Source organism: Psychrobacter sp. CLB018 (genome assembly GCF_041222815.1).
Lineage (GTDB): Bacteria > Pseudomonadota > Gammaproteobacteria > Pseudomonadales > Moraxellaceae > Psychrobacter > Psychrobacter faecalis.
The window spans coordinates 519044-749729 of the sequence record NZ_CP166085.1 but is presented as its reverse complement, the minus strand read 5'-3'; the positions used below and the strand labels follow the sequence as shown (position 1 = coordinate 749729).

Sequence of the window (230686 nt, the reverse complement as noted above, 5' to 3'; positions counted from 1 at the left end):
TGAGATTGCTATTTTGGCAGGGCTAGGCCTACCAAACCCTTATCTCTAAGATTTTTAGCCTTGTTTAACCTTTCTTTAACATGGTTTTTTGCGCTTGATCCATCTGATTAATCATCTGATCTAAGCCTTTGACATGCACACTGCGCTGCGGGAATGGGATGTCAATCTTGTTATCATCAAGCGCGTTTTTGAATTGTTCTAATAAATCACACTGCATCGCCCACCAATCATCATTGGTGGTCCAGACATTCAAGGTTAAATCGACTGAATTATCGCCCAAATTGGTCACGCGTATCACAGGCGCTGGATCCGTAAAAGCCATTGGATTGTTTTTTGCCAAATTTAGCATAATATCTTTGGCAGTTTTGATATCGGCGTCATAACCAATACCAACAGTGATATCGACGCGGCGGTTGGGTAACGCCGTATAGTTAATCACCGCCGAGGTGGTGATATCGCCATTTGGAATGATAATATCATGATTATTGATGGTCGTTAAATGGGTATTGACCAAGGTGATCTCGGTGACTGTACCAGTATAGCTGCTAATTTGTACATAATCGCCGCGAACAAACGGGCGAAAGGTCACAATCATAATACCAGCGGCAAAGTTGGATAGCTGATCTTTCAGTGACAAACCAATCGCCACTGCCGCGCCGCCCAAGATAGCAACGACCGAAGTAGTCTGCACGCCGACTTTGCTAAGCGCTGCCAAAATCACGATGACCAATAATATGCCATATAATACGCGGCTTAAAAAATTGGCCGCTGTCGCCTCTAAATGGCTGCGTAGCATAATGCGATTACTAATGGCGACGATTTTCTTTGCTAACCAGCGCCCTATCATAAATATTAATAAGGCAAATGCGATTTTAAGCGCAATGCTAATCGCATTTTCTGTTAAGGTAGCAAGATCGACGGTAAAACCTAAAAATTCCATACTGGCTCTTTATTTCTGAACTGTTTTATAAATAATTTTGTCTTTTCAATGTTTATTATCATTTAACCTTTTTTAAAAAATGCATAATAACTATATAAGACCGGCACTAAATTTAAACAAAGTTAATAGGTGACGTCTACTCTATCACTGTAACGATAGGTACGTATCAGACGCAGCTCAACAATATCATTCATATCTTCGGTAAATTTACCAAAGGGCGCCGCTTGTCTGACCGACTGCTTGGCCGCCTCATCTAGTATCGTCGAGTTTGAGCTCTCAAGTAAACGAATGGCTTTAATATTGCCATCATTGCTGATAATCACCATCAAACGTACCTCGCCGGTGATACCTTGGGCGCGCGCTTGCGCAGGATATTGCAGATTTCCGACGCGCTCGACGTGCTCACGAAAAGTGTTGATATAATCGGCAGCGGCACCGCGGGTTGTCGAGTTGCTATCGACGGTCACAACTTTTGATTTGGTCGCATACAGCTGTTGCCGCTGTGACAGTTGCGCCTCTAAAGTCGCGATTTGCTTACGCAGACGCTCTTCTTGCGCCTTCATGTCATCTTGTTCTTGCTTGCTGTCATTATCAGACTCGACACTCGCTTGACGCCAGCTAAGCGTGGTACGTAGATAGCTTTCTTGATAGCGCTGCTGCCGAACTTGACGCTGCAGGTCAATCACATCTTGCGTCTCGCTCATTTGCTCGGCTGCCACCGGACTACTCTGGTCTGTTTCTTGGCGTATTTGCTCTTGCACCGTGCCGCCGCCTTGTTGCGACGCATTGGCAATAAACTGCGCATCTTCATTTGGCTGCATATTCTCGGTCAAAGCTTTTGCAACGTCCTGCATCATGCCAGCAGGGTCTTGCCCCAGCGAAAAACTAATGCCAAAAATAATCAGCGCATGAACACTGACGGCTATCACCGCCGCCATCGGCAAACTGATATCGCGCTTGGGCGCTTGCGCTGAAAAATGATAGCTTTGCGAGTCTTTAATCGAAGTCACAGTGGGTCTCAGCTGATGAATATAGTAGATTCCATTTAGAAATATTATAGGACTGCTGGAATAAATTTTGCGAAGCCTCTGGAGTGCGAAGCGCACAGCAAGCGAGGAAAATTTATTCCAGCAGAGCGCTATTTAAACGAACCACTTTTATATTGAATTGGCTATATAAGGGCGGTCGATACAAGGCGTCATAGGCGCTCTTCGGTAAACTAAGCACTCGTCGACCAATACCGGCGCTATCATACCATGAGATAGAATTGCGTCGCTAGCACAAGCGTATACCGTCGCTACTTAATCAATCACTTACCTACAGGCAGGTTTACGTGCCGGTTTATCCCCTGCTAACCTAATAATCCGCGTTTTTAAAAAGTAACCTCGCACAGGTTTTGTAGATTTGATAATAAATAGCCAAACTGCCCAATGATACAAAACGTAGACGTCCATTTTGCCTACTGTCATTTTGATATATACTGTTTTATATACCCTTTTTGCGCCTGCCATTAAATAATGAATAATTATAAGGATAATAAGTTTGAGTAACTTTGAGCATATGGACAATATGGATAATTCAGACAGTTTTGAAGAGTTATTTGACAGTATCGCTGACCGTTTTGACGAGTCCTTTAGCGATGGCTGGGAGCGTCTTAGCCAAGCCGTCAAAACTATCTATGATAAAGCGACGGATAAATTCGAGGAAGAGCTGTCCTTGCCGGTTGCCCAAATTTACGTCAACGATGCGCTGCAAAAATTTGTCACCGATAACGTCAAAGCCATTTTAGAGCTGCGCGTTGAGATACATGACGACTGGTTCCGTTTATATTGTACTATTGATGTTGGCGGGATTTATGCAGAAGTAGCAAGTAATTTTAGCTTGGTTCATGTGCAGCTGGATCGCAACGTCCAGCGCTTTGTTTTTGGACAGCTGACTTATACCGATGTCCTTAATCTACGCTGCGAATCATTTATCAAACGCCAAGGGCTCAAACTGTTTATTTGGTTTTATCATAGCGTGCTCAAAAAAGACCCGTTAGGTTTTATTTTGTCTTATATCAATATTGCCCGCGCCAAAGAAGAGATTATCTACCTTGATATCAATCGCTGGCTAAAAAAGAACAAAAAAATAATGAGCACCTTATATAAAGTGCAAGTCAATTATGGTGAGCTTGAAGAAGAACAATTGGTGCTTAAAACCCAAATCAATTATCGTGATTTGCTGGCCAGCAATGCCAATGAAGATATCATTAGTGATAAGGATGAGCCTGAATTGATGCAAGGGCCTATCAATCCGATTGCTGATGCTACTGAGCCAAGTTTAGAACCTTCTTTATAAGCCTATTTTTATAGACGTATTACAAACCTTCCAAACGCTGCCTACAAAAAACGCCAATACTTAAAGACGATTATCTTTAAGCATTGGCGTTTTTTTAATAAATACTGACTCTATCAACTTGTAGCAATCATAGGCTTACCAATAGTTTTCTACTGCGATATTGCCCTCGCCGCGGCGATTCATCACTAAGCCTAAGCGCTTTAACGTCTCTTTGGTATCTTCGACCATTTCTGGGTTACCGCATAGCATAACGTGCGTGCTATCAACGTCCAAATCAATGCCAGCGCGCGCTTGCAACGTGCCATCTAATAAGAGTTTTGGCAAGCGCTCAGTTAGTGCACCCTCGACAGGCTCGCGGGTAACGATAGGAATAAAAATAAGCTTGGCTGGATTATCCACCAACGAGCCAAAATCTTCTTGTAAGCTTTCAATCTTGTCCATATAAGCAAGCTCTTCTGCCGAGCGCGCGCTATAAGCCAAGACGATATGCTCGTAGTCTTCCCAGGTTTTTAAGTCTTGCAGCATCGATAAAAAAGGCGCTAAACCTGTACCTGTTGCCAATAACCATAAATCCTTTGGCAGCGGTTTTTGATAACGAGCTAAAGTTAAAAAGCCAAAAGGCACGGTGTTTAGTAATAGCTCATCGCCGACTTCTAGGTGTTGTAGCTGCGAGGTAAAGGCGCCATCAGGGATAACAATAGAGAAGAATTCTAGGATTTCATCGAAGGGTGAAGAGACGATTGAATACGCGCGGAAGATATCTTCATTTAGCGCTTCGTCCAGTTCTTCATCTTCATCTTCAGCATCAGCTACTGCACTCAATTGCTTATAGTAGTTTAATTGACTGGGATTAACGCCCAAACGCACAAATTGCCCTGCGGTAAATTTAAAACTAACAGGACGACTGACGGTAAAGCTAAAGAGATTGGGCGTCCACGTGGTTTTACTGAGCACCGTTACTTTTTGAATATTGTCACTCATAATAATGATTCACCCTCGTTTTTTATGATTTATGATTGCTTATGGTTATTGATAATCGCTTATGGTTATAGATGGCTATGTTTTTGACTTTTTAAAGGCTCTAAAACAAAAGATGCGCCAAGCTTATCATAGAGCTGGCGCATCTTGGTTTTCTAACCGTCATTATCAATAAGCAGCGGTTATCAATATCGAAAACCTCTGCTCATATTTTATACTTACCAAATACGAGCCAAACTTGCCCATTCAATCATACTATTCGGCAATATACCAAAGAAGAGAATAATGGCGGTGACGGCGATAACCATGATACCGCCCGTACGCAAACCCCACTGCTTTGAGACGTCAAATTCAATAAATTGTTTCGGACGTTTAAATAGCGTGAGCATGACGCGCAAGTAATAAAACAGACCAATGGCACTACCCAAGATAATCATGCCAGCCAAGAACCAGTTGGTACCTTGGACGGCGGCTAGAATCGCAAATAGCTTAGTGATAAAGCCTGCGGTCAATGGAATACCTGCCAATGACAACATCATAATGGTCATAACCGCGGTCAATACCGGACGACGCCAGAACAGCCCTTGATAATGGGTCAATTCATCCGCTTCACCAGCCAAGCGATATGGGCTCGACATCAAGGTGACGACGCCAAAAGCACCGATAGAGGTAAAGGCATAAATCGCCATATACATGCTTGAGATACTATCAGCGGCTGAGCCAATGCTGACAATCACGATAAGCACATAACCCATATGAGCGATCGACGAATAACCAAGCAGGCGCTTAAGGCTGGTCTGACGTACCGCTAATAAGTTACCCACTAGTATCGATAAGGTTGCCATGACCATTAATAGCATCTGTACTGATGGCAGCGCCAATAGCGACGTATCAATTAAGAAGCGGACGGCAAGCGCCATCATCGCCACTTTGGTGACCGATGCCAAATAAGTAGCGACAGGTGCTGGTGCGCCTTCGTACACATCTGGCGTCCATATATGAAATGGCGCGGCAGACAGTTTAAAAGCAATACCAAACATCATCATCGCCGTACCGACGATTAATAATGGCGACTCAAAGAAATCGACCAACGTCATACTGATAGGCTTGAAAGCAAGCGAGCCCACTTCTGCATAAATAAACGCCATCCCCATCAGCAGCGTTGCCGATGCCGTGGCTGAGAGCACCAAATATTTTAGCCCCGACTCAAGCGAGCGCTTACGCATATAGGTATAAGCCAGCATGCCGTATAACGGAATCGATAGCATCTCAAGGCTCATAAAGAATGAGGCTAAATGCTGGGCGCTGACCATCAGTAGCGCACCAACAGTCGATAGCAGCATGAGCAAATACAGCTCTTCTTTATGATCATCTAGATCGGCTAGATAGGCATAAGACAGCGTAAAACAGGCCAAAGCACAGATTAAGATAACCACCATATTAAACTGAGCAAAGTTATCAATCACAAATAACTGCTCAGCTGTTGGCACAAGCGTACCGCTATCGATGATGCCAGCCATTTGCCCAAGCAAGGCAAACAGACCTATGTTTAAACCAACCACCGAGATGGTACCGATCACCATATGTGAGCGTTTAATAGTGATGGCAATCATCACCACCAATACAGTCAATACTACCGCAATGATTGGCGCATAAGGCATCAGCCCCATCAAATCATTCATCGTAAATTCATTCATGACTTAACGTGCCTCCATTGCATCAATCAGCTGCGATGCGTCTACTTGTGTCACTTGACTGTACATATATGCGTTATTAATCCACTGCATGGCGTGACTTGAAGTATCAAGGAACGGCTGTGGATACAGTCCGAGCCAGACCAAACCTGCTGCGAGCATCAGTAATAACGAGAGCTCGCGCTTACCCAAATCTTTTAATGGACGGGAAGGCAAACCATGGGTTTCGGTTTCTCGTAACGCCACTTCTTTAATATTATTGCTACCGAACATGGCACGGTGAATCAAGATAAGCGAGTATAAACCTGCCAATACCAAGCTAAAGGTCGCAAATACCACAAACACTGGATAATCAGCAAAGGCGCCAAATAAAATCAAGAACTCGCCGATGAAATTACCGGTACCCGGAATACCAAGTAAAGCGGCACAAAAGAACATCAGAATCGGCGCATAATAACGGAACTGACCCCACATACCGCCCATCAAGGTCAAATCGCGCGTATGCAAGCGCTCGTATAACTGTCCTGCCATAATAAACAGCGCCGCCGAACTTAAACCGTGCGCCAGCATTTGAATCATCAAACCTTGCAAGCTAATTAAGGTACCCGCGTAAATGGCCAAGACCACAAAACCCATATGCGAGATACTGGTATAAGCCAGTAAGCGCTTCATATCAGTTTGCATAAAGGCCAGCCATGCCCCATAAAAGATACCTATGGTACCCAAGGTTATGGCAATCGGCGCAAAATCTTGTGACGCTGCTGGGAATAACGGTATGACAAAACGAATCAAACCATAAGCGGCGGTCTTAATCAAAACCCCGGCTAAATCCACCGAACCTGCGGTTGGCGCCTGCGCATGGGCGTCAGGTAACCAGCCGTGAAAAGGGAAAATCGGTAACTTAACGGCAAAGCCAATAAAGAAGCACAGCATGATTGGATATTCCCAGCCGCCAAGTGAGGTGCCGAGTAAGTCATTATAATTAAAGCTGACCACGCCTTTTTGCGCATAGCTGATAATGACCAATATCAAAATACCGACCAGCATGATAAGACCAGAGGCTTGGGTATAAATAAAGAATTTGGTTGCCGCGTATTCTTTGGTCCTGCCGCCAACCACATCATGACCCCAAATAGCGATCAAGAAGTAAATCGGAACCAGCATCATCTCCCAAAAGAAGAAGAATAAGAACAGGTCAATGGCCAAGAAAACGCCAATAACGCCGCCCAAGCTCCATAAAAGGTTAAGATGGAAGAAACCAACGCGGCGTTGAATCTCATTCCACGAACAGGCAACTGCCGCAATACCTAGCAGACCTGTTAGGCCAACCATCAACAGCGACAAACCATCTAGTGCCAAATGAAAGCTGATACCAAAGCTTGGTATCCATGGCACCATGAATTCTGCAACCCATGGTACGTTTGCCTGAGGCGCAATCACTTGCTTACTCATGCCGCTATAATCGCCGTATTGCCATAATACCAGTGACAAGGCAAAGGTTAACGTCATACCGATTAGAGCAATCCAGCGCGGTAGACGTTTATTAAAGCGTTCGACCAACCAACAGAGCAACCCTGCAATAAAAGGAATTGCGATTAATGCTGGTAGCATCCACGTTTGTTGTAACTCTATCATCTTATACCACCGTCATCATTACCAGCACCAACAGCACAGCCACGCCTAAGCCAAAGCTTGCAGCGTAACCTCGAAGTGACCCTGTTTGCGTCGCAGACAATACCTTATTACCAGCAGATGCCAGTTTCGGCAAAATAAGCCACGTTTTATCGATAGGGTCGGCTTTAAATAAGCGGCCGATGAACAAAAAGGGTTTTACAAAAACTATATCGTATAGCGCATCAAAGCCCATACCGTGATAGCACCAATGATATAACGCTGCGCCTATAGAGGTGCGCTTAAAGCGGGTCAGCATGCGACCTTTATCAGCGACATATAACAGTGCTGCGAGAATTAAGCCTGCAAGCATCGCACCCATAGCGATATATTCCGCAGTATGTTTGTCATGCGCTTGTCCCGCTACTTCTAATAAATGCCCAACGCTTTCTGGCAACACGCCTTGTAATGGCGGCGTGATCCATGCACCAACGGCGGTTGATAATACCAATAGCACCGTCAGCGGTAACCAATAGGACACCCCAGATAATTTGTGCGCAGGGGTTTTCTCTTTACCAAAGAAGATAATCCAAATCATACGGAAGGTATAAAGCGCAGTTAAGAAGGCACCGAATACACCCATATAAAATAGAACTTGGTGACCGGTTGCATAGCTCTCCCACAGAATTGCTTCTTTAGAATAGAAACCAACGGTAACCCAAGGTATCGCTGCCAGCGCACCGCCACCGACGATATAGCACCAAAATACTAGCGGTATCTTTTTGCGTAAGCCGCCCATCTTAAAGATGTTTTGTTCATGATGTACCGCAAGTATGACCGCTCCTGATGATAAAAATAGCAAGGCTTTAAAGAAAGCATGCGTCATCAAGTGGAAAATAGCTCCTTGCCATGCACCAACGCCGAGTGCTAAAAACATATAGCCAATTTGGCTCATGGTCGAATAAGCAAGGATACGTTTAATATCCGTTTGTGCCAGCGCACAAAATCCAGCAACAACAAGCGTCAATGCACCCACTGCCCCAACCCAGTACAAGAGTACGCCTGGGGTAAGGAGAAATAATGGATGCAGACGTGCAATCAGATAAACACCTGCGGTCACCATGGTTGCGGCGTGAATCAATGCCGATACTGGCGTTGGACCTGCCATCGCATCAGCAAGCCACGTATGTAGTGGCAGCTGCGCTGATTTACCCATCGCCCCACCAACGAGCATAATAGTGGTCAAAATCATCGTTGGATTATTGATATCAAAGATTTCTGGCGCGCGGGTGATAATCTCTTGAATATGCAAGGTGCCAAATTCGCGGAATAATAAAAACAAACCAAAGGCCAAAAACACATCACCAACACGAGTGACGGTAAAGGCTTTCATCGCTGCCCGACCATTGGCGCGGTCTTGATAATAAAAACCAATCAAAAGGTACGAGCAGATACCGACGCCTTCCCAGCCAAGATAAAGTAAGAACAAGTTATCGGCCAATACCAGCAATAACATACTGGCGACGAATAAGTTCATATAACTAAAAAAGCGCGCAAAGCCTGTTTCACCTTTCATATACCAGGCGGCAAACAGATGAATCAAAAAGCCGATACCGGTAATAACACCCGTCATCGTCAATGCCAAGCCATCAAAGCTTAAGCCAAAACTTGGCGCGAAATCCCCAACTTGAAACCACGTCCATAGCGGAATCTCGATGACTGTACCGGCAGGATTACTGGTCAAAAAGGTATAGCTAACTACCAGCGTGCATAGCGCTGATAGCAGCATGCTACCGACACCAACAATCGCTGCCACCTGCTCGCTTAATTTGTCGCGCATAAAGGCTAAAATCAAAAAGCCAACGAGCGGGAACATAAAGGTTAATGGTAATAAACTCATGACATCATCCTTTCATCTCATTGGCGCTATCGACATCGAGATGCCCACGCTGATGGTAAAACCGCAATAATATTGCCAAACCAATGGCTGCCTCTGCTGCTGCTAGTGTCAAAATAAAGATAAACATAATCTGTCCATCTGGATCGACCCAGCGGCTACCAGCGACCACAAATGCCAAAGCTGTCGCATTCATCATGATCTCAAGGCTCATTAGCATAAATAAGAAATTACGCCGTACCATGACACCGCACAGACCGATTGCAAATAAAATACCGGCCAAAATCAATCCATGGCTCATGGGTATCATACCCAGTACATTTTGCGCCTCAGTAGCAGGCTGCACAAAGCCTGCTACCTCGTGGGCAAACGGCACATTTGCAACCTCCTGTGCCACGCTCGCTGCTAGTACCATCAGTCTGACTCCTTGCGCGTGACTCGTTGTATATCCGCCTGCTTACCGATATTCATACCGACATAGTCAAGCGGGTCAACCTCTTTATATTCGTATGGTTCAGCTCTGTTTAGCGCATCAGTATCGATCGGCATACCATTATCATCGTAATGTTTGATACTAGCCACATTTGGATTAGAGGCTTGGCTTGCTTTGTTTTTATGGCTTTGATTATAGCCTTGAGCGTCGTGACCGATAATCTCATCATCACTAGACTCTTTTCCCAAATGATAAGCGGCAACCAAGGCAGCTAATAATAGCAATGCTGCCACTTCGACCAACATAACGTATTTGGTAAATAGCACCGTACCGACCGCTTTAGCTGAAATGGTCGTACCACCAATCATTGCCGTATCAGTATGGTTAAGACCTATCAACGCATACAGCACAACCGCGATGATAATCGTTAACCCCGTCGGTACTGCCCAAGTACCCGCATCAAGCCAGCGCTCTTCACGCTCATCATTACTCATGCCAAGGTTTAGCATCATAATGACGAAAACAAACAGCACCATAATGGCACCGGCATAAACGACAATTTCAAGCGCACCAGCAAACGGCGCACCTAAGACAAAGAAAATACCTGAGATGGCCAATAACGACACAATCATCGATAAAATAGCATGCACTGGATTGGCGAGGGTTACCACGCGCAAGCTGGCAAATATTGCCACCGCTGCCAACGCATAAAACCCTGCCAATTCAGGACTGTTTAAGATATTCATCATGGTAGCAAGCTCCTTAGATCAATCGGTGCCGCTTCATTTTGCGCTGCGCCTTTTGGTTTATCTGCTACCGCCATACCCGTCACGCGATAATAGTTATAATCGGGATATTTACCCGGTCCAGAAATCAGCAAATGCTCTTTTTCATAAACCAAGTCTTGACGGACATATTCGCCCATCTCAAAATCAGGCGTCATCTGAATCGCCGTCGTCGGACAGGCTTCTTCACACAAACCGCAAAAGATACAACGTGAAAAGTTAATGCGGAAAAATTCTGGATACCAGCGACCATCTTCACGCTCTGCTTTTTGCAAAGAGATACAGGCAACCGGACAAGCCACGGCACATAAGTTACAAGCCACGCAGCGCTCATCACCATCAGGGTCACGCGTCAGCACAATACGGCCACGAAAGCGTGGCGGTACTGGCACGGGCTCTTCTGGATAAAGAATGGTGTCGCGCGGCCTGATTGCATGACTATTGACCATCCACATACTGCGGACAATGGTAAACATACCAATGACGGTCTTTTTTATCGTAGTAAACATGGGATTATTATCCTTATCAGCTTTACCCTAGTTCATCAGTAATGGCTAGTAATGGCTACTAGTAATGACTATAACGTTGGGGAGAAAATCAAAATCACTGCGGCAGTTACCAAGAGATTAATCAAAGTTACCGGCAGGCAGATTTTCCAGCCAAAGTTCATCACCTGATCATATCGCGGACGCATGAGTGAGCCTCGAGCCAAAATAAACATGGTCATAAAGAATAGCGTTTTAATCATGAACCAAAAAGCTGGTGGAATAAAAGGAATATCTAAATTAAACGGCGCAAGCCAACCGCCGAAGAACAAACAGGTCATCAGCGCAGAAATCAGCACGACGTTGACATATTCACCGATGAAAAACATACCGAACTTCATGCCAGAATATTCGACATGATAACCTTCAGCAAGCTCTTGCTCGGCTTCTGGTTGGTCAAATGGATGTCTATGGGTGACGGCAACACCGGCAACGACAAAGGTTAAAAAGCCAAAAAACTGTGGAATGATATACCAGCCGTCAATTTGCGATTCAACAATTTCACGTAGGTTAAACGAGCCTGTTAAAGCTACAACGCCCATCAATGATAAGCCTAAGAAAACTTCATAACTGATGGTTTGCGCTGCTGAACGTAAACCGCCGAGTAGTGAGAACTTATTAGCAGACGCCCAACCACCGAACATCACCGCATAAACTGCAATACCTGCCATGGCAAAGAAGAACAAAATGCCGATATCCCAATCAGCAACCCCAAGGGTTGGCGAGACAGGAATAATGGCAAAGGATGCCAAGGCGGTAAACATGGCAACCGCTGGCGCCAAGGTAAACATAAACTTATCGGTAAAGTTTGGCGTCCAATCTTCTTTAAAGAAGATTTTGAGCATATCGGCGACCAGTTGCAATGAGCCAAAAGGACCGACACGGTTCGGACCATAACGGTCTTGCCAAAGCGCTAGCATGCGGCGCTCATAAACAATCATCAACGCGGCTACGATAACCACCACTAAAAAGATAACCAGCGCCTGCACGACCATAAAAAGTATCGACCAGGTATCAAAAGTCATCATACCAGCCAAAAAGCTTGGCACATCAGGGATAATACGGGTAACTTGCAAATTACACCTCCTGTGTGGTGGTCGGCGCACTGTTTATTGGCGTGGCGCGGTTATTGTTGTTGGCTGTGACAGCATTATCAGTTGCCATACTGCCCATCATCGTCACCGGCGCATCGACTTTGCGTACTGACGCTGGCATGGACGGATGGATAATACTCACCTGCCCAACCGGATAGCCGATACAGCCTTCTGCTAAGTAACCAACCAGTTCAACGGGTAAGGTAATTTGCTGTTTATCAATCTCAATCGCCAGATAATCACCTGCTGCAAGACCCCATTCTTTGGCATCATCGATACCGACGCGCCATGTAGCGAGCGGCAATTGCTCAGCAACCACGTGGCTACGCGAGGCCATCATCGAGCTGGCATACAGGTTATAAACCGGCACCAGTTTGGCTTGTCCTTGCTGCATATCTGTCGTCGTTGCCGAGGTAGCTTCTGGCGCGACATATTGACGCGTAGCAAGGCGCTCTAAGCGATCAAATAAACGGACACCTGGATCGCCATTTCTCAGGCTACCACCGACTTTATCTTGGTATTTATTCCACGCTTGCGGTGAGTTCCAACCGGCCGCACTGGCAAAAGGAATCATCGAGCTTGGCGTTTGCTTACCGCTATAACCTTCCATTGAGAAGGTTAAACCGGTATCCAAATCTTTTGGCTGCATCGGCTCATGCACAGATACGGGCGCACGCATCGAAGTACGACCTGAATAACGACGCGGCTGACGAGCAATTTTTAAACCAGTCATGCGGTAATCGGCGTCAGGAGCGGCATCTTTAATACCTGCAAGCTTAGGATGGGTAGCGATTAGAGCATTGATAACGTCATCAAGCAGCGTCCAATCGACATCACGATCTTCCAAGCTGCTATGGACTGCATGCAACCAGCGCCAGCCTTCTTTGATACTGCTCATTGGATGATAGTATTCGTTATCATAAACTTGGAAGAAGCGCTGTGCACGACCTTCAGCAGAGATAAGCGTACCATCTGCTTCTGCGAAGCTTGCGGCTGGCAAGACGATATCGACGTCTTTATGCCAATCAAGCAATTGATGGTCAAGGGCAATAACGGTTTTATCCGCCAATAGCTGGGTTAACTTATGCGCATCAATGGCATCGGTTAATTGGTTTTCGGCCACGATGACCACATCAAAATCGGTCGCTAATAACTCTTCAACCGATTGACCACCAAGCATACAAACGCCAATACTATTGGCATCGGGAACCGCCAAATAAATACCCGCTTGCGCGTGATAGTTTTTATTAACCTCTTTGAGCTCAAGCTTGGTTGCAGGCTCGCGCTCGACATCGTCTTGCGCTTCGGTATCAACGCCAGTCTCTGGTTTATTTGGTTTAGCAGATAAGTCTTTGTCTTCGCTTTGCTGCGCCGTTGCTGCTTGTGCTTCAGCAGCTTCGACCTTAGCGTTATGCGCTTCGACCTGCTGCTGCTCAGCGGCTTTAATCGCCGCACGCTTTTGGGTCAGCGCTTGGGTGATTTGCGCCGCTGCTTCTATCAAAGCAATCGATGATAAACTAGTGCCCGAAACCACCAACGGCTTATCCGCTTGGATTAAGTCATACGCGATTTGCTGGGCTAGCGCTTGCATTGGGTCAGATGCTTCATCGGCATCTTGTTGGGCACGTTGCGCGTCTGCTATCTGGGCTAAATCATCTACAAGATTGGCAATCGCATCAGCGACTTTAAAACCAAGTTTGGTAATATCTTCTGGTGTCGCAACGACGCTAACTTTACTGATATCTTCTAGTTTGGTTTGGATAACGTCGATGATATAGACCGGACTTTGCACGCCTTGTCCAATACGTTTGACGGGCTCAGCTAGCCAAGATTGGGTTTTGGTCGCCGCTGCCATTTTAATGGCTTCGTTTTTTGCCGCTTGACGAATCGATAGCGCCACACGTGATGAAGTTTGGGTAATATCTTCACCCAATACCAATACCGCGTCATGGCTTTCGATATCAGCCATACCGGGGTTATAAATGCCCTCAGTGCTCAATACTTCGATACATTTATTGACCAGTGCTTGCTGCTGATGGTTTAGACCAGTTGAAAAACTATCAAAGCCAACCATATTTTTTAGCGCAAAGTTGGTCTCAAGACTGGCACGTGGTGAGCCAATACCGATGACTTTTTTATCTTTGATACGTTTGATGGTTTCGTCAAGCGCATAATCGATATTGATTTTGACATGCTTATCATTGATACGCTCGAGCGCCTGCGTTGGCCGGTCTGCGCGATTGACATAGCCGTAACCAAAGCGACCACGGTCACATAAGAAGTAACGGTTTACTTCACCGTTATAGCGGTTTTCAATACGGCGCAATTCGCCATAACGCTCGCCCGCTGAGATGTTACAGCCCGCTGAGCAGCCATGACAAATACTTGGCGCGTATTGCATGTCCCATTTACGGTTATAGCGCTCAGAGTGGGTTTTATCGGTAAATACACCCGTTGGGCAGACTTCGGTTAGGTTACCTGAAAACTCGCTTTCGAACTGACCGTCTTTATCACGGCCGAAATACACGCGCTCGTTTGAGCCATAAACGCCCAAATCTTCACCGCCCGCGTAGTCTTTATAAAAACGCACGCAGCGATAGCAAGCGATACAGCGGTTCATCTCATGCGCAATAAACGGTCCAAGCTCTTGATTATGATGGGTGCGCTTGGTAAAACGATAGCGACGACGGCTATGACCTGACATATAGGTCATGTCCTGCAAATGACAATGTCCGCCTTCTTCGCAAGTTGGACAGTCATGTGGGTGGTTGACCATCAACAGCTCAACCATCGACTTACGAAAGGCTTTGGCTTCATCGTCGGTGACAGAGATGTACATATCATCGCTAGGGGCGACCATACAGGACATCACCAAGCGCCCGCGACCCGCTTCCATATCTTCTTTATTTTGATACTGCTTAACCGCGCATTGACGACAAGCACCTGCTGAGCCAAGGGCTGGGTGATAACAAAAATACGGCACATCAATGCCGAGTGACAAGCATGCTTGAAGCAAGTTGTCGCTGCTATCTACTTCGACAGTGGTTCCATCAATATGTATGACTGCCATGCCGCTCTCCTTATTTCACTTCTGGCTGTTGATGAGCTGCAGCCTCAATGACATCTTCGCCAACCGCCTGCGCAATTTTTTGATCAAACTCAGGACGGAAATATTTAATTGCACTCGTCAGTGGCTCCATCGCACCCGGCGCATGGGCGCAGAAGGTTTTACCGATCCACAAGTCACGGGTTAAGCCTTCTAACTTCTCAACGTCACCGATTTGACCTTGACCATCATTGATGGCCGTGAGCAATTTAACGCCCCACGGTAGACCATCACGGCATGGTGTACACCAACCGCACGACTCACGCTGGAAGAAAATCTCAAGGTTGCGCAGTAATGGCACCATGTCTTGTTCTTCATCGACGACCATAATTAGCCCCGTACCCATACGGCTACCAGCTTTTTGAATGGTGTCAAAATCGACAACGGTATCTAAATGATCAGCGGTTAAAAAGTCGGTTGATGCGCCGCCTGGTAGCCAAGCCTTGAGCTTTTTACCTTCTTGCATACCGCCAGCGAAATCTTCGATAATCTCACGTGCTGTATAACCAAATGGTAGCTCCCATAGACCCGGATCATTAACCAGACCTGAACAACCAAATAGCTTGGTACCTGGGGTTTCGACCACGCCTTTGGCTTTTGGTAAGTCTTGATACCATTTACTGCCGTGCAAAATAATCGCTGAAACGTTATGTAAAGTTTCAACGTTATTAACCACAGTCGGACGGCCCCATGCACCTGCCACTTGTGGAAATGGGGGCTTAGTACGAGGATTGGCACGGCGACCTTCTAGGCAGTTAATCAAAGCGGTTTCTTCGCCGCAAATATAACGGCCAGCACCGGTATGGACGTGCAAATCAAAGCTAAAATCTGAGCCTAAGATATTGTCGCCAACTAAATTATTGGCCCGCAATTCTTCAAGCGCCGAAGTTAAGCGCTCTGCTGCTAAGATATATTCACCGCGAATAAAGATATAACCGGCCGTTGCCCCAATCGCATAGGCAGAAATCAGCATACCTTCGATAAGCTGTAACGGTAGGCGCTCCATTAAGAGACGATCTTTAAAAGTACCCGGTTCCATCTCATCGGCATTACATACGAGATAACGTGGACCGCCATCGGGTGGCGCCATCAGCGACCATTTGATACCAGCTGGGAAACCTGCACCGCCGCGACCTTTGACCACTGCTTCTTTAATGGTATTTAGAGTATCGGCTGGTGATTGGTTTAAAGCCATTTTTAAGGCTTCAAAACCGCGTAGCGATTCATAAGTGGCTAAGTCCAATACCGCATCGTGATGGGCAAGGCGCCATGTTAGCGGTTTGGTTTCACTGGTAGCGGTTGCTTTGTCGCCATAAACAGGAATGCGCTGGTCATTTAATTGGCTTGGCGCTTTGCCTTGACCGCGACGAGCAATCTGCTCTGAAATGGTTAAACTCATGCGTATAGCTCCAACAACTGGGCGACTTCAGTGGGCTGCACAGGACCATAGGTGTCTTCATTGATTAACACAGAAGGACCTTTGTCACAGTTGCCCAAACAGCAAATCGGCAATAGCGTAAAGCGGTTGTCAGCGGTGGTTTGACCATAGTCGATGCCCAGCTGCGCTTTTAATTCAGCCGCCAGCGCTTCGTAACCGGTTAGATAGCAAGCCACCGAATCACAAATAAGGATGACATTACGACCGACCGGCTGACGGTAGATACGGTTAAAAAAAGTTGCCACCCCATCCATGTCGGTCACAGGAATATTTAGGATGTTGGCGATGGCATTAACTTGCGCATCATCGACCCAGCCGTTACGCTTTTGTACGATTTTTAGGGCATCTAAAGACGCTGCCCGTGGATGGGGATAATGATGCATAAACTCATGGATAGCCGCAATCTCTTCTGCGGTTAAGATACTTGCCACATCTACTTTTGGCATTTTATCGGAAACAATTCTCATAATCTTCTTCTTTCCTCACTCAGCCCACTGTTTATATAGCGCTTGGTGCAGCAACAGCGTTTTGGTGTGCCAGTCTGGCGATAACATATTAATAAAACTTGGCGTACTTTTAATATTTAACATCTAGCACTTAACGGTCACAATCGGCCATGACAATATCAATCGATGCCAAATACATAATGGCATCAGAGACCAACGAGCCATTAATCACCGATGGCATCTGCTGCAAATGCGCAAATGTCGGCGTACGGATACGGGTACGGTAGCTCATCGTCGCTTTATCTGAGGTGATGTAATAGCTGTTCAGACCTTTGGTTGCTTCCACAATCGTGGTGCACTCACCTGCTGGCATCACAGGACCCCAAGAAACCGAGATAAAGTGATTAATCAAAGTCTCGATATCGTTTAAGGTACGGTCTTTCGGCGGTGGTACAGCCAACGGATGATCCGCCTTATAAGGACCTTGCGGCATATTATCCATACATTGGCGGATGATACGTAGCGACTGGCGCATCTCTTCGATTTTTACCATACAACGATCATAAGCATCGCCGTTATAGCCGACTGGAATCTCAAAGTCGTAGTTCTCATAGCCCATATACGGACGCGCTTTACGTAAATCAAAATCCAAACCTGTCGCACGTAAACCTGCGCCGGTAACGCCCCATGCCAATGCTTGCTTGGTGTTGTACTGGGCAACGCCTTGGGTACGCCCTTTTAGCACACTGTTTTGTAGTGCCGCTTTAACGTATTCATCCAAACGTTTTGGCATCCAGTCTAGGAACTCACGAACCAAACGCTGCCAACCGCGCGGTAAATCGTGTGCTGTACCGCCGATACGGAACCAAGCAGGATGCATACGGTAGCCAGTCACCGCTTCGATGACGTCATAAGCTTTTTGGCGATCGGTAAACATATAAAATACCGGCGTCATACCGCCAGCATCCTGAATAAAGGTACCGACAAACAGCAAGTTATTGGTAATACGGAAAAACTCACTCATCATCACACGGATGGTTTCAGCGCGAGGCGGCACCGTAATACCAGCAAGCTTTTCGACTGACATAATATACGGTAGCTCATTCATCACACCGCCGAGGTAATCAATACGGTCGGTATAAGGAATATAAGAATGCCACGTTTGACGCTCAGCCATTTTTTCGGCGCCGCGATGGTGATAGCCGATATCAGGAATACAGTCGACGACTTCTTCACCGTCAAGCTGTAGCACTAAACGGAAAGCTCCGTGAGCCGATGGATGGTTAGGACCGATGTTCAAAAACATAAAGTCTTCATCACGGCCCGAGCGCTTCATGCCCCATTCTTCAGGGACAAAGCGCAGGTTTTCTTGCTCATATTGTTGCTTGGCGTTATTTAAGAAATACGGGGTAAATTCCGTCGCCCGCGCATGATATTCTTTACGCAGCGGATGACCTTCCCAATATTTTGGCAATAAAATACGGGTTAAATGCGGATGACCACTAAAGACAATGCCGAACATATCCCAGACTTCACGCTCATACCAGTTAGCATTTGGCCAAATTTTAGTCGCGCTTGGTACGTTGAGATCCTCCTCGCTTAGGGCGACTTTGATACGCACATCGCTATTACGCTCAAGCGACATCAAGTGGTAAAACACTGTAAAATCACTGTCTGGCAAACCTTGACGATGCTGACGCAAGCGCTCATCTATCGCGGATAAGTCAAAGAGCATAACGTAAGGTTTTGGCAATTTACGCAGGTATAATAAGACGTCTAATAAGTCGGCACGCGCCACCCACACCGTTGGAATCTCATCCACCGTGTGCTGTACGACAAACTTACCAGCATATTTTTCTTCCAGCTCTTTGATAACTGCTGGGACAGGTTTGATCTTATCCCTGTTGTTAGGATCCATGTTATTAGGATCTATGTTTTCAACTACCGTGACCATGAATGATGTCTTCCTTCATTAATCATAACCCAGCTATGTCAATCATAACCGAGCTGTGATAAGCGTACGCGCACTTCTAAGAATTATGAACAATTGAGCTAATAAACTAGATACTGTCTGGGCTACGCAAGTTTTTCACCGCAATACGGTCCGCTTGCTTACGGTCACGCTCAGGCGTCATTTGCGGCTGATAAATGCCCTGCTCATTAACATGAATACCCAGCGGACGACGCTCTTTAGTAATCGACTCTTGCAGTAGCATCAAACCTTGAATCAAAGCTTCTGGACGCGGTGGGCAACCGGGCACATAAACATCGACAGGAATGATTTTATCGACGCCTTGCACCACTGAATAGATGTCATACATACCGCCCGAGTTGGCACACGCGCCCATCGAGATGACCCATTTTGGCTCAAGCATTTGCTCATAAAGGCGCTGAATAACCGGTGCCATTTTCACAAAGCAAGTACCAGCGACAATCATTACGTCTGCCTGACGGGGTGAGGCGCGGATAACTTCGGCACCAAAACGTGACAAATCATGAACCGCGGTTAAGGTGGTGGCATATTCGACATAACAGCAAGAGGTACCAAAGTTAAATGGCCACAGTGAGTGCTTGCGCCCCCAGTTTGCTGTTGAATGGACAAGGTCTTCAAGACGACCCATAAAGACGTTTTTATTGACTTCTTCTTCGATAGGGTCATTGACCGTTTGACTGGTCTGTGCAGGATAGATATCTGCATCAGGGTTGGCTTTTGTTAATGTGTATTTCATAACATACAACCTTTATTTTAAGCGCTGCGTGACAAGTATTTATCATCACTAGCGCCATAACTTCTATTATTAATAAATGACCATTTAGGTATAAACAAGACTGTTATAAGCAATGAACTTAAAGCTAGTCTTGTTGTGCAGCAGTGGCAAAATCCACTGACGTCACATTACCCGTGGTATTAATATGATCGATATTTTGTAAATGGCGACGATTGGTCTCGATATTGTTTGAGACATTAATTTGCCCTGAAGACTGCGCCGGTATCTTGCCTGTTGGGTCAACCATCAGCTCATCAACGCCATCAAACTTGGTGATGTCGGCCAAATTAAAACCGGCTGGCGCCGCATATAGACGCGCTTGTTTACGGCGTTTATCCGCTGGTGCCCAGTTCATCGCGCCCAGACTCAGCTCATATATCAGACCGATGATTAAGATTGTGATAAAGATGGCGGCGGCAGCAAACCCTAACCAGCCGGCTTCGCGCACTGAAACGGCATACGCATAAAGATAAAGCGCTTCTAAATCGAAAATCACAAAGAAAATCGCCACCAAATAGAATTTTGCAGACAAACGAATGCGGGCATTGCCAGCTCCGACAACACCCGCTTCAAATATCTCTTCTTTTTGTGTACCCTGAGAGCGACCGCCAAGCAAGCGCGGAACGACCAGCATAAAGACAACTAGCCCAATGGCGGCTAAAATAAAAGCAATTGCTGACCAATTAAAAGCAGACATGATAATACGTGCTCCTCACCCAATCGAGTGTCAAGCGCACCGCGAATACTCACGAATAATGGTGGTAATGGCGATAAGCATAACGCAGACGAAAACACAAAGTAGCTGTCATTGATTCATTTTTGAGCAAATATATTTAAACAACTCAAGGACTGTGATAAACCCATGACTATTATAGCTACTGTGCTGGTAATAACCAATTATCAAGCTTATTGACGACGATGTCAGACATGACCAGCTATAGATATTCCGGCATGCACGCGGATAAAAGGCTGGTCGCCCAACGCATCTTTTAACAACGTAAGATCAACGTATTAAATCAATATCGTATTTATTGGCGTACTTAATTGATTTAATAGCTCATACACGTGGTCAACAATGACGTGACAACTGGCATAAATTATTTACGTACTATACGCATATCGGCAATCAAAAGCTAGTTTTTAACTGCATTGCATGGTCATTTTATCTGCAAAAAAAATATGTTTTTTTTACCATAAACTATGTTATAGACGTTACCTTATATTACGTGCGAATCTGAATTTTTATGTGGACGCTGCTATATATAGTGTAAGCTGCGCAAAGCAAACACTTTTTTAACTCAAAACCCGCTGCCAACTCCTCGCCCAAAGACAGGATTTTTGCTTTATAATAGCCCACCTCATTTTGACGCTTTGGCGTTATTTGAACACACATTTTGTTACCCTTTATTATTGGGTGTACTTTACCGAAAATATCGTCTTTATTAAAAATACCATCCTTATTGACGTTATGATTTTTATTATTATCATCTTAATAAAATCAGCGTTTGATTAAAATCATCGTTGTAGCCCAAGCATCGCAGCCTTTTATCATATTTTGCTTAACAACGCCCTTCGTCAACGATGCTACTATCCGTTATCCGTTTTATCTTCTTTTTTGCTTTTGTCTTACAGGTCATCTTATGAGTCAACTTAATCCCAAACAACAAGAAGCCATGCTTTATGTCTCAGGACCTTTATTGGTATTGGCTGGGGCAGGCTCCGGTAAAACCTCGGTGATTACCCGTAAAATCGCTTATCTCATCGAAGAATGCAACATGCCAGCCGAGCGTATCACCGCGGTGACCTTTACCAATAAAGCGGCGCGTGAGATGAAAGCGCGGGTCAGTAAATTGCTGCCAAGTGAAAAAACCCGCGGTCTGACGGTATCGACATTTCATCAATTTGGCTTGCAGTTTTTGCGTTACGAGCTGATTCATACGCCATTGAAAGGCAACTTTTCCATCATGGACAGCGATGACAGCAAGCGGCTCTTAATGGAGCTGATGATGCGTGACAATTTAAGCGGCGCCGAAAGCCGTGAGCTGGTTGGCAAAGCGATAAAAATGATTTCTGACTGGAAAAACGATCTGATTGAACCGGATAAGGCAATGGAAACCTTAGACGATCCAGAAGATATGATCTTTGCCACCCTTTATGCCTTATACGAGCGTAACCTACGCGCTTATAATGCCGTAGATTTTGATGATTTGATTGTACTGCCAACCAAAATCTTACGTGAAAACGCTGAGCTGCGTGATAAATGGCAAAACCGTATTCGTTATTTATTGGTCGATGAATATCAAGATACCAATACCGCCCAATATGAGATGATTAAATATCTGGTCGGACCGCAAGGGCGCTTTACTGTCGTAGGTGACGACGACCAATCTATCTATGCCTGGCGCGGCGCCAAGCCTGAAAATATGGCGCTACTCAAAGAAGATTTCCCGAAATTAAAAATCGTTATGCTTGAGCAAAATTATCGTTCAACCACGCGTATTTTGACCTCTGCTAACGCTGTTATTACCAATAACGAGCATTTATTTGAAAAGAAACTGTGGTCAGATAAAGGTCAGGGCGAAAAAATTCGTATTATTAATTGCCGTAATGACGACGATGAATCTGAGCGCGTGGCAAAAGAAATCGTCACCCATAAACTGCGTTTTGGTAATGAATGGGAACAATACGCCGTTCTTTATCGCAGTAACTTTCAGGCGCGCATGCTTGAGGCGCAATTACGCCAATTGCAAGTGCCGTATAAATTATCGGGTGGTCAGTCGTTCTTTGCCCGTAGTGAAATCAAAGATATCATGGGTTATCTGCGTCTGATTTTAAACCCCGAAGACGACAGCGCGTTTTTACGCATTATCAATACGCCTAAACGCGGCATGGGACCAGCGACGCTTGAAAAGCTTGGTTTATTTTCGCAAGAGCATAGCATTTCGCTACTCGCCTCTTGTACCCACGCTGGTCTTGCTCACGTCTTGCCGTCAAAAGCCTATGGTACCTTAAAAGAGTTTGGCGATTTCATCGAGCATTATACCCGTGCGCTCGATCAGCACCCCGACCCCGTGCCTATCGTCCGTCAAATGATTGACGAAACCGGCTATATCGACTTTGTCCGTAGCGACGCCAAAACGCCGCAACAAGAAAAAAACCGCATCGATAATATCGACATGCTCTATACCAGTATTCAGTCATTGATTAATCGCGCTGAAGAAGATGAAGACCGTACCATTGATACTATTATTCGCAAATTGGTGCTCCTTGACATGCTCGAGCAGCAGCAAGAAGAAGAGAATACCAATAAAGTGAACCTCATGACCTTACATGCGGCAAAAGGCTTGGAGTTTGATTTTGTCTATATCATGGGACTTGAGGAAGAAATGCTACCGCACCGCAACTCTATCCTCAGTGAAACGATTGAGGAAGAACGCCGCTTAATGTACGTGGGTATTACCCGCGCTCGCCGTGAGCTGACATTAACGCTTGCGACCCAGCGCCGTGCAGGCGGGCAAATGCGCGTGACCTCTGAATCACGTTTTTTGGATGAATTGCCAGAAGATCATATCGACTGGCCGGCCAAAGCGAAAAAGAAAAAAGCCAGCAAAGACCCTGAAAAAGTCGCTGATGAATACTTGGCCAATATTCGTGCTTTACTAGGTAATCGTTAAGTTTAAAACTTAAGCGATACCCTGTTTACCGCTCTTTACATGAGCGGTAAACTCAATTTTTATACGAATATCTTTTAAAAATTTGGAACCTTTATGCCGACCTCGACGACGAATCCTGAACGACCATTGACCCGACAGGCTGACTATAATCCGGCAGAAGCAAGCGGCGAATATAAGTTATTATATTTGCAAGAATTGGTAGCAGAAAAAGCGTACGCGGCGATTACTGAGTTTTTAGAAAAGCAATCAGAATATGAGATTGCTAGCTTACTTGAATCCTTCCCAAGCCAAAATCGCTTACTGATTTGGGCGCAAGTACCAGAAAATATCAAAGGTGAAGTACTGGCTGAGCTGGAGTTTGATACCCGCCAGCCGCTGTTGGAGAATGTTTCTTCAAAAGAGATATCGCTGTTTACCCAAGACCTTGATGCGCAAGATATCTCCGAGATTTTAGACACCGTTACCGAAAGTGTGCGCACCTCGGTGATGGCAACCTTGGATGAAGACATCCGAGTGCAGGTCAATAAACTCGATACTTATGAAGACTGGGAAGTCGGCAGTTATATGGATCCTGACCTCATTCAAGTCAGGGACGACATCACCCTTGCAGAAGTACAAAACTGGCTGCGAGAGAATGCTGATTTGCTCGATGATGAAAGCCAAGAGCTGTTGGTCGTCGACCAAAGCCAGCAGCTGCTTGGCTTATTGAGTCTGGCGGATTTGATTAAACACCAGCAAAGCACCTTAGTCGCCGACTTGATTCATAGTGCTATCACTGTCAATGATCGCATAGATATTCAAGATGCGGCGTCGATTTTCCGCTCAGAAGATATTCGCTTTGCCCCAGTGATTAACAGCCACGGCGAGCTGGTCGGACAGTTAAACGGCGAAGATATCATGGAGATTATCCAAGATGATGTCGATAGCACCATGAAAAACTTAGCAGGTGTGAGCCAAGATGAAGAGCTGTTTGCGCCTATTTTAACCAGTGCCAAAAGCCGTAGTATTTGGCTTGGTATTAATTTATGTACCGCACTATTGGCGGCCGCGGTGATTGGCCAGTTTGAAGCGGTGCTAGCGAAGGTTGTGGCACTGGCGATATTGATGCCTGTGGTTGCCAGTATGGGCGGGATTGCCGGCTCGCAGACGCTGACGGTGGTCATTCGCGGGATGGCAATGGGTCAAATCGGTGGGTCAAATCGCCTATGGTTATTAAATAAAGAGCTGTGGGTTGGCGCGATAAACGGTATCATATGGGCGATAATCATGGCGATTATTGCGCAATTGTGGTTTCATGATGTTAAAATCAGCGCCGTCATTGGGCTAGCTATCGCGATTAATATGACCGCTGCCAACGTTTCAGGCATTAGTATTCCGCTGATGTTAAAGCGCATGAATATCGACCCTGCGCTGTCCGCCTCGGTTATCTTAACCACCGTGACCGATATTGTCGGCTTTATGTCTTTTTTAGGCTTGGCAAGCGTGTTGATTCTTTAGTCAACCGCCCATGAAAATCTGGAAACTAAAAGTTAACAATCAGCAGCTATTTATCATAATAATAGTTGCTGTTAAGCATTTAAAATCTAACCGTTAGAAATGCGATTCATTCTGTTTATACAACCATTACATCGTTAAGTGAGTGCGTTATGCAAGCTGTACAAGTTAAAGTTTTAAACCCTAAAATTATTGAAGATAAAGCGTTCTCGCTACCGACGCGCGCCACCGATGGCAGCGCAGGTATTGACTTGCGTGCTTGCATTGACGAGCCTTTGACCATTAAAGCTGGGGCGACGCATTTAATAGGCACTGGCCTCGCCGTTTATATCCAAGACCCTAATTTTGCGGGTATGATTTTACCACGCTCAGGTCTCGGTCATAAGCATGGTATCGTCTTGGGTAATTTGGTCGGCTTGATTGATGCTGATTATCAAGGTGAGCTGATGGTCAGTATTTGGAATCGCAGCAATGAAGACTTCGTACTCAACCCAGCAGAACGTATGGCGCAATATGTGGTTGTACCAGTCGCCCGTCCGGAGTTTGAAGTGGTGGCAGAATTTAGTGATACCAGCGCGCGCGGTGCGGGCGGTTTTGGCCATTCTGGTCGTCAGTAGCATTGAATATAAGCATTAAACATTAAGCATCATTGGATTTTCATTTAGCATCAAGCGCAGCAATAACAATAATCAGCGATTTTTCATTCACCACTAGCCCATTTATCACGACTATAAGGAGAGTAAGCGATGCCGTCTTTTGCTGCGCAGCACTCCTTATTTCGTGCTTATGATATTCGTGGGTCGCGCCAGCATTTTACCGATGATTTTATTCATGCCTTGGGAAATGCTTTTGCGTATCTTTATCAAGCTCAGCCAAGCATTTATAAAGAAAATATTGGCGAAAATAGTAGCCGAAGCACTAACGAAAAAACCATCGTCGTCATTGGGTATGATGTGCGCTGTGATAGCGATACCATTGCGCAGACACTTGCTAATATGTTGTCTCAGCATGGTCTACAAGTCATCCAACTAGGACTTGTTACCACGCCGATTATGATTTTTTGGGCGGAGCAATATCAGGGTCATGGCATTATCGTCACTGCCAGCCATTCTGCTAAAGATATTTTAGGGGTTAAATGGTTACTCAATCATATCTCTCCTAGCAGTGCAGACATTCAAGCGCTATATCATCAACTAGGTATTGATAATGCGCAAAATCCGTCTTTGGACAGCTTTGCTAAGCCTATTTATTATAAACAGCAACATTTGCCTGCTAAGCAAGTTGCCAGCGCTTATAGCGACGCCATTACGCAAGTCTTTAAGCAAATTCATCAACATAACAATCAGCTTCTTAACCAAACTAAAGAAGGTAGCCAACTACCCTCCTCCAAACTTGATTTAGTGGTGGTTATTGATTGTTTGCATGGCGCCACCAGCAATATCGCCAAGCCTTTATTTGACCATTTTTGCCAAAATATCATCATGTTGAATGATACGCCAGACGGTAATTTTCCTACTGGCAATCCGGACCCGACTGAGCCGCAGCGTCTTAAAAAGTTACAGCAAAGCGTACTTTTTCATCAGGCAGATATAGGTATTGCCTTTGATGGTGATGGCGATCGATTAATGGTGGTCGATAATCAGGGCAAAGTCGTCACACCTGACCACCTGCTTTATCTATTAGCAAAAATAGCGGTTATTGAAAGTCCGCAAACATTAAAAAGTTCGTTATCAAGCGCGCAAGTGCTCTTTGATATTAAATGCTGTCATCATTTACCAAAGCTCATTACTGAACTTGGCGCAACGCCTGTGATTAGTAAAACAGGTAGCAGCCTGATGCGGCAACAAATGCAAGATTCTGACAGTCAAATTATCTTTGCCGGTGAGTTATCTGGGCATTTTATTTTTAATGATAGCCGCTTTATACTTTACGATGACGCCATGTATGCAGCACTACGACTGCTCCATTGGTTGGGAAAATCTCAAGGTACTCAGTCAACTCGTACAAAAAGCCTAGCCGATATTATTAAAGGTTTACCGGTTATCGTCAGTACCGCTGACCATTATTTACCGCTACCAAAAACCATAGCTAACGACTGCTCTATCGTGCAGCAACTGGCAAGATTTTGTCAGTATTTACAGCAATTGGTTCATGCGACATCAACTGCCATTATTGAGCAACTAGACCCGCAAACTGTCGTTGCTTGTGCGCCGTCACTTTGTACGTGCTCGCAGCAAAGCCAATCTACTACTTTAGAGCAGGCGCAAACGCTATTGCCAGTGGGCACCAAGCTTAGCTGTATCGATGGCGTGCGCTTAGATTTTGCGCGCGGGTTTGGCGTATTGCGCCAATCAAATACCAGTCAAAATCTGACCGTGCGCTTTGCTGGTGATAGCATCGACGACCTTATCGACATTCAAACGAGATTTGCCGCCTTATGCCGCCCCTTTAACAAGACGCTAGCGATGCAAATCTTGGCTATTGTTGCTGAATAGGTATTATTTAACCTTAACTTTATTAGAAAACGCCTTATTAGAGAACGCCAAAGAGAAACAAAAACTCTCAATCAATCCACCGCTTAACCCTGTCTTTTAGGAGCTTGTCATGACGCTTAATTTGGATGAAGCCAAAATTACCGCAGAAGTATTAACCACGGCGCTGCCTTATATTCAACGCTTTGTTGATAAGCTCATCGTCGTCAAATACGGCGGCAATGCCATGACCGATCCTGCGCTTGAAAGCTCGTTTGCCCGTGATATCGTGTTATTAAAAACCGTTGGTATGCATCCTGTGGTCGTACACGGCGGTGGTCCACAAGTCGATAACTTGTTAAAAGAGCTTGGTCGTCAATCTGATCGTATCGACGGCATGCGCGTGACTGACAAAAGCACGATGGATATCGTTGAGATGGTATTGGGCGGTAGCGTCAATAAGTCTATCGTTAGCTTAATCAACAAGCATGGTGGGCGCGCGATTGGTCTGACGGGTAAAGACGCCAATTTAATCTTAGCTAAAAAGCTAATGATGGAAAAAATCGGCGCAGATGGCGTGGCAGTTCCCGTTGATTTAGGCTTTGTCGGTGATGTGGTCAGCGTTAATAAAGACGTGATTAATATGCTGATTGCCTCTGATTTTATCCCTGTTATCGCGCCGCTTGGGGTCGATTCTGAGGGCAATACTTATAATATCAATGCCGATTTGGTCGCTGGTAAAGTCGCAGAATTCTTGCAAGCAGAAAAGCTGATGCTACTGACCAACATTAAAGGCGTGTTGGGCCGTGATGGCGAAGTGGTCACTGGCTTGACCCCAAAGAAAGTCGATGGTCTTATTGAAGATGGTATTATCTCAGGTGGTATGATTCCTAAGATTCAATGCGCGCTTGACGCGGTACGTAGCGGCGTAAAAAGCGCGGTTATTGTCGATGGTCGTGTGCCACATGCCACGCTACTCGAGATTTTTACCAACGAAGGCGTCGGCACCTTGATTAGCCGTGATTTAGATTCATCAATGAGCTAGTGAGCTGTGGTAATTTTTAGTATACAAAAGCCCGAGCTTAACATTTAAGTTCGGGCTTTAGTGCTTGTTTAAAAACCTACCTTACGAAAAAGCTTTATCAAACTCATCTTCATCAAAACCGCATAACAGTATCGGCTGAATTTTATCTGCCAGTTGACCTTCAACGATCGGACGCTTAATCATACTGGTATTTTCTATCAGCAAATCAATGGCGTTATCCACATCGCTATCGGCCGCTTGTTTTTGCTCGTCGGTGAGCTTGCGCCAAGTGGTGCCGCGTTTATTTAGAACTTTATCGATACCAAGCTCGTTTACCCAACGCTGTACGCTTTCCTTATCAATGCCTTGTTTTTTATAGTCATGAAAATCGTAGCTAACGCCTAGCTCATCAAGTTTGGTAAAGGCTTTTTTCATGGTGCTACAAGATTTGATACCGTAAATGGTGAGGGTCATAGAAACTCCAAATCAATGATCGTTATTTTGTTTATTATACCTAACAGTGATGAGCATTTGGTTTATGACGACGAAAACAGTCATAAGCGTATTCACTTTGCAGATTTATCGCCTTTACGGTGAGTAAACGCTCTATCATATCGTCGCAATTTTTGCCAAATTACGCTATGCTATGGCATTGTAAAATTTTACCCAATTTATCTGTAATAACCTATTCCGAGCCAACTATGAGCAACGCCGTGACAGCAGAAACTGCTAATACTACCCATACCAATAATACTTCTATCGATAACGCCCAGTATCAGCCGCAACTTATTGAAGCCGCGCAGCAAGCCAAATGGGCAACTGACAAGCGTTTTGAAGTCAGCAACGAGCCAAGTGACAAGCCAAGTCGCTATATGCTGTCGATGTTCCCTTACCCAAGCGGTAAGCTGCATATGGGTCACGTGCGTAACTATACCATCTCTGATGTGCTAAGCCGTTATTATCGCCTGAAAGGCTATGAGGTCATGCAGCCAATGGGTTGGGATGGTTTTGGTCTGCCAGCAGAAAACGCGGCAATTGCCAATCAGACGCCGCCTGCCAAATGGACATTTGCCAATATTGATAGCATGCGCGCACAGCTTAAATTACTTGGCTTATCGATTGATTGGTCACGCGAATTTGCTACTTGTAGCCCTGAGTATTATCAGTGGGAGCAGTGGTTATTTTTGCAGTTATACAAAAAAGGCTTGGTTTATAAAAAGCTTGCCACCGTCAACTGGGATCCAGTCGACAATACCGTGTTAGCCAATGAGCAAGTCATTGACGGTAAAGGCTGGCGTAGTGGCGCAATGGTCGAAAAGCGCGATATCCCGATGTATTACTTCAACATCACCGATTATGCCGATGAGCTGCTTGATGATTTAGATCAACTAGAAGGTCACTGGCCATCTGAAGTACTGACCATGCAGCGCAATTGGATTGGTCGTAGTGCCGGTATGGAAGTCCATTTCCCTTATGAGCTGGCAGGCGAAACCAATACCTTAGATGTGTTCACGACGCGTCCTGATACCTTGATGGGCGTCACCTATGTCGCCGTTGCGGCCGAGCATCCATTGGCACAATATGCTGCTGAACAAGATGAGGCGATTGCCCAGTTTAATGCGCTGTGTAAAAAAGGCTCAGTTGCTGAAGCAGATTTGGCTAAAGCTGAAAAAATTGGCATGGATACTGGTCTGACCGTCACTCATCCACTGACTGGCGAAGAAGTGCCAGTATGGGTTGCCAACTATGTACTGATGAGCTATGGCTCGGGTGCGGTGATGGCGGTCCCTGCCCATGACGAGCGCGATTACGAGTTTGCGACTAAATACAATTTGCCTATTAAACAAGTGATTGACATTCCTGCTGGCTTTTTAGATCAAGTAGAAGCCGATGCCAAAGCCAATAATACGCAAAGTAACCGCGCTTATACCGAGCGCAATACCTTAGTCAATTCAGGCGAATTTGATGGTATGGACTTCGAGCAAGCGTTTGAAGCCATGCTAGCGAAGCTTGAACCGCAACAGCTTGCCAAGAAAAAAATCCAATACCGTCTGCGCGATTGGGGTGTTTCTCGCCAGCGCTATTGGGGCTGTCCTATCCCCATGGTCAACTGTGAGCATTGCGGTACGGTGCCGGTTGAAGAGCAAGATTTGCCAGTGGTGCTACCAACGGACGTCGTCCCCGACGGTCGTGGTAATCCACTAAAAAATATCCCAGAATTTGTCAATACCACTTGTCCTAAATGTGGCAATCCTGCTGAGCGCGAAACCGATACCTTTGACACCTTTGTCGAATCAAGCTGGTACTATGCGCGCTTTGCCAGTCCGCACGATACAACCAACATGGTCAACAAATCTGCTGCCAATAAATGGTTGCCGGTCGACCAATATATTGGCGGTGTCGAGCATGCGGTTATGCATTTGCTTTATGCGCGATTCTTCCATAAGCTCATGCGCGATGAAAACTTGGTATCAGGCGATGAGCCATTTGCCAATCTGATGACCCAAGGTATGGTACTTGCTGGTACTTTCTACCGCGTCAATGCCGATGGCAGTACCACTTATTACTTCACCGAAGACATCGATATCGACTATAACGAACGCGGTCAGCCGATTAAAGCGACTTTGAAATCTGACGGTCAGCCAGTGACGATTGGTAAAATCGAAAAAATGTCGAAGTCAAAAAACAACGGCGTCGACCCACAACTTACCATTGATAAATATGGCGCGGATACCGTTCGTTTATATACGCTATTTACTGCGCCTGCCGACCAAACCCTTGAATGGTCAGATGATGCGCTAAAAGGCCCTTATAACTTTGTTAAAAAAGTTTGGCGCATTGCGACCGAGCACATGCAAGCGCTTTCTGATGCCAATTTAACCCTTGAGCAGCTTAATAATGCAGCACTCAATACCGATAGCTTAAGCAAAGAAGCCAAAGCCCTACGCCGTAAAACCCATGAAACCATTGGCAAGATTGATAGTGATTTGGGTAAACGTTTAGCACTCAATACGCCAGTTTCTAGCTTAATGGAGCTTGCCAATGAGCTTGCTAACTTTAAAGCAAACGGTGAGCAAGACTTGCAAGTACAGCATGAAGCTTTGATTGATTTATTGATTATCCTCTCGGTATACGCGCCGCACATCGGTGAGCATTTGCTTGAGCAATTAGGTATGGATACCGTTACCCTAGGCTATCCAGAAGTCGATACAAGCGCTCTCGTGCAAGATATGATTACAATGGTGGTGCAGGTGAACGGTAAAATGCGCGGTAAAATGGATGTCGCACCTAATAGCGATCCTGAGCAGCTAAAAGCGCAAGCAAAAGCGCTTGAAGGCGTGGCAAAATTCCTTACAGGCGAGATTAAAAAAGAAATCGTCGTACCGAATAAACTGGTTAATATCGTGGTGGCAGGCTAGACCTTTTAAGGATTAAGTTTTTAAACGCTGCGACTTCAATCATGGCGTTTTCAAACTCTCTTTCTTGGGTCTTCTTATCAAAATAAGGATAGCGATTATGTCGTATCAGCACCGAGCTTTGCAGGCACAGCAAGCAAAATCAGACGGACAAAGCACCATGACTTATAAATCAAGCGCGCAAAAACTGGCAACGATGCTACTGACCGCCTTGCCAATGTTTGCAGTTTTGGGTGCAGGTATTAGTCTTAGCGGTTGCGGCTTTCAGCTACGCGGCTATGATGCGCCGATGTTGTTTGACGTCAACAAAACCGCGGTGATTATCGAAGACAATCGCACCTCATTTCCATTAAAACTGCCCCTCGTCAGTCGCTTAAAAGCGTTAGGGGTCGAGGTTATTGATAATATGACCTTAGCAGATGTCGCTAACAATAACCAAAAAGCAGACGCTGAACCTATTGCGGCAATCACCGTGAACAATGTCCGCTTTAAGCGTTACGAGTTAGTTGGCGTCTTAACAGAGATTCGCTTGGTAATGTCAGCTGATGTTAGCTATCAAAGTGTAGAAAATGGCAAACCGATAACACTAACCAACCCTATCCAAGTTGAGCGTAGCTACCAGTATAACGAAGCATCAGTAAGTACCGATGATCAGCAGGGCGATCAAATTCGTGATTGGCTTTACGATAGTTTAGCACGCCGAATTACTGACCAATATGTGGCAATTGCGCTGCCTAAAGTTGCGCCTAATAGCACCAAATCAGCTATGCAAAATGGTAAAGGCTCAGTATCTACTGTTGTTATCGTACCGCAATCTTAATATTGCTATATTTAGTTTTAAAAATTAAGTTTTTAAAAACATCCTTATTGAAGCTGGCTATATTTAAACACTTTGATTTAAACGCTTTTCTGTTTAAAGCGTTTAAATATAACCAGCTTTAATCACCTATTCATAACCTTGTGTCATTCTCTCTATGCAAGATACCTTTATACAAGCTTATCCAAAACTGCTACAGCCTTCCGTTGCAGTAGCGGGCTTGTGGTTGGCGCACGGTGATGAGCCGTTACTCAGTCAATGGCTTATCGATGCGCTGCGTCCGCATTGGCGCGCACAGAATTACGCTATTAAGCGTATCGAGCTGGTATCAGTGAAGAGTTGGCAAGAAGTGTTGTCAGAGCTTGTCAGTCAGTCTTTATTCGATGATGCAAGTGCGCTTATCGTAACAGGCAACCATAAACCTGATAAAGCCGTTATTGCCGAGCTTGAACGTTTTGCCATCGATGCGCAGACAGGGGCGCATAGCCATAGCTTGTTATGGCTCACACCAAAGCAAGACAAACGCGCGCAGACCAGCAAATGGTTTGCACCGTTTGCGCAATATGGTCATATTATCGATTGCAATTTGTATAACGAGCAGCAGCGCCAGCAGTTATTGCAGATACAAGCCCAGCAGTTTGGCTTAACCTTATCGCAAGAAGCTTGGCAACTCTTGATGTCACATACCGAACATCATCTGCTTAGTGCCTATCAAACCTTGTGGCGGCTATCGTATTTATTTGCGCCGCAATTGATGGCAGAGGTTGATAGTAAAAATACTAGTCATGAAAACCCTTCTAGCCAGCCTCTGACAAACGTGGCATTAGATATTAATGATTTACAAGCGGCATTGGTCAGTGATGCGCAGTTTAGTGTGTTCGATTTATCCGATGCCATGCTTGCTGGCAATAGCGCCCAAGTTGCCAAAATTATCTTTCAACTTAAAGCCACTGATGAACCAACCACTTTGGTTTTATGGGCAATTAGTAAAGACATGCGCCAGATTATACAACTAATGGATGGACAAGACCCGCAAGCACTTGGCATTTGGCGTAGCAAACAAGGCCTATATCAGCAAGCGTGCCGCCGCCACTCAAAAGCTCAAACGGCCACTTGGCCAGTATTGCTTTATAAATGTGACCAAGCGATTAAGGGTTTGGTGCGCCAACCAGCGTGGGAGTTATTATTACAAGCAGCGCTTGAGCTATCAGGGCAACGTCTGTTTAAAGCCCATTAGACTATCAGGCAAGCAAGCAAAAAAAACGTCTTCCTGTCCCGCGTCATAGTCTAAAGCATTTATTACTAAACAACTCATCACTTTTTCTTATTTAACCCTCTATGTAGGGTTATTTTTTTGTTTAAAATTTAATAATTATTACCGCTACAATTCTTCCTCTTAACGTTTCGCAAACTAATTGCCATTCCCTTTTGGGCGCCAAGCCTCTACTATAGCTACACTTGATTTAACTGTGATTGGATTGTTGTCATGCGCAAAATGAGCAAAAAGTCTGCTATTAAATGGGGCATTATTGCCCTTGTCATCGTAGCTTTAGGGGCTTTAGCCTACAAAACCTTTAAACCAAAAGACACCACACCCAACTATCTAACGGCGACCGCTGAGATTGGCGATATCGAAAATAACGTCATGGCATCGGGTAAAGTAAAGGCGTTAAATACCGTCGATGTTGGGGCGCAGGTATCTGGTGAAGTAACGCGGCTGTTTGTCGACGTCGGCGACGAGGTCAAAAAAGGCGATTTAATTGCGCAGATTGATCAGGTGACACAAAAGAATAATTTAAGTAATGAGCAAGCGAGCCTCGAGCAAAGTGAAGCGGCGTTACAAAGCGCCCGTGCCGAGTCGCTAAGTCGTCAAGCAAGTCTAAAAAGCGCGCAAGCGGATCTTGCCAGCCGTCAAGCTGAATTAAAGCAAGCACAAGCAGACTTCTCACGCTTGCAAGGCTTACTGGCTATCGATGCCATATCACAGCAAGATTACGATACGCAAGCGACCAAAGTTGCTACTGCACAAGCATCAGTCGCCAATGCGCGCGCTGCTATCGATACTGCAGAAGCAGCGATTGCAACAACTGAGGCCAATATCAACAGTCAACAGGCAGCATTACGTAAATCTCAAACCAACGTTAGCACCGCGCAGGAAGATTTAAGCTATACCACCATTCGCGCGCCGATGTCAGGGACGGTAGTATCGGTGACCACTGAGCAAGGGACGACGGTCAACGCCAATCAGACTGCGCCAACCATCGTGACCTTAGCCGATTTATCGACCGTGCGTATCAATGCGCAAATCTCTGAAGCCGACGTCATTAACGTCAAAGCAGGCTTGCCCGTTTATTTTAATATCATCGGTAATCCCGACCAAAAATACGACGCGACCCTCAAAGCCATCGAACCCGCTCCTGAGAAAATCAGCGACACCAGCTCGACCGATGCCGCTATCTACTATGTCGGTTATATCGAAGTCCCTAATACCGAGCGCCGCTTTCGTATCGATATGACTGCGCAAGTTTATATCGTCATCAACCAAGCAAAAAATGCACTACTTATTCCCTCTGCAGCCTTGCAGCCTGACAGTAAATCTCGCAAGTCTGGTAATGCTAAAAAAGGCGCAGCTACTGCTGATACTGCCGCGAGTGTCAATAAGAGTTCTCTTTCGGACAATGACTCTGGTGCAACCACGGCGATGGTACGTGTCCTTAAAGCCGATGGCGAAGTCGTTGAGCAAACGGTCAAAGTCGGTATCAATAACCGGGTTAATGCGGAAATATTAAGCGGTCTAAAAGAAGGTGATGAAGTCATATTAAGCGAGGAAGGTACTGATAAAGGCAAAGGCGGTAAAGGTGGCAGAGGCGGTCGACCCTTCTAGTATTTAAAGTTTGCTAAGAATATTTAAATAAATCGGCGCCAGCAATACATCAGCTTTGGCTTTGATAATGACTTAAGATTTAAGATAAGCAGGATAGCAAATGAGTAATCAACACCCGACGCTTAATGCCACTGGCAAGCCTTTGATGGAAGTCAAAGGCTTGATTAGAGAGTTTCCAGCTGGTGAACAGACCATTCGCGTCTTACATGATATCAATTTGACCATCAACCAAGGTGAGATGGTCGCTATCATTGGCCAATCGGGCTCAGGCAAATCCACCTTGATGAATATCTTGGGCTGTTTAGATCAAGCAACGGCGGGTGATTATAAAATATTTGGTCAATCGGTCAGCCGTCTAGATGCCGATGAGTTGGCAAAACTACGCCGTGAGCACTTTGGTTTTATTTTTCAGCGCTATCATCTGTTGGGTGATATCAACGCCCGCGACAATGTTTCGGTACCCGCAGTCTATGCAGGGATGGATGGACAAGTTCGCAACGAGCGTGCCGAAAAGCTATTGTCAGACTTAGGACTCGGTGACAAGGTCAATAATCGTCCAAGCCAACTCTCAGGTGGTCAGCAGCAGCGTGTCTCTATCGCAAGGGCGCTAATGAATGGCGGCGATATCATCTTAGCCGATGAGCCAACGGGTGCGCTTGATAGTAAATCGGGCGAAGATGTCGTCCAAATCCTCAAAGATTTAAACGCCCAAGGTCATACCATCATCATGGTCACCCACGACCCTAGCCTTGCCGCCCAAGCTGAGCGTGTTATCGAAATCAAAGACGGTTATATCATCGCTGATTATAAAAATGACGATTATCAACATGCAGAACCACAGCCAGCGGCTGTCATAGATAAGCACCGTAAAAGCGCGTTCAGCAGCTTTATCGACCGCTTATTTGAAGCGTTTAAAATGTCCTTGCTGGCCATGCGCGCCCATAAAATGCGCACCTTATTGACGATGTTAGGAATTATCATTGGTATTGCGTCGGTGGTATCAGTCGTCGGTCTCGGTAAAGGTTCACAAGAGCAGATATTGTCCAATATCAGCTCTTTAGGTACCAATACTATCACCGTCACCGACGGCTACCCCTACGGCGACCCTAGGCGGCAGTACAACGATGACAATCTAACGCCGCAAGACGCCCAAGCGGTCGCTGACCAGCCGTATGTGGTCAGTGTCAGCCCGCAGCTCAATAGCAATATGAACGTCCGCTATCGTAATATCCAAGAAGCTGCTAGTATCAGCGGTGTTGGTAAAGACTATCTTGATGTCAGCGGTGAAAAGTTAGCTCTAGGTCAAGGTTTCGATGAACAAAGTATCTTACGCCGTACCCAAGATATTATTATCGATGATAATGCCAATAAAACCTTTTTCCCCGACAATGCCAATCCGATTGGCGAAGTCTTACTCATAGGCAGCGTTCCTGGGCGCGTTATTGGCGTCTTAGAGCCAAACGATGGCGGCTTTCGTCGTAGCGTTGATTCGCCTACGCTCTATATGCCCTACACTACCATGATGTCGCGGCTGATAGGCAGCGCTTATATTGAAAGCTTTGTCGCGCTGATTGATAACAATATCTCCTCTGCCGCCGCTGAAGCTGCTATCTCTGAGCTTATGATAGGTCGGCATGGCACCGATGATTTTCGCATCCGTAACTCAGACTCGATTCGCCAAACCATTGAAGCGACCACCGCAACAATGACCTTGCTGATATCTTCTATCGCTATTATCTCGCTAATCGTCGGCGGTATTGGCGTCATGAACATCATGCTGGTATCAGTGACCGAACGCACCAATGAGATTGGCGTACGGATGGCCGTTGGTGCCCGTCAAAGCGATATTATGCAGCAGTTTCTTATTGAAGCCGTTTTGGTCTGTATTTTAGGCGGGCTATTGGGGATTGGGCTGGCATTTGCCATCGGTGAAATCATCAATCGTGTCGGCGGCGATAGCTTCCAAGTCATTTATTCACCAACATCTATTATTGCCGCCTTTATTTGCTCGACACTGATTGGGGTTGTTTTCGGCTTCTTGCCCGCTCGTAACGCCGCTAAATTAGATCCCGTAGAGGCTCTATCTAGAGATTAGAATAATTTTATGAATAAAGTTAAAGGATAGCGTTAAAAACAAGGGTGAAAATGGCTCTCAAAACGTAATTATTATAAAATTCTAAGGTCTCTAAAAGTCAGTTAACGCTTAAATTTAAAAAAATAGGATTAATTTACACGGATTTGCACTTTTTTTAGCATTCGGGGTTGTAATTGTCATAATTATATATATAATGTGCTCTCACGTTTAGAGATACAAATAATCTAAACGGGTAAACAAGCTTATTGCCTCTTTTGATATTGGTTAATCCATAAATAAAGAAATTAAGCTTAAGACATTTTTTAGATGTCTGGTTTTAATAAATTTTCGTTTAAGGAAATTTATCTTGCAGAGCTAAAAAAGCATTGCTTTTTTTATACGCTCTTCAGGGCCGATAGCTCAGTTGGTAGAGCAGTTGACTTTTAATCAATTGGTCCCGCGTTCGAGTCGCGGTCGGCCCACCATATTTAGTAGTATCCTTGTCATGTATGCTACCCTATCCGGTAGTGGCGTAATAAGTTTAAAGACATTGTTTTTGATGTCTAGTTTTAATAAATTTCCCTTTAAGGAAATTTATCTTGCGAAGCTAAAATTGTCATGCAATTTTTTAACGCTTCTCAGGGCCGATAGCTCAGTTGGTAGAGCAGTTGACTTTTAATCAATTGGTCCCGCGTTCGAGTCGCGGTCGGCCCACCATATTTAAGAAAGCCCAGTCATTTAATGATTGGGCTTTTTTTTATGCGCTTTTTATTTTAGTGAAAATTTAGTTTGTAGCGTAAACGTTTTTAGCTTTCAACGTTTACGCTTACGGAGGCTAAAGCCATCATCTTGTCGCCAAAGCAATTTATGCTTAACGGTATCTTTGATGGTGCGCCGATGTTTAGGCGCTTGCGCAATTAGACTGTCAAAAGTTGCAGCATCGATACCCAACTCACAACCATGCGCCATCATGACATTAGACGGTTGTAAGTCTTTTACCTTTTGTAGCGACTGGATATAAACTTTGGGATCATAAATAGGAAATGGCGCAACAAACTTATGGCGTAGCTTGATGATTAAATCGGCGGTATAAACTTGACGACTTGGCAGATGAAATAAAGACAAATCACGATCTGTATGCCCTGGCGTCTCAAATACCTGCCAATCATCAAAATGCGGCACGGTATCGCCATCACTAACGGTCAAATCAGGCTGCAAATGCGCCGGGTACCATAGCCTTTTAAAAGGACGTCTTTGTCGCTTGGCCACATAGTGAGCTAAACCCAAATCAATCAAATGCATAACTTGCCCGCCGATGCCGCTATACCACTGCGTTTCTCTAGCAGCCGAGACAATCAAGCAACTAGTCGCTTTTCTAAGCTTATGCGCGCCGCCGGCATGATCTGGATGCATATGGGTAACGACCACTACTTTTAAATCAGTAATAGGACGCTTTAGCGTATCTTTAATATAATCCAACACCAGCGCCACATCAGGGCGACAACCGCCGTCCAATAGCATTAATTTATCTGGATAAACCGCCAGATAGCTACTTTGAATATAGCCATCCAAACGTACAATTTGACATAAACTCATTTATCTTCCTTGACCGCTTTTCTTGTCATTCCTATGATTTATTAACGAATGATTTATTAATCTTATTGCTAATACGATGAAAACTTAGCCTTTAGTATAACGCCCGTTATCCTAAAATAAATGTCTTTGAGTGAACGCTTGTGACTAGAGATAAATCGCTGATAACGTATTGATAGGATATTTAAAACGTTACCCAATAAAAAACCCAGCGCAGCGGCTGAGTTCCTTATTATTACAAGAGGGAGTTAATAAGCTAAATGTCAATTAGGCCAAGTCGCGTACCTTTGGCTCACGCTCCCACAAGCGTGATTTGGCATTTTCAATAAAGCTATCAAGCTCAGCGAGTGGCGTCACAAACGCATCTTTTTCAACGGGTAGTTTGCTTAAGATAAACTCATCGGTCGCGCCGCAATAAGCAATCGCTTTACAGTGCACATAAGCATCATTGAACCAATCTAACGTTGCGCTGTCTTTAGCCAGCTTCTTCGCTTGGTCAGGCATGATGATACTCACCACGGCATCAAACATGACTGACGGACCACCAGCGACACGCTCATCGGCTTGTATGATAGTGCCATCATCTAAAGTGACCTCTTTATTTGGTGCCACAATCTTAACGCGAGCGCCCTCTGCCATAGCCGCCTCTTCAAATTTCTTAATCTCACTATGCTTTGAGCCTTCAGCGACTAAAATACCAATCATTCGTGCCTTTAAACTCTTTGGCGTACGGCCAATGGTTTGTAGCGGCTCAGAGGTTGGCAAATCTTGTACTGGCGCTGCTGGCTCTATGGCTTCTGGTAGCTTCATTCCTAATGCCATTGCCACACGATTTGCTAAATCTTCGTCAATGTTCACTAAATGGCCGAGCATACGAGTTCGCACATGAGGGGTGTCTACTTTACCGAGCTCAAACGCATAGGCAGAAGCGATATGGGCTTGTTCAGCTGGCGTCTGGCTACGGTAAAACATACGCGGCTGACTATAATGGTCCGCGAAGCTTTCAGCGCGTACGCGACCTTTAACGCCATCATCTAACTGCTCATGAAATGACTCAAAACCTTTTTTCGGGTTTTCACGCGGACGATCAGGGTCTAAGCTTTGCGGATCATAAAGCGTTCTGGTTTTCGGAACGTGCATTTGCATATAACCGTCTTGCTGATTATTGGCAAATGGACATTTTGGCGCATTAATTGGAATTTGAGCAAAGTTTGGTGACCCTAGTCTGAAAAGCTGAGTATCGAGGTAACTAAACAGTCGACCTTGCAGCAATGGATCATTACTAAAATCGATGCCCGGTGGCACGTGCGATGGACAAAACGCTACTTGTTCCGTTTCTGCAAAAAAGTTATCTGGATAACGGTTTAGCACCATTTTACCAACGATTTTTACTGGAACCAACTCTTCAGGAATCAGTTTAGTCGCATCTAAATGGTCAAATGGGAATGTCGCTGCCTCTTCTTCAGTAAAGAGTTGAACGCCAAGATGCCACTCAGGGAAATAACCTTGCTCGATCGACTCAAACAAATCGCGGCGATTATAATCGGGATCGGCGCCCGAGATTTTAACGGCTTCATCCCAAATTAATGACTGCACGCCATTAACCGGCTTCCAATGGAAACGCACAAAGGTACTTTTACCATCTTTATTGATAAAGCGATAACTATGGATACCAAATCCTTCCATCATACTAAAGCTACGCGGCAGCGCACGGTCACTCATTAGCCAAATGACATTGTGCATGGTCTCAGGGCTAAGTGAAACAAAATCCCAAAAGGTATCGTGGGCAGAGGCTGCCTGCGGGAAGCCACGATCAGGTTCTGGTTTAACCGCATGCACCAAATCAGGGAATTTCATTGCATCTTGAATAAAGAAAATCGGCATATTGTTACTGACTAAATCCCAATTACCCTCTTCAGTATACATCTTTACCGCAAAGCCACGAACGTCTCGTGGCGTATCTTTTGAGCCCTTATTACCGGCTACGGTAGAAAAACGGGTAAATAAAGGCGTCTGCTTACCCGTTTCGGTAAGAATTTTCGCTGTCGTATACTCTTCTAATGATTCGGTCAGCTCAAAATAACCATGGGCGGCACTACCACGCGCATGTACCACACGCTCAGGAATACGCTCATGATCAAAATGCGTAATTTTTTCGCGTAAAACAAAATCTTCTAATAACGTGGGGCCACGAGTATTGGCTCTAAGCGAGGTTTGATTGTCAGAAATGACAACACCTTGCTGGGTGGTCATCGCTCTTGTATCACCATCAGCACGCTGATGCGTTTCGCCGCCATTACCACGTTCGGTATTCATATTTTTAGCGGGGTCGGTATGATCAATATTCTTCTTCATAAAATATCCTAGCTAATGAGTAAAATGGACTACAGGTAGCCCACCAAATAAACACCAACACAGTTTTATATCCTTAGAGATAGCTTTGACTTCACATGTCGTTTAATTGTCTGTGTTCAGTGCGATTGTTTCTTGATAGATGAGAATGCTGTTAAACATTAAGTCATGACAGCATCGATAAGCTCATCAATTATATTACTCAAAATCTGCCCTAGGTATGTCACATATATCGTTAAGCGTGTTGATTTTTGGTTACGCATCAGCCAAATCACGTCTGTTTGCAAACACGCTTTTATAGTGAAATCATGATGAGAATAAAGACAGAAAAAGCTGATGAGCAGATATGTATGAAGGGTGACTAAACGCTATAAAAAGATTTTTAAGGGTTTAGCGGATAAATAGGATTACGATGGTTAAGAGGAAGAGTAGTAAATTTTTAAAGAATACTCTTTAAGAGATAGTTTTTAAATATTATGGCATATCAGCTTTTTTCTGAAAAACCAATATCTCATTGTTGGCGGGCATTTTATAGCGATTTATTAGCAATAAATGCTGTTTTTCTGCCACTTCTATGATGTCTTCTATAGCACGAATACCACTGTTGCTATCCCGCTGTCGAAGACTATAGTCAAACTGTCGATTACTATCACTGCTATAACGGCCATTTTCGTTAAAGGGTCCATAAATGATGAGCTTACCCTCTAAAGGTAGCATATCACCAACCAGTTCAAATAATCGAGTAACCGACGACCAAGACATAATATGCAGAGTATTGGCGGTAAATACCGCATCGTAAGGCGTATTGATAGTCTTATTTATCGGTATTGAATCAGACGCTACGTCAAAGCTGAGCGGCGCATATAAATTAGGCGCTAGATACGCAGTATGCCAAGCGTTGATAATGGCGTGATTGGCGTACACATCACTGGTCTGCCAGTGTAAATGCGTCAATCGCGGCGCAAAATAGACACTATGCTGCCCCGTCCCTGAACCCACTTCTAAGACATGATGCGAATTTTTTAACTTTTGCTGTAAGACTTCTAGTATTGGCTGCTGATTATTTTCGCAAGCTTGAGAAAATGGTAGATTAGAAACTATATTACCTAAGTTATCCTTAATCATAAAAACACCTTATTAATAAATGCCCGCTTCTACCCCAGCTGCCAATGTCATTGCCAGCTCTTCGACTTGCTCAGTAAATACCTTTTGCCAATCACCTTGTAAAATCAGCGCTTCTTGAATCCATTCCCAACGCAATCCAGTGGTAATAGTTTTTAGGGCAAGCTTGGTACCCGTACCATCATGACCTGCACGAACATATAGTGCAAACGGCATGCCCTGCTTCTTCTCTAACACCGGATAATAACAGCGATCAAAAAAGTCTTTGGTCAGCCCCGCCATATATGCCAAGTTCTCAGTCGTGCCTAATAATAATGCATCGGCTGCCAACACATCTTCAGGTTGCGTATCTTGAGGATATTTAAGTATGACGTTGATATCTATATCGGGATGATTAGCGCCATCGTAGGCTGATTGCGCTAGCTTTTTGGTATTCGGTGATGGCGCATGTGCGACGATAAGTAAGGTTTTGCTAGCCATATCAACACCTTTATAGAAGTTATTAGTTCTTGCAGTTAAGAACTCTTAGATTTAATAGTCACCTTTTGAATGATATCAGGATGGATACTTTTCGCAACCGGACAAGTCAGCGCAGTGTTGTAAAATATTTTTTGCGTTTTATCGTCTAATGCTTGACTAAAAGTGATCTCGACATGTATTTCACTGACACGTCTTGGCTCAGCTGCCATTATTTTGGTCACCTCAGCGGTAGTACCTACAATGTCGATTTCCATATCACGCGCTTTAATACCAATAATCGTCAGCATACAACTTGCTAAACTGGTTGCCAATAAATCAGTCGGTGAAAATGCTTCACCTTTACCCTGATTATCCACTGGCGCATCAGTAATAATTTCATTGTTTGATTGCAGATGAATGGCGGTAGTACGCAGATCGCCTTGGTAAGTTACTTTCGAGGTTGTCATAGTTTTCTCTCATACGAAAAACAGTAAATCAAAATTTTTAATACAATTAGGAAGAGTTATTTAATAACCACTTAGATTCAACAATATATTGAACGATATAATTTATATATCAACAGTATACTATCACTCATTTAATAACTCTTTATAAAGTTTTGAGGCCATGATCTGTGGTAAACCACTTAGCATTAGCCCTTGTACTATATACTTTTCGCTATGAAGTGCAGTGAAAGGGTTTTCAAAAACCTCCATTCTAACAAGCTCTTCACACATCCAAGTGACATTGGCATTTAACATACGTATACCAAAATATTTATTCACAGTATACATGTAGAATATTTCTGAGCTCATACCCAGCCAAAGGATCAATCGTTGATCAATAGTTTGATCTAGACTATTTGCTACTTTTAAGGCAGAGGGTGTCAGACTAGGAAAGGCAATATTTAATATCTGATAACTTAAATCAATAATGTTTTCACAATTATTTATGATTCGATAACTTCCACGTTCACAATATTCTAATTGGTGTTGAAACTCATTAACTACTACTCTACACCTATCTTCAACATATTGACCAAAACTCGGCCAAGATTTCGTTCCATAGGGTAATTTTTGAGCTAACTTCTTTAGCTCATATTCATATGTATGAATATCTTTAATTGATATAAGAATAGATAAATCAGAGTAGGGGATACTAGATTTTGGTAATGGTAGCTTTTCCATGGATAAAGATAACAACTGTGCTCCATATGTCATATTGTTCCCTTCCCATTGTAGTAGATATAGTTAATGAAAATTAATATCGATACACTATATAAGGCTTGTATCATAGCGATTTTTAAACATTTTAAATATATATAATAAATATTAAAACTCATCAACAAAGAAAACCCCCTGTGACATAAGTCGCAGGGGGTAATCGGAATAGAGAGCTGACGATGACCTACTCTCACATGGCCGGAGCCACACTACCATTGGCGCGATGATGTTTCACTTCTGAGTTCGGGAAGGGATCAGGTGGTGCCATCATGCTATTGTCGTCAGCAAAGGGGGTTAGATATGAGTCTGTGTGTTTAATGACTAGTGTCATCTTAATCCAACTGAACCAAGGATTAAGGTGATATCGAAATAATTAGACTTGATACAAACCACTTGGGTGTTGTATGGTCAAGCCAAACGAGCAATTAGTACAGGTTAGCTACACACATCGCTGTGCTTCCACACCCTGCCTATCAACGTCCTAGTCTTGAACGGCTCTTTAGGGAAATCTAATCTTGAGGTGGGCTTCCCGCTTAGATGCTTTCAGCGGTTATCCCATCCGAACGTAGCTACCGGGCAATGCCATTGGCATGACAACCCGAACACCAGTGGTTCGTCCACTCTGGTCCTCTCGTACTAGGAGCAGATCCTCTCAAATTTCCAACGCCCACGGTAGATAGGGACCGAACTGTCTCACGACGTTCTAAACCCAGCTCGCGTACCTCTTTAAATGGCGAACAGCCATACCCTTAGGACCTGCTTCAGCCCTAGGATGAGATGAGCCGACATCGAGGTGCCAAACACCGCCGTCGATATGAACTCTTGGGCGGTATCAGCCTGTTATCCCCAGAGTACCTTTTATCCGTTGAGCGATGGCCCTTCCATACAGAACCACCGGATCACTAAGACCTACTTTCGTACCTGCTCGACTTGTGGGTCTCGCAGTTAAGCGCGCTTTTGCCTTTATACTCTATGAACGATTTCCGACCGTTCTGAGCGCACCTTCGTACTCCTCCGTTACTCTTTAGGAGGAGACCGCCCCAGTCAAACTACCCACCATACATTGTCCTCGGTATTGTTATACCTGAGTTAGAACCCCGACATGACCAGGGTGGTATTTCAAGGATGGCTCCACCAAGACTAGCGTCTCGGCTTCAAAGCCTCCCACCTATCCTGCACAAGTCAGGTCAAAGTTCAATGTAAAGCTGTAGTAAAGGTTCACGGGGTCTTTCCGTCTAGCCGCGGGTACACAGCATCTTCACTGCGATTTCGATTTCACTGAGTCTCTGCTGGAGACAGCGCTGCCATCATTATGTCATTCGTGCAGGTCGGAACTTACCCGACAAGGAATTTCGCTACCTTAGGACCGTTATAGTTACGGCCGCCGTTTACTGGGGCTTCGATCAAGAGCTTCGCTTACGCTAACCCCATCAATTAACCTTCCAGCACCGGGCAGACATCACACCCTATACGTCCACTTTCGTGTTTGCAGAGTGCTGTGTTTTTAATAAACAGTTGCAGCAGCCTGGTATCTGCGACTGCCAACAGCTCAAGGAGCAAGTCCTATCACCATCGGCAGCGTACCTTCTCCCGAAGTTACGGTACCATTTTGCCTAGTTCCTTCAGCAGAGTTCTCTCAAGCGCCTTGGTATTCTCTACCTGATCACCTGTGTCGGTTTAGGGTACGATTCGTTTATAACTATTGCTTAGAAGCTTTTCCTGGAAGCATGGTATTTGCCACTTCACGGTACAAGTACCGCTTGCTATCAGATCTCAGCCGTATTACAGTCCGGATTTGCCTAAACTGTAAGCCTACATCCTTTCACCTGGACAACCAACGCCAGGCTGACATAACCTACTCCGTCCCTCCATCGCATTATAAACAAGTATCGGAATATTAACCGATTTCCCATCGACTACGCCTTTCGGCCTCGCCTTAGGGGTCGACTCACCCAGCCCCGATTAACGTTGGACTGGAACCCTTGATCTTCCGGCGTGCGAGCTTTTCACTCGCATTATCGTTACTCACGTCAGCATTCGCTCTTGTGATACCTCCAGCATGCTTTACAACACACCTTCACAGGCTTACACAACGCTCCCCTACCACTTGAAAACAAATTCAAATCCGCAGCTTCGGCTCCTAGTTTGAGCCCCGTTACATCTTCCGCGCGGGCCGACTCGACTAGTGAGCTATTACGCTTTCTTTAAAGGATGGCTGCTTCTAAGCCAACCTCCTAGCTGTCTATGCCTTCCCACCTCGTTTCCCACTTAACTAGGAATTTGGGGCCTTAGCTGGCGGTCTGGGTTGTTTCCCTCTCCACAATGGACGTTAGCACCCACTGTGTGTCTCCCGGATATCACTCATCGGTATTCGGAGTTTGCATCGGTTTGGTAAGTCGGTATGACCCCCTAGCCGAAACAGTGCTCTACCCCCAATGGTGTTCGTCCGAGGCGCTACCTAAATAGCTTTCGGGGAGAACCAGCTATCACCGAGTTTGATTAGCCTTTCACCCCTATCCACAAGTCATCCCCTGGCTTTTCAACGACAGTGGGTTCGGTCCTCCGGTGCCTGTTACGGCACTTTCAACCTGCTCATGGATAGATCACTCGGTTTCGGGTCTATACCCTGCAACTAATCGCCCTATTAAGACTCGGTTTCCCTACGGCTCCCCTAAACGGTTAACCTTGCTACAGAATATAAGTCGCTGACCCATTATACAAAAGGTACGCGGTCACCCTAATAAATTAAGGCTCCCACTGCTTGTACGCACACGGTTTCAGGTTCTATTTCACTCCCCTCACAGGGGTTCTTTTCGCCTTTCCCTCACGGTACTGGTTCACTATCGGTCAGTCAGGAGTATTTAGCCTTGGAGGATGGTCCCCCCATCTTCAAACAGGATTTCTCGTGCCCCGCTCTACTTAATATGTTAACGCTAATGTTTCGAATACAGGACTATCACCTACTACGGTCAGCTTTCCCACGCTGTTCTTCTACATTAGCATTAATCGGCTTCTCCCCGTTCGCTCGCCGCTACTAGGGGAATCTCAATTGATGTCTATTCCTAAGGGTACTGAGATGTTTCACTTCCCCTCGTTCGCCTCTTATATAAATATAAGATAGCTAGCTTATGCTAGCTGGGTTTCCCCATTCAGAAATCTCCGGATCACAGGATATTGCCGCCTCCCCGAAGCTTATCGCAGGCTGTCACGTCTTTCATCGCCTCTGACTGCCAAGGCATCCACCATGTGCGCTTCATTACTTGACCATACAACCCCAAGTAGTCTTTCGACTTCAAAGTGTCATACAATCTAATTATGATAACGATATCACCTATGTTTACGCTTGATTCAGTTCTCTTTATTTTTTTAAGAAATCCTCTTTGGGATAACAAACAATGTCGTTAAAAGAGGATTTCTTAAGGTTAGAGTGTCGCGTGAACACGCCACTCTAACCCAGACTCATATCTATGTTTTTAAATAGTTCTTACTCTCTCGTCGAGTAGTAAGTTTCCGTATAAAACAGAAAGAAGTAATCAGATAATATATTGCTATATTGGAATCACTTGTTTCTGTTTGATACCTATTTTATTTATTAGCATTCAAAGCTTACTGCGTTTATAGTGGTGGAGCCAAACGGAGTCGAACCGTTGACCTCCTGCGTGCAAGGCAGGCGCTCTACCAACTGAGCTATGGCCCCATATATAAATGGTGGGTCTAAGTGGACTTGAACCACTGACCCCCGCGTTATCAACACGGTGCTCTAACCAGCTGAGCTACAGACCCAAATTACGCTTGTATAAACGTAAGCTTAAACTAAAGAACAACTTGTTGTGAATTCTTGCTGACCGAATGCTGTCTATAAGGAGGTGATCCAGCCGCAGGTTCCCCTACGGCTACCTTGTTACGACTTCACCCCAGTCATCAACCACACCGTGGTGAGCGCCATCCTAAAAGGTTAGGCTACCCACTTCTGGTGCAATCAACTCCCATGGTGTGACGGGCGGTGTGTACAAGGCCCGGGAACGTATTCACCGCGGCATTCTGATCCGCGATTACTAGCGATTCCTACTTCATGGAGTCGAGTTGCAGACTCCAATCTGGACTACGATAGGCTTTTTGAGATTCGCATCACATCGCTGTGTAGCTGCCCTCTGTACCTACCATTGTAGCACGTGTGTAGCCCTGGTCGTAAGGGCCATGATGACTTGACGTCGTCCCCGCCTTCCTCCAGTTTGTCACTGGCAGTATCCTTAGAGTTCCCGGCCAAACCGCTGGTAACTAAGGACAAGGGTTGCGCTCGTTGCGGGACTTAACCCAACATCTCACGACACGAGCTGACGACAGCCATGCAGCACCTGTATTCTAATTCCCGAAGGCACTCCCGCATCTCTGCAGGATTCTAGATATGTCAAGACCAGGTAAGGTTCTTCGCGTTGCATCGAATTAAACCACATGCTCCACCGCTTGTGCGGGCCCCCGTCAATTCATTTGAGTTTTAACCTTGCGGCCGTACTCCCCAGGCGGTCTACTTATTGCGTTAGCTGCGTCACTAAGTCCTCAAGGGACCCAACGACTAGTAGACATCGTTTACGGCGTGGACTACCAGGGTATCTAATCCTGTTTGCTACCCACGCTTTCGAACCTCAGTGTCAGTATGATGCCAGAAGGCTGCCTTCGCCATCGGTATTCCTCCAGATCTCTACGCATTTCACCGCTACACCTGGAATTCTACCTTCCTCTCACCTACTCTAGCCTAACAGTATCAGATGCCGTTCCCAGGTTAAGCCCGGGGCTTTCACATCTGACTTATCAAGCCACCTACGCTCGCTTTACGCCCAGTAATTCCGATTAACGCTTGCACCCTCTGTATTACCGCGGCTGCTGGCACAGAGTTAGCCGGTGCTTATTCTGCAGCTAATGTCATCGTCCATGGGTATTAACCATGGAGTCTTCTTCACTGCTTAAAGTGCTTTACAACCAAAAGGCCTTCTTCACACACGCGGCATGGCTGGATCAGGGTTGCCCCCATTGTCCAATATTCCCCACTGCTGCCTCCCGTAGGAGTCCGGGCCGTGTCTCAGTCCCGGTGTGGCTGATCATCCTCTCAGACCAGCTACAGATCGTCGCCATGGTAGGCCTTTACCCCACCATCTAGCTAATCCGACTTAGGCTCATCTAATAGCGAGAGCAACAAGTTGCCCCCTTTCTCCCGTAGGTCGTATGCGGTATTAATTCGAGTTTCCCCGAGCTATCCCCCACTACTAGGTAGATTCCTAAGTATTACTCACCCGTCCGCCGCTCGTCAGCGAGAAGCAAGCTTCTCCTGTTACCGCTCGACTTGCATGTGTTAAGCCTGCCGCCAGCGTTCAATCTGAGCCATGATCAAACTCTTCAGTTTAATCTTGCATGAAGTCCTTTAAAGAGACTCCGAAACTTGGCTCATTTAATCTGGCAATTACGCTCTCGTATGTTTCATATAATGAATTAACTTTGAGTTTTCTTGCTGTCTTAAATGATAATTTTTATAGTTAATAATCTTTCCGAAAAGAAAAGATAGTCAACTTTATTTTTTAGCATTCTGAATCAGCAAAAATCCACACAAGTTGTTCTTTAGTTATGCTTTTAAATAGTGTCAAGTTACTGTCGTCCAGTAACTGATATATAGGGTTTTTCTCTTTGCTAGTCAGTTTAAGCTAAGAACTTATCCTATCTAGCGAGCCGACTATCATATCATAATGATTTGGTTTGTCAAGCTTTTTTATAATTTGTTTCAATGGGTTAGCCAGGTTTGTTATATGTAATTGACATATAAGTTGTTCCGGTTCTCCCTAATGAGGTGCGTATTATAGACGCTTATTTTAATTAGTCAAGAAGTTATTTTTATTTAGTTTGAAAACTTTATCAGCCTACGTAAAAGTAGTTTGATGTGTTCTTTCTCGCTAATGGGTGTTTATTCAGTGCCAAACCACTTTCTAAACGCCCTTCCCTTTCGACTGGGTGGCATTATACGCGCTTTTAGTAGGGGGTCAAGGGGGTTTGAAAATTTAAATTGATATATCTTCTAACCCCTTGATTGCTTAGGAATTAAATCTGAGATTTTGGCTTTAGTCTTACATTTTACTCTTTAAGGTGGTTACGATACCTGATAATGCATAGATGATACCGATGGCTAAGATGCCTACTGGGATATCATATAAGATGATACTCATGACCAATACGCCAATGATAAGCACAACAAATGGCACTTTCTTTTTATCGAACTCTTTAAAGCTATAGTATTTAACATTACTGACCATCAATAAGCCGCAGATAACCACCCATGCCGCAAATAGGAACATGATGGCAGTATCGTATTGTCCGACCCATTCATTATGATCGACCGCAACCATTACCGCAGCCGTAACTAAGATAGCCGCGAGCGGACTTGCCAAACCGACGAAGTATTTTTTATCGACTATACCAACTTGCACATTAAAACGTGCTAAGCGAAACGCGGCGCAAGCGGTAAAGACGAAGGCGCAACCAAGACCAATACGACCTAACGGCTCTAAAGCAAAGCTATAAATCAGGATTGCAGGCGCAACGCCAAAAGCCAACATATCAGCGAGTGAATCATACTGCTCGCCAAAAGGACTTTGCGCATTAAGCATACGCGCAACACGCCCATCGGCACCATCAAGGATAGCGGATAAGAAAATCGCCAGTGAGGCTTTATAAAATTCGCCTTGAGTACTGGCTAAAATAGAATAAAAACCCGACAGCAGAGATAAAGTGGTAATCAGATTGGGCGCTAAATAGACACCGCGACTAACCACACGCTTACCTTCGGCAACCTCTGCTTCAATCACCTCAAAGGTCAAACCATCATAATTGTCATTATCCGCTAGGCGAATATTGAACTCATGCTCATCGACAAAAGGCGGCTGAGTGGCAGCACTATCCTGTAAGAGCGGCTCTTTTACCAAACCGTCATTCATAACCTTGTCGGTTACCAGACTGTCCTTTGCAAGGCTATCTTTGCCCATACTACTTGATGATTGATTCGTCGTCATAACGATATCCTTATTCGCCGACCAGCCAGCGCACATTAGTGGCACTATCAGGAGACATGTCTGGGGCATCCGCAACTTTTAACACCGGCTGTAAGAAACGCAAAATCTCACGTGCGTGATTGTCAAATTGCCAAGGCGGATTGATAACGAGTAACCCTGTACCATTTAGACCAACAGCGATGTCGTTAGGATAGATATTGAGCTCGCAGACCAATTGACGTCTCATTTCAGTCCGTTTTAGCTTTTTGTAAAACAGCTCAACCGCTTCCATGTTTTTAATTGGATACCATAACGCGTAAGTACCTTGTGGCCACTTATTATAAGAATGTACCAATAGGTCAATCAGGCGGGTGAAGTCTTTATGCTCTTGCTCGTAAGGCGGATCAAGAAAAATCAAACCGCGCTTCTCTTTTGGTGGAATCACCGCAGCGATACCTTCAAAAGAATTGCGATGATGAATACCAATCGGCAATTTATGGAGCTGATAATTTAGTGCATCGTATTCACTGGCTTTGGCTTCAAACGCTTCACCGCGCACGCCGGCATCAGGATTTTTTTCAACATGATGGGCAATCCACCAAGGTGAACCAGGATAGACTTTTTTATCATAAGTAAAACGCGCTTGCTTAATGCCTTCCATATAGTCTTTGACGGCCGCCGGTGCTTTTTCGATATCCGCTTTTAATAAAGCTTGGATGCCGCCTTTGGCTTCGCCTGTTTTGCGCGCCTCTTCACTGCCAAGCGAATACAGGCCGCGTCCGCCGTAAGCATCAAGTACATAAAAAGGTTTGTTCTTTTGCCCCAATTGATTCAGCAGTTGTACCAATAAAATGTGTTTAACAACATCGGCAAAGTTACCAGCATGATAGGCGTGTTTATAATTCATAAGATCAAAAGTTTAAATAAGAAAAATTGCATCTATGGTAGCATAGACAGGGTAAAAGATAACGATGGTTTTGGTAAAAAGGCATGGATTGGCTGTGTATTGACAGTGAATGGCATGTTTATTGATAACGGTGAGGCAAAATGACGCAGATTATTAGCAATCTTGAGGTAACACAGTTAGTCGTCGATCAACCGATTGGAGCGGATAACCCGCCACTACTATACCTACCTAGCGATGACGAAAGTCAAACGCCGCTCACTCAGCGTGAATTACAATTTTCCGACTTTGATGTCGCTTGGCAAAAGATGCTAACCGATAAACAGTTAGATAAATTTGTTGATGATGGTTGGATGATTATTGACGATGTGTTTGAAAATAAAGCGCTGTTAGCTCTGCAATCTGAGAGCGGTTTTATTGACTATCGTGACGCCGTGCTGACAGCTGGTATTCGGGTTAGCGATATTCGCGGCGACCGTATTCGCTGGATTACCGAAAACTTCTTTGCAGGCTACTATTATTTGCAAAGTATCAATGCGCTTGCTGCTTTATTCAATCAAAGCTTATTTGCTGGTATTCGCCATAGTGAGGCACATTATGCGTGCTATCCAGTAGGTTTTGGCTATCAATGGCATAGCGATAACCCGGCTGGACGTGATGAGCGCGTTATCTCGGCGGTATTTTATCTCAATGATGATTGGCGTGATAGTGATGGCGGTGCGTTAGAAGTCGTCGACAAACATGGCGTCCATCATAATGTCATGCCTGTTGCCAATCGACTGGTCATATTTGATAGTGACTTACAACATCAAGTACAAATTGCCCATCGGCAGCGCTATTCTATCGCGACTTGGATGCGCCGTGATGGTCTAGTGCCTTTTGTTGAGGATAATATTTAAAATCCATTAGCTATTACTTTAAATAAGCCTTGTTAATTAAGGATAATGACAATGCATAAAACCTTATTTAGAAGCTTGCTCTTACTTGTTATACTCCCTCTGATTATGAGCTGCGAGACGCTTAATCATCAAGCCGATATTCAAAAAGACAATGAGTTATTTTTTACCTATTATTTGCCAAAATCCACGCCTGAAGAACCTCTAATAATTAATCCGACTGTTATTACTACTGAATTCAAATATGAGGATGGGTGTTTACTTGCATTTGATGGAAGCAGATGGATGACACCTGTATTTCCCGAAGGACATGCAACTTTTAATAGTCATCATAAGACTTTAAGATTATTAGGAACGAGTTATAAAATGGGTAATGTGATTTCTGCAGCTGGCTATGTGCATGCTTACAACAGTGAAAAAGTTAAAAATTATAGTAATAGCCCAGCCGAAAAGTGCATTACAGAGTATCTAGCAATATATTACGGCGATTATGAAAAAATTGACTTGGATAAAAACTAAATTTTTTCAGACCTCAAATTATAAACATCAAAACAACATATCTAGGACTGTCATGAGTTCAGAAAATAATAGTAAAACCCATCAACAACAAACCTTAGATTTAAGCATCGCCCTACTTGAACGCCCTTCCGTTACCCCCGATGATGATGGCTGCCAAGACATATTGTCAGAGCGCCTGACGCAGGCTGGGTTTGATTGCGAGTTTATGTATTTTGGTGAGAGAAACCAAAGCGGCGAACATGCGGAAGTCAAAAACCTCTGGGCGCGCCGTGGCACTACCGATCCGGTTATTTGTTTTGCTGGTCATACCGACGTCGTGCCTACAGGCGATGAAAAAAACTGGACTTATCCGCCATTTACGCCAACCATTGCCGATGGTTATTTATGGGCGCGCGGTGCAGCTGACATGAAAACCGGTATTGCTGCTTTTACCGTTGCCGCTGAGCGTTTTGTCGCTAATCATCCTAAGCACAATGGCTCTATTGCTTTTTTAATCACCGCAGATGAAGAAGGCCCGTCCATCAATGGGACGGTGAAAGTCATTGAAGCGCTTGAAGCACGCAATGAAAAAATCACTTATTGCTTGGTTGGTGAACCATCAAGTACCGACACGCTTGGTGATATCATCAAAAACGGTCGCCGCGGCTCATTGGGCGCCGAGCTTACCGTCACTGGCAAACAGGGTCATGTTGCCTACCCGCATCTGGCTTGCAATCCGATTCATGCGGCAATGGCGGCGTTAGCAGAATTAACCAATGCCACTTGGGATAACGGCAACGAGTATTTCCCTGCGACTTCTTTGCAAATCTCTAATATCAATGGCGGTACGGGCGCAACCAATGTCATTCCTGAAACACTAAAAGTTATCTTTAATTTCCGTTTTTCCACAGAAACGACGGAAGAAGAATTAAAAGCGAGAACTCATGCTATTTTTGATAAATATTTTGAGAATAGTAAAGCCAGCTATGATATTCATTGGAAATTATCCGGTCAGCCATTTTTAACCCCAGAAGGCAAACTTGTAACGGCCTGCCAGCAAGCGATTAAAAAAGTTACTGATATCAATACCACGTTATCAACGTCTGGCGGTACATCAGATGGACGCTTTATCGCGCCAACGGGTGCACAAGTGGTTGAGCTTGGCGTACGTAACGCCACGATTCATCAGGTCGATGAAAAGGTAGAAGTAGATGATTTGGGCAGATTAGCGCAGATATATGAAGGGGTTTTGGAGAATTTATTGTTAGGTGATAAGTAATCTATAGGGAAGCGGTTATGAAAATATTTAAAATCAATAAACCTCTTTTAATTTGTGTAGCCACTGGCTTTAGTTTAACAATAAGTGCCTGCGACAATGCACAAAAAATATCTCCTAACATCTATACCGATAAAACAGAATCTGGAAGCAGTACTAGCTATGACTATTCTAATCAATCCAATTCTATTAACCACTCATCTAACTCTATGACTCAACTACAATGGTCTGCACTCAATGACGATGAACAAGTTAATGAGATAAAACGTATTATCGAAAATTATGGCGGTGAGTTGCAAGGGCTGGCTTATTCAAATACAGGGGTCATGGCAGTAGCTGATATTTATGTACTGAATGCTGATATATCAGAAACTGACCGGTTAAAATTAGCTAAAACATTATCAGAGTTGGTAGGGACATCTATCGTAATAAACATTTTAGACAGTAAAGTAATTGATGATATGGGAAGCCTGAAAACTTCACAGCTATCAGCAATTAATCAAGATCAGATAGAAAATTTTTCGATTTATAATGACGAACATGTTAACGAAGTAGCGAGTATTGTAGAAAGCTACGGCGCTAAATTGCAATCTCTTGGTTACTCAGGCGATTCAGAACTCAACCTCTCAATCAGCTACTACCCCAAAAATCTTACCAAGTCTGATTTTGAAAATTTAGAAAGAGAGTTAAAGCAGCTAACGGGTGTTAATGTCATCGTGTTTAGAAAGAGTATAAGTATTAAGCCGCTTTAATCTACCTTTATATACAATCATTCAATTGGTGGGTTACGCTTGAGCTAACCCGCCCTACAAAACCTTCAAATATTGTAGCTATATTCTAAATATCTCTACTCAATCCCAATATAAACATCAACTTGTCCATACTCTAAATTACCGTCAATATAGTGCTCAAAATCAACATTATAAGTTCGAGTATGCTCACAGCTTGGGTCGTTGAAGTACTCCCAAGCCTTCTCCCACGCATTCATGACGGTATTAGGCATATTACCTGTTTCTGAAAAGACTAAGTATTTCCCTGCGGGAATGGCTATTGTTACAAGACTACTCTTATTGGCGACCGCCGCATTATCCGGCTGCGCCTGCTCATTGCCCACTTCCCAACCAGCGACGACATCAAACGCCCCTACTAAATCAGCACTTTCATAATTGTGGTAGATACCATAAATATCCTGATCTTCAGGCAAATCACCCATGTAGTTTTGATAAAACTTTTGCCATAAGCGGCCTAATTTTGCCGTTTCGTGGCTGATTTCAGCGTGATTGGTGGTACGTACGCTAATACCCTTGCAAGCTATCGCTTCGGGTAGCTCTTTAATTTGTGACGTCATGATGCTGCCTGCCCTGTTGTGCTGTGTGATTTTTATTTGATGTGCGATTAAATGAGCATAACTGCCTTAATCCGCTTCATCAATCCAATTCATTTGAATGGCTTCTAAGATACCCTCGTTTGATTTTTGCGGATCATCATCAAAACCTTCTAGCTCCGTCACCCAGCGGTGTAAATCAGTAAAGCGAATATACTGCGGATCGGTCTCAGGGAATTTTTCATAAAGCTCAATAGCGATATCTAAGCTGTCTGTCCATTTTAGTTTTTGCGGGCTCATGGTAGCTCCTTAACTGTTATTTATTTTATAGTTTTCATCAAACTAGAGATTAGTTTGACCAGTTGTTTGTATAATGTTTGTCTAACGCTTTACTTGCTCACTTACTAACCCCCTATCCTATCAAAATTCGCCAACTGATTATAGACAAGTTCGTTATACCGCCTTTGTTGCTTTATCTTTTTATTTTGTTTCTGCAGATTTAATCGCTACTTGATGCTGATTCCAAGAAACAATGACCTCATTTGTCTGCTCACCTGTCATATCCAATATCTCTGGTGCGCATTTGCCTTTTTTATCGTTTAAGACAAATTTAGTCATACCAACACCCATGAGCTGATTTTTTACCAAAAAGCGCGTTTCAAAATAGACGTATTTTTTATCCCAACCGACAAGCGTACTATTTACCGTCATTTTATTCAGGAATTTAATTTCTTTGAGATAGACCATTTCTTGCATGGCAATAATCCAGCCGAGATTTTTAAGCCCCTTTTGATGACAGCAGGCCATCAGCCATTTAGTGATGTTTAACTCGATAAAAGACAAGTAGCGGTAATTGGGCAGATGGTCGCGAAAGCCCATGTCGTGTGGCAATACGCGATAATGGCGTACAATTGGTTTGGTTAATGTCTCGACACTTAGGTGTTCATTAGCCGTTTGCTGTTTAAGCTGCTGCTTTAATAAGCTGACCATAATAAAAAAACGTATCAACATGTTCATAAAGGAAATCTCTGCACGGTTATTATGTATTAATTATGAGTAAATATAGCTTTGATAAATGCTGCTACCTTAACGCAAAAAAAGCCACCTCAGTGACTTTTTTCGTGAAAATATTATTAGTAGATGATTAGCAATTAATGACCGCCGCCATTAATACTACGTACCATCTCTTCAACCATTTTCTTAGCATCACCAAAGATCATCATGGTTTTGTCCATGTAGAACAAGCTGTTATCAAGACCTGCATAGCCTGTGCTCATTGAACGTTTAATAACCATGACCGTCTGCGCTTTATTGACTTCTAAAATTGGCATACCAAAGATTGGGGATGATGGATCATCTTTTGCCGACGGATTGACGACGTCGTTGGCACCAATAACTAAGACTACATCGGTACTGGCAAAGTCGGAGTTAATCTCATCCATCTCAAGAATGTCATCATAAGGCACGTCAGCTTCCGCCAATAGTACGTTCATATGGCCTGGCATACGACCAGCAACCGGATGAATGGCAAAACGAACGTTAACGCCTTCCTCTTTTAACAGCTCATACAATTCTTTGACCGCGTTTTGAGCACGGCCTTGCGCCATACCGTAGCCCGGTACAATCACCACACTGCTGGCATTAGACATGAGGAAACCTGCGTCTTCTGCCGAACCTGCTTTGTAGTTTTTAGGTGCGCCATCATCTGCGCCTGTAGCGGCAGCTGTCGTACCCATACCACCAAATAAAACGTTTAGTAATGAGCGGTTCATGGCTTTACACATGATGTAAGATAAAATCGCGCCTGACGAACCAACGAGCGAACCTGCGATAATCAGCATCGAGTTGCCAAGGGTAAAACCAATACCCGCTGCCGCCCAACCTGAAAATGAGTTCAATAGCGACACAACCACGGGCATATCACCGCCACCGATTGGCGCAATCCACATCCAACCAAATATTACGGCTAATACTGCCATCGCATAGAAAGCTGGCAATGAATCGGTCATAAAGTAGACGATACCAAAACCAATCATAGCAATAAATAGAATCGCTTGTACCGGTTTTACCCAGCCGCCTACTAGGGTTTTTGCCCAACTTTTTGCGGCTAATTTACCAAAGGCAAAAACAGACGCTGAGAAAGTAATCGCACCAATAAAACAACCAATAAACAGTTCAGCACGGGCGACTGCGCCATGCTGTTGCTCAGTATGCAGTACGGTCGCTAAGGCAATCGCCACTGCTGCCAAGCCTACGAATGAATGCATCAAAGCAACGGTTTCTGGCATCTGGGTCATAGCAACCGTTTTTGCTTTCCACATGCCGACGACTGCACCCAATACCATGGCACCGATGATTAACCACAGCACAGGGCCTTCAGCTAAGAAAAAGGTCGTTGCGACCGCAATAGCCATCGCTACCATACCAAAGCGGTTACCACGAATGGCAGTTTTTGGGCTAGAAAGACCACGCAAGGTTAAGACAAAAAGGATAGCACCGATTAAGTAAAACCAATCTGCATTTGCTGCAATCATATTTGTTAAATCGCTCATGCATCGCCTCCACTTTCAGTCGTCGCAGTTTCAAGCACTGGCGCTTTTTTTACTTTTGGCTTAAACATCGCCAGCATACGCTCAGTCACCGCAAAACCACCAAAAATATTGATACTGGCTAAAAATACTGCAAAGGCACCGAGCAAGCTGGTTGGGGTAAACATCGCGCCGTCAATGGTGACGGTTTGTAGCATCGCCCCGACGATAACGATACTTGATAAGGCATTGGTTACTGCCATTAGTGGCGTGTGCAGTGCTGGCGTGACGCCCCAAACGACGTAATATCCGACGAAAATAGCGAGCACGAATACCGTGAAAATCGCTACAAACGGTGTGCTACTCATGGCCGCACCCGCTGGCGCTGCCGCTAAAATAGTGGCAATCATCTAATCCTCCTAAAAATTTGTTCGTGTCTGGCAAATGTAAGGTAATGAAATTCGAGACTGGATATTTAAGGCTTAGCGTTTAGCAAGACGTACTTGATTGTCATGCGTCACCGCTAATGCGCCCTGAATCTCATCATTCATGTCTAAATTCAGTGCCAGCGTTTTCGCTGAAGCGTCGTCTTTAGCTGCAGGAGCCATTAAAGTAGTGATAAAATTAACAAGGTTATTGGCATATAAATCTGAAGACTGCGCCGCCAGTTGTGATGGAATATTGGCTGCCCCGACGATACGCACACCGTTTGGCGTAGTAATGGTTTCATCAGGCACGCTGCCTTCGACATTGCCACCAGTGCCAGCAGCCATATCAATCAGTACTGAACCAGCTTTCATTTTGGCAAGCGTTGCTCCGTGTACTAAGCGCGGCGCGTTACGCCCAGGAATCTGCGCGGTGGTAATGACGATATCGGCGTTGCTCAAGGCTTTATCCACCACGGCAGCCTGATCTTTGATATATTGTTCAGAGGGCGTCCATGCATAACCGCCCGTGGCTTTGGCTTTTTGCGCTTCGTCTTCGCTCATTGGCACGTCAAGCCATTTACCACCAAGAGATTCCACTTGTTCTTTAGCAGCAGGGCGCAAATCACTGGCTTCAACGACGGCGCCCAAACGCTTCGCCGTCGCAATCGCCTGCAAACCTGCTACCCCTACGCCTAAGATAACCACTTTGGCAGGTTTCACCGTACCCGCTGAGGTCATAAACATCGGAAATGGACGCGAGTATTCATTGGCGGCAAGCAATACCGCTTTATAACCGGCAAGGTTGGCTTGTGACGATAAGACGTCCATGTTTTGCGCACGTGACAAAGTACGTGGCAATAATTCCATGGCAAAGACGGTGGCACCTTTGGCCGCATAAGTATCTAGCTGGCTATTGCGATATGGGTCAAGCATACCAATAATCACTTGACCGGCTGTTAAATGCTCAGTCACCGCTGCTGGCAAATCATTGACGGTAGTAATAATTTGCGCTTGGTTGACGACCTCGGTACTACTATTGGCAATATCAGCACCCGCTGCCTGATACAACTCATCAGCGTAATATGCCGCTTGACCTGCACCTGACTGAATGACGACTTCAAACCCTAGTTTACGTAATTTTTTTACCGCGTCTGGGGTTAGCGCTACCCGTTTTTCACTCGCGCTATCTGCACTAATAACACCAATCTTCATACCGTCTCCTTACTTACGTCAAATGACTATACTCACGTTTAATGACTATCTTTTAACACCCGCAACGCATCTTTAAAAAGCACAGGGGACAAAAAAATCTTTGGTCACGGTTGGTTAAGAACTTAAGACCAAAGATTATCAATTTAATAAATGATAGCTCCTTTGCCATCATGCCTTTTTATTATAGAGATAACATCTGCAAACTTTCATTGTCTAATGATGACCCACAAGTAAAATAAAAAGTTAGGCATTTACACCATCATCATAACTTTTATTGTTATATTAAAAACTTTTATTTTTTCCAAAAGCGCGCAAAGCCTGTAAGCTATTAGCTCACGACAAATATAAAAACCGGCTTAAGGTTTGACATATGTCTACGATGACGCTTAAAAATACAAAACCGCTACGACTAAGTCAAGATAAAATACGGCCTAACGTATAATAAGAAAACTTGACAGCTAAATAGAATACCCATTGGTCTACTATAAATAAGGAATAACCATGTATTTTTTACTCTCCCCTGCCAAATCACTTAATGAGAAAGATGCTTTGCCAGTCAATCTCGGCAATTACTATAGTCAGCCCGAGCTGATTGAGCATGCGCAGGGGCTCATGAAAGACCTAAAAGCAAAAGAGCCGATTGATTTACAAGAGCTGATGAGTATCTCTGACGATTTGGCGCAGCTTAATGCCAGACGTAATCAAGACTGGGCTTGGAGTGCAAATACTCCTTTTACGGGTGACAACGCCAAACCAGCGGGGTATTTATTTGACGGCGATGTCTATACTGGGCTTGATATGTATCATATGGACAAAGATACTGCTATTTACGTTAATGAACATTTGGGTATTTTGTCAGGTCTTTATGGCGTGCTGAAACCGCTCGATTTGATTCAGCCATATCGCCTAGAGATGGGCACCAAGCTAAAAAATGATCGCGGGGATAATCTTTACGAGTTTTGGGGCGAAGAAGTGACTAAAACAATCAATGCACGTATGGCAGATAGTGAGGACAAAGTTTTAATTAATCTTGCTTCTAATGAATACTTTAAGGTAATAAAAAAGAAAGCACTGAATGCGCAAATCATCACGCCAAGATTTGAAGACGAGAAAAATGGCCAATATAAAGTGATTAGCTTTTATGCCAAAAAAGCACGCGGATTGATGGTGAAATACGCAGCAGACAATAAGCTGACCAACGCAGAGCAGCTAAAGCAGTTTGATTTGGCAGGCTATTATTATGTTGATGAGCTGTCTGACGATAAAACGTGGACATTTCGTCGGGATGAAGCAAGTCAGTAGTCTTCAAACAAACAACTAATATGCATAAAAAAACCCCGATAAGCTTAGCCTATCGGGGTTTTGTTTGAACTAGGTTTAACAAGTAGGTTATGACAAAGTCATACTTCTAGCGAAAAGCGATTTGTCGAGGAAGACGCGCGAAAATAGTACTTATCGTACATTGAGCGCGGCTAACAAAGAAAAATCGCTTTGTAGCAGAAGTAAAATTACATCATACCGCCCATGCCACCCATACCACCCATTCCACCGGCAGCGCCCATGCCAGCCATAGCATCATCACCTTGCGGTAAGTCAGTAATCATGACTTCAGTTGTAAGCATGAGGCCTGCAACAGAAGCCGCATTTTCTAGTGCTGAACGTGATACTTTTGCTGGATCAAGGATACCCATCTCTAGCATATCGCCGTATTCGCCAGAAGCTGCGTTGTAACCGTAGTTACCGCTACCGCTCTTGACTTCATTAACCACCACTGACGCTTCTTCGCCTGAGTTGGTCACGATTTGACGTAAAGGTGCTTCCATCGCACGGCGTAGGATTCTAATACCCGCATTTTGGTCGTCGTTATCGCCACGTAGTTCAGACAAGGCATTCATCGCACGAACGAGGGCAACGCCGCCGCCAGGGACAACGCCTTCTTCAACCGCTGCACGAGTCGCATGTAGCGCATCATCAACGCGGTCTTTCTTCTCTTTCATTTCAGTTTCAGTTGCCGCGCCTACTTTGATAACGGCAACGCCGCCAGCAAGTTTTGCCATACGCTCTTGTAGCTTCTCTTTATCGTAGTCAGACGTTGATTCTTCAACTTGACGTTTGATAGATTCAACGCGGTTTTCGATGTCAGCGGTGTTACCCGCGCCATCAACAATCACAGTGTTTTCTTTACCGACAGTGACTTTTTTCGCCGTACCTAATTGCTCTAAAGTAGCAGTCTCTAAGCTCAGACCAATCTCTTCAGAAATCACCGTACCGCCAGTTAACGTTGCGATATCTTCTAGCATAGCTTTACGGCGATCGCCAAAACCTGGTGCTTTAACAGCACAAGTTTTTAAGCCGCCGCGCATGTTGTTTACAACTAGTGTTGCTAGTGCTTCGTTTTCTACGTCTTCAGCAATGATTAGCAACGGTTTGCTTTGCTGCATGACTTGCTCAAGTAATGGCACAATTTCGCGGATATTGCTAATTTTTTTATCAACAAGCAAGATGTAAGGATTTTCGAATTCAGCGGTTAAGCTGTCTTGCTTATTGGCAAAGTACGGGCTGATATAACCACGGTCAAACTGCATACCTTCAACCACTTCCAAGGTATCTTCAAAGCTTGAACCTTCTTCGACCGTGATGACGCCTTGCTTACCAACTTTTTCCATCGCTTGGGCAATCAGCTCACCAATTTTGGTATCTGAGTTGGCAGAGATAGAACCCACTTGGGCAATCGCTTTTGAATCATCAGCTGGGGTTGATAGCTCGTGGATTTGCTCAACCGCGGCACGTACCGCTTTATCGATACCGCGTTTTAGATCCATTGGGTTCATGCCCGCAGCAACTGATTTCATGCCCTCAACCAAGATTGATTGTGCCAATACAGTCGCAGTCGTTGTACCATCACCAGCAACATCGTTGGTACGGCTAGCAACTTCACGCACCAGTTGTGCGCCCATGTTTTCAAATTTGTTTTCAAGCTCGATTTCTTTGGCAACCGATACACCATCTTTAGTGATGGTAGGTGCGCCAAATGATTTATCGATAACCACGTTACGACCTTTCGGGCCAAGCGTGACTTTTACCGCATTTGCTAGAACGTTTACACCGTCCATCATTTGTTTACGGGCATCAATGCCGAATTTTACGTCTTTTGCCATGTTAAATTACTCCACTATTATAAGTATGAGAATGCAATGAAAGGTTTCAATGATATTTTTTTATAAATGTTCTTGGGTATAACTGTTGTTGGCTAAAAATCGTTAGCCAAAATTTCCTTATTGGCAATTAGCCTTCTAGTACACCCAATACGTCTGCTTCTTTCATAATCAATAGCTCTTCGCCGTCAACTTTTACCGTTTGACCCGCATATTGACCGAACAAGACTTTATCGCCAACTTTTACATCTAACGCGCGAGTTTCACCGTTGTCACGAATCTGACCGTTACCGATGGCTAGCACTTCACCTTGAGACGGTTTTTCTTGAGCTGAACCAGGAAGCAAGATACCACCAGCCGTTTTTGTTTCTTCTTCGATACGGCGGACGACAATACGGTCATGTAAAGGACGAATATTCATCGATACGACTCCAAAATTTGGTTAGTTAACATAAAGGTTTATTTGAATGAATGATCTCAATACCAAGATCTAGCAGAATGTCTGCTTAAAAACAGCATTCTTTAGATAAGCTTTGAGCTTGTATCAGAAAGTGGGGGCAAGGCAAGTTTGCTTCAAGTGTAAAGCCCAAAAATTTACAAGATTTTTGCACATCATTGCCTATGTAAGCAGTAGTGCGAGTGATAAATATTCCATTGATTAAATTGCACGCTATTAAAGGCTTTGGCATTGCTTTAAAACAACAAGCCTTCCATCAAATAATAAGAGAGAAAATAAGCGATTGTAAATGAAGCTTTTAGCGGTATCAGCCAATTAACTTCCTCATTTCTTACCAAGCTTACAGCAAGTTACTGCCCGTGCTCGCTTTAGCTAAACCAGCAACATCGACTACAATAGCCTAACGCTTCACTGTGCCCCTGCCCTTGAAAATGTAACAGAGTATGACAATATATAAGGGTGAGCACATAACAACCCCTATAAATAATAGTTAAATAAAATACAGTAGCTTTAATCGAAACTGCCAATACAGCTTGAAACCAAATTAAGGAATATCCATGAGTTTTTTATCACAAAATAAACAATCCCTAACAACCCATTCTAATAACCCGAAACGCAGCCCCTCTAAAATTTTAACCGCCTTAGCCACTGGGGCAAGCATTGCTGCGATTGGAGCTTTAAGTATGACCGCACCTACCCTTGCCAGCGCCAAAAGCGTTGAGCCCTCAAGCGCGAACTATAGTTTCACCATTGAAGATAAATATAAAGGTACAGCTACCCGTACGTTGAATAAATCTGGTAATACCTGGAAATACAATGTCAATGCTCGCGTTGCTGGTCTCGCCACCGCCGCGCAAAATAGTACCTTTACTATTAACGGTAATAATGTGGTGCCAACTCAGGCCAGCACCACTTATAAACTATTGGGCGTTGGTCGTACGCACAAATTGGACTTTAATCCAAGCAGTAAAAAGGTAGTAAGTAACTATCGCGGCAAATCGACGACTTTAAATATGGCGCAGCAAGCCTTTGATGATTTAAGCCTTGAGGTGCAAATTCGCCAAGATTTATTAAATGGTAAATTCTCTGGCAACTATTACATGGCGAAAAAAGACAAAATTGAGAAAACGCCTTTTAAAAAATCAGGCAATACTAAAATCACCGTACCAGCAGGTACGTTTGATACCGTGCGTGTCGACCGCGTGCACGATGACAATAGCCGCTCGACCAGTTTTTGGTTGGCGCCAAGCTTAGATTATCTGCCAGTTAAAGTCAGTCAAATTAACGATGGTAAAAAGATGGATTTAGAATTAACCAAAGTCAATTAAGCCCTTATCTTTGTATAAATGGTTAACGTAAAAAAGCGGCGCTCTAAATGAAGCGCCGCTTTTTTTTATCCGTATAAAACTTTCTATGTGAATTTTAGCGAGAACGTGGCTGTTTAACGACATTGTTCATTGACGGTAGACGTTTTAACAAGATAAATAACCAGACGTTGATGGTAAGTAACAACACAAAATCAAATAGATAGACCATTATCTCAGCCCAACTACTGCCATAAACACGGGTAAATAGCACCACCCCACTCGCGCCAAGATAAACCAAAGTAAACATACTGTCTATCAATAGCGCATAAGGCGAACGCCCGCGTAATATCGATGGCGTTAAGACCAGCGCCGGTAGCAACCATAACGCTTGCCAAGCGATACCGCCAACGATATCGGGACGACTAGGATTAAAGACGCTGATTAAAATCGGCAATGCCAATAATCTAAACGCTAGCCAAACCAACCACGTCACCATCAAACGCTGACGTATAGGCGCTATCGGCTTTTGTGCATTAACTATCTCAGGCGTTTTTGCTGCGGGCGTGTCGATATTACTGTCCTGCTTGGATTGGTTAGTGACCATGAGAGATATGTATTTCCTAATTGATAACAGCAAACGGCAATATATAAGGGTTAATTAACGCTGCCAATTGGCTTGCGCTAAGGCAGACGCGGTAATTGCCAAACGCCGACCTTGGGCAATCGCCAGCTCGCGCTCATCTGCCGATACTGGTTGGTCATGTAACGCGCCGCTGACATGACTTGCGCCATAAGGCGAGCCGCCACGCTGCGTTCTATTTAACGCAGGCTCAGCATAAGGGACGCCCACAATCATCATGCCATGATGCAATAGCGGCATCATCATCGTCAGCAAGGTCGTTTCTTGTCCGCCGTGCATCGAACCGGTAGCCGTAAATACTGCAGCTGGCTTGTTTTGCAGATTGCCTGCCAGCCATAGGGTGACGGTATTGTCCCAAAAATACTTCATCGGTGCGGCCATATTACCAAAGTGCGTCGGACTACCAAGCGCAAGCCCGCTACAATCTTTTAAATCATCCATGGTGCAATAAAGGTCGCCTTCATCAGGAATGGCAGGCTTAGTTGCGGTGGTTTCAGGCGCGACAGTCGGCACCGTACGAATACGCGCCGTCATGCCAGCGTCTTCAACACCCTGAGCAATGGCATATGCTAATGTCTTCGTCGTACCATAATTTGAATAATAAAGCACCAAAACATAAGGGGCGGTCTGACTCATTAGCAAAACATCCTTAAAAAGTCGTGAAAATGAATGGTTAAAAGCGCGTCAACCACACTATAAATGACCCGCATGAATAATAGATGTGCATATTATGCCCGAGTCATGCATTGACAGCAAACAAAGCCCATTTAGCAATGACGTTTTGTAGATGCTATAGACAAGCATGTAAACCAACGCTGACTCAGTGCATTTTGACACAATTCAGTGGCAGATTCTGCACGCTTACTTTTGTTACACTATTCGCACTCTTATTGCCGTTAAATGGTTGTCATGGAAAATTTACTAAAAAAAATCCCTTTTTTACACCAACGTTGGTTTCAGTTTCTACGTTTTTTGACGCGGCACTTTTTTGAAGACAACTGCCAACAAAAAGCGGCGTCGCTAACGTATACGACGCTATTATCGATTGTGCCTATCTTAACAGTACTATTGATGATTTTGTCGTCAGTGCCAGCGCTTGCGTCGGTCAGAGCGCAGATTTATGAAGTGATATATAGCAACTTGTTGCCGCAATCGAGTTTGCAAGTCAGCAAATATATCAATAACTTCGCTGAAAAGTCATCTAATCTGACCATCATCGGTTCGATGGTACTGTTTTTTACCACCATCATGACTTTGACGACCATTGAGCGCGCCTTTAATCAAATCTGGCGAGTAGAGAATCGTTCAGGCGGTATGAAAAGTATTCTGCGCTACTGGACGATTGTGACATTAGGACCGCTGATTTTAGGCACGGCATTTATCGTCTCAAGTACGGTGCAAAGCTTAAGTTTCTTAAATCGACAAATCGCCGGCTACGGTATCGACTGGTCGTTTTGGATACAAATCGTTTCTATTGCGGTCACGGTAGCGGGCTTTATTAGTATGTACTGGTTTATACCTAAAGCGCGTGTCCCGGCAAAAAATGCGGCGATTGCTGGTGTCTTTGTGGCGATTATTTTTGAGTTAATGAAGAACCTTTTTGGTACGGTCATGGCGAATTTTACCAGCTATGAGGCCATTTATGGGGCGTTTGCCGCGCTGCCAATATTTTTATTATGGATCTATCTGTCGTGGAATTTGATTTTGCTCGGCGTTGAGATTAGTTATACCTTGACCATTTTTGAGACCGAAGAGGTTTATCCGCGCCACCCGCTCCTAAGTTTGCTCGATATGTTAAATCTCGTTTATACCCATCATTTAAAAGGCGAAGCGGTGAGCGAGCAAGCGCTGCGTAATGTCTTAGGACGTAAAGAGCTGCCAAAATGGTATACCTACATTAACTATCTGCAAGACAGTAATCTTATCACCATGACCGAAGAAGAAGATTATGTGCTGAAAAAAGATTTGAGCAAAATGACCTTGTGGGATTTTTATCGTACTCTGCCTTACCCTTTGCCTATCAAAGATGAGCTTGATGAGATGAGCATTGAGGACCAAAAACCTTGGCTGAGCTTATTGGTTGATCGCTTTGAAAATACAGAAGCTTATGCCAAACAGCAATTGGCTTTACCATTGAATATGATTTTCGCTCATAGCGAACCCCGTAAAAAATCTGAGGAAAATACAGCAAATTCAACTAAAAACACTCGCTCTAAACTCTTTAGAAAATCTAGCGAGGCAACCCCTAACTACCTATCTAAAAAAGATAAAGATAGGGATAACGTCACGCCGGACTTTGATCCTATCGCTTATGATAAGGACAGCGACGTAGAATGCGATGAGAATAACAATGAAATTCTCATTCCTAAAGATATTGGCGACAATAAACCTTCTACACTTCACCACAGAATTGGGAAGAGAGACGATATTATTACAGAAGCGGATAAGCCTATAATAAAGTAAGCTTATGTTAAGTAAGCTTATGTTAAGTAAGCTAACTATCATTTTTTATCTTCGTTACAACATATAAATAAGCTCCTATCATAGGGGCTTTTTTTACTAAATTTTTAAACGATCCTATTTATATGGTAAGGTAATTCCTTTTAAGCCTCGTCATCTAGTGAGGCAATAGCACGGCTTTTTTCAATAAAACTTGTTTAATTTTTAGGTCATTTTTGGAGCGCATTCTATTGGACAAACACCCTAAAAATGGCTGGCTTAAGTCGCTATTGCTCACCCTTATGCACAGGTTAAAGCAATTTGCCCAGCTGTGGTCGCTACAGACGCTATTAGATTTACCCGATCGCCTAAAAAATCTGTGGCAGCAGCTGATTGGTTCTTATTGGTTTATTCCTAGCGCTTGTGTGTTAGCGGGCATTCTCCTCGCGCCCATATTGGTCACCATTGATGAACATTTTGACCGCGAGACGGTTAGAGAGCTAAGTTTTGCTTTTACCGGCGATGATGAGGCCGCTCGCGCTATCATGACCACCATTGCTGGTGCCGTACTTGGTGTCGCGGGGACTACTTTTTCGATTACCATTGCCGTGTTATCAATGGCGTCTTCGCAATTTGGCCCCAGATTGCTGCGTAATTTTTTGACCGATACGCCCAATCAGTTTGTTTTAGGCGCGTTTATTGGCACCTTTAGCTATAGTTTATTGGTGTTAAAAGCGATTCATAAATACGATGTTGCCTTTGGTGTACCGCAATTGGCGGTGACCTTTGGCATTATCATGGCAATTATTTGCGCGTTATTATTGGTGTATTTTGTGCAGCATATGGTGCATGCGATTCAGGCATCGCATGTGATCGAAGGCGCCAGTAATGAGGCGATTAAAAATATTCACTACTGGTATAAAGACCGCTGTGATATCAATCATCAACGTAACGTTGTGCATCAGGATATCGAACAATTTCACACTTGGTCTGCAACGCCGATTTATGCGCCAAGCTCGGGGTATTTGCAGCAAATCTATCTTAAATCACTGGTAACTCTGAGCCAAGATTATGCAGGCGTGGTGCAAATCAAAGCCAATCTTGGTGATTTTGTCACTGATAGAAATATTATCGGCTATTTTTATCAGCGCCCAGCCAACCATCCAGACAATCGACAGCAGACCAACACACCAAAACTTGCTATTGTGCCGCGCCCCCCAGATAGCTTGTTTTGGCAGCGCTTTGCTGGTTGTATCCGTATTGAGCAGCGCCTAAGCCATTCTAACGATATCGCTTATAGTTTAGGACAAATGACCGAAATTGCGGTACGCGCTCTTTCTCCAGGAATTAACGATCCCAAAACTGCGGTCAATTGCGTACAGTCTTTGACCAGCTGCCTTAGCATCATGATGCGTCGTCAGCCGCCAATCCCCTATCATTTTTATATAAAAAATCCAGACAAGTCGATGCCAGATAAAACAACATCTGATAATAGCATTATTGAAAAAGTAAGCCATAAACCACGCGACGCCATATTAGCCGTCGTGACTCATACCCCTAAAATATCCGACTTTATCGATACCTCGCTTGGCGAGATACGGCGTTACGCGACCGCAGACTTAATGGTGTTAAAGGCGCTTTGTCAGGCAATGGTAGACCTTAATTATGCCAAAGTTAATAATGCTCAGCAGCAAACGCTCTTACATGAGCTGACGTTGATTGAACGTGCGGGACAAGACAATCTTAGCTATCAGGCCTTGGTCGATGACTTAAGCGCCATGTGTGCGCAAGCCAAGCAGTTTATTCTCAGCGACAATGACCAACACCAATATTTTGCTTATGTCGCTAAGTTCGATGCTCATATTCATCAAGCTCTACAAACACAATCAAGATAGCGTTTAAAATGATCTTTATAACTAAAAATAAGTTTGCCACTCATAACTGGTAAGCCAGCACAAAAATAACTAAAATAAAACCCCGTTAATCCTCCTAAGTCCTAAAATCGGGGCGAATTTTTATCATTATTTGAGACCTTTTTATGGCCCCTACCAGCAGCTTGACCGTACTAGAAATCAGCGCTATTTTTTTATCGATTACTGCCTTATTAACTTATGTCAATCATCGCTTTATCGGCTTACCAACGACTATCGGCGTGATGGTAATCTCCATTTTATTATCTATCGGCGCGATATTTTTGGGCTTTTTAGGTTTTGATCAGCTCATTGATTACGAAGTGAGCTTATTAGAACAGCTTGATTTTACCGAAGTCTTATTGGACGGCATGCTGTCTATGTTGCTCTTTGCGGGCGCGCTACACGTCAATATTGGCGATTTAAAACGTTATAAACTGCCCATTGGTATCCTTGCTTTTATTGGCACCATCGTATCGGCGTTACTCATTGCCGCTGCCCTTTATTTTATGCTGCCGCTATTTGGTTTTGGCCTGCCGTTTTTGTGGTGTTTATTATTTGGCGCTTTGATATCGCCGACCGACCCAATCGCCGTGATGGGTATTTTGGCCTCAGCTGGCGCACCAAAAAGTATTGAAACGGTCATCGCTGGTGAATCACTATTTAATGATGGTATCGGCGTGGTTATTTTCGTGCTGCTGCTCGGTATTTTATCCAGTGGCGATATCCCAACGGCCAATTATGTTGCCCATACCTTAGCCGTTGAAGCTGGTGGCGGTATAGTCTTTGGTTTAGTGCTCGGCGCAGTTTTGTACTACATGCTTAAAAGCATCGACAGCTACCAAGAAGAGGTGTTATTAACGCTGGCGGGCGTCATAGGCGGCTATGCACTCGCCAGCCATTGGCATTTATCAGGGCCACTTGCGATGGTGATGATGGGCTTAATGGTAGGTAATCGTGGACGCGCGCTAGCGATGAGTGATAAAACGCGCCATTATATTGATTTGTTTTGGGAATTAATTGATGAAATTCTTAACGCGATTTTATTTGTCTTGATTGGTTTAGAGGTGGTGATGATTGCTTATTCGGGCAATTTATTTATCGCTGCTGGTTTGACCATTGTTATTGCCCTAGTTGCACGCTTTATCGTCGTCGGCATGACCACCAAAACCTTTCATCGTCAGCTTGATTTGCCAAAAGGCGCGTGGAAAGTGCTGACATGGGGCGGATTGCGCGGTGGCATTTCGGTTGCTTTGGTGTTGCAGCTGCCAGCAGGCGGCGAGCGCGATATTTTATTGGCGCTGACTTATGCGGTGGTGATATTCTCTATTTTGGTACAAGGTTTGAGCGTTGGTAAAGTCGCCAAAAGCATTCGTACCGACGAGAAAGTCGCAGAAATATAAGCTTTACATAGTTTTCATTTAGCCGTTTTAATCAAAGAAATGCCAGTATAAGAGGATAACTTATACTGGCTTTTTTAGGTCTCTTAAACCCGTTTATTGGTTTGTATCACAGCCTAGTTATATCAAACCTTTGCGCTTCATATTGCGATAAACCACGATAACAATAATAATATTTGATATTAAGATGGCAAGCTTAAACCAGTCAAATGGGCTAGCAAACAAATAATAAATCTCAATAGGAATAAATATCCCGTAGCCTAACACCCCAAACCAATATGCCCAAGTTTTATCTTGCCACAAACCATAAGCTTCAAGAAAGCGCAAACTGGCATAAGCAAAAATGAGCAATAAAAATACTGGCCAATTTTTGCTTGCCTGCTGCGCTATGCGTACCGCACTATCAACTTGCGGTGCTAGCAGTTGCCCAAAGACTTGCTGCCAAGACGCAGTCGCTGTCGTTAGCCAATGCTCAAGGTCACTATGCCAGGACCATAAAGCCCCCGCCCCTAATAGCGCACCAACGCCTTTGACCACTTCATAGATTGCCACCGCTTTGATCGATTCGCTAGAGGTACTAGCGCCACTGCGCGGTGTATGCGGCTGACTGGTTAAATCTTGGTTATTATCCTTCGAGGATGGTAGCAGACTGTCATCCTGTCTGGGCAAATTAGGCAAAGAAAGTCTCCACCACACGACCCTGCAACTGCTCATTAAAGAACGGCGTGTTTTTCCCATTTGACAGCATGGTTTCTGTGGTTACTTGCCACTCAAGATTGGGATCGACCAACACCGCGCCGCCGATACTTTCATACTTCTCACTAATGCCCGCAATTTTTGCGGGGTTCAGACAGATTTTATCGACCAGTTGATCAAGCGTTAATACTTCATCGCGTACCAACTGACAGGCCAGCGCCATAAAGGTATCAAAGTTTGAGATACCAGGCGTACTCTCAGCAAAGGGTGCTTTTTTAGCGGTACTATTTAGCGGCTCATGATGGCTGCAAATCGCATCAATAGTGCCGTCTTTTAGCCCGCGGCGAATGGCTTGCTGATCGGTATTACTACGCAGCGGCGGTAGCACATAGGCTTGGGCATTAAAGCCTTTTAAATTATCATCGGTTAAATACAGCTGATGCATCGCCACATCACAAGTCACCGGCAGACCTTTGTCTTTCGCCCAGCGCATCAGCTCAATCGAAGACTTACAAGATAATTGGCTAAAATGTGCGGCAATACCCGTTTCTTCTACCATCAATAACTGCGTTGATAAAGCAACCGTTTCTGCAATCCAAGGAATGCCTTGCAAACCATGATACGAAGCGATATAACCTTCATGTGCCACGCCATCACCAGAGAGACTTGGCTCGTCAGGATAAAAGAATACTTTCATGCCAAAAGTCGCCGCATACTCCAAAGTACGCAGTAACACTAAGTCATTACGAAAAGGTCGACGCGCATTAGAAACTGCGATACAGCTGCCTTTTTTCAGACCAGCGATATTTGATGGTCGCTCGCCTTCTAAGCCTGCGGTCAACGCCCCTAAAACATGCAAATAAATACCGCCATCACTCAGCGCCCGCTCACGCAAACCTTTTAATAGCGAGCCATTTTCTAAAATGGGGTTGGTATCAGGTGGAATCACCACATGCAAAAAGCCATTGCCACGGGCCGCACGCCCTTCTGACTCTAACGTACCGTGTTGTTGTTGACCCGGTTCGCGTAAACGGGCGCATAAATCAACCAAGGGAGGCAGTAGCCACATTTCGCGCTCTGACTCAAGAGAAGCCAGTTTATGGGTTACTGTGTTTGGTAGCCCGTCTTTAAATGCTTTTGGAAGTAAGTCGTGCATATGAATATCTGAATTCGTAATGTGAACCATGAGCGTTATTACCGTATCAATAAAATGGGATAATTGACTTCCTCCCCTCCCTAAAGTGAGGGGATTCCTACTACTAGACGCTCAAGCCCGAGCGCGAGAATGTTTTTTGCCGCATTAATATCGCGGTCATGAGTGACACCGCACTCGCAAAGCCATTCTCTTATTCCAAGACCCGTCCTACCTTTCGGACTATTTTGGCGTGAGCCGCAACACGAGCAGGTTTGGGTGGTGTACGCTTCATTTACTTCGATATAGTGGCAACCTGCGTTCGCGCATTTGTAGTCCAGTTGTCGCTTTATCTCAAACCAACCTGCATCATAGACGGACTTGGCGAGTTTGCCCCTAGTGAATGATTTTGATTGAAGTTTGCCAATGATGATTATTTTATTAGTCTTGGTAAGGTTGGTGGTAAATTTATGAATCAAGTCTTGGCGTGTATTTTTAATCTTGGCGTGAATCGCCTTAACTCTTTGTTTGTTTTTAGCCCGCTGAGCAATGCCTAGTTTTTTAGCGTATTGCTGGGTGACTTTGGTTTTTAGTACCTCACCATTACTTGTCGTTGCTGAGTCCCTGCAACCTAAATCAATACCAGTTTCGCCTGTACCGCACTCAATTTTTGGGTACTCTTTAATGGTGATACAGGCATACCAGTGGCCGCGACTGTTTTGTACAAGCTCACAGGTGTTGATGGTGTAGAGTGCTAGATTATAGCTATCCCACACGTCGATGGTCAGCTTCTTGCCTTTAGCCAGGCTAAATTGAATGGTGGATTTAAGAGCTTTTTTACCTGCTTTTTTGACACCTAAGTATTTGATTGCTGCTTTTTTAAAAGGAATCCAACCAAGTGATTTACGCTTAGATTTTGGGTTATTGGTTCGCCAGTTTAGTTTGGCTTTTTTGAATTGCTTGCGAGATTTAGCATGGGTTTCGGTGATGGCTTGTAAGGTTTGACTGTGCAAATTCAAAAACTCGCCACTACCTTTTACATAAGCCGCAATATCATAAGCTGAAAAGAAATGATTGGTGCGTTGAAGATGCTTAAAACTCAAGTCATTCACATAGTTCCACACAAAATTAACCGCACCAGCCAGTTTATTTAGCTGATTGGCGTGTTTGTCTTTGATGCGTAACTTGAGCGTTTTCATAGAGTGATTATGGTCTTAATGAGTTTGGTTGACAAGTCTGTTTTAAGGCTGAGCGACACTAGTTGACGCCTGATATCCACGCCCTAGAAGGGACATGGTTTTACGGCGCTTTTTGATAATTAAAATAGGGCAGCAGAGGATTATTGACTCGCCGCTTGATGCGCGCGCTGACCTTCCATAGCCAGCGATAACACTGCCATGCGAATCGCAATGCCATTATTTACTTGCTTTAAAATAACAGACTGGTCACCATCGGCAACGCTTGAGGCAATCTCAACCCCGCGATTCATCGGCCCAGGATGCATCACCAACGCATCGGGTTTAGCCAGTGCTAGGCGTTCAGGCGTAATACCATAGTGTTTATAATACTCACTCGACGACGCCAGCAGCGGCGAGCCGATACGCTCATTTTGTATTCTTAATCCCATAATGACATCACAGTCGGTGACGCATTCGTTCATATCTTCATAAACTTGCACGCCAAAACGCTCAATACCTTTGGGTAATAAGGTACGCGGCGCACAAACACGAATATCTTTAACTCCCAAGGTTTGCAGCGCACTGATATCTGAGCGTGCGACCCGCGAATGCTTAATATCACCGACGATGGCCACAGACAATTCTTCAAACGGGCGCGGTGCTTCACGGTGAATGGTCAGCATATCGAGCATACCTTGCGTCGGATGAGCATGCCAGCCATCACCGCCGTTGATAATAGCAATATCTGGCGTCACTTCGGTTGCCATAAAATGCGCCGCGCCTGACGCTGAATGCCGTACCACAAAGATATCCGCCGTCATCGCTTGTAGATTCCATAAGGTGTCGCGCAAGCTCTCGCCTTTTTTGGTACTGGAGCGCTCAATATCGATATTGAGCACATTGGCACCAAGACGCTTTTCGGCGACTTCAAAGGTTGTACGCGTGCGCGTTGACGGCTCAAAAAACAAATTCATCACCGTATAGCCTTCAAGCTCAGGGCGGTTAATCAGTTGCCCATTATCATCAAAAAATGTCTCTGCTTTGGCAATAATTGCCTGCAGTTGCGCTTTACTTAAACCCTCTACCCCTAAGAAATGGCGAATACTGCCATCGTTATTGAGCTGCGGACGACTGAGCGAGGCGTTGAGCTTTTGATGAATAGTCTCAGGATCAAACTTGGCATAATCAGTCGGCGAAACGGTTGGTGTTGAGCGACTATCGATAGAATTTGACATAATGGCACATCTTTATTGTTAGGTGATATGAGGTGATTATCATTATTTAGGCGTTTTACGCTGGTTAAGCACACAGACAAGGACATTTTGGCGCTTATTTGCTACAATTTAGCGCAATGACAAACAACCTTAAAAGATAGCTTTTGGCGTCTTAGTGAGCAATGGCTCTAGACATATAGCAAACCTTATCAAAAGCCACTTATTAACACCATAAATAAATAATCATAGCGCTAGTGTAGCTGATTTTGTGGTCAGGACAAAGACGCCTTGCTGGGTATTTAAAAATTTGCCAAATTTAGGCAAATTAAAGGTGATCTAACCGTCTCTCAAACTTCTATTTAATTTTTATTCTCATTGGTCTTATTTTTAAAAGTACTTATTTTAATACTATCTATTTTAACCGCCTTTATCAGGAAACCTTATGACAACCTTAGCAAATTATCTAAACGCTGATGCCAGTAACCCGGCACTTAATGACGTAATTACCACTGTGACTAATGTTGGTAAAACCATCTCGCAGTTATTAAGAAAAGGGGCGTTAGCAGATATCTTAGGCGAAGCAGGTAATCAAAATGTCCAAGGTGAAGAGCAGAAAAAACTCGACGTCTTAGCTAACGATTTATTATTAGAGGCGTTGGCAAACAACGCGCATTGTGCAGGTGTTGCCTCAGAAGAGCTCGACGATGCTACCCCTGCCAACGCTGATGGTAGTTTATTGGTATTGTTCGATCCGCTTGATGGCTCATCAAATATCGATATTAATATGGCCGTCGGTACCATCTTCTCTATCCTACCGTACCAACGCCAAGGTCAAATCAGTGCAAATAGCGATTTTTTACAAGCGGGTAATCAACAGCTAGCCGCCGGTTATTTGCTATATGGCACCTCTACGGTACTGGCATTAACCATCGCTGATAATGTCGTGATGTTTAGCCTAGACCCTGATAGCAATGACTATGTACTGATAGAAGAGGATGTTCAGATTGATGCGGATACTAGTGAATACGCTATCAACGCTTCAAACTATCGCTACTGGCAAGCGCCTATGCAGCAATATATCGACGAGCTCATCGCTGGCAAGACTGGCGTACGCGGCCGTGACTTTAACACGCGTTGGGTGGCGGCGATGGTCGGCGATGTGCATCGAATTTTATGTCGTGGCGGTTTATTCACCTATCCATTTGACACCAAAGATGCCAATAAAGCCGGCAAGTTACGCTTGATGTATGAAGCCAATCCGATGAGCTTATTGATTGAGCGAGCGAGCGGCGCTGCTACCGACGCGGTGCAGCGTATCTTGGATATAGAACCAACGGATATTCACCAACGTGTCCCTGTGGTACTTGGCAGTAAAAACGAGGTCGATTACGTTAAAAATCTACATTTAAAACATGCTGATAAATAAATCATTTGCACCCAATTTGAAAATACACAGCGTACAGCGATATAAACAATCGACTTTACGCTGATGATTCAAACTCTTTATATTTTAAGCGATCTATTATGGTAGCAAATCCCACCGAGCTGATTACCTCAGATAAAAATACGACTGTCAAACTTATCAAAGGGCTATTGACGCAAGCGCGCCAGCGTAAGAAACAAGGGCAAACCGTCATTGAAGGCGTGCACCTTATCGATGCCGCTCTGCGTAGCGATTACCCATTTGTGCAGATATTACTGTCTGAATCGGCGCACCAGCATTCTGAAGTTCAGCAGCTTTTGACGCGCCTGCCGACTTATACGCCTATTTTGACTTTAGCAGATAGCCTGTACGAAGGTATTCGTAGCTTAGGGACTGGCATCGATATCATGGCGCTGATTAACATTCCAGCGCCTAGCCTTACACCCATCAATGATGACTGCTTGATTCTTAATGATGTCCAGGACAGCGGCAATGTCGGTACGCTACTGCGTACGGCGGCGGCGGTTGGCATTAAAAACATACTTTGTACCAGTGCAACAGCGCAAGCATGGTCACCAAAGACGCTCAGAGCAGGTATGGGCGCGCAGTTTGCCCTCAGCATTTACGAGGGGTTAAGTGTGCAAGATATTTTAGATTTCGTACAAACGCCGCTATTTGCCACCAGCTCACATACCGATACGGTGATTTATCAACACGACTTAAAAAAACCTATCGCTTGGATTATGGGTCATGAAGGCCAAGGCGTTTGTGATGAGCTAATGCAATGCGCGACCCCTATTGCCTTGCCGCAGCCTAATGGGCAAGAAAGTCTGAATGTCGCTATCGCAGGGTCATTGTGCTTGTATGAGACATTGCGACAAAGGGAATATAGCTAATATTGTTAAGTAAATTAAAAAAGTTTAGATTTGATAATAAAAAACCCGCTATAAAAAATAGCGGGTTTTTTGTGCTTGATTACTTATCTAGTAATTAACCATTAAATCTTACTAGTTAGCTCAGGCAATGCTTCAAATAAATCGGCTTCTAAGAAGTAATCAGCAACGCTCGCAATTGGAGATTCTGGGTCATTGTTGATAGCAACGATCACTTTAGAATCTTTCATACCCGCTAAATGCTGAATCGCACCTGAGATACCCGCTGCGATATAGAGGTCTGGAGCAACGATTTTACCTGTTTGACCAACTTGCATATCGTTTGGTACATAGCCTGCGTCAACAGCAGCACGTGATGCGCCAACCGCCGCGCCAAGCTTATCAGCTAGTGGCTCGATGTATTTAGTGAAGTTTTCACCGTTTGCTAGCGCACGACCACCTGAAACCACGATGCTTGCAGAAGTCAATTCAGGACGGTCAGATTTTGCCATCTCTTCATTGACGAAGCTTGATTTACCCAAATCTTGAACATTATCGAGTGTCTCAACAGACGCTGAACCGCCTTCGCTTGCCACAGGATCAAAAGCAGTGGTACGGACTGTTAAAACCACTTTATCTTCTGAGGTCTTAACTGTTGCCGTGGCGTTACCTGCATAGATAGGACGCTCAAAGGTGTTTGCGTCTACGACCGCAGAGATTTCTGACAACATGCTCACGTCAAGTAAAGCGGCGACACGTGGCATAAAGTTTTTGCCAGTAGTGGTAGCAGCAGCGATGATATGGCTATAATCACTAGCGATGTCAGCAATCAATAGGGCGATATTGCCTGCCAATTGATGTTCATAAGCGGCGTTATCGGCTAATAGTACTTTAGTCACGCCTTCAGCTTTAGCGGCTGCATCAGCTGCTGCCTGCGCGCCGCTACCAGCGACCAATACATGGACGTCATCGCCTATTTGCTTAGCAGCAGCGATCGTGTTCAAAGTTGCCTTTTTTAGACTGGCATTGTCATGTTCTGCATATACCAAAATTGCCATTGTTTTTATCCTTTATTTATTCGTATCATCTATTCATGCGGTTGTTTGTGTACAAAACGATTTATCAAATCAGCTTAAATATGAAACCTTTTAGATAACATCATTTTGCACAAGATATGCCGTAGCAAAATATTAAAAGACTCACGCCTTAGATAACTTTTGCTTCATTTTTTAGCTTATCGACCAACTCGTCAACTGAACCTACCTTGATACCAGCTTTACGCTCAGAAGGTGGCACGACTTTGATAATTTCTTGCTTAGAAGTCATATCGACACCGAAATCAGCAGGCGTTTTTTCATCAAGTGGTTTTTTCTTCGCTTTCATGATGTTAGGCAATTTTGCATAACGTGGCTCATTTAAGCGTAAGTCAGTGGTGATAACCGCTGGTAGCTCAAGTGCTAGGGTTTGCAGACCACCGTCGATTTCACGCGTGACGTTGACTTTGCTGCCTTCAACTTTTACTTCTGACGCAAAAGTACCCTGACCGATACCCATCAATGCTGCTAACATCTGACCGGTTTGGTTGTTGTCGTCATCGATGGCTTGTTTGCCCAATAAGATAATATCCGTAGACTCAGTTTCAGCGATATTCTTAAGGATTTTAGCAACTTGTAATGGATAAGGTTTTTCGTCAGATATGACCAAAATCCCACGGTCAGCACCCAAGGCTAAAGCTGCACGAATTTGCTCTTGTGATTCTTTTGGACCGATTGAGGCGACGATGACTTCATCAATCACGCCCGCTTCTTTTAGACGAACGGCTTCTTCAACAGCAATTTCATCAAAAGGGTTGATTGACATTTTAGTGTTAGATAAATCTACGCCCGAATTATCAGCTTTTACACGAACTTTTACGTTGTAATCAATGACACGCTTGACCGCTACTAATGCTTTCATACGTTCCTCGTTTATTAATGTTATGAATTAAAAGTTACCAATTAAGAACCAAAGGTTCATTTTTTTCAAACTATGGTGCAAATTGTCGTTCAAAATACTACTAAAGGTTTTTACCACATTAGCATAGATTTAAACATAAATATGTATAAGCCGCTCACCCAAGATATCGCGGCATCATATTTATTATTCGCTAGTCGTGATTTATTATCGGTATTTACTCATCTAAGTATTTACCAATAACAAAAGTATACCAGTAAACGATTAAATCCTGCTAAAGCTAAGCCAACCGTTATTATCAGACCCGTCTATCTTGCGTGAGCTCAGGACTAAGGTCAAGACAACGCCGTGAATAATGCGTCATAAATTTGTCACCATTGTTGCAAAAACTGTCTATAAGAGCCTAAATAGAGAGTTAATTTGCTCGAATACGCTAACTCGACCGTCCTTTATAACAGAGGCAGCTTTGTAATTATTGCCTACTTTACTATGATTTCATCTTCCGACTTTTTATTGTCTAGGCGGGTTATCAAGTTTATTGTTAGAGTTAATTAGCAAATGGCTGTCACGAATGTCGTCGAACAGCGACCAGTCAGGCGCGGTACTATCCTGCTTAATGACACTCATATCGCCAGTCGTTTCCATAATAACAGCGAATACTTCGCTTTTTGATTTCAATCCATTCCTACGCAATACTTCTTGCACGTCACTTTTGGTCAGATTGGCTTCTTTTAAATTATCGCAAAAATACTCTGCGTGCGCCATTAAGATAATTGCTTGATTATCAATGATCGATTTTAGAGGCTTAGACTTACGCCTGATGACAGAGATGGTACCTTGAATAAGAAACAATACCACAACGGCGACTAAGCCTTGTGACAAAGATGGACTGTCAGATAAGATGGTTGACGCCAGTATGCTACCGATAGCAACAGTCATGGCAAAATCATAGCTTGAAAGCTTGGAAAAACTGCGTAACCCCATCAACCGCGTAAACAAAATGAGTCCCAAGTATAATCCAAGCGCCGATAGTGAAATGCCAACTATTTGCGGCCATTCAATCGCAAACCATTTTTCCCACTGCATACACTCGCCTTTTTTATTTGGTTTTAACGTCTAAAAACTTTTTTAAACTAATCCTCTATTAAGATAACAGCATTATTGTCAACAATAAATAATCACACTTTGTCCAAACTTACAGAATTTAAGTCATTTTCTTAAAAAAATATCATAAAAAAAGCAACCTGATGAATGGTTGCTTTTTTTTAACGTCTAAACAGTATTTTTATTGTTTTAACAAACAAAGGAATCAATACTTATCGATCATCTTTATGGTATCAAGCTGGCTGATAAATCAGTTTACTCAATAACCACTAAGATTAGATAGCTTCGATTTGCTCAGCTTGTGGGCCTTTCTTGCCATCACCTAAGATGAAAGACACTTTTTGGCCTTCGGCTAGAGTTTTGAAACCGTTACCTTGGATAGCGCTGTAGTGAGCGAATACGTCTTGTCCGCCATTGTCTTGAGCGATAAAACCAAAACCTTTAGCTTCATTAAACCACTTTACAGTGCCTTCAACTTTCTCTGACATAAATTTTCCTAACTCTTTAACTGTTGGCGAGACGTGTGTCATCACCGATTAATTGATATATACTCAAGTGTTTTTTGCTAAGCGCATCGGCTTAAACCCTTGATTTATCTAGAAGATAACCTCAAGCTCTTGCCTAAAATCCTATGAGTACAAGCTGATTATAGCAGCTTTTCTAAACTGCAACAGGTTAAATTATTTTTTTTTGTAAAAAACCGCGGCCTTCTGTCAGCTTTATCATTAAATAAATATTTATTATTTAAATAATTGATTTTAATGGTTATTTTATAGTATCTAAGCTAAAAAAATTAATTTACGATACTCTTAATAGCACAACAACCAAAAATACCATCTAAACGCTAAAACATTGTTATGCAGGTAGCGGTAACCAGGGCGATAATAAAACCAGTAGACACAAGGCAAAAAATATCAAAGAAAAGGATTGGCTATAGGCGATATATTTAGCTGGCACCACCAAATCCTTCGGTGAGTCAGGTATGCCTTTGCGCTTGAGCAGACGCGTACCATATATCCAGCCGTAGATGGTATAGATGCTATAAGCGACTGGCACGGCAATGGCCAACGGCGCCAAATCAATGACGTACAACGCCAGAGTAGAGACAAAGAACCAAGCGGTATCAAGTAAAGAGCTGATGCGAAAGAACTTAGATTGCGGCAGCTTACCTTGGTTGCGCTTGAGCATCTCGCCTTCTATCCAAATCAATACTGCTACCACAGCGCTCAGAGTAATGTAGATAAATTGCGGCGTCAGCCAGTTAGGACTTGGTATTTGCACAACAGACAACCTGTAATCAAGAAAGAATAAGAATAAAAAATCAAGCGCTCAGATCATTCTTTAGCGTTTGGTTTTAGTATTTTTTTAAATAAAATAAGCAAGTCTGCTTATATGAGGCAGTAATAAAGAGTTTTCAACCACTAAAAAGTGATTACGGTGGCAACTTTCTCTAGATTATTGAATTGCTAGCCATTAAAAAACCCATGCTATCGAGTGATAACATGGGTTTTGATTTTTAGATAACTAAAATGATAGAGATTTGATTATTGCTTAATTGCTTAACCATTCACTAATAAATTAGTTTTTGTCTTTATCGATGATTTTATTGCCACCAATCCAAGGCATCATGCCGCGCAATTTCGCACCAGTCACTTCGATTTGGTGCTCAGCGTTGTTACGACGACGGGCAGTCATTGAAGGATAGTTGGTTGCGCCTTCACTGATGAACATTTTTGCGTATTCACCAGATTGGATGCGTTTTAGCGCATTACGCATCGCTTCACGTGACTGTTCGTTGATCACTTCTGGACCAGTCACGTATTCGCCGTACTCAGCGTTGTTGCTGATTGAATAGTTCATATCAGCGATACCGCCTTCATACATGAGGTCAACGATAAGCTTTAGCTCATGTAAGCACTCAAAGTAAGCCATTTCAGGAGCATAGCCGGCTTCAGTTAGGGTTTCAAAGCCCATTTTTACCAGCTCAACCGCGCCGCCACAAAGTACCGCTTGCTCACCAAATAGGTCGGTTTCGGTTTCATCTTTAAAGGTCGTTTCGATGATGCCTGAACGACCACCACCAACACCAGCAGCATAAGACAAGGCTAACTGCTTAGCTTGACCAGACGCATCTTGATAGATAGCGATTAAATCTGGGATACCGCCACCTTTGGTAAATTCTGAACGTACGGTATGACCTGGTGCCTTAGGCGCCACCATAATAACGTCAAGGTCGCTACGTGGCTCTACTTGGTTGTAATGGATCGCAAAACCATGAGCAAAAGCAAGGGTTGCACCTTCTTTGATGTTTGGCTCAATCACATCGCTATAAAGCTGTTTTTGGAACTCATCAGGGGTCAAAATCATCACGACGTCAGCCGCTTTTACCGCTTCTTCTACTTCAGCAACTTTAAGGCCCGCGTTTTCCGCTTTTTTCCATGAGCTAGAATTGGCACGTAGACCAACGGTGACATCGACGTCTGAGTCTTGTAAATTCAACGCGTGTGCATGGCCTTGTGAACCGTAACCAATAATGGCAACTTTTTTGCCTTGGATGATTGATAGATCACAGTCTTTGTCATAATAAACGTTCATAAATAGAGTCCTTTTCCTAAAACATGGCTGGCCATGGATAATAAGCGCTTCTGCTCTAACCGAAACTCTAAAGTATTGGCTAAAATGAGCGCGCTGTTGATAATAAATTAAGGTTTTTAATAACGATTATAAAATTATAAGCTTAGGGTTTTTTCGCCGCGTGCAATACCAATGACACCCGAACGCACCACTTCCATAATGCGCTCGCGACCAATCACATCGATAAAGCCGTCAAGCTTGGCTTTATCACCAACGATTTGAATGGTGTATAGGTTAGAATTGACATCAACGATTTGAGCGCGGAAAATATCAGCACTGCGTTTAATCTCTTCACGTACACCGCCCGACGCTCGTACTTTAATAAGCATGAGCTCACGCTCGACGTGCACATTGTCTGTTAGATTGAGCACTTTAACCACTTCAATCAATTTATGCAATTGCTTGGTGATTTGCTCGATTCTTTCAGGCGAGGTAATGGTAGTGACCGTCAGACGTGAGATACTTGGATCATCAGTAGGGGCGACGTTTAGCGTCTCGATGTTATAGCCGCGTTGGGAGAACAAGCCGACTAACCGCGACAACGAACCCGCTTCGTTTTCCATCAATACCGAAATCAGATGTTGTTGTTGCATTAGGTACGCTCCCCTTTTGTTAACCACATATCACGCATCGCTTGCCCAGCGACTTGCATCGGATAAACATGCTCATTACGATCGACATAAACGTCGATAAATACCAATTTATCAGTCATAGCCATAGCTTCAGCCAATTGTGCTTCCATAGTCGCAGGATCGGTAATCTTAATACCGACATGACCATAGCTTTCAGCCAATTTGACAAAGTCTGGTAGTGAGTTCATATAAGACTGCGCATGACGGCCTTCATACAGCATGTCTTGCCATTGTTTAACCATACCCAACTGTGCATTGTTTAGGTTCAAAATCTTGACTGGCAAGTTATATTGTAGGCAAGTCGATAGCTCTTGAATATTCATCTGAATAGAGCCTTCACCGGTAATACACACCACGTCACGCTCAGGATTGGCAAGTTTTGCCGCCATCGCATAAGGCAAGCCTACACCCATGGTGCCCAAACCGCCGGAGTTCAACCATTGACCAGGCTCATTATAAGTATAATAAAGCGCGGCAAACATCTGATGCTGACCGACGTCACTGGTGATAATGGCGTTACTATTGGTTACTTTATCCAAAGCCTGCACCACCGCTTGTGGCTTAATACCATTATCGGTATTAGTGTCATAACGTAGGCCATGACGCGTACGCCATTCATTAATTTGTGACCACCAATCTAACAAGGCATGCTGCTCAAGCTCTTTATCATCACCGATGATTTCTAACATATCGGTCAAGACTGCTTTAACATCGCCGACGATTGGAATATGGGCATTAATGGTTTTTGAAATGGATGCCGGATCAATATCGATATGAATAATCGTCGCATTCGGACAGAATTTTTTGACATTATTGGTCACGCGGTCATCAAAACGTGCACCGATTGCCAAGATGACATCAGCGTGATGCATACTCATATTGGCTTCATAGGTGCCATGCATCCCAAGCATACCTAAGAACTGACTATCAGAACCTGGGAAAGTACCTAACCCCATTAAGGTATTGGTAACTGGCAAGTTTAAGCGATGCGCAAGTTCCCTCAGCTCTTTACTGGCTTTACTCCAGATAACCCCGCCGCCTGCATAAATAACAGGACGCTGTGCTGATAATAAGGTTTCAACCGCTTTTTTAATTTGACCGCTATGACCTTTTAGTGAGGGCTGATATGAGCGTATAAACACGTCTTTTGGATAAGCGTAAGCAAATTTTTCACTTGGCGCTGTCATATCTTTTGGTACGTCAATAACTACCGGACCCGGGCGTCCAGACTGAGCGATATGAAAGGCTTTTTTGACAATCATAGGGATCTCGCTAGCATGGCGCACTTGGAAGCTATGCTTGACGATAGGACGTGATACACCGACCATGTCGGTTTCTTGGAAGGCGTCTTCACCGATTAGGCTACTAGGTACCTGACCTGAAATAACCACCATCGGCACAGAATCCATAAAGGCGGTCGCAATGGCTGTCACGGTATTGGTCGCACCTGGACCTGATGTCGCGAGCACCACACCTGTCTGACCGGTCACACGCGAATAAGCATCTGCCATGTGGCCAGCTGCTTGTTCATGACGCACTAAAATGTGCTCAATACTTTCTTGTTGAAACAAGGCATCATAGATATGTAGAACGGCGCCGCCTGGATAGCCAAAAATATATTTGACCCCTTCATCGGTCAATGCTTGCACCAACATCTCAGCGCCAGATAGCATCACAGGCTGCTCGCTACCCTCTGCAAGGCGTTGTTGCTTTTCTTCAAAATTTTTGGCGGCATTACCCGTTTGGGTATGTCCAGTCATATTCGGACTTTGCGTGGTTTGCGTCACTGTCATCACCTTTTTTTGTGGTAAGAATGGTCGCTCATTTATAAAAGAAAACACCGTTTTTACAAGGTTATTGGTCTTATAAAGAAGACTTGGGATTCTTATCCATATCAAGAATGTGTGCCTACTATATTCAAGTAACACTGTTATATAGAACAGCATGGCCCTCAAACACAGCAATATATGTAGGGTCAGCTTTGTGGCAGGATTTTATCGATAGACAGTGACAAGATGCGAATGCACCTATAAAAGAGGCTTATTATTTTGAGAATACCAAGTTACGACAGTGATAAATAAATAGAGGCAGGATATAAAACGACTCTCAATAATATTGACACGCTATAGGATCGCTAAATCTTATAACTTATTTAATGAGTTGTTGTTAAAACTACACATTGCGCCCTATTTTTTATTACAGCCAAATCTTACGAACCACAGTAATAATAAGTTTATCTTAGTCATTGTAGACAGATAAGTCCGCAGACAATAAATATAGCTTTGAATACGCATTAGGATAATGGCATTTTATTCCATATCATTGTCACAAAGAAAATAAAACTGAGCAAGCTACTGATAAGCAACCCGTAGTCCTTATTTTCAAGTGCCACGGCAATTTTATAAAAGCCGCTCACTGACCAATCAACTGCTATTATATTCGATGGTTTGGGCACCTTTGTCAAGAAAAACTTCTAAACCCTATGCCTAACTATTAGTTATTAAATAATGTACATTTATAAGTATTATTTGCTAAAATCAAACGCTAGTGTATTTATATTGTTATCAAGACGATTAAATATTATCCTTATCTGATAAATACGTCCGTTTCTTACCTATTAAGAGGATTGTCATTATGGCAATTGTTACCATGGCATCTGCGTTTCGTGTGAACACCGCTACCAAACTGCTTCTAAGTATCAGCACGGCGTGTATGCTCATGCTGCCAATCAATGCCAGTCATGCCATTCAGGTTTATAAATCTATCGGCGCGCATGGCGAGGTGAAGTACAGCCAACACGCCCCGCAAAACGGTAGAAATATTGAAGTGATAGAGTTTCGTAGTGACGGCAGACAAAGTAACGCCGGACAATTGGCAGGGAAAACCGAAGCCAATCAAGCGGCTCCGCAAAGTGCTGAAGAACAGCGCGTGGCTCAGCTAGAGGCGCGCATTAAAGAACAAGAAGCACAGGCGAATGCTCAGCGTTGCCAGTCATTACGCAATAATTTAACCAACCTAAATGTTGGTGGGCGTATCTACGAGATGGATGCCAATGGTAAACGTCAATATTTAGATGGCCGTGAAATTGAGCTAAAACGCGAGCGTGTACAGCAAGCCATCAATCAATATTGTAATGGTACCTAAACTCGGTCTTTATATACCTTTGAATAATACCATCACTGCTCTATTCAACGTTAGTCATTGATACTGATAACTGATGATTCAGTCAGTTATCAGGTGCATAATATGGCGGATAGCAACGGGCATATCCTGTGCTTGCAAGCCTCGTTGGCCGATCAATAATGAGCGACAATTATGAGTATGGCTAAGACTTTCTAAATTTTCTGCCTGCCCCGCTAAGCAGTCGCCTGCCAGACCGTGAAGCAGAACCGCTTGGTGCAAACTACGCGCTTCTTCGGTCAAATCCTTTTGCGCTAGCAGACCTGCAATGACGCCTGATAACACATCGCCCATGCCAGCGCTTGCCATCCCGGCATTACCGACGCCACAAACGTAAATCTGTCTTTCCTCAGCCTTTTGCTCTAGCACTAACGACCCTGCACCTTTTAGCACCCAATCGCCGCCATAGATTTTGGCGCACCGTTTTATCATGGCTAGCCTATCCTCTTCTACTTCATTGACCTCTTTATTCAACAATCTTGCCGCTTCACCACTATGCGGTGTTAGGCAAACTTGATGTTCGCTACTATACGCTTTTAGCTGTGTAACCAGTTTATACTGCTCTGCCTGCAATGTTGCCAAATGGTATAAACCATCCGCATCAATCACTATTGGTTTGCTGTTTTCTATCGCCGTTTGGATATAATTTATAAACAACGCTTTTGCTTTGTCATCACGGCCAAGTCCCATGCCGATAGCAATAACACTGGCTTCTTGGATGAGGTTTTTTACGCCATCTGTATCGTGTAAATTGATGGTCATCGCATCAGGCAATGAAGTTAATAGCGCTCCATGAAATGCTTCATGACAGGCGACGGTAATTTTACCCGCACCAGTCGCCATCGTACTTGAAGCCGAGAGGATAGCAGCACCGCCCATGCCCTGCGAGCTATCAACGCGATTACCGCCAATCACCAATACATGCCCGTAACTGCCTTTATAACTGTTTTGACGGCGTGGATTTAATGGATAAGCTGCTGTCAGTAGCTTGGCAATTGGCTTAAATTCTTTACTAGCCATTTGATAAGGTATGAGCGGAATGTCAATAACTTGTCCGCTATAATCCATACCATCGTTAGTATGCAAACCAAATTTGCGCGCAATCAAACATAATGTCGCATCAGCGTTTACAGCTACTTGGTCGAATACTTGCCCAGTAGAAGCAACCAAGCCACTGGGCACATCAACCGCAATAACCAAAGCGCCGTTGTACTGCGCAGCATCGTTAAGACTATTAATTGCCTGTTTATAAATACCATCAGGCGCGCGATCTAAACCTATACCAAATAACGCATCGACGTAGACGTCGGCTTGTAGCTGCTCACTTACGTTTTGCTTGTCATCAGAACTGATGTCTTCAAAGCGTAAATAATCACAGTTAGCAGACAGCGCTATTTGTAGAGCTTGGTTGGCATCAGATAAAGAAGCTTCTTTGTTAGATGACTGCGTTGTCTCAGCTATCGCAAAAACTTGTTTATCAAAGCCAACCGTGATGATTTGTACTTGCCAGCCTATTTGCTGCAAATAATAAGCAATCAACCAACCATCACCGCCATTATTACCCTTTCCGACCCAAATACTTACTCGAGGCGAACAATTATTGCGATTATCAGTGTTAGTAAGTGCTGAGGAATAAGAATTAAGCATTTTTTGCTCATAAAGCACCACAATATAATGTGCCATCTGCCATGCAGCCTGCTGCATTAATCCAAAACTATCATGACCTGCGCCAAACCATGCCTGCTCCATAGCATAAATCTGCTGACTACTATACAACGCTACTGGTATGGTCGTTTTTGTGGATATATCGGTTGCTACTGGCATGGTTCATCCTCGCTTATTTTTATTGGCTGGTTTTATTATTTTAATCATAAGATAATGTATGGGTGGTATCAGCTCTATCAAATTTTACGAGAGCTTACAGCTTGGTATAAATACAGATTTATTGGTTTTGCTACTTGCGCTCGTCGCTCACTGGCTTATCATACTGCTATTCACATTATCATTTATAGCGCATTATGAATACCAAAGCCCAACCTACCCACCTTCAATCAACACAGTCAGGCGCACAGACCTCAGATGCTCACAATTTAGCAGCGCAGACATCTGCGCCTAATCATGCAGAGCAAGCAAGAATTGCCGTTCATAATGCGTCAGAATTTGCTACACCGGCAGACGTCAAACAATGGATTAAAACCCAAGCGCAAGGCCTAGGATTTGCTGACTGTGGTTTTTTATCGGTGCATCATCCTTTATTTATCGAGCAAACAGAACATCTAAAGCAATGGCTGGCAAAAGGGTATGAGGGGCAATTGCAGTTTATGCATCATAACCATCATCTGCGGGCCCAACCTGAGCAATTGGTAGAAGGCGCGAAAACCATCATCAGCGTGCGCATGGATTATTTAACCCAAACTCCCACGCCGCGCGCAGTCACTGATAACGCTTATCCCAATCAAGGTATCATCGCCCGTTATGCTAGGGGGCGTGATTATCATAAGACCATGCGCAGTCGCTTAAAGCAATTGGCATTAAAAATTGAAGCCATGCTACCTGAATGGCAGCATCTTAATATTGGCTCAGAGCAGGATTTTATTTTTCGCCCCTTTAGCGATTCTGCGCCTATCTTTGAGCGTCCTATTGCCGATGCGTCCGGTCTTGGCTGGACGGGCAAACATACCCTGCTCATAAACAAGCAAGCTGGCTCGTTTTTTGTATTAGGCGAGCTATTTATGAGTCTTGAGCTGCCTGATGACGAACCGGTCAAGGAGCATTGCGGCAGTTGTAGCGCCTGTATTGACGTCTGCCCTACGCAAGCAATTATTGCGCCCTATGAGCTTAAAGCCTCTGCTTGTATCTCTTACCTTACCATCGAACACGACGGCATTATTGACAGCAAATATCGCCGTGCCATCGGTAATCGCATCTTTGGCTGTGATGACTGTCAGCTTATTTGTCCGTGGAATCGCTATGCCAATATCACCCCAGTAGAAGATTTTTCCCCAAGGCATAATCTTGATAACAGCAGTTTACTTGAGCTATGGCAATGGCAAGAAGCGGAGTTTATGAAAAAAACCGAAGGCAGTCCGCTTAGACGCACCGGTTACGTGAATTTTTTACGCAATATCGCCATTGGTCTTGGCAATGCAGATGGTAGTACGGAAATAATTACTCAGCTGCAAGCAAAATTAGGCGTTCATAATGCCATGCTAGACGATCATATCCATTGGGCAATTAAAGAACAACAGGAAAAATTAGAAAATTTAAAACCGTAAATGCTATGGAAAATAAAGACCAAAAAAAATGCCTCTAATGTTAGGAAGAGGCATTTTTATTAGCAGTTAACTTTAAACATTTATGTTTAAATGCTTAGCTTTAAGCACTCAATAGTTTATTACGGCTTAGGAATACGTAGTACTTGACCTGGATAAATCTTGTCTGGATCAGAGAGCATTGGCTTATTGGCTTCAAATATCTTCATATAATCACCCGTTGAACCATACACTTCTTTGGCAATCTTAGATAAGCTATCGCCAGATTTCACTGTGTACATGGTAGATTCAGGCGCATCTTCTTCAATATCGATATTATCAATAACTTTAGCGACGTTTTGCACGTTACCGATAGCGATAATGGCTTTTTCGCGATCCGCTTGGGTTTTGGCCTTACCACTGATTTCTGCGGTATCTGTAGAACCATTATATTTTACTTTTAGATTACTGATATTCAGATTTTGCTGCTGAATACGGCGTAGTAAAAGGTTGGCAACTGACTGAGCAGAAGGCTCTGTGCTTTGAACTGGGGTATTAGCATCCGCTTTGGTTTCCACTTTAGCGTCATGCTTGGCATCGTCACGGTTAAAAATCTTTTCACCGATGTCTTTTGCAAAACTAAACATACCCATAAAATTGCTCCTTAAAATATTGTTATCTATTATTTATCATTATTGTTTTAATAGGCAATGTATTTAACGTTTGTCACTCTAGCATCACCTATATCTGGATAAAACTTTTATCTCTAAACAGTGATTAAGGTTTCATCAATGTAAGAAATATCACCTTATTACTGCTTACCATTCTTAGTATAGACAAAGGTAAATACCGTCTCTAGTAATAGTATGTTGAGTAATGTTGATTTGGCGTAGCTTATGTAACTTTATCATTAATAGCTACCGTTCAAATATGGCAGTGAATTGAGCAAATATAAGTAGTAAAACAGAGAGTTAATCACTACCTCTAAAAAATAGTGTTAAAAAAACCGCTTATCAATAAAGATAAACGGTCATAGCACACTTACTAAGCAAAAGATTATTTACAGTTGCGCTTGTACGTAATCAATGGCTTTTTGAACAGTCGTTAATTCTGCTGAATCTTCATCAGGAATAGTGATGCCAAAATCGCTTTCGAATGACATAACCAATTCAACTAGGTCTAATGAATCAGCGCCTAAGTCTTCCATGAATGAAGCATCATTGTTGATGTCTTCAACGTTCATACCTAATTGTTCGGCTACCGCAGATTTAACTCTTAGTTCGGTATCATTACTCATGTAGATTTCTCCTTTTTGATCTATTATTTCGACAAATTACCACAGTCTTATGATAAAGCGCTATGGCAGTATATATAAAATGGGCTGGTCAAATTATCACGGCTGTCTGGTAGACAGATAACCAATTATACGTTTTGACTAATGTCTGCTAAAACCTAGCTATCATACAGGGCTTTGACAAAAAAGTATCCGCTATTATAGCACCCTTTATTATAGTTTACACTCGTTCACAGAGTTTTTTATTATAACTATGTAACGCACCGTTATAATAATAAATAACACTGAATTAGAATAATAAACTCTAATCCTACATGTACATACCGCCATTAACAGGAATAACCGCGCCAGTAATATAGCTGGCTTCATCGCCTGCTAAGAAAAACACGGCGGCGGCGATATCTTCTGGCTGACCAAGACGGCTGATTGGAACCGCATCGAGCATTGAGTTAAGTAGGCGCTCGTCAAGCTCATCGGTCATATCGGTTTCGATAAGGCCGGGTGCCACACAGTTAATCGTCACTTGACGTGAACCAATTTCTCGCGCCAGCGTCCGGCTAAAGCCTTCGACGCCGGCTTTAGTGGCTGCGTAGTTAGATTGACCCGCATTGCCCATTTGCGCGACCACAGAGGTGATATTGATGATACGCCCACGACGTGCTTTCATCATACCGCGTACCGCTCGCTTACTCATGCGATAAACTGAAGTCAGATTGGTATCGACAACATTGTCCCAATCTTCATCTTTCATACGCATCAATAAGCCATCTTGAGTAATACCGGCATTATTGACCAGTACTTGAACGGCACCGTAAACGCTTTCGATTTCTTCAAACAGCTTATCAATCTGCGCCGTATCGCGCACGTCTAGTACTCGTCCAATACCACCACTATCGTTTAGGTATTCTTCAATAAGTGCTGCGCCTTTCTCGGTAGTTGCGGTACCAATGACAAAGTGTCCTTCTTTGGCAAAACGTTTGGCAACGGCTTTACCGATACCGCGGCTTGCGCCCGTCACTAATGTAATCGTACGGCTCATGATAATACCTCCATCAACTTATCTAAACGGGCAGGCTTGTCGGTAGGATAACTTACGATAGGATGCGCTTGACGCTTGGCCAAATTACTTAAGACGTTACCGCTGCCACATTCGATTAAAATATTAATTTGCTTATCTGCCAATTCCTGCATGGTTTTTGACCATAAGACCGGTTCACTGAGCTGCTCGGTCAATGCTTGCTTGATAGCGACTGCATTGCTTTCAACGCGCGCATGGCGGTTTTGAATCACTGGAATGGTTGCTTGATCAAATTGAATGGCTGCCAACTCATCAGCCAAGGCATTTGTTGCAGGCTCCATAAGCGCACAATGCGACGGTACACTAACCTTTAATGGAATGGCTTTTTTACCAGTATTTTGAACTTTATCAATGACGGCGTTGACGCCAGCGGCATTACCTGAAACCACCACTTGACCTGGACTATTAAAGTTTGCGGCGCCAACAATGGCATCATCAACGTGCTCGGTCGCTTGTTCGCATAAGTTTTCGACGCGGTGGTCTTCAAGACCAAGCACCGCTGCCATCGCCGTATCGACCCCTGCTACCGCCTCTTGCATCAATTGACCGCGTTTATGCACCAGCTTGACCGCATCAGCTAAGGATATCACTCCAGCGGCACATAAGGCGCTATATTCACCCAAGGAATGACCCGCTAGGTAACAAGGCTTATCTTCTATTTTTTGTTGTAAGATGCGCCAAACAGCGATACTAGCAGTCAATAAAGCCGGCTGAGTATATTGGGTTTTATTCAGTTTGTCTTCGTCCTGACAAATTGCCCATAAGTCTTCACCAAGCGCTGTACTGGCTTCGGTAAAGGTATCATGAATTTCAGGATAGGTTTCAGCAAGCTCGCTCAGCATACCGACCACTTGTGAACCTTGTCCAGGGAATAGCACAGCTATACGGGTGGGTTGTTTTTTTACCATATCGGGTACAGAGGCCATAACCAATATTCCTTATTTAATTGGAAATACCCCTAAATACATGGGGTTTATTATAGGATTAAAAGATAATAAAAAAGATTTATTATGAAGAGCGCCGCTATCATTATTCCTTTAAGACAGCCGACTGCTATTAAACTATACACTGACGCAGACAATAAGCATAGTTATCAAAGACTGAACGCTTAAAATGTGATATCTCTATAATCACTACTTGATAAAAAATAGATAACAAAAAGCCAAGATATCTGACTTCATAATATATGATAGCGAGATAACTTGGCTCTTGTTTGCTTAAACTGCTTGCACCATAACAACTGTGTAAAATCATCGATAGTCATTAGAACTACCAGCATTTTGCATCAACCATCAGTGGGCAAATAAATTAAGCGTCTTGACTAACTTTAAAAAGCTGGCGACCACGATAGAAACCATCTTTAGTCATGTGATGACGACGATGTTTTTCACCAGTAGTAGCGTCGATGCTTAATTCAGCCACTTCCATACGATGATGTGAACGGCGCATGTCACGACGAGAACGACTTTTACGACTTTTTTGAACAGCCATGATATAGCTCCTATACTTAAAAGGGTTAAGCTTGAAATTCAGCTTTAATCGATACTGACAGAGGCTATATAATCACAACAACCTAAGTCTTACGCATCATTAGTTAAATAGATTGCCACACGTATTAAAGTGCTGACTACGTCTAAAATCTATAGTTCGTTTGCGAAGCCAGCTTCTCTCTGCCAGCGGCAGGTTGCTAGAATGCAATAAACGGGACATTATACGCATGTTTCGCCAATTAATAAAGCCTTGCTTTTCACTCTTGGACAAAAAGCTGATAAAAGGTAGAAAGTAATGATTTATCGACGTTATACTGCCAGTTCTGGGGCTATAACTTGCCCTTTAACGATGCTAACGCTGCAAAAGGATTCTCATTTTCCTCTTCTTCTGGAATGTCACCAAACTGCTCAACACTCATCTCGCAATCATCGTGCTTTGGTGCCATTGGCGCTTTTAGCAAAATCTCATCTTCGATCAATTTTTTAAACGGCAATAAACGCTCAGGCGCAGGCTCAGTGATGATTTCATCGAGCAGCAAGTAATCCTGCTCTTCACCGACCAAACGCACTTGGCTTTCGTTATCTAACAATGCAATATCATAATCATCAGTCAAATCAATGGCAATCGGTTGCAAACAACGCTGGCAGGTCAACCATATCTCACCCTTGAGAGTAAAAGACAAATGCAACACATTATTATGGCGATATAGGTTGGCTTTAAGCTCAAGGTTTGATTGCTCGTGCTCAGTTGACAAGATAGCATTTAGGCGCTCAAACGAACGCGGTGCAACTTGCCCTGACCATTCAAAGCCACTATCTTCCCATTTGCTTAAAGAAACATCTTCTGGCAGGTTGGTCGACATTGCAGCTGCTGTTTTGTCAGCCTGAAGCGCTGACGGCTTGTTTATTGGAGTGCTTGACATGCGCGGCCTCATTCATCAAAAACGGTGTATAATATTGCCTGCCATACTAACGGAAAGCGCTGATAAGCGCTAGGGCTAGTATGTTAAGATTTTTGGTAAGTGCTTTCGTATTAAGTTTGCATTTACCTTGGCTTGCTCGCGTTGCAAATCACGCGCTCTACCTTTTTATTTGGTTAATTTATTCATATGATATCGCCTGCTGTTGATCCTGACTTCTCCATTTTGCTTTCTGACTCTGACGCAAAACGTTTGCTACATCGTTTAAATACTTTAGAAACCAAAGAGCCACCTGAGTTTTTGAGCTCTATTTCAGAGATGCAGTTAAACGCACTGTCAAAACAATGGCAGAAAGTTATCCATGCTGAAAATATCAACACTGTTGATGAGAATGAAAAAGCAGCGACCGATTGGCTGATCAGTTTATTCAATACGCTATTTGCCCACCAGCACGTTATCCTAGTACGTGGCACCGGCGAACCAGAGTATTTTCCTGCCAAAGACAATCAGCCAGCACGTATTGAATTTGCCCATGGTTTCTTTCAAAGCGCATTGCATGAGTGTAGCCATTTTTTTATTGCAGGTGAACGTCGCAGACAGCTCTCTGACTTTGGCTATTGGTATGCACCCGATGGGCGCACAGAGGCTCAACAACAAGCGTTTGAGCGTGTAGAAATCAAACCACAAGCGTTTGAGTGTTTATTTACTTTAGCGTGCAGGCGTTCTTTTCAAGTGTCGCAAGACAATCTGTTTGCCACCTTTGATACCAGTACTAGCACCTTTGCGCAGGACGTCTATCAACAAGCTAAAGCATATATTACTGAACCTCACACCATACCACGTGATGCCAAAATATTATTGCAGGCATTATTGACGCTTTGCACTGTTGATTAGCAACACAAAATTGTTCTCTATATATGTATTTCCTATCGAAAGTAATCCGTGGCAGTAGTGTTAACGTTTCCCTACTCACCGTAACGCCTTATTAATAAACTTATATTTACTTTGCATTATACTGAATGAATAGTAGCTCCATATTTTGATGCAGTCAGAGAGATACGCTAAAAAATAAAATAATTTCATTTTCTAAAAAATGCCTATGAAACACTCTATAATTATAAAATAAGGAAAAATCATGCAAGTATTTTACATTCATCCGGACAACCCACAACCGCGGCTTATCGAACAAGCAGCGGATTTATTACGTAACGACCAATTACTTATCTATCCTACCGATACCAGTTATGCTTTTGGCTGCCGCTTAGGCGCTAAAGACGCACTAGAAAAGCTTAAACATGTCCGTGAGCTTGACGATAAGCACCAATTCACCTTGTTATGTCGCGATTTAAGTGAGATTGCCAACTATGCAACGGTGGACAATGTGCAATTTAAACAGCTAAAAGCGCATACGCCGGCACCGATTACCTTTATTTTAAACGCCACCAAAGATGTACCTAAGAAGTTGGCGCATCCTAAGAAAAAAACCATTGGTATTCGCGTGCCAAGCAATCCTATTGCGCAAGCATTGCTAGCAGCGATGGATGAGCCTATATTGACCAGTTCACTCATATTGCCGCATCGAGATGAGATATTGGACGATCCATTTGAGATTGAAGAGTTACTCGGTAATCAAATAGATGGTCTCATTAATGCTGGTATCAAAACCACCAAACTGACTACTATCGTCGATATGACTACTAATCAGCCCGAAATCATCAGACAAGGTGCTGCTGACGTCAGCTCACTCGTACCATAAAAAAAATTTTAAGAATAAAAGGCATAAAAAAAGCTCCAAATTATTGGAGCTTTTTTTATTATACAATGAGCGTATAAAATTAGTCACGATCAACCAATTCTACATAAGCCATTGGCGCATTGTCACCATCACGGTAACCGCATTTTACGATACGCAAATAACCACCTGGACGAGTTTGGTAGCGAGGACCTAACGTGCCAAATAATTTGCCTACCATAGTTTTGCTACGCATACGGCTAAATGCCAAACGGCGGTTAGCAACGCTGTCTTCTTTAGCCAAAGTGATTAATGGCTCAGCAACACGGCGCAATTCTTTTGCTTTTGGTAAAGTTGTTTTGATCAGTTCATGCTCAAATAATGAGTTGGTCATGTTCTGAAACATTGCTTTACGATGACTGCCGGTACGACCCAGCTTGACTCCACTCTTACGATGGCGCATAGTCAAAAATCCTTAAAGTTTAACGGCTACGATAAGAAAAGCGATCATCGACACGAAGGTCAGCTGGTGGCCAATTGTCTAGGCGCATACCGAGCTCTAAATCTTTAGACGCTAATACGTCTTTGATTTCGGTCAATGATTTCTTACCAAGATTTGGGGTTTTTAGAAGTTCAGTCTCTGAACGCTGTACCAAATCACCGATATAGTAAATGTTTTCAGCTTTCAAGCAGTTGGCTGAGCGAACCGTTAGTTCAAGATCGTCCACAGGGCGTAATAGCACCGGATCAACCTCTTCTTTTTCTTTCACAGGCTCAGGCGCTTCTTCAGCTTCTAGGTCAACAAAGATAGAAATCTGTTGTTGTAAAATAGTGGCTGCTTTACGAATTGCTTCTTCTGGATCGATAGTGCCATTAGTTTCAAGCTCGATGATAAGACGATCAAGATCGGTACGTTGTTCTACACGTGCGTTCTCAACCTGATAAGCAACACGCAGTACTGGACTAAAACTTGCATCAAGCTTTAAGCGTCCAATCGCTTTAGTGTCGCCATCTTCACGGCGCTGGTTTGCTGGCTCATATCCACGACCCATTACCACACGCAAACGCATCTTAAGATGACCACGGTCGCTTAATGTACCCAATACCAATTCTGGATTGATAATGTCGACATTATGCGGCAACGTGATGTCTGCAGCAGTAATAGTGCCTGGACCTTGTTTATCCAAGGTCAAGAATACTTCATTTTGGTCATGAAGGGTAATTGCCAAGCCTTTTAAATTCAAAAGCAAGTCAAGTACGTCTTCTTGTAGTCCTTCAAGCGTTGAGTATTCATGGTCAACACCATCAATCTCAGCTTCAATGACTGCAGCACCAGGTAATGAAGATAACAAGATGCGACGTAAGGCATTACCTAAGGTATGCCCAAAGCCGCGTTCTAACGGTTCGAGCGTGACTTTCGCAATCGTTTCGTTAACCGTATCCACGTTAATGGCGTTCGGCGTTAGAAACTCAGTTGCACTTAGCATCATGATGTCACCTCGATTTATTAAACTGGTTTAATTAACGTCAATTGCTCAATGCTATTTTTATAACATCGAGCAGTACGTTACTTACTTAGAGTATAGCTCAACGATCAAGCTTTCGTTGATTTCAGCAGGTAGATCAATGCGATCAGGCGCTTGTTTAAACGTGCCTTGTAGTTTGCTGTGATCAACATCTAGCCATTCTGGAATACCACGTTGTGTCGCTAGTTCAATAGCGTTTTTAATACGTAGTTGTTCGCGAGACTTCTCACGGATAGCGACGACATCACCATCTTGCAACTGAATTGATGGAATGTTCACACGAACAAACTCATCGCGGCCAGCTTTTTTTACCATCACAGTGCGATGGCTAACTAGCTGACGTGCTTCAGCACGAGTTGAGCCAAAGCCCATGCGATAAACGACGTTATCGAGGCGACTCTCAAGCATCGCTAGTAGGTTTTCACCAGTAGCACCGCGCTTACGAGCAGCTTCTTTATAGTAGTTGGCAAACTGGCGCTCTAATACACCGTAGATACGCTTAACTTTTTGTTTTTCGCGTAACTGTAGAGAGTACTCTGAGCTCTTATTACGGCTAACACCATGTTGACCAGGTGGACGAGCCGCTTTTTTCGTTTTTACGTCATATGGTTTAACACCAGACTTAAGGCCTAAGTCTGTACCTTCACGACGTGATAATTTGAGTTTTGGTCCAATATAACGGGCCATTGTTATGTCTCCTATAAGCTCTTATGATAAAAAGCTTCGTCTTTAATATTAGACGCGGCGCTTTTTCGGCGCACGGCAACCATTGTGTGGGATTGGGGTTACATCAGAGATGCTGTTAACTTTATAACCCAATGCACCAAGTGCTCTTACCGCAGACTCACGACCCGGTCCTGGTCCTTTAACCAAAACGTCGATATTCTTAACACCGTATTCTTGAGCCGCTTTACCAGCGACTTCAGCTGCAACCTGAGCTGCAAATGGTGTAGATTTACGTGAACCACGGAAGCCTTGTCCACCTGAAGTGGCCCAAGCCAGTGCATTACCTTGACGATCGGTAATCGTAACAATGGTGTTATTAAAAGACGCATGGATATGGGCAACGCCCTCCGATACTGAACGACGAGTCACTTTTTTGCGACTACGAGTGTCTTTAGCCATCTTTTAGCTTCCTAAGTTAATTATCTTTTGAGAGGGCGTGTCGGACCCTTACGAGTACGAGCGTTGTTCTTGGTGTTCTGACCTCTAACTGGTAGGTTACGGCGATGGCGGATGCCACGGTAACAACCAAGATCGACCAAGCGCTTGATATTCATTGACACTTCACGACGAAGATCACCTTCAGTCATGTAATTTGCAACTTGTGCACGGATAGCATCTAACTGTGTATCATCTAACTGGCTAACTTTAGTAGTAGGGGCAATGCCAACTGCTTCTAAGATTTTCTGAGCAGTGGTACGACCTATACCAAAGATATAAGTTAGTGAAATAACAGCATGCTTATTATCCGGAATGTTTACGCCGGCAATACGAGCCATTGATTTCTCTCCATTAAAGAAAAATGTCCTTATTGATACAATAAGGGGTATTCTTCAGATTTGTTGCTGTCAATACTAAAGCTTTTATAATTATTATCGCTGCTTCAACTTGATAACAAGTCTCTTCATTGACCATTTTATAAAAGATTTTGCATAAACTACGGCAAGTGGCGGATGATATCGCATCCGCCGTTATTTTTCAAGTATTAATTGTATAAATTCAATAAGCGTGACGCTTTATGTCTTTAAAATATTAACCTTGACGTTGCTTGTGGCGAGGTTCTGCGGTACAAATAACATGTACACGGCCTTTACGGCGCACAACTTTACAGCTACCACAAATCTTTTTAACTGATGCTTGAACTTTCATAGCATACTCCTTTGAGATATCGTACCGCTCATTTAAGGTTGAGTGGGCGATTGAATTAACGTCTGATCATGATATTGATGGGTCATCAAATGCGCTTGGATTTGCGAGATGAAGTCCATTACCACAACCACCATAATCAGTAATGACGTACCGCCAAGTTGAAACGGTACACCAAACGATGACTGCACGACCATTGGCATTAAACAAATAACCGTCATATACATCGCGCCAATAAAGGTCAGTCGGTTTAATACATGATCAAGGTAACGCTGAGTTTGTTGTCCGGGGCGAATACCTGGGATATACGCACCACTACGTTTAAGGTTTTCAGCAACTTCACGCGGACTAAATACCAACGCCGTGTAAAAGTAACAGAAGAAAATAATCATTGCGCCAAACAGAACCAAATACAGCGGCTGCCCTGGAGACAACACCAATGCCATATTTTGTAATATCTTTTGTGTAAAGGTAGGGTCAGCCGATTGACCAACCCACTGCCCTAAACTTGCTGGAAACAACAATAACGAGCTGGCAAAAATAGCGGGAATAACCCCAGCCATATTTAGCTTAAGCGGCAAATGCGACTGCTGCTGAGCATATATCTTGCGACCTTGTTGTTGCTTCTGCGCATAGTTTACTGGGACACGGCGCTGGGCACGTTCAATATAAACGATACCAGCAGTGACCGCGATGCCTAGCAATACAAAGATAAAAAGCACAATCAAGTTCATCTGCCCTTGATTGACCTGTTCGATAGACTGCGAAATCATACCTGGCGTACCAGCCACAATACTCGCAAAAATGAGCATTGAGATACCATTACCCACGCCGCGTTCTGTAATTTGCTCACCGAGCCACATTAAGAACATAGCGCCAGCTACCAATGAGGTAACTGCTGGAATATAAAAAGTCAAACCAGTGGATAAAGTAAGATTCTGACTGATTAGGCCAGCACACATTCCTAATGACTGTACTAGCGCCAATCCAAGCGTACCCTGACGGGTGTACTTGTTTAGCTTACGTCGCCCCGCTTCACCTTCTTTTTTGAGGGCTTCAAGCGATGGCAATACCGCAGACATCATCTGAACAATAATGGATGCTGAGATATATGGCATGATACCAAGTGCCATAATGGACATACGCTCTAGTGCACCACCTGAGAACATGTTAAACATACTCAAAATGGTATTTTCGTTGCGCGAAAACAGATCAGCCAAGTTAACCGGATTGATACCCGGTACTGGAATATGTGACCCTAAACGATAAACAATCAATGCGCCGATTAAGAATAATAAACGCGTCCATAATTCATCATACTTACGTATAAAGGCAAATGGATTGAGCGGTATACCAGTCGATGACATTGATTGTTTTGACACGTTACTACTCCTCGATGCTACCACCAGCAGCTTCGATTGCTTGCTTGGCGCCTTTAGTCACTTTGATACCTTTAAAAGTATAAGCTTTAGTGACTTCGCCTGACAACATAATACGAACGCGTTTCATGTCATGACGGATAACGTTAGCAGCTTTTAATGTTTCAATGCTAACCACATCGCCTTCGACTTTGTTTAGTTCAGACAGACGAACTTCAGCAGTCGTCATTGCCATTTTACTGGTAAAGCCAAATTTTGGTAGGCGACGATATAAAGGCATTTGACCGCCTTCAAATCCTGAGCGAATGCTAGAACCTGAACGAGATTTCTGACCTTTTACACCGCGACCACCAGTTTTGCCAAGACCTGAACCGATACCACGACCACGACGTTGGGCAGTTTTTTTCGCGCCAACACCTGGTGATAATTCATTTAATCTAAGTCCCATTACGCTTCCTCCACTTTTACCATGTAGTTGACGCGATTGACCATACCACGGGTTGAAGGCGTATCTTCTACTTCAACAGTATGACCAATACGGCGTAAACCCAATCCTTTCAAGCTCGCTTTGTGGCTCTTGAGGCGATGGGCACCCGATTTAAATTGAGTGACTTTCATTTTTTTCATCGTAACTCACCTAGTTTCTAAGTTAACCCAAGATTTCGTCTACAGATTTACCACGTTTTGCTGCCATCTTTTCTGGAGTTGACATATCACGTAAACCGTTGAATGTTGCACGTACAACGTTTGCCGTGTTGGTAGAACCATGAGATTTCGTTAAAACGTCTTTAACACCAGCAACTTCTAATACCGCACGCATTGCGCCACCAGCGATTACGCCAGTACCTTCAGATGCAGGCTGCATGTAGACTTTACTAGCACCATGACGTGCTTTGATCGGATGGAACAAAGTTGCACCATCAAGCTCAACAGTAATCATGTTGCGCTTAGCAGCTTCAAGTGCTTTTTGGATAGCAGCTGGCACTTCACGTGCTTTACCACGACCAAAACCAACACGGCCATTACCATCACCCACTACGGTTAGCGCAGTGAATGAGAAAATACGACCACCTTTAACCACTTTTGCAACGCGATCAACGGTAACTAAGCGTTCTACTAGACCGTCAGTCTGTTCATTTTTATCATTTTTATCATTTCTAGCCATGATTAAAACTCCAATCCGTTTTCGCGAGCAGCTTCAGCTAAAGCTTTTACTCGACCATGATATTTAAAACCACTACGGTCAAAGGCAACCTTAGTAATACCAGCTGCTTTTGCGCGTTCTGCGATCAATTGGCCCACAGACGTCGCTGCATCAACGTTACCAGTTGCACCTGAACGTAAGCTGCTGTCTAAGGTAGATGCCTGAGCAATCACTTCACCACCGTTTGGAGAGATAATTTGGGCATAAATATGTCTTGGGGTGCGGTTAACCGTTAAGCGATTTACGCCTAAAAAACGGATATGTGCACGGGTTTTCTTTGCTCGACGTAGACGAGCTGCTTTTTTATCAAACATTTCAACTCACCTTATTTTTTCTTGGCTTCTTTGCGAATCACATGCTCGTCACTATAACGAATACCTTTACCTTTATAAGGCTCTGGTGGGCGGAAACCGCGGATATTAGCCGCTGCTTGACCAAGCTGCTGCTTATCGTTTGATTTTAAAACGATTTCAGTTTGCGTTGGGGTTTCAGCTGATACACCTTCAGGTAGTGTATATTCTACTGGATGTGAGTAACCAACGTTTAACGTTACTTTATTACCAGTAGCTTGAGCGCGATAACCAACACCAATAAGTTGAAGGCGTCTTTCAAAACCTTCATTTACGCCTATTACTAAATTGTTTAGTAAAGAGCGCATGGTGCCAGTATGCATCATGGCTTCTTTTGAATCGGCTGCAGGTGAGAGAAGAATTGCATCATCTTCCTGTTTTAGCTCGACCAATTCATGCAGGCGTAAAGACATATTGCCATTTTTGCCTTTAACTTCGACCTGCCGATCGTTCAAAGTAACACTTACGCCGCTAGGCAGTGCTACTGGGGCTTTAGCCACACGAGACATAGGAATATTCCTTAAAAAAATTAACTTACTTTTATTAGCGAAAAAACTAACAGGCTAAAAAGCGTGTTAGTTTAGCATAATTGACTGCATTAGGCACCTATCAATGTTAAAAAATATGTATGATAAAATTGATAAGTGCCCAACGAAGATCAAGTAGACTTTATCGTCTCGTTACCGATAGCAATGATTGCTAATTAAGCAACGAATGCAACGATTTCACCACCGATACCAGCAGCGCGTGCAGCACGATCGCTCATGATACCTTGGCTGGTTGATACGATAGCAACACCCATACCTTGTTTAACAGTAGGGATAGCGTCTTTACCGCGATGCTGGCGTAGGCCAGGACGGCTATAACGTTGGATCGTTTCAATAACCGCTTTGCCTTCGAAGTATTTTAACTCGATGGTCAAAGTTGCTTTGTTATTTTCTTGCTCAGTCACAACAGCGCTGGCTACATAACCTTCGCTTACTAATAAGTCAGCGATTGATTTACGTAGTTTAGAGCTCGGCATTGCTACCGATACTTTATTAGCCATTTGTGCGTTACGAATACGGGTTAGCATATCCCCAACGGTATCTTGCATACTCATATCGTTACTCCTTACCAGCTTGCTTTACGAACACCAGGCACATCGCCTTGCATGACACGCTCACGCAGCATATTGCGTGATAAGCCAAACTTGCGGAAGTAACCGTGAGGACGACCAGTGATAGCACAACGGTTGCGTAGACGTACTGGTGATGCGTTGCGTGGTAGGGCTTGTAGCTCTAGCATCGCTTCCATACGCTCTTCGTCTGATGCGTTGATATCACTGATAGTTTCTTTTAGCTTAATACGCTTTTCAGCATATTTAGCAACCATTTTTTCGCGTTTTAATTCGCGGTTAATCATGCTCTTCTTTGCCATAACGTCTTTACCTTATTTAAATGGGAAGCCGAATGCTTTAAGCAACGCACGACCTTCTTCATCATTACCAGCTGACGTGGTGATGGTCACATCCATACCGCGGATACGATCAATCTTGTCAAAGTCTACTTCTGGGAATACGATTTGTTCTTTGATACCCAATGAGTAGTTACCACGTCCGTCAAAGGCTTTAGGTGAAAAACCGCGGAAATCACGAATACGAGGAATTGCAATGGCAATGAGACGATCTAAAAATTCGTACATTTGCTCACCGCGCAGCGTTACTTTACAGCCAATTGGCCATTCTTCACGAATTTTAAAGCCAGCAACTGATTTGCGCGCTTTGGTGACGACAGGTTTTTGACCAGCGATAGCGGTCATGTCAGCTACAGCACCTTCAAGCAATTTTTTGTCTTGAGACGCGCCGCCTACACCCATATTAAGCGTGATTTTAGTGATTTTAGGCACTTGCATCACGTTCGCCAAACCAAGCTCTTCTTTGATTTGTTGCTTTAATTCTTCGTTATATAAAGATTTTAATCTTGCCATTACCATTACACCCTTAGTGTCTTACGCAGTCGCCACTACTTCACCGTTCGAACGATAGACGCGTTGTTTCTTGCCGTCTTCACCGAACTGATAAGTAATACGATCAGCTTTTTGGGTTTGCGCATTTAAAATTGCGACATTTGAGATATGCAAAAAAGCTTCTTGCTTAACGATGCCACCTTCAGTACCAGTTGCCTGATTTGGCTTCTGATGTTTGGTGACAATGTTGATGCCTTCAACTTTAATACGATCGTTTTTTACAGCTTGCACAGTACCTTGCTTGCCTTTGTCTTTCCCAGCAATCACGATAACTGTATCGCCTTTACGTAATTTTGACATGGATTACCTCACAATACTTCTGGTGCTAGTGATACAATTTTCATAAACTGATCACCACGTAGTTCACGAGTTACCGGTCCAAAAATACGAGTTGCTATCGGTGCTTTGTTTTGGTTCAACAATACCGCAGCATTGTCATCAAAACGCAGAACTGAACCATCAGGACGACGAACGCCTTTTTTGGTACGTACAACTACAGCATTCATCACGTCGCCTTTTTTAACACGACCACGCGGAATGGCTTCTTTAACCGTTACTTTAATAATGTCGCCAACTGATGCATAACGACGATGAGAGCCACCCAGTACTTTAATGCACTGAACTCGTCTTGCACCGCTATTGTCTGCAACTTCCAGCATCGATTCAACCTGAATCATAGCGTTACTCCACACGTATGAGCAATAAAAACCAGTTGCTGCCGCTAGCACAGAATGAGTAGTCGGCATTTTAATATTAATAACCGCTGCTACTCTTAATGTGAGTGATATACGCTCGGCGCAATCAGCATCCTTAAAAAGGCGGCTATTTTAACAGCTTCTGGCTTTTAATGCAATTTACTTAGATTTTTTCTACTTTTTCAACCACTTCAACCAAAGTCCAAGACTTGGTTTTTGAGATTGGACGCGTTTCTTTGATGCGGACAAGGTCGCCTTGTTGACAAACGTTATCTTCATCATGAGCTTTGATTTTTGTAGAACGACGAAGCTGTTTGCCATACAAAGGATGACGAACCAGACGCTCAATCAAAACTGTGATGGATTTGTCCATCTTGTCGCTGACAACTCGTCCTGTCAATACGCTAGCATTAGCTGTTTGATTGTTATCGCTCATGAGTCGCCTCGTTGTTTCTCGTTAATCAAAGTCTGAATCTGAGCAATCGTGCGACGATTGCTTCTGACTTCATGGGTGTTACCCAACTGACCCGTTGCTTTAGCCATACGAATACGGAAAGCATCAAGTTGCTTTTCATCAAGTAACTGAGTCAGTTCTTCTAATGATTTATCACGTAATTCACTGATCTTCATTACATTATCGTCCGCTTAACAATGGTAGTTTTAAAGGGCAGTTTTGCTGCAGCAAGCGTTAACGCTTCGCGAGCAAGTTCTTCTGAAACCCCTTCGAGTTCATATAGCACTTTACCAGGTTTGATTTCGCATACCCAATACTCGACTGGACCTTTACCTTTACCCATACGTACTTCTAGTGGTTTGTTGGTAATAGGTTTGTCTGGGAATACACGAATCCAAATCTTACCGCCACGCTTGATTTTACGAGTGATGGTACGACGTGCTGCTTCAATTTGACGGGCAGTCATACGACCACGAGTCAACGATTTTAGACCAATTTGTCCGAATGCAACGGTGCTTCCACGGTGAGCAAGACCTGTGTTACGACCTTTGTGCATTTTACGAAACTTGGTACGTTTTGGCTGTAACATAGTTTAACCTCTGTCTGTGTTTCGACGGTTTCCGTTTCCACGACCACGGCGTTTTGGCGCACGAGTCTGCTCTTCTTTGACGGGATTATATACGCTGTTCATACCGTCAAGGATTTCGCCACGGAAAATCCAAACTTTTACACCGATAGTGCCGTATGTGGTTTCTGCACGAATTGACGCGTAGTCAATATCAGCGCGGAGTGTATGCAATGGCACACGACCTTCACGGTACCATTCAGTACGAGCAATCTCAGCACCGCCAAGACGGCCAGACAGCTCAACTTTAATACCTTTAGCACCAGAACGCATGCTGTTCTGTACGGCGCGTTTCATCGCACGACGGAACATAACACGGCGCTCAAGCTGGCTGCCGATACCGTCTGCTACCAAACGTGCATCAAGATCAGGTGATGTGATTTCTTCAATGTTGACCTGAGCAGGTACGCCCATAATTTTGGTCAATTCTTTTTGAAGTCTTTCGATATCTTCGCCTTTTTTACCGATAACAATACCAGGACGCGCAGTGGCGATGGTAATCTTAGCAGCACCAGTAGGACGCTCAATCATAATGTTGCTGATCATAGCGTTGTCTAGTTTTTTGCGTAGATACTCACGAACTTGAATGTCGTTGATGAGGTATTCTGAGTATTGTTTAGGGTTAGCATACCAGTTTGCGTTATGCTTTTTGACAACACCAAGACGAATTCCGATTGGATGTACTTTTTGACCCATAACTTATTCTCCTACCTTTATAGTGATGTGACAAGTACGCTTACTGATACGATCAGCGCGACCTTTAGCACGTGGTAGGATACGTTTTAGCGTAATGCCTTCATCAACGTAGATGGTTGATACTTTAAGAGTATCGATATCTAAACCGTTGTTGTGTTCGGCATTGGCGATGGCTGAGTCAAGACATTTCTTAACGAAAACAGCGCCTTTTTTATTACTATACGTTAGGATATCCAAAGCACGCTCGATAGATTTGCCACGAACTTCATCAGCAACGAGTCTAACTTTTTGTGCCGATATGGCGGCACCGCGTAATTTTGCAGTTACTTCCATGGTAAGCACCTTATCTCTTAGCTTTCTTGTCAATGCCATGACCACGATATGTACGAGTCGGGGCAAATTCACCTAGTTTATGACCAACCATCTGCTCGCTTACGATAACCGGTACGTGAGTACGGCCGTTGTGAACAGATAAGGTTAGGCCAACCATTTGTGGCAAAATCATCGAGCGGCGCGACCAAGTTTTAATTGGTTTGCGTGAGTTGGTGTCTAATGCATTCTCAACTTTAGCAAATAAGTGCGCGTCTATGAATGGACCTTTTTTCAATGAACGAGGCATGAAATTCTTCCTTTATTTCTTCTTGGCGCGGCGGCGGATGATCATACTGTCAGTACGCTTATTATGACGCGTTTTAAGTCCTTTAGACTTCTGACCCCAAGGGCTGGTTGGATGGCGACCTTTGTTACGACCTTCACCACCACCGTGTGGGTGATCAACCGGGTTCATAGCGACACCACGAACAGAAGGACGAACACCGCGCCAACGTGAAGCACCGGCTTTACCAAGTGATTTCAAGTTATTTTCAGTGTTAGAAACTTCACCAATAACAGCACGGCAATTCACGTGTACGCGGCGAGTTTCACCTGAGCGTAGACGTAGAATAGCATAAATACCGTCACGACCTAGTAGCTGAACGCTGGCACCCGCAGAACGAGCTAGCTGTGCACCTTTACCGATTTTAAGTTCGATATTGTGTATCACAGTACCCAATGGGATGTTTTTCAGTGGTAAGCAGTTACCTGGACGGATTGGAGAGTTCTCTCCTGACATGACGGTATCGCCAACTGCTTGTTTTTTAGCAGCAATGATATAGCGACGTTCGCCGTCAGCGTACTTAAGTAAAGCAATGTGTGCAGTACGGTTAGGATCGTATTCGATACGCTCAACCACAGCTGGGATATTGTCTTTAGTACGTTTAAAATCGATAATACGATAATGCTGCTTATGACCACCACCAACGTGACGAGTCGTGATGCGACCATTATTGTTACGACCACCTGACTTACTTTTTGATTCGAGAAGCGCTGCAAAAGGACGACCTTTGTAAAGGTGTGGATGCACCACTTTTTCAACAAAACGACGGCCTGGTGATGTTGGCTTTGCTTTTACGATAGGCATGAGTGTAATCCTTATTCGTTGTTCGCTGTTTCACTAGTAGAAGCAGTCGTGTTTGCGACTTCTTCACCAGCATCAGCCATTTGTACATCTTGACCAGCTTTTAAGGTAACGTAGGCTTTTTTATAGTCATTACGACGGCCGATATTTTTACCAAAACGCTTTGTCTTACCTTTAACATTCAAAGTGTTTACTTTTAAAACTTCAACGCCTTCGAACATCATCTCAACCGCTTTTTTGACTTCAAGCTTAGTAGCATTAGAGTCAACTTTAAATACCTGTACACCAAGTGAGTCGCCAAGCATTTGAGATTTTTCTGAGAATACAGGCCCTCTTAAGACCTGATAAAGTCTTGCGTTATTCATGCTAGTGCTTCCTCAAATTGTTTCGCAGCTTCAACTGACATGATTACTTTATCAAAAGCAATCAAGCTCACTGGATCCACTTCGTTTGTACCAAGTACATTGACGTGTGGGATGTTGCGCGCAGCTAAGTATAGATTTTCGTCAACTTCTTTGGTGACGATGAGTGCACGAGGTGCGCCCAAATCATTTAACTTTGCAATCAGCTCTTTGGTCTTAGGACCAGAAACGCTTAGCTCTTCAACCAAAATCAAACGCTCTTGGCGAATCAATTCGGCTAGGATGCACTGCATCGCACCGCGATACATTTTGCGGTTAACTTTCTGTGACCAATCTTGTGGTTTGGCTGCGAATGCACGACCACCTGAACGCCAGATTGGGCTACGAATAGAACCTGCACGAGCGCGACCAGTACCTTTTTGGCGCCATGGCTTGATGCCACCACCAGAAACTTCGGCACGGGTTTTCTGAGCGCGTGTACCTTGACGAGCACCAGCAAGATATGCGGTGACGACCTGATGCACTAATGCTTCGTTGAATTCACGACCGAAAGCCGTATCAGAAAGCTCAACTGCCGCCCCTGTAACTGTTTTTAAATCCACGTTAATCCCCTTGCTTAGGCTTTGACTGACGGACGTACGATGACATCGCCACCGGTGGCACCTGGGATAGCACCCTTGATGACAAGTAACCCTTTTTCAACATCAACCGATATCACTTCTAGGCCCTGAACGGTAACGCGTTTGTTACCCATTTGACCTGGCATTTTTTTGCCTTTGAAGACTTTACCTGGTGACTGGTTTTGACCAGTTGAACCAAGGACACGGTGAGACACTGAGTTACCATGAGTGGCATCTTGCATGCTAAAGTTGTGACGCTTTACGCCGCCTTGAAAGCCTTTACCTTTACTCTGTCCTGTGACATCTACAATCTGACCTTGTTCGAACAAGTCAGCTAGGATCTCACCACCAATTTCACGACCTTCAAGATCGCTGTCATTGGCACGAAATTCCCATACACCACGGCCAGCTGCAACGCCAGCTTTAGCGAAGTGACCTTTCTGTGCAGCAGTTACGCGGCTGTCACGACGAGTACCTGTGGTAACTTGAATGGCTTGATAGCCATCTACATCAGTATTTTTTACTTGAGTAATGCGGTTAGCATGGACCTCAACCACTGTAACAGGAATAGATTCGCCTGCTTCAGTGAAGATACGGGTCATGCCGCATTTTTTACCGACTAAACCGATCGCCATTTTAGACCTCTTTATATCTTATATTAATGGGTTGGGTGTGTTTTGCATTAACCCAAAGCAATTTGAACGTCAACACCCGCCGCTAAGTCTAACTTCATTAGCGCATCCACAGTTTTGTCGGTAGGCTGAACGATATCAACCATACGCTTGTGAGTACGGATTTCGTACTGGTCACGAGCGTCTTTATTAACGTGTGGTGAGGTTAGAACGTTGAAGCGCTCAATGCGAGTCGGCAACGGTACAGGACCACAAACTTGCGCACCGGTGCGCTTTGCAGTATCAACGATCTCTTGTGCAGATTGATCAATCAGACGATGATCAAAAGACTTAAGACGGATACGGATTCTCTGGTTAGCCATGCCAGCAAGCTCCTAATATGTGCTTTTGTCATTCTTGCTTTGCAAAGATATGAGCAAAAGCCGTTTGGTTAAATATTCACTTTAAGCGGCCTTCTGTTCTTAACCAGAATGAGTTCGTTACCGGAACTTATAGCGTGCCAAAAGCAAAATAGTTTAAAGCCCCGCCGACCCTTCCATTATAGGATGTCAGCAAAGGCATAATGAAATAGTGCTAGAAACGATGCTCTAGCTGTCATAGCGCCAGCTGTTTAATTGGCTGCGCATATATAATTCAGTGGTGTGTATTATACATAGTATTTCGCTCATTGCAAGAGTAATATCGGCGGTGTTTTGAGATATCCCCCTTTATAAACAAGCGCTTTTATCAATAATTTTCTTATCAAAACCTCAATTAAGATACTTTATAATGGTATAAATTTACTCTATCATTAATCTAAAACGATGTCATATTGCTCTTGGGTATAGAGATTTTCGACCTCAAAGGTAATCACTCTACCTAATAGATACTCTAAATCTGCGACGGTGTCTGATTCGGTGGTCAATAGTAAGTCAATGACGGCAGCATGGGCAACCACAGTGAATTTCTTGGGCGAGTTATAAGTTCGCGCACAGCGCATAATCTCGCGAAATATCTCAAAGCAAACGGTTTCGGCCGTTTTAACAAAGCCGCGACCCTGACAGGTTGAGCAAGGTTCACATAGCTGCTGTCCAAGCGACTCACGGGTACGTTTACGCGTCATTTCAACCAGCCCAAGCTCACTGACTTGGGTAATTTTGGTTTTGGCGTAGTCTTGCGCTAGCTGCGCTTGCAGGCTCTCTAAAATATCGTCTTTATGCTGCTGCTCAAGCATATCAATAAAATCTAAGATAATAATGCCGCCAAGGTTTCTTAGGCGTAATTGCCGTGCAATAGCGTGGGTGGCCTCTAAATTGGTTTTATAAACGGTATCTTCTAACGAGCGCCCACCGACAAAAGAGCCAGTATTGACATCGATGGTGGTCATGGCTTCGGTTTGATCGATAATCAGATAACCGCCAGACTTTAAATCGACACGACGTTTTAGGGCATCACGCAAATCATCCTCGACACGGTGGACATCAAACAAGGAAGGCTCGGCGGTATAATGCACAATACGGTCGTAGACGAAAGGCACAAACTCTTTAGCAAAATAACGGACTTGCTCATAGATTTGCGCGTTATCAATCACCACTTTTTCGGTATCGGCATGCACCAAGTCACGAATGGAGCGTAGCGGCAGTGATAATTCTTGATAAATAAGCTCAGAGCTTTGATTTGGTTTTGTTTCTTGGCGACGGGCACAAATGGTGCGCCAGAGCTGCAATAGATAGTAGATATCTTCTTCGAGTTTATCGACTGGCACGCGCTCAGCAGCGGTGCGCGCAATCAGCCCACCTTGTAGATTGACCGTTTGCATCAGGCTCGCCAGTTCAGTTTTGAGACGAGTACGTTCTTCTTCGCCATCAATACGCTGCGAGATACCGATATGGTCACTCGATGGCAGATAGACCAAGTAACGTGATGGTAGCGATATATTGGTAGTTAAACGCGCGCCCTTGCTACCAAGCTGGTCTTTGGTCACTTGTACTAAGATACGTTGGCCTTCGTGCAGTCGATGCTGGATAAGAGATTTTGTAACGGCTACAACCTCGGTGCTGTGCGCACTGACCACAGGCGGCGTGACCGCCAAATCATCAGCGGTAGCTTCGATAACAGGACGTTGGTTATTGGTGTTTTCTGAGGTCTTATTTTTGCTCTCGCTAACAGGACGCGGTTCGCGCTGCATGTCATTGACATGTAAAAACGCTGTGCGTGACTGGCCGATGTCGACAAAAGCTGCCTGCATACCCGGAAGCACGCGTACTACCGTGCCCAAATAAATATTGCCGACCAAGCCCAGTTTATGATGACGCTCGATATAAATCTCGCCCAACACCCCGTTATCTAACACGGCGACGCGCGATTCCATGGGACTAATATTAATCAGCAGCTCTTCGGACATAATATTTTCTCTTAGCACTCAGCTTTCTTGTGAAGCGTTCATCGTTTGGTAGCCTCACAGTGTACCAAATGCACCTTGGGTTTGCCCATTATCCTAGCGTGTCATTATGTGCAGATAATTGAGTGATAGCCATTTGCCATCTCATGTAAGACCAACCATTTAATTATCCTACATCAAATACGCGCTACTCTCACCTACCTGTTTACTCAGCTTATTTGCTCAATGCTTAGGCTCTATCGTTGGCGCTGATAGCCGTGATATTTTTAATCAACGCCACGGTTTGTGCCAGCGGTAAACCAACCACATTGGTATAGCTGCCATTAATGCGGCTTACCCAGGCGGCGCCCAAACCCTGAATACCATAACCACCAGCTTTATCAGCAGGCTCGCCGCTGTCCCAGTAGCTCTGCATCATCTCTTCGGTTAAAGGAATAAAGGTGACATCGGTGCGCTCAGTAATTTGTTGTTGATTCACGATTTGAAATGCTCTGCCGGAGGTTGGAGAGCTTGAAGACTTAGCAGATAACAATACTTGAGTTGCTTGCACCGCTGTCCATACTTGGTGAGTATTATCGGACATCTGCTGCCACATACGATAAGCGTCTGCTCGGCTGTCGGGCTTGACCAATACCGTTTTACCATCGGCTAAGACGCCAATGGTATCAGCGGTTAAAATAATTAGAGATGCAGATAAATCAGTTTGCCTGTCGTTTAACTTTTTATTTAGCTTTTTATTCAATTGCTCTAGCGCCGCTTCTGCTTTGCTAGCAACCATACGTTCAATGTAATCTTTAGGAGATTCATTCACATGCGGCGTTTCATCAATATTGACGCTCATGACCGTAAAGTCGAGTTGCGCTCTGGTTAGCAGCTCATGACGCCGCGGCGAGCCAGACGCTAAAATGAGATTCATTGTGTTAACTCTTATTTTATAAATTTATGGTTTTTCAGCTTTATGAAACAAATAAATGTAAAAAACTAGCGGGCAAATCTCCGTAATGTCAATAACACCAATGGCCAGCTGATGATACTCATAAATAACGATAAGGCAGATTGCGCAACAAAGGTATTTTGGATAAAGAGTTGCAATATCCATAAGCTGACTTGGAAAACAACCAATCCTAAGCTTGCAATAAGCCAAGCGCTAATGGTATTAAGCTGTCTGATATAGATACTGGTGATTTTGATGACCATCGCTACCATAACGGCGGCGAACGCTTGCTGACCTAAGTGGGTATCCATTAATAAATCGGCGATAATACCAATAGCAAAGGCGCTGAAAATCCCGACATAGCGCGGCTGAAACAGTAACCAAAAAATCAGCACCATCACCATCACCATCGGACGCAGTGCAGCCATACTTGGGCTTAAAGGATAGACGCTCAGCGATGAGGCAATAATAAAACTCAGTATAATCAAGGCCGGGAGTACGCCAGTTGCATCATCAAAATCCGCGTATGCCATGAATACTTACCTTTAGCGAGAGTTTAGCAGCTATTTAATCGTTCAGTTAATATTGAAAAGAGTAGCAGCGGTAGTTGACCAAATAATTTTGAATACTATTTATCTTATCTGTCTATCCAGACGTCTATGTAAATGTCTGTGCAAATGTCTATGCTATCAATAATGACGCGCAATGTGGACTTATGAGTAAGCTGACAAGCCCTTAGTTTTCTTTAATACCGGCATTTCTTCTATTAACCAGTTTATCTTGCAGCACCAATACATAGGCATTGTCGATAAAGTTTGCCGCTGGCGTGACTTCAATACTTCTAAAGTTATCTTCTTGCGTGTCTTCGACATGGGCGATACGACCAACGCGATAGCCCGCCGGAATACGTCCGCCCAAGCCTGAAGACACCAGCTCATCGCCGACGCGCACATCTGAGGTTTTAAAGACGTAGTTAAGGCGTAATGAGGTCGGTATGCCCTCGCCAGTGACGATAGCCCGCTGTCCGGTACGTTTGACGGTCACAGCAACCGATTGCTGCTCATCGGTAATCAGCAATAAGCGACTGGTATTGGGATAGACATTAATAATCTGACCTAAAATGCCCACTTCATCGATGACCGTTTGACCGACTTGTACGCCATCTTGCTCGCCTTTATTCAGTACCACAATTTGCCTGAGCAGATTGGTATCCGTTCCAATCACTTGCGCGAGGTTTAAATCAAATTGCTCAGGGCGCGTGGTCGATAAGATACCTTGCAAACGCGCGTTCTGTGCCAAGACATAATCCTGCTGCTGCAGCTTAGCTTGGGCATGGATAAGTTGCGTTTTTAGCTGCATGTTTTCGCGGCGTAGCGCTTCTTTCGACTGCAAGCTACCACTTGACCAATGTTTTGCGTAACTTGGTAATAACGACAGCTCATAAATAGGCTGCATGGCGGCATGGGTGGTCGAGCGTATCGGCTTAAACCATTCTGGATTTTTGCTATCAAACCACATCAACACCAGCGCCACTATCAATACGATAGCAGTCTTACGAAGCGCGAGCGGCTGACGAGCAAAAATACTTGGAATCATAATTGGTCTAATCTAGAGGTTTTAAGGTGAGCAATATCTGCGACGCGCCATAAGAGCAACAAATATCAGCCTATAGCGTCAGTTTAAAATAATGTCGATATATTATTAGCGACGTTTAGCTGATATCGTACTGCTATCGCATTTTGGTATGGCTAAATGTCATTAAAGGCAACCTTATTGGCTACCTTTAATAAGAAAAAATAAATAGGATCAAACAATTTTTATAGCGCTTTAATATTCACAACTTAAACAAAAATCATATTTAGGCTTTTGTTGTTGATAAAATCAAGCGCAATACCGCCGCCACGGCTGACACAAGTCAATGGCTCTTCAGCGACCGTCACAGGCAGACCGGTTTCTTTAGAGATAAGCTTGTCTAAATCACGCAGCAACGCGCCGCCGCCAGTTAAGACAATACCGCGCTCAGCGATGTCTGATGACAATTCAGGTGGCGTTTGCTCAAGTGCTGCTTTTACTGCGCTCACGATACCGCTTAATGGGTCGCTGAGGGCCTTTTGTACTTCTTCAGAATTGACCGTAAAGGTCTTTGGCACACCTTCTGCCATGCTGCGACCGCGAACTTCAACTTCTAATTGGCTGTCTTCATTTAATGCCGAACCTACTTCTTGCTTGATACGCTCAGCGGTGGTTTCACCTATCACGCAGCCATGCGTACGGCGCACATGAGTAATAATCGCTTCATCAAACATATCGCCGCCGATACGAATCGACTCGGCATAGACGCAGCCTGACAGCGCGATAACAGCAATCTCAGTGGTGCCACCGCCGATATCAACGACCATAGAACCACTGGCTTCATGCACGGGCATGCCCGCACCGATTGCGGCAGCCATTGGCTCTTCTAGCAACAATACTTTGCTCGCGCCAGCCGACGATACCGCTTCACGAATCGCTTTACGCTCAACCAACGTCGATTTGCAAGGCACACAAACCACCACGTTGGGCTGCGCCATAAAACGCTTGGCTTTTACTTTAGTGATAAAATGCTTGAGCATTTTTTGTGTCACTTCAAAGTCTGCAATCACGCCATCTTTTAATGGGCGAATAGCCGTGATGTTGGCAGGCGTACGCCCTAGCATCTGTTTGGCATCAATACCAACGGCGGCGACGGTAGGGTTTTGGGTACGATTACTACGTAGCGCGACCACTGTAGGCTCGTCGAGCACCACCCCTTTACCAGGAATAAAGATAAGGGTGTTCGCAGTACCGAGGTCGATTGCGATATTATTTGATAAAAATCCAAACGGGTTCATGGCTAATATATCCAGCGTATTACAAATGAGGCGAATGAGGCGAACGAAATTGACTGAGGGTTACTCGTCAGTGTTGAGCAGGTCGTCGTAAGACATGACCGATGGCGCGAGTTTATCATCGCAGCAAGTCAAACCGAAGCAATAATGATGAAATGAAAAAACTGAGCTAAATTATACCGATTTAGCTCAAAAAAAACACAGAAATTTGCATAAGTACGCTAGGATTTTGCCGTTAAACGCGAAAAGATGTTACAAAGTTTGAAATGACAGAGCAGAGCATGCCATTTAATGAAACATCATTTAATTCAAACACTAACAAGGCGCGATCACCAAGTATTATTGCTGCGGCGGGTTTTGCTAAGTCATTTAAAGGCATTTACTTAACGTTTCGCTGAGCAGTGGCTGCATACTGTAACGTATTTCTGAACGCAATGCTGAGCAATTGACAATCAATCCATAACTATTCGGTCAATTTTGTAACGCTCTTTATTTGAACAAAGTTAGTAAAGATACAGCAGCAATCGATGCCCTGCTCTGTAATCTTCGGTGAGATGCTTTATAATAAAGGCACTCTTTATAAAATACTCAGGTAGATTGTTTATTTGCGTGTATTTTAAACATTATTACTTTATTCAGTTATTAGTCATTACCTATTTTTATCCCTACTCTAATAAAAACTATCCTTCACTGGAGAAACTATGTCACAGCAAACCCTCGCCGCTGAAAGCAATGTCAGCCGCAAAGAAATCTTAGAAGTTGCCCGCCTTGCACGCCTCGGTGTTGATGAAGACACCGCCAGCAGCTACGCCGACGATATCAGCGACGTATTAAAATTGATGCAAACGCTTGGTAGTGTCGACACCACTGGTATCAAACCTTTATCAAACATTCATGAAGTTTGCCAAGATTTGCGCGCCGATGTCGCCAAACACGATATCAATCGCGAGCGCAATCAATCGGTCGCGCCTGCCGTAGAAGCAGGTTTATACCTTGTGCCACAAGTGATTGAATAATTGCCCCAATAATTTTTACCGTATTTCACTTTATTTAATGTTATTCACATTTTGACGGACGACACCTTATGTCTGAACTTCACCTTTTAAGTACCCAGCAGCTGATTACGGGCTTGCAAGACAAGCAATTTAGCAGTGCAGAATTAACTGAGCACTATATCAAGCGTATCGACGCGCTCGACAGTAAGATCAACAGCTTTATCACCCACACCTCCGAAACCGCGCGCGCGCAAGCACAAGCCGCTGATGAGATGCGTGCCCAAGGTGACAAGCGTCCCCTGCTTGGTGTGCCGATGGCGCATAAAGATATCTTTTGTACCCAAGGTGTCTTAACGACTTGTGGCTCAAAAATGCTGCATAACTTTGTGTCACCTTATGATGCCACTGTCGTCACCAATATCAATAAAGCCGGCATGATTAGCCTTGGTAAGCTCAATATGGATGAGTTTGCGATGGGCTCGGATAATGAGAGCTCGCATTATGGCGCGGTACACAATCCTTGGAATCTTGAGCGCGTCCCAGGTGGCTCATCAGGTGGTAGTGCCGCTGCCGTTGCCGCAGGGTTTGTTCCGGTTGCTACTGCCAGCGATACTGGTGGTTCTATCCGTCAGCCTGCTTCATTTTGTGGTTTAACCGGTATCAAACCAACTTATGGTCGTATCTCGCGCTTTGGTATGATTGCTTATGCGTCAAGCCTTGACCAAGCGGGTAGCATGGGCCGCAGTGCTATGGACTGTGCGTATCTGCTACAACCGATGATTGGTCACGACCCACGCGATGCCACTTCTATCAAGCATGATATGCCAGATTACGTGCAAGACTTAAATGATGCCGTCACAACTGCTGGCGACAACGCCAAGCCATTAGAAGGCTTACGTATTGGCGTGGCAAAAGAGTACTTTACCAAAGGCTTAGATGCTGAGGTTGAGCAAGCGGTACGTGCAGCGCTAAAACAATACGAAGCGCTTGGTGCGACGATTGTAGAGGTCAACATCACTGACCCTGAAATTACCCTTGCGACTTATTATATGCTCGCCCCTGCTGAAGCATCATCGAACCTATCACGTTTTGATGGTGTGCGTTTTGGCTATCGCTGTGACAACCCAACCGACCTGCTCGATTTATATACGCGCTCACGCTCAGAAGGCTTTGGCCCTGAAGTACAACGTCGTATTTTGACCGGTACTTATGCGCTATCCGCGGGTTACTTTGACGCCTATTACACTAAGGCTCAAAAAGTACGCCGACTCATCGTACAAGACTTTGAAGACGCTTTTAACAATTGTGATGTCATCGCCAGTCCAACCGCGCCGACCGCAGCTTATAAACTTGCTGAAGACCTTGATCCTGCAACCATGTATTTGGGGGACGTATATACCATTGGTGTTAACTTAGCGGGTTTACCTGCGCTTAGTCAGCCGGTTGGGTTAACCACAAACGGTTTGCCTATTGGTTTGCAATTGATTGGTCAATATTGGCAAGAAAGCAAACTGCTCTCTACCGCCCATCTATTCCAGCAGCATACCGACCACCATTTACAACACTCTACCATCGCGAAGGAGACGGTATAATGAACACAGCAACTACTACTGATAATGCCGCTCAGCAAGAAATTGTCCGCAAAGAGCTGTTCGTCGATGGCTATGAAGTGGTCATCGGGATTGAGATTCATTGCCAGCTCAATACTGAAAGTAAAATATTCTCCAGCGCGCCGACTGACTTTGGTCACGAACCAAATACCCAAGCCAGTATCGTTGATTTAGGCTTGCCTGGTGTTTTACCTGTATTGAATACGGGCGTGGTCGATCGTGCCTTAAAGTTTGGTATCGGTGTCAATGCTGAATTAGGTCTATTTAACACCTTTGACCGCAAAAACTACTTCTATCCTGACTTGCCAAAAGGCTATCAAATCACCCAAATGGCCAACCCTATCGTTGGCAAAGGTTATATTGACGTGGTGGTCAATGAAGGCGAGAAAAACGAATACCCTAAACGTATGGGTATCACCCGCGCGCACCTAGAAGAAGATGCGGGTAAATCCGTACACGATGCCGTCGATGGTATGACAGGCGTTGACCTTAACCGCGCAGGTACGCCACTTATCGAAATCGTCTCTGAGCCTGATATGCGCTCAGCTGCCGAAGCGATTGCTTACATCAAAGCCATTCACCAGCTGGTCACATGGCTTGGTATCTCAGATGCGATTATGGCAGAAGGCTCATTCCGCTGCGACTGTAACGTCTCTGTGCGTAAACCGGGCGCAGATTTGGGAACACGTACGGAGTTGAAAAACCTCAACTCATTCCGCTTTATCGAACGCGCCATCAATCGTGAAATCGAGCGTCAAATCGACATCATCGAGGACGGTGGTAAAGTTATCCAAGCGACGATGCTATACGATCCTGAGCGCGATGAAACCCGCACCATGCGTACCAAAGAAGACGCCAACGACTATCGCTACTTCCCTGACCCTGACTTATTGCCAGTGCGTATCGAACAGCATACGGTCGATGCCATCAAGGCTGCGATGCCCGAACTACCTGTTGCTCGCCGTGCACGCTTTGAAGAAGCGCTTGGACTATCAGAATACGACGCTCGCATCTTGACCGGTAGCCGTACGCTCGCCGATTATTTTGAAAATGTCGTCGCTGAGGTCGGACAACAAGACGCCAAAATGGCGGCTAACTGGGTCATGGGTGATCTACTCGGTGCCCTTAATAAAGATGATACAGACATCGCCGACTCGCCTATCAGCGCCAAGCAATTGGCAGGCATGCTGGCACGTATCAAAGATGACACTTTATCGGGTAAATTAGCCAAAAAAGTCTTTAGTGCGCTTTATGAGCGCGAAGGCGGCGATGCTGATGACGCTGCTGATAAAATCATCGAAGAAAAAGGGCTTAAGCAAGAAACCGATACAGGCGCGATTAAAGCCATCGTCGAAGAGGTCATTGCCAAAAACCAAGCGATGGTCGACGAGTATCGCGGCGGTAAAGAAAAAGCCTTTAACGGTCTGGTTGGGCAAGTGATGAAAGCCAGCCGCGGCAGTGCCAACCCGCAACAAGTAAACCAAATCCTAAAAGAGCTATTGGGTTAAGGTTGAATAACTATGTATGCAACTGACTGTGATAAGTAAAATGCCATTGTAGATTTTGGCTAAAATAAATAGCCCTTGCAATATGCATAATTTTGCGTAAAATAGTCAGTCATTCGGGGCGTAGCGCAGTCTGGTAGCGCACTACACTGGGGGTGTAGTGGTCGCAGGTTCAAATCCTGCCGTTCCGACCAAACATAGTAGTTAAACAAAAAAGCCAACCATTGATATCAATGGTTGGCTTTTTTTATGCTCATTATTCTTCATAAAGTATTACAAAGACGCCTTAGTAATCGCACTTAGCGCTTCATTGATAACAAAGATTTTGGATTTGATATCTTTAAAACCAAATGAAGTCAGTCTTTGGGTATGCTTTTCTAAATAACGATTGGCATCGTCCAAATTATCAAACACATAGATACCGCCCGCTTCTTGCGTTGCTTCGTTTTCTGTCCATAGCTTATAGACCAAACCGTTTTCGGTTGCGATATCTTCAGCCAGCTCTTTCATGGCATCAAAAAACGCACTACCAAAAGGACCGCTATAAGGAAAGTCGATTTGCAAAAGGTACTTCATAATTTAGTCCTCTGTATTACTGAAAGGTTGGCAATCATATATTCTGCCAGATGACTACAATCTTAACATATTACGATTCGCTATAGACTTTTAGTAAGCAAGTCGCTAGGGTAAATACTTTATATTTACTCTGGTTTGTCCTATGTCTGAGCTTACGCCGCGCCTTGATAGCTATGCACCTTGGGAAGCTTATCGGCGACCTTTTGTGCGTGATTTGGCGTATGTACTCGCCTGCCCTAACGTCTTGACGACGTGGTTGGATTTCGCACCGCATCAAACTACCCACAAAGTTGCAATACATAGCGCAGACTTTTGGCAACAGCAGTTTGAAGCTTATAAGCCGCGTTTAAAAGAGTTGGATACCACCAATGACTATCAGGCATTAACCCGCTATTTATTAAAACGTCCTAGCCCCAATCGCTTGGGTTTTCACTTTGAAGGATTGTTATCGTTTTGGCTAGAAGATGGCTTTGCACGCAAATTACATCGGTACGAGACGCTTGCCAATAACGTGCAGTTATACAATGGCAAGCAGACAACAGGCGAGCTTGATTTGATTTTGTATAATCATGAAGACAATCTGGTTGAGCATTGGGAATTAGCGATTAAGTTTTTTATGGGGTCAGCGCCGTTTGCGCCGATAAATTGGGTCGGTATCAACTCCAACGATAATTTACAGCGCAAAATGACCCATATGCAAACCAAACAATTTCGTACAGTATGGCTAGATACCGAGGCACATGGACAAGTGAAGATTGATAAACGTTATGGCGTCATTAAAGGACGTTTCTTTTTGCCAATTGGCACTCATAATTTTAATTACCCTGCGTGGCTAGCGCCAAGCTTTCCGATGCACGAATGGTGCGATAAAACTGATAATGCCACGCTTGCAACGATTGATGTAACCGCATTACGCGCCGCCCATTATATTGAATGGTTTAGCAAGCGCGACTTTTATGACAATCGTCAGTTATCCCTTATCTATTTTGAAAACGGTATTTTAAGAACAGGATTATATTTTGAAGGTGACAGGCTGATTGTGATTTATCCTAAAAAGCCTGACCCAGCAAAAGACATACGTTAAGCTTTTATTATAAACTTAATAACTCTCAATTACCTGCATCAGCTCATATCTGAGCATATCAGCACTCGGCATGCGTTCGGCATGAAAGCGCACGATAGCAATACCGGCACTGGCAAGCGCTTTGTCTTTTTTATCGTCCGCCTTTTGCCGCGCTTTACTATTATGCGTCCAATCATCAAGCTCGATGGCCAGCAAGGTAGTCTGTGCATCGATGTCCACGATGACATAGTCGACGCTTTGGCGACAAATGCGGTTAAACCAAAAGCTACGCTCCGAGGTTTCGTCACTGTTTGCTTCGATGATACGAGACAGCTGAACTTGCACAAAAATATGATATTCGGGCAGCGCATTTTTTAACTTTTTAAAAAAGATGACTTCCGTATCGGTCATGATAGGCATCGGCGCAAATGGCCAAATAGCCAGCTCATCACCGCGCACAGGTGGCGGCTCAGGCTCAGTGGAATGCTTATTAGAAAACAGTTTTGGCAGGGTGATCAGCCCGACAAATCCAACTGCTAATATTAAAAATATAACGCCAAATGACATGGTTTTACCTTATACATAATGAAAGCCGTCAGCTACGTAGAGGATGTCATTAAATAAAATGACGACACATAGCTAACCGCGACAGGGCAGCCTTTATAGGCTGACAGGTTATACAGTACAGAAAAGAACAGGAAGAAACAGAAAATAGCGGCGCACATCGTAACCAAGCTGGCCCCAATCGGCAAACGATAAAACAAAAAACACGACAATAGATGTCGTGTTTGAATAAAATTAACGAGAAAGATAAAAATACAAACGGGCGTAATTAAAATCGCACGGTTTATTTAGTGCTAATGGCTATCATATTACAGCAATTTAAATTTATTTTAGCGCCAGTATAAAACCCAAGCACTGGTGGTATTCACTTTCGGGTCGCTATTAATCTTATCTTTTAGCGCCAAAGCGGCGACTTTGCCGCGCTCAGGGCCAACGATAACGCGCACACCACGACTGGTAGGACTGGTTTTGACTTGATAACCCGCTGATTGGAATTTTTTTGCCAACTCATCCGCTTTGGCTTGGTCATTCGCGAGTGCCACTTGTACGCCAAAACTGCCTTTAGCATCGGTTTCTTTCACCTCTTTACGGGCTGCGCTCAGTTTCTGCTGCGCTTCACGCTTGGCATCGGCAGATTTCTTGGCTAACGCTTCTTCTTTTTGACGCTTTTCTTCACGCGCTTTTTCAGCCGCTGCTGCTTCACGTGCTAGGCGATCTACCTGCTGACGCGATGGGATGGTAATATTTTGACCCAGTTGTAGCGAGGTCGACGGTGAAAGGTTATTTGCTTGTGCCAAGACTTCTACGGGCATATTGTGTTGCCGTGCCAGTTTAATCAGCCCATCACCTTTTTTTACCTGATAATCCGTAGGCGATTTTGGCGCTTCATTTTTAGCGACTTCTGCAGCTTTTTGTTTTTTCTCAGCTTCAGCTTGTTTTTTAACCTCTGCCTGCTTTTTTGCTTCCGCTGCCTTTTTACTCTCTGCTAGCTTTTTAGCGGCCGCTTGTTCTTTAAGCACAGCTTGGCGCTGAGCTTCTTGTTGCGCTTGAGCGGCTTTTTTCTGCTCACGGGCACTATTATCATTCTCAGTTGTCGTGGCAGTATTATTGCTATCCGTCCTAGATTTGGTCGCTGTCAAGGTATCTGTTTCAGCGCCATTACTGTCCTCGGCTTCTTTGTCTTTAGCAGGTGCGGTGCTCGCCAAATACTGCTGACTTTCAGCGCGCGCTTTGGCCAATGCTTGCGCTTCAGCCGCTTCTTGCTCGCTTAAAAATTGCTGTGCACGTCTTTCTTGCTCTGCAACGCGGGCAGCACGCTCTTTTTGTTTTTGTGCCAAGATGCGCTTTTCAGTCTCGATATCAGTCGTCAAGGGCTGTGGAGATTCTTGCGCCGGGCTTTGTTTTTCTATCATCGTTGAAGCAGGTTTTGTTTTATTGCTATCGCCAATTTGTTGCACCATGGCGTATAGCATCACGCTACCGCCGATAATCATCCCAATGCCCAATAAGGCTTGTCTCGAAAAGTTCATCCGTTTACGTCTCTTAGTTGGTAATAAGGTTGATTGAGCGGCGCAACTATCGTCCCAAGCTATGTTTATATAGCTTTAATAAACAATTTTGAAACTTAATATCGCCGCCAGTTATGTCCAGCCATTTTTAAATGCTAAGATAAGCTGTTTATAGCCATTTTAATTTGTACATAACATTGTATAGCAGTATGGTAAAGCAGTTTGATTATAAAGCATATTTTTTATACTGTCTGCCATCATGCTTCTGCTAAGACTAACATTAAATCAGCAAGATTTTAATTTAAATTATCAGCAGCGAGAGCCGCTAGCACCTCGCCAATCGTATGGAACGAGCCACATACCACGATTAAGTCTTGCGCTTGGCTGCCCTTTATAACGGCAGCGGTCGCTTCTGGTAAACGTTTAAACGCATGTATTTGTGCCTTATCAACATAACTCGCTAAGATGCCTTGTAGCTGCTCAGTGCTGGCTGCGCGTGGATAATCGATCTCAGCGATAAACCAAACGCTAATAGGCAAGCCCGCTTCAGTCAAACGCTGCACGACTTTCTTGATATCTTTATCGCCCAACATAGAAAACAGCATTTTAATGTTGGCAGGTTTACTACTTAAGTGTGCGCAACTATTTTGCGTTGCTAGATGCTGCTGCCAAAGCGGTAATAATTGCGCCAATAAAAACTCAACGCCTTGCTCGTTATGCGCCACATCAAACAGCCAATGACGGTTATGGGTCTCACGATAATCAAAGCGACCGGCAAGCTTGACCGTTTGCAATGCCTTTTCAATAGCACTTTTATCGATATTTAACGGGCTTGCCAGCACCGCTGATAAAGCATTGGCCGTGTTAGTCAAGGATAGTGCGGGGCGCGGTAGTTGCATAGTGACAGCGGCATTACTATATTGCCAAACATCGTTATCTACTTCACGATAATCAAAGTCTTGCCCAACTTGATAACAGCTTGCCTGATGCGTGGTAATCGCTTGTTGTACACTAGCTGGCATCTCCTTGTCGCCATAAATTAGGGTAATACCATCGCGTAGGATTCCTGCTTTTTCACGGCCGATATCTTCGACATTATCGCCTAGCCAATCGACATGATCGATAGCGATATTGGTAATCACCGCCATATCAGGATCAATGATATTAACCACATCTAAGCGACCGCCGAGCCCAACTTCTAACACCCAGACATCGCAGTCTGCTTCAGCAAAGATTAATAATGCTGCCAATGTTGTCATCTCAAAAAATGATAAGGTTAAAGCGCACTGTAACCTTGCTACCTCTACTTTGCTAAAGGCATCAATCAACGTCTCGTCGCTGACCATCTCGCCATTGATACGCACGCGCTCGTTAAACACACTCAGATGCGGTGACTGATACAGCGCGGTTTTATAACCTGCCGCTTGGCACATCTGCGCGATGACCGCGGTCGTTGAGCCTTTACCATTAGTGCCCGCTACAGTAAACACATAAGCATCGTCTTTGGCTGACTGTACCACGCCTAACGCCTCAGCAACCGGCAATACGCGTGACAAGCCCATATCTATCGCCGAGACATGAATTTGCTGCATATAATCAAGCCATTCGGACAAACTCGAGTGCTCATTAGGAATATTAGAATTAGAAACGGTAGAGTCAGACATGGGCGGAACCTATATGAAATTTTTCGGGAAAATAGAGAATGAGAAAATGCTTAATTAGGAATTAGAGACAGTATATAACTACCTAGCCAAAAAGCAAAAATAGCATTTACCGTGATTGACGATAAATGCTATTAAGTCATAACGAGCTCAATTACCTGTTTGCTAAGCTGCTAAGCATCAACATTAGGCACGCGGCATAGTTTTGCTAGCAGACGGTAAATGGTATCAATGAGCTGATGACGGTGCACCACTTCATCAACCACGCCATGCTCTAACAAGAACTCGGCACGCTGGAACGGCTCTTCTAGCGTCTCGCGCACCGTTTGTTCAATCACGCGCTTACCAGCAAAGCCAATCATGGCCTTTGGTTCTGCCAAATGGATATCGCCAAGCATAGCAAGCGATGCCGTCACTCCGCCATAAACAGGATTGGTCAATACTACGATATATGGCACACCAGCTAAGCGCAAACGCTCAATCGCCGCCGCCGTACGAGCCATTTGCATCAAGGATAGCAGGCCCTCTTGCATACGCGCGCCGCCAGAGGCCGCAAAGCAGACTAAGGGTACTTTATCTTTAAGGGCTTTTTCAGCGGCTTCTACAAAACGGTCGCCAACCACCGAGCCCATAGAGCCACCCATAAAACGGAAGTCAAAGGCACACGTCACGATATCAAGATTGCGCAATTTACCATACATCACAATCAGTGCTTCAGACTCGCCGGTTTTGTCTTGTGCTTCGCTCATACGCTGCGGATACGGCTTACTATCCACAAAGCTCAATGGGTCTTTGGCAGTGAACTGCTGTCCTAGCTCACCTTCTACTTGATCGAGCAACCAGTTTAAGCGCTCACGAGCACTCATCGGTAAATGATGGTCACAATGCGGGCAGACATAACAATTAAAAATCAGAGCCGTATTGGTAATCATCGAATGACAGCTGCTACACTTGGTTGACGGTTCAGTTTCGACAGCCGTCAAAGGTGCAGTCAATTGCTGTTTAATGCCCGGTATCGGGCGCTCAAACCATGATTGCCCAGCGGAACTGCCATTTTTTTCAGTCGTGCCTGTTTCAGTATTATTTGCAGTGGTCATATCAGGTTTTGTTATCGTATCAGTCATAATATTCGCCATTATCAAAGGCTTATCAACAAGTTGGCCAGGTTCGTTTAATTGGCTTAGTCTCTTGTCCCTAAGAAGTCCGTTTATAAGAATCAATTTAAAAGTCACATATCTTTATAACATCAGCAGTTATAAAGCACGCTTATGCGCAACTGTAACAATTTATATGTGATGTTAGTTTACACACGTAAACTAACTTTAGCAAAGTCATTTGCCTGTGTCTTTATAAACATTGTTATAAAAATTGCGCTGGCCTTCTAAGCCTCTCAAATTTTGATACCAATAAACTCGATATAATATTAGGCGGTTAAACTATCAAGTGCACCGCGTAGCTCGTCCATTTTTACCATAATTTTTTGCTGAGCAGTTGCAACTGCAGTCGCATCTTTAGCATCGATATCAGCAAAATTTTGCACCAGCGCACTACCGACAATAATACCATCGGCGTGCTGGCCAATTGCTTTGGCAGAAGCAGCATCACGAATACCAAAGCCCACACATACTGGCAAATCGGTTTCGGCTTTAATCGCTTGCACTTGGGTAGCCACATCATCGGTATCGAGCGTCGCCGAACCGGTTACGCCTTTTAATGACACATAGTAAATATAACCACCGCAATGGGTCAGAACTTGCTCGCGGCGCTCAGGCAAAGTCGTTGGCGATAATAAAAAAATCTCATTCATCGCATGCTCAGTCAAATGCTGCGTAAAGCTGCCCGCCTCGGCTGGTGGCAAATCAACCATTAAAATACCATCGACGCCTGATTGCTCACATAAGGCGACAAAATTGTCATAACCGATGATTTCCACGGGATTCAGATAGCCCATTAGGATAATTGGTGTTTGCGTATCTTGTTTGCGGAATTCTGCCACCATGTTTAGCGCATCACGCGTACTAGTACCGGCTGCTAACGCGCGCTCGCCAGCCAATGCAACAGTTGGGCCATCGGCCATTGGATCAGAAAACGGCAAGCCTACTTCAATCATATCTGCGCCATGCTCAACCAAGTCATGTAGTAAGCCAACAAAGTTAGCAGGCGTTGGATCGCCTGCCATGACATAAGGAATCAGGGCTTTTTTATTTTGCGCTTTTAAGGTTTCAAAGGTGCTTTCAATTCGGGTCATAGTGTTCTCTACAATTAATTCAAACTGGCTATATTGGCTCTATATATATTAAAAAGAGCCAATCAATTTATTTTATAAAAGTGGATTTATAGGGTGCAGTACAATACGTGGCTACAGCTCAATCCCTTCTGCCTTCATTACTGAATGCAAATCCTTATCACCGCGACCTGACATATTGACGATAATACTTTGCTCAGGCGTCATGGTTTTAGCCAGCTTCAGCGCATAGGCGACCGCATGAGCGGATTCAAGCGCAGGGATAATCCCTTCTTTACGTGTCACTTCATGAAAGCCCTCTAGCGATTCTTTATCGGTACAGCCAACGTATTCAACACGCTTCATGTCTTTTAAGAAGCTGTGCTCAGGGCCAACGCCCGGATAATCAAGACCCGCTGAGATAGAATGCGTCTCTTGGATTTGGCCTTCATCGTCCGCCATCAAATACGTACGATTACCATGCAGTACACCAATGCGACCAGCGGCCAATGGCGCTGAATGGCGACCCGTTTCTATACCGTCGCCCGTTGCTTCGACGCCATACATTTTGACGTCAGTATCATTTAGGAAATCAAAAAATAGACCAATCGCGTTTGAGCCACCACCAACACAGGCAACCAACGCATCAGGCAATTTGCCCGTTTTTTCTAAATGTTGAATACGCGCTTCTTTACCAATAATCGCTTGGAAATCACGTACCAGTAGCGGATAAGGGTGCGGCCCTGCAACGGTGCCAATAATATAATAAGTCGTATCGACATTGGTCACCCAGTCACGCATCGCCTCGTTCATGGCATCTTTCAGCGTCCGCGAACCTGAAGTCACTGGCACCACCGTCGCACCGAGCAAACGCATACGATAAACGTTCATCTTTTGGCGCTCGACATCATCGGCACCCATATAAACGATACACTCTAACCCTAGGCGCGCAGCTATCGTGGCCGTTGCGACGCCATGTTGTCCCGCCCCAGTTTCGGCGATAATGCGTTTTTTACCACACATCTTGGCAAGTAGTGCCTGCCCGATGGTGTTATTCACCTTATGCGCGCCCGTATGATTTAAGTCTTCACGTTTAAAATAAATCTGCGCGCCGCCAATCTCATCACTTAAACGCTTGGCATGATAAAGCGGCGTTGGACGACCGACATAATTGACCAAGTCGTTATGATACTCTTCCCAAAACGCCGGATTGGCTTTGACTTTGGTATATAAGGTTTCAAGTTCTTCAAGCGCTGCCATCAGGGTTTCAGAAACAAAACGACCACCGTGAACGCCGAAATGTCCGCGCGCATCAGGATATTGGTTAAAGTCTTGGACGTTTTCTGGATTGGTAAAGGTATTGATGGCTTTAGCAGTAGCAGATACATCTTTGCTTGCGACATGACTCATGATAATTCCTACTATAATAAGTGGTATTTTTTAGAATAAATAAAGGGAAAGATTTTAGGTAATGAGCTATTTAACAAATAGAAATCCACCGTTAAAAAGCTAATTACTGATATTCGAAGGTTCGCTCGGCGTCTCGTTTTGCCATCGATCGCGTTTAACTGCTTTCATAAAGGCACGCATTTTGGCAGCGTCTTTTTTACCTTTGTCAGACTCAATCCCGCCGCTGACATCGACGGCATAAATCGGCAGCTCTAAAGTAGCAGCGGCATTGTCGGCATCAAGCCCGCCCGCTAAAATAATAGGCAGCGAGCTGTCTTGCGGTAGCAAACTCCAGTCAAATCGTGCACCTGTGCCGCCATACTTATGCGGATGGTAAGCATCGAACAAAATACTGTTCGCGCCAGCGCCAGCAAACTCATCAATTTGAGCGCTTACGCTAGCACTGGTGTGCTGCTCAGTATTGATACGCAAGGCTTTTATCCAGCGTTTATTGACCGCGCTTGCCAGCTGCTGACACTGCTCCGGCGTTTCATCACCGTGAAATTGAATGATATCAAAAGGGACATGGTTTGCCAGTTCAATCAGTTCCGCTCGCGACATATTGACCACCAAGGCCACCACACTGATAAAAGCGGGCAAAGAAGCAGTTAGCAATTGCGCCTGCTCGATAGTAACAGCGCGCGGACTCGGTGGATAAAAAACCAAGCCGACGGCATCGACACCCAACTGAGCAGCCATTTTAATATCACTAGGCTGGGTAAAACCACAAAACTTAACCTGCATAATGTGACCTTAGATATAACATCAAATAGATATGACACTAGATATAACGTTGATAGATTGGCTCGAATACATAGACGACGATAAATATTGATTGCCAACGCTAAAAAGCGAATATGATGATTTGTTAATTGAATGGCAAATCCATTGCATCCAAAAACTTATCCTAGCATACTTTTATTCACAGTTTTGTTTATGATTGCGATTGATTAATATAGGAAAGGTGGAATGTCTAAAACGGTGGCGGCAACGTCTCAGCACATTGCTAGCAATAATACGGCGAGTGCAAACCCTGCACATTATTTAATGTGGTTTCGTCGTGACCTGCGAGTTCATGACAATACGGCATTGGCAGCGCTTTGCGAGCGTGCAAATGAAGATAATGCGCGAGTCAGTGCTATTTTTTTTATGACGCCTGAACAATGGCATGCACATGATATGTCACTCACCCAGCTCGATCATATCGCCCGTACCTTGCCACTCTTAGCAACCTCTTTGCAAAAACACTTAAATATCAACTTAACCGTCCAGCTCTGTGCCAGCTTTTCTGACTGTGTTGAGACGCTAAGCACGTTGTGTGAGGTAAATGATATCGATGTTGTCATGGCAAATCATGAGTACGAAGGTAATGAGATTGACCGCGACCAAGAACTAATAAACCAACTTGCTAAATCCGATATCGAATTTATCCGCTGGCACGACCAATGTATCTTGCCACCAAAAACCATTACCACCAATGACGATAGCATGTATCAGGTCTTTACCCCATTTTATAACAAATGGCGGCATACTTTAGATGTTAGCAGCTTACAAATGCACCAAGCCATGGCGGTAAACTATCAGTCAAAAATCAGCCAGTCAAAAACCACCCTAAAAACTGCAAAAGACAGCGCTCATACTGTTAAAGACATAGAAAAACTCAGTAAAAAAGCCGTCGAAGATTATCAAAAACGGTTAGAGACTGCCCTAGCGTATCAGCACATTGATTTTGGTGCTCAGCTTGAGCAAGCTAGAACGGCTTATCCAGCGGGTGAAGTGGTTGCGTGTCAACGTTTAGAGGATTTCATCGCTGACGACATTGATAACTATGACATCAACCGCGATGTACCAAATTTGCAAGCGACCAGCCAGCTATCAGCCTATCTCACTATCGGGGCAATTAGCCCAAGACTGTGCTATTTGCAAGCCACAAAAGCATTAGAGAGATTAGAGGGTAATGATAACGACAATTTCGATAGCTTTGATAAGTCAGGTAAGCCTGATAACAATGACATTAACCGCTGGATAAGTGAGCTGTCGTGGCGTGACTTTTATCGTCATGTTTTAGATGATAAGCCCGAGCTGATTCGTCATAAAGCTTATAAAGAAGAGACAGATAATAAAATTAACTGGTCATATAATCAGGATGATTTTAAGGCATGGTGCACAGGCATGACAGGCGTGCCATTGGTCGATGCGGCCATGCGCTGTCTCAATGCGACCGGATTTATGCACAATCGCTTGCGGATGGTGACGGCGATGTTTTTGACCAAGGATTTATTAATAGATTGGCGCTTGGGTGAGCGCTACTTTATGAAGCAGTTGATAGATGGGGACTTTGCGTCCAATAATGGCGGCTGGCAATGGAGCGCGTCAACAGGCACAGACTCCGCACCTTACTTCCGTATTATGAACCCTTTTAGCCAAGCTAAGAGTCATGATGCTGATGCATTATTTATTAAGACTTGGCTGCCAGAATTAAAAGACGTGCCAAGCAGTATTTTGCATAGTGAAGATAAAATGCGTAAAGCGCTCACAAAGGGCGGTCAGTTTGCTGACATTGCTTATCCTGTGCCGATGGTTGAGCATAAAGTAGCCCGGCAACTGGCGATTGCTGAATTTAAAAAATAATGATTAATCCAAAAGCGCCCACAGTTAAAAAACGACGCTGACATTTTTAGTAAAAAGCGCTAGTTGTCTACTTGAGTCACCTTTTGTGGCGTACTGCCAGTTTGTACCAAACTGCTTTGTGCTGCACTATCGATATCGATAGCTGACTTTACTATTCGTGTCTGAATGGTATAAATAGCATACGCAAGACAAGTAAAGCTTATGATGAGCAGCACCCACGTCGCAAAAGGTAGCGATTCTTTTGCTTTAGGCTGCTTGATTAATTTGCGTTTCTCATGAACGGAGGGCTGATTATTGGAAGTTGTCATATACGCCACCTCTTATATCATATAAGCTTATTTCAACGACAGTATTTATAAGGCTGTCGTTAATGATAAATAATTCCTGCTATATAATATAGTAACCCTATTGCCAATAAATTCAAGCAACATCTGTTAAGTAGCGTAGTGGTTCGTTAACCCAATTTAAGTATTAGCCGTTGGCATTTGACACGCGCCTGCGCCCTGCGTGGAGACCGTTACCACAGCACCGGTCAATGAAAACAACTGCTGCAATTGGGTTTGCGCATTTTCTAATGCTAAATTCATCACATCACCGCGGCAAGCACGCTCAAGCACTTCTTTTTTCGCCATACTTTGCGCTTGTTGCAAGACCTTTGGATCGACCTGCATCATACCAAAAGCGCCCGTCTGCCAATCATAGATTTCGATATCATCTAGATAAACAGAAAATATTTCTGACGGCGGCAAGGTGATATTGATTTGCGGCATCATTGAGACAGGCGTATTAGCATCAGCTTCCTGCAGCTGTTCAACATCAATCTCTGGCTGCACCACCTGTACCATCTCTGGCGTTAATGCACTCAAATCAATCCCTGCTTCTACGCGTCCGCGTGCAATAAATAAGCCCTTTTGCTCATCTTGCCACAGCTTCATCCAACTGCCTGGTTTTTGGCTAGTGATAACGGTATCGACACTAAACGCCACCGTCTCCAAACGATTTAATTTTTGGATTTGCATCACCACCCCTTCACGGGTAATGGTTTCTATCGGTTTTTCCTTAGTGAGGTTTTGCAGGCTATAAATCGCAAAAGCGAGCGCGGCAAGACCGATAAGCAATACCAGCCACGATAGCATCGAGATGGGTTTTTTCGCTTGCGGGCGCTTGGCATTATTCTTATCTACTGAAGAGTGGTTATCAGGGTTGACCATGTAAACTACCTCAAGGTTTTATATTAATTCTTATCAGCATAAAATTGCTAAATACTAAGCCTTTAATGCTATTTGTTTATAAGCATTTCAAGCAGTTACTACCATTCTCCTACATAATTGATGAGTTCGATGCCACTTTAAAAAATAGCTTTTGCTTCACTATTTATCCCTTTATTCTTTTATGTCCAAAATCTATAAACCGTGCTGCTTTATCAGCTAACTAAAATTTTATCTTTGAGTCTCCAAAATTGGTGGATTTTGAGTTCAAAAAACAGCTTATTTTTAGCATTATTATTGAGTTTAGCCACTGTTTAAGCTGAATCAACAAAAAGTCATTGCGTCTTAGGCGAACTTTACCTAACATAGTCAGATTGTATAAGCAAAATGTTGGCATGCACCCATTTTTCTGGCTTTTTTACCAAAAATATGACGCTGTCGATATGGATGTATTCATACAAAAATAAAAGTTTCACCCTTTTTGTAAGGCGTTTTATAAACGCACTTTCTAATAACGTGCTGCTTGTTGCAGTACTTTTTAGCTAGGCAGGTCCTAGACTATTACCAAGTGATAAAAGGTAAGCTTGCGTCGGCCATCAAAGCACACGCTAAATATCCTCCTATTTCTTATTTATTTTATCGTTGATAAGGTTCCGCTTTATTTATGAAAGCCAGTCAATTTTTGTTTGCCACGCTAAAAGAAACGCCCAGCGACGCTGATATCGCCTCAAGCCAACTCATGGTAAGAGCAGGTCTTATTCGTAAAATCGCTTCTGGATTGTATATCTGGCTGCCGATGGGTTTGCGCGTGTTGCAAAAAGTCGAACGCATCGTTCGCGAAGAGATGCAAAACGTCGGCGCTCAAGAAGTGCTGATGCCAATGACCCAGCCTGCCGAGCTTTGGCAAACGACCGGGCGTTTTAATGACTATGGTCCTGAGCTGTTACGCTTTAAAGACCGTCATGACCGCGATTTTGTCTTGGGTCCGACACACGAAGAAGTCATCACCAACCTTGCTCAAGGTGAGCTGCGCAGTTATAAGCAGTTGCCGATTACCTTTTTCCAAATCCAAGGTAAGTTTCGTGACGAGATTCGTCCGCGTTTTGGCGTGATGCGTGCGCGTGAATTTACCATGAAAGACGCTTACTCGTTCCACGCTGACCAAGCGTCTTTGGCAAAGACTTACCATGAGATGTACGACGCTTATACGCGCATCTTTACCCGTTTGGGTTTAGATTTCCGTGCCGTGCAAGCGGATACCGGTTCTATCGGCGGTTTTGCGTCGCATGAGTTTCATGTGTTGGCAGACAGCGGTGAAGATGATATCGCTTTCTCTGACGTTTCTGATTATGCAGCCAACGTTGAGCTAGCCGAATCGGTCAGCACCGCTGAGCGTCAGCCACCAAAAATGGAACGCGAAGACGTTTTAACAGAAGATATGACCAGCTGTAAAATGGTTGCTGAGCATCTAGGCGTACCGTTAGAAACCACGGTAAAAACCTTAATCGTCCATGGTCATACCGAAGATGATGAGCCGCAATTAATCGCGATTGTCTTACGCGGTGACCATCAGCTCAATACCATTAAAGCGGAGAAAATCGAAGAAGCCAATGTACCGCTAACGATGGCCTCTGATGAAGAGCTGAAAGCCGCTGGTTTGCATAAAGGCTATATCGGCGTTGATTTGGATATGCCCGTATTCGTCGATCGCTCGGCAGCGTCTTTGTCAGATTTTGTCTCGGGCGCCAATGAAGTCAATAAACATACCATCGGCATGAACTGGGCGCGTGACGCCAGCATTACCCGCGTCGTTGATGTGCGCAATGTACAAGAAGGTGATCCTTCTCCTGATGGTAAAGGCAGCCTAAAAATCAAACGCGGCATCGAAGTCGGTCATATCTTCCAGTTGGGTGATAAATACTCGCAAGCGATGAATGCAACCGTTTCTGGTGAAGATGGCAAGCCTGTGACCATGATGATGGGTTGCTACGGTATTGGCGTCAGTCGTATTATCGCGGCTGCTATCGAGCAGAACAACGATGAAAACGGCATCATGTGGCCACAAACGCCAAGCGTTAACGATTCAATTGCGCCGTTTGAAGTCGCTATCATTCCGATGAAGTCAAAAGAAGACACCGTCATGCAGACGGCGACCGCGCTGTATGAAGAGCTAAAAGCTCAAGGTGTTAACGTCCTACTTGATGACCGTAATGAGCGCCCGGGCGTGAAGTTTGCCGACCTTGAATTGATTGGTATTCCGCATCGTATCGTGGTTTCAGACCGTAACTTGGTTGAAGGCAAATACGAATACGTCAATCGCCGCGAAACGGAAAAGCAAATGCTGAGCCGCGAAGAAGTGATGGCAAAAGTAAGCGGCAAATAGTTTTTGATAAAACTTGCTCAATAAAAAGCGCCTATCTGAAACAGATAGGCGCTTTTTTATCATCTGAATGCTGCAAAACCAATTTAAACAAGACCATTACCTTACTGGCGAATCAAGCGGCTTGGCTGCGGTAATAGTTTTATGTCACTGACGCGGCAAGGATTGATATCGATACCGCCGCGACGTGTATACCACGCGCGCACCATCAGCTCGCTTGGCTCATAATATTTGCTTAAATCAGCAAATATCTGCTCGACACACTGCTCATGAAAGCCATTATGCTGACGGAAACTTAAAATATAACGTAACATGCTCGCTGCATCGACTACTTTATTACTAGTAATCGAAACCGCTAACGTCCCCCAATCGGGCTGATTGGTCACCGGACAATTACTCCGCAGCAAGTTAGAATAAAAAGTATAAGGCTGAGCAACTTCCGCCGTATTGTTGCTTGCTACATTATTATCATCTGCCTTGCTCTCTAGCAATGACGCGTCAGGATGTTCCGTTAGCGCGACTTTCTCGCTGCTATTGGCAAGTGCCTCATCAATACAGACGCCTTCAGGTTGAGCAATTAATAAGCCTATTATTCTATAGCTCAATTCATTATCTAAGCCAAATAACTCAACAGTTACCTTTGCCTGAACGCATGACGATAAGTCTTTAGCAATCAGCGCTTGTACTTCATTCCAACTAGCGAACTCGGTAAAGTTAATACTATTTAAATATAGTTTTAATGACTTTGATTCGACGATAAATGGCGAGCTGGCAGGAATAGCAAAGCGCGCAATAGCCACTTGTGAAACACCTTGTGCATTTAACCAAGACAGCTCAAAGGCGTGCCACCAATCGACGCCCACTGCTAGCTTATCATCTTGCCAGCCAATCACATCGCGCCCTAGATTGCGCGCTATTGGATAGAGTGTCTCGGGACTATACTCAGTCGGATAATCAGTGGTTTGTTCGCCCAAAATACCGTGAATACTCATGGCTACTTCCTAATAGTAAAACTGATGATATTTAAAATGTTAGAGATTATAAATACTCACAGCAATTTATAAACGAATACGCGAACCATCACTTAATAGTCGATAAGAGATGATATAAAAAATGACGCAAAAAGCAAAGATAGCCGCCATCGAATACCACACATTGACATCAGAATAGCCAAGGATACCGTAGCGGAAAGAGTTCACCATATAAACGATTGGGTTTAACAGCGAAATATTTTGCCAAAATGGTGATAAATTTTCCATCGAATAAAACACCCCGCCAAGATAGGTCAGCGGCGTCAAGACAAAGCTTGGAATAATAGAAATATCATCAAATGAGCGCGCAAATACGGCGTTGATAAAGCCGCCAAGCGAGAATAAAACCGAGGTGCCAATCACCGTAAATAGGGTGATAAATAAGTGCTCAATACCCAGCTTGGTAAAAAATAACGCCACAATAAAGACGATGACCCCAACCGCCAGTCCGCGGAAAATACCGCCACTGATATAACCTGTCAAAATAGCGTGCTTAGAGATTGGCGATACCAACAGCTCCTCAATGCTTGAGTGAAACTTGGCACTAAAAAAGCTCGAGACCACGTTCGAGTAACTATTAGTGATAATTGCCATCATAATCAAACCGGGCACGATAAACTGCATATATGGCACACCGCCCATCTCGCCCACGCGCGAACCGATCATTTTACCAAAGATGACAAAATACAGGCTCATCGTAATAACTGGCGGCAATAATGTCTGCGGCCAAATGCGTAATATGCGGCGAATCTCTTTAATCAGCAGGGTGCGAAAAGCAATCCAGCGTTGTGCGAAGTTCATGCGTTATCTCTCCTAAGCAGTCTACAGGCTAATATCAAAACGCTATCACGGCCCGCAGATTGCCTATATGGTTGCTATATTTATAGTGGTCTATTTATGTGGGTAAATCGAGAAATTATGAATAAAACAGCCTACGAGCTTAAAGGTTCATGCAAGCTTTTATCGACCAAGCGCATAAACAACTCTTCTAAACGGTTGGCTTTATTACGCATACTGGCGACCAAAACGCCTTGCTTAGACAACTGCTCAAAGACACCGTTTAGCGACTCCCCTTCTGTCAGGGTCACTTCAAGCGTTAAATCATCGGGTTGTAGCGTGTCAGTGACCCCTGTTAAAGCAATTTGTTTGGTCAATGGCGTTGCTAAATCAAAGACAAAAGTTTCGACCGATAACTGCGCAAGTAAATCCTTCATTTCCGTATTAATACGAATCTCACCGTGATCTAAGATAGCGATACGCTTACAAAGCTGCTCTGCTTCTTCCAAATAATGGGTGGTCAAAATAATCGTGGTATTTTCTTCAACGTTAATCTGCTGCATAAATTCCCACATCGAGCGGCGCAGCTCGATATCAACCCCAGCCGTTGGTTCGTCGAGTATCAATAGCTTTGGTTTATGAATCAAGGCGCGCGCAATCATCAATCGGCGCTTCATACCGCCCGATAGCTCGCGCGCTTTATTATCGCGCTTATCCCATAGGCCTAATGCTTTGAGCAGTTTTTCTGCTCGCGGTTTGGATTCTTTTGCTGCAATACCAAAATAGCCGGCTTGAGTAATCAAAATATCTTCAACTTTTTCAAACTGATTAAAGTTAAATTCTTGCGGTACCACGCCCAAAAACTGTTTGGCTTTTGAAGGTTCAGCCAATAAGTCAGTACCAAAGATATGCACACTACCCGCCGTTGGCTTAAACAGGGAGCTAATGATACCAATCATCGTTGATTTGCCCGCACCATTTGGCCCAAGGAGCGCAAAAAATCCACCTTGTGGCACTGTCAAGCTGACATCTTTTAATGCCGAAAACCCGTTGCCATAGGTTTTAGATAGGTTCTGAATAGATAGCGCTGGCACCTCAGACATGAATACCTCTTTAATAATGATGTATCTATAAAGGAATATAGAAGACGATTCGGGAAAAGTTAGTTTCTCTCATATTTGCTCTCGTCTCTTACGACGAGTCTAGTGTCTAGATGTGAGGCTCGCGGTCGCAGATTTCAACGTTAGGATGATATAACCACGATATTAATAATATCAATCGACGCCCACAAAAAAACGCCTACCTCATTAAATGAAATAGGCGCTTTATAAGCTTCTATATATGATTACTGATATCCGCAATACTGTAAAGTGCTCTCAATATATTTATATGTTAAAGGAGAATAATGATAGAAAAGCAAAGTAGGAGACGATAGCTACTTTACCGTCTCCTACTTTTTTCTATTGCTTTTTTACATATGGCACAGGCAATTAGCTTGCTTCATCAACCATATAATCCACTGCGCTTTGTACTTCTTCATCAGGGATATCAGCGCCACCTTTAGCAGGCATAGCGTTAAAGCCGTTGATAGCATGGGTATACAAGGTATCTTTACCTTTGGCGATACGAGGACCCCAAGCGCCAGCATCACCTAGCATAGGCGAGCCAAGTAAGCCTGATGCGTGACACGTTTGGCAGACAGCGTTATAAACGGCTTTACCATCACGCGGACCATCACCTGCTGCGGGCCCTGCAGAACGTGCTGTGACGTCGCATACTTCGTCGTCCTCAAAGCAGACTTTAGCCACCGGCTGAATACGAGCAATCAAGTTAGGATACAAAGCGATGAGCTTTTGTACTTGTGGCGTATCTTGCGGGATAGGCTCTTCTTCAGCGGCAGGTGCGGCAGCGGCTGTTGCTTCTTCAGCAGGTGCATCTGCATCGGTCGCGTCTGCTTGCGCATCTTCATCGGTAGCTGCAGCGCCATCGGTAGTATCAGCAGCAGCTTTGGTATCGTCACCCAATTTTTCAGGCAAGTTATCGACAACCTCTTGCCCTTCTGCGACATCAGATACGGTTACAGGCGTGTCTACAACACTTTCGGCTTGGCTCACAGCGATACTAGCGATTCCTAGAATGGCAGCTGCCGATAACATAACTACTTTTCTCATTCGTCACGTTCTCTTATTGCGTATACAAGGGCCGACACGACTTGGACACTCTGTTTGTCCTCCTTTGATAACCAAGCAGTTATCAATAGCAAACAGGCATCCCGCATACGGGCGCGCTTGTAATCGGTGATTATAAATATGAATTCTCCCTGACATTATAAGGGAAAAGACAGGTAGATTGCCATGCCTGTTTGCCGACTATGGTGTTTTTTCTTAAAAAACGCCAATAGCGGCCTTCATTCATTGGCTTTATGACTTTTATTTGTTAGACTAAGCGGTCTTAATTTTTAGACGCCTTTTCGTTCTAACGACAGCCAATTGCACTTATTTATACACGTCATCAGTTTATTGGATTTTAGTCGATCAATTATGCGCTCGTAGCTCAGTTGGATAGAGTATCGGTTTCCGAAGCCGAGGGTCGTGGGTTCGATTCCCGCCGAGCGCACCAATCATTATAATCAGTCGTTTTTTACCCTTTTCTAGTCCTACCTATTACCTCATAACACTTTAACGGCAACGCTTTGCGCTGTTAACTTCGGCCTATCATTGTGCGCTAACAACGATAAAATGTTGTATATAAAGTTGTTAAATCTATTTAATTTATAAAAACCTACTCTTCATCTTGCAAATTCGCTGTTAGCTGAGCGCGGCTGGGGACACGGTGATAATTAATCACGGGTACGTCTCCCAAACGACGCTGACCGGCGGCAAGCTTTTTATCAATGGTAATCATAGCCACTTTTTTATCTTGCTTGCTAATCAGTAAATGATTGGCTTTACGATTGACACGGTAGTCAGGAAAGTACTGCTTAACCAATTCTGCAGTTTTTTGTAGCGCATCATTGAGTGGTGTTTTTGCGCGCTGGGACTTTAGGTTGTGCTTATCGGCAGTTTTAGGCGCGCGCGATTTTGCCAATACCCATAGTCCGATGACAACCGCGAGCAATATGACAAGCCACCAAATACCATCTATCATAGAAGTCTATATCCAATCTTAAAAAGGGATGGCTCATGTTAACAGAATTATCACCTGCGTTAATAGCCGAAGTCGAGCGCGCTGCCAAATTGCTGGGCTCAAAACAGCGCATCTGTATTTTAACGGGCGCTGGGATTTCAGCAGAAAGCGGCATTCCAACGTTTCGAGATAAGCAAACGGGCCTTTGGGGAAATTACGTGGCTGAGGACTTGGCAACGCCTGAGGCTTTTGCTCGCGACCCAAAACTGGTGTGGTCATGGTATCAGTGGCGCCGGCAGTTGGTCGCTGAGAAAAAACCAAATCCTGCCCATGAAGCTTTAGCGCAGTGGCAATATCGTAGTCAATCTACCGAGCAGCAATTGACGCTCATTAGCCAAAATGTCGACGATTTGCATGAGCAGGCAGGTAGTAGCGTCACCCATTTACATGGCAATCTTTGGCAAAATCGCTGCAGTCAATGCGATGCGCCCTACCAAGCGCAATCTAGAGGCTCATATAGCAGTGCCGATACCCTAGATTATAGTGACACTTTGATTACTTGCCCGCACTGTGATGGCTATATACGCCCTGATATCGTCTGGTTTGGCGAAGCCTTGCCTGTACAAGCCTGGCAGACAGCGGAGGACGCGGCGGCCAATTGTGAAGTGTTTATGAGTATTGGCACCTCAAGTCTCGTTTATCCTGCGGCAGGTCTCGCACAATTGGCAAAAGATAATGGTGCCCAAATCATCGAGATAAACCCACATCCAACACCGAATACTATCGTTGATATTACTCTAGCAGAAAAGGCTGGAGTGGTCTTGCCGCTATTAGTCCAAAAAATTACGGCTATGTAATCAATTACGTTGAAAAGTGCCTAGCGAAAAAGAAAAGGCTTAACGATTTATATAACCGTTAAGCCTTAATCATTGAAAATATCTTTAATCACTTCTACCGGAGAGCAAGATCCACTTGCGCTAGGTATTTCTCTTTTAATTCATTATCTATAAATGAAGATCTAAAAGAGTTTTTTACCAAAGTAACGATATCATTTTCTGTCAGCGGTAGATGTTCACATATATTGATAAAGTTTTGATTCATATAGCCTTTAAAATAAGCAGGGTCATCAGAGTTGACGCTGACATTTAAGCCATAGTCTAGCAGCTCTTTAATATTGTGCTGTTTGTAACTCTCAAATACCTTGAGCTCAATATTAGAATTCGGGCAAACCGTCAGCGGCATTTGCTCGTCTTTTAGGCGTTGCATCAGCGCCGCGCTTTTTATCGATTGTACGCCGTGATCAATGCGACTGATTTGCAATAAATCTAACGCTTCATAAATATAAGAAAAATCTGCTTCTTCGCCCGCATGAGCGACCAGCTTAAAGCCCGCTTCCTTGGCCTTTTTAAACACTTCTTTAAACTTGGCAGGAGGATTGCCCAATTCTGAAGAATCCAGACCAACGCCGATAATATCGTCTTTAAATGCTAATGCTTGCTCTAAAGTCTCAAACGCCTCTTCTTGCGATAAATGGCGTAAAAAACACATGATGATACAAGAAGTGATGCCGTATTTTTCTTTGGCATCGGCAAGCGCTTCTTTGATACCAGTAATGACTGTCGCAAACTCAACCCCTCTTGCAGTATGAGTTTGCGGATCAAAAAATATTTCGGTATGGACGACATTATCTTCGACACACTTTAAAATATATTCCCACGTTAAATCATAAAAATCGTCTTTGGTAATCAGAACATTGGCGCCCGCATAATAGATATCTAAGAAAGTTTGTAGATTGGTAAAATTATAGGCGCGGCGGACGTCTTCGATATCGTTATAAGGGATAGCGATATTGTTCTTTTTCGCCAGTCTAAACATCAGCTCCGGTTCTAATGAGCCTTCGATATGTAAATGCAGCTCTGCTTTTGGCAATTTTTTTATCAGCTCAATCATGGTATTGGCATGGTCCTTTATCTAAATTTACTTGTTATTTCTTTAAGCGTTATTTTAAAAATGCTGTTAGTTTGAAAAATTGTTATTAAAGAAACTGCTATTTTTAAAAATATTATTTTGAAAAATTGCTATTTTAAAAATACCACGGTATCGGACAGCTCATTACCCGCAGGGTCATGTTCAAGATGATAATACTGACGCAATAACTGACCTACCTCGTCCAACAACTCCATCAGACTTTCTTCAGTTTTTTGATTGGCGATACCTGAGACCGCCTTTTCACACATGGCGCTCCACACGGTTGGACTGACATGCGTGCTGATACCGCGGTCAGCGACGATTTCTAGCTTATGCTCGCAAATATTGACATAAATCAAAACGCCGGTGTTTTCTTCGGTATCCCACACGCGATATTCGCTAAATAAATCAATCGCCCGATCGCGACAGTCAAGATGATAAGCATCTTGGATAGGTAAGTGATTTTCGATAATCAAAAACACCTCGCCGCGATGTCCGCGCTCAGCCAGCGTCACCTGCTCTGTCAGCCGAGCCTTCGCCGCGGGCGTAAGCCACTTGCTATGCAACATAGGGACAAACAGTACTTGACGCCACCAACGGGCAAAACTTGCCTGCGACGAATTGCTTTTTACCATTATATTATATCCTCAAGTACGCCATTGCTGGCAATTTTCTAATGTCTGAGCCTAATTTACCCTTCTTACTCTTATAAAAATCGCCTCTACCAAGAGCCGCCCGCGCCGCCGCCGCCAAAGCCGCCGCCGCCGCCGCCGAAGCCGCCACCACCAAAACCACCGCCGCCAAAACCGCCACTACCACCGCCCATACCGGGCAGGAATACTATACCGCCGCCACCGCCGCGTCCTCCACGACCACCGCCTGAGCCGCGCGAAATTAAAAACAGCCAGATAAATATCGCCATAATTAACGTCATAAAGAAACCGCCGCCCAAGGCCAGCGAGCCTACAAAGAAGCCGCCAGCGGTCAGGATAGAACCAAAAATGCGTCCAAAGATACTGGTAATAAAGCTACCAAATATCATTGCCATGACAAATAAAAACACCGGCGATGGGTTATCACCAATGTCATTTTGATTTTGACCGCGTTCAGCCGCTTGCGCATCGGCACGCGCCAATACTTCAGGATCAGCGGTCAGGCGCGTTTGCAGCGCGCCAACGCCCGCCAATATCCCAGCGCCATAGTCATTTTGCTTAAATAGCGGTGTGATGTCTTCGCGAATAATACGGTTGACCGCCGAATCTGGCAACACCCCTTCTAGTCCGTAACCCGTTAAAATATAGATATTGCGGTCATTAACGGCAACGACCATTAGCAGGCCATCGTCAATATCTTTATTGCCCAGCTGCCATTTTTCGGCAACTTGTAGCGCATAATCAAAGATTGGCATGCCATTGGTGGTCGGTACAATGACCACCGCAGCTTGCGCCAAACCTTGCTGATAAATGCCTCTTAGCTGCGCCTCTAAACGCTGCTTTTCTTGCGGGTTTAAGATATTGGCTTGGTCGATAACTGGCGAGTTTAAGATGAGCTTATCGGCATCAACGCCCTGAGCACTTGATTGTACAGGCGGACGATTAGAGGTTGTTGAGGTGGTCGTATTACTATTGGAATTAGCAGCATTAGGATTGATAGCATCATTGCCAAGAACAGCTTCGTTAATTGCTTCGTTACCTAAGACGGCATCGTTGATGGCTTCATTAGTTTCGGCAGCTTTTGCAATCGCTACCAATTCCTCGACACTACGGTTTTGCATATCTGAGGTGCTATCGCTAGCGACCGCCGTATTATTAGCATCGGGCGCTGCATGCAGCAGCGAGCCACTTCCAATGCTTAGAGTAAATAATAATGCGGATAAGAGTGCTGTTGAATGCTTCATCTAATCTATACCACCTCAAATAACATCTGTACTAATAAATGACGACAAAACCAACTGCTATAAACGACAACAAAAAAAACGACTGTCAAATAATTGCACTGTCACATAAACAGTAGCATTTATAGGCCATGATGGTAGATAGAACGCCTAAACTAAAAACTTGGCTTTACTGCGTCGTCTGAGCATTATCGTCGCCGAAGTTGACACTTGGTGCAGTCGATATTTCTTTTTCATTGGCAACGCTAAAGTTTGGTTTGGCGTCCATACCAAATACTTTGGCTGTAATATTGGTTGGGAACTGACGCACGGTAGTGTTATAGCCCTGAACTTCTTGAATATAACGATTACGCGCCACCGTAATACGGTTTTCTGTACCTTCCAGCTGCGCCTGCAAATCTTGGAACAAAGCATCAGATTTTAGCTCAGGATAGCGCTCAGAAACCGCCATCAAACGCGATAGCGCGCCGGTCATCTGGTCTTGGGCAGCCGCATAGCGCTCCATCGCTTCAGGGTCATTAAGCAGCTCTGGCGTGACCGTAATACCACCCGCTTGTGAGCGCGCCGCTGCGACTTGAGTAAATACTTCTTGCTCTTGCTTGGCGTATTGCTGCACGACTTTGACCAGGTTTGGCACCAAGTCCGAACGACGCTGATATTGGTTGACCACTTCTGACCAAGCCGCGGTGACCTGCTCATCTTGCGCCTGCAAATTGTTATAGCCACAACCGCTCAAACCGACAGTAGAGGTCGCTAATACTGCTGATAGCAACATAGGTTTTAAAAAAGATTTACGCGTCATCGTTGACTCTCCTAATGATAAATAACAAACAAAACGTTTTTTAATCGCTTTTTTTAATGTTAACCACTTAATATGCACTTATAGTTTATTGCCTACTGGATTTTATAACCGACAGTTTCGCAGCTAACTGTTTCATAGCGTGAATATCGCAGCAGCAATATATTGTGCTAATAATGGCGCTATACCGTCACTTTTACAATTCATCGTTACCAAAACACAACCGCAAAGCAGCGTTTATCGTAGGGCTGTGGCGCATTTTAGGCATTTAGCACTACTGTTAACGCGACTGTCTTTTAAGCCCCCATTAACGGTTAATTAAAAAGTATTGGCCAATACAAGATAAACAGAAGATTTTTTGACCTTGTATAGGCAATCAAGCGAAGAAAACCATTTATAAATGAACGCCCTTATAAAGAAAATTCTAGTAATTGCCTAAAAAATATGGCAAATTGCAGTTACGTAGCCGTACGGTTTGAATACATTTGGTAGTGGACTTATAAGAATTTAGGTACTAGCAGCTCGTCAATGTCGCATCAAAAAGGATTGATAAACGACTAAAGACTGCTCTATTACCCTACTCTACCATGTAAGTGTAGCCAGCTGATATGACTCATAAAAAGTTAAGTGTCATCTTCTCGCTTACTGAGATGATGGTTATTTATATTATAACCGCCTGTTTTATCCACTGGTTTATTTTAAGCGCTTTACATAAAAGTAGCCTTAATAAACTATCAACGCTGATAAGCGGTTGCATACGCTCATTATTGTTCATAAACCAGACGGATAACAGCAGACAACTACAGTCCATCCTTGGTGGCTAAGCGCGTATGAAACTTAATCTGTAAGGAGAATTTCCACCGCAGTTAAGTGCATGCAGATTATTTGAGTGGTTGGTTTTAATAAGGATATTAAAGCTGGTCTACTCTTAGCATCATCATATATAGCCACTTTGAGACAGTACTAGGAATATACATATGGAAGGTTTAGTCGATTTAGTAAACGGAATTATCTGGAGCCCAGCATTGGTTTATCTCTGCTTGGGCGCAGGTTTATTTTATTCCATCATGACGCGCTTCGTACAAGTACGTTTATTCGGGGAAATGATTACCTTACTTTTTACCGGTAAATCAAGTGCACAGGGTATTTCATCATTTCAGGCACTCGCCGTATCTCTAGCAGGGCGTGTGGGTATGGGTAACATCGCTGGGGTCGCCGCCGCTATTGGTTTCGGTGGTCCTGGTGCAGTATTTTGGATGTGGGTTGTGGCTTTCTTAGGCGCATCTACCGCTTATGTCGAAGCAACCCTTGCACAGATTTATAAAGAAAAAGACGTCATCACTGGCGAATACCGCGGCGGTCCAGCTTACTATTTTGAGCGCGCCCTTGGTCAACGCTGGTATGGCATTCTTTTTGCCGTCGCGTCTATCTTAGCTTGCGGTATGTTCTTACCGGGCGTGCAGGCGAACGGCGTTATCAGCGCGTTTGCCCAAGTCATGGGTGAAGGCACGCCGATGAATATCATGGGCTTAGAAGTTGGCTCTATGCGCTTGGTCGGTCTTGCTATCATTTTGGTCATCTTAGGTACTATTATCTTTGGTGGTATCAAACGTATCGCAACCTTTACCGAGTATGCTGTTCCTTTTATGGCTCTTGGTTATATTGGCCTTGCACTCGTCATTATGTTTACCAATTACCAGATGATTCCAGAAGTCTTTGGTTTGATTATCAGTGATGCGTTTACCGCACAAGCAGGCTTTGGTGCTGCTATCGGTTGGGGTGTCAAACGTGGTATTTACTCTAACGAAGCGGGTCAAGGTACAGGTCCTCACGCTGCGGCGGCCGCGGAAGTTGAGCATCCATCACAGCAAGGTTTGGTACAAGCATTCTCAGTGTATGTTGATACCCTACTAGTCTGTTCTGCGACTGCGTTTATGATCATCACCATGGGTACTTATAATATCCAAGGTACACTACCTGACGGTCAATTCATCGTACAAAACGTCGCGGCTGGTGTTGAGATCAACTCGCCTGCCTTTACGCAGATGGCAATGGAAACCATGTACGGTCAATTTGGTAATATCTTTATTGCCGTTGCGGTCTTCTTCTTTGCCTTTACCACCATCTTGGCGTACTACTATATCGCTGAAGTAAACGTGGCTTACTTGACGCGCTTTATCAGTCGCGGTGCTAATAGAACTGGTCTATTCTTAGTTAAAATCTTAATCATGGTAATGGTTGCCTACGGTGGTCTTAACTCTGCAGGCTACATTTGGGATATCGGTGATATCGGCGTAGGCCTAATGGCGTGGTTAAATATCGTTGGTATTTTGGTTATCTTTATTGTCGCGCGTCCAACGCTTACTATGCTTAGGGATTATGAAGCACAGCGTAAAGCAGGCGTGAAGCACTATACCTTTGATCCAGCAAAATTCGGTATCAAAAATGCGCCGTATTGGGAAGAGCGTCATCTAAAGCAGCAACAAAGAATGGCAGCTCAAGACCCATTACATAAAGAACATCTATAGTTTACTGAGCTATAATGTTGTCTAAGCAGTATTGATGACACTACAAGCATCGATAAAACAAAAAGCCTGAGGCAATGGTTTCAGGCTTTTTTATTGGGCGATTTATTTCAAAATCGTTACAGAGTGAGTGAAAAGCAATATCGATACAACACGCACTGCTGATATCAATTTTTCTTGCTTGCTGTGCCTGCGCAGACAGAGGCTACAAAAAATTGATATCAGCAATACCGTAGCGTTTTTAGAATATCTTGACTATACAGGGTGACTGGGATAAATTTTTCATCAGTCAGCAAACATAAAAAAGCCTAGCTTTATAGCTAGGCTTTTGGCATTTTAAAGTAAGATTGGTGTGAATCGCTGAGCCTTATTTAGGCAATAAAACTGTATCAATTACATGAACTACGCCGTTGGTTGCCATCATATCGGTACCAACGATGTTTGCAGTGTTGCCACTGGCATCAGTAATCACGTTAGCATCACTAATAGAGATGGTTTGACCGTTTGCCGTGTCGATAGCGGTACCATAAGGAATATCAGCAGCTTTGACCACCATCGGCACGACATGATACGTCAATACGCTAGTCAACATCTCTTTATCACCGAGCAATTCCTCTTTAGTGACGTTTAGTTTGGTCAACAAAGCAGCAAAGGCATCATCGGTTGGGGCGAATACCGTGTATTGACCTTCTGCCATCATCATGTCATCAAGATCAGCCGCTTGCAGCGCTTCGGTTAGGATGGTTAGATTCTCATTACCAGCAGCCATCTCACCGATACTTTGCGTCGCTGCTGCATCTACAGGCATCGCATCAGTAGACTCAGCCACTGCTTCAGCTGGCATATCTGTGGTGGTTTCTGGTTCAACGGCTACGTCAGTAGTTGCGGCTGGCTCAACTGGCTCAGTAACGGCTTCTTTATCGTTACAGGCCGCCAACGACATAGCAGCGGTAACGACAGCGATAGATAATAAATTCTTTTTTAACATAGGTCATTCCTTTGAAATAACGGGTTTATGGATGGTGTTTTTTGATTTTAGAACGGTTTTAGTTTTGGAACTTTTAAATTTAGATACTGATATAAATACTGATAAATAAAAGCTTCTGAATGAAAATGCCGGTAAATGAGCAAGAAGTTAAGTAATATCACTCGGTGTCTACTATCTTAGCTGATTATTTTTTACTTACTGCTGACTTAGGTAGCAACACTGTATCGATCGCGTATAGCGCCCCATTGCTAGGCTAAAGAGCAATCTTAAGTTTATAACCTAGCAATGGTGATATAGCATTTGAATCTGCCTACTACCTAAGTAGATAATTTGTCGCTCTTTTACTGCTTATTTAAGCAATAAGTTGTTTAAGCGACAGGATTATTTAGGCAGTGGGTTATTTAGGCAGCAACACTCTATCTATCACATGTATCACGCCATTACTCGCCGCGATATCTGTTTTTAAAATCTTGATGGTACGACCATTTTCATCCATCAGTCGGCCTTGTGGCGTAATCACCAGCGTATCATTACTGAGCATGGTGTAATTACCCGGTCTGACGTGTTTTTGATAAACAGGCGTATTGCCTTTGAGCACATGATAGGTCAAGATTTTGGTCAACAATGGCTTATTAGCAAACAGCTCAGCTTTGGTCATGCCGGTTTCTTGTAACGCTTGCACAAAAGCGGTATTGGTCGGAGCCAGTATCGTGTAGCTTGCACTGGTATCGGTCAGCGCGCCTGCTAAACCTGCCGCTTGCAAGGCTTCTACTAACAGTGAGAAATCAGCGTTGCTTTGAGCAATCTGTACCACGTTCATATTGGCAGTTGGTTGGCTGTGCATGGGCGCTGTTGTGACAGGAGTTTTGGTTGGCATCATATTATTACAAGCGCTAAGGCCGGCAATTGAAAGGGCTAAGGTACCAAGAGTGGCGATTTTGATCAGTTTCATAACATTGTCCTTAATGATTGAATGACTACATGGTTTAATAAATGAATAGTTCACTGATTACAATTTATGGATTTTTATTACGGTCTTACGGCCAGATTGTCTTTTCTTAAAATCCTTGCCTATTCCGTTTTTAATTCTTAATTGCTAACCACTCTCAAATAAAAACCATTAACAGTTACTAATAAGCATTGCTTATGAAACGTCAATCCTTCTGAAATTAAATTAACATATCACAAAGCATTATAAACTTGCGTTTAGGCTAATTTTTGTAGCTTGCATGTAAACCAAATCAGTTTAATAAAACCTGGTATAAATAGCTGCTTTATAAATACAAATCAAAGCTTTAGGTAATCCTCTACTGAAATGATATTCATTTGTTCCAAGCGGCGTTATGCAATAGAATTTGTTATAACTGTATTTTTAATTTGGTAGTTTTAATAATGTGCTAACTTTTAATACCATGCTCATTTGGTGCAACGATAATTGGTTATAGTAATCAATTTTTGTTATTTTTAAATACGATGGCGTCAGTGATAGTGCCGAAATGGAATAAGCGGAATAAGCACAATCCCGCGAGTAATAGCCGTTTCGTGCTAGAATAATCTAGATTTGCTTATCGATTTTGAAGCCACCTTTTTATCAATACTATTGTTTTATATAGCCTATTTTATAAGTAGCTAACTTAGTAAGCTCGCCCTAAAAACTTTGAAAGACTTTATCTTCTTCCTTTTCTTATCTTGACTCTAATAAGCAGCGCTCCTATGACTCAAACCACCACCCCACCGACCTGTTCTCATAATCATACTGGTGTCGCCAATACCAATACAGCCAATGCCACCAATGTATTAAGCACGGCTAGTGACTTTATTTTGACGCCGCCTGCTGTATTTCCTTATAAAGCGCAGCAGTTAACCGCGCGCGCACGCCTCACCGAGCAGATGGCGGCGCGAATTATAATGCTAGATGGCGCGATGGGTACCCATATTCAGACCTTTAAGTTAGAGGAAGCCGATTATCGCGGCGAGCGTTTTGCCGATATTGAGCAAGATGTACGCGGTAATAACGATTTGTTGGTGCTCACGCAGCCGCAGATGATTAAAGAGATTCATAGCGCGCACCTAAAAGCAGGTGCCGATATCATTGAAACCAATAGCTTTAACGGTACGCGCCTATCGATGGCCGACTACGACATGCAGCACCTCGTGCCTGAGCTCAATAAAACCGCTGCGAAAATTGCCCGCGAAGCTGCTGATGAATACACCGCTAAGACCCCAGAAAAGCCGCGCTTTGTGGCAGGCGTTATTGGGCCGACGTCGCGCACCTGTTCGTTATCTCCTGACGTCAATGACCCCGCCTTTCGTAATATCACCTTTGATGAGTTGGTGCTTAATTACCGTGAGGCGACGCTGGCCTTGATAGAAGGCGGCGTCGATATTCTATTAATCGAGACCATTTTTGATACGCTAAATGCTAAGGCAGCAATCTTTGCGGTCACGGGCGTGTTTGATGATATTGGTTTTGAATTACCGATTATGATTTCGGGAACGATTACCGATGCCTCAGGTCGGACGCTTTCAGGTCAAACGGCTGAGGCGTTTTATAACTCGATTCGCCATGCTAAGCCCTTATCGGTTGGCTTTAACTGTGCGCTTGGTGCTGATGCGCTGCGTCCGCATATTCAAACGCTGTCAAATATCGCCGATACTTATGTGTCAGCGCATCCAAACGCAGGTTTGCCCAATGAGTTTGGTGAGTACGATGAAACACCAGAGCAAACGGCGGCCCTGCTCGAAGGCTTTGCCAAAGCTGGCATTTTAAATATCGTCGGCGGCTGCTGCGGTACCACGCCTGAGCATATTCGCCTAATTGCGGAGATGGTCGCCAATTACTCACCGCGCGTGATTCCTGAAATACCGCCTGCCTGCCGCTTATCAGGACTTGAGCCATTTACCATTACCCCTGAAAGCTTATTCGTTAACGTCGGTGAGCGTACCAACGTGACGGGTTCGAAAAAATTCCTACGCTTGATTAAAACCGAAGCTTATACCGAAGCACTCGATGTCGCGCGTGACCAAGTCGAGGGCGGCGCACAAATCGTCGATATCAATATGGACGAGGGCATGCTCGACTCCAAGCAAGCGATGATTCACTTCGTCAATTTGGTCTCTGGTGAGCCGGATATCAGCCGCGTGCCCTTGATGATTGACTCATCAAAATGGGACATTATCGAAGAAGGACTTAAACGCATTCAAGGTAAATCCGTCGTCAACTCTATCTCATTAAAAGAAGGTCATGCTGAGTTCGTCGAGCGCGCCAAGCTTTGTATGCGCTATGGCGCAGCGGTCATCGTCATGGCGTTTGATGAGGACGGTCAGGCCGATACCTATGAGCGCAAAATCGAGATTTGTCAGCGCAGTTATGATGTCTTGGTCAATGAAGTCGGCTTCCCTAGCGAGGATATCATTTTTGACCCGAATATCTTTGCGGTTGCGACCGGTATTACCGAGCATAATAATTACGGCGCTGACTTTATCAATGCCACCAAATGGATAACCGATAATTTACCAAACGCCATGGTATCGGGCGGCGTCTCCAACGTGTCTTTTAGTTTCCGTGGCAACCCGATCCGTGAAGCCATCAATTCAGTCTTTCTATACCATGCGATTCAAAACGGCTTAACCATGGGTATCGTTAACCCAGCTATGCTGGAGGTTTATGATGACATTCCGAAGGAAGCTCGCGACGCCATCGAAGATGTGATGCTCAACCGCAATCAAGGCGAAAGCGGTCAAGAGGCGACCGAACGTTTGATGACCATCGCTGAAAGTTATCAAGACGGCGGTAAGAAAAAAGACAGCACCATCGATATGTCATGGCGCGAAGGCACGGTCGAAGAGCGCATTGCCCATGCATTGGTAAAAGGTATCACCACCTTTATCGATGCCGATACCAAAGAGGCGTGGGAGAAATATCCTAAGCCACTAGAAGTCATCGAAGGGCCATTAATGGACGGCATGAATATCGTCGGCGACTTATTTGGCGCGGGTAAAATGTTCTTACCACAAGTGGTAAAATCTGCCCGCGTCATGAAACAATCAGTCGCTTGGCTCAACCCTTATATCGAAGCGGAAAAAGTTGAGGGCGAAAAGAAAGGTAAAATCCTTATGGCGACGGTCAAAGGTGACGTCCATGATATCGGCAAAAACATCGTCGGCGTGGTCCTTGGCTGTAACGGCTATGAAATCCTCGATCTTGGCGTGATGGTACCGTGTGAAAAAATCCTCGATACCGCGCTTGCAGAAGAAGTTGATATCATCGGTTTATCAGGTCTGATCACCCCAAGTCTCGATGAGATGGTCTATGTCGCCAAGCAAATGCAAGAACGCGGCATGACCCTACCCTTGATGATTGGAGGGGCAACAACCTCTAAAGCGCATACGGCAGTAAAAGTCGAACCTCAATACCAAAACGATGCGGTTATTTATGTATCAGACGCTTCACGCTCAGTTGGCGTCGTCACTAAGCTACTATCCAAAGAGCACCGTCAAGGTCTCATCAATGAGACGCGTGAAGAGTACATCAAAGTACGTGAACGTCTCGCTAAACGCCAACCAAAAGCGGCGAAAATCTCTTATGTTGAGTCGATTGAGCTTGGTTTTCAGTACGATTGGGACAACTATGTACCGCCAGTGCCAAATAAGCTAGGTCAAGTCATCCTTGATGATTACCCGATTACCAATATATTGCCTTATATCGACTGGACGCCGTTCTTTATCTCTTGGGGCTTGGCGGGTAAATACCCAAAAATCTTGCAAGATGATGTGGTTGGTGAAGCCGCGCGTGATTTGTTTGATAATGCCAATGACTTGATGCAAAAGATGATTGATGAAAAGTTAATCGTCGCTAAAGGCGTGTTTAAACTCATGCCAGCTAAGCGCACTGGCGCGGATACCGTTACTGTCTATGATAAAGCACCAACTGATGGCGGCACAGCAGAATATCAATTTGAGCATTTGCGTCAACAGTCAGATAAAGCCAGCGGCAAGCCAAACTTTAGCTTGGCAGACTTTATCTCGCCATCAGATGCGCATACCGATTATCTTGGCGGTTTTACCGTCTCTATCGTTGGCACAGAGGCGCTTGCTGAGCAGTACAAAGCAGCTGGCGACGACTATAATGCCATCATGACCCAAGCCTTATCTGACCGCTTAGCGGAAGCCTTTGCCGAACATTTACATGAGCTCATACGTAAAGAGTACTGGGGTTATCAGGCTGACGAGAATCTAACCAATGACGAGATGATCAAAGAAAAATACGTCGGTATCCGTCCTGCGCCTGGCTACCCTGCTTGCCCTGAGCATACCGAAAAAGGCAAGTTATTTGAGTGGATTGGTACGGGCGATGCTATCGGTACTAAGCTCACCGAAAGCTATGCGATGTGGCCTGCGTCATCGGTCAGTGGTTTCTACTACTCGCATCCTAATAGCGAGTACTTTAACGTCGGTAAAATCAGTACCGATCAGTTAGAAAGCTATGCTGAGCGTAAAGGCTGGGATATGAAAACGGCTGAGAAATGGTTAAATCCGAATTTGTAAAAAAACTCATTTAAATATAACGTTTAATCATACCGTCATACCTCCTATCTCATTTAATAAAGATGCTATAGGAGATGTGGCGGTATTTTTTTATGTCCACTTTCTATCTGCTGACATTCAATACTAACGTTACTTACCGACCTTTTTAAGCTATTAAAACGCATAAATACTTTTTTTGGTTGGATTCACTAAAAATATTTGTTATATTCATAAAAAAACATTTATATATAATAAAAATTAAATACTTTAAAAAAGAAGGGACAAGGACGTCGTTTGTATAGCCGCCAAGATTTTACATTTTTCATTCAAGGAGAGATAAAAAATGAAATCATTTAAATTAGCATTATTAGCCATCACTACTTCTCTGCTCTTACAAGGATGTAATGATGATTCCGATTCCTATCAGCCACCTTCACAGCCACCTGATATTAAATCTGAAATGACAGGACTTTGGACTAGTAATGATACCGAAAGTGATCTTTTGGCTCTAGCTTTCTTCGAAGATGGTTCTTATATTCATGTAGAGGTAGAAAACAAGCCTGAACCTCTATTAAGACAAGCTTTTACAATCCAGTCAGGAAACGTTGCAAATGATGGCATGGAGTGGGGGAAATATACTATAGACAATAAAACAGGAGCATTGAAGGTTAATCAAATTTTCGATGATAATGGTGAAAACGGTCTATCAGAAAACCTGACTCAGTATATTTCAGTATCTGAAGGGATACTTACCATTCAGATTGATGAGAATAATAATGGCGTTATAGATAGCAATGAGTCTTTCAGTTTCTCAAAAGCTAAAAATGACGGATATTTAGGAATTTGGAGAGGCGAGGAAACAGAGGACGAGTTAGAGTCGGTTGCTTTTTTTGAAGATGGTACTTATATTCAGCTTAAAGTTGATGCAGAAAAATCATTAGATAACCCAGAAAACGGTATGGAGTGGGGTAATTATACCGTTGACGCTAACACGGATAGATTGGAAACCAGTCAAATCTTTGATGATAATGGTATCTCAGGATTTTCAGAACCTCTTACACGCTACCTTAAAGCATCTAGTGGCGAACTTACACTTGACGTTGATGAGAATCAGAATGGCGTTATAGATGAAAATGAATCCTTTGATTTTTCGAAAAACAGACCTATTGTAATGCCAACGTCTAAAAAACTTATAGGGCTTTGGGAAAATAAAGATACTAGCAATGATTTATTAGCGTTAGCATTCTTTGATGACGGCACCTATGTTCATATGGAAGTTGACGAAAGGCCACCTTTTGACAACCCTAATAATGAGAAGTCTGGTATGGAATGGGGTAGATTTACTTTAAATGATAAAACAGGAGAATTAAAAGTAAATCAGATTTTCGATAATAATGGCGACACTGGATTATCAGATATTCTTATCCGATACGCTCGAATATCTGGTGACACCCTGACTCTGGAAGTTGATGAAAATAGAAATGGTGCAATAGATAATGATGAGTCTTTTAAATTCGAAAAGGCCAAGTCTGAAAAAATAGTAGGACTTTGGAGAAATAAAGACACTAACAATGAGCTATTGGCATTAGCATTTTTCGATGATGGCACCTATGTTCACATGGAAGTCGACAATGCACCACCTTTCGATAATATGGATAACGAAATATCCGGTATGGAGTGGGGAAACTATACTATCAATGGCATAACAGGAGCATTAACAGTTAATCAAATACTAGATAACAATGGTAGTACTGGATTGTCAGATGCTCTATCTCGGTATGTAAGAGTAAATGATAAACGACTGACGCTTGAAGTTGATGAAAATAAGAATGGCATCATAGACGATGATGAGTTTTTCCATTTTCAGCGCCAGTAATGATCAAAACCAATTGTAATTTTGAAAGTAAAGTTTAGCCACTTTAATAAGTGGCTAAACTCTTTGAGTCATTAATATTCATTATTTACCTTCCCTCGCCGACACTTTTCAGAACAATAAGTCACCTGCTCCCAATCCCTCTCCCACTTTTTGCGCCACGTAAACGGTCGCTGGCAAACAGGGCAGATTTTTTGCGGTAGGTTTACTTTTTTGTGCGCCATGATATTTACCTTTACATTAAAAATTTTTTACCGACCCCAAATCGGTGAGCGCACAACGCCGCCCGTCTTACTGCTAATCGCGTAGCTTGAATGGCCAGCTAAAGAATGAATCACTAAACTGCTACCATTTTGACCGCTCACTTGCGAAAGCTTTGTGGGATAAACGGCGTACTGTGCAGAAGGCGACAGACGCGCGGGCTCATCAAGTCCTGTCTCAGCTAGATTAATTACTTGCCCTGTCACAAGTGTCATTACCGCCGCCTTACGACCATTAAGATAGGCTAAATACTGTCCATCCAAGCTCAGTTGCGGACTGGCCGCATAGCCTGCGGTCGGTATCAATGTCGCCTTACCGGTAGCAAAGTGATAACGATAAATACTGGGACGACCAGCGCGGACTTTATCGCTGGTATAAACAAAGCTTTGCCCATCGTTTGCATAGCTTGGCTGCACTTCTGTGCTCGGTAAGGTTGTGAGCTGTTTGGTATGCCCGTCACTTAAGCGCATCTCATAGATATCAGCATTGCCGCCGACGGTTGAGCTATAAAGCAGTTTTTGCCCATTAGGTGAAAATGATGCTGATAAGTTACTGCCCTCAGTATTGACGATTAAATTTTGGGTGTTGCTGTTGCGATCATAAGTATAAATCTTGGGAGACTGGCGCGCGACTTGTTTGCTATAGACGATCATTTGACCATCCGCAGACCACGCTGGCGCATAAATATAACCATTCAACTGATCTATCAATTGGCGGTCGCTACCATCAGGACGAATGCTATATAGCGTTGATATCTTTGCTGCGCCTGCTCCCTGCTCTTCGACATAAGCGATGCGCCCTTGCCGATCTATCGCTGGCATGCGCGCCGTTAGAGGATTACTCGCACTTGTATCAATAGGTGTTTTGGTTGCATGATTCGCTTTAGCCATCGTACTTGGCAACGTTTGACAGCCCGTTAATAGACCAAAAGCCGTTATCGCCGTGATGCCAGTTATTGTGCGTAGGTTGACAGATGATTTTTCTCCAAATATTTCTAACATAAATGACATCCAATAAAATGCTGATAAATACAAAATGAGAGTTTTGATAAGGTTAAAAAGTTGATGGCATAAGAAATATCTTAATGGCTTAAACATTTGACCTTAGCGACTTATGACAGTGTAGCGGAAAGCGTCACGAATTTTAGATAAAAAAAATGCCCCACTGTTTAGTGAGGCATTTTTAAATGGTCAGATTTTAAAACGTTTATATTAAACGATTAACTTATTTAGAAACGGCTTTAAAATGAGCCACTTGATTGCTATTAGTAATCGTCAAGATAGGTGTGTTATTGGCATTCTTATTAATGCTATATTTACCTTGTACCGTTGCAAGTGTCGCTGTATCAAAGCTGGCTTGTGGCTCAGGGCACGCCATCATTGTTGATAAAACATTACCGAGTACGACATTGCCATTTACCACACTATAGTTGGCACCCATATTATTGCAGGTATTGATAAAGCTCACGCGGTCATTACCGTTATCTTTAAAAAAATTAAGCGTCAATGGTTTGCTTGGATCAAAGAATAATTGGCTAACTTTGTCGCCATTAGTGCGCTTAGCATCGACAAGCTGCCAGTTATACGCTTGTAGGGCGTCAACAGTAATTGGCTGGGTCACAGGCGCGGTCACGCTAGGTGTGGTTTGGCAGCCAGCAGCAGCAAGTGTACCAACCGCAAGGGTAGCAGCCATCATCATTTTAGTCATGTTTTTCATATAAACTCCTAGAGGTTTCAAATATAAAAATAAGAGTGCAAAGGTAAAAAAATATTGTTTTTATCATATTAAGCAGCATTTTCTCAGGTTAATGTGCTCTGCTTAATGTGTTTTTATCGTTAGTCTAAACAGTGAGGTTATTATGCCCATTTTTCATAAGCCTGTCATGATAGATTGAGTACCAATTACCGCTATATTTGTTCTACTTTATAGCTTTTTTGCTAACATACCTTGTTACAATACCTATTCCCTGCTAGCACTTTAGCTAATAACACTATTTAGAGTGCTGATAATTCAATTTCACCGTTAAATACTTGGTGGTGTATCAGAAAGTATGCTGAGGAAATAAAAGGAGGAGTGACAGCCAGAGCAAGATGATATATTTGAGGTTATGAAGACACAAATAGATATCAGTTGCCCCGACTGTCACAGTAATAGTTTTTCGATAAATGGCAAAAAAAGCTATGGCAAGCAGAATTATCAATGTAAGGACTGCAAACGTCAGTTTATTGGCGACCATGCCTTAACTTATCATGGCTGTCACTCTAAAGTGGAAGAGCTTATACGGCTCATGACAGTTAGAGGCTGCGGCGTTAGAGACATAGCTGTTATAGCCTCAGTCAGTATCGGTAAAGTATTGAGCACCATAGGCTCATCTGTTTATAAGATTACGCTTAAGAAGCGCTACTATGAACGCTTAGAGGTTGATGAATTCTGGACTTACGTGTATCGCAAAAAGCGTAAAGTTTGGCTTATTTATGCTTATGATCGCGTTACTAATGAGATTGTTGCTTATGTTTGGGGCAAACGTGACCTGAAAACAGCTAAGAAGCTAAGAGCTCGTCTCAAGCAGCTGAAAGTCAGCTATGGCTCTATCAGTATGGATAACTGGGACAGTTTTATAACCGCCTTTAAATTTGACCACAAACGAGTTGGCAAATCTCATACGGTAGGCATTGAAGGTAATAACTGTCGCCTTAGACACCGATTGCGACGAGCCGTTCGAAAGACCTGTTGTTTCTCTAAGAAGCTCGATAATCACTTCAAAGTGTTTGATATGGTGTTCTTTTACATCAATTATGGTTACGTCTGATGCCGGCATACTTTTTAGAACACCACCAAATACTTTTTATTTTTACCTAAAAATTAACATCGGATTTAATTGGGAGTTGCAGCCTTTTGTTGTTGCAAAGCGGCATAACCTGCCAAACGTTTGCGTTCAGTCTCATTAAATAATTGCTGCTCCATTTGACTGATTCGGGCTTGCGCTTGCGTTTTATCAGCGCTTTGACTTAGTAGCTGCTGTTTTTGAGCTTGATACTGCTTAAAACGCTGATCAAAATGAGCATCTTGTTGATCGACCTGCGCAAGCCTTGCTGCTGCTGGCGCGCCAACCAACTCACGACGCATATTATATAACTCTTCAGCCGTTGCACCCATTGCTTGCAGCTGCTCTGTACGACTAAGTAACTCCTCCAGATTCGCCTGCTGAGCGATGTTGGCTTTGGTCGCATTATTGGGCATCCGGCTAATATAATCTTGCTTTGCCGCTTTTTTTTGGGCGTCAGACATTTGCTTATCTTGGTTAATTTTGACCATCGCCATACTATAATCATCATATTCATCTTCTGCGCCAAAAAAGGCGGTGATAGTATTTTTATCAAAATACTGCTGGCGTAATTTGGCAACATCTTGCTGCTGCTGCGCCACCACACTTAAATCCAGCTCGCCATTTTTGGTCGCCTGTAGTTGCAGATTGCCATAACGGCTTTCTATTGCAGGAATCGCTTTAAGATAGGCGATGTACTGGTCAAATATCTTCATCGCTTGGCTGGCGGCAGGCTCTGGCGTATGACTGCGGATATAACTCTCCACCCGCGCATAAACAACCGCTTCGTCCTCTTCGCCTAGCGCTGACAGAAAATAATCAAATAAACGCCGTAGCCCTTCGGTGACGACCAGCTGTTTATTTTCATCAATGATAATCTCTCCATCGACCTCCGTTCCTTGCAAGGAGCGCGGTAAATTCTCAAGACCCGTCGTAAATTGAGAAGCGTCTTGCTTAGCGAACGTGCCAACATTATTATTAACATTCGCCTCGTCTATGATGCTGACATTGGCTTGGCTATTCAGCGCCGTAGACTCTGTTTGAGAAAAAGGTTTGCGAGCATTATCGGGCTTAAACCACCAAATAATCGCCACAACTAAAATGATTATCACGGCGATAATGATGAGCAAAAATGGTGAACGGCGCTTAGTTGGCATAACGACACTATCTTATTTAATCAAGCGGTTTATAAGGAATTTACTATTCATAAAATGGGGCAAAATAAAAGGGCCCGTTACATAGTGACCCTTTTAGGCAAAAGCGGTTTATTTGCTAATTTACATTTAAGCCTTAATAATTAAATTTAATTACTAAATTTAGAAATTGGCTTTATAAATTGGCATTTTTTAAACGGTTAACCTGTTCGCGATAAACAGTTTTAGGATTAGGTTGTCCCCATGCGACCAAGCCTAATAGTTGATTGACCGAATCCATATGATTCATTTTGTAATCATCGCGGATGACATGACCTAGACGGCTTGAACAAGCAGAAACCAACCCATCATTTGGGTCATTTTTAAATACTTGTGAGGTCGCTAATAACACATAATCCATCGGGTCTAGCGCATTGGTTACTTGCCCGACACCACTGAATGAATAGTAGTTGATACCGTTTACCTTGGTATCTTTTGGTTGACCACAATAGCTTGAAGGCATGGCCGCTGGGAACTCGCGGTTAAAATCCGCCATATAGTCAGTTGATAAGGCGGTAACCGCACCAAACCCGTCTTGCTCTTGCAGCTTATCGATAGGGATGCCAGCGTTTAAATCCATAAAATTACCTAAGAAACCAAACAAGGTAAGCGCGGCTTTGGTAGCAGTATTATACTCACCATTGACTCTGTCATTATCAATCTGCTCAACCACCCAATCGGCTAATGCCGCCCCTTGCTCTGGGCTGGCAACTGCCGTCACTGACGCCACATACTTTGGCTCAACAGCAGCAACATAACGAATATCATGCCCGCCATGACTATGCCCGATTAAGTTCACCTTGGGGCTACCAGATATCGCGCTAATGGTTTTTACTTGCTGTAGTAGCTGCTCGCCGCGCACTCGGCTATCATTAAAAGAAGAGGTCTTGGTCGCGTAGACTTTTGAGCCGCCACTCATCAGGGTTTGCGGAATGCCATAAAAGTAATCGACACCGAGTAGCTTGGTAAAGCCGACCAGACCATGAGTCATGACAATGGGATATTTGGTATCAGTATGTTTTGAGGTGAAAAATTTGCTATCGACCATTTTACAGCCGGTGGCATTGGCGCAATTATAAAATTGTCCCGCTGCTTGAGCAGAAGTGGTTTGTAAGGTCATGAGGAGCACACCGACAGCAATAGCGCCAAGTGAAGGTAGAAAGGCGCTGGGCATTATGGCAGCGCGCAGGCGAGATTTTAGAGTCATAACAACTTCCTTGTTATTGTAAAATAAAAGTGTGAAGCCATTTTTATGCGGCTTATCTTTAACGTTTATTCTTCTTTAACGTTTAGCTATTGCATCCTGCACTAAGCGCTAAAAATCGTTGCCAATTCATTTAGCAAACAAAATTACAATACTTCTATCATCTACAACATTCAACTGCTTTTTGACATATGTGTCATATTTCCATGACTTTATAGTCACGTATCTACATATAAATAAGCTGAGACAGTTAATATCACTATAATGCTAGGCTTGATAAATGCGTACAAAGTTGCTAAGGGTTAGCAGAACAGCGACGCTTGCATTTATGGTATAATTGCCTACCTAAATTCTATAACTATAAGTACGACTATGATGACCAAAAAATCCCTTATCCAATCTCCTGAAGCCATAGAAAAAATGCGCGTGGCCGGTAAACTTGCCAGCGATGTGCTTGTAATGCTCGATGAGCACGTCAAAGTTGGCGTCAGTACCGAAGCATTGAACCAAATCGCTCACGATTATATCGTTAATGTGCAAGAAGCGATTCCTGCGCCCCTTAACTATAATGGCTTCCCAAAATCTATCTGTACCTCTGTCAACCATGTGGTTTGTCACGGTATTCCAACCGACAATAAACTACTAAAAGATGGCGATATCATCAATATTGATGTCACGGTTATCAAAGATGGCTATTACGGCGATACTTCGAAAATGTGGATTGTCGGCAATGGCTCTATCATGGCGCAGCGTATTTGCAAAGTGGCACAAGAAGCCCTTTATGCCGGTATGAGCGTGGTCAAAAATGGCGCGCGCTTAGGCGATGTCGGTGCGGCTATTCAAGAAGTGGTCGAGCCTGAGCGCTTTAGTATCGTGCGCGAGTTCTGTGGTCACGGTATTAGTAATGAATTCCATCACGAGCCGCAAGTCATGCACTATGGTAAAAAAGGCACAGGCTTTGAGCTAAAAACCGGTATGACTTTTACCATTGAGCCGATGATTAACCAAGGCACGTGGCAGACCAAAATTTTACCGGACGAATGGACGGCGATTACTAAAGACCGCAAGCTGTCAGCACAGTGGGAACATACCATGGTGGTGACGGACAATGGCTGTGAAGTCTTTACTACGCGCCCCGAAGAAGACTTAAGCTTTTTGACCCAGTAATACTTAAAAAGATCGCCTAGGCGGTCTTTTTTTTGCCTGAAAATTCAGGCATATTGGCGGTGCTATTTTTTGTTTTTCAGCGTGATATTTGCATTCACCCATTTTTTTAGCGCCTCTATTTACAACCTCTTAATCGGATACCCTTCATGTTTACTTGTGATGTCGCGACCATTGATTTGACGCCTATGCCTCTATTATCAGACCATAGCACTACAACCGATAGCGCGACGTCGCTCAGTAATCGCGAGCAAAATATTTCTAAGCACAGTATTTCTAAGCACAGTATTTCCGAACAGAGTATTGCTGAATGGCTGATTCAAATCAATGACGATATCAGCCGCGAGCTCGAACGCGGCGTCAATATCCGCCAATTGGTAGCGGCTCGTGCCTGTGTCATCGATGAGTTACTCATTGCGTTGTTCAAATGGTTTGAGCTTGATAAAACGGACTTAGCATTATTTGCCACTGGCGGTTATGGCCGCGGTGAGCTGTCGTTATATTCAGATGTCGATATTTTGCTGCTAACGCCAGACGAGATTGCGGCTGATAATAAAGAGAAAATCGATAATTTAGTGGCACTATTGTGGGATATTGGACTTGAGCCTGCCCTATCGGTGCGCAGCGTCAGCGAATGCTTGGAGGCGGCGCTCGACCACACCGTTGCCAGTACTTTACTAGAGGCGCGGTTGTTAGACGGCAATGAAGCATTGCAAGATGTGCCCCATAGAATCGTCAATACCCAGTGGTCGCCACGTGATTTTTATGAGGTGAAAATCGCTGAAGCAAAAGCGCGTTATTTGCAGCACAATGCCACCGAGTACAATCTTGAGCCTAACATTAAAACGGCGCCCGGTGGTCTGCGTGACATTCATATTATTGGTTGGGTGACCAAACGCTACTTTCGCGTCAGTAAGCTTTATGACCTGGTGCAGCAAAACTTTTTGACCGAAAAAGAGTTTGATGAGCTTAACTTTGCCGAAGGTTATTTATGGCAAATCCGCCATTATTTGCATGAGCTGACTGGGCGCAATGAAAACAAGCTGCTATTTGATTATCAGCGTGAAATTGCGCAAATGATGGGCTATGAGACGCAGCCTGACGACCAACCAAATGCTGCCGTTGAGCGCTTTATGCGCGATTATTATCGCTGTGCCATGCAGATATCGACGCTATCTGAGATGCTGACCAATCATTATTATGAGACCATTATCGAGCCGCAACTGCCGGATGAAGAACGACCAAAAAAACATCCGATTAACGCCCGCTTTAACCGAGTCGGCGAACAGATTGCAATATCGCATCATCGCGTCTTTGCTCAGCACCCTGAGGCGATTTTAGAGATGTTTTTGCTGATGGGTCAATACGGTATCAAAAACGTCCGTACCCATACCTTGCGTGCGTTAAAAATAGCGGCGCGCGGCATCGATCAAGCGTATAGAGACAACCCGTCGCATCAAGCGCTATTTTTAGCCAATTTAAAAGAGCAAAATTATTTATTTCATCGCCTGCGTACCATGAATCGTTACGGCGTTTTGGGCAGCTATATCCCAGCTTTTGCGCAAGTAACGGGGCTGATGCAGTACGATTTATTTCATCGTTATACCGTTGATGCGCATACGTTATTTTTGATTCGTATTTTGCACCGCTTTACCGATCCGCGCTTTTTTGAGGACTTTCCACTGGTCAGCTCTATCTTTCAGCGTATCGAGCGCAAAGAGATTTTGGTGCTGGCGGCGATGTTTCATGATATCGCTAAAGGCCGCGGCGGTAATCATAGCCAGCTTGGCGAAACAGAAGCGATTGAGTTTTGTCTTGCTCATGGCATGAGTACTGCGGACGCGCATTTGGTCGGCTGGTTGACCCGCTATCATTTGCTGATGTCGATGACAGCGCAGAAAAAGGACATCTCAGACCCAGAAGTGGTGACGCTATTTGCCGATTTAGTCGGAAATGTCACCCATTTAAACCATCTGTATGTGCTGACGGTCGCCGATATGAATGCCACCAATCCCCAGCTTTGGAACAGCTGGCGCGCAACCTTGATGAAGCAGCTGTATTCACAAACACGGCGTATCCTGCGCGCTGATATTGACGCCCCAACCAACCGCCAAGATATGATTAAAGCCACGCGCAAACAGGCGCTGGCGATGCTTGATAATGTCGATAATCAGCACATGAATCGCGAAGAGGTTTTAAGGTTATGGGATGACTTGGGCGATGAGTATTTTTTGCGCGAGATCGCAGAAGATATCTTGTGGCATACTGAAGCTATCTTAAACCATCCGCCCATCGGCCGCGCCTCCGATGCCAATAGTCAGCCCTTGGTCGTGTTACGTGAGCATCGCGAGCTGGCACTTGATGCGGTGCAAGTGTTTGTTTATACCCAAGATCAGGTCAATTTATTTGCCGTTACCATGGCGGTATTTGACCAAATGAATCTCGATGTTTTGGATGCCCGCATCATTACCGCAACGCGTGATTTTGCCTTAGATTCCTACGTGCTGCTCGACCGCAGCGGCACGTTATTGGTCGATACAGACAGCCAACAAGAGCTTAAACAGCGCTTAATCGACGCCTTTAAAAATCCGACGGTGCCCAAGCTTACCAATAGAAAAATGCCGCGCCAGTTGCGACATTTCGATGTTGCTACGACGATTCACTTTGAGTTTAATGAAGCCTCAAATCAGCATATCATGAGCTTAGAGACGCTTGATCAACCAGGCTTACTGGCCCGCGTTGGTCAGGTGTTTTTACAACAACAAATTGAAGTGCATGCCGCCCGTATTACCACGTTAGGCGAGCGCGCAGAAGATATGTTTTATATCAGCGATCAAAACGATCAGGCATTGTCGGCGGATAAACTTGAGACATTGAAGGCGGCATTGATAGCAAGCCTGAGCATTCGTAACGATGGTTAATTGCTATATAGCTGCTTATGTTAGAAGTTAATCGTTAGAAGCTAAATTATAAATACGAAAAACGCTTTATCGTTAACCTTCAACGATAAAGCATTTTTTTAAGACGAAATATCAACGATAGCTTTTGACCAAATATTTATAAGCTACTTATATTAAACGCATACTTTATAAGACGCTTTTATAGACCATCTCGCTTGCCATCTCTTTAAGCTCCTCATCGGCAAGCTCCAACGGCAAAATCTCTGCTTCTACTTGCTGCTGCCCAAGCATCAAGCGCCCAGTGTCCACCTCTTTTTGTAGCAGACGATGCAAACTGGCTAAATGAAATTCGCCGTCGTAGTACTCAAAGATTTGCTGTAAGGAAATCGGGGCTTTGGCATGCACATCATTATAAAGCGTGTCAGCGGCCAAAATGGTCATCTCGTTAAGCGCTTCTTCACGCAAGACATCGACTTGATTGATCTTATTTTGTAAATGCGTGGCCATACGGCCCTTAAAGCCCAACATGACAATAAAAATCAGCGTCTGTACCGCAAATAAACCCATATACTGCCATAAAGGCAATGAGATGTTTGACAGTTTGCTCAGGAGCATAAGCACCATCGCCACCACCACATAGCTGACCAATTGCCAGAGTAGCCACATCATAAAGCTGTTATCGCCAAACCAAAACATCTGCCGCTCTTTTAACAGCGTCAACTGCTGCCGCGCATGCCACCAATTGTGCTCGCGCTGTTTTAGTTGCTCGTATAGCTCAACACGCTGGCTACCCTCAAATTGTTGCACATTGATATCTTTAGCGCCACGCTCATCGGTTTTTAAAACACTAGACATATCAAGTTTCCTTAAATAATCTGACGTTTTTACGGACAGTTATTTTTTGCTTGGTTAATAAATGACGCTATTTTAATTTTATCTATACTTAATCGCATTATTAAAATTGGCCAATCTCAATACGGGTTACCGTCTAAAAAACAAGCGCTATGCAAGGTTATTCACCGTATAAATTGCTTTAAGTGCTGGTTTTAACTCAACAATAAACCGTCTGAGAAGAAAAAAGACAAAAAATAAGAGAAGTGCTACACTGCTTAAATGTAATTTTTCTTTATCACTTTATTATTAATTGTCTATTATAGTTAGCCTACCTATGAATCACAACTTGACGACTCTGCACCCTTATCCGTTCGCTAAGATGGCGACTTTACTCGCGGACAGTACGCCAGCCTATAACTATAGTGAAATTAAGCTCGGTATTGGAGAGCCAAAACACGAGCCGCCAGCATTTGTGTTGGACGTCCTACGCGAAAACTTGGACAAAATAAGCCAATATCCAACCACCAACGGGCTGTTTGAGCTGCGTCAAACCATCGCTCACTGGTTAGAAAAGCGCTTCTTTCTCAATCATCTTGACCCGCATACGCAAGTATTGCCGGTTATGGGTACGCGCGAGGCGATTTTTAGCTTGGTGCAAGCGGTTATTGACCATCCACAAACCGAGTTGTCCGAAGACGAAACCAATCAACTGGCAGCTCATAATCAGCCAAGCGCGCAGCCCTTGCAAAAAGCAGATGAGGCACCAACCATTGTGATGCCCAATCCGTTTTATCAGATATACGAGGGCGCTGCCATACTCGCGCAAGCGACGCCGTACTTTATGCCTTGCAGCATTGATAATGATTTTAAAGGTGACTATCGCGCGGTACCGAGGGACGTTTGGACGCGCACGCAGCTATTGTTTGTCTGTAGCCCAAATAATCCAACCGGTTCCGTCATGACCATGGATGATTGGGAACACTTACTGCGTTTATCCGACCAGTACGGCTTTATCATTGCCAGCGACGAGTGCTATAGCGAGCTGTATTTTGATCGCGCGCCGATTGGCCTGCTGCAAGCTTGCGCGGCGCTCGGTCGTCATAACTTTAAAAATTGCGTGGTATTTCACTCTTTATCCAAGCGTTCAAACTTGCCCGGCCTGCGCTCAGGCTTTGTGGCCGGTGACGCCAATATTTTGCAGCCTTATTTGCAATATCGCACCTATCAAGGCTGCGCGATGCCGATACCGCATCAGCTGGCTTCCATCGCTGCTTGGGAAGATGAAAAGCACGTGGCGCACAATCGAGCGCTCTATCAAGAAAAATTCGCCTTATGGATGTCAGAGCTTGGCGCATTGCTTGATTTACGCATGCCAGAAGCAGGTTTTTACTTTTGGGTAAAAGTACCTGAGCAATTTAATGGCGACGATGAAATCTTTGTCAAAGCGTTGTATGAGCAAGCAAATATTCACGCGCTGGCTGGGCGTTATCTATCACGCGAGGTCAATGGTAAAAATCCTGGGCAAGGTTATGTGCGCATTGCCTTGGTTGCTAGCGTTGAGGAAAGCCGCGAAGCCATCAGTCGCATTCGCAAACTGCTTGGCGCTTAAAAACTCACTCAAAAACTGAGCTTAAAATTTAGTCAAAGAACCTCAACATTAAACGATAGATACGACCTCAAGACTTAGTATAGTATCAGAGAACCCTACATACCCACAATAGCATAATGGTTATATATAGTTCTCTGCTATCTTGGTTGGCAAAGAGTGCTATAGTAGAAATAACGCGACGCTATTTTGATATTTCTTTAGCAGTCGTAAAATTTCTTTTTCCAAAATCTTACTAAATATGCCATCAAGGATGATGCCATGCCCCATCTTGATTTTACTCAGCCACCCTTTGATGTACTAAGCGCGGCTGAACGCCAAAGCGTCAGAAAAAATACCCAAATCCGTTATCTTGCTAAAGATGAGCGTTTATCAGCCGCTGATCTAACCTATTTTTATGTAGTGATTAAAGGACAAATCGAGCAGCTGCTTGCTGGCGAATTTGTGGCGACGTATTTGGGCAGCAATCATACCGACCATCTAAATAGTAATGATTGGTTTGACAGTCGGCGGTTGCCAAAATCGTTTACAGAAGAGGACAAAGACGCCGCCAGCACCATACCTATAAACAGTAGCGCCCCTATAGACACCATGCCTAAAAACCAAAATACCGTGTCGCCCTACGAGTTTCGCGCCATTGAAGACACCCTGCTGCTGCAAGTAAACGGCGCCACCGTTGACAAAATCAGTGCGCAGAATCATTTGGTGCGCCAATTACTCTCAGAAGATTTACCTGAACGATTAAAAGCATTGCAGCAGCGGCGAAGCGGGCAAAGCTTAGATACTAGCTCTCATGGTTATAATGAGCAGCAAGAAGTCCAGCAAATCATGATGCAGCCAGTGATTGATGTCAGCTTATTACCCGTGCATATCATTGATGCCACCAGCAGCCTCTATGAGGCGGCGCATATCATGACCAAAGCTGGGCTCAAGCATGTGTTGGTGCGACCGCTCGACCAATTAAATCCTGCTCAAGCGCAAATATTAGATAATGATTTAAAAACGGATTTAGACCAAAACTTAGACCGAAATTTAGCCAACAACCTAGATAGCAGCTTAGTTACTGATAGCGCCAATACGCAAACTTCCAACAGCTACTCTGGTCGTACATTAGGTATTTTAACCGATACCGATATCTGCCGCGCGGTGAGCGACCAGCAAAACCCTGCGACGACGCCTTGCCAGCGTTATGCAAGTTTCAATCTGCGCACCATTGATGCGGACGATGAGATTGGCGATGCGCTATTGACCATGACGCGCTACCGTATCCATAGGCTGCCGGTGATTGATGCCAACGGCGAGGTTGCAGGCGTACTCGGACAAAGCGATATGCTCGCTCATATTGGTCATCATTCGCAGCTAATTAGTCTGCAGATTGAGCAGGCAAAAGATTTGCCGAGCTTAGCTACCGCGGTTGAGCTTATCGGGCGCTATATTCGTGCGCAGCACCAAAACGGTATCAAAATTGGTAATGTCAGCCGTATGGTACAGACGCTTAATGCGCAAGTTTTTACCAAACTGTGGCAACTTATCGTACCTGATGAAGTGATGAAAAATACTTGCGTCATCGTCATGGGCTCAGAGGGTCGCGGCGAGCAAATCATGCGTACCGACCAAGACAATGCACTGATTATTCGTGATGGTTATAGCCATCCTGGCTTAGCTCAGTTCGCTGAAACCTTTAACCATCATTTAGCAACCTTGGGTTATCCACTTTGCAATGGCAATATCATGATGACCAATCCGATGTGGCGGCAGCCACTCAAACAGTTCAAAGCGCAGATTAGCTTATGGTTTAGAAATACTGACCCGATACATAGTATTTATTTGTCGGCCATATTTGATGGCGACTATGTCTGCGGCGATGAATCGCTACTAACGAGTGTGCGCGAGCATTTAAAAATTGCCCATCACCAGTCAGATTTGATGTTTGTCCGCCAGTTCGCCCGTGCCGCTTTACAGTTTGGCGATGTCGGTCAATGGTGGCAAAAGTTTGTGCCGCTCCTTGGCGGTAAAAAAAGCGCCTACGATATCGACCTTAAAAAAGCCGGTATTTTCCCGCTGGTGCATGGTATTCGTACTTTAGCCTTAGAAAACGATATTTTTGATGCGCCGAGTAGTAAAGGACGTCTTAAAGGCTTGGTACAAGTGCGCGCCTTAAACCAACAGCGCGCTGACACTTTGCTTGAAGCGTTAGAGTTTTTTATGGCGCAGCGCTTGTCAGTGGCGCTATCGACAGATGATAAGCATGCGCGGCAAGTTGATCCGACCACTTTATCGGCACTCGAGCGAGACTTGTTAAATGAATGCCTGGCCGTGGTCAAAAGCTTTAAGGGTCAATTAAGTCGCCATTATCAGCTAGAGTTTAATTAAAATACATACGTCAGCTGATAAGAACGCTGCGCGCAAAAATAAAGGGGAGCAAAAATAAGATGCGTTGGCTAAAACAGTTATCGTCTCATTGGCAAAAGACCCATTTGCAGCGCCCTGAGCTGGCATCGATGTTTAATAAACCTTTGGCTGATAAATGGGTCGCGATTGATTGCGAGATGACGGGACTCAACCCAAAAAAGCACCACCTGCTATCTATCGCTGCCATTCATATCAACGGCGATAGCATTGATACGGGTAACGGTCTGCATCTGGTTTGCCGACCGCCAGTGATGCCTGGCCGTGATACCATTGTGATTCATGGGCTGCGCACTGCCGATGTTGAGCATGGTATGAGCTACGATGAAATGCTGGCTTTAGTACTGCCTTTTATAGACAATCGACCGCTAGTTGGGTTTTGTCCGCAGATAGATACAGGGTTTTTAAATCCTTTGGTCAAACGCTATATGGGCACCACGCTACCGAATAAGGTCATTGATATACGGCAATTATACAGTCGGCGGATGGGCGATCGTACGCAGGGTATTCCCAATCAATCACAGCACTTGACCAATATTCTAGCGCATTATGAGATCCCAGAGCTTGGCACACACGATGCTTATAACGATGCCATCATGACAGCCATGGCATTTTTGCACCTACGCCAACGCTGATACTACGTGAAAATAGCAACTCATGTTACCATAGGCTGTTTTTGCCACCTGATAATAGACCGCTCATGCTACTCACTTCTAAGACTCATAACCGCCCTACCGCCTTTGCTAAATTAGCGCCTTTTTCTAAGCAACCATATATGCTATATAAGCCTGCTCACTACCTAGCATCGCTGACCTTATTGGCGAGTGTTTTGCTAACGCCGCTATGTGCGCAAGCGGTTTTACCAGAAGCGATTCAGACAGCGCTTACGCGCGCAAACTTAAGCGCGACCGATATTAGTATGGTCATCACCCCAGTCGGTGATAAAACTGCGAGCCGCTTGCCTGCGCCTATACAGGTAATTGATAGCACGAAGTCTGCTAATCAGCCTGAATCGCTAACTACAGATAGTGCTGCCGCAGAGCCTAACAGCATCCAAAAACAAACGACTCAAAATAACAATACTAATGCTAAAGAAATAACGGTACATCAAAGCGCCTTAGTGACGATTGAAAAACAGACGATTAAGCAACATGCAAGACAGCTGCATGCTTATACCGATGACCCTTATACCTATCAAAGTATAGAAAGCGTGCCACCGCTACTGCCAGATGACGCTTTAAAACTCACCAAAAATCCTACTAAGAATGAAAGCAGCAAAAACAATAACGACAAATCGACTGCTCATAATCCCGCTATCAAAATTTCGTTTTCACCGCTATTAAGCCATCAAGCCGATATTGCGCGCACGCCTGCCAGCACCATGAAACTGGTGCCAAGTTTTATTGCCTTAGATACGTTGGGTGCTGACTTCGTTTGGCATACTCGTGTTTACCATACGGGTATTATCATTGGCGATACGCTCTATGGCGACTTGATTATTCAAGGCAGTGGCGACCCAAAAATGACCCACGAACGCTTACAGCAACTGCTTTATAAAGTCCAAACTGCTGGTATCCGCCATATCAACGGCGATATCATCGTCGATAGTAGTGTGTTTACAAACGTCACCAAAGACCCTGCCGCCTTTGACAACTCGCCGCTACGTCCTTATAACGCCAGCCCCGATGGTTTTTTGGTCAATTTTAGCAGTGTCGGTATTCAGAGCTATCCGCTAGACAATACGCGCGCGCAGCTAACCTACACACCGCAATTGGCAAATTATCAATTGCCAAGCATGATAAATATGCGCTCGGCTGCTTGCGGGCAAGCGCGCTATAGTATTGCGCCGCAGTGGCAAGCGGCACAATTAACGCTTAATAGCAATTTACCAGACAGCTGCGGCGAACATGCTTTTTATGTCGCCTACCCTGATGCCAAAGATTTTGCCGCCCGCGTCATTGCCTCTAAATGGCAAACGCTTGGCAATACCTTAAGTGGCAAAGTCATCGCGCAAGAAACGCCTTATCATGCCAATGAAACTGCCAATAAACAGAAAAAATCGCCACATGGTTTGGCAGCTATTGTCATGTCGCCCTTGCCCATTGTCAGCTATCCTTCTTTAAACCTTAAGCAGCAGATTTATGATATCAATCACTTCTCTAATAACGTGATGACCGAACAAGTAGCGCTTTCTATTGGCGCTTATAAAGCAGATGTGAATAAAAAAGACACGCATCAAGAAAGCGTTAATAAGAAAGGCACTGATACCGATAAAACAATTAACAATCAAGCAATCAGCTTATATCAATTTGGTCAGCCAACCGCGACCGACTATCCGCAAGCGCTGCAATCAATCAATCAGTGGTGGCAAACCAACTTAACTACTCCGCCGCCGCATTTGACCAATGGCTCAGGACTCTGCCGCGATTGCAGCATCAGTGCCGCCAATCTAAGCGAGCTGTTAACCTACGCCTACAATCAACCGAGCTTTGATGCTTATGTGAGCTCGCTAGGCATTGCTGGGGTCAGTGGCACCATCAGCGCCCATAGTGACCGCTTACCCAAGTCGCAAGCCATCGGCCGCGCTTGGATAAAAACCGGCACCTTAAATAATGTCACCTCGATGGCAGGCTATGTCAAAGGTTTGTCTGGGCAAGACTATGTGGTGGTCGGACTGATTAATACAGATCATGCGCTTAATGCCTATACTGCCCGTACCGTATTAGATAGCATGTTAGATTGGACAGCACAGCATTGATAACAACATTAATATCGTCAATATTGTTAAAAAATAATAGTGAACAGCTCAATGCTTAATATTTTTTAGCAACTTATGCTTTACCCTTTATAAAGGTTATTTTTATGGCACGCAAACCAATGCAGCTTAGCAAGCGTCTTAGTTCAGCAAAAGATACTCAAACAGTGGGCAATACTTCTGACAATCCAAACTTAATGCCGCCTAAAATGGCACCATATATCGGATTCTTTGCGGTGGGTTATGTTTTGGCCAGTGCCATATTTATGATGGTACAAACCAAATTTGCCTTAAACTCACAGCTGGTCACTGTCGTATCCATCATCGTCGGCGCTTATATCGCGGTGCATAAATTTATTAAGCATCAACAGCGCGCGCTAAATAAAAAGGAAATCAATCGCTTGATGTTTGGCGGCGTTGCGGTGGTTTGGCTACTAACGGTGATTTATTTCTTAGGTATTTGGTTTTTCTTATTTGATGCCGTGAGCCGTGAGGTATTAACCGAGATGGCTATACAGCGACCGCTACCGCTGCTTTCGGCATTGGTGATGATATTGGTGCTGAGCTTAGTCAGCGCGCGTCTTAGTATCTTATTAATCAACCGCCTCCTTAACCCTAAGCATAGCCGCTAATCGTTAAGCCCTTTGAGTGCCTGCCATTATTGAGTGCCTATAGAGACAACCTAATACAAATTTTTTGCCCTATTAATGATGAAATTCCGTTACGCTGTTTGTAGCCAAACCATATTTGCTAGCGACAAAACAGCGGACAGTATTTTATGATTAATAGGAGCCCAGATAATGGACATGCTGCTTTTTGACAATATAGAAAAACTTGGGCGCATTATCTTAACAGCGGTCATGGTTTATGCGTTAATTGTGTTAATTACCAAAGTATCTGGCAAACGCTCAACCTCGCAGCTTAATAACTTCGACTGGATTGTGACAGTGATGATTGGCTCTTTGAGCGCCAGTACGATTTTACTCGAAGAAATCCCGTTTATCGAAGGCAGCGCCGCTATTGTGACCTTGTATTGTTTACAGTTTTTAGTGACTAAATATGCTTCTGTCTCAGCCAGTTTTAGTCATCTTATTTTATCGGAGCCGCGGATTGTTTTTTATCAAGGGCAATTCTTACCAGATGCCATGCGTGCTGAGCGCCTAACGCGTCAAGAGCTAGAAAGCGCGATGCGTTCTGAAGGGATGAATAGTTTTGATGATATCGAAGCGATTGTTTTTGAGTCAGATGCGACATTGACGATTATTCCAAAACCTACGCCCTCGGATAGTAAAAACGTCGAGCAACAGAGTGATGACGGCGTATCAGAAACCATCAAGCCGCTAATGTCAAATGATGACTAGGAAAGATGCTCTAAGGGCTTTAAGGTGATAGCGTTTTAAAATAAAAGCATTGAGTTAAAATCTAAAATTTAAAATATGAAAAAAGGACAGCACATATCAATCTGCTATCCTTTTTGTTTTACAAGTTTGTTTTACAAGTTTGCTTTACAAGTTTGCTTTAATTACTTAATGCGCTGCCACGTTTGCGAGCGACCAAAGACAGGTGTGCCGACATAACCGCGCAGTTTTAAGCTTTGACCATTATCACTCAAGGTTAGCTTACCAGAGTAAGTTTTTCCCGACTCAGGGTCGACCAGCTTACCGTCACTCCACTGGTTATTACCATCGGCTTTTAGACCTGACAGGATCTGTAGGCCTTCAACCGGTTTGTTTTTTAGGCTGCCAGGACATTTGGTACAAAGCGCGTCTGCCTTTTCTTTATTCAATACTTTGATGATTTTTCCTGAAACTTTACCACCGCTTTCGGTCAATTGAATAACGGCTTTTTTCTCGCCAGTTTTATCATCAATGGTTTGCCACTGCGTGCCGTTTAAAGAAGCAGCAAACACAGAGGTTGAGAGTAGCACACCTGCGCTAAGTGCTAATAGGCTTGATATAGTACGGTTCATGAACGACTCCTTTCGTTTAAATAATATTGCAAACTATCTTATGCTCTATCAAAAAGACGGTACAGGGTTGCTTACGCTTTTTTTACCATTCAACGATAAGACTATGTAAAGATAAGACCATGTAACGATAAAAGCAATGAGTTTAAAAAAAGAACAACTGTTGGTCAAATGCTAGTAAAGCATAAAAAAATACTTTGTAAAAGGACTGTTTGTTACAATACCTTAAGCGCAGAATCTTTTTGTTACATTTAACCCATTATAAAAGTGGTCTATATTATGAAAGTAAGAATATTGAGTGTTGGAAATAAAATGCCCAAATGGGTACAAACTGGTTTTGATGAATATTTTAAGCGTATCCAGCCCATGCTTAATACCGAAATCGTAGAAATTGCCGCCGCTAAACGCGCCAAAAACCCCTCAGACGCCAATTTGGCGCAGTACCGTGAGCAAGAAGGTCAAGCGATATTGGCCGCTCATGCTGCGGCTGGACGCGAGCAATTATGGGTGCTCGACGTAAAAGGTAAAATGCTCTCAACCGAACAGCTGGCTGAAAAATTGGCTGATGGCATGCAGCAAGGCGATGATATTGCGTTGGTCATTGGCGGCGCTGACGGCGTATCGCCAGAGGTATTGGCAAAAGCAGATGTGAAATGGTCGTTATCGGCGCTGACGCTGCCGCATCCTTTAGTGCGCGTGGTATTAATGGAACAGCTGTATCGCGCCATGAGTATCAATCACAACCATCCTTATCATCGCGGTAATTAAAACCTTTATAAAAACAGTCATTTGCTATAAAAATCAACCATGCCCTATCAAAAATAATGGCGACGCGTCATGGTAAAACGGATTGAAATATAGGCGCGCGCCCTAATAAATGCACCATGAAACATCCTAAACCTGCGACACCTAAAGCCATGACCGCTGCTTTGCAACCTGAGAGCGAACGTCAAAATACAACAACATCCAAGCCAGCACCCATTACCTCAGCGGCTGCTTGGACAGACACGCCTGCGCTAGCAAGGGCCATAACGCCCTCAAAACAGGCTAAACTGCCCGCGCTATTTATCTCGCATGGCGCTCCGACGCTCGCCATCGAACAATCGGCAACCACCAGTGCGCTGGCACGTATCGGTCAAAACTTGCCCAAACCGCGCGCCATTATCATTATGTCGGCGCATTGGCAGTCGGCTAAACTTGAAATCAGCAGCAATCCGCGACCAAAGACGTGGCATGATTTTTCTGGCTTTGCGCCCGAGCTCTATGAGTTGCAATATCCAGCAGCCGGCCAGCCAGCGCTTGCGGAGATATTGGCGCAGCAGCTAACGGCACGCGGTATTATCTGCCGTGTAAACCCTTTACGCGTCAGTGACCACGGGGTTTGGGCGCCGCTTTTACACCTGTATCCTGAGGCTGATATACCCATCGTGCAAATATCCTTGCCACGCCATTATGACAGCATCGCTTGCTATCAGTTGGGCGCGCAGTTGGCGCAATTGCGCGCCGAGCAAATCCTTTTGATTGGCTCGGGCAATATCACCCACAATTTACAGGCATTACGTTGGCAAGCAGAGAGTATCGATGAGACTGCCAAAGACTTTAAACTTTGGCTATTGCAGCAACTAAAAACGGATATTCCAAGCGCTTTAGATTGGCAGCAATATCCTAATTATCAAAATGTACATCCAAGCGATGAGCACCTGTTGCCATTATTTTTTGCTTTAGGTGCCGGTCAACGCGTCTCTGTGGTGCATCAAAGCATGGCGCATCACAGTTTGGGTATGGATATTTATCGCTTTGATTAGTGCTTCATTTACATTAAACTTTTAATCAAAGCGTTTTTGCTAATCTCTACTTTTTAATATAGAAGTTATCAAAACTTTTTTTATCATATAAAACTACTTTTCAAAAGCCAGTTTGGTAAACATGCCAGCACGCTCCATCTCGCCTGCGATATTAAATAGCGTCGTTTCATCATTCATGCGCCCAATCAGCTGCATTCCAATCGGCAGACCCTTTTTGCTCATGCCAACAGGTAATGACATCGCTGGTAAGCCCGTGACATTACCCAAGATAGTAAAGCCCATTTTACCAAGTACTGGGGCGCTGAGCTTTTCAATCATACCTGAGCTAAAGGCAAATCTGCCCATGTTAATGCCTTTATTGAGCAAGCCTGCGCTGCGCATCAGTGTTTCATCCATACGGCTTGGCGGTAGCACGCCATGCTTGACTGCAGGCGTTGGCACGGTCGGGCATAAAATCATATCATAGGTCTCAAGCAGCAAGCCCGTTTGATATTGGCTATCGTGCCAGCCATGCTTAGCGTGGGCTAAATCAACGGCGGATAATGAGCGCCCAAGCATCGCCATATTATACGTCTGTGGCTCAAGGTTTTGGATATGCTGCGCACCGTAACAGCGCTCGATATTATCAATGGTAAAAGCGGTATGGGCACAGACCACCACTAAAAAATCATGCCAAAATTGCTCAATATTAATATTTGGCTCAGCTGGGACCACACGATGACCCATGGCTTCTAGTTGCTTCGCGGTTTTTTCTAATACAGCAAGTACTTCTTTATCGACCTCTGTATTGGCAACCGATGGCTGTTGATGCAGGGCGATGGTTAATTGCCTTGGCGCGCGCATGGCTGCTTGCAAAAACGTGCCGTCGGGTGGTGCAATGACGTAAGGCGCACCGATTTCTGCACCGCTTGTCGCATCAAGCATCGCCGCGCTATCGCGCACACTTCGCGTAATCACATGGTCAGCGACCGCCCCTTCCCAGCCTTCACCAATTTCTGGGCCCATAGGATTACGGCCTCGACTAGGTTTAAAGCCAAACGCGCCGCACCATGCTGCCGGAAAGCGTATCGAACCACCGCCGTCACCTGCGCCTGCCATTGGCACGATACCACTTGATACCGCTGCGGCACTACCGCCCGATGAACCACCTGAGCTATAGCCTTTTTTAAAGGGATTGTGTGTGACGCCATGAGCTTTGGGCTCAGTGGTAATAATCAAACCAAATTCTGGCGTATTGGTTTTGCCAAAGGTATTGACGCCAGTAGCTCTCATACGCTTAACGATTTCGCTGTCGCTTTCTGATACGATATTGACGCTGCGACTGCCCATGGTAATTGGCTCATCGGCAAAATGAAACGATAGGTCTTTGAGCAGATAAGGGACGCCGTTAAAGACGCCTGTTGGCAAGCCTTTTTCTGCAGCAGCATAAGCACGCTCATCAAAGCGGTGGATAATGGCGTTTAATTTAGGATTGAGCTCATTGGCTTGATTAACGGCGGCATCTAACAATTCTTTGGCGCTGACTTCCCCTGCATTTACCAGCGCTGCCAACGCTAATGCATCATATTGAGTGTATTCTTTAAACATAACTGACCGTCCTTGGAGAGTAATAGATTCATCTTTTTTTAACTTGTTGCTTATTTTTTTATAAACACTCACCAGTTTAGTATAAAAAATGACGATTTATAATCGATAAACAAACTCATTGGTCATTCAGTTCCTAATACTGTCGCTCTCCCATAAAAAAAGACGAGACACTTTCGTTACTCGTCTTTTTTGAAACATTGAATCTATTAATCTTTACATCAACAGCTCACGCTTACCACTTTTGCCCATCGAGCTGACCAAGCCAGCCTCTTCCATCGAGTCAACGATACGCGCCGCGCGGTTATAGCCGATGCTAAATTTACGCTGGATACTAGACGCTGATACTTTACGCGTTTCCATGATAAAGGCCACAGCGTCATTATATAAATCATCATCTTCACCAGACGCATTTGCCGCACTACCGCTGCCACTGGGGCTAGATAGCTCAAAGTTGCCGGCCATATTATCAATATAGTCGGGTGCGCCGCGTTCACGCCATGCATCACAGACACGGTTGACTTCTTCGTCGCTGACATAAGCACCATGCACGCGGTCAGGCTCAATTTGCCCAGGGCCCAAGAACAGCATATCACCGTTACCAAGCATGTCTTCTGCGCCGCCGCTATCCAAAATCGTCCGCGAATCTACTTTCGAGTTGACGCGTAACGCCGCCCGCACCGGAATATTAGCTTTAATCAAACCCGTGATAACGTCAACCGACGGCCGCTGAGTGGCAAGCATCAAGTGGATACCCGCAGCCCGTGATTTTTGTGCTAATCGCGTAATAAGCTCTTCGGCTTGCTTGCCGACCTGCATAATCATATCAGCAAACTCATCGGCGACAATAACAATCATCGGTAAGGTTTTTAGCTTGGGCGCTTGGCTGATACTGACGCTATCGTTCGGTCGCCATAAGGGATCGAGCATTGGATTCCCAGATTTTTCAGCGGCGATGACTTTTTTATTAAACTCGTTAAGTTTACGCACTTTTAATAAACTCATCAGCTGATAACGGCGCTCCATCTCTGCCACGCACCATGACAAGGCGCTGGCCGCTTCGGTCATATCAGTGACGACAGGCGTTAACAGATGCGGAATATCATTATAGTTGGCAAGCTCGAGCTGCTTTGGATCAATCAAAATCATACGCAGCTCATTTGGTGTATATTTGAGCAACATTGATAGCAGCATCGAGTTGACCAATACAGATTTACCAGAACCTGTCGTACCAGCAACGAGCATATGCGGCGCGCGCGCAAGATCAGTGATAATCGGCTTACCGCCGATATCTTTACCCATCGCCATGCTAATTTGCGCTTTGGGGTCTTTAAATTTTTCCGTATTTAATAGCTCAATCAACCGCACCATTTCGCGCTTTTTATTGGGCACCTCGATACCGATATACGGCTTACCCGGAATGACCTCGACCACCCGCAACGACGCCATCGATAGTGAACGTGCCAAATCGCGTGAAATACCCGTCACCTTGCTGGCTTTAACACCAGGCGCAAGCTCTACTTCAAAGCGCGTCACCACAGGGCCTGGAATGGCATTGACCACGTTTGCTTTGACATTAAACTCTTGCAGCTTAATCTCTAACAACTCTGACAATTGCTCGAGCTCAGCCAAGGTATAGCTTGGCTTACGGTCAGGGTCTGGCTTATCTAAAATCGACAGCTCTGGAATCGGCGTCAGGCTGCTACGATAAGCGGCGGTTTGCATCGAGCGTGATTTTTGACTAAAAGCAGCATCATCACTGATATGCGGCATCACTGGAAGATCGGTTTCGTCAGCTCGGATATCATCTTCTGGCACCATGTCGGTAATATGATTACTGCTATCGCCCTCTGGCACCGCAAAGCTTACGGTCGGTTTAGCGGGCGCCGGAGTAGCATTGGCCACCGAAGTACCAGTGTCCACCGTTGGTGCTAATTTTGGATTGGCAGGCGGCGTATTGGTCGGCGTCATGTCAACGGTTTCACTGATTTCATCGACTGGAGCAGCGTTATCTGTTTGCCAGTCTTTCGTCACTTCATGTTGAGTTGACAGCACTTCATGTTGAGTTAAAGGCTCAGAGTTATCGGTAAACTCAGAGTCTTCGATAGACCAAGCGTCAGAGAAGTCATCCATTGAATCATCAATGTCATTACCGATTAAATCCTCTGCTACTTTTTGCTCCTTGGCAAAAGAGGTCTGCATTACTGGCGCTTCAATGACGGTTTGTTTCTGGTCTACCTTAGACGCTACTGGCACTGCGCCGTGTTCTGCTAACCACGCATCTGCTAAGTTATTAACTTCTAAGCTATCAACTCCTAAATCAACGCTTTCTGTCATTTCATCTTCATTAGCAATATCATTAATGTCATCAAAAGCAACAGACGTAGCAGCAGAATCGTAACCAAACGTCTCTTGCTCAGCCATTGCTTCACGCGCCAACAAGTCCTCAACCGTATCGGCATCGTTCCAAGCAAAACTTGGTTCAACTTTACGTGCAGGAGCGGTAATAGAATTTACATTAGCTGTTTTTATAGTAGCCATTGACGCTTGCGATTGATTGGCATGACTAAAATTACTTGGATTAGCAGAAGCGGTTTGTAATTGCTCATCTTGCGCTGCGCTATTCGTTGCCGTTTGTGCCACTGCTGCCGCAGCTGACATAGATGCTTTAACGCTAGCACCGAGACCCGATGTCGCTAAGAAATCTTTTAATACGTTGTTAAAGCGCCCACTTTTATCGGCGGTTTGAGCATGACTAGCATGGTCAGTAGCTGGCAAATCGAGTGGTAACTGCTCAAAACCTTGCGCCGCTTTTTCATCAACCACACTTTCATCATTTTGCTGTTGCTCATACGCTGTTTGCGTGGCTTGTCTATTTGCGCGTTTATTATCTCTATCTTGAACCGCAGTATCTCGAGCCGCAGTATCACGCCATGACCACGTCTTAATTTTCTGATAAATCGCTAACCAATGAATATTAAAAGCAAAAGTGGCAGTAATCACCACAAATACCGTCAAAAATATTACACTGCCCCACTGCGATAACAACTGTGCCAAACGTGCTTGCAGCTCAAGCCCAATAATACCGCCAGCAACCCCTTTTAGCCCAGACGTTATCGGGTCTGCCACTTGCTGTACTAACGCCACCAATTGCGCAAATAAGGCGCTGGCACTTAAGAGCAAAAATACATAAGCGACGACACGTAATAACCAAAACGTTGGTTTATTATCCCACCAAATCAGCACCGACTCATAAACCAAAAACGCCAGCAACCACCAAGCACCAAAACCAAAAAAGCTATAGAGCAAATCTGATAGCCAAGCGCCCATCTCGCCGCCCATGTTATTCACAGTCGTCATGTCACTGCTGATATGCGACCAGCTCGGATCGTTACCCGTATACGTCATCAAAATGATGAACAAATAAACCGCCAGTATTAACCCAAGCAGGGTAAATATGCCCTTTTTTAAATACTCAATAAGTGGTGCTGATATCACGTAAGATCTGCCTTGTTGTCAATACTCGTTGCTAATGCTCGTTAGTGCTGGTTATTAATATAAATGCTTGTAGCTTATGATTAAAATTTTTCATGTTGAAATGATTTTCTACTATTAAGTGGCAATGTATAAAAGCAGTGTATAAGTCATCATCTAACTTGCTGCGTTATTCACTGACCACTACGCTTGCATAACTTCTTATAATAACAAATACATAGGCGTAGTGGCGACAGTGTTATCAAGAAAGCGCAGAAGAAAATCAATTGTTAAGCCGATGAGCAAAAAATGCAGTCATTAACCGAACATTCGCCACACCTTTCAGTAATAAAGCAGTGGGCAATGAAAAAGTATGCTTTCATTTTAAGAACAGTTTTTAAGCGCTCCGTGCTTTGATTCTAATGATACCCATATTCATTTTAGCAAACTTGCACTTTTTGCCCTCAGCCCTTATGTTATTATCACATAGCGATAAGAAAAACCATATTCATCGCCACTTTTAGCGACTATTTTTTATAACATTTATCATTTGTACCACGTATTCTAATTTTTATATTTCTTATTTAGATAGCAAGCAAGGAAATTTTATGGCAACTGATAACACGGCTCCGCGCCACGAAAAACTCATTATATTAGGCTCAGGCCCTGCCGGTTACGCCGCTGCCGTTTATGCAGCACGCGCCAACCTAAAACCTGTTATGGTCACCGGTCTGGAAGTTGGCGGGCAGCTAACCACGACTACTGAAGTCGATAACTGGCCAGGCGATGCGCACGATTTGACCGGTCCTGCGCTTATGGATCGTATGAAAGCCCATGCCGAACGCTTTGGCACCGAACTGGTCTACGACCATATCAATGAAGTCGATTTAAACGTACGCCCTTTTACTCTAATCGGTAATAACGGTAGTTACACTTGTGATGCCCTGATTATCTCAACGGGCGCCTCTGCGCAGTATTTAGGCTTAGAGTCAGAAAGCAAATTCCGCGGCCTTGGCGTATCAGCTTGTGCTACCTGCGATGGTTTCTTTTATAAAAACCAGAAAGTCGCGGTCATTGGTGGTGGTAATACCGCCGTTGAAGAAGCTTTATATTTATCAAATATCGCTTCTGAAGTGACGCTAGTCCATCGCCGCGACAGCTTACGCGCTGAAAAAATCTTGCAAGATAAGCTGTTTGAAAAGGCCAAAAACGGCAACGTCAAAATCGAATGGAACCACAAAGTAAATGAAGTGGTCGGTGATGATATGGGTGTCAATGGGTTGGTCATCGAATCGATGATTGATGGTAGCACTAAGCAACTGGACGTATTTGGTATGTTTGTCGCCATTGGGCATAAGCCAAATACAGATTTATTCAAAGGCCAGCTAGATATGAAAGACGGCTACTTAATCGTTAATAGCGGTTTAAATGGTAATGCCACCCAAACCAGTATCGAGGGCGTATTTGCCGCAGGTGACGTCGCTGACCACGTTTATCGCCAAGCGATTACCTCGGCGGGCACTGGCTGTATGGCAGCGCTTGATGCTGAGAAATATCTGGACGCTATGGGTGAAACAGTCGCTCGTGACCACACTTATGCTTCCACATTGACTGAAGATAAAGAAGCATAAATGAGCGATTTTGCTAAAGATAACGACCGCATTGATATTAATATTAATGCGGCTGCTATAGCGCCTGAAACTTTTCGTCAATACATAAAAAGTCTTGGGCGTTATAACTTTCCCGATCCTATGATGGTTGATCCTGATGGCATCGGTATCGTTGCTGTCGGCGGAGATTTAGCACCGGAAACGCTGATTTCCGCTTATGCGCAAGGATTATTTCCATGGTTTAATGAAGATGACCCTATCGCTTGGTGGTGCCCTGAGCCGCGCTGCGTTATGCTGCCAAAGGATTATAAACCTAGTAAATCACTACGCAAACAAGCGAATCGCAGTCGTTGGCAATTGACCCTCAATCAAGCGTTCGATGATGTTATCCATGCTTGTAGCTTACCGCGTAGCGATGGTTTCAATGACGCGCTACCTGAGGGCGAACATACTTGGATTCATAGCGAGATGATTGACGCCTATACTGAGCTCCATGCGCAAGGCTTTGCCCATAGCATTGAAGTTTGGGATGATAAACAGCAATTGATTGGCGGTTTATATGGCTTAAAGATAGGCGGTATTTATTTTGGCGAGTCGATGTTTCATGTTGCTTCAAATGCTTCAAAGCTCGCCTTTTGGGGCTTAATGCGTTTATGTGAGCAAAGCCATGTCCAATTGGTAGACTGTCAGCTACCAAACGACCATCTGCTAAGTTTGGGAGCTGAAACCTTGCCACGCGCTAAATTTTTGCTGAAGCTAGATACTTTAATTGGCAGCCGTTCCGTTAAATGGCAAAAGGACTCCCATCAACCGTTAGCGGTCTCATTACTTGATAAACCTCAACCGTGGCAATCAAAAATATAAAGTAAATTTAAATGAATTTATTTTTAAATAAATATAGTAACGAAGAATACTTTCTATCATTTTTAAACAATTAGTAAGTTAGCTATTTTACTTACGAGGTCAGCATGGCACCCGATACAGCATTTTTATTGATTGGCACACTAGCGACGCAGGCCAATACTACCAAAGATACCATTCGTCATTACGACCAATTGGGACTACTAAAATCTCGCAAACGCCAAGCAGGCTCCCGGCTTTATACCGAGTTTCATCCTGAATGCGTCGAGCGTATCGAGCTGATCAAAAGTGCTCAAGCCATTGGTTTTACATTAACTGAAATCAAAGACAGCTTAAATGATTATTACGATGGTCAGCTTGATATTGATTTGCAGCTAAGCCTTACGCAGCAGAAATTGGCGCAAGTTAAAAAACAGCAAACGACGATTAATTTGATGATAGAAATGTTGGCTGAACGCATCGAGGTGCTCGAACATATGAAAACCGATAAAAACTATCTTTCTAATATCGAGATCTGCAAAAAGAAAATACCGCCCCAAGCATGATTTAACTCTTTTTTAAACAACTATTTGCTCTTCTTAACAACCAATTGCTAATCATAAACTCGTTGCATGATTAATGCATCGACAGAAGGTTGGTGTGGCAGTTGATAATAACCCTTTCGCTTATGAATGACCGTAAGCCCTTGCCGCCCATATAAAGCAAGCGCTGGCGCATTGTCTGCGCGCACTTCTAATAATAAGCTCTCTACCTTATTATTTATTAACTCATTATTTAATGTAGCAAAAAGCTGCGACGCAATACCTTGACGCTGATAATCAGGATGGGTGCCGATACGTAATATCTCTGCTTGCTCAAAAACCACTTGATATAAACAATAACCAACGATCTTATAGCCTGCTTCCTCTTCTGGTTTATACACTATCAGTATATGCATACTATCTTGTATAAGCATCTCAGCCAATGTTTTCTCAGTCCATGGGTCTTCTGGCTGTACGAGCGTTTCAATATTTGCGACTGCTTGAAGCGCTTGTTGTCGCTCTAAGGTATTGGTTGCTAACTTATCGATAATAAACACCACTTTTCCTTCTATTTTTCTTATGCCTTAACGGCTATGTTAGCGTAATTTTTAAACTTATTCATAAATGACCTTCTATATATTTCATAAATACATACGTAAGCTGCCTATATTCAAAGATATCTTAGACGTTTAGGGGCTGTATAGAATTGAGGAACCATTGAAAAACATAAGCAACGCCTTACTCTACTGTTTACCACAACAAAGAAATAAGGCATCACTTATGACTCGCACCAAGCTCAACGATGAACTTTGGCACAAGCTATTTATTATATTGCGACAAATTAACGTATATAACAAGCCCAATCTAAGACGTACCGTTGAAGGCATGCTGTACCGCATAAGAGTAGGCTGTCCATGGCGAGACTTACCTTCTTATTTCGGTCATTGGTCTCGCATATATCATCAATACCGTTATTGGCGTAAAACCGGTAAATGGCAAAAGCTCATGAAAATAATCACAGCAAACTATGATAGTGAATGGTTATTCATAGACGGTAGCGTGGTCAAAGCTCATCAGCATAGTTCAGGTGCAGCCAGTCATCTTGATGAGGCCATTGGTAAAAGTGTTGCAGGTAATAGCAGCAAACTGCACTTAGTGGTCGATGCTTGTGGTAACCCTATACATGTTGAGCTGACAGGTGGGCAAGTGCATGACGCTAAGATGGCAAAGACGTTGATAGATAGCACGATTAATAACCAGACTAAAGCGGTGATTGCAGACAGGGGCTACGATAGTAGTGATATTAGAGAGTGTATCTTCAAGCACTGTGCTGAGTCAGTCATACCCGTTAAGTCGAACTCTAAAAATAGCAACAATGACACACTAGACTGGTATTTGTATCGTTGCCGTCACTTGGTAGAAAACGCTTTTGCTAGGTTGAAACATTTTAGGGGCATTGCCACGCGATATGATAAGCTCAAAGATAGCTATGCAGCAGCGGTAATGCTTGCTTGTGTCTTTATTTGGTTGCCACTCATTTGAATTCTATACACACCCTAGTTTAATACTTCCAAAAATCTTTATAGAAGACATAAAAAAACTGCTTAGCCCTTATACTTAAGGATTAAGCAGTTCGACAGTATTTGAGCTTCAGCATTCAAGTATTTATCGACGCCTGATGATACCAGTCAAACGTCAATGCACTTAAGAATTGTGATTAAGCATTACTTTTCAAATATTCTAACATGGTATCTGCATCTGATACTTCAAATGGATCTGTTGGACAGTTGTCATCAAAACCCGCTTCTTTAAACACTTTTTTGATTTCTTTATTATCGACATACATCGAATACCGCCATGAGCGCATACCAAAGCCTAGATTGCTCTTATCAACCAGCATGCCCATTTTACGAGTGAACTCACCATTACCATCAGGAAGCAAAAAAACGTTTTCACGGTTTTGCTTTAGGCCCCATTGGTACATGACAAAGGCATCATTGACAGAAATGCAAACGATTTCATCTACGCCTAACGCCTTAAATTCATCGTAAAGCGCTTCATAACGAGGTAGATGGCTGGTCGAACACGTTGGCGTAAAGGCACCTGGTAGAGAGAAAACCACCACTTTTTTATTGGCAAATAACTCATCTGTGGTTAGGTCATACCATTTAAATGGGTTGTCTCCGCCGATAGATTCATCACGAACACGGGTTTTGAAAGTCACATCAGGTACATGGGTAATCATTATTTACTCCGATTTAAGTTATTGTGTTTTTATTTTTAAAATGCTACCGCTATATAATAAGGGTTATAGCTATCTATAAGCAAATCTTTAATCTACTATATATGAAGCAGTCCTTATAATTTATAGCTTTGGAATTTATTTTTTCAAATTAAGAACAGACCCTAGTATTTATCCCCTTATCCTCATTCATGACCCATAAAAAAAGCCACCCTTATCAGGATAATGCCAGTCAGTTAACGCTGACTGGTATTTTTTTTGGGATATTTTTGTGGTTTACCCTTAACTACCCTCGGGCAAGATCGCTTTCTACGTTCAGGAATAACAAACAATTTCCCTTCCTCTAAAAGTGCATCTAACAACTTAGGGAAGAGGCCCGCAGCCTGTAAAGGCGCAAACCGTAACAAATCAACAATCGTAATAGACGCCATATGGAAGCTAATTCGTAGAGGGCTAACCTTAGCCCTAAGAGCCATATAGCGCATCAAACGTCTTATCAGATTATAAGCAATCATAAGCCCCCAGAACTCTTGTAACACAAGCTGTGGCAGCTTACTTCTTAACACCAGCCCCTCCTGTAGATCAGACTTAATTTCCCTAAAAGCCATCTCAATCTCCCAGCGCTGCAAATACAGCTGTGCCACTTTATCCTTAGTAAAGCGTTTATCATCTATTAAAGAGGTTATGTATCGTCTTGTCTTACCCTCATAACGACACTCAATTAATCGAGCTTGCCAAGTATCGGGTAGGTTTGGGTTTTTCTTTTGAGCTTGGGGAGAAACCGGCATTTGTATCAAGTAGTCCCCTTCACTAAAGGTTTCAATCACAGTGTAACGCAGATTATCTTTAGCCCGCATAAGCCAATGACTGTTTGGATGGGTTTGTTGCCAACTAATCAGTAGGTCTGCTGAGAAATAGGCTCTATCAAATAGCGTAATGCTATTGTCTTGAACGTTTAGCTGACGGGCTAAGGTGATCTCTCCTTGACCCATATCTCCAAGGGTTGTGTCAATGATCTCATGCGTGTCAGTATTGATCAGGCATACCGAACGCATTTGTGGATAGGGCGCCTCTTTGGTTCTGCCTTTGCTTGAACTAAAGTGCTGAAGGTTCTCATCAGTATAGGGTAGTGAGTATACGACACCGTCTACAGCTTGGACGCTAAGTCCCATAAAGTCTTGCTGCTGGGCTCGTGATTCTGTTTGGTAGTGAGCACTTAGTTGATGAAATAGCTGCTTTAGAGGTTCATGCCCGAGGCGTTGTCTTGCTTGTACGACTGCACTGGGTACACAGGCCTGTGAGTCTAGATTAAGACGCATTTGCTCTGTGATATACCAGATGGAACGGTTTCTATATAAGGCGGTACCTATGACTAGCCAAACGACATGTTCAGCAGGTAGCTTACGCCTTCTAATGCTCGCTTTGCCGGTATATTCTAAAGCTTGCTGTATCCACTCAGGGTCTATTAATTCACTAAATTGTTCTAGGGTGTCTGGAATCCTTTTATGCGTCTCATTAATAGCGTTTTGTAGTCTCATAGTAAAATAGCCCATCTACTTATTAGATGGGCTATTTTATTACTTTTATTGAGTTTTTGCCTTAACTGACTGGCATTACCCTTATCAGGATGGCTTTTTTCTTACTGCTTAACGCTTAGATTCCTCTAATAGCGTTAGGGTTTTAATGCTTAGCTAAGGACGTTAGCAACAACACCAGCACCTACGGTACGGCCGCCTTCACGAATTGCGAAGCGAAGACCTTTGTCCATAGCGATTGGGTGGATAAGCTCTACGCCCATCTCAACGTTGTCACCAGGCATGACCATTTCAGTACCGTCTTGTAATTGGATTGCGCCAGTTACGTCAGTGGTACGGAAGTAGAACTGTGGACGATAGCCGTTTAGGAATGGTGTGTGACGACCACCCTCTTCTTTTGACAGTACGTATACTTCGGCGTCAAATTTGGTGTGAGGGGTAATTGAACCTGGCTTGGCTAGTACTTGGCCACGTTGTACGTCTTCACGTTTAGTACCACGTAGTAGTACGCCACAGTTTTCGCCTGCACGACCTTCGTCAAGCAGTTTACGGAACATCTCTACACCAGTACAGGTGGTTTTTTGGGTGTCACGGATACCGACGATTTCGATTTCGTCACCAACACGGACGATACCTGATTCAACACGACCGGTTACTACGGTACCACGACCTGAGATTGAGAATACGTCTTCGATTGGCATTAGGAATGCTTTGTCAACGTCACGCTCTGGCTCTGGGATGTAGGTGTCTAGGATACCTAGTAGTTCTACAACGGCTGGTTGGCCGTATTGACCTTCGTCGCCTTTAAGGGCTTGGGTAGCTGAACCTTTGACGATTGGGGTGTCGTCACCTGGGAAGTCGTAGTCGTTAAGCAGTTCACGAACTTCCATTTCTACTAGCTCAAGCAATTCTTCGTCGTCAACAAGGTCACATTTGTTCATGAAGACGATGATGTACGGTACGCCAACCTGACGTGATAGCAGGATGTGCTCACGGGTTTGTGGCATTGGGCCGTCAGTTGCTGATACGACTAGGATTGCGCCGTCCATTTGGGCTGCACCGGTGATCATGTTTTTAACATAGTCGGCGTGACCTGGGCAATCAACGTGGGCGTAGTGACGGGTTGGGGTGTCATATTCTACGTGTGAGGTGTTGATGGTGATGCCACGTGCTTTTTCTTCTGGTGCGCTATCAATCGCTGCGTAGTCTTTGGCTTCGCCACCAGAGGTGATTGCGGCTACGGTTGCGATAGCGGCAGTTAATGTTGTTTTACCGTGGTCAACGTGTCCGATGGTACCGACGTTGACGTGTGGCTTGCTGCGTTCAAACTTGGCCTTTGCCATGGGTATTTCCTCTTTATTGATGAATCTTTAATAATCAAAGATCGGTAAATAGCTGTTTGACGGCTCATGATGCGTAATAACCATCAAACCGTTGACGCTATGGTTTAGCTACTAAAATGAATGTATTCAAGATGCTTGCTTGCTAAGCACATCTTTATATATGGGCATTATACTTGTTTTCCAATCGCTTGCATATTGTGCCATATGCTAGCACATCTCAACAAAACAGCTTTTTCTAAAAAATATATTTATAAACCTACTGACAGCACTAAAAGGCAACACCTTAGTGTCACCTTTAAATGATTAACTGCCACACTCTATTTATAATTTTCAATATTTTATAATTCGATATTGCTACAATTTTTTGTAAAATACATTGTCTTGTCGAAATGTGATGCTTTATCAAAATAGTAAAGCATATAGACAAGGCTTGAACATTAAATGGAGCTCATATTGAGAATTGAACTCAAGACCTCTCCCTTACCAAGGGAGTGCTCTACCGCTGAGCTATATGAGCATGCTTTTAAAAACTACAGTAGCCAACCTATAGGTTGTACTAAAAAAAATATCACGATACAGCAATAATAACTGACTGTCGTGATGTTTGATAGTTGCTGCGATGGTGCATATATGGAGCGGGTGGCGGGAATCGAACCCGCGTCATTAGCTTGGAAGGCTAAGGTGTTACCATTATACCACACCCGCATTTACTCTTATATTATTTAACTCTAATTGAGAGTCGTACAAGATAAAGAGTATGCTTGGCGCTAGGACAAACTTAGAACAAATATGGTGGTGGGAGAAGGATTCGAACCTTCGAAGCTTTCGCGACAGATTTACAGTCTGTTGGGTTTGACCGCTCCCCAATCCCACCTAGATTGCTTGATATAAATCACTTCAATTGAAAGTAAATTCATAAAAAGCGACTTTGAAAGAGATGGTGCCGACTGCCGGGATCGAACTGGCGACCTACTGATTACAAGTCAGTTGCTCTACCAACTGAGCTAAGTCGGCTTGTTCTCTCAAAGTGGTGGCTATTCTATCAAATATTTTGCTAGACGCAAGCCCTTTTTCATTTTTTTTAGCTTTATTTTCATAAAAGCTGTCAAACACTTGATTGTATTGCTATTTTTCCTGATATGAAATTGCAGCTTTTTTCGAAGCTAAATTAACGAGACATCATTTAAAGCATAAACTGCCCGTCTTTATTGCATGGTTTTATAAAAATTGCATAGTTTTTTATGAAATCCATCATCTTTATAAGCGGGCAGCTGCTTTATTTCTTTAAGAATGCCGTTTAGTTTATAAAGATAGAACTCTTACATACTGCCTTTATTAAACAACCATAGCGCGAGGCCAATGATTAAAATAGCAATAAATACCCAGATAAACCAGCCACCACTCGGTTTTTTCTCAGCTTGTTCCGCATTGGCAGGATTATTAAGCGCTTGATCCATGGCATTATTACCTGATGTACCAAGGTCGCGCGGCTGACCCAAATTGGCCGTGCCCGAAAACTGGGCGGTAGCGGCTTGCTTAGCACGTAGGACATCGGGATCCGCCTCTTCTTGCAAGGTGGTCGTCGTAGTCTTATCATGCGCTGCCGCATCGGTGTCATATTGAGCCTGACGAACGGCGCTCGGTGCTGGTTCTTCTACAACCGGTGCGCTAGTTGTAGGTGAAGTTGATGGCTCGCTGGTATCAGCTGCGGATAATACTTCATCAATTCCGGTCTCTTTGTTTACTGTTTCTGTGTTTACCGTTTCTTTAATTGTTGGCTCTTTAACTATTGCTTCTTGAACAATGGGCTCATCAACCCTAGCTTCTTTAATAACTGGCTCTTCGACAACAGTCTTTTTAACATCAGCTTCTTTATCTAGTGCTTCGCTAACGACTGGCGCTACAACGGCAGGTTCGGCGGCGGCTGGTATCGATTCAGTAGACGTATCACTGTTTGCGCTTAATACTGGCTCATCCGACACAGCTGGAGCAGCTTGTTCATTATCCAAGGTCGCAGCAACAGGCGCAATTACCTGAAAGTTAAAGCTTGCAAAGCCTAGCGTATCATTGGCATTAAGGCGCTGAGATTTATTGCCCTCAATCCGCTGCTCATTGATAAAAGTACCATTCGATGACTCTAAGTCCTTAACGTATAGCTCACCATTTAATAGGCTCAAGACCGCGTGATTGCGCGACACTTGCTTGCTACCGAGCACCACGTCATTATCGCTACCGCGTCCAACAGACAGGCTGTCACTGACGCTCAAGGTCAGATCGCCTAGTGCTTCGGTCAGGGCATTAAGTTGCCAAGTTGCACCCTCTGTCGTCACAGGTGTATGTGCAGTTTCTGTATGGTTTGTCATGTTATCACTCCTTATTTTTATAAAATATTCAATGGCTATTTTTAACTAATAACTTTCTATAAATGGCTGTTCTTATACAATTATCTTCATACTGGCTAAAATTATTGTTGATATTATTTAGCTATAAAGCGAGGTTTTATAATACCGCCAAGCTTGTTGTAAGGAATACTCAGTACGGGCATTCCGTATGCGTAAGGGCCGATAGCATAATGTTGATAACGAATATCGATCCCTTTATCAGTCAAGGTTACGTTCTCACTTAAGGTAAATGGCCAGTTTTTTTCATAGCTTGCAGCATCTTCATCGACCGTTTTGACCCAGTCTTTATAAGCATCATAAGCTAAAGCTTTAAATTTTGATTTTTTGTTAGGCTGTAGCATATCTGTTAATTGGATTTGTTTTTTGCTTTGTTGATCAAATATCAGATACTCGCTATATGGCATGCCATGAGCGCCACCAGTGAAGACATAAGAGTTTATTTCAAACAGCTCAAAATCATTCACATGACCCAAGTATTCAGGCGTCACCATTAAGCTATAAACAAAAATACTGTCTTTGGGTAAATCAGCAAACTGCGCGCTAACAAAACCGTCGATGGCAGCTTTGACCTCGGCTGGGCTACTTTGCTTGGTGATGGGCGCGGACTCCGTTGGCTTACTATTTACCACTAAATTATCAATACGCGCATTGGCAAGCTTATTTATCCAAGTATGATTGGTCTTAAGGTATTTCACCTCAATATCTGGACAATTATCACGCGCTGTACATTTTTCCTGTATTTTTTTAGGCAACTCATAGTCCAAATACTCGCTATGACTAATCAAGCTACTCGCCTGAGCTGATAGGCTTAAAGCCCCAAGTAATAAGCCACTACTTAGCAACGTAAGCAGACGTCCCACGCTGCGTAGAGATGGGAGTGGTTGAGTAAATCTTGAGTTATTGTTATGAATGTCAGTTGTAGATTTCATATAGCCTCTTTCACGTACAAATAAGGTTTATTGATATTCTACCGTAACTATTGCGCCCTATTGTAGGCGCACTGTTTGTGTTTTTGAGTACTTAATGCGCTTGTACAAACTCATATTTGATTACAACCAAAAATTTTTTAATAAAAAAGACACGATAGCGTGTCTTTTAAAATGTAAGTATAAAGATTAAAATTCCGATTTTAATGCTCGCGCGTATTGCTAAAAGTAATCTCAGGATAGCGGTCTTGCATCAGCTGCAAGTTCACCCGAGATGGCGCGAGATAAGTTAAATAACCGCCACCATCTATTGATAATTGGTCGTGGGCTTTTTTCTTAAATTTCGCCAGCGCCACTTCATCATCACAATGAATCCAGCGTACGGTCGCAATCGATACCGGCTCAAAGATACATTGCACTTTATATTCTTCTTTTAGACGGTGGGCGACCACTTCAAACTGTAGGACACCGACTGCACCTAAGATTAAATCGTTATTAATCTGCGGCATAAAGACCTGCGTTGCGCCCTCTTCGCTTAACTGCTGTAAACCTTTTTGCAGCGCTTTTGATTTAAGCGGGTCTTTTAGCACCACACGGCGGAACAATTCAGGAGCAAAGTGCGGAATACCAGTAAAGTTTAATTCTTCGCCTTCGGTAAAGCTGTCGCCAATCGAAATGGTTCCGTGGTTATGTAAGCCAATGATATCACCCGGGTAGGCTTCTTCTAGCGCTTCACGGTCACCTGCTAAAAACGTTAAAGCATCGGCAATACGCACGTCTTTACCCAAGCGCACGTGCTTCATTTTCATGCCTTTTTCGTACTTGCCAGAGCACACGCGCAAAAAAGCAATACGGTCACGGTGACGCGGATCCATATTGGCCTGAATCTTAAACACAAAACCGCTAAATTCGGTTTCGGTTGCGGCGACTTCGCGCTCATTGGTCGGATGCGATTTTGGCGGTGGTGCATATTTAATCAAGGTATCAAGTACCATGTTGACGCCAAAGTTACCCAGTGCCGTCCCGAACAATACAGGCGTCATCTCACCTTTTAAAAACGCATCGACCTCAAAGTCTTCGAGCGCCATTTGTACCAGCTCAAGCGACTCTTCAAAAGAATCAAACATCAGCTTGCCCAAGCGCTCACGGATATCAGGATAATCATAACCTTCGCGCGTCTCAGAGACGGTCATCTCGCCGCCATGACCTTTTTCATATAGGTAAGTTTTATTTTCGGTTAAATGATAAACCCCAACGAAATCTTGCCCCATACCAATCGGCCACGTGACCGGAATACATTTAATCTTTAATACTGCTTCAATTTCACTGAGTAGCTCAAGCGGCTCGCGAATCTGACGGTCAAGTTTATTGACGAATGAGATGATAGGCGTATCACGCATCCGGCAAACTTCCATCAGCTTGATGGTCCGTTCTTCGACACCTTTTGCGCCATCGACCATCATTAGCGCACTGTCTACCGCGGTCAGAGTACGATACGTATCTTCACTAAAGTCGGCGTGACCCGGGGTGTCTAGCAGGTTGACCATATGGTCTTTATAAGGAAACTGCATGACCGAGGTGGTGATAGAGATACCGCGCTCCTGCTCCATACTCATCCAATCAGATGTCGCATGACGGTCAGTTTTGCGGCCTTTTACTTCACCAACCACCTGAATCGCCTGCCCCCATAGCAGCAGCTTTTCGGTCATGGTGGTCTTACCCGCATCGGGATGCGAGATAATGGCAAAGGTGCGGCGTTTGGCGACTTCTTTGCTTAATTTCTTTGGATCTACGCTCATAATTTCGGCTTCAACGGTTGTGTGATTTAGAAATCACGCTAAATAAATAGGATAAATAATGGGCGTATTGTAGCGGATTTAGCGTTTGGTTGCAGAATTAGCGCATAAAAAACACTCTCTATTAACTAAGTAGAGAGTGCGGATATTTTTAAATTTTAAAAACCTTTAAGCGTTAGGCGCTCTTAGCTTTAATAATAACGCTTGATTTCTCGTTCTAAAAAGTCAGCGGCGACATCATTGACAATTGTGCAATCGACCACACCGCGAAAGCTGTTGGTATTTGGATTGCTGTTGCCTTCGGCGATATAATCGGCTTCATAAATATCTTTACTATATTCAACCCCGTTGTACTGATAAGCCGGTTGGTCTTTATACTCAAAAAACATCACTTGCGCCGCTTGTTGCTTGTTATCTACGCCATAACCAACCTTAGTAGTTCTAGGCTTTCTATCATCACTAAAACGCGCCTCGGCTGCTTCAATCCATTTATCAAGCGACGAGTATCCTGTTTTGTCTTTTTCGTTAAAAGCTAAAAATTTACGCTCGCTGCTGACGACGGGAATATAGCAAACCGAGCCTGCTGGAAAGGCTAAATTGGTTGGCAGTTTAGAATAGTGACTTAAGCCCGTCTTAATGCCGCGACTATTGCTTAGCGGAACGCCTGCACGGTAATCATCGGCTTTCACACCTGACAAGTCCAAGGTTTTATAAGTGGTTTGATAATTGAACTTGTTATTGCTGTTTTTTTCATAAATAGGCCGTTTGACCGTGCGGCCACTGACTTCAATATTTTTGTGTTCCAATCGTCCTTCGAACTTATCGGCTAGTACCGTTTTGTCTAAAGTATTTAAACTTTGATTGCTGTAGTTATTGACAAGATTTCTGGTTTTAATCTCATAATTACCGGTACGGTAGGTTTCATCGATGCGCGCAATCGCAGTCGCATTGGCTTTACTGTCATAGCTATCGGCAAATCTGCTCAGCGTTATATTATTGCTACTGCCTACGCCAAAAAACACGTCCTCTTCTTCGCAGCCGCTGAGCGCAAGTGCCATTAGAGAGACGATACTTGGTAATAAAATCCATTTATTTAGCGAGGCATTCATTAAACAATGTCCTTATGATTAAACGCTTTTTAGCTACTTTGGTTACTGTAATATGTTAGTAAAATACTTTTTGTGATTAGTTTACATTAATAGTATCGTTATTTATATATCAAAATCCTACTATTATGGTTTTAGAAAACTCCGATTAGACATTTTAGCAAGTTACCATTTCTAAACTTGCGCGATACGTTCAACGTTGCTCACTGTGCTAATCTAAGGAGTTACTATGTAAAATCGCTTTTTAAGTAAGATCACATGTAAGGAAGGTCACATAGTAGATAAATCATTTAATTATAAAAACCAACAACAAAGGATATGTTATGAAAACATTGTATTCTACACAAGCTACCGTTACTGGCGGCCGTACGGGTAATGCGAGCCTAAAAGATAGTGATTTGACCATTAACATGGTCGCACCGGGTTCTGGTAAAGACGGTAACAATCCAGAGCAGTTATTTGCTATGGGTTATGCTGCTTGTTTTGATGGCGCACTGGCAGCGGTCAAAGGTGAAGAAAAAGCAAAATTTGACTCGACTACCGAAGTATCAGTAGATTTAATGAAAGGCGAAGGTTTGGACTTTAAATTAGCCGTAAAGATTCACGTAATCGGTGAAAATACAGAACTATCGGCCGATGAATTTCAAAAACTGGTCGAAAAAGCCAATAAAGTCTGCCCATATTCGAAAGCCACCCATGGCAATATCGATAGTGAAGTGACGTCAGAAGTAAAATAACTCTTAGAAAGAATATTAATTAGTCAGAAGAAAACTGATAAAAGAACTCAGCTGGTCTGGGTTCTTTTTTTATTGGCTATCGTTTTGAGTCGTACACATCTTAACTCTTAAGCCATTCGGCACGCGACGCTTTTATCGTTATAATGGGTTATCTTTTTTCTCATTTTTGATTATACCTAATAAATAATAAGTGACTTTCTATGACCGACAACGATCACAACTCGCACTCGCCCATTAATCCCAATACGCTACCAAACTTTGCCACCATGCCCAATGTGGCAACGATGGATACCAGCCATGTGAACAAAGAGCAGCCGCCCTTTATCTTGGTCGACGGCTCTTATTATTTATTTCGCACCTATCATGCCTTGCCAAAGACTATGCAAAACTCTCAAGGGCTGGTCACTAACGCCATACGTGGGACGTTAAATGCGTTATTAAAGCTCATGCGTCGTTATCATCCAACCCATATGGCAGTCTGCTTTGACACCAAATCACCGACTTTTCGTCATGCCATGTCAGAAGAATATAAAGCCAATCGACCAAAAATGGATGTCGAGCTTGCCGAGCAGATTCCTTATATTCATAGTTTGGTGGTGGCGCTAGGGATTCCATTATTACGTATCGAAGGCGCGGAAGCCGACGATATTATTGGCACTCTAGCCCATCGCGCCGTTGCCGAAGGTCATCACGTCGTTATCTCGACCGGTGATAAAGATATGATGCAGCTGATTAATGACTGCGTGATATTAGAAGACAGCTTTACCGGTAAAGTCACTGATAGCGCAGGCGTAGTGGAAAAATTTGGCATTAATCCTGAGCAAATGATTGACTTTTTAACGCTGATGGGCGACTCCTCTGATGGCATTAAAGGCGTACCCGGTATCGGTAAAAAAACCGCCAAAGACCTGCTTAACGAATACGGCAACATTGATAACATGCTCAAAAACGTCGCCAATATCAAAGGACGCGCTGGCAAAAATCTGGTCGAATATGCCGACGACATTCCCTTTAATGCGCAATTAGCAACCATCGTCACTGATTTAGAAATTGGTCAAGATTGGCGAGATTTAAAAATCAATACCGACCCGTGCGCCCATATCGATGAGCTACGCGCACTCTATAGCGAGCTTGAATTTAGAAATGAGTTGGCATCACTCGACCATCCCAATCATCCCGCCAATGCTAATGGGAATGGCGCACAAAGCGTTGCCGACAGTCAAGCGGATGCCGAATCGCAAGCGCAAATCGCCAAATCTCTACAATCAAGTGTTATCGATAATATCAAAGATAGTAAAAGTCATGATAAAGCGTGGCACACGGTTTTAGATGCGCCTGCTTTTGATAGCTTGGTTACATTATTAGAATCTGCACCGCATTTTGTCATTGATACCGAAACCACCAGCGTTTATTGGCGTCAGGCTGAATTGGTTGGCTTGTCTTTTGCGGTAAAAGCTCACGAAGCTTATTACGTGCCGCTAGCTCATCTAGAAGGCGATGAGCTGATTACCAAACAGCTTGACCGCGATATGGTGTTGACGCGCTTAAAACCCATCTTAGAAAATCCAAACATTGGTAAAATCGGTCAACATTTAAAATATGATGCCCATATTCTTAGCTTTTATGATATCGATTTATTAGGCAGTATTCATGACAAACCTAATAATTGGGCGATGGATACCATGCTTGCCAGTTATGTAATTAACGCGGCCGCTACTCGCCACGGTATGGATGATTTGGCACGCCATTATTTGCATACGCAAACTATCAGCTTTGAAGACGTTGCTGGTAAAGGCGCTAAGCAAGTGTGTTTTGACCAAGTTACCATTGATTTGGCCAGCGATTATGCCTGTGAAGATGCCGACATTACCTATCAGCTGTTTGATTTATTTAGCGAAAAACTGGCGGCAGATAAAAACAATGCCAAGCTGCTACACGAGTTAGAGATTCCAACTGCGGAAATACTCTGCCAAATGGAAGCAAATGGCATTTTAATCAAGCGCCCATTCTTAAACGAGCTATCGCAACGTTTCGACGAAGAAATCATTGCACTTGAAAAACGCGCTTATGAAGTCGCTGGTGAAGCATTTAATCTTGGCTCACCAAAACAGCTCGGTGAGATGCTGTTTGAAAAGCTAGGCGTTGCGGGCGGTAAAAAAACCAAGTCAGGTCAATACTCGACTGGCGAAGCGGTATTGTCAAAGATTGACCACCCGTTGGTTGAAATCGTCCTTGAATATCGCGGTTTATCGAAGCTTAAAAGCACTTATACCGATGCCCTTGATAATGTCGCAGATGCCAAGACTGACCGCGTGCATACTAGCTACCATCAAGCACTGACCAGTACTGGGCGTTTATCTTCAACCGATCCTAACTTACAAAACATTCCTATTCGTACCGCGACCGGTCGCCTGATTCGCCAAGCGTTTATTGCCCCAGAAGGTCGCGTGATTTTAGCTGCGGATTATTCACAAATCGAGCTACGTCTGATGGCGCATTTCTCAGGCGATGTCAATTTAACGCGCGCCTTCAACGAAGGCTTAGATATTCACACGGCAACCGCTGCTGAAGTCTTAGGCAAAGCCGTTGAAGAGGTCAGCGCCACTGAGCGCCGCAATGCTAAAGCCATTAACTTTGGTCTGCTCTATGGTATGAGCGCTTTTGGTCTGGCCAAGCAGCTACAGATGAGCCGCGGCGAGGCGCAAGATTATATCGATATGTATTTTGAGCGTTATCCAAGCGTCAAAGACTATATGATTAATACCCGTGCCAGCGCTTATGAAAAAGGTTATGTTGAGACAATATTAGGCCGTAAGCTTTATACGCCTGATATCAATCATAGCAATCGTATGGTCAAGCAAGGCGCTGAACGGGCGGCGATTAACGCCCCACTGCAAGGCTCAGCGGCGGATTTAATCAAGCTTGCAATGATAGCGGTCGATAAAGTATTGCCAAAAGAGCACGCAAAAATGCTGCTGCAAGTCCATGATGAGCTGGTGTTTGAAGTCGATAGCGATAAGGTCGATAGCATTCGTCAGCTGATTACCGACGCTATGCAGGATGTGTTGACCACAACGGCTGTTGCAAAAGGCTGGCATGTGAACTTTGCCGTACCGTTATTGGTTGAAACCGATATTGGTAGTAATTGGGACGAAGCGCATTAATGACTTAAATAAAATAAAAGCTTAAACGATAGCGTTTATCATTACTCATAGCCGTAAGCTTTTCTTAGCAGTATAATAAGTCTACGTTAGACGGTTTTTTACCTGTTAATGCTTTAAATATTGGTTTTTACGCGGTAATTTACGATATAAAGTGAGCCTTCGCGCTCGCTTTTTTGTTTTTAAAGCTAGGAGCGTTCCATTTTACATTCAGATAGCATCATCGAAATCCCTGGTAATATTATCCTGTTAGTCTGTATGCTACGTTGCACGCAGTATGTGATACAAAGCCGCAGCAAACCAAGCAGCTACTTTTGGCTAGCCTCTGTGTTGGTGTTCTTTGAAGTGATTCGTCGTGAATTAAACTACTTACCAGAGCTCTTTATTCCTAGTGATTTCTCACTCCTCACCCATTCTTATGATTGGTGGGAAGATAACGTACTTGCCATTATTTTACTTGTCATCATTGGCTTGCTCGCCTATTCATGGCGTTACCTTTGGGCGGTATTAAAAGATATTAATATCAGCCTGTATATTGCAGTCGCTGTATTGGCGGTCTTACAATATATGGGCGAAAATGCCATTGTTATCCCCGAAAGTATCGGAGAAATGGTCGAAGAGGTTTCCGAGACGATCATTTATACGATTGCCTTGATTTACTTGTGGCGGTTTAAACTTGGCGATTTTGAAAATTATATTTTACATCAGCCAAATCAACACGAACCGTGCAATGCCAATTACTAGGTTAATTATTCTAAGTTAACTGTCTAAAATAGTTTTTAGAAAAATAATGAACGCTAAAACCTTTTTATGGCTGCCTACTTAACTCGTACTGGCAGCCATTCTTTATCTATCCTTACATTTTTTGCACATCCTGTGACACCTCACTACTATTAGTTGCAATTATAACGCGGCACACTGATAAGCATAATTTTGATAATTATAAACAACCCGTTTAATCGTAATTATAACTATAATGAGGACATAACCATGGACAATTCAAAAACCCCATTACCAGAAGAGATGGATCATATCGAAGGCGATAGCAGCATTGATGATAATGAAGACGGTAGCCAAGAGATTGATTTAAACAATCCTATGCTACATACGTTTGACGACGACGATGTCATCGATAATAGCGCAGGATTTAATAATTCTGAAGTCGGCACGGATGCCACCCAAGGACTGACCCCGATACATCGCCAAAATATCGATGAAGCTCGGATTGATGAGGTGTTGGTTGAAGACAATTTAGACGATAAAGATTATCCTGACATCGTCGATATTGCTGACAGAGATGCGGCTAAAGTTTCTAATGATGATAATTTTTAGACATTATGTACTGATAAAATGGAAATTCATTTAGAAAAAAATACCGAACATTATGTCCGGTATTTTTTTGACTTAAGAAAACCATTAAACCCAGCCATCGAGTGTACCAGCCCAGCCTTTAACCAACGGCAAACTGAGTGCTTCAAGCAAATCAATATGCGCCTCATCTAGGTTTAATGCTGGAATATAATGATACTCTTGCCCGCCTGCATTTAAGAAATTATCACGGTTTTCGATTGCCAATTCTTCCAGTGTTTCTAAGCAATCAGCAGAGAATGCCGGACTAATCACTTGTACCGAACGCACCCCAGATTTGCCCCAATCTTCTAATACCACATCGGTATACGGCTTGACCCATTCTTGCTTACCAAAGCGTGACTGAAAGCTGATAATCCACTCGTCATCTTGCAGACCAAGTTCGTGCGCCACTTGCGCAGCGGTACATTTACAGCGTTTTGGGTACGGATCGCCTTTATCAGCATAAGGCTGCGGAATCCCGTGAAAGCTAAACATCAGCTTTTCAGGCTTGCCATGCTCGGCTTGAAAGCGGCGAATCGAGTTGGCCAATGCTTGAATATACAGCGGATGCGCAAAGTAATCTTTGACAATGCTATAGTTTGGCAAGTTGCGCTGCTTTAGCGTCCATTTGGTCAAGGCATCATAGACTGCACCGCCAGACGAGGCAGAATACTGCGGAAATAACGGCAAGATAACAAAATGGTCAACCCCCTCGCTTTTTAGTGTATCCATCACGTCAGGCAAACCCGGATTGCCATAGCTCATCGCTGCATGTACAGAAACACGAAATGGCGCCACGCTATTTGCCAAGCGCGGCTCGAGCAGCTCAACTTGGCTGTTTAATATTTTGCGAATGGGCGAATCGCCTTCCCAAATACTGGCATAAGCCTTTGCTACACGTTTTGGGCGACTTGGTAGGACAAACAGATTTAAAATAATCGCCCACAAGAATTGAGGGATTTCAATCACGCGCGGGTCGGACAAAAACTGTTTTAGATAACGACGGACGGCGGGCGCGGTCGGCTCATCTGGCGTACCTAGGTTGACTAGTAAAACGGCAATACGGGGCGGCAATTGAGGTTTCATAAGGGCATTATCTATTCTTGGATTATGTTATTGTGAAGTTATAAGCTTTGATCAGCTAAAAGGAATTTCAAAACTCATATATTTTAGCCATTTATTTAGCAATAGGACTATTAAGCCTTAATTAATCACCCTTGGCAATTATCAAAATATACTAAGCAGACGATAGTCAATCACATACCAAATTATGGTTAAATAAAAAGGCTGATACTTATCATCAGTGTAGCATTTTATCCACCAAAAACGCAGGGCAAAACACATGCGGTTTAGGATTGCGACACCGTTAATACCTCAGCTACTGATACTTTGCCTGAAAGACTGCCTATCAAGGTTGTACTCCTAGGCGCATCGCCATACAATAGACAAGCTTATAATAAGAAAGTAGTTGGACCCCTTATTGTCGCGATTCTAGGTTTGTTTTATTTATAACCGTTTTTTATCCATAACCATTGTTTTATCCATAACTGTAACTGTTGTTTTGTGAGGTAGCTTTGAGCGCACGTTCTGATAGTACCAGTGAACATTCCACCAACCATTCTGCTAATGCGACCGATTCTATCGATTCGGTAGGCTCAGTTGGCCTCGTCACGCCGCAGACTTTTCATTTCGCTGAGCCATTGACCTTGGAGTGCAATCGCACCCTACCTTCATTCGATTTAATATTTGAAACTTATGGCACGCTCAATAGCGACAAATCAAACGCTATCCTTATATGCCACGCCCTATCAGGTAGCCATCATGCGGCAGGCTTCCATAGTGACGACGATAAAAAAGCGGGCTGGTGGGACAATATGATAGGCCCTAATAAAGCCATCGATACCAATCAGTTTTTTGTGGTTTGCGTCAATAATATCGGCAGCTGCTTTGGCTCTACTGGTCCGACCACCATCAATCCAGACAGTGTAAGCGATGAGGGTAAAGCGCAGGTTTATGGCCCCGACTTCCCCCTTGTCACTATCAAAGACTGGGTAAAAACCCAAGCCATGCTCTCAGACCGCTTGGGTATTGAGGTTTGGCATGCCATTGTCGGTGGCTCGATGGGCGGCATGCAGGCTATGCAATGGTCGGTCGATTATCCAGAACGCTTAAAACGCTGCGTGGTCATAGCCAGTACGCCAAAGCTTTCTGCGCAAAACATCGCCTTTAACGAAGTCGCGCGGCAATCCATTCTCTCTGACCCTGATTTTAAAGACGGGCGTTACTTACAGGCGGGTACTTATCCTCGGCGCGGGCTTATTCTTGCTCGCATGGTCGGTCATATCACCTACTTGACCGATGATGCGATGAAGGCAAAGTTTGGTCGTGATTTAAAGTCTGGCAAATTTATGTATGGCTATGATGTCGAATTTCAGGTCGAGAGCTATTTGCGCTATCAAGGCGAACGCTTTAGCGAAAACTTCGATGCCAATACTTATTTGCTGATGACCAAAGCATTAGATTATTTTGACCCGACGCGTGATTATCCGTCAGCGGTAGACTCATCAATACAATCATCGGCAGAGCTAGAAACCTCCCTCGCCGCAGCAGTAAAAGCCGATTCTACTGAGAAAGAGCTTGAGAAAACGGTAAACAGTAGCGCGGATATTGCTACTGCTGACAATGCTGATAACGTTAATGTAGCCAATGCAAAAGAGCTGAACGCGCTAAAAGCTGCCTTTGCTCATACAAAGTGCCAATATTTGGTGGTGTCATTTACCACCGACTGGCGTTTTGCGCCCGAGCGCTCACAAGAGATTGTCGACGCACTGATGGCAACTGGCAAACCAGTCAGCTATATCAATGTCGACGCCCCGCACGGTCATGATTCGTTTTTATTCGATATTCCACGTTATATGGGTGCGGTTAAAGGCTTTTTGACCGCGCCATTTATTGCCAATCGTTTGAAAGCCAAAGGAGCACGCTCATGAGAATGGATCATCAATTGGCTGAGCGTTGGATAGCGCCGCACTCGCATGTGCTGGATTTAGGCTGCGGTAACGGCGAGCTGCTCGCGCATTTACAGCAAAATCTAGGCGTCACCGGTTATGGACTTGAGATTGATGAAGATAAAATCAATGAAGCCATCACTAAAGGCTTATCCATCGTCGAGCAAGACCTCAATGATGGCTTGAGTCGTTTTGCCGATAATAGCTTTGATACCGTGGTTATGGCGCGCGCCCTGCAAGCGGTAAAAGCGCCCGATATATTGCTGCTCGATATGCTACGCGTTGCCCGTGAAGCCGTGATTACCTTTCCTAACTTTGCCCATTGGCAAAACCGCCTGCATTTAGGCTTAAAGGGGCTGATGCCGGTTTCAGAAGCGCTCCCTTATGAGTGGTATAACACTCCAAACATTCACTTGTGTACCTTTAAAGACTTTGAGCAGCTGTGCGCGCAGCATGATATTCATATCATTAATCGCTTTGCGGTCAGTGACTCTGAAAAAGGCCATAAGCCGCTGATGACCGCATTAATCAGACAAGCACCCAATCTGCTCGCAGACGTCGCTATTTATCGGGTCACCAAACAAAAACCTGCTTAATAGTGAGGTTTACGCACGGGTTATTAACGAAAATTTAAATAAAAAAGTAATAATGTTAACCTTAATAGAATGTTAATTTATTCTTACGCTTAAGTAACTCTATGATTTTATTGAGGACCGCGAGGTATAAGTAGGCTTTAAATCGTGTAATTAGTATTTGAGTTTCGTAAGTTTGGGTGTTAAGCTAGCGAAATAGTGTCAGTCATACCCCATATACGACCGTTTATCGGATTTTTTAACCGTTTATCGGCTCTATTTGAGGTAACGACCACTAAATATATAAATGTTATTGCTAATGATTAGGTAAGAAGGTAGCGCAAAATTTCACCTAATTGTTATCGCCGCCTAACTGTCTCAAGCGAGACCATTTTAGCGGTGCAACTTTTTCTTTTGCTTATTAACTGCCTAATTTTGGAGCTGCTATGAAATTATTAAAAGCTGCGTTGTTTACTGCCTTGTTTTCTTGTGCGGGCCTTGCCAACGCTGAGTTAATATCAAACGTGCCACTTGATACCTCACGTTTCGAGCTAATGCCTATCAGTGAGCTGTCTGCCAGCGCTGCCCAAGGTAATAACCACGCCCAGTTTTACTTAGCCAAGCGTTTGCAAAAAGGTGAAGGCGTCGCCCAAAACACCCAGCAAGCTATCCAGTGGTATACCAAGGCCGCTCAGCAAGGCGTCGCCCCTGCTCAGTTGAATCTTGCTATCATGTACTTGCGCGGTGAAGGCGTTCAACCTAACTTGCAACAAGCGCGTCTATGGTTAGAAAAAGCCGCGATGCGCGGTGATAACCGTGCCAGCTATACGCTTGCCCTGCTCGATGAAAAGCAAAAAAATCTGGTCGATGCTTATAAATGGTACGACTTGGCTGCCCGTGATGGCATGCTGGATGAAAAAGTCCGCAATAAAGCACGCGGTAAAATCGGTCAATTGGCATTAAACTTATCAAGTGCTGATATCGCTAGCGCGCGTAGCAAAGCCGATACTTGGTTCCAAAGTAAGTAAGTTGTAATTTAGACTTTACACAGTAAATATAAAAAAGCTCAGTATCATACTGGGCTTTTTATTTGCCATTTTTATGATCTGTCATATTTCGATGAAATTATAGGAGGATAAAACCTCCAAAACCTTTTTAAAATTTGTTAAACTACGCCCGCATTAGCCAATTCCACAACCACGCTAGTGTTATGAATCTTACCAATTCATTTTAACAGTGAATTTTAAAAAGCACCTTAAGCCCAATGCACTAGGTTTGCGACCTAGCCAGCAGGAGAAACACATGAGTACCTCACAAACGACTGACGTACAAGCGTCAACTCACGCCAACGAATACGATAGCGTCACCAATAATATTGTCGTTGCCGCCCTCTATAAGTTCACCCGCTTTACCGATTTTGAGCAATATCGTGAGCCCATTTTAAATACCATGTTAGAGAATGACGTCAAAGGCACGTTATTAATCGCGAGCGAAGGTATTAACGGCACGATTTCTGGTAGCCGCCAAGGAATTGATAATGTCTTAGAATATCTGCGCAGTATCGAAGCCATCGGCAGCTTTACTTTTAAAGAGTCGTATACCGATGCCCAGCCTTTTTATCGCACCAAGGTGAAGCTCAAAAAAGAAATCGTCACCATGGGCGTGGAGAATATCGATCCATTACAGTCGGTCGGTCGCTACGTGAAGCCAAGTGAATGGAATGCGCTTATCTCAGACCCTGAGGTTATTTTGATTGATACACGTAACGATTATGAAGTTCAAATCGGTACTTTTCAAAACGCGGTTAATCCAAATACCGAAACCTTCCGCGAGTTCCCAGAGTATGTGGCAAAAGAGCTCGATCCTGCGAAACATAAAAAAGTCGCCATGTTCTGTACCGGCGGCATCCGCTGTGAGAAATCGACAGCCTTTATGCGTGAGCAAGGTTTTGAAGAGGTGTATCATTTAGAAGGTGGGATTTTAAAATATTTAGAAGAAATTCCAGCCAGCGAGTCCATGTGGCAAGGCGATTGCTTCGTCTTTGACAACCGTGTCTCGGTCAATCACAATTTAGAGAAAGGCAACTACGAGCAATGTTTTGCTTGCCGCATGCCAATTACTCAAGATGATATGCAAAGCGCTGCCTATATCAAAGGCGAATCGTGCCCGCACTGTATCGATAAAGCAACCGAAGAGCAAAAAGCGCGTTTTCGTGAGCGCGAGCACCAAATGCAGTTGGCAAAAAAACGTGGTGAAGCGCATATTGGTAGCGATGTGATCGATGTGATTGAAAAGCGCAAAGCAGCTAAGATTGAAGCTCGCCGTCAAGCGGAAACCGCCAATAAAGCCAAAGCTTAATAAGCTAAATCAACCAAAGCTTAACTGCATTAAGGTTTATTAAATAAGTCTTGTTAAATAAGAGCTATAAAAAAGAGGCCAACAGCGTCTCTTTTTTTTATAGCTCTTATTTATATTATACCGCTGGATAAATTACTTGGCCTTGACCCTTTAGCTCAGCCCCGGGTGTTGGCTTGGCAACATCCAAGCGACCAACGCCCATAATATGCTCTACCCTATGGCCTCGCAGCAGTAAATAGTCGGTAATGATACGCCGATGGCAACGCCACCATACTGCTTCAGAACACATAAGGGTAAGGCGCTGTTTTTTCCCGAGTTGAATAAGTTGATCGAGAGCGGCTTGAAAAGTATCACTTAACGCATAATCCGCGTAGTTATGAAAAGCCTGCACATGCCATAGATCATTAATGTGTTCATCGACCTGCTTTTGCTTCGGACGTCGCCCGCCAAGGTCGGCGCAGTGCTGATAACTGATGCCAACTTGACTGAGTGCTTTTGGAAAAGTATCGATATTAAAGACAGGATTGGTACGAGAACGCGGAAAGCTGCGCACATCGATGAGCAGTTCGATATCGGCTGCTTGAAGCATTTTAATCAGCTCTTCAAGACTACGGGTGGAATGTCCAATCGTATAAAATGTGGTGGTCATGGGTTAAGCCGTGATAAAGTTGTCGTTTTACAATTTATTGTTGTCGTCTTATTTTGCATGGTTTTGTCTTAAATGGTTCAATGGTTGTACTCATTCAATATTACCCAGCCTCAACCTGCTCACTCATTAGGACTTTTGTAGGACTATCGTGGTTGAAGGTCGCTAACGCAGCAAAATCAAGCAAAGCAAACCAAATCTCTACTACTTATAACGATACCCAACATAAAAAAATAGCAGACAACCACCAAGGTCATCTGCTATTTCATTTAACTTACTTTAAGACGTTAAACGTATCTTTATACCGTCAGTCTTAAGCGTTATGAATAATCTATTAAAATAAGATACGTACGCGAATGGTTTCTTCGACGTCTTTTAGCTGATCTAGAGCAGCACGTGAATCGTTATAATCCACATCCATCACCAGATAGCCAACGTCACCTTCGGTCATGAGGCTCTGCGCTAAAATATTGATATGCGCTTCAGCAAACAGACGGTTGATCTGTGACAATACGCCTGGGACGTTTTTGTGGATATGCAGCAGACGATGCGTGCCTTCTTTAAACGGTACAGAAACCTCTGGGAAGTTCACCGCAGTTGCGGTATCACCTTGGTCAGAGTAACGAACAAACTTATCGGCAACTTCAAGACCGATATTTGCTTGCGCTTCTTGGGTTGAACCACCGATATGCGGCGTCAAGATAACGTTATCGAATTTACGTAGTGGTGATTCAAACTCTTCATCAGCAGATTTTGGCTCTTTCGGGAACACGTCAATCGCTGCGCCCAAGATTTTACCTGACTCAAGGGCTGCTGCCAAATCATCAATCTCAACACAGGTGCCGCGAGCGGCGTTGATAAAGTAGCTACCATCTTTCATATGCGCAAACTGCTCAGCTTTCATCATGTAGCGCGTGCTTGGCACATCAGGTACATGCAAAGTGACGATATCAGCGGTTGATAATAGCTCTTCTAAGCTACCAACTTGTACAGCGTTACCCAGTGGCAATTTGGTCACAACATCGTGATAGATGACTTTCATACCAAAGCTTTCCGCCAATACCGACAATTGCGAGCCGATAGAGCCGTAACCCACGATACCGATGGTTTTGCCACGCACTTCATGCGAGTTGGTCGCAGACTTGCCCCAACCACCGCGATGGACGGTGGCATTTTTTTCAGGGATACCGCGATATAGCATGATGGCTTCGGCAAGTACCAGCTCAGCGACCGAGCGGGTGTTCGAATATGGCGCGTTAAAGACAGGAATACCCAAATCACGAGCGGCGTCCAAGTCGACTTGGTTGGTACCGATACAAAAACAGCCAATACCGATCAGCTTGTGGGCGTGCTCAAGCACTTCACGCGTCAGCTGCGTGCGCGAGCGAATACCGATAAAGTGAGCATCTTTAATCTTTTCGATCAGCTCATCTTGATCTAGGGCGTGACTGATATTCTCGATGTTATGGTAACCAGCCCCTTCCAATACTTTTAACGCATTGTCATGTAGACCTTCAAGCAATAAAAACCGGATCTTGTCTTTTTGTAGTGATAACGCCATGTGAGAACTGTCCTATAATTGTCTTATAAAAATCATCAGTGGGATAAGTCTGATGGATGAAACGAAAACAGTCTGGATATCTTACACAAAATTTGGCAGCGATGTTAGCAGATTAGATGAATTATTGCTTATCAAGCCTGAAAACTTTTTATGCTATAGTGAATCATGGTATATAAAACTTATAACCAAACCTTATTAAACTGTTTTTTAACGATTTAAGCGAGACAGATGGGCGTATGACAGCATCTCTATCTATCATTGCGCTACGCGCTCGCTTATACTTATCTAAACCTACTTATTTATATAAACACAGTTAGCACCGCTGGGTTATATCCATTTAGCGATATAATAATCCCTTTTATGCATAGCGCTTGCGTTTCTACCGAGATTTGACCATGACTTCTTTAGCTAGCCAAAGCAATACTACCACTCAAAATGATTCTCAAACCACTACCACTGCTATCCAAAATATCTTAAGCAGCTTGCTCGATGTCCATCAGTTTGACCCCAGCCAAATCAAAACTGATAGCGAGAGCCTCGAGCATTGGGGCAAAGACTGGACCAAGCATTTTGCGCCTGCTGCTGCTGCTATCGTCTTTCCGAAGACTACTGAGCAAGTACAAGCGATTGTCCTCCTTGCCAATGAGCACAATGTGGTCTTAACCCCAAGTGGCGGTCGTACCGGTTTGTCAGCTGGTGCCGTCGCCGCCAATGGCGAGATTGTCGTCAGTATGGATAAGATGAATCATATTGGACAGTTTTATCCTGCTGACCGCATGGTTGAGATTGAAGCGGGGGTGGTCACTGAGCAGCTGCAACAATTCGCCGAATCAAAAGAGCTTTACTACCCTGTCGATTTTGCCTCAGCAGGTTCCAGTCAAATTGGCGGTAATATCGGCACCAATGCTGGCGGTATTAAAGTGATTCGTTATGGCATGACCCGTCAATGGATTATGGGATTGACTGTCGTCACTGGAAAAGGTGATATCTTGCAGCTTAATCGCGGTATGGTAAAAAACGCCACCGGTTATGATTTACGCCAATTATTTATCGGTAGCGAAGGTACGCTTGGTCTAGTCACTCATGCCCAAATCAAGCTTGAGCGTCAGCCCCAAGACTTAAACGTCATGGTCTTAGGCATGGACAGCTTTACTGATGTGATGAATGTGCTATCGGCTTTTCAAGCGAAAATTGATTTGACGGCGTTTGAGTTCTTTGACGATGTCGCCATTGATAAGCTTATGGCGCATGGTCAAGTACAAGAGCCTTTTGAATCGCGCACCAAATTTTATACCCTGCTAGAGTTTGAAGCGCCGTATGAGCCTATCATGGACAAAGCCATGGCAATATTCGAGGAGTGCATGGAACAAGGTTGGGTCGTCGATGGGGTGATGAGTCAGAGTCTGGCGCAAGCAGAAGAGCTGTGGAAGCTGCGCGAATATATCTCTGAAACCATCTCAGTATTCACGCCTTATAAGAATGATGTCTCGGTACTTATCAGCTATGTACCTGAATTTATCGCCGAGATTGATCATATCGTCAGTAGCAACTACCCTGACTTTGAGGTCTGTTGGTTCGGTCATATCGGTGATGGTAACTTGCATCTTAATATCTTAAAGCCTGAAAACATGAGTAAAGATGACTTTTTTAGCGAATGTCAAATCGTCAATAAATACGTGTTTGAAACGGTGCAAAAATACGGTGGTTCAGTTTCTGCAGAACATGGCGTTGGTATGACCAAAAAGCCCTATCTGAATTATAGCCGTAGCGAGACTGAGATTGAATATTTACGCGAAGTCAAAAAAGTATTTGATCCCAATAATATTATGAACCGTGGTAAGATTTTTGATATGTAATTGCTTCAATTTATTATTATTGCAATAAGTTTGATGACATAAAAAGTGACGCTAAATATCAAATTTTAGCGTCATTTTTATATTATTGTTTAGCACCATAGCCCAGCTTATAAATATAGCAGCGCCAAACCGATGACCAACAGTACACTTAAAAACCCTTGCACCACTAAAAAAGCTTGATGCGGGGCGGCGATGTGGCGCACCATATTACCAAGCGCGTTATAGGTAATGCCGGCTGCTTTAATATGAGGCGGAGTGTCAAAGGTTTTGATAATTTGCAAAAACTGTTCGGTACGCTCAGCTGACCAACCGTGCGGCGCAAAGGGTAGATACGGCGACAATTGCGCTGCTTGTTTTTTGGTGGCAGGTGACCAAAGCCAACGCTCCAAAAACAGCAAACGCATGCGCCAGTCTGAAAAATCACGCTGTGTAATCACTTGTAATACGAGCACTTGCACGTCTTTATGGCGCTTATCGGCAAAAATGCGCTGCGTCAGCGCCGCCACTTTGGCTTTTTCACCCTCCATACATTGCAAAAAATGCCCATTGCCATAACATAACGTACCTGTGATACCGTGCTGCTCGTTATAATCACGCGCATGAGCTTCTACCTCATCAAATATTGCTGCATTTAACCGTGAAGCAAGCGTCAAGCTACTGACATACACCAACTGTATCAATGCAGTATCTGCTATTTCATCTAATTTGCTAAAGGCATTAGCATGAGTTAGGGGCATAATAAAAATCCTAAAAGGTCACCATTGAAGGCAACCGAAAAAATACGCCATCTAAAATGACGTGTAAAAAAATAAAAATATTACGGATAGTAAAGATGGTGCCTCACGAAAACTGAGCAATAAAATATGGTAATAAGACCTAGTAATAAAATCGGGCAACAAAAACCTAGCAAATAATTACGCCGCTTGTCTGTGATTGTTTATGGGAGTTGCTATCATAACCAGCGCAAAGAGAAACGTGATAATAAGCGTCATTTGCGCCATAAAGGGCTAGGGCATGTCCTCAATTCAATCGATAGTCCTCTAAATGGGCTAAAAATTAAGTTACCCGCAGAGAGTATTTAAAATAAAGACAAAACACAGTGGTAAAATGCACCCTTGCAAACTTGCTAAATCGCCTCATTAAAACAAATAATGACAAAGGCAGAATTTATAACTTTTGCGTATAACTCATTGTAAATGCAAAGATAAATGATTGTAACGTTTAAATAAGCCTATTGATATGCTTTTCTCGACATTATGGTCTAAAAAGTCGTAGAAAAATCTGGGCGCTGGCGTTTACTTTTAGCAATTGCATCTATGCGAAAACACCTTTTACGTGCTTTTCTTACGATTTTTAATAGCCAGTTTTTTATAAAAACCTTATTTATAGCTGCCCTTTTTAGCAAGATTTTTAGCAAAAAAATATTAATATCGATTTATTAAGACCGATTTACAGAGACGACAGACAGGAACATTATGAGCAAAATTGAAAAATTAGATGACTTTCACCTAACCATCGCTGAGATTAAGAAAAAAGACTACCCGCAGCTTAAAGCCTTGATGGATCGCGTTTATGTCAACTTGGGCGGAGCATGGTCAAAAAACACCATTCATGCTTTGATTGATGCCTTTCCCGAAGGGCAGATTGCGCTATTTGACCACGATGAGCTGATTGGCATCGTGCTCTCTATGCGCGTCGATTACAACAAGTTCTCTAACCCGCATACTTATGATGACTTAATCGGTCATAAAGAAATCATCAGAGACAACCCTGAAGGCGACGCGATTTATGGGCTAGATGCATTAATCGACCCTGAATATCGTGGTTACCGCTTAGGTCGTAGGCTCTATGATGCGCGTAAAGAGCTGTGCCGTCAGTTAAACTTCCGCGCTATTTTAGCCGGTGGTCGTATTCCCAATTATCATAATCATCAGGATTTGACCCCGGGCGAGTATATTGAGGCTGTAGAAGCGCGTGAGATTCATGACCCAGCACTGTCGTTTCAGTTATCCAATGGCTTTATTGTTAAACGTATTTTGACCGCGTATTTGCCAGATGATGCGCAGTCAAAAGGCTTTGCGACGTTGCTTGAATGGGCAAATATCTATTATGAGCCGCAAGATTATAAGCCGAATACCCGTAAATCTGAGGTGCGTATCGGCGGTATTCAGTGGCAAATGCGTGAAGTTGAGTCACCTGAAGAGCTGTTGCAACAAGTTGAGTTTTTCGTCGATATCATGGCCGACTACAACTCTGACTTTGCTTGTTTGCCAGAATTCTTTAACGCGCCATTGATGGGACTGTGTGAATCGACTGATCAAAACGTCGCGATTCGCTTTTTGGCCGGTTATACCGAATGGTTTAAAAACGAGATTTCGCATTTGGCAGTCAGTTATAACGTCAATGTCATCACCGGTTCCATGCCGTTTTTGGACGACGATGATACTTTATATAACGTCAGTTATTTGTGCCGCCGTGACGGTACGGTCGAAGAGCAGCGTAAAATCCACATTACCCCGCATGAGCGTAGCGCGTGGGTGATTGAAGGGGGCGATGAGGTCAAAGTATTTGACACTGATGCTGGTCGTATCGGTATCTTGGTTTGCTATGATATTGAGTTCCCAGAGCTTGCGCGTTTGATGGCGCTTGATGACATGGATATTTTGTTCGTCCCATTTTGGACAGATACCCAAAACGGCTACCTGCGCGTACGCCACTGTGCCCAAGCACGGGCGATCGAAAACGAATGTTATGTGATGATTTGCGGTTCGGTCGGTAACTTGCCGCAGGTTGAAAGCTTGGACATTCAATATGCGCAGTCGTCTATTTTCTCACCTTCGGATTTTGCGTTCCCGCATGATGCGATTATGGCAGAAACAACGGCCAATACTGAGATGGTATTTTTCTCTGACGTGAACTTAGACAAGCTTATTCACGTTCGTAATGAAGGCTCGGTACATAATTTACTTGACCGCCGTGATGATTTGTTTAGCTTAAAGTGGAAAAGAAAAGCCAAAGTGCCAGCGAGTAAATTATCAGATGCTGAGCGCCGTGAAAACTCAGGTAGCGTGCTTATCGGTGACCCATTGCAAGACCGCGCGAAAAAACCTTAAGCGCTTATATTAAAAGACAAGCATTAAACATAACAATCTAAAAATTATAATAAGACGGCTGACCATTCAGCCGTTTATTTTTATCTATTAACATTTAAGCGCAAAAAAGCAGCCATTATGACCACTGATTCTAATCTCAATATTACAAAAACCCCTGAGACGCCAAAAAAAACGCCCAAGCAAAAGCTATTGTCTGTTGCTAAAAATTTGCTTATATATGGTTTGGCATTTACGATCATTTATATGGCGATTAACTGGTGGCGCCAACCGGTCATGCCAGCCAATCCGCAATTGCAACTAACCGACTATCAAGGGCAAAGCGTTGATTTGGCAGCGATGAGTCGGGATAAGCCAACGCTGGTATACTTTTGGGGAACGTGGTGTCCGGTTTGTCGGGTAACCTCGCCAACGATAGATAAGCTTGCGGCGGCGAATAATTATCCTGTGGTAACGATTGCGTTTAAATCCGGTTCTGACCAAGAGTTGCATAGCTACCTTGCCGAACACAATTACCGCTTTACCACTATCAATGACCAAGAAGGTGAGATATTTGCTGATTGGCAAGGCCAAGTAACGCCGTCTTATGTGGTTTTGAAAGATGGCGAGATGACGCAAGGCTTGACCGGTATTCAGCCGCTTTGGTCGCTCAAATTGCGTTTGTGGTTATCAGAAGTTTTTTAACCCTTGGTCAATAGTATAAAATCTAATAAATGGTCAATTAAGGGGTCTAGACCTATGCTTTAATAGATGGCGCATTGCTGCTATAAGTCATTGCTTTTGGCTAAAAATAGGACGATACCGGCCAGCTCTTTTTACCCTACTCATTTTGTCATATAATAGCTGCCGTACTCCTATTCCCTTTTCTAAGTATTCTGCTAAAAATATTTTTTGTTGCAATCGTCTGATTAGTATTTATGATGGACGTGTCCATTTAAAATCAAGTGATAAGCAACCTATTTTGCGCCATGTTTTTTAAGCAAATTTTTTCAAGTAATAAGTAAAAGACTAGCATCGATTATCCAATATTTAACCCCATATATCTTTAATCTTACGCCTGAATTTAAACACAACCTTTAACCATCATCTTATAAGACACCTTCTATGACTGATAAAAGTACCGACACCCCAAGCCACGATTATAAAGACACCCTAAACCTTGCCGATACGCCATTTGCGATGCGTGCCAACCTTGCCAAACGTGAGCCAGACTGGCTGGCGGCTTGGGAAGCCGACGACGTGTACGGCAAAATTCGTCAGGCGCGGACGGGCGCAACCAAATATATTTTGCATGATGGTCCTCCATACGCCAACGGTCAGATTCACTTAGGTCATGCGGTCAATAAAGTGTTAAAAGACATTATCGTCAAGTCAAAAACCTTGTCAGGCTTTGATGCGCCTTACGTGCCAGGTTGGGACTGTCACGGTTTGCCTATCGAGCAAAAAGTCGAAGCTAAAGTCGGTAAGGTCGGTCAAAAAGTCTCAGCAACTGAATTTCGTGGCCTATGCCGCGAATATGCAAGTACCCAGATTGAGCTACAAAAGGCTGACTTTAAACGTCTGGGCGTGTTTGGTGATTGGGACAATCCTTATTTGACGATGAACTTCCATCAAGAAGCTAATATCGTACGTGCGCTTGCTAAAATTTATGACAACGGCCACGTCACCCGCGGCATGAAGCCAGTCAACTGGTGCTTGGATTGTAGCTCTGCGCTAGCAGAAGCTGAAGTGGAATACCAAGATAAAGTCTCTGATGCTATTTATGTGAGCTTTGACGTCTTAGATACCGACAAGGTTGCAGCATTAAGCGGCATTGAAGGTAACATCGCCGCAATTATCTGGACGACAACCCCTTGGACGTTACCAGCAAACCAAGCCATCTCGGTACACCCTGAGCATGACTATAGCGTGGTCGCAACTGCCAAAGGTAACTTCTTATTAGCCACTGACTTGGTTGAAAGTGCATTAAGCGAGTTTAAACTGACTAACGATGGTATCTTAGCTACCGTTTCAGGACGCGAGCTTGAAGGTCTGCGCGCCCAGCATCCATTGATTAGCGAGCGTCAAGTGCCGCTAATCCTAGGTGAGCACGTAACCACGGATAGCGGTACTGGCCTCGTCCATACCGCACCGGGGCATGGTCTTGACGATTATATCGTTGGCCTGAAATATAACTTGCCGGTTGAAAACCCAGTCAGTGGAACGGGCGTTTATCTAGACAGCGCGGCGGTATTTGCCGGTGAGCATATCTATAAAGCCAATCCGCAAATCATTGCAGCACTGCATGATAACGGCCATTTAATCAACCATACCAAAATCGAGCACAGCTATCCGCATTGCTGGCGTCATAAGTCGCCGATTATTTTCCGCGCCACCCCGCAGTGGTTTATCAGTATGGAAACCAAAGGTCTGCGTGAGCGTGCGCTTGCTGATATTCCTTCTGTCAATTGGACGCCAGCTTGGGGACAAAACCGCATTGAAGCGATGATGACCGGTCGCCCAGATTGGTGTATCTCACGCCAGCGTACGTGGGGCGTGCCGATTACCTTTTTTACTCATAAAGAAACCGGCGAGCTGCATCCTAATACGCTAGAGCTGATGGAAGTGGCCGCGCAAAAAATCGCTGCAGGCGGCGTTGAAGCTTGGTTCGATGCCAGCTGTGAAGACTTTTTAGGGGCGGAAGAGGCAGACTATGATAAAGCAACCGATACGCTAGACGTTTGGTTTGACTCAGGAACGACGCATTTTGCCGTCCTTGAGCAGCGCGATGAGCTGACCAATCCTGCCGATATGTATCTCGAAGGTTCGGATCAGCATCGCGGTTGGTTCCAGACCTCATTACTCACGTCTGAGGCGATGTACCAGCGTCCACCATTTAAACAAGTATTGACCCATGGTTTTGTCGTCGATGAAAACGGGCGCAAGATGAGTAAGTCACTTGGCAACATCATCACGCCGCAAGACGAGATCAATAAAACCGGTGCGGATATGCTACGTTTGTGGATTGCCTCGAGCGACTATCGTTATGAGATGAGCGCGGGTAAAACGGTATTTAAAGGCGCCATCGACATGTATCGCCGTATCCGTAATACCCTACGCTTCTTGCTGGCCAACACCGACGACTTTAATCCTGCGACCAACAGCGTTGATATCAATGAGCTGGTTAGCCTTGATAAATTTATTATTGAGCGTGCGCAAACGGTACAAGCGCAAATCATCAGTGCTTATGATGCGATGGACTTTCACCAAGTCACCCAGCATATCACCGCGTTTTGCTCGCAAGACTTGGGTAGCTTTTATCTCGATATTATCAAAGACCGTCAGTACACTACCCAAACTGATGGACAGCCGCGTCGCTCTGCGCAAACGGCGATTTATCATATCGCTCATGCCTTAATTCGCTGGATTACGCCGATTTTATCATTTACTGCGCAAGAAGCTTGGGAAGTATTGCAAGGTAAAAACGGCACTGACGCAGGCTACGTATTTACCGAAGCATGGTATGAGTTCCCAGCATTTGAGCTTAGCGCCATCAGTAGCGACGACTGGCAACGTATCATGCAAGCAAAAGATATGGTCAATAAACATATCGAAACCGCACGCGGTGAAAAAATCATCAATGCCAACTTGTCTGCGGGCGTTGATTTATATGCTGACGGTGCGATGTATGACAGCTTAGCCAAGCTTGGCGAAGAGCTGCGTTTTGTCCTGATTACCAGTAGCGCAACGTTAAAACCAATGAGCACCGCGCCTGCTGATAAAGCCAGCGCAAAAGCCGATAACAATGAAAATGAAGATGCATCGGGTGATTTAGTGGTTGACGTTAGCGCGGCGACGGGCACCAAATGCGTACGCTGCTGGCACATCCGTGATGATATCGGTACAGACGCGGCGCATCCTGAACTATGCGCACGCTGCGTGACCAACGTCGCAGGCGACGGCGAGGTGCGCCATTATGCCTAACTCACCTAAAAATAAGCAGCCGCAGGTTGAGGCCGATAACTCGCCTACGCCTGCGCATGCGACTACAGGTAGCTCAACCACGCCTAAAGGTCGTCTGAAGAAGACGCCAAAAATGGTCGCTAATGGCAGTCGCGCCTTTATATGGTACTTGCTGGCGCTTGCTGTGCTTATCGTTGACCAGTGGACGAAGTGGTTGGCTGAAACCAATCTCAATTTCCTTGAGCCTGTGCCCGTGATTGAGCCGTTTTTAAATTGGACGCTTGCTTATAACTATGGCGCGGCGTTTAGTTTTTTAGCAGACCAAGCAGGTTGGCAAAAATGGTTTTTTGCCGGACTGGCACTCGTAATGTCGCTATTTTTAATCGTCTATCTCGTCAAAGCACCGCGTAAAGCCAAGCTGTTATCGTTTGGTTTGGCTCTGGTGCTTGGTGGCGCTCTTGGCAACCTGATTGACCGCTTGCTCCATGGTCACGTGATTGATTTTATTCACGTGCATTACGCCGACGTTTGGCATTATCCAATCTTTAATATTGCCGATATTGGTATTTGTATTGGTGTGGCGCTGATTGTTATTGATATGCTGTTTTTAGAAAAGAAACGTGATGCTTAAATGATATAAATACAATGACTTTGCAAATAGGCTACCAAATCGGTAGCCTATTTTTTTGCGCCTTTTTTGAGAGATAGTATATTAAAGATTATTGATAACGTAAGCGATATAGTCGAGTGACGCTAAAAACGCTAAAGTATATTAAGTTCAATATAAAAAGGGTGCTGCCATGTCTAATAACCAAAGGTCTAATAATCAAATAAAACCTATTGCTCAAAAGCAAATTTCTGCTGCTAATGAAAATAATAAGCACACTGTTACTTTGTCAGTGCTGCAAGCCGATATCACCACCTTAAATGTTGATGCGATTGTCAATGCGGCCAATTCAAGCTTGCTTGGTGGCGGCGGTGTCGATGGTGCAATTCATCGGGCAGCGGGACGTGAATTATTGGCGTATTGTCGTACTTTGAATGGTTGCCAGACAGGTGATGCTAAAATCAGTCCAGCGTTTAAGCTACCTTGCCAGTATGTGATTCATACGGTCGGCCCTGTTTGGCATGGTGGCAATCGTCACGAGCCAGAGCTACTCACCAGCTGTTATCGAAACTCGCTGGACTTAGCAGTTCAAAATAATCTAAGCAGCATTGCTTTTCCATCTATCAGTACCGGCGTGTATGGCTATCCAATCGAAAAAGCAGCGCAAATTGCTATGGGTACGGTAAAAGATTATCTACAAAATAGTTTAGGCGAAATGTCTGAGCTTTCAATTCGTGAAGTCATTTTTTGCTGTTTTTCAGCCAGCGATGCAGCGATTTATAAGCAAATGTTAGAGCAGTCTTAAAAGTAAAACATGCTTAGAACAATGCTTTTAATCCCGTTAAGTCGCCACCGTTTACCATAATAAATAACAACCCTGCCAAATTAATAATGACGGTCAAATAATAAACGATACGAAATTCCGGCTTTTGTGACTTATGACGTAAATAGGTTTGAGCGACCAGCGCACCGACCCAACCGCCAAGCGTACTCAACAGATGCAGCGTTGACTCAGGCGTACGCCAGTCGCCATTTTGGGCAGCGGCTTTGTCTTTGGCATACATGCCATAGGTAATGACGCCTAATATCACGTACCAAGCAACCACTAGCCAGCTTAGCTTATTCATGACCGCCAATAAAATTAAAACCCCATAAAATCCAACACCAAGGAACAAGCGTTTCTTTTGCCCTGTTTCAAATTCTGCTTGGGCGCTGCGTTTGTGATTACGCTGCCGGATTTGGTTGTTCTTTTGCGCCATTTTTTGTTGTACAAAGCTGAGTTCTTGTACATCCTTTGCTTGCAGGCGTCCCTGATTGTCTTGCCCTACTGTAAAAACCACTTGCTCGCCAATTTCGGGACGGCGCGGGGCTTTAAACGCGCTAACATGAAAAAACACCGACTCGCCCGCCGCAGTTTCGATAAAACCAAAACCTTTATCGTCTTGCCATTTTTTGATATGACCTTGTTTTCTTATATTTATCTGCTTAGTTTTCATAACTGTATACTTTTTGATTTTAATGATTATTAACGACCATTATATAACCTTCCCGCGCTCATAAAAAAAGCTAAGAGCATTACTCTTAGCTTTTTATTGACCATAAAATATCCTAACAAGACATTAAGGTATTAACGGCATTTTTTCTGTTCATACAAGTTAGTCAAATTGTTGCGGCGCTCTTTTGCAGCATTGATAGCTTCTTCAGTATTAGAATAGGTACCAATTAAGGCTGGCCAAAATAAAATTGCTGCTGCTACGTTCTTACCAGTCGCTTTACGCTCAGCGCGTGCCTTTTGTTCAAAGTCATCAGCTTCTGCTATTTCATTAAGAATTTGCTGACAAGACAAATTAACGTCACTTACTTTTTTAGTTTGTACAACATGTGGAGTTGCACACCCTTGAGCCAATAACGCGAACATTCCAATTACCAAAATAGCTTTTTTCATAATCATCTCAGAAGTTATTTAAATTACAATTATTAATATATATTTACGTTCCTTATATTAACTTTACATTTATATACAATATGAAAAATAATGTCAACTTAATTTCATCAATTAATCATCCCATATGGCAATCAATCTTATATCAGTTTATTAAACTCCTGTATTTATTACTTTTGATGAGATGCATTTAACGATTAATGATGTATCTCCATTATGGAAGTATTGATAAAATAATTCATGTCATACAGGCGACATGAACATGTACAGCAGACGGTTATGCTAAACTCTCTTTTATAATTAATCTTCTAAACCTTACTCTATAAAAGACACTTTGCTATGACCGACTCCCAATTTATCACCCCTAATGAAGACATTCGCATCACCCACGGCAGCCTTGTGAAGCTGCATTTTGAAGTATCGCTCGAAAACGGTACGGTGATTGATTCAACCTTTAACCGCGACGAGCCAGTGACGCTGACCGTTGGCGATGAGAGCTTTTTACCGGGTTTTGAGCAAGTGCTGATGAACCTACGTGCTGGCGATACGCGCACCGCCCACCTTGAGCCTGAGCAAGCGTTTGGCGAGTGGAACCCTGATAACATTCAGCATTTTAGCCGCACCCAATTTGCCTTAGTCGCTGACAATCCTGAAATCGGAATGTTGGTCGAGTTTGAAGATAAAGGCAAAAACACCCTGCCCGGTACCATTAGCGCCATCGATGACGACGAAGTTGAAGTCGACTTTAACCATCCACTTGCTGGTCAATCGGTACTGTTTAAAGTAAAAATATTCCAAGTCACCCCGCCGGGCGTCACAGGTATCAAGATTATGTAGTATGAAAAACGGCTTGAACATAAAACCTTATTGAGAATAAAAACAGGGATAAACAGATGCAATATCAAACACTGCCGCAACTGAATGAAAAAGTCTCAAAAATCTGCTTAGGAACGATGACATGGGGGCAGCAGAATAGCGAAAGCGACGCGCATGCCCAGATGGACATGGCCCTTAGTGCAGGCGTGAATTTTTGGGATACCGCCGAAATGTATCCGTCGCCGCCTGATAAAGACAAGCAAGGCGATACCGAACGCTTTATGGGCACGTGGTTTAATAAAACCAAACAGCGCGACAAGGTCATTCTTGCTAGCAAAATCTCACCGATGGATTTTTTACGCGATGGTCAGACGCGCTTTAATGCGGCGCATATTAGTAGCGCCATCGATAGCAATCTTGAGCGTTTGCAAACCGATTATATTGATATTTATCAGTTGCATTGGCCTGAACGGCAAGCGAACTTTTTTAGCCAGCGCGGTTATAGTGAAGAGATGGCAGCGCAGTCGCTGGATGATTTGACGCCTTTTTTAGAGACCATCCAAGCACTAAATGACGAGATCAAGAAAGGTCGTATTCGTGCTTATGGCTTATCGAACGATACCGCCTGGGGGCTGATGCGTTATCTGTGGGAAGCGGACAAAAATGGTTTAATCGCGCCTATCACGGTGCAAAATCCTTATAGTTTGCTCAATCGTCTATATGAAGTTGGCATGGCAGAGATTGCCCATCGTGAAAATGTTGGTTTACTTGCTTACTCGCCGCTCGGCTTTGGGGTTTTATCTGGCAAATACCTTGATGGTAAACGTCCTGCAGGCGCGCGTCTGACGATGTATGACCGCTTTGCTCGCTATACCAATGACGAAGCAAAAGCCGCCACCGCTCAATACGCCAAAATCGCTGCCGAAGCCGGTTTGGATATGGCGCAAATGGCATTGGCCTTTGTCAATTCGCGCTCGTTTGTCACTAGTAATATCGTTGGCGCAACCACCACTGAGCAGCTGCAATCAAATATCGATAGTATCAATGTCACCTTAAGCGCAGATGTGCTAAAAGCGATTGAGGCGGTACATACCCAGCACCCTAATCCGTCGCCATAACATTACGTGGTCATAGATTGATATTGTTTAGCTTTTAATAAGCTGACGTTCAAGTATTTGCATAGCAAAGAAAAAGGCACCAATCATTAGTATTTATGACTAAGATTGGCGCCTTTTTTATGACTACTTTTCTGCTACTAATTTTTCTATTAAAGCGGTTATCTTTCAAGCAGTTTTGTACTTGCTTAAGGTTTGCCAGCTTTCGTTAAAACCCGCGAATGCAGTTCAGCCAAGCCTTCTTGCATATGCGCTTGTAACAAATCGGTTAGCTGACTTTTGCTCAACCCTTTAGGATCTATCGGCTCAAGCGGTAAGACAAAAGCCGTCACGTCTTTACTATCGAGCACCTTTTTTAGGCTATCTTTCATCGTCATTTTGCCATAATAAGGCAGCGCCTCACTTAACGTGCCATCTTTATTGACATATGCAATCACTAGCGGGCGTACTGGGACGTCAGCATCTATCGCCGCTTGCAGCAAAGTGCCGTGGATACGTTTGATTTTTTTACCATCGGTGGTGGTCGCTTCTGGGAAAAAGATAACCGAAAAACCTTTGGTTAAAAAATTGGCAATTTGGGTGGCAACCGTGCCCGCATCACCGGAACCACGCTCGATAAATACCGTCCCTGCGGCATGCGCAAGCTTACCAAAGATTGGCCAATCGCCAATTTCTGCCTTTGATAAGAAAAAAGCAGGGCTTAGCGTCCCCACTACCGGAATATCCATCCACGATACATGGTTAGCCACCCATAAACCGTGATGCTGCTCTACGCGCTCGACTGCCACCACCTGCACGCCAAACGAGCCTGCCATTTTACGGCAAAACGCTTGAATATAGCGCGGTAGCTTTTCGCGCGGTGGCTGTTTAAAGGCACCGATACGCTGGGCGGCGCGCAATCCACCAGCGATGGTGGTGGTCATGCCAGCGATTTGTTTGCCGCGACCTAATTGCTGTTTGAGTGAAAAGCCTGACTTAGATTGGCTCATCTGTATCCCTCGTGATTAAAAACTTATGGGTTAAAAATGCTTTATTACATCTTAGTGTTAAAAAAGCTTAATGCTTAAAAGAGTGCTGCCTAAAAAACGTATGATTATATCTCGTAAACAAGGGCAATGAGTATAACAAAATTTATTTACTCAGTGATGACTTGTACACTGAATTATGAGTGGCTTTTGTTAATAGTCTCAGCTTAAAATTTTTATAGATAAAAATATCTCCCTATAAACGCTGTAACATAAAGACGTAGCTAATTGTGTACATACGCTTTAATATCAAATGATAAGACCACATATAGAGGGTCATATGAACGCTATATCGATACTCATTGAAGCGGTCATAGCGATTTATCTACTTTAATAATAGGTGATACTCTTTGGAATATTTTGAAAGACATGAAGGTGGCGAGCGCGCCATTATCGTCCATTTAGACATCCGCCAAATTCAAGATCCCGATGATCTAAATGAATTTGAGCTACTTGCAGATTCGGCAGGCGCTGATCGCTTGGCACTGGTTACAGGCTCGCGTGCGCGTCCTGATGCCAAGTATTTCGTTGGTAGCGGTAAAGCACAAGAAATAGCCGAATTGGTGCGCGAATACGACGCTGATATTGTGCTTTTCAATCATAATTTATCGCCATCGCAAGAGCGTAATATCGAAGCTTTGGTACAATGCCGCGTGCTTGACCGCACCGGCTTAATTTTGGATATTTTTGCCCAGCGCGCCCGTACTTACGAAGGTAAGCTACAGGTTGAGCTTGCGCAGTTAAACCACCTATCAACGCGATTGGTGCGTGGTTGGACGCATTTGGAGCGCCAAAAAGGGGGTATTGGTCTACGTGGACCCGGTGAAACTCAGCTAGAAACGGATCGCCGCTTATTACAAGTGCGTGTCAATCAGTTGAAAAATAAACTGGAAAAAGTACGCCAAACCCGTGCCCAAGGTCGAGCGCGTCGGCAAAAATCAGACGTCCCGACCATCTCGCTCGTCGGTTATACTAACGCTGGTAAATCTACCCTATTTAATCGCTTGGTCGATGAAAATATTTATGCCGCCGACCAATTATTTGCCACCCTTGACCCGACCTTGCGCCGTCTTGACTGGCAAGGAGTTGGCCGCGTGGTTTTGGTCGATACCGTGGGATTTGTCCGTCATTTGCCACATGAGTTGGTCGAGTCGTTTCATGCAACCTTAGAAGAGACGCTAGAAGCCGACTTACTACTACATGTCATTGATTCATCGAGCGAAGACATGCACGAGCAAATTCAAGCGGTAAAAAACGTCCTTGCTGAGATTGACAACGATGTGCCCGTGCTGAATGTTTATAATAAAATCGACTTAACCGATGAGCCGGCGCACATTGGCTATGCAAAAGAAGGTCAGCCAAATCGGGTATATGTTTCTTCGCGCCAAAACCTAGGCATGGAAGAGTTGTCGCTTGCTGTACAGCAATTATTGACGGGCAACTTAACTACCTTTGATTTGACCCTACCGTATAACGCCGGTCAATTTAAAAACACCTTGTATGAGCTTGGCGTGATTTTGGAAGAAAGCTATGACGATAACGGTCATGAGCGCCTAACCATTCGCTTGCCAAGCGATAGGCTCAAACAGCTATTGGGACAAGCCAATCTAAAGCCGTTAGATGTATTGCCGTTAGCGCAAGCAACATTGCTAATGCCGATACTTGAAGAGTTTGAGCAAAAAGATGAGAGTATTGATGCAGCTGCCTCTTTAACGGCAGAGGAAGAAGATGCTTTTGCTGAATTTGAAGCGTTAAACTCTGCTACAGAAGCATCTGATTCGCAAAGTTAAATAACGTCGTCAAAAGTTATTTAATCGGAATGAAGTTAAAAAGGACGCTATCAAATGATGGCGTCCTTTTTTATATTTTTGGCATATAAGGGGTAATCGACATTTATTATATAGTCAAAATATCCTAAAAACGCGACGGTATTGCTGATATTAATTTTCTGTAGCCTCTGTCTGCGCAGCCACAGCAAGCAAGAAAAATTGATATCAGCAGTGCGTGATTTATTGATATGACTTTTCACTCACTATACGAGACATTTAACAACAGCTTAATAGCAGCAATTAGCGCTTAGGCTTTATTAGTATGGCTACTGCCTATATAATCAGCTTTTGCTAAAATGCTTTTATTGACATGCTTTTGTTAACACATTGGCATTAAACTCTCTTTTTTAGCATATTTCCCTTTTTATACCCGACTTGGCTAGGATTGCTTATGAGCTCTACCTCTACTTCTAACACGCCTTTGTGGATGGCGCTAATATTGACGCTGATTATGGTCGTGGTGGTTCGTGAGTTAGCAGTCGTTGTCTGCCAATGGGCGGGCATTGAAAAAGCAGCCAATATCGTCGGCCTGTTAACGATGTTTATTATTTTAATTGTTTGGCGAGTGATAAAAGGTTTACCGCATTGGTTAACCCAAGCAAGCAATACCTTACTGGTCGATAGTGGTTTTGCTTTTTTGCCCGTTTCTGCCGGTGCAGGTTTGCTGCTATTTGCGTTAGGTGATGAGTTTTGGGGCGTGATGCTGACTATGATTATCAGTACGCTTATCCCGCTTTGGGGATTGGCTATCCTTGCCAATCGCTCGCTTAATAATAGCGACAATACAGATGGCAGTCATGATGACAATATGAATATGACCAACAAGCACAAGGGACAGCATTAAGCTCTGTTAATAAGGCAACGTTATGAGTTTTGATAGTGTGTTTAGCGCAACCCTTGCTGCGATAGCATTAACCTTGGCCGCCCACGTTATTGCCCGTGTCCTTGCGCGCAAGCTGTCATGGTTGCCGATGGTTATCACCGCTTTGGTCTTAGTACTGCTGTTTTTGTTTATTTTACAATGGGATTACAATCATTATTACAGCGTGGCAAAACCGGTATTTGATCATTTATTAGGCTATGTGACAGTATTATTGGCCGTGCCATTGGCGGCGATGAACTTTAAAGGTTTACCAGTTAAAAAGCTAACCATGATTGTGGCACTGGCGAGCGTGGTTGGCGCCTTGCTCCCCATGTCATTGGCCTATTTATTTTCGCTTAGCCACGAGACCATTTTGGCATTTGCTACCCGCTCAGTGACCACACCAATTGGTCTGAGCGTCGCCGATTTGATTAAAGCACCGCTGGCATTAGCAAACTTAATAATTATCGTTTCAGGTCTAATCGGTGGAACCTTAGCGCGCTTTTTATTTCGCGGTATTGATGACGACCGCGCCAAAGGCCTCGCGCTAGGATTGGCAGCACATGCATTTGGCACCGTAGAAGCATGGCAAATCAGCCATACTGCCGGACGCTATGCCGCCTTTGGCTTAGCGGTCAATGGCTTAGTCACCGCTGTTTGGGTACCTATTTTTATCAGTGCCTTATCGGTTTAAAATGTTTTACCTTCTGTTCAAAACTCTTAAAGCCCATCCTACTTGCTGGGCTTTTTTCGCCTACATTAATTATATTTGCTAGCATTTTTAACGTTATCTATTAATCATTTTTATGACAAAAACAAAGTCTTAAACCTTGCTGCTATAAACTGCTTAACTACCCTCGCTTTATTACTATCTTGATTTTATTCAGCTTTTTTACAAAATAAATGGATTTTTGACGTCGCGTGCACACATTCAGATGTGGCAAAAACTTATTTTGTGTTATAGTAAGCAACTATTATTTTTTGTATCTATTGCAAGTGGTTTTGTTAGACGTGAATTCGTAGATAGCCTATTTGAGCGCTATAAGATCCTACAGACGCGATAACCGCTTTGATGCGCAACCTTACGCGCTTATAGGCAAAGCAATTTGCTCTTACTTAATAAAAAGTGATAAACCTATGATAACTATTGCCCCTTTACTGACGCGCTGCTTGTCACCCCTTTTACTCTCTGCCATTGCTTTATCTAGCTTGCCTATCGCCGCTCAAGCGGGAAACATGTATATTTATAAAGACAAGGGCGGACAAGTTCTGCTTACCAACGTCAATCCTAGCGGTAATTTTGATAAATTTAATAAAAAAGTAAAAACCACCTACTATAAAGACTCAAGCGCCTACAATGCGGGCAGCAGCTATAGCAATGATTACGGTAGCAGCACGGCGAGTAGTAGCGGCAGCCGTAACTCTTATGACAGTTATATCCGCGCCTCGGCTGCCCGTCATGGTATCGATCCTGGCCTTATGAAAGCCATGATGCATACGGAATCGGCGTTTAATCCCAATGCACGCTCACCTGTTGGCGCGCAAGGCTTGATGCAGCTGATGCCGGCAACGGCGCGCCGCTTTAATGTCAGTAATCCGTGGAATCCTGCTGATAATATCGAAGGCTCAGCGAAATATATCGCTTGGCTGATGAAACGTTTTAATAATAACGTTGAGTTTGCGGTGGCAGGTTATAATGCTGGTGAAGGGAACGTCGATAAATACAATGGCATACCCCCGTTTAAAGAAACGCGCAACTATGTCAAAAGCGTCATGAGCCGCTATCATAGCTTATATAAGAACGACTCAGCGCTAGCGGGTAATACCATGAATGCCAATAACGCTACGGGCACTACCAATGGCGGCGTGCAAAACGTCAGTTACGGTACCAGTAGTAATAGCAACAGCGCCAGCTATGCCAATTCCGCTTATTTAGCACTACGTTAATATTAACCTTTAAAATGCACAGACACAAAAAAGCCCGTTAGATGAATAACGGGCTTTTTGATATCTATACGATGTGCTTTTATGATGTAAAGCTTACTTGTTCGCCGCTTGCGTGGCA

The 230686-nt window shown here is 44.0% G+C and carries 204 protein-coding genes, 10 tRNA genes, 3 rRNA genes and 1 pseudogene (2 of these 218 cut by a window edge); 76 read left to right on the top strand and 142 right to left on the bottom strand.

Translation table 11 applies throughout. From position 1 onward, the window contains the following. Positions 1-49, top strand: the 3' portion of a protein-coding gene (gene ybeY, locus AB8P72_RS03360) for an rRNA maturation RNase YbeY (RefSeq protein ID WP_369957978.1). Its footprint begins 608 nt before the window's first position; the window shows 49 of its 657 coding nt (coding positions 609-657); the start codon falls outside the window, past its left edge; its stop codon occupies positions 47-49. Positions 50-64: 15 nt separating this feature from the next. Here ybeY and AB8P72_RS03355 read toward each other — a convergent pair whose 3' ends face one another. Beyond that, a complete protein-coding gene (locus tag AB8P72_RS03355; RefSeq protein ID WP_305935853.1) occupies positions 65-940 on the bottom strand; it encodes a mechanosensitive ion channel family protein in 876 nt (291 codons plus the stop codon). Positions 941-1062: 122 nt separating this feature from the next. Continuing rightward, a complete protein-coding gene (locus AB8P72_RS03350; protein ID WP_223808549.1) occupies positions 1063-1950 on the bottom strand; it encodes an energy transducer TonB in 888 nt (295 codons plus the stop codon). Positions 1951-2500: 550 nt separating this feature from the next. Here AB8P72_RS03350 and AB8P72_RS03345 point away from each other — a divergent pair. Continuing rightward, a complete protein-coding gene (locus AB8P72_RS03345; protein ID WP_369958258.1) occupies positions 2501-3280 on the top strand; it encodes a hypothetical protein in 780 nt (259 codons plus the stop codon). A gap of 135 nt (positions 3281-3415) precedes the next feature. On the opposite strand, the gene AB8P72_RS03340 is transcribed toward AB8P72_RS03345, so the two are convergent. From AB8P72_RS03340 to ndhC, 14 genes are all read right to left on the bottom strand, one after another. Next, positions 3416-4261 (bottom strand): ferredoxin--NADP reductase, encoded by an 846-nt coding sequence (locus AB8P72_RS03340; protein WP_369957977.1) that lies wholly within the window; start codon positions 4259-4261, stop codon positions 3416-3418. Positions 4262-4476: 215 nt separating this feature from the next. Beyond that, positions 4477-5955, bottom strand: coding sequence for an NADH-quinone oxidoreductase subunit N (locus tag AB8P72_RS03335; RefSeq protein WP_369957976.1), 1479 nt, complete (start codon positions 5953-5955; stop codon positions 4477-4479). A gap of 3 nt (positions 5956-5958) precedes the next feature. Then, positions 5959-7587 (bottom strand): NADH-quinone oxidoreductase subunit M, encoded by a 1629-nt coding sequence (gene nuoM / locus AB8P72_RS03330; RefSeq protein WP_369957975.1) that lies wholly within the window; start codon positions 7585-7587, stop codon positions 5959-5961. 1 nt (position 7588) lies between these two features. Beyond that, positions 7589-9463, bottom strand: coding sequence for an NADH-quinone oxidoreductase subunit L (gene nuoL / locus AB8P72_RS03325; protein WP_369957974.1), 1875 nt, complete (start codon positions 9461-9463; stop codon positions 7589-7591). Positions 9464-9467: 4 nt separating this feature from the next. Further along, on the bottom strand, positions 9468-9776 hold the full coding sequence (gene nuoK, locus AB8P72_RS03320; protein ID WP_045445153.1) for an NADH-quinone oxidoreductase subunit NuoK: 309 nt from the start codon (positions 9774-9776) through the stop codon (positions 9468-9470). Positions 9777-9874: 98 nt separating this feature from the next. After that, positions 9875-10642: an NADH-quinone oxidoreductase subunit J gene (nuoJ, locus tag AB8P72_RS03315; RefSeq protein ID WP_369957973.1), complete on the bottom strand. Its 768-nt coding sequence runs from the start codon at positions 10640-10642 to the stop codon at positions 9875-9877. Continuing rightward, a complete protein-coding gene (nuoI, locus tag AB8P72_RS03310) occupies positions 10639-11187 on the bottom strand; it encodes an NADH-quinone oxidoreductase subunit NuoI (RefSeq protein WP_068406521.1) in 549 nt (182 codons plus the stop codon). The genes nuoJ and nuoI overlap by 4 nt, the downstream gene beginning before the upstream one ends. Before the next feature lie 68 nt (positions 11188-11255). Beyond that, positions 11256-12251, bottom strand: coding sequence for an NADH-quinone oxidoreductase subunit NuoH (gene nuoH / locus AB8P72_RS03305; RefSeq protein WP_102077419.1), 996 nt, complete (start codon positions 12249-12251; stop codon positions 11256-11258). Positions 12252-12300: 49 nt separating this feature from the next. After that, positions 12301-15387, bottom strand: a complete 3087-nt coding sequence (gene nuoG / locus AB8P72_RS03300) for an NADH-quinone oxidoreductase subunit NuoG (RefSeq protein ID WP_369957972.1) — start codon at positions 15385-15387, stop codon at positions 12301-12303. 10 nt (positions 15388-15397) lie between these two features. Continuing rightward, positions 15398-16822, bottom strand: coding sequence for an NADH-quinone oxidoreductase subunit NuoF (gene nuoF, locus AB8P72_RS03295; RefSeq protein ID WP_369957971.1), 1425 nt, complete (start codon positions 16820-16822; stop codon positions 15398-15400). After that, on the bottom strand, positions 16819-17328 hold the full coding sequence (gene nuoE, locus AB8P72_RS03290) for an NADH-quinone oxidoreductase subunit NuoE (protein ID WP_068406529.1): 510 nt from the start codon (positions 17326-17328) through the stop codon (positions 16819-16821). Before nuoE ends, nuoF begins: the two co-directional genes overlap by 4 nt. A 130-nt stretch (positions 17329-17458) precedes the next feature. Next, positions 17459-19261 carry an NADH-quinone oxidoreductase subunit C/D gene (gene nuoC / locus AB8P72_RS03285; RefSeq protein WP_144297226.1) on the bottom strand — a complete coding sequence of 601 codons (1803 nt, stop codon included), beginning with the start codon at positions 19259-19261 and terminating at the stop codon, positions 17459-17461. Positions 19262-19367: 106 nt separating this feature from the next. Then, the gene (locus AB8P72_RS03280; protein ID WP_068406534.1) at positions 19368-20036 is read right to left on the bottom strand and encodes an NADH-quinone oxidoreductase subunit B family protein; all 669 of its coding nucleotides are present in this window, start codon (positions 20034-20036) and stop codon (positions 19368-19370) included. A 124-nt stretch (positions 20037-20160) separates the two neighbouring features. Then, positions 20161-20772, bottom strand: a complete 612-nt coding sequence (ndhC, locus tag AB8P72_RS03275) for an NADH-quinone oxidoreductase subunit A (RefSeq protein WP_102077400.1) — start codon at positions 20770-20772, stop codon at positions 20161-20163. Positions 20773-21715: 943 nt separating this feature from the next. On the opposite strand from ndhC, the gene AB8P72_RS03270 reads away from it, so the two are divergent. From AB8P72_RS03270 to argB, 5 genes are all read left to right on the top strand, one after another. After that, positions 21716-23749, top strand: coding sequence for a UvrD-helicase domain-containing protein (locus tag AB8P72_RS03270; protein WP_369957970.1), 2034 nt, complete (start codon positions 21716-21718; stop codon positions 23747-23749). 93 nt (positions 23750-23842) lie between these two features. Continuing rightward, entirely contained in the window at positions 23843-25246 is a 1404-nt protein-coding gene (gene mgtE / locus AB8P72_RS03265; protein WP_369957969.1) for a magnesium transporter, read from the top strand. A gap of 149 nt (positions 25247-25395) precedes the next feature. Further along, positions 25396-25860, top strand: a complete 465-nt coding sequence (gene dut / locus AB8P72_RS03260) for a dUTP diphosphatase (protein ID WP_068406547.1) — start codon at positions 25396-25398, stop codon at positions 25858-25860. Positions 25861-25989: 129 nt separating this feature from the next. Next, a complete protein-coding gene (locus AB8P72_RS03255; protein ID WP_369957968.1) occupies positions 25990-27738 on the top strand; it encodes a phosphomannomutase in 1749 nt (582 codons plus the stop codon). Positions 27739-27847: 109 nt separating this feature from the next. Further along, entirely contained in the window at positions 27848-28759 is a 912-nt protein-coding gene (gene argB / locus AB8P72_RS03250; protein ID WP_191692460.1) for an acetylglutamate kinase, read from the top strand. 81 nt (positions 28760-28840) lie between these two features. Here the strand turns inward: argB and AB8P72_RS03245 are convergent, their stop codons facing one another. Then, positions 28841-29212, bottom strand: a complete 372-nt coding sequence (locus AB8P72_RS03245) for an arsenate reductase (protein ID WP_369957967.1) — start codon at positions 29210-29212, stop codon at positions 28841-28843. Between the two features lie 227 nt (positions 29213-29439). Here AB8P72_RS03245 and leuS point away from each other — a divergent pair, with 227 nt between their 5' ends. The 7 genes from leuS (at position 29440) to AB8P72_RS03210 (ending at position 38646) form a co-directional block, all read left to right on the top strand. Continuing rightward, positions 29440-32157: a leucine--tRNA ligase gene (leuS, locus tag AB8P72_RS03240; protein ID WP_369957966.1), complete on the top strand. Its 2718-nt coding sequence runs from the start codon at positions 29440-29442 to the stop codon at positions 32155-32157. Positions 32158-32254: 97 nt separating this feature from the next. Next, positions 32255-32974, top strand: coding sequence for a hypothetical protein (locus AB8P72_RS03235; protein WP_369957965.1), 720 nt, complete (start codon positions 32255-32257; stop codon positions 32972-32974). A 154-nt stretch (positions 32975-33128) separates the two neighbouring features. Beyond that, positions 33129-34208 carry a DNA polymerase III subunit delta gene (locus AB8P72_RS03230; RefSeq protein ID WP_369957964.1) on the top strand — a complete coding sequence of 360 codons (1080 nt, stop codon included), beginning with the start codon at positions 33129-33131 and terminating at the stop codon, positions 34206-34208. Between the two features lie 249 nt (positions 34209-34457). Then, positions 34458-35855, top strand: coding sequence for an efflux RND transporter periplasmic adaptor subunit (locus tag AB8P72_RS03225; RefSeq protein ID WP_369957963.1), 1398 nt, complete (start codon positions 34458-34460; stop codon positions 35853-35855). Positions 35856-35955: 100 nt separating this feature from the next. Continuing rightward, positions 35956-37950: a MacB family efflux pump subunit gene (locus tag AB8P72_RS03220; RefSeq protein ID WP_369957962.1), complete on the top strand. Its 1995-nt coding sequence runs from the start codon at positions 35956-35958 to the stop codon at positions 37948-37950. Positions 37951-38338: 388 nt separating this feature from the next. Beyond that, positions 38339-38414, top strand: a tRNA-Lys gene (locus AB8P72_RS03215). Positions 38415-38570: 156 nt separating this feature from the next. After that, positions 38571-38646, top strand: a tRNA-Lys gene (locus tag AB8P72_RS03210). 96 nt (positions 38647-38742) lie between these two features. Here the strand turns inward: AB8P72_RS03210 and AB8P72_RS03205 are convergent. The 13 genes from AB8P72_RS03205 to AB8P72_RS03145 all read right to left on the bottom strand — a co-directional run bounded on the left by AB8P72_RS03205 (position 38743) and on the right by AB8P72_RS03145 (position 52616). Then, a complete protein-coding gene (locus AB8P72_RS03205; RefSeq protein WP_369957961.1) occupies positions 38743-39525 on the bottom strand; it encodes an MBL fold metallo-hydrolase in 783 nt (260 codons plus the stop codon). A 264-nt stretch (positions 39526-39789) separates the two neighbouring features. Continuing rightward, entirely contained in the window at positions 39790-41877 is a 2088-nt protein-coding gene (locus AB8P72_RS03200; RefSeq protein WP_369957960.1) for a catalase, read from the bottom strand. Between the two features lie 471 nt (positions 41878-42348). Then, a complete protein-coding gene (locus AB8P72_RS03195; protein WP_369957959.1) occupies positions 42349-42999 on the bottom strand; it encodes a DUF938 domain-containing protein in 651 nt (216 codons plus the stop codon). A gap of 12 nt (positions 43000-43011) precedes the next feature. After that, a complete protein-coding gene (locus AB8P72_RS03190) occupies positions 43012-43476 on the bottom strand; it encodes a flavodoxin family protein (protein ID WP_369957958.1) in 465 nt (154 codons plus the stop codon). Positions 43477-43511: 35 nt separating this feature from the next. Beyond that, complete coding sequence (locus AB8P72_RS03185; protein ID WP_305935872.1) at positions 43512-43922, bottom strand: OsmC family protein; 411 nt, start codon at positions 43920-43922, stop codon at positions 43512-43514. Between the two features lie 123 nt (positions 43923-44045). Beyond that, positions 44046-44675 (bottom strand): hypothetical protein, encoded by a 630-nt coding sequence (locus tag AB8P72_RS03180; protein WP_305935873.1) that lies wholly within the window; start codon positions 44673-44675, stop codon positions 44046-44048. 174 nt (positions 44676-44849) lie between these two features. Further along, positions 44850-44964 (bottom strand): 5S ribosomal RNA (gene rrf / locus AB8P72_RS03175). Between the two features lie 118 nt (positions 44965-45082). After that, positions 45083-47944, bottom strand: a 23S ribosomal RNA gene (locus AB8P72_RS03170). Between the two features lie 355 nt (positions 47945-48299). After that, positions 48300-48375, bottom strand: a tRNA-Ala gene (locus tag AB8P72_RS03165). Between the two features lie 9 nt (positions 48376-48384). Beyond that, positions 48385-48461 (bottom strand) — tRNA-Ile (locus tag AB8P72_RS03160). A 76-nt stretch (positions 48462-48537) separates the two neighbouring features. Beyond that, a 16S ribosomal RNA gene (locus AB8P72_RS03155) occupies positions 48538-50076 on the bottom strand. Together the 16S, 23S and 5S rRNA genes with 2 tRNA genes alongside form the textbook arrangement of a ribosomal RNA operon. Positions 50077-50788: 712 nt before the next feature. Further along, positions 50789-51730, bottom strand: coding sequence for a CDP-diacylglycerol--serine O-phosphatidyltransferase (pssA, locus tag AB8P72_RS03150; RefSeq protein ID WP_144297693.1), 942 nt, complete (start codon positions 51728-51730; stop codon positions 50789-50791). 10 nt (positions 51731-51740) lie between these two features. Then, positions 51741-52616 (bottom strand): 23S rRNA (adenine(2030)-N(6))-methyltransferase RlmJ, encoded by an 876-nt coding sequence (locus AB8P72_RS03145; RefSeq protein ID WP_286796846.1) that lies wholly within the window; start codon positions 52614-52616, stop codon positions 51741-51743. 140 nt (positions 52617-52756) lie between these two features. Here AB8P72_RS03145 and AB8P72_RS03140 point away from each other — a divergent pair, with 140 nt between their 5' ends. The 4 genes from AB8P72_RS03140 to AB8P72_RS03125 are packed head-to-tail and all read left to right on the top strand — an operon-like array spanning position 52757 to position 56035. Beyond that, positions 52757-53512 (top strand): 2OG-Fe(II) oxygenase, encoded by a 756-nt coding sequence (locus AB8P72_RS03140; RefSeq protein WP_369957957.1) that lies wholly within the window; start codon positions 52757-52759, stop codon positions 53510-53512. A 51-nt stretch (positions 53513-53563) separates the two neighbouring features. After that, on the top strand, positions 53564-54028 hold the full coding sequence (locus tag AB8P72_RS03135) for a hypothetical protein (protein WP_369957956.1): 465 nt from the start codon (positions 53564-53566) through the stop codon (positions 54026-54028). Between the two features lie 52 nt (positions 54029-54080). Further along, complete coding sequence (dapE, locus tag AB8P72_RS03130; protein ID WP_369957955.1) at positions 54081-55286, top strand: succinyl-diaminopimelate desuccinylase; 1206 nt, start codon at positions 54081-54083, stop codon at positions 55284-55286. Between the two features lie 17 nt (positions 55287-55303). Further along, a complete protein-coding gene (locus tag AB8P72_RS03125) occupies positions 55304-56035 on the top strand; it encodes a hypothetical protein (protein ID WP_369957954.1) in 732 nt (243 codons plus the stop codon). A 95-nt stretch (positions 56036-56130) separates the two neighbouring features. Here AB8P72_RS03125 and AB8P72_RS03120 read toward each other — a convergent pair whose 3' ends face one another. The 6 genes from AB8P72_RS03120 to AB8P72_RS03095 all read right to left on the bottom strand — a co-directional run bounded on the left by AB8P72_RS03120 (position 56131) and on the right by AB8P72_RS03095 (position 60775). Beyond that, positions 56131-56631: a GyrI-like domain-containing protein gene (locus AB8P72_RS03120; protein ID WP_369957953.1), complete on the bottom strand. Its 501-nt coding sequence runs from the start codon at positions 56629-56631 to the stop codon at positions 56131-56133. Positions 56632-56697: 66 nt separating this feature from the next. After that, positions 56698-56907 (bottom strand): Fe-S cluster assembly protein IscX, encoded by a 210-nt coding sequence (iscX, locus tag AB8P72_RS03115; RefSeq protein WP_144297698.1) that lies wholly within the window; start codon positions 56905-56907, stop codon positions 56698-56700. A 180-nt stretch (positions 56908-57087) separates the two neighbouring features. After that, positions 57088-57624, bottom strand: coding sequence for an acyl-CoA thioesterase (locus tag AB8P72_RS03110; protein ID WP_144297699.1), 537 nt, complete (start codon positions 57622-57624; stop codon positions 57088-57090). Positions 57625-57758: 134 nt separating this feature from the next. Continuing rightward, on the bottom strand, positions 57759-59159 hold the full coding sequence (locus tag AB8P72_RS03105) for an NAD(P)(+) transhydrogenase (Re/Si-specific) subunit beta (RefSeq protein ID WP_369957952.1): 1401 nt from the start codon (positions 59157-59159) through the stop codon (positions 57759-57761). After that, positions 59156-59503, bottom strand: a complete 348-nt coding sequence (locus tag AB8P72_RS03100) for a proton-translocating transhydrogenase family protein (protein ID WP_200663874.1) — start codon at positions 59501-59503, stop codon at positions 59156-59158. The genes AB8P72_RS03105 and AB8P72_RS03100 overlap by 4 nt, the downstream gene beginning before the upstream one ends. 114 nt (positions 59504-59617) lie before the next feature. Next, positions 59618-60775, bottom strand: coding sequence for a Re/Si-specific NAD(P)(+) transhydrogenase subunit alpha (locus AB8P72_RS03095; RefSeq protein ID WP_369957951.1), 1158 nt, complete (start codon positions 60773-60775; stop codon positions 59618-59620). Positions 60776-61276: 501 nt separating this feature from the next. Here AB8P72_RS03095 and yaaA point away from each other — a divergent pair. Further along, complete coding sequence (yaaA, locus tag AB8P72_RS03090) at positions 61277-62077, top strand: peroxide stress protein YaaA (RefSeq protein ID WP_191692387.1); 801 nt, start codon at positions 61277-61279, stop codon at positions 62075-62077. Positions 62078-62283: 206 nt separating this feature from the next. On the opposite strand, the gene groL is transcribed toward yaaA, so the two are convergent. Then, positions 62284-63933, bottom strand: coding sequence for a chaperonin GroEL (gene groL / locus AB8P72_RS03085; RefSeq protein ID WP_191692388.1), 1650 nt, complete (start codon positions 63931-63933; stop codon positions 62284-62286). Positions 63934-64060: 127 nt separating this feature from the next. Beyond that, positions 64061-64351, bottom strand: a complete 291-nt coding sequence (locus tag AB8P72_RS03080; RefSeq protein WP_313974392.1) for a co-chaperone GroES — start codon at positions 64349-64351, stop codon at positions 64061-64063. A 593-nt stretch (positions 64352-64944) separates the two neighbouring features. Between AB8P72_RS03080 and AB8P72_RS03075 the strand changes: the two genes are divergently transcribed. Further along, complete coding sequence (locus tag AB8P72_RS03075) at positions 64945-65715, top strand: DUF3108 domain-containing protein (RefSeq protein WP_369957950.1); 771 nt, start codon at positions 64945-64947, stop codon at positions 65713-65715. A gap of 94 nt (positions 65716-65809) precedes the next feature. On the opposite strand, the gene AB8P72_RS03070 is transcribed toward AB8P72_RS03075, so the two are convergent. Together AB8P72_RS03070 and wrbA are read right to left on the bottom strand one after the other, a co-directional pair. Then, positions 65810-66298: a hypothetical protein gene (locus AB8P72_RS03070; protein WP_144297706.1), complete on the bottom strand. Its 489-nt coding sequence runs from the start codon at positions 66296-66298 to the stop codon at positions 65810-65812. Between the two features lie 54 nt (positions 66299-66352). Continuing rightward, positions 66353-66970: an NAD(P)H:quinone oxidoreductase gene (gene wrbA / locus AB8P72_RS03065; protein ID WP_191692390.1), complete on the bottom strand. Its 618-nt coding sequence runs from the start codon at positions 66968-66970 to the stop codon at positions 66353-66355. A 273-nt stretch (positions 66971-67243) separates the two neighbouring features. On the opposite strand from wrbA, the gene AB8P72_RS03060 reads away from it, so the two are divergent. The 3 genes from AB8P72_RS03060 to AB8P72_RS03050 all read left to right on the top strand — a co-directional run bounded on the left by AB8P72_RS03060 (position 67244) and on the right by AB8P72_RS03050 (position 72086). Beyond that, entirely contained in the window at positions 67244-68797 is a 1554-nt protein-coding gene (locus AB8P72_RS03060; RefSeq protein ID WP_191692391.1) for a YihY family inner membrane protein, read from the top strand. A gap of 278 nt (positions 68798-69075) precedes the next feature. Then, the gene (locus tag AB8P72_RS03055; RefSeq protein WP_369958257.1) at positions 69076-70668 is read left to right on the top strand and encodes a DUF2254 domain-containing protein; all 1593 of its coding nucleotides are present in this window, start codon (positions 69076-69078) and stop codon (positions 70666-70668) included. Positions 70669-70811: 143 nt separating this feature from the next. Then, complete coding sequence (locus AB8P72_RS03050) at positions 70812-72086, top strand: sodium:proton antiporter (protein ID WP_102076796.1); 1275 nt, start codon at positions 70812-70814, stop codon at positions 72084-72086. A gap of 117 nt (positions 72087-72203) precedes the next feature. Here AB8P72_RS03050 and AB8P72_RS03045 read toward each other — a convergent pair whose 3' ends face one another. From AB8P72_RS03045 to AB8P72_RS03030, 4 genes are all read right to left on the bottom strand, one after another. Further along, on the bottom strand, positions 72204-72761 hold the full coding sequence (locus tag AB8P72_RS03045; RefSeq protein ID WP_102076797.1) for a DUF2127 domain-containing protein: 558 nt from the start codon (positions 72759-72761) through the stop codon (positions 72204-72206). After that, positions 72754-73935 (bottom strand): dihydroorotase, encoded by a 1182-nt coding sequence (locus AB8P72_RS03040; protein ID WP_102076798.1) that lies wholly within the window; start codon positions 73933-73935, stop codon positions 72754-72756. Before AB8P72_RS03040 ends, AB8P72_RS03045 begins: the two co-directional genes overlap by 8 nt. An 80-nt stretch (positions 73936-74015) precedes the next feature. Beyond that, positions 74016-75110, bottom strand: a complete 1095-nt coding sequence (locus tag AB8P72_RS03035; RefSeq protein ID WP_369957698.1) for an RNA-guided endonuclease InsQ/TnpB family protein — start codon at positions 75108-75110, stop codon at positions 74016-74018. A gap of 140 nt (positions 75111-75250) precedes the next feature. Continuing rightward, positions 75251-76324, bottom strand: coding sequence for an aspartate carbamoyltransferase catalytic subunit (locus AB8P72_RS03030; RefSeq protein ID WP_102076262.1), 1074 nt, complete (start codon positions 76322-76324; stop codon positions 75251-75253). 421 nt (positions 76325-76745) lie between these two features. On the opposite strand from AB8P72_RS03030, the gene AB8P72_RS03025 reads away from it, so the two are divergent. After that, a complete protein-coding gene (locus tag AB8P72_RS03025) occupies positions 76746-77729 on the top strand; it encodes a class 1 fructose-bisphosphatase (protein WP_198328483.1) in 984 nt (327 codons plus the stop codon). Between the two features lie 98 nt (positions 77730-77827). Further along, a complete protein-coding gene (locus tag AB8P72_RS03020) occupies positions 77828-78622 on the top strand; it encodes a TrmH family RNA methyltransferase (protein ID WP_369957949.1) in 795 nt (264 codons plus the stop codon). Positions 78623-78723: 101 nt separating this feature from the next. On the opposite strand, the gene AB8P72_RS03015 is transcribed toward AB8P72_RS03020, so the two are convergent. The 8 genes from AB8P72_RS03015 to AB8P72_RS02980 form a co-directional block, all read right to left on the bottom strand. Then, complete coding sequence (locus AB8P72_RS03015) at positions 78724-79656, bottom strand: electron transfer flavoprotein subunit alpha/FixB family protein (protein WP_191691519.1); 933 nt, start codon at positions 79654-79656, stop codon at positions 78724-78726. 148 nt (positions 79657-79804) lie between these two features. Next, positions 79805-80554: an electron transfer flavoprotein subunit beta/FixA family protein gene (locus AB8P72_RS03010; RefSeq protein ID WP_198328480.1), complete on the bottom strand. Its 750-nt coding sequence runs from the start codon at positions 80552-80554 to the stop codon at positions 79805-79807. Positions 80555-81061: 507 nt separating this feature from the next. Next, a complete protein-coding gene (locus tag AB8P72_RS03005; RefSeq protein WP_369957948.1) occupies positions 81062-81637 on the bottom strand; it encodes a DUF421 domain-containing protein in 576 nt (191 codons plus the stop codon). 293 nt (positions 81638-81930) lie between these two features. Next, the gene (locus tag AB8P72_RS03000; protein WP_068408416.1) at positions 81931-82143 is read right to left on the bottom strand and encodes a cold-shock protein; all 213 of its coding nucleotides are present in this window, start codon (positions 82141-82143) and stop codon (positions 81931-81933) included. A gap of 367 nt (positions 82144-82510) precedes the next feature. Further along, positions 82511-82936, bottom strand: a complete 426-nt coding sequence (locus AB8P72_RS02995; protein WP_068408418.1) for a hypothetical protein — start codon at positions 82934-82936, stop codon at positions 82511-82513. Between the two features lie 297 nt (positions 82937-83233). Beyond that, entirely contained in the window at positions 83234-84250 is a 1017-nt protein-coding gene (ilvC, locus tag AB8P72_RS02990; protein ID WP_068408420.1) for a ketol-acid reductoisomerase, read from the bottom strand. Positions 84251-84384: 134 nt separating this feature from the next. Beyond that, on the bottom strand, positions 84385-84882 hold the full coding sequence (gene ilvN, locus AB8P72_RS02985) for an acetolactate synthase small subunit (RefSeq protein WP_068408422.1): 498 nt from the start codon (positions 84880-84882) through the stop codon (positions 84385-84387). Next, positions 84882-86714 carry an acetolactate synthase 3 large subunit gene (locus AB8P72_RS02980; RefSeq protein WP_286797184.1) on the bottom strand — a complete coding sequence of 611 codons (1833 nt, stop codon included), beginning with the start codon at positions 86712-86714 and terminating at the stop codon, positions 84882-84884. Before AB8P72_RS02980 ends, ilvN begins: the two co-directional genes overlap by 1 nt. An 841-nt stretch (positions 86715-87555) precedes the next feature. Here AB8P72_RS02980 and AB8P72_RS02975 point away from each other — a divergent pair. Next, on the top strand, positions 87556-88065 hold the full coding sequence (locus tag AB8P72_RS02975; RefSeq protein WP_223808605.1) for a DUF4124 domain-containing protein: 510 nt from the start codon (positions 87556-87558) through the stop codon (positions 88063-88065). 78 nt (positions 88066-88143) lie between these two features. Here AB8P72_RS02975 and AB8P72_RS02970 read toward each other — a convergent pair whose 3' ends face one another. After that, positions 88144-89925: an NAD(P)H-hydrate dehydratase gene (locus AB8P72_RS02970; RefSeq protein WP_369957947.1), complete on the bottom strand. Its 1782-nt coding sequence runs from the start codon at positions 89923-89925 to the stop codon at positions 88144-88146. A 194-nt stretch (positions 89926-90119) separates the two neighbouring features. Between AB8P72_RS02970 and queG the strand changes: the two genes are divergently transcribed. Next, positions 90120-91376: a tRNA epoxyqueuosine(34) reductase QueG gene (queG, locus tag AB8P72_RS02965; protein ID WP_369957946.1), complete on the top strand. Its 1257-nt coding sequence runs from the start codon at positions 90120-90122 to the stop codon at positions 91374-91376. Between the two features lie 119 nt (positions 91377-91495). Here the strand turns inward: queG and lysM are convergent, their stop codons facing one another. From lysM to AB8P72_RS02935, 6 genes are all read right to left on the bottom strand, one after another. Further along, positions 91496-92005 carry a peptidoglycan-binding protein LysM gene (gene lysM / locus AB8P72_RS02960; RefSeq protein WP_200662392.1) on the bottom strand — a complete coding sequence of 170 codons (510 nt, stop codon included), beginning with the start codon at positions 92003-92005 and terminating at the stop codon, positions 91496-91498. Positions 92006-92412: 407 nt separating this feature from the next. Further along, entirely contained in the window at positions 92413-92649 is a 237-nt protein-coding gene (gene acpP / locus AB8P72_RS02955; RefSeq protein WP_068034635.1) for an acyl carrier protein, read from the bottom strand. A gap of 307 nt (positions 92650-92956) precedes the next feature. Beyond that, entirely contained in the window at positions 92957-93691 is a 735-nt protein-coding gene (fabG, locus tag AB8P72_RS02950) for a 3-oxoacyl-ACP reductase FabG (RefSeq protein WP_223808606.1), read from the bottom strand. Further along, positions 93682-94650: an ACP S-malonyltransferase gene (gene fabD / locus AB8P72_RS02945; protein WP_068408432.1), complete on the bottom strand. Its 969-nt coding sequence runs from the start codon at positions 94648-94650 to the stop codon at positions 93682-93684. Before fabD ends, fabG begins: the two co-directional genes overlap by 10 nt. Before the next feature lie 382 nt (positions 94651-95032). Next, positions 95033-95215 (bottom strand): 50S ribosomal protein L32, encoded by a 183-nt coding sequence (rpmF, locus tag AB8P72_RS02940; RefSeq protein ID WP_068408434.1) that lies wholly within the window; start codon positions 95213-95215, stop codon positions 95033-95035. A 328-nt stretch (positions 95216-95543) separates the two neighbouring features. After that, the gene (locus AB8P72_RS02935) at positions 95544-96137 is read right to left on the bottom strand and encodes a DUF177 domain-containing protein (protein WP_068408436.1); all 594 of its coding nucleotides are present in this window, start codon (positions 96135-96137) and stop codon (positions 95544-95546) included. A 186-nt stretch (positions 96138-96323) separates the two neighbouring features. Here AB8P72_RS02935 and AB8P72_RS02930 point away from each other — a divergent pair, with 186 nt between their 5' ends. Both AB8P72_RS02930 and AB8P72_RS02925 read left to right on the top strand, forming a co-directional pair. After that, positions 96324-97028, top strand: coding sequence for an elongation factor P hydroxylase (locus AB8P72_RS02930; protein WP_369957945.1), 705 nt, complete (start codon positions 96324-96326; stop codon positions 97026-97028). A gap of 241 nt (positions 97029-97269) precedes the next feature. Then, a complete protein-coding gene (locus AB8P72_RS02925) occupies positions 97270-97890 on the top strand; it encodes an L-threonylcarbamoyladenylate synthase (RefSeq protein WP_068408441.1) in 621 nt (206 codons plus the stop codon). 79 nt (positions 97891-97969) lie between these two features. Here AB8P72_RS02925 and rplQ read toward each other — a convergent pair whose 3' ends face one another. From rplQ to AB8P72_RS02760, 33 genes and pseudogenes are all read right to left on the bottom strand, one after another. Then, positions 97970-98329 carry a 50S ribosomal protein L17 gene (gene rplQ / locus AB8P72_RS02920; protein ID WP_068408443.1) on the bottom strand — a complete coding sequence of 120 codons (360 nt, stop codon included), beginning with the start codon at positions 98327-98329 and terminating at the stop codon, positions 97970-97972. 19 nt (positions 98330-98348) lie between these two features. Further along, positions 98349-99356 (bottom strand): DNA-directed RNA polymerase subunit alpha, encoded by a 1008-nt coding sequence (gene rpoA, locus AB8P72_RS02915; RefSeq protein ID WP_068408445.1) that lies wholly within the window; start codon positions 99354-99356, stop codon positions 98349-98351. Between the two features lie 81 nt (positions 99357-99437). After that, positions 99438-100079 carry a 30S ribosomal protein S4 gene (gene rpsD, locus AB8P72_RS02910; RefSeq protein WP_068408447.1) on the bottom strand — a complete coding sequence of 214 codons (642 nt, stop codon included), beginning with the start codon at positions 100077-100079 and terminating at the stop codon, positions 99438-99440. A gap of 48 nt (positions 100080-100127) precedes the next feature. After that, the gene (gene rpsK, locus AB8P72_RS02905) at positions 100128-100517 is read right to left on the bottom strand and encodes a 30S ribosomal protein S11 (RefSeq protein WP_058368279.1); all 390 of its coding nucleotides are present in this window, start codon (positions 100515-100517) and stop codon (positions 100128-100130) included. Positions 100518-100537: 20 nt separating this feature from the next. Then, entirely contained in the window at positions 100538-100894 is a 357-nt protein-coding gene (gene rpsM, locus AB8P72_RS02900; protein ID WP_058025564.1) for a 30S ribosomal protein S13, read from the bottom strand. A gap of 253 nt (positions 100895-101147) precedes the next feature. Next, positions 101148-101264 carry a 50S ribosomal protein L36 gene (rpmJ, locus tag AB8P72_RS02895; protein WP_011279805.1) on the bottom strand — a complete coding sequence of 39 codons (117 nt, stop codon included), beginning with the start codon at positions 101262-101264 and terminating at the stop codon, positions 101148-101150. Positions 101265-101296: 32 nt separating this feature from the next. Continuing rightward, positions 101297-102628 (bottom strand): preprotein translocase subunit SecY, encoded by a 1332-nt coding sequence (gene secY, locus AB8P72_RS02890; protein ID WP_180952577.1) that lies wholly within the window; start codon positions 102626-102628, stop codon positions 101297-101299. Positions 102629-102647: 19 nt separating this feature from the next. Further along, positions 102648-103088 (bottom strand): 50S ribosomal protein L15, encoded by a 441-nt coding sequence (rplO, locus tag AB8P72_RS02885; protein ID WP_068408451.1) that lies wholly within the window; start codon positions 103086-103088, stop codon positions 102648-102650. Continuing rightward, positions 103088-103267 (bottom strand): 50S ribosomal protein L30, encoded by a 180-nt coding sequence (rpmD, locus tag AB8P72_RS02880; RefSeq protein WP_068408453.1) that lies wholly within the window; start codon positions 103265-103267, stop codon positions 103088-103090. Before rpmD ends, rplO begins: the two co-directional genes overlap by 1 nt. 22 nt (positions 103268-103289) lie before the next feature. Further along, the gene (rpsE, locus tag AB8P72_RS02875; RefSeq protein ID WP_068408455.1) at positions 103290-103805 is read right to left on the bottom strand and encodes a 30S ribosomal protein S5; all 516 of its coding nucleotides are present in this window, start codon (positions 103803-103805) and stop codon (positions 103290-103292) included. Between the two features lie 2 nt (positions 103806-103807). Then, positions 103808-104158, bottom strand: coding sequence for a 50S ribosomal protein L18 (rplR, locus tag AB8P72_RS02870; protein WP_068408457.1), 351 nt, complete (start codon positions 104156-104158; stop codon positions 103808-103810). Positions 104159-104169: 11 nt separating this feature from the next. Then, positions 104170-104703: a 50S ribosomal protein L6 gene (gene rplF / locus AB8P72_RS02865; protein WP_068408459.1), complete on the bottom strand. Its 534-nt coding sequence runs from the start codon at positions 104701-104703 to the stop codon at positions 104170-104172. Positions 104704-104897: 194 nt separating this feature from the next. Next, positions 104898-105296: a 30S ribosomal protein S8 gene (rpsH, locus tag AB8P72_RS02860; RefSeq protein WP_068408460.1), complete on the bottom strand. Its 399-nt coding sequence runs from the start codon at positions 105294-105296 to the stop codon at positions 104898-104900. Between the two features lie 11 nt (positions 105297-105307). Continuing rightward, entirely contained in the window at positions 105308-105613 is a 306-nt protein-coding gene (gene rpsN / locus AB8P72_RS02855) for a 30S ribosomal protein S14 (RefSeq protein ID WP_068408462.1), read from the bottom strand. A 12-nt stretch (positions 105614-105625) separates the two neighbouring features. After that, positions 105626-106162 (bottom strand): 50S ribosomal protein L5, encoded by a 537-nt coding sequence (rplE, locus tag AB8P72_RS02850; protein WP_068408463.1) that lies wholly within the window; start codon positions 106160-106162, stop codon positions 105626-105628. A gap of 21 nt (positions 106163-106183) precedes the next feature. Continuing rightward, on the bottom strand, positions 106184-106501 hold the full coding sequence (gene rplX, locus AB8P72_RS02845; protein ID WP_068408465.1) for a 50S ribosomal protein L24: 318 nt from the start codon (positions 106499-106501) through the stop codon (positions 106184-106186). A gap of 8 nt (positions 106502-106509) precedes the next feature. Then, positions 106510-106878 carry a 50S ribosomal protein L14 gene (gene rplN, locus AB8P72_RS02840; protein ID WP_010196702.1) on the bottom strand — a complete coding sequence of 123 codons (369 nt, stop codon included), beginning with the start codon at positions 106876-106878 and terminating at the stop codon, positions 106510-106512. Positions 106879-107059: 181 nt separating this feature from the next. Continuing rightward, positions 107060-107332 (bottom strand): 30S ribosomal protein S17, encoded by a 273-nt coding sequence (gene rpsQ / locus AB8P72_RS02835; RefSeq protein WP_068408467.1) that lies wholly within the window; start codon positions 107330-107332, stop codon positions 107060-107062. Continuing rightward, positions 107329-107526: a 50S ribosomal protein L29 gene (gene rpmC / locus AB8P72_RS02830; RefSeq protein ID WP_068408469.1), complete on the bottom strand. Its 198-nt coding sequence runs from the start codon at positions 107524-107526 to the stop codon at positions 107329-107331. Before rpmC ends, rpsQ begins: the two co-directional genes overlap by 4 nt. Next, positions 107526-107939 carry a 50S ribosomal protein L16 gene (rplP, locus tag AB8P72_RS02825; RefSeq protein ID WP_068034608.1) on the bottom strand — a complete coding sequence of 138 codons (414 nt, stop codon included), beginning with the start codon at positions 107937-107939 and terminating at the stop codon, positions 107526-107528. The genes rpmC and rplP overlap by 1 nt, the downstream gene beginning before the upstream one ends. Further along, positions 107837-108671: pseudogene (gene rpsC / locus AB8P72_RS02820) on the bottom strand (30S ribosomal protein S3). The gene rplP and the pseudogene rpsC overlap by 103 nt, the downstream one beginning before the upstream one ends. Positions 108672-108674: 3 nt before the next feature. Continuing rightward, complete coding sequence (gene rplV / locus AB8P72_RS02815; RefSeq protein ID WP_068408473.1) at positions 108675-109004, bottom strand: 50S ribosomal protein L22; 330 nt, start codon at positions 109002-109004, stop codon at positions 108675-108677. A gap of 10 nt (positions 109005-109014) precedes the next feature. Then, positions 109015-109290: a 30S ribosomal protein S19 gene (gene rpsS, locus AB8P72_RS02810; RefSeq protein ID WP_010196682.1), complete on the bottom strand. Its 276-nt coding sequence runs from the start codon at positions 109288-109290 to the stop codon at positions 109015-109017. Positions 109291-109302: 12 nt separating this feature from the next. Beyond that, positions 109303-110130, bottom strand: a complete 828-nt coding sequence (rplB, locus tag AB8P72_RS02805; RefSeq protein WP_068408475.1) for a 50S ribosomal protein L2 — start codon at positions 110128-110130, stop codon at positions 109303-109305. An 11-nt stretch (positions 110131-110141) separates the two neighbouring features. Further along, positions 110142-110492: a 50S ribosomal protein L23 gene (rplW, locus tag AB8P72_RS02800; RefSeq protein WP_068408477.1), complete on the bottom strand. Its 351-nt coding sequence runs from the start codon at positions 110490-110492 to the stop codon at positions 110142-110144. Next, positions 110489-111091: a 50S ribosomal protein L4 gene (rplD, locus tag AB8P72_RS02795; RefSeq protein ID WP_068408479.1), complete on the bottom strand. Its 603-nt coding sequence runs from the start codon at positions 111089-111091 to the stop codon at positions 110489-110491. Before rplD ends, rplW begins: the two co-directional genes overlap by 4 nt. Before the next feature lie 14 nt (positions 111092-111105). Next, positions 111106-111744 carry a 50S ribosomal protein L3 gene (rplC, locus tag AB8P72_RS02790; protein ID WP_068408481.1) on the bottom strand — a complete coding sequence of 213 codons (639 nt, stop codon included), beginning with the start codon at positions 111742-111744 and terminating at the stop codon, positions 111106-111108. A gap of 47 nt (positions 111745-111791) precedes the next feature. After that, the gene (gene rpsJ / locus AB8P72_RS02785; protein ID WP_010196670.1) at positions 111792-112103 is read right to left on the bottom strand and encodes a 30S ribosomal protein S10; all 312 of its coding nucleotides are present in this window, start codon (positions 112101-112103) and stop codon (positions 111792-111794) included. Positions 112104-112531: 428 nt separating this feature from the next. Continuing rightward, positions 112532-114124 (bottom strand): Rne/Rng family ribonuclease, encoded by a 1593-nt coding sequence (locus AB8P72_RS02780; protein WP_198328458.1) that lies wholly within the window; start codon positions 114122-114124, stop codon positions 112532-112534. 226 nt (positions 114125-114350) lie between these two features. Next, positions 114351-115037, bottom strand: coding sequence for a nucleoside triphosphate pyrophosphatase (locus tag AB8P72_RS02775; RefSeq protein WP_369957944.1), 687 nt, complete (start codon positions 115035-115037; stop codon positions 114351-114353). Between the two features lie 65 nt (positions 115038-115102). Then, entirely contained in the window at positions 115103-115588 is a 486-nt protein-coding gene (gene mreD / locus AB8P72_RS02770) for a rod shape-determining protein MreD (protein ID WP_191691540.1), read from the bottom strand. A gap of 202 nt (positions 115589-115790) precedes the next feature. After that, positions 115791-116651, bottom strand: coding sequence for a rod shape-determining protein MreC (gene mreC / locus AB8P72_RS02765; protein ID WP_102077546.1), 861 nt, complete (start codon positions 116649-116651; stop codon positions 115791-115793). Between the two features lie 245 nt (positions 116652-116896). Beyond that, entirely contained in the window at positions 116897-117925 is a 1029-nt protein-coding gene (locus tag AB8P72_RS02760; protein ID WP_102077545.1) for a rod shape-determining protein, read from the bottom strand. A gap of 698 nt (positions 117926-118623) precedes the next feature. On the opposite strand from AB8P72_RS02760, the gene gatC reads away from it, so the two are divergent. The 4 genes from gatC (at position 118624) to AB8P72_RS02740 (ending at position 122226) form a co-directional block, all read left to right on the top strand. Continuing rightward, complete coding sequence (gene gatC, locus AB8P72_RS02755) at positions 118624-118938, top strand: Asp-tRNA(Asn)/Glu-tRNA(Gln) amidotransferase subunit GatC (protein ID WP_198328453.1); 315 nt, start codon at positions 118624-118626, stop codon at positions 118936-118938. 68 nt (positions 118939-119006) lie between these two features. After that, positions 119007-120509 (top strand): Asp-tRNA(Asn)/Glu-tRNA(Gln) amidotransferase subunit GatA, encoded by a 1503-nt coding sequence (gene gatA / locus AB8P72_RS02750; protein WP_144297883.1) that lies wholly within the window; start codon positions 119007-119009, stop codon positions 120507-120509. Further along, positions 120509-122035: an Asp-tRNA(Asn)/Glu-tRNA(Gln) amidotransferase subunit GatB gene (gene gatB, locus AB8P72_RS02745; RefSeq protein ID WP_369957943.1), complete on the top strand. Its 1527-nt coding sequence runs from the start codon at positions 120509-120511 to the stop codon at positions 122033-122035. The genes gatA and gatB overlap by 1 nt, the downstream gene beginning before the upstream one ends. Before the next feature lie 114 nt (positions 122036-122149). Beyond that, positions 122150-122226: transfer RNA gene (locus tag AB8P72_RS02740), tRNA-Pro, on the top strand. Between the two features lie 79 nt (positions 122227-122305). Here AB8P72_RS02740 and AB8P72_RS02735 read toward each other — a convergent pair. Next, entirely contained in the window at positions 122306-122608 is a 303-nt protein-coding gene (locus tag AB8P72_RS02735; RefSeq protein WP_102077541.1) for a monooxygenase, read from the bottom strand. 142 nt (positions 122609-122750) lie between these two features. On the opposite strand from AB8P72_RS02735, the gene AB8P72_RS02730 reads away from it, so the two are divergent. Then, positions 122751-123692, top strand: coding sequence for a DUF1853 family protein (locus AB8P72_RS02730; RefSeq protein WP_193030634.1), 942 nt, complete (start codon positions 122751-122753; stop codon positions 123690-123692). A gap of 15 nt (positions 123693-123707) precedes the next feature. On the opposite strand, the gene AB8P72_RS02725 is transcribed toward AB8P72_RS02730, so the two are convergent. The 7 genes from AB8P72_RS02725 to AB8P72_RS02695 all read right to left on the bottom strand — a co-directional run bounded on the left by AB8P72_RS02725 (position 123708) and on the right by AB8P72_RS02695 (position 131821). After that, positions 123708-124238 carry a DUF2726 domain-containing protein gene (locus AB8P72_RS02725; protein ID WP_068408504.1) on the bottom strand — a complete coding sequence of 177 codons (531 nt, stop codon included), beginning with the start codon at positions 124236-124238 and terminating at the stop codon, positions 123708-123710. A 326-nt stretch (positions 124239-124564) separates the two neighbouring features. Then, positions 124565-125764 carry a LysM peptidoglycan-binding domain-containing protein gene (locus AB8P72_RS02720; protein ID WP_193030632.1) on the bottom strand — a complete coding sequence of 400 codons (1200 nt, stop codon included), beginning with the start codon at positions 125762-125764 and terminating at the stop codon, positions 124565-124567. Positions 125765-126039: 275 nt separating this feature from the next. Next, the gene (gene folC / locus AB8P72_RS02715) at positions 126040-127407 is read right to left on the bottom strand and encodes a bifunctional tetrahydrofolate synthase/dihydrofolate synthase (protein ID WP_102077537.1); all 1368 of its coding nucleotides are present in this window, start codon (positions 127405-127407) and stop codon (positions 126040-126042) included. Positions 127408-127577: 170 nt separating this feature from the next. Beyond that, positions 127578-128540: an acetyl-CoA carboxylase, carboxyltransferase subunit beta gene (accD, locus tag AB8P72_RS02710; protein ID WP_180952576.1), complete on the bottom strand. Its 963-nt coding sequence runs from the start codon at positions 128538-128540 to the stop codon at positions 127578-127580. Positions 128541-128827: 287 nt separating this feature from the next. Beyond that, the gene (gene trpA, locus AB8P72_RS02705) at positions 128828-129652 is read right to left on the bottom strand and encodes a tryptophan synthase subunit alpha (protein WP_102077536.1); all 825 of its coding nucleotides are present in this window, start codon (positions 129650-129652) and stop codon (positions 128828-128830) included. Between the two features lie 111 nt (positions 129653-129763). Next, a complete protein-coding gene (trpB, locus tag AB8P72_RS02700; RefSeq protein ID WP_226928799.1) occupies positions 129764-131038 on the bottom strand; it encodes a tryptophan synthase subunit beta in 1275 nt (424 codons plus the stop codon). Between the two features lie 99 nt (positions 131039-131137). Continuing rightward, positions 131138-131821 carry a phosphoribosylanthranilate isomerase gene (locus AB8P72_RS02695; protein ID WP_102077535.1) on the bottom strand — a complete coding sequence of 228 codons (684 nt, stop codon included), beginning with the start codon at positions 131819-131821 and terminating at the stop codon, positions 131138-131140. Between the two features lie 225 nt (positions 131822-132046). Between AB8P72_RS02695 and AB8P72_RS02690 the strand changes: the two genes are divergently transcribed. Then, complete coding sequence (locus tag AB8P72_RS02690; protein ID WP_369957942.1) at positions 132047-133708, top strand: deoxyribodipyrimidine photo-lyase; 1662 nt, start codon at positions 132047-132049, stop codon at positions 133706-133708. Positions 133709-133767: 59 nt separating this feature from the next. On the opposite strand, the gene AB8P72_RS02685 is transcribed toward AB8P72_RS02690, so the two are convergent. Further along, on the bottom strand, positions 133768-134016 hold the full coding sequence (locus tag AB8P72_RS02685; RefSeq protein WP_193030628.1) for a hypothetical protein: 249 nt from the start codon (positions 134014-134016) through the stop codon (positions 133768-133770). 156 nt (positions 134017-134172) lie between these two features. Then, positions 134173-134919, bottom strand: a complete 747-nt coding sequence (locus AB8P72_RS02680) for a DUF4230 domain-containing protein (protein ID WP_193030627.1) — start codon at positions 134917-134919, stop codon at positions 134173-134175. A 661-nt stretch (positions 134920-135580) separates the two neighbouring features. Here AB8P72_RS02680 and AB8P72_RS02675 point away from each other — a divergent pair. Further along, a complete protein-coding gene (locus tag AB8P72_RS02675; protein WP_193030625.1) occupies positions 135581-137299 on the top strand; it encodes a proline--tRNA ligase in 1719 nt (572 codons plus the stop codon). Between the two features lie 101 nt (positions 137300-137400). Here AB8P72_RS02675 and queF read toward each other — a convergent pair whose 3' ends face one another. The 4 genes from queF to AB8P72_RS02655 all read right to left on the bottom strand — a co-directional run bounded on the left by queF (position 137401) and on the right by AB8P72_RS02655 (position 141275). Next, positions 137401-138288, bottom strand: a complete 888-nt coding sequence (queF, locus tag AB8P72_RS02670) for an NADPH-dependent 7-cyano-7-deazaguanine reductase QueF (RefSeq protein ID WP_193030623.1) — start codon at positions 138286-138288, stop codon at positions 137401-137403. Positions 138289-138354: 66 nt separating this feature from the next. Beyond that, positions 138355-139128, bottom strand: a complete 774-nt coding sequence (locus AB8P72_RS02665; RefSeq protein ID WP_068408525.1) for an ABC transporter permease — start codon at positions 139126-139128, stop codon at positions 138355-138357. 131 nt (positions 139129-139259) lie between these two features. Beyond that, entirely contained in the window at positions 139260-140207 is a 948-nt protein-coding gene (locus AB8P72_RS02660; RefSeq protein WP_068408527.1) for an ABC transporter ATP-binding protein, read from the bottom strand. Positions 140208-140594: 387 nt separating this feature from the next. Then, complete coding sequence (locus tag AB8P72_RS02655; RefSeq protein ID WP_193030622.1) at positions 140595-141275, bottom strand: cytochrome c5 family protein; 681 nt, start codon at positions 141273-141275, stop codon at positions 140595-140597. Positions 141276-141646: 371 nt separating this feature from the next. Here AB8P72_RS02655 and AB8P72_RS02650 point away from each other — a divergent pair. Continuing rightward, a tRNA-Arg gene (locus AB8P72_RS02650) sits at positions 141647-141723 on the top strand. A gap of 162 nt (positions 141724-141885) precedes the next feature. Here AB8P72_RS02650 and AB8P72_RS02645 read toward each other — a convergent pair. Beyond that, positions 141886-142251, bottom strand: a complete 366-nt coding sequence (locus AB8P72_RS02645) for a hypothetical protein (RefSeq protein ID WP_193030620.1) — start codon at positions 142249-142251, stop codon at positions 141886-141888. Between the two features lie 35 nt (positions 142252-142286). On the opposite strand from AB8P72_RS02645, the gene AB8P72_RS02640 reads away from it, so the two are divergent. After that, positions 142287-143087, top strand: a complete 801-nt coding sequence (locus AB8P72_RS02640) for an NAD-dependent deacylase (protein ID WP_193030618.1) — start codon at positions 142287-142289, stop codon at positions 143085-143087. Positions 143088-143181: 94 nt separating this feature from the next. On the opposite strand, the gene AB8P72_RS02635 is transcribed toward AB8P72_RS02640, so the two are convergent. From AB8P72_RS02635 to AB8P72_RS02620, 4 genes are all read right to left on the bottom strand, one after another. Continuing rightward, the gene (locus AB8P72_RS02635; RefSeq protein WP_193030617.1) at positions 143182-144180 is read right to left on the bottom strand and encodes an adenosine deaminase; all 999 of its coding nucleotides are present in this window, start codon (positions 144178-144180) and stop codon (positions 143182-143184) included. A gap of 128 nt (positions 144181-144308) precedes the next feature. Next, positions 144309-144833, bottom strand: a complete 525-nt coding sequence (locus AB8P72_RS02630; protein WP_068408537.1) for a TPM domain-containing protein — start codon at positions 144831-144833, stop codon at positions 144309-144311. Positions 144834-144919: 86 nt separating this feature from the next. Beyond that, positions 144920-146095, bottom strand: coding sequence for a YgcG family protein (locus tag AB8P72_RS02625; protein WP_286984967.1), 1176 nt, complete (start codon positions 146093-146095; stop codon positions 144920-144922). A gap of 166 nt (positions 146096-146261) precedes the next feature. Then, entirely contained in the window at positions 146262-146894 is a 633-nt protein-coding gene (locus AB8P72_RS02620; protein WP_068408542.1) for a LemA family protein, read from the bottom strand. Positions 146895-147868: 974 nt separating this feature from the next. Here AB8P72_RS02620 and AB8P72_RS02615 point away from each other — a divergent pair. Then, on the top strand, positions 147869-149419 hold the full coding sequence (locus tag AB8P72_RS02615) for a sodium:alanine symporter family protein (RefSeq protein ID WP_193030099.1): 1551 nt from the start codon (positions 147869-147871) through the stop codon (positions 149417-149419). A 364-nt stretch (positions 149420-149783) separates the two neighbouring features. Here the strand turns inward: AB8P72_RS02615 and AB8P72_RS02610 are convergent, their stop codons facing one another. Both AB8P72_RS02610 and AB8P72_RS02605 read right to left on the bottom strand, forming a co-directional pair. Then, positions 149784-150404, bottom strand: a complete 621-nt coding sequence (locus AB8P72_RS02610; RefSeq protein WP_068408547.1) for a fasciclin domain-containing protein — start codon at positions 150402-150404, stop codon at positions 149784-149786. A 397-nt stretch (positions 150405-150801) separates the two neighbouring features. Further along, the gene (locus AB8P72_RS02605; protein ID WP_068408549.1) at positions 150802-151356 is read right to left on the bottom strand and encodes a fasciclin domain-containing protein; all 555 of its coding nucleotides are present in this window, start codon (positions 151354-151356) and stop codon (positions 150802-150804) included. Positions 151357-152294: 938 nt separating this feature from the next. On the opposite strand from AB8P72_RS02605, the gene metH reads away from it, so the two are divergent. Together metH and AB8P72_RS02595 are read left to right on the top strand one after the other, a co-directional pair. Continuing rightward, positions 152295-155951: a methionine synthase gene (metH, locus tag AB8P72_RS02600; RefSeq protein WP_369811257.1), complete on the top strand. Its 3657-nt coding sequence runs from the start codon at positions 152295-152297 to the stop codon at positions 155949-155951. A gap of 322 nt (positions 155952-156273) precedes the next feature. After that, a complete protein-coding gene (locus tag AB8P72_RS02595; protein ID WP_068408553.1) occupies positions 156274-157806 on the top strand; it encodes a hypothetical protein in 1533 nt (510 codons plus the stop codon). 71 nt (positions 157807-157877) lie between these two features. Here AB8P72_RS02595 and AB8P72_RS02590 read toward each other — a convergent pair whose 3' ends face one another. The 3 genes from AB8P72_RS02590 to AB8P72_RS02580 form a co-directional block, all read right to left on the bottom strand. Further along, a complete protein-coding gene (locus AB8P72_RS02590; protein ID WP_082894404.1) occupies positions 157878-158027 on the bottom strand; it encodes a DUF2256 domain-containing protein in 150 nt (49 codons plus the stop codon). Between the two features lie 27 nt (positions 158028-158054). Then, complete coding sequence (locus AB8P72_RS02585; protein WP_068408555.1) at positions 158055-159065, bottom strand: PD40 domain-containing protein; 1011 nt, start codon at positions 159063-159065, stop codon at positions 158055-158057. A gap of 223 nt (positions 159066-159288) precedes the next feature. After that, the gene (locus AB8P72_RS02580; protein ID WP_068408557.1) at positions 159289-159780 is read right to left on the bottom strand and encodes an META domain-containing protein; all 492 of its coding nucleotides are present in this window, start codon (positions 159778-159780) and stop codon (positions 159289-159291) included. 391 nt (positions 159781-160171) lie between these two features. Here AB8P72_RS02580 and AB8P72_RS02575 point away from each other — a divergent pair, with 391 nt between their 5' ends. Continuing rightward, a complete protein-coding gene (locus AB8P72_RS02575) occupies positions 160172-160873 on the top strand; it encodes an IS1 family transposase (protein ID WP_305935458.1) in 702 nt (233 codons plus the stop codon). Positions 160874-160938: 65 nt separating this feature from the next. On the opposite strand, the gene AB8P72_RS02570 is transcribed toward AB8P72_RS02575, so the two are convergent. Both AB8P72_RS02570 and AB8P72_RS02565 read right to left on the bottom strand, forming a co-directional pair. After that, the gene (locus AB8P72_RS02570) at positions 160939-162045 is read right to left on the bottom strand and encodes a lipase secretion chaperone (protein WP_068406695.1); all 1107 of its coding nucleotides are present in this window, start codon (positions 162043-162045) and stop codon (positions 160939-160941) included. Positions 162046-162217: 172 nt separating this feature from the next. After that, positions 162218-163288: a triacylglycerol lipase gene (locus AB8P72_RS02565; protein WP_068406697.1), complete on the bottom strand. Its 1071-nt coding sequence runs from the start codon at positions 163286-163288 to the stop codon at positions 162218-162220. 372 nt (positions 163289-163660) lie between these two features. On the opposite strand from AB8P72_RS02565, the gene map reads away from it, so the two are divergent. Together map and glnD are read left to right on the top strand one after the other, a co-directional pair. Then, positions 163661-164452, top strand: coding sequence for a type I methionyl aminopeptidase (map, locus tag AB8P72_RS02560; protein ID WP_369811258.1), 792 nt, complete (start codon positions 163661-163663; stop codon positions 164450-164452). 146 nt (positions 164453-164598) lie between these two features. Continuing rightward, the gene (glnD, locus tag AB8P72_RS02555) at positions 164599-167370 is read left to right on the top strand and encodes a [protein-PII] uridylyltransferase (RefSeq protein WP_369957941.1); all 2772 of its coding nucleotides are present in this window, start codon (positions 164599-164601) and stop codon (positions 167368-167370) included. Positions 167371-167535: 165 nt separating this feature from the next. Here the strand turns inward: glnD and AB8P72_RS02550 are convergent, their stop codons facing one another. Next, positions 167536-168204: a hypothetical protein gene (locus tag AB8P72_RS02550; RefSeq protein WP_068406706.1), complete on the bottom strand. Its 669-nt coding sequence runs from the start codon at positions 168202-168204 to the stop codon at positions 167536-167538. A 313-nt stretch (positions 168205-168517) separates the two neighbouring features. Here AB8P72_RS02550 and dapC point away from each other — a divergent pair, with 313 nt between their 5' ends. The 6 genes from dapC to AB8P72_RS02520 all read left to right on the top strand — a co-directional run bounded on the left by dapC (position 168518) and on the right by AB8P72_RS02520 (position 176314). Further along, positions 168518-169792: a succinyldiaminopimelate transaminase gene (gene dapC, locus AB8P72_RS02545; protein WP_068406709.1), complete on the top strand. Its 1275-nt coding sequence runs from the start codon at positions 168518-168520 to the stop codon at positions 169790-169792. 258 nt (positions 169793-170050) lie between these two features. Continuing rightward, positions 170051-172162, top strand: a complete 2112-nt coding sequence (locus tag AB8P72_RS02540; protein WP_102076908.1) for a DUF294 nucleotidyltransferase-like domain-containing protein — start codon at positions 170051-170053, stop codon at positions 172160-172162. Positions 172163-172221: 59 nt separating this feature from the next. Beyond that, positions 172222-172833, top strand: coding sequence for a 3'-5' exonuclease (locus tag AB8P72_RS02535; RefSeq protein ID WP_068406716.1), 612 nt, complete (start codon positions 172222-172224; stop codon positions 172831-172833). Between the two features lie 65 nt (positions 172834-172898). Continuing rightward, entirely contained in the window at positions 172899-174956 is a 2058-nt protein-coding gene (locus AB8P72_RS02530) for a D-alanyl-D-alanine carboxypeptidase/D-alanyl-D-alanine-endopeptidase (protein WP_082894351.1), read from the top strand. A gap of 104 nt (positions 174957-175060) precedes the next feature. Then, a complete protein-coding gene (locus AB8P72_RS02525; protein ID WP_068406722.1) occupies positions 175061-175585 on the top strand; it encodes an ABZJ_00895 family protein in 525 nt (174 codons plus the stop codon). Between the two features lie 168 nt (positions 175586-175753). After that, positions 175754-176314, top strand: coding sequence for a DUF421 domain-containing protein (locus tag AB8P72_RS02520; RefSeq protein WP_068406725.1), 561 nt, complete (start codon positions 175754-175756; stop codon positions 176312-176314). Positions 176315-176475: 161 nt separating this feature from the next. Here the strand turns inward: AB8P72_RS02520 and AB8P72_RS02515 are convergent, their stop codons facing one another. Then, a complete protein-coding gene (locus tag AB8P72_RS02515; protein ID WP_068406728.1) occupies positions 176476-176922 on the bottom strand; it encodes a DUF2147 domain-containing protein in 447 nt (148 codons plus the stop codon). Positions 176923-177198: 276 nt separating this feature from the next. On the opposite strand from AB8P72_RS02515, the gene rlmH reads away from it, so the two are divergent. Further along, positions 177199-177687, top strand: coding sequence for a 23S rRNA (pseudouridine(1915)-N(3))-methyltransferase RlmH (gene rlmH, locus AB8P72_RS02510; RefSeq protein ID WP_068406749.1), 489 nt, complete (start codon positions 177199-177201; stop codon positions 177685-177687). A gap of 116 nt (positions 177688-177803) precedes the next feature. Next, positions 177804-178724 carry a class III extradiol ring-cleavage dioxygenase gene (locus AB8P72_RS02505; protein ID WP_082894352.1) on the top strand — a complete coding sequence of 307 codons (921 nt, stop codon included), beginning with the start codon at positions 177804-177806 and terminating at the stop codon, positions 178722-178724. 93 nt (positions 178725-178817) lie between these two features. Here AB8P72_RS02505 and AB8P72_RS02500 read toward each other — a convergent pair whose 3' ends face one another. Together AB8P72_RS02500 and AB8P72_RS02495 are read right to left on the bottom strand one after the other, a co-directional pair. Further along, positions 178818-180311, bottom strand: coding sequence for an amidase (locus AB8P72_RS02500; protein WP_068406731.1), 1494 nt, complete (start codon positions 180309-180311; stop codon positions 178818-178820). 213 nt (positions 180312-180524) lie between these two features. Further along, positions 180525-183806, bottom strand: a complete 3282-nt coding sequence (locus AB8P72_RS02495) for a DNA translocase FtsK (RefSeq protein ID WP_369957940.1) — start codon at positions 183804-183806, stop codon at positions 180525-180527. A gap of 584 nt (positions 183807-184390) precedes the next feature. Between AB8P72_RS02495 and trxB the strand changes: the two genes are divergently transcribed. The 3 genes from trxB to AB8P72_RS02480 all read left to right on the top strand — a co-directional run bounded on the left by trxB (position 184391) and on the right by AB8P72_RS02480 (position 186798). Next, on the top strand, positions 184391-185413 hold the full coding sequence (gene trxB, locus AB8P72_RS02490; RefSeq protein ID WP_068406737.1) for a thioredoxin-disulfide reductase: 1023 nt from the start codon (positions 184391-184393) through the stop codon (positions 185411-185413). Then, entirely contained in the window at positions 185414-186256 is an 843-nt protein-coding gene (gene aat, locus AB8P72_RS02485; protein ID WP_082894353.1) for a leucyl/phenylalanyl-tRNA--protein transferase, read from the top strand. Positions 186257-186360: 104 nt separating this feature from the next. Continuing rightward, positions 186361-186798 carry a MerR family transcriptional regulator gene (locus AB8P72_RS02480; RefSeq protein ID WP_068406740.1) on the top strand — a complete coding sequence of 146 codons (438 nt, stop codon included), beginning with the start codon at positions 186361-186363 and terminating at the stop codon, positions 186796-186798. Positions 186799-186845: 47 nt separating this feature from the next. Here AB8P72_RS02480 and rimI read toward each other — a convergent pair whose 3' ends face one another. Beyond that, the gene (gene rimI, locus AB8P72_RS02475; RefSeq protein WP_082894354.1) at positions 186846-187331 is read right to left on the bottom strand and encodes a ribosomal protein S18-alanine N-acetyltransferase; all 486 of its coding nucleotides are present in this window, start codon (positions 187329-187331) and stop codon (positions 186846-186848) included. A gap of 223 nt (positions 187332-187554) precedes the next feature. On the opposite strand from rimI, the gene AB8P72_RS02470 reads away from it, so the two are divergent. After that, positions 187555-188316 (top strand): IS5 family transposase, encoded by a 762-nt coding sequence (locus tag AB8P72_RS02470; protein ID WP_193030748.1) that lies wholly within the window; start codon positions 187555-187557, stop codon positions 188314-188316. 175 nt (positions 188317-188491) lie between these two features. On the opposite strand, the gene AB8P72_RS02465 is transcribed toward AB8P72_RS02470, so the two are convergent. The 11 genes from AB8P72_RS02465 to AB8P72_RS02415 all read right to left on the bottom strand — a co-directional run bounded on the left by AB8P72_RS02465 (position 188492) and on the right by AB8P72_RS02415 (position 198127). Further along, a complete protein-coding gene (locus AB8P72_RS02465) occupies positions 188492-189019 on the bottom strand; it encodes a peroxiredoxin (RefSeq protein WP_068404024.1) in 528 nt (175 codons plus the stop codon). A 233-nt stretch (positions 189020-189252) separates the two neighbouring features. After that, positions 189253-190554 carry an IS4 family transposase gene (locus AB8P72_RS02460; protein WP_369957939.1) on the bottom strand — a complete coding sequence of 434 codons (1302 nt, stop codon included), beginning with the start codon at positions 190552-190554 and terminating at the stop codon, positions 189253-189255. A gap of 149 nt (positions 190555-190703) precedes the next feature. After that, complete coding sequence (gene tuf, locus AB8P72_RS02455; protein ID WP_068404023.1) at positions 190704-191894, bottom strand: elongation factor Tu; 1191 nt, start codon at positions 191892-191894, stop codon at positions 190704-190706. 442 nt (positions 191895-192336) lie between these two features. Further along, a tRNA-Thr gene (locus AB8P72_RS02450) sits at positions 192337-192411 on the bottom strand. Positions 192412-192525: 114 nt separating this feature from the next. Next, positions 192526-192599: transfer RNA gene (locus tag AB8P72_RS02445), tRNA-Gly, on the bottom strand. An 85-nt stretch (positions 192600-192684) separates the two neighbouring features. Further along, positions 192685-192768: transfer RNA gene (locus AB8P72_RS02440), tRNA-Tyr, on the bottom strand. A 64-nt stretch (positions 192769-192832) separates the two neighbouring features. Then, a tRNA-Thr gene (locus AB8P72_RS02435) sits at positions 192833-192908 on the bottom strand. Between the two features lie 305 nt (positions 192909-193213). Beyond that, positions 193214-194257: an FHA domain-containing protein gene (locus AB8P72_RS02430; protein WP_068404020.1), complete on the bottom strand. Its 1044-nt coding sequence runs from the start codon at positions 194255-194257 to the stop codon at positions 193214-193216. Positions 194258-194370: 113 nt separating this feature from the next. Continuing rightward, positions 194371-195225 carry an RsiV family protein gene (locus AB8P72_RS02425; protein WP_082894244.1) on the bottom strand — a complete coding sequence of 285 codons (855 nt, stop codon included), beginning with the start codon at positions 195223-195225 and terminating at the stop codon, positions 194371-194373. A gap of 200 nt (positions 195226-195425) precedes the next feature. Then, entirely contained in the window at positions 195426-197021 is a 1596-nt protein-coding gene (locus tag AB8P72_RS02420; RefSeq protein ID WP_068404019.1) for a peptide chain release factor 3, read from the bottom strand. 188 nt (positions 197022-197209) lie between these two features. Next, positions 197210-198127: a hypothetical protein gene (locus AB8P72_RS02415; RefSeq protein WP_068404017.1), complete on the bottom strand. Its 918-nt coding sequence runs from the start codon at positions 198125-198127 to the stop codon at positions 197210-197212. A 320-nt stretch (positions 198128-198447) separates the two neighbouring features. Here AB8P72_RS02415 and AB8P72_RS02410 point away from each other — a divergent pair, with 320 nt between their 5' ends. The 4 genes from AB8P72_RS02410 to AB8P72_RS02395 all read left to right on the top strand — a co-directional run bounded on the left by AB8P72_RS02410 (position 198448) and on the right by AB8P72_RS02395 (position 203354). Beyond that, complete coding sequence (locus AB8P72_RS02410; RefSeq protein WP_068404016.1) at positions 198448-198861, top strand: organic hydroperoxide resistance protein; 414 nt, start codon at positions 198448-198450, stop codon at positions 198859-198861. A 200-nt stretch (positions 198862-199061) separates the two neighbouring features. Continuing rightward, on the top strand, positions 199062-202025 hold the full coding sequence (gene polA / locus AB8P72_RS02405; protein WP_068404015.1) for a DNA polymerase I: 2964 nt from the start codon (positions 199062-199064) through the stop codon (positions 202023-202025). Between the two features lie 276 nt (positions 202026-202301). Then, a complete protein-coding gene (locus tag AB8P72_RS02400) occupies positions 202302-202766 on the top strand; it encodes a hypothetical protein (protein ID WP_227514914.1) in 465 nt (154 codons plus the stop codon). Between the two features lie 246 nt (positions 202767-203012). Further along, positions 203013-203354: a hypothetical protein gene (locus AB8P72_RS02395; protein WP_068404012.1), complete on the top strand. Its 342-nt coding sequence runs from the start codon at positions 203013-203015 to the stop codon at positions 203352-203354. Positions 203355-203438: 84 nt separating this feature from the next. Here AB8P72_RS02395 and hemH read toward each other — a convergent pair whose 3' ends face one another. After that, the gene (hemH, locus tag AB8P72_RS02390; RefSeq protein ID WP_068404010.1) at positions 203439-204458 is read right to left on the bottom strand and encodes a ferrochelatase; all 1020 of its coding nucleotides are present in this window, start codon (positions 204456-204458) and stop codon (positions 203439-203441) included. A 554-nt stretch (positions 204459-205012) separates the two neighbouring features. On the opposite strand from hemH, the gene AB8P72_RS02385 reads away from it, so the two are divergent. The 4 genes from AB8P72_RS02385 (at position 205013) to AB8P72_RS02370 (ending at position 209310) form a co-directional block, all read left to right on the top strand. Next, positions 205013-206362, top strand: a complete 1350-nt coding sequence (locus tag AB8P72_RS02385) for a homoserine O-acetyltransferase (protein WP_068404028.1) — start codon at positions 205013-205015, stop codon at positions 206360-206362. Next, entirely contained in the window at positions 206359-206976 is a 618-nt protein-coding gene (metW, locus tag AB8P72_RS02380) for a methionine biosynthesis protein MetW (RefSeq protein ID WP_102076707.1), read from the top strand. Before AB8P72_RS02385 ends, metW begins: the two co-directional genes overlap by 4 nt. Positions 206977-207398: 422 nt before the next feature. Next, positions 207399-207980 carry a tetratricopeptide repeat protein gene (locus tag AB8P72_RS02375; RefSeq protein ID WP_068404007.1) on the top strand — a complete coding sequence of 194 codons (582 nt, stop codon included), beginning with the start codon at positions 207399-207401 and terminating at the stop codon, positions 207978-207980. A 274-nt stretch (positions 207981-208254) separates the two neighbouring features. After that, positions 208255-209310, top strand: a complete 1056-nt coding sequence (locus tag AB8P72_RS02370) for a rhodanese-related sulfurtransferase (RefSeq protein ID WP_068404006.1) — start codon at positions 208255-208257, stop codon at positions 209308-209310. Positions 209311-209425: 115 nt separating this feature from the next. Here the strand turns inward: AB8P72_RS02370 and AB8P72_RS02365 are convergent, their stop codons facing one another. Next, the gene (locus AB8P72_RS02365) at positions 209426-209959 is read right to left on the bottom strand and encodes a DUF488 family protein (protein WP_068404005.1); all 534 of its coding nucleotides are present in this window, start codon (positions 209957-209959) and stop codon (positions 209426-209428) included. Between the two features lie 331 nt (positions 209960-210290). Further along, entirely contained in the window at positions 210291-211517 is a 1227-nt protein-coding gene (gene serA / locus AB8P72_RS02360; RefSeq protein WP_068404003.1) for a phosphoglycerate dehydrogenase, read from the bottom strand. 395 nt (positions 211518-211912) lie between these two features. On the opposite strand from serA, the gene AB8P72_RS02355 reads away from it, so the two are divergent. Continuing rightward, positions 211913-213373 (top strand): FAD-binding oxidoreductase, encoded by a 1461-nt coding sequence (locus tag AB8P72_RS02355; RefSeq protein WP_068404001.1) that lies wholly within the window; start codon positions 211913-211915, stop codon positions 213371-213373. A gap of 107 nt (positions 213374-213480) precedes the next feature. Here the strand turns inward: AB8P72_RS02355 and AB8P72_RS02350 are convergent, their stop codons facing one another. Beyond that, complete coding sequence (locus AB8P72_RS02350) at positions 213481-214110, bottom strand: BLUF domain-containing protein (RefSeq protein ID WP_068404000.1); 630 nt, start codon at positions 214108-214110, stop codon at positions 213481-213483. A 738-nt stretch (positions 214111-214848) separates the two neighbouring features. Between AB8P72_RS02350 and AB8P72_RS02345 the strand changes: the two genes are divergently transcribed. The 5 genes from AB8P72_RS02345 (at position 214849) to AB8P72_RS02325 (ending at position 221837) form a co-directional block, all read left to right on the top strand. After that, positions 214849-216486: a carbon-nitrogen hydrolase family protein gene (locus tag AB8P72_RS02345; RefSeq protein ID WP_068403999.1), complete on the top strand. Its 1638-nt coding sequence runs from the start codon at positions 214849-214851 to the stop codon at positions 216484-216486. Positions 216487-216603: 117 nt separating this feature from the next. Further along, entirely contained in the window at positions 216604-217167 is a 564-nt protein-coding gene (locus AB8P72_RS02340; protein ID WP_193031063.1) for a protein disulfide oxidoreductase, read from the top strand. Between the two features lie 420 nt (positions 217168-217587). Then, positions 217588-220446 (top strand): isoleucine--tRNA ligase, encoded by a 2859-nt coding sequence (ileS, locus tag AB8P72_RS02335; RefSeq protein WP_068403996.1) that lies wholly within the window; start codon positions 217588-217590, stop codon positions 220444-220446. After that, the gene (gene lspA / locus AB8P72_RS02330; protein WP_082894243.1) at positions 220439-221056 is read left to right on the top strand and encodes a signal peptidase II; all 618 of its coding nucleotides are present in this window, start codon (positions 220439-220441) and stop codon (positions 221054-221056) included. Before ileS ends, lspA begins: the two co-directional genes overlap by 8 nt. 169 nt (positions 221057-221225) lie before the next feature. Next, the gene (locus AB8P72_RS02325; RefSeq protein ID WP_082894242.1) at positions 221226-221837 is read left to right on the top strand and encodes an O-acetyl-ADP-ribose deacetylase; all 612 of its coding nucleotides are present in this window, start codon (positions 221226-221228) and stop codon (positions 221835-221837) included. Positions 221838-221850: 13 nt separating this feature from the next. On the opposite strand, the gene AB8P72_RS02320 is transcribed toward AB8P72_RS02325, so the two are convergent. Next, the gene (locus AB8P72_RS02320) at positions 221851-222528 is read right to left on the bottom strand and encodes a DUF1294 domain-containing protein (protein WP_068403995.1); all 678 of its coding nucleotides are present in this window, start codon (positions 222526-222528) and stop codon (positions 221851-221853) included. Between the two features lie 131 nt (positions 222529-222659). Next, positions 222660-222977 carry a hypothetical protein gene (locus tag AB8P72_RS02315; RefSeq protein WP_068403993.1) on the bottom strand — a complete coding sequence of 106 codons (318 nt, stop codon included), beginning with the start codon at positions 222975-222977 and terminating at the stop codon, positions 222660-222662. Positions 222978-223313: 336 nt separating this feature from the next. On the opposite strand from AB8P72_RS02315, the gene AB8P72_RS02310 reads away from it, so the two are divergent. Both AB8P72_RS02310 and AB8P72_RS02305 read left to right on the top strand, forming a co-directional pair. Then, positions 223314-223811, top strand: coding sequence for a peptidylprolyl isomerase (locus AB8P72_RS02310; protein WP_068403991.1), 498 nt, complete (start codon positions 223314-223316; stop codon positions 223809-223811). 56 nt (positions 223812-223867) lie between these two features. After that, positions 223868-224908, top strand: coding sequence for an aldo/keto reductase (locus AB8P72_RS02305; RefSeq protein ID WP_068403990.1), 1041 nt, complete (start codon positions 223868-223870; stop codon positions 224906-224908). A gap of 185 nt (positions 224909-225093) precedes the next feature. Here the strand turns inward: AB8P72_RS02305 and AB8P72_RS02300 are convergent, their stop codons facing one another. After that, positions 225094-225894 carry a 1-acyl-sn-glycerol-3-phosphate acyltransferase gene (locus AB8P72_RS02300; protein ID WP_068403989.1) on the bottom strand — a complete coding sequence of 267 codons (801 nt, stop codon included), beginning with the start codon at positions 225892-225894 and terminating at the stop codon, positions 225094-225096. Positions 225895-226280: 386 nt separating this feature from the next. Between AB8P72_RS02300 and hflX the strand changes: the two genes are divergently transcribed. From hflX to AB8P72_RS02280, 4 genes are all read left to right on the top strand, one after another. Then, complete coding sequence (gene hflX, locus AB8P72_RS02295) at positions 226281-227720, top strand: ribosome rescue GTPase HflX (RefSeq protein WP_068403987.1); 1440 nt, start codon at positions 226281-226283, stop codon at positions 227718-227720. A 430-nt stretch (positions 227721-228150) separates the two neighbouring features. Continuing rightward, entirely contained in the window at positions 228151-228603 is a 453-nt protein-coding gene (locus tag AB8P72_RS02290) for a CidA/LrgA family protein (protein WP_068403985.1), read from the top strand. A gap of 22 nt (positions 228604-228625) precedes the next feature. Further along, positions 228626-229315, top strand: coding sequence for an LrgB family protein (locus AB8P72_RS02285; protein WP_068403983.1), 690 nt, complete (start codon positions 228626-228628; stop codon positions 229313-229315). 443 nt (positions 229316-229758) lie between these two features. Next, positions 229759-230568 (top strand): lytic transglycosylase domain-containing protein, encoded by an 810-nt coding sequence (locus AB8P72_RS02280; protein WP_068403981.1) that lies wholly within the window; start codon positions 229759-229761, stop codon positions 230566-230568. Positions 230569-230661: 93 nt separating this feature from the next. Here the strand turns inward: AB8P72_RS02280 and tsf are convergent, their stop codons facing one another. After that, positions 230662-230686 carry the end of a translation elongation factor Ts gene (tsf, locus tag AB8P72_RS02275; protein ID WP_068403979.1) on the bottom strand. The gene runs 857 nt beyond the window's last position, so only the last 25 of its 882 coding nucleotides appear in the window; the start codon falls outside the window, past its right edge; it ends in the stop codon at positions 230662-230664.

Bases quoted from the DNA above. Each gene is read 5' to 3' on its own strand.
- AB8P72_RS03355 (WP_305935853.1), bottom strand. From the start codon at position 940: ATGGAATTTTTAGGTTTTACCGTCGATCTTGCTACCTTAACAGAAAAT.
- AB8P72_RS03345 (WP_369958258.1), top strand. From the start codon at position 2,501: ATGGACAATATGGATAATTCAGACAGTTTTGAAGAGTTATTTGACAGT.
- AB8P72_RS03340 (WP_369957977.1), bottom strand. From the start codon at position 4,261: ATGAGTGACAATATTCAAAAAGTAACGGTGCTCAGTAAAACCACGTGG.
- AB8P72_RS03335 (WP_369957976.1), bottom strand. From the start codon at position 5,955: ATGAATGAATTTACGATGAATGATTTGATGGGGCTGATGCCTTATGCG.
- nuoM (WP_369957975.1), bottom strand. From the start codon at position 7,587: ATGATAGAGTTACAACAAACGTGGATGCTACCAGCATTAATCGCAATT.
- nuoL (WP_369957974.1), bottom strand. From the start codon at position 9,463: ATGAGTTTATTACCATTAACCTTTATGTTCCCGCTCGTTGGCTTTTTG.
- nuoJ (WP_369957973.1), bottom strand. From the start codon at position 10,642: ATGATGAATATCTTAAACAGTCCTGAATTGGCAGGGTTTTATGCGTTG.
- nuoI (WP_068406521.1), bottom strand. From the start codon at position 11,187: ATGTTTACTACGATAAAAAAGACCGTCATTGGTATGTTTACCATTGTC.
- nuoH (WP_102077419.1), bottom strand. From the start codon at position 12,251: ATGATGACTTTTGATACCTGGTCGATACTTTTTATGGTCGTGCAGGCG.
- nuoG (WP_369957972.1), bottom strand. From the start codon at position 15,387: ATGGCAGTCATACATATTGATGGAACCACTGTCGAAGTAGATAGCAGC.
- nuoF (WP_369957971.1), bottom strand. From the start codon at position 16,822: ATGAGTTTAACCATTTCAGAGCAGATTGCTCGTCGCGGTCAAGGCAAA.
- nuoE (WP_068406529.1), bottom strand. From the start codon at position 17,328: ATGAGAATTGTTTCCGATAAAATGCCAAAAGTAGATGTGGCAAGTATC.
- nuoC (WP_144297226.1), bottom strand. From the start codon at position 19,261: ATGGTCACGGTAGTTGAAAACATAGATCCTAATAACATGGATCCTAAC.
- AB8P72_RS03280 (WP_068406534.1), bottom strand. From the start codon at position 20,036: ATGAAATACACATTAACAAAAGCCAACCCTGATGCAGATATCTATCCT.
- ndhC (WP_102077400.1), bottom strand. From the start codon at position 20,772: ATGTCTGCTTTTAATTGGTCAGCAATTGCTTTTATTTTAGCCGCCATT.
- AB8P72_RS03270 (WP_369957970.1), top strand. From the start codon at position 21,716: ATGAGTCAACTTAATCCCAAACAACAAGAAGCCATGCTTTATGTCTCA.
- mgtE (WP_369957969.1), top strand. From the start codon at position 23,843: ATGCCGACCTCGACGACGAATCCTGAACGACCATTGACCCGACAGGCT.
- dut (WP_068406547.1), top strand. From the start codon at position 25,396: ATGCAAGCTGTACAAGTTAAAGTTTTAAACCCTAAAATTATTGAAGAT.
- AB8P72_RS03255 (WP_369957968.1), top strand. From the start codon at position 25,990: ATGCCGTCTTTTGCTGCGCAGCACTCCTTATTTCGTGCTTATGATATT.
- argB (WP_191692460.1), top strand. From the start codon at position 27,848: ATGACGCTTAATTTGGATGAAGCCAAAATTACCGCAGAAGTATTAACC.
- AB8P72_RS03245 (WP_369957967.1), bottom strand. From the start codon at position 29,212: ATGACCCTCACCATTTACGGTATCAAATCTTGTAGCACCATGAAAAAA.
- leuS (WP_369957966.1), top strand. From the start codon at position 29,440: ATGAGCAACGCCGTGACAGCAGAAACTGCTAATACTACCCATACCAAT.
- AB8P72_RS03235 (WP_369957965.1), top strand. From the start codon at position 32,255: ATGTCGTATCAGCACCGAGCTTTGCAGGCACAGCAAGCAAAATCAGAC.
- AB8P72_RS03230 (WP_369957964.1), top strand. From the start codon at position 33,129: ATGCAAGATACCTTTATACAAGCTTATCCAAAACTGCTACAGCCTTCC.
- AB8P72_RS03225 (WP_369957963.1), top strand. From the start codon at position 34,458: ATGCGCAAAATGAGCAAAAAGTCTGCTATTAAATGGGGCATTATTGCC.
- AB8P72_RS03220 (WP_369957962.1), top strand. From the start codon at position 35,956: ATGAGTAATCAACACCCGACGCTTAATGCCACTGGCAAGCCTTTGATG.
- AB8P72_RS03205 (WP_369957961.1), bottom strand. From the start codon at position 39,525: ATGAGTTTATGTCAAATTGTACGTTTGGATGGCTATATTCAAAGTAGC.
- AB8P72_RS03200 (WP_369957960.1), bottom strand. From the start codon at position 41,877: ATGAAGAAGAATATTGATCATACCGACCCCGCTAAAAATATGAATACC.
- AB8P72_RS03195 (WP_369957959.1), bottom strand. From the start codon at position 42,999: ATGATTAAGGATAACTTAGGTAATATAGTTTCTAATCTACCATTTTCT.
- AB8P72_RS03190 (WP_369957958.1), bottom strand. From the start codon at position 43,476: ATGGCTAGCAAAACCTTACTTATCGTCGCACATGCGCCATCACCGAAT.
- AB8P72_RS03185 (WP_305935872.1), bottom strand. From the start codon at position 43,922: ATGACAACCTCGAAAGTAACTTACCAAGGCGATCTGCGTACTACCGCC.
- AB8P72_RS03180 (WP_305935873.1), bottom strand. From the start codon at position 44,675: ATGACATATGGAGCACAGTTGTTATCTTTATCCATGGAAAAGCTACCA.
- pssA (WP_144297693.1), bottom strand. From the start codon at position 51,730: ATGACGACGAATCAATCATCAAGTAGTATGGGCAAAGATAGCCTTGCA.
- AB8P72_RS03145 (WP_286796846.1), bottom strand. From the start codon at position 52,616: ATGAATTATAAACACGCCTATCATGCTGGTAACTTTGCCGATGTTGTT.
- AB8P72_RS03140 (WP_369957957.1), top strand. From the start codon at position 52,757: ATGACGCAGATTATTAGCAATCTTGAGGTAACACAGTTAGTCGTCGAT.
- AB8P72_RS03135 (WP_369957956.1), top strand. From the start codon at position 53,564: ATGCATAAAACCTTATTTAGAAGCTTGCTCTTACTTGTTATACTCCCT.
- dapE (WP_369957955.1), top strand. From the start codon at position 54,081: ATGAGTTCAGAAAATAATAGTAAAACCCATCAACAACAAACCTTAGAT.
- AB8P72_RS03125 (WP_369957954.1), top strand. From the start codon at position 55,304: ATGAAAATATTTAAAATCAATAAACCTCTTTTAATTTGTGTAGCCACT.
- AB8P72_RS03120 (WP_369957953.1), bottom strand. From the start codon at position 56,631: ATGACGTCACAAATTAAAGAGCTACCCGAAGCGATAGCTTGCAAGGGT.
- iscX (WP_144297698.1), bottom strand. From the start codon at position 56,907: ATGAGCCCGCAAAAACTAAAATGGACAGACAGCTTAGATATCGCTATT.
- AB8P72_RS03110 (WP_144297699.1), bottom strand. From the start codon at position 57,624: ATGAACATGTTGATACGTTTTTTTATTATGGTCAGCTTATTAAAGCAG.
- AB8P72_RS03105 (WP_369957952.1), bottom strand. From the start codon at position 59,159: ATGAGCGATTTAACAAATATGATTGCAGCAAATGCAGATTGGTTTTAC.
- AB8P72_RS03100 (WP_200663874.1), bottom strand. From the start codon at position 59,503: ATGAGTAGCACACCGTTTGTAGCGATTTTCACGGTATTCGTGCTCGCT.
- AB8P72_RS03095 (WP_369957951.1), bottom strand. From the start codon at position 60,775: ATGAAGATTGGTGTTATTAGTGCAGATAGCGCGAGTGAAAAACGGGTA.
- yaaA (WP_191692387.1), top strand. From the start codon at position 61,277: ATGTATTTTTTACTCTCCCCTGCCAAATCACTTAATGAGAAAGATGCT.
- groL (WP_191692388.1), bottom strand. From the start codon at position 63,933: ATGGCAAAAGACGTAAAATTCGGCATTGATGCCCGTAAACAAATGATG.
- AB8P72_RS03080 (WP_313974392.1), bottom strand. From the start codon at position 64,351: ATGAATATTCGTCCTTTACATGACCGTATTGTCGTCCGCCGTATCGAA.
- AB8P72_RS03075 (WP_369957950.1), top strand. From the start codon at position 64,945: ATGAGTTTTTTATCACAAAATAAACAATCCCTAACAACCCATTCTAAT.
- AB8P72_RS03070 (WP_144297706.1), bottom strand. From the start codon at position 66,298: ATGGTCACTAACCAATCCAAGCAGGACAGTAATATCGACACGCCCGCA.
- wrbA (WP_191692390.1), bottom strand. From the start codon at position 66,970: ATGAGTCAGACCGCCCCTTATGTTTTGGTGCTTTATTATTCAAATTAT.
- AB8P72_RS03060 (WP_191692391.1), top strand. From the start codon at position 67,244: ATGGAAAATTTACTAAAAAAAATCCCTTTTTTACACCAACGTTGGTTT.
- AB8P72_RS03055 (WP_369958257.1), top strand. From the start codon at position 69,076: ATGCACAGGTTAAAGCAATTTGCCCAGCTGTGGTCGCTACAGACGCTA.
- AB8P72_RS03050 (WP_102076796.1), top strand. From the start codon at position 70,812: ATGGCCCCTACCAGCAGCTTGACCGTACTAGAAATCAGCGCTATTTTT.
- AB8P72_RS03040 (WP_102076798.1), bottom strand. From the start codon at position 73,935: ATGCACGACTTACTTCCAAAAGCATTTAAAGACGGGCTACCAAACACA.
- AB8P72_RS03035 (WP_369957698.1), bottom strand. From the start codon at position 75,110: ATGAAAACGCTCAAGTTACGCATCAAAGACAAACACGCCAATCAGCTA.
- AB8P72_RS03030 (WP_102076262.1), bottom strand. From the start codon at position 76,324: ATGTCAAATTCTATCGATAGTCGCTCAACACCAACCGTTTCGCCGACT.
- AB8P72_RS03025 (WP_198328483.1), top strand. From the start codon at position 76,746: ATGACAACCTTAGCAAATTATCTAAACGCTGATGCCAGTAACCCGGCA.
- AB8P72_RS03020 (WP_369957949.1), top strand. From the start codon at position 77,828: ATGGTAGCAAATCCCACCGAGCTGATTACCTCAGATAAAAATACGACT.
- AB8P72_RS03015 (WP_191691519.1), bottom strand. From the start codon at position 79,656: ATGGCAATTTTGGTATATGCAGAACATGACAATGCCAGTCTAAAAAAG.
- AB8P72_RS03010 (WP_198328480.1), bottom strand. From the start codon at position 80,554: ATGAAAGCATTAGTAGCGGTCAAGCGTGTCATTGATTACAACGTAAAA.
- AB8P72_RS03005 (WP_369957948.1), bottom strand. From the start codon at position 81,637: ATGCAGTGGGAAAAATGGTTTGCGATTGAATGGCCGCAAATAGTTGGC.
- AB8P72_RS03000 (WP_068408416.1), bottom strand. From the start codon at position 82,143: ATGTCAGAGAAAGTTGAAGGCACTGTAAAGTGGTTTAATGAAGCTAAA.
- ilvC (WP_068408420.1), bottom strand. From the start codon at position 84,250: ATGAACGTTTATTATGACAAAGACTGTGATCTATCAATCATCCAAGGC.
- ilvN (WP_068408422.1), bottom strand. From the start codon at position 84,882: ATGCAACAACAACATCTGATTTCGGTATTGATGGAAAACGAAGCGGGT.
- AB8P72_RS02980 (WP_286797184.1), bottom strand. From the start codon at position 86,714: ATGACAGTGACGCAAACCACGCAAAGTCCGAATATGACTGGACATACC.
- AB8P72_RS02975 (WP_223808605.1), top strand. From the start codon at position 87,556: ATGGCAATTGTTACCATGGCATCTGCGTTTCGTGTGAACACCGCTACC.
- AB8P72_RS02970 (WP_369957947.1), bottom strand. From the start codon at position 89,925: ATGCCAGTAGCAACCGATATATCCACAAAAACGACCATACCAGTAGCG.
- queG (WP_369957946.1), top strand. From the start codon at position 90,120: ATGAATACCAAAGCCCAACCTACCCACCTTCAATCAACACAGTCAGGC.
- lysM (WP_200662392.1), bottom strand. From the start codon at position 92,005: ATGGGTATGTTTAGTTTTGCAAAAGACATCGGTGAAAAGATTTTTAAC.
- acpP (WP_068034635.1), bottom strand. From the start codon at position 92,649: ATGAGTAATGATACCGAACTAAGAGTTAAATCTGCGGTAGCCGAACAA.
- fabD (WP_068408432.1), bottom strand. From the start codon at position 94,650: ATGGCCTCTGTACCCGATATGGTAAAAAAACAACCCACCCGTATAGCT.
- rpmF (WP_068408434.1), bottom strand. From the start codon at position 95,215: ATGGCTGTTCAAAAAAGTCGTAAAAGTCGTTCTCGTCGTGACATGCGC.
- AB8P72_RS02935 (WP_068408436.1), bottom strand. From the start codon at position 96,137: ATGTCAAGCACTCCAATAAACAAGCCGTCAGCGCTTCAGGCTGACAAA.
- AB8P72_RS02930 (WP_369957945.1), top strand. From the start codon at position 96,324: ATGATATCGCCTGCTGTTGATCCTGACTTCTCCATTTTGCTTTCTGAC.
- AB8P72_RS02925 (WP_068408441.1), top strand. From the start codon at position 97,270: ATGCAAGTATTTTACATTCATCCGGACAACCCACAACCGCGGCTTATC.
- rplQ (WP_068408443.1), bottom strand. From the start codon at position 98,329: ATGCGCCATCGTAAGAGTGGAGTCAAGCTGGGTCGTACCGGCAGTCAT.
- rpoA (WP_068408445.1), bottom strand. From the start codon at position 99,356: ATGATGCTAAGTGCAACTGAGTTTCTAACGCCGAACGCCATTAACGTG.
- rpsD (WP_068408447.1), bottom strand. From the start codon at position 100,079: ATGGCCCGTTATATTGGACCAAAACTCAAATTATCACGTCGTGAAGGT.
- rpsK (WP_058368279.1), bottom strand. From the start codon at position 100,517: ATGGCTAAAGACACTCGTAGTCGCAAAAAAGTGACTCGTCGTTCAGTA.
- rpsM (WP_058025564.1), bottom strand. From the start codon at position 100,894: ATGGCTCGTATTGCCGGCGTAAACATTCCGGATAATAAGCATGCTGTT.
- rpmJ (WP_011279805.1), bottom strand. From the start codon at position 101,264: ATGAAAGTTCAAGCATCAGTTAAAAAGATTTGTGGTAGCTGTAAAGTT.
- secY (WP_180952577.1), bottom strand. From the start codon at position 102,628: ATGTCATCGACTGGTATACCGCTCAATCCATTTGCCTTTATACGTAAG.
- rplO (WP_068408451.1), bottom strand. From the start codon at position 103,088: ATGGGACTTAGATTAAATGAATTATCACCAGGTGTTGGCGCGAAAAAA.
- rpmD (WP_068408453.1), bottom strand. From the start codon at position 103,267: ATGAAAAAAATGAAAGTCACTCAATTTAAATCGGGTGCCCATCGCCTC.
- rpsE (WP_068408455.1), bottom strand. From the start codon at position 103,805: ATGGCTAGAAATGATAAAAATGATAAAAATGAACAGACTGACGGTCTA.
- rplR (WP_068408457.1), bottom strand. From the start codon at position 104,158: ATGTTTGATAAAAAAGCAGCTCGTCTACGTCGAGCAAAGAAAACCCGT.
- rplF (WP_068408459.1), bottom strand. From the start codon at position 104,703: ATGTCTCGTGTGGCTAAAGCCCCAGTAGCACTGCCTAGCGGCGTAAGT.
- rpsH (WP_068408460.1), bottom strand. From the start codon at position 105,296: ATGAGTATGCAAGATACCGTTGGGGATATGCTAACCCGTATTCGTAAC.
- rpsN (WP_068408462.1), bottom strand. From the start codon at position 105,613: ATGGCAAAGAAGAGCATGATTAACCGCGAATTAAAACGCGAAAAAATG.
- rplE (WP_068408463.1), bottom strand. From the start codon at position 106,162: ATGGCAAGATTAAAATCTTTATATAACGAAGAATTAAAGCAACAAATC.
- rplX (WP_068408465.1), bottom strand. From the start codon at position 106,501: ATGTCAAAATTACGTAAAGGCGATACAGTTATCGTGATTGCTGGGAAA.
- rplN (WP_010196702.1), bottom strand. From the start codon at position 106,878: ATGATTCAGGTTGAATCGATGCTGGAAGTTGCAGACAATAGCGGTGCA.
- rpsQ (WP_068408467.1), bottom strand. From the start codon at position 107,332: ATGAGCGATAACAATCAAACAGCTAATGCTAGCGTATTGACAGGACGA.
- rpmC (WP_068408469.1), bottom strand. From the start codon at position 107,526: ATGAAGATCAGTGAATTACGTGATAAATCATTAGAAGAACTGACTCAG.
- rplP (WP_068034608.1), bottom strand. From the start codon at position 107,939: ATGTTACAGCCAAAACGTACCAAGTTTCGTAAAATGCACAAAGGTCGT.
- rplV (WP_068408473.1), bottom strand. From the start codon at position 109,004: ATGGAAGTAACTGCAAAATTACGCGGTGCCGCCATATCGGCACAAAAA.
- rpsS (WP_010196682.1), bottom strand. From the start codon at position 109,290: ATGCCTCGTTCATTGAAAAAAGGTCCATTCATAGACGCGCACTTATTT.
- rplB (WP_068408475.1), bottom strand. From the start codon at position 110,130: ATGCCTATCGTAAAAGCAAAGCCAACATCACCAGGCCGTCGTTTTGTT.
- rplW (WP_068408477.1), bottom strand. From the start codon at position 110,492: ATGAATAACGCAAGACTTTATCAGGTCTTAAGAGGGCCTGTATTCTCA.
- rplC (WP_068408481.1), bottom strand. From the start codon at position 111,744: ATGGCGATCGGTTTAGTCGGTAAAAAATGCGGCATGACCCGTATCTTC.
- rpsJ (WP_010196670.1), bottom strand. From the start codon at position 112,103: ATGGCTAACCAGAGAATCCGTATCCGTCTTAAGTCTTTTGATCATCGT.
- AB8P72_RS02780 (WP_198328458.1), bottom strand. From the start codon at position 114,124: ATGTCCGAAGAGCTGCTGATTAATATTAGTCCCATGGAATCGCGCGTC.
- AB8P72_RS02775 (WP_369957944.1), bottom strand. From the start codon at position 115,037: ATGAATCTCATTTTAGCGTCTGGCTCGCCGCGGCGTCATGAGCTGCTA.
- mreD (WP_191691540.1), bottom strand. From the start codon at position 115,588: ATGGCATACGCGGATTTTGATGATGCAACTGGCGTACTCCCGGCCTTG.
- mreC (WP_102077546.1), bottom strand. From the start codon at position 116,651: ATGATTCCAAGTATTTTTGCTCGTCAGCCGCTCGCGCTTCGTAAGACT.
- AB8P72_RS02760 (WP_102077545.1), bottom strand. From the start codon at position 117,925: ATGAACCCGTTTGGATTTTTATCAAATAATATCGCAATCGACCTCGGT.
- gatC (WP_198328453.1), top strand. From the start codon at position 118,624: ATGTCACAGCAAACCCTCGCCGCTGAAAGCAATGTCAGCCGCAAAGAA.
- gatA (WP_144297883.1), top strand. From the start codon at position 119,007: ATGTCTGAACTTCACCTTTTAAGTACCCAGCAGCTGATTACGGGCTTG.
- gatB (WP_369957943.1), top strand. From the start codon at position 120,509: ATGAACACAGCAACTACTACTGATAATGCCGCTCAGCAAGAAATTGTC.
- AB8P72_RS02735 (WP_102077541.1), bottom strand. From the start codon at position 122,608: ATGAAGTACCTTTTGCAAATCGACTTTCCTTATAGCGGTCCTTTTGGT.
- AB8P72_RS02730 (WP_193030634.1), top strand. From the start codon at position 122,751: ATGTCTGAGCTTACGCCGCGCCTTGATAGCTATGCACCTTGGGAAGCT.
- AB8P72_RS02725 (WP_068408504.1), bottom strand. From the start codon at position 124,238: ATGTCATTTGGCGTTATATTTTTAATATTAGCAGTTGGATTTGTCGGG.
- AB8P72_RS02720 (WP_193030632.1), bottom strand. From the start codon at position 125,764: ATGAACTTTTCGAGACAAGCCTTATTGGGCATTGGGATGATTATCGGC.
- folC (WP_102077537.1), bottom strand. From the start codon at position 127,407: ATGTCTGACTCTACCGTTTCTAATTCTAATATTCCTAATGAGCACTCG.
- accD (WP_180952576.1), bottom strand. From the start codon at position 128,540: ATGGCGAATATTATGACTGATACGATAACAAAACCTGATATGACCACT.
- trpA (WP_102077536.1), bottom strand. From the start codon at position 129,652: ATGACCCGAATTGAAAGCACCTTTGAAACCTTAAAAGCGCAAAATAAA.
- trpB (WP_226928799.1), bottom strand. From the start codon at position 131,038: ATGAGTCATGTCGCAAGCAAAGATGTATCTGCTACTGCTAAAGCCATC.
- AB8P72_RS02695 (WP_102077535.1), bottom strand. From the start codon at position 131,821: ATGCAGGTTAAGTTTTGTGGTTTTACCCAGCCTAGTGATATTAAAATG.
- AB8P72_RS02690 (WP_369957942.1), top strand. From the start codon at position 132,047: ATGTCTAAAACGGTGGCGGCAACGTCTCAGCACATTGCTAGCAATAAT.
- AB8P72_RS02685 (WP_193030628.1), bottom strand. From the start codon at position 134,016: ATGACAACTTCCAATAATCAGCCCTCCGTTCATGAGAAACGCAAATTA.
- AB8P72_RS02680 (WP_193030627.1), bottom strand. From the start codon at position 134,919: ATGGTCAACCCTGATAACCACTCTTCAGTAGATAAGAATAATGCCAAG.
- AB8P72_RS02675 (WP_193030625.1), top strand. From the start codon at position 135,581: ATGAAAGCCAGTCAATTTTTGTTTGCCACGCTAAAAGAAACGCCCAGC.
- queF (WP_193030623.1), bottom strand. From the start codon at position 138,288: ATGAGTATTCACGGTATTTTGGGCGAACAAACCACTGATTATCCGACT.
- AB8P72_RS02665 (WP_068408525.1), bottom strand. From the start codon at position 139,128: ATGAACTTCGCACAACGCTGGATTGCTTTTCGCACCCTGCTGATTAAA.
- AB8P72_RS02660 (WP_068408527.1), bottom strand. From the start codon at position 140,207: ATGTCTGAGGTGCCAGCGCTATCTATTCAGAACCTATCTAAAACCTAT.
- AB8P72_RS02655 (WP_193030622.1), bottom strand. From the start codon at position 141,275: ATGAGAAAAGTAGTTATGTTATCGGCAGCTGCCATTCTAGGAATCGCT.
- AB8P72_RS02645 (WP_193030620.1), bottom strand. From the start codon at position 142,251: ATGATAGATGGTATTTGGTGGCTTGTCATATTGCTCGCGGTTGTCATC.
- AB8P72_RS02640 (WP_193030618.1), top strand. From the start codon at position 142,287: ATGTTAACAGAATTATCACCTGCGTTAATAGCCGAAGTCGAGCGCGCT.
- AB8P72_RS02635 (WP_193030617.1), bottom strand. From the start codon at position 144,180: ATGATTGAGCTGATAAAAAAATTGCCAAAAGCAGAGCTGCATTTACAT.
- AB8P72_RS02630 (WP_068408537.1), bottom strand. From the start codon at position 144,833: ATGGTAAAAAGCAATTCGTCGCAGGCAAGTTTTGCCCGTTGGTGGCGT.
- AB8P72_RS02625 (WP_286984967.1), bottom strand. From the start codon at position 146,095: ATGAAGCATTCAACAGCACTCTTATCCGCATTATTATTTACTCTAAGC.
- AB8P72_RS02620 (WP_068408542.1), bottom strand. From the start codon at position 146,894: ATGACGCGTAAATCTTTTTTAAAACCTATGTTGCTATCAGCAGTATTA.
- AB8P72_RS02615 (WP_193030099.1), top strand. From the start codon at position 147,869: ATGGAAGGTTTAGTCGATTTAGTAAACGGAATTATCTGGAGCCCAGCA.
- AB8P72_RS02610 (WP_068408547.1), bottom strand. From the start codon at position 150,404: ATGTTAAAAAAGAATTTATTATCTATCGCTGTCGTTACCGCTGCTATG.
- AB8P72_RS02605 (WP_068408549.1), bottom strand. From the start codon at position 151,356: ATGAAACTGATCAAAATCGCCACTCTTGGTACCTTAGCCCTTTCAATT.
- metH (WP_369811257.1), top strand. From the start codon at position 152,295: ATGGCGGCGCGAATTATAATGCTAGATGGCGCGATGGGTACCCATATT.
- AB8P72_RS02595 (WP_068408553.1), top strand. From the start codon at position 156,274: ATGAAATCATTTAAATTAGCATTATTAGCCATCACTACTTCTCTGCTC.
- AB8P72_RS02590 (WP_082894404.1), bottom strand. From the start codon at position 158,027: ATGGCGCACAAAAAAGTAAACCTACCGCAAAAAATCTGCCCTGTTTGC.
- AB8P72_RS02585 (WP_068408555.1), bottom strand. From the start codon at position 159,065: ATGTTAGAAATATTTGGAGAAAAATCATCTGTCAACCTACGCACAATA.
- AB8P72_RS02580 (WP_068408557.1), bottom strand. From the start codon at position 159,780: ATGAAAAACATGACTAAAATGATGATGGCTGCTACCCTTGCGGTTGGT.
- AB8P72_RS02575 (WP_305935458.1), top strand. From the start codon at position 160,172: ATGAAGACACAAATAGATATCAGTTGCCCCGACTGTCACAGTAATAGT.
- AB8P72_RS02570 (WP_068406695.1), bottom strand. From the start codon at position 162,045: ATGCCAACTAAGCGCCGTTCACCATTTTTGCTCATCATTATCGCCGTG.
- AB8P72_RS02565 (WP_068406697.1), bottom strand. From the start codon at position 163,288: ATGACTCTAAAATCTCGCCTGCGCGCTGCCATAATGCCCAGCGCCTTT.
- map (WP_369811258.1), top strand. From the start codon at position 163,661: ATGACCAAAAAATCCCTTATCCAATCTCCTGAAGCCATAGAAAAAATG.
- glnD (WP_369957941.1), top strand. From the start codon at position 164,599: ATGTTTACTTGTGATGTCGCGACCATTGATTTGACGCCTATGCCTCTA.
- AB8P72_RS02550 (WP_068406706.1), bottom strand. From the start codon at position 168,204: ATGTCTAGTGTTTTAAAAACCGATGAGCGTGGCGCTAAAGATATCAAT.
- dapC (WP_068406709.1), top strand. From the start codon at position 168,518: ATGAATCACAACTTGACGACTCTGCACCCTTATCCGTTCGCTAAGATG.
- AB8P72_RS02540 (WP_102076908.1), top strand. From the start codon at position 170,051: ATGCCCCATCTTGATTTTACTCAGCCACCCTTTGATGTACTAAGCGCG.
- AB8P72_RS02535 (WP_068406716.1), top strand. From the start codon at position 172,222: ATGCGTTGGCTAAAACAGTTATCGTCTCATTGGCAAAAGACCCATTTG.
- AB8P72_RS02530 (WP_082894351.1), top strand. From the start codon at position 172,899: ATGCTACTCACTTCTAAGACTCATAACCGCCCTACCGCCTTTGCTAAA.
- AB8P72_RS02525 (WP_068406722.1), top strand. From the start codon at position 175,061: ATGGCACGCAAACCAATGCAGCTTAGCAAGCGTCTTAGTTCAGCAAAA.
- AB8P72_RS02520 (WP_068406725.1), top strand. From the start codon at position 175,754: ATGGACATGCTGCTTTTTGACAATATAGAAAAACTTGGGCGCATTATC.
- AB8P72_RS02515 (WP_068406728.1), bottom strand. From the start codon at position 176,922: ATGAACCGTACTATATCAAGCCTATTAGCACTTAGCGCAGGTGTGCTA.
- rlmH (WP_068406749.1), top strand. From the start codon at position 177,199: ATGAAAGTAAGAATATTGAGTGTTGGAAATAAAATGCCCAAATGGGTA.
- AB8P72_RS02505 (WP_082894352.1), top strand. From the start codon at position 177,804: ATGAAACATCCTAAACCTGCGACACCTAAAGCCATGACCGCTGCTTTG.
- AB8P72_RS02500 (WP_068406731.1), bottom strand. From the start codon at position 180,311: ATGTTTAAAGAATACACTCAATATGATGCATTAGCGTTGGCAGCGCTG.
- trxB (WP_068406737.1), top strand. From the start codon at position 184,391: ATGGCAACTGATAACACGGCTCCGCGCCACGAAAAACTCATTATATTA.
- aat (WP_082894353.1), top strand. From the start codon at position 185,414: ATGAGCGATTTTGCTAAAGATAACGACCGCATTGATATTAATATTAAT.
- AB8P72_RS02480 (WP_068406740.1), top strand. From the start codon at position 186,361: ATGGCACCCGATACAGCATTTTTATTGATTGGCACACTAGCGACGCAG.
- AB8P72_RS02470 (WP_193030748.1), top strand. From the start codon at position 187,555: ATGACTCGCACCAAGCTCAACGATGAACTTTGGCACAAGCTATTTATT.
- AB8P72_RS02465 (WP_068404024.1), bottom strand. From the start codon at position 189,019: ATGATTACCCATGTACCTGATGTGACTTTCAAAACCCGTGTTCGTGAT.
- AB8P72_RS02460 (WP_369957939.1), bottom strand. From the start codon at position 190,554: ATGAGACTACAAAACGCTATTAATGAGACGCATAAAAGGATTCCAGAC.
- tuf (WP_068404023.1), bottom strand. From the start codon at position 191,894: ATGGCAAAGGCCAAGTTTGAACGCAGCAAGCCACACGTCAACGTCGGT.
- AB8P72_RS02430 (WP_068404020.1), bottom strand. From the start codon at position 194,257: ATGACAAACCATACAGAAACTGCACATACACCTGTGACGACAGAGGGT.
- AB8P72_RS02425 (WP_082894244.1), bottom strand. From the start codon at position 195,225: ATGAAATCTACAACTGACATTCATAACAATAACTCAAGATTTACTCAA.
- AB8P72_RS02420 (WP_068404019.1), bottom strand. From the start codon at position 197,021: ATGAGCGTAGATCCAAAGAAATTAAGCAAAGAAGTCGCCAAACGCCGC.
- AB8P72_RS02415 (WP_068404017.1), bottom strand. From the start codon at position 198,127: ATGAATGCCTCGCTAAATAAATGGATTTTATTACCAAGTATCGTCTCT.
- AB8P72_RS02410 (WP_068404016.1), top strand. From the start codon at position 198,448: ATGAAAACATTGTATTCTACACAAGCTACCGTTACTGGCGGCCGTACG.
- polA (WP_068404015.1), top strand. From the start codon at position 199,062: ATGACCGACAACGATCACAACTCGCACTCGCCCATTAATCCCAATACG.
- AB8P72_RS02395 (WP_068404012.1), top strand. From the start codon at position 203,013: ATGGACAATTCAAAAACCCCATTACCAGAAGAGATGGATCATATCGAA.
- hemH (WP_068404010.1), bottom strand. From the start codon at position 204,458: ATGAAACCTCAATTGCCGCCCCGTATTGCCGTTTTACTAGTCAACCTA.
- metW (WP_102076707.1), top strand. From the start codon at position 206,359: ATGAGAATGGATCATCAATTGGCTGAGCGTTGGATAGCGCCGCACTCG.
- AB8P72_RS02375 (WP_068404007.1), top strand. From the start codon at position 207,399: ATGAAATTATTAAAAGCTGCGTTGTTTACTGCCTTGTTTTCTTGTGCG.
- AB8P72_RS02370 (WP_068404006.1), top strand. From the start codon at position 208,255: ATGAGTACCTCACAAACGACTGACGTACAAGCGTCAACTCACGCCAAC.
- AB8P72_RS02365 (WP_068404005.1), bottom strand. From the start codon at position 209,959: ATGACCACCACATTTTATACGATTGGACATTCCACCCGTAGTCTTGAA.
- serA (WP_068404003.1), bottom strand. From the start codon at position 211,517: ATGGCGTTATCACTACAAAAAGACAAGATCCGGTTTTTATTGCTTGAA.
- AB8P72_RS02355 (WP_068404001.1), top strand. From the start codon at position 211,913: ATGACTTCTTTAGCTAGCCAAAGCAATACTACCACTCAAAATGATTCT.
- AB8P72_RS02350 (WP_068404000.1), bottom strand. From the start codon at position 214,110: ATGCCCCTAACTCATGCTAATGCCTTTAGCAAATTAGATGAAATAGCA.
- AB8P72_RS02345 (WP_068403999.1), top strand. From the start codon at position 214,849: ATGAGCAAAATTGAAAAATTAGATGACTTTCACCTAACCATCGCTGAG.
- AB8P72_RS02340 (WP_193031063.1), top strand. From the start codon at position 216,604: ATGACCACTGATTCTAATCTCAATATTACAAAAACCCCTGAGACGCCA.
- ileS (WP_068403996.1), top strand. From the start codon at position 217,588: ATGACTGATAAAAGTACCGACACCCCAAGCCACGATTATAAAGACACC.
- lspA (WP_082894243.1), top strand. From the start codon at position 220,439: ATGCCTAACTCACCTAAAAATAAGCAGCCGCAGGTTGAGGCCGATAAC.
- AB8P72_RS02325 (WP_082894242.1), top strand. From the start codon at position 221,226: ATGTCTAATAACCAAAGGTCTAATAATCAAATAAAACCTATTGCTCAA.
- AB8P72_RS02320 (WP_068403995.1), bottom strand. From the start codon at position 222,528: ATGAAAACTAAGCAGATAAATATAAGAAAACAAGGTCATATCAAAAAA.
- AB8P72_RS02315 (WP_068403993.1), bottom strand. From the start codon at position 222,977: ATGAAAAAAGCTATTTTGGTAATTGGAATGTTCGCGTTATTGGCTCAA.
- AB8P72_RS02310 (WP_068403991.1), top strand. From the start codon at position 223,314: ATGACCGACTCCCAATTTATCACCCCTAATGAAGACATTCGCATCACC.
- AB8P72_RS02305 (WP_068403990.1), top strand. From the start codon at position 223,868: ATGCAATATCAAACACTGCCGCAACTGAATGAAAAAGTCTCAAAAATC.
- AB8P72_RS02300 (WP_068403989.1), bottom strand. From the start codon at position 225,894: ATGAGCCAATCTAAGTCAGGCTTTTCACTCAAACAGCAATTAGGTCGC.
- AB8P72_RS02290 (WP_068403985.1), top strand. From the start codon at position 228,151: ATGAGCTCTACCTCTACTTCTAACACGCCTTTGTGGATGGCGCTAATA.
- AB8P72_RS02285 (WP_068403983.1), top strand. From the start codon at position 228,626: ATGAGTTTTGATAGTGTGTTTAGCGCAACCCTTGCTGCGATAGCATTA.
- AB8P72_RS02280 (WP_068403981.1), top strand. From the start codon at position 229,759: ATGATAACTATTGCCCCTTTACTGACGCGCTGCTTGTCACCCCTTTTA.